At 64.6% G+C, this 225240-nt stretch carries 215 protein-coding genes, 2 tRNA genes and 2 pseudogenes (2 of these 219 running past the window's edge); 119 read left to right on the forward strand and 100 right to left on the reverse strand.

Annotated features, from left to right (window positions below; all coding sequences use genetic code 11):
• A protein-coding gene (gene mdlC, locus I6F17_RS13290) for a benzoylformate decarboxylase (protein ID WP_225129188.1) crosses the window boundary here: on the forward strand, positions 1-137 show its 3' end. It extends 1486 nt beyond the left edge of the window; 137 of the gene's 1623 nt are visible here — the last part of the coding sequence; its start codon lies beyond the left edge, outside the window; the stop codon is at positions 135-137.
• 96 nt (positions 138-233) lie between these two features.
• Here the strand turns inward: mdlC and I6F17_RS13295 are convergent, their stop codons facing one another.
• Positions 234-1010 (reverse strand): glucose 1-dehydrogenase, encoded by a 777-nt coding sequence (locus I6F17_RS13295; protein ID WP_225129186.1) that lies wholly within the window; start codon positions 1008-1010, stop codon positions 234-236.
• A gap of 74 nt (positions 1011-1084) precedes the next feature.
• On the opposite strand from I6F17_RS13295, the gene I6F17_RS13300 reads away from it, so the two are divergent.
• Positions 1085-1540, forward strand: a complete 456-nt coding sequence (locus tag I6F17_RS13300; protein ID WP_225129184.1) for a MarR family winged helix-turn-helix transcriptional regulator — start codon at positions 1085-1087, stop codon at positions 1538-1540.
• 141 nt (positions 1541-1681) lie between these two features.
• Here the strand turns inward: I6F17_RS13300 and I6F17_RS13305 are convergent, their stop codons facing one another.
• Both I6F17_RS13305 and I6F17_RS13310 read right to left on the reverse strand, forming a co-directional pair.
• Positions 1682-2476: an SDR family oxidoreductase gene (locus tag I6F17_RS13305; protein ID WP_036036098.1), complete on the reverse strand. Its 795-nt coding sequence runs from the start codon at positions 2474-2476 to the stop codon at positions 1682-1684.
• 41 nt (positions 2477-2517) lie between these two features.
• Positions 2518-3213: a hemolysin III family protein gene (locus I6F17_RS13310; protein ID WP_225129182.1), complete on the reverse strand. Its 696-nt coding sequence runs from the start codon at positions 3211-3213 to the stop codon at positions 2518-2520.
• A 185-nt stretch (positions 3214-3398) separates the two neighbouring features.
• Between I6F17_RS13310 and I6F17_RS13315 the strand changes: the two genes are divergently transcribed.
• Positions 3399-4868 (forward strand): YcjX family protein, encoded by a 1470-nt coding sequence (locus I6F17_RS13315; protein ID WP_225129180.1) that lies wholly within the window; start codon positions 3399-3401, stop codon positions 4866-4868.
• On the forward strand, positions 4865-5893 hold the full coding sequence (locus I6F17_RS13320; RefSeq protein ID WP_225129177.1) for a TIGR01620 family protein: 1029 nt from the start codon (positions 4865-4867) through the stop codon (positions 5891-5893). Before I6F17_RS13315 ends, I6F17_RS13320 begins: the two co-directional genes overlap by 4 nt.
• Positions 5894-5912: 19 nt before the next feature.
• On the opposite strand, the gene I6F17_RS13325 is transcribed toward I6F17_RS13320, so the two are convergent.
• Both I6F17_RS13325 and I6F17_RS13330 read right to left on the reverse strand, forming a co-directional pair.
• The gene (locus I6F17_RS13325) at positions 5913-6728 is read right to left on the reverse strand and encodes a DUF2927 domain-containing protein (protein WP_036036088.1); all 816 of its coding nucleotides are present in this window, start codon (positions 6726-6728) and stop codon (positions 5913-5915) included.
• Positions 6729-6799: 71 nt separating this feature from the next.
• Positions 6800-7378, reverse strand: a complete 579-nt coding sequence (locus I6F17_RS13330; protein WP_036009766.1) for a L,D-transpeptidase — start codon at positions 7376-7378, stop codon at positions 6800-6802.
• 259 nt (positions 7379-7637) lie between these two features.
• Here I6F17_RS13330 and I6F17_RS13335 point away from each other — a divergent pair, with 259 nt between their 5' ends.
• The 6 genes from I6F17_RS13335 to I6F17_RS13360 all read left to right on the forward strand — a co-directional run bounded on the left by I6F17_RS13335 (position 7638) and on the right by I6F17_RS13360 (position 12250).
• Positions 7638-9185 carry an acetolactate synthase large subunit gene (locus tag I6F17_RS13335; protein WP_036036084.1) on the forward strand — a complete coding sequence of 516 codons (1548 nt, stop codon included), beginning with the start codon at positions 7638-7640 and terminating at the stop codon, positions 9183-9185.
• A 41-nt stretch (positions 9186-9226) separates the two neighbouring features.
• Positions 9227-9745 (forward strand): hypothetical protein, encoded by a 519-nt coding sequence (locus I6F17_RS13340; protein ID WP_036036082.1) that lies wholly within the window; start codon positions 9227-9229, stop codon positions 9743-9745.
• A 175-nt stretch (positions 9746-9920) separates the two neighbouring features.
• Entirely contained in the window at positions 9921-10259 is a 339-nt protein-coding gene (locus tag I6F17_RS13345) for a hypothetical protein (RefSeq protein ID WP_036009769.1), read from the forward strand.
• A 136-nt stretch (positions 10260-10395) separates the two neighbouring features.
• On the forward strand, positions 10396-10911 hold the full coding sequence (locus I6F17_RS13350) for a hypothetical protein (protein WP_225129256.1): 516 nt from the start codon (positions 10396-10398) through the stop codon (positions 10909-10911).
• A 55-nt stretch (positions 10912-10966) separates the two neighbouring features.
• On the forward strand, positions 10967-11449 hold the full coding sequence (greA, locus tag I6F17_RS13355; protein WP_036009784.1) for a transcription elongation factor GreA: 483 nt from the start codon (positions 10967-10969) through the stop codon (positions 11447-11449).
• A gap of 123 nt (positions 11450-11572) precedes the next feature.
• Positions 11573-12250: a hypothetical protein gene (locus I6F17_RS13360; RefSeq protein WP_225129254.1), complete on the forward strand. Its 678-nt coding sequence runs from the start codon at positions 11573-11575 to the stop codon at positions 12248-12250.
• A 183-nt stretch (positions 12251-12433) separates the two neighbouring features.
• Here I6F17_RS13360 and I6F17_RS13365 read toward each other — a convergent pair whose 3' ends face one another.
• Complete coding sequence (locus I6F17_RS13365; protein WP_036036072.1) at positions 12434-13207, reverse strand: SDR family NAD(P)-dependent oxidoreductase; 774 nt, start codon at positions 13205-13207, stop codon at positions 12434-12436.
• A 287-nt stretch (positions 13208-13494) separates the two neighbouring features.
• Between I6F17_RS13365 and I6F17_RS13370 the strand changes: the two genes are divergently transcribed.
• The 4 genes from I6F17_RS13370 to I6F17_RS13385 all read left to right on the forward strand — a co-directional run bounded on the left by I6F17_RS13370 (position 13495) and on the right by I6F17_RS13385 (position 19036).
• Positions 13495-17061 (forward strand): GAF domain-containing protein, encoded by a 3567-nt coding sequence (locus I6F17_RS13370; RefSeq protein ID WP_225129174.1) that lies wholly within the window; start codon positions 13495-13497, stop codon positions 17059-17061.
• A gap of 14 nt (positions 17062-17075) precedes the next feature.
• A complete protein-coding gene (locus I6F17_RS13375) occupies positions 17076-17465 on the forward strand; it encodes a response regulator (RefSeq protein WP_036009791.1) in 390 nt (129 codons plus the stop codon).
• Between the two features lie 118 nt (positions 17466-17583).
• On the forward strand, positions 17584-18423 hold the full coding sequence (locus I6F17_RS13380; protein WP_225129171.1) for a universal stress protein: 840 nt from the start codon (positions 17584-17586) through the stop codon (positions 18421-18423).
• A gap of 70 nt (positions 18424-18493) precedes the next feature.
• A complete protein-coding gene (locus I6F17_RS13385) occupies positions 18494-19036 on the forward strand; it encodes a 2'-5' RNA ligase family protein (RefSeq protein WP_225129169.1) in 543 nt (180 codons plus the stop codon).
• A gap of 286 nt (positions 19037-19322) precedes the next feature.
• Here the strand turns inward: I6F17_RS13385 and I6F17_RS13390 are convergent.
• The 3 genes from I6F17_RS13390 to I6F17_RS13400 form a co-directional block, all read right to left on the reverse strand.
• Positions 19323-19397, reverse strand: a tRNA-Val gene (locus I6F17_RS13390).
• Between the two features lie 160 nt (positions 19398-19557).
• Positions 19558-20856, reverse strand: a complete 1299-nt coding sequence (locus I6F17_RS13395) for a hypothetical protein (RefSeq protein ID WP_225129167.1) — start codon at positions 20854-20856, stop codon at positions 19558-19560.
• A gap of 120 nt (positions 20857-20976) precedes the next feature.
• Positions 20977-21582, reverse strand: a complete 606-nt coding sequence (locus tag I6F17_RS13400; RefSeq protein ID WP_036009799.1) for a DUF1134 domain-containing protein — start codon at positions 21580-21582, stop codon at positions 20977-20979.
• A 139-nt stretch (positions 21583-21721) separates the two neighbouring features.
• Here I6F17_RS13400 and I6F17_RS13405 point away from each other — a divergent pair, with 139 nt between their 5' ends.
• Positions 21722-22207 carry a YHS domain-containing (seleno)protein gene (locus I6F17_RS13405; protein WP_036009801.1) on the forward strand — a complete coding sequence of 162 codons (486 nt, stop codon included), beginning with the start codon at positions 21722-21724 and terminating at the stop codon, positions 22205-22207.
• Between the two features lie 10 nt (positions 22208-22217).
• On the opposite strand, the gene I6F17_RS13410 is transcribed toward I6F17_RS13405, so the two are convergent.
• Positions 22218-23048 (reverse strand): 3'(2'),5'-bisphosphate nucleotidase CysQ, encoded by an 831-nt coding sequence (locus I6F17_RS13410; protein WP_225129165.1) that lies wholly within the window; start codon positions 23046-23048, stop codon positions 22218-22220.
• 198 nt (positions 23049-23246) lie between these two features.
• Here I6F17_RS13410 and I6F17_RS13415 point away from each other — a divergent pair, with 198 nt between their 5' ends.
• The 6 genes from I6F17_RS13415 to I6F17_RS13440 all read left to right on the forward strand — a co-directional run bounded on the left by I6F17_RS13415 (position 23247) and on the right by I6F17_RS13440 (position 29981).
• The gene (locus I6F17_RS13415) at positions 23247-23900 is read left to right on the forward strand and encodes a histidine phosphotransferase family protein (protein WP_198399822.1); all 654 of its coding nucleotides are present in this window, start codon (positions 23247-23249) and stop codon (positions 23898-23900) included.
• A 198-nt stretch (positions 23901-24098) separates the two neighbouring features.
• Positions 24099-26906 (forward strand): hybrid sensor histidine kinase/response regulator, encoded by a 2808-nt coding sequence (locus tag I6F17_RS13420; protein WP_225129163.1) that lies wholly within the window; start codon positions 24099-24101, stop codon positions 26904-26906.
• Positions 26907-26938: 32 nt separating this feature from the next.
• Positions 26939-27409, forward strand: coding sequence for a chemotaxis protein CheW (locus tag I6F17_RS13425; RefSeq protein ID WP_225129161.1), 471 nt, complete (start codon positions 26939-26941; stop codon positions 27407-27409).
• A gap of 74 nt (positions 27410-27483) precedes the next feature.
• On the forward strand, positions 27484-27849 hold the full coding sequence (locus tag I6F17_RS13430) for a response regulator (protein ID WP_007600538.1): 366 nt from the start codon (positions 27484-27486) through the stop codon (positions 27847-27849).
• Between the two features lie 75 nt (positions 27850-27924).
• Complete coding sequence (locus tag I6F17_RS13435; RefSeq protein WP_225129159.1) at positions 27925-29112, forward strand: chemotaxis response regulator protein-glutamate methylesterase; 1188 nt, start codon at positions 27925-27927, stop codon at positions 29110-29112.
• The gene (locus tag I6F17_RS13440) at positions 29109-29981 is read left to right on the forward strand and encodes a protein-glutamate O-methyltransferase CheR (RefSeq protein ID WP_036036028.1); all 873 of its coding nucleotides are present in this window, start codon (positions 29109-29111) and stop codon (positions 29979-29981) included. Before I6F17_RS13435 ends, I6F17_RS13440 begins: the two co-directional genes overlap by 4 nt.
• 157 nt (positions 29982-30138) lie before the next feature.
• On the opposite strand, the gene I6F17_RS13445 is transcribed toward I6F17_RS13440, so the two are convergent.
• From I6F17_RS13445 to I6F17_RS13460, 4 genes are all read right to left on the reverse strand, one after another.
• Positions 30139-31299 (reverse strand): glutathionylspermidine synthase family protein, encoded by a 1161-nt coding sequence (locus I6F17_RS13445; protein ID WP_225129156.1) that lies wholly within the window; start codon positions 31297-31299, stop codon positions 30139-30141.
• Between the two features lie 85 nt (positions 31300-31384).
• Positions 31385-31765, reverse strand: coding sequence for a hypothetical protein (locus tag I6F17_RS13450; protein WP_074448088.1), 381 nt, complete (start codon positions 31763-31765; stop codon positions 31385-31387).
• 1 nt (position 31766) lies between these two features.
• Complete coding sequence (locus tag I6F17_RS13455; protein ID WP_128262757.1) at positions 31767-32171, reverse strand: DUF350 domain-containing protein; 405 nt, start codon at positions 32169-32171, stop codon at positions 31767-31769.
• Between the two features lie 166 nt (positions 32172-32337).
• A complete protein-coding gene (locus tag I6F17_RS13460) occupies positions 32338-33039 on the reverse strand; it encodes a response regulator transcription factor (protein ID WP_016848562.1) in 702 nt (233 codons plus the stop codon).
• 476 nt (positions 33040-33515) lie between these two features.
• Between I6F17_RS13460 and fliI the strand changes: the two genes are divergently transcribed.
• The 6 genes from fliI to I6F17_RS13490 all read left to right on the forward strand — a co-directional run bounded on the left by fliI (position 33516) and on the right by I6F17_RS13490 (position 39652).
• Positions 33516-34841 (forward strand): flagellar protein export ATPase FliI, encoded by a 1326-nt coding sequence (fliI, locus tag I6F17_RS13465; RefSeq protein ID WP_225129154.1) that lies wholly within the window; start codon positions 33516-33518, stop codon positions 34839-34841.
• Positions 34842-34962: 121 nt separating this feature from the next.
• Positions 34963-35382 (forward strand): flagellar export protein FliJ, encoded by a 420-nt coding sequence (gene fliJ, locus I6F17_RS13470; protein ID WP_025032035.1) that lies wholly within the window; start codon positions 34963-34965, stop codon positions 35380-35382.
• A 177-nt stretch (positions 35383-35559) separates the two neighbouring features.
• Positions 35560-36105: a sigma-70 family RNA polymerase sigma factor gene (locus I6F17_RS13475; RefSeq protein ID WP_225129152.1), complete on the forward strand. Its 546-nt coding sequence runs from the start codon at positions 35560-35562 to the stop codon at positions 36103-36105.
• A 37-nt stretch (positions 36106-36142) separates the two neighbouring features.
• Positions 36143-37204, forward strand: coding sequence for an anti-sigma factor (locus I6F17_RS13480; RefSeq protein ID WP_225129150.1), 1062 nt, complete (start codon positions 36143-36145; stop codon positions 37202-37204).
• A gap of 151 nt (positions 37205-37355) precedes the next feature.
• Positions 37356-38315: an AraC family transcriptional regulator gene (locus I6F17_RS13485; protein WP_036036012.1), complete on the forward strand. Its 960-nt coding sequence runs from the start codon at positions 37356-37358 to the stop codon at positions 38313-38315.
• A 116-nt stretch (positions 38316-38431) separates the two neighbouring features.
• The gene (locus tag I6F17_RS13490) at positions 38432-39652 is read left to right on the forward strand and encodes an FAD-dependent oxidoreductase (RefSeq protein ID WP_225129148.1); all 1221 of its coding nucleotides are present in this window, start codon (positions 38432-38434) and stop codon (positions 39650-39652) included.
• A 246-nt stretch (positions 39653-39898) separates the two neighbouring features.
• Here I6F17_RS13490 and I6F17_RS13495 read toward each other — a convergent pair whose 3' ends face one another.
• From I6F17_RS13495 to I6F17_RS13530, 8 genes are all read right to left on the reverse strand, one after another.
• On the reverse strand, positions 39899-40099 hold the full coding sequence (locus I6F17_RS13495; RefSeq protein WP_225129146.1) for a hypothetical protein: 201 nt from the start codon (positions 40097-40099) through the stop codon (positions 39899-39901).
• A gap of 295 nt (positions 40100-40394) precedes the next feature.
• Entirely contained in the window at positions 40395-42536 is a 2142-nt protein-coding gene (gene flhA / locus I6F17_RS13500; RefSeq protein WP_036036007.1) for a flagellar biosynthesis protein FlhA, read from the reverse strand.
• A 355-nt stretch (positions 42537-42891) separates the two neighbouring features.
• Positions 42892-43194, reverse strand: coding sequence for a copper-binding protein (locus I6F17_RS13505; RefSeq protein WP_225124451.1), 303 nt, complete (start codon positions 43192-43194; stop codon positions 42892-42894).
• A 17-nt stretch (positions 43195-43211) separates the two neighbouring features.
• Positions 43212-43667, reverse strand: coding sequence for a cupredoxin family protein (locus I6F17_RS13510; RefSeq protein ID WP_225124592.1), 456 nt, complete (start codon positions 43665-43667; stop codon positions 43212-43214).
• A 32-nt stretch (positions 43668-43699) separates the two neighbouring features.
• Positions 43700-45034, reverse strand: a complete 1335-nt coding sequence (locus I6F17_RS13515) for a copper oxidase (RefSeq protein ID WP_225124452.1) — start codon at positions 45032-45034, stop codon at positions 43700-43702.
• A 14-nt stretch (positions 45035-45048) separates the two neighbouring features.
• Positions 45049-46476: a TolC family protein gene (locus tag I6F17_RS13520; RefSeq protein WP_225124453.1), complete on the reverse strand. Its 1428-nt coding sequence runs from the start codon at positions 46474-46476 to the stop codon at positions 45049-45051.
• 9 nt (positions 46477-46485) lie between these two features.
• Positions 46486-46767, reverse strand: a complete 282-nt coding sequence (locus I6F17_RS13525; RefSeq protein ID WP_225124454.1) for a hypothetical protein — start codon at positions 46765-46767, stop codon at positions 46486-46488.
• 76 nt (positions 46768-46843) lie between these two features.
• Positions 46844-47290 (reverse strand): hypothetical protein, encoded by a 447-nt coding sequence (locus I6F17_RS13530; RefSeq protein ID WP_036035994.1) that lies wholly within the window; start codon positions 47288-47290, stop codon positions 46844-46846.
• On the opposite strand from I6F17_RS13530, the gene I6F17_RS13535 reads away from it, so the two are divergent.
• Positions 47241-47486 carry a hypothetical protein gene (locus tag I6F17_RS13535; RefSeq protein WP_162131233.1) on the forward strand — a complete coding sequence of 82 codons (246 nt, stop codon included), beginning with the start codon at positions 47241-47243 and terminating at the stop codon, positions 47484-47486. The genes I6F17_RS13530 and I6F17_RS13535 overlap by 50 nt on opposite strands.
• Positions 47440-48711: an MFS transporter gene (locus I6F17_RS13540; protein WP_036036002.1), complete on the forward strand. Its 1272-nt coding sequence runs from the start codon at positions 47440-47442 to the stop codon at positions 48709-48711. The genes I6F17_RS13535 and I6F17_RS13540 overlap by 47 nt, the downstream gene beginning before the upstream one ends.
• 46 nt (positions 48712-48757) lie before the next feature.
• Here the strand turns inward: I6F17_RS13540 and I6F17_RS13545 are convergent, their stop codons facing one another.
• Positions 48758-49162, reverse strand: coding sequence for a DUF4864 domain-containing protein (locus tag I6F17_RS13545; protein WP_036035992.1), 405 nt, complete (start codon positions 49160-49162; stop codon positions 48758-48760).
• A 222-nt stretch (positions 49163-49384) separates the two neighbouring features.
• Between I6F17_RS13545 and I6F17_RS13550 the strand changes: the two genes are divergently transcribed.
• Entirely contained in the window at positions 49385-49762 is a 378-nt protein-coding gene (locus I6F17_RS13550) for a PRC-barrel domain-containing protein (protein ID WP_081493686.1), read from the forward strand.
• A 95-nt stretch (positions 49763-49857) separates the two neighbouring features.
• Here the strand turns inward: I6F17_RS13550 and I6F17_RS13555 are convergent.
• A pseudogene (locus tag I6F17_RS13555) lies at positions 49858-50057 on the reverse strand (alpha-amylase family glycosyl hydrolase); the annotation flags it as partial.
• Between the two features lie 46 nt (positions 50058-50103).
• Here I6F17_RS13555 and I6F17_RS13560 point away from each other — a divergent pair.
• The 4 genes from I6F17_RS13560 (at position 50104) to I6F17_RS13575 (ending at position 51907) form a co-directional block, all read left to right on the forward strand.
• Positions 50104-50457: a tripartite tricarboxylate transporter substrate-binding protein gene (locus I6F17_RS13560; protein ID WP_050991725.1), complete on the forward strand. Its 354-nt coding sequence runs from the start codon at positions 50104-50106 to the stop codon at positions 50455-50457.
• A 368-nt stretch (positions 50458-50825) separates the two neighbouring features.
• A complete protein-coding gene (locus I6F17_RS13565; protein ID WP_225190428.1) occupies positions 50826-51167 on the forward strand; it encodes a hypothetical protein in 342 nt (113 codons plus the stop codon).
• A gap of 20 nt (positions 51168-51187) precedes the next feature.
• The gene (locus I6F17_RS13570; RefSeq protein ID WP_036035979.1) at positions 51188-51406 is read left to right on the forward strand and encodes a hypothetical protein; all 219 of its coding nucleotides are present in this window, start codon (positions 51188-51190) and stop codon (positions 51404-51406) included.
• A gap of 90 nt (positions 51407-51496) precedes the next feature.
• Positions 51497-51907: a hypothetical protein gene (locus I6F17_RS13575; protein WP_036035976.1), complete on the forward strand. Its 411-nt coding sequence runs from the start codon at positions 51497-51499 to the stop codon at positions 51905-51907.
• A gap of 99 nt (positions 51908-52006) precedes the next feature.
• On the opposite strand, the gene I6F17_RS13580 is transcribed toward I6F17_RS13575, so the two are convergent.
• On the reverse strand, positions 52007-52645 hold the full coding sequence (locus I6F17_RS13580) for a TetR/AcrR family transcriptional regulator (RefSeq protein ID WP_225124455.1): 639 nt from the start codon (positions 52643-52645) through the stop codon (positions 52007-52009).
• Positions 52646-52885: 240 nt separating this feature from the next.
• Between I6F17_RS13580 and I6F17_RS13585 the strand changes: the two genes are divergently transcribed.
• Genes I6F17_RS13585 through I6F17_RS13595 form a run of 3 tightly spaced genes read left to right on the forward strand, consistent with a single transcriptional unit; the run spans position 52886 to position 56683 of the window.
• Positions 52886-53383 carry a (2Fe-2S)-binding protein gene (locus I6F17_RS13585; RefSeq protein WP_036026794.1) on the forward strand — a complete coding sequence of 166 codons (498 nt, stop codon included), beginning with the start codon at positions 52886-52888 and terminating at the stop codon, positions 53381-53383.
• The gene (locus I6F17_RS13590; protein WP_225124456.1) at positions 53380-54435 is read left to right on the forward strand and encodes a xanthine dehydrogenase family protein subunit M; all 1056 of its coding nucleotides are present in this window, start codon (positions 53380-53382) and stop codon (positions 54433-54435) included. Before I6F17_RS13585 ends, I6F17_RS13590 begins: the two co-directional genes overlap by 4 nt.
• Positions 54428-56683: a xanthine dehydrogenase family protein molybdopterin-binding subunit gene (locus I6F17_RS13595; protein WP_225124457.1), complete on the forward strand. Its 2256-nt coding sequence runs from the start codon at positions 54428-54430 to the stop codon at positions 56681-56683. The genes I6F17_RS13590 and I6F17_RS13595 overlap by 8 nt, the downstream gene beginning before the upstream one ends.
• 178 nt (positions 56684-56861) lie before the next feature.
• Here the strand turns inward: I6F17_RS13595 and I6F17_RS13600 are convergent, their stop codons facing one another.
• Positions 56862-57410: a cupin domain-containing protein gene (locus tag I6F17_RS13600; protein WP_018646206.1), complete on the reverse strand. Its 549-nt coding sequence runs from the start codon at positions 57408-57410 to the stop codon at positions 56862-56864.
• A 161-nt stretch (positions 57411-57571) separates the two neighbouring features.
• Between I6F17_RS13600 and I6F17_RS13605 the strand changes: the two genes are divergently transcribed.
• Positions 57572-58900, forward strand: a complete 1329-nt coding sequence (locus tag I6F17_RS13605) for an aspartate aminotransferase family protein (RefSeq protein WP_036026788.1) — start codon at positions 57572-57574, stop codon at positions 58898-58900.
• Positions 58901-58966: 66 nt separating this feature from the next.
• A complete protein-coding gene (locus I6F17_RS13610; RefSeq protein ID WP_225124458.1) occupies positions 58967-60232 on the forward strand; it encodes a D-amino acid dehydrogenase in 1266 nt (421 codons plus the stop codon).
• A gap of 134 nt (positions 60233-60366) precedes the next feature.
• On the opposite strand, the gene I6F17_RS13615 is transcribed toward I6F17_RS13610, so the two are convergent.
• On the reverse strand, positions 60367-61023 hold the full coding sequence (locus I6F17_RS13615) for an XRE family transcriptional regulator (RefSeq protein WP_225124459.1): 657 nt from the start codon (positions 61021-61023) through the stop codon (positions 60367-60369).
• A gap of 178 nt (positions 61024-61201) precedes the next feature.
• Here I6F17_RS13615 and I6F17_RS13620 point away from each other — a divergent pair, with 178 nt between their 5' ends.
• From I6F17_RS13620 to I6F17_RS13635, 4 genes are read left to right on the forward strand one after another with little or no spacing between them, the layout of a single operon-like run.
• A complete protein-coding gene (locus tag I6F17_RS13620) occupies positions 61202-61960 on the forward strand; it encodes an ABC transporter substrate-binding protein (RefSeq protein WP_225124460.1) in 759 nt (252 codons plus the stop codon).
• Between the two features lie 28 nt (positions 61961-61988).
• Entirely contained in the window at positions 61989-62642 is a 654-nt protein-coding gene (locus I6F17_RS13625) for an amino acid ABC transporter permease (protein WP_225124461.1), read from the forward strand.
• Positions 62639-63370 carry an amino acid ABC transporter ATP-binding protein gene (locus I6F17_RS13630; protein ID WP_225124462.1) on the forward strand — a complete coding sequence of 244 codons (732 nt, stop codon included), beginning with the start codon at positions 62639-62641 and terminating at the stop codon, positions 63368-63370. The genes I6F17_RS13625 and I6F17_RS13630 overlap by 4 nt, the downstream gene beginning before the upstream one ends.
• 11 nt (positions 63371-63381) lie before the next feature.
• Complete coding sequence (locus I6F17_RS13635; RefSeq protein WP_225124463.1) at positions 63382-64665, forward strand: FAD-binding oxidoreductase; 1284 nt, start codon at positions 63382-63384, stop codon at positions 64663-64665.
• Between the two features lie 51 nt (positions 64666-64716).
• Here I6F17_RS13635 and I6F17_RS13640 read toward each other — a convergent pair whose 3' ends face one another.
• From I6F17_RS13640 to I6F17_RS13655, 4 genes are all read right to left on the reverse strand, one after another.
• Positions 64717-64935, reverse strand: coding sequence for a hypothetical protein (locus I6F17_RS13640; protein ID WP_225124464.1), 219 nt, complete (start codon positions 64933-64935; stop codon positions 64717-64719).
• 147 nt (positions 64936-65082) lie between these two features.
• Positions 65083-66672, reverse strand: a complete 1590-nt coding sequence (locus tag I6F17_RS13645) for a gamma-glutamyltransferase (protein ID WP_225124465.1) — start codon at positions 66670-66672, stop codon at positions 65083-65085.
• Positions 66673-67211: 539 nt separating this feature from the next.
• Positions 67212-67382, reverse strand: coding sequence for a hypothetical protein (locus tag I6F17_RS13650; protein ID WP_193374989.1), 171 nt, complete (start codon positions 67380-67382; stop codon positions 67212-67214).
• A 9-nt stretch (positions 67383-67391) separates the two neighbouring features.
• Entirely contained in the window at positions 67392-67625 is a 234-nt protein-coding gene (locus I6F17_RS13655) for a hypothetical protein (protein ID WP_036011788.1), read from the reverse strand.
• A gap of 200 nt (positions 67626-67825) precedes the next feature.
• Here I6F17_RS13655 and I6F17_RS13660 point away from each other — a divergent pair, with 200 nt between their 5' ends.
• From I6F17_RS13660 to I6F17_RS13670, 3 genes are all read left to right on the forward strand, one after another.
• Positions 67826-69916, forward strand: a complete 2091-nt coding sequence (locus I6F17_RS13660) for a PQQ-dependent sugar dehydrogenase (RefSeq protein ID WP_225124466.1) — start codon at positions 67826-67828, stop codon at positions 69914-69916.
• Positions 69873-70811, forward strand: coding sequence for an SMP-30/gluconolactonase/LRE family protein (locus tag I6F17_RS13665; protein ID WP_036035942.1), 939 nt, complete (start codon positions 69873-69875; stop codon positions 70809-70811). The genes I6F17_RS13660 and I6F17_RS13665 overlap by 44 nt, the downstream gene beginning before the upstream one ends.
• Before the next feature lie 131 nt (positions 70812-70942).
• Positions 70943-71968, forward strand: coding sequence for a histone deacetylase family protein (locus I6F17_RS13670; RefSeq protein WP_225124467.1), 1026 nt, complete (start codon positions 70943-70945; stop codon positions 71966-71968).
• 28 nt (positions 71969-71996) lie between these two features.
• On the opposite strand, the gene I6F17_RS13675 is transcribed toward I6F17_RS13670, so the two are convergent.
• The 3 genes from I6F17_RS13675 to I6F17_RS13685 form a co-directional block, all read right to left on the reverse strand.
• Positions 71997-72728 (reverse strand): 4'-phosphopantetheinyl transferase superfamily protein, encoded by a 732-nt coding sequence (locus tag I6F17_RS13675; protein ID WP_036035936.1) that lies wholly within the window; start codon positions 72726-72728, stop codon positions 71997-71999.
• Positions 72729-72949: 221 nt separating this feature from the next.
• Positions 72950-73120: a hypothetical protein gene (locus tag I6F17_RS13680; protein ID WP_167361674.1), complete on the reverse strand. Its 171-nt coding sequence runs from the start codon at positions 73118-73120 to the stop codon at positions 72950-72952.
• A gap of 138 nt (positions 73121-73258) precedes the next feature.
• Positions 73259-79702 (reverse strand): non-ribosomal peptide synthetase, encoded by a 6444-nt coding sequence (locus I6F17_RS13685; RefSeq protein WP_225124468.1) that lies wholly within the window; start codon positions 79700-79702, stop codon positions 73259-73261.
• 136 nt (positions 79703-79838) lie between these two features.
• Here I6F17_RS13685 and I6F17_RS13690 point away from each other — a divergent pair, with 136 nt between their 5' ends.
• The 3 genes from I6F17_RS13690 (at position 79839) to I6F17_RS13700 (ending at position 85143) form a co-directional block, all read left to right on the forward strand.
• Positions 79839-83303, forward strand: a complete 3465-nt coding sequence (locus tag I6F17_RS13690) for an adenylate/guanylate cyclase domain-containing protein (RefSeq protein WP_225124469.1) — start codon at positions 79839-79841, stop codon at positions 83301-83303.
• Between the two features lies 1 nt (position 83304).
• Positions 83305-84099, forward strand: coding sequence for an rRNA adenine N-6-methyltransferase family protein (locus I6F17_RS13695; RefSeq protein WP_225124470.1), 795 nt, complete (start codon positions 83305-83307; stop codon positions 84097-84099).
• Positions 84100-84195: 96 nt separating this feature from the next.
• Complete coding sequence (locus tag I6F17_RS13700) at positions 84196-85143, forward strand: DUF6492 family protein (RefSeq protein ID WP_225124471.1); 948 nt, start codon at positions 84196-84198, stop codon at positions 85141-85143.
• Between the two features lie 3 nt (positions 85144-85146).
• Here the strand turns inward: I6F17_RS13700 and I6F17_RS13705 are convergent, their stop codons facing one another.
• Positions 85147-86214 carry an endo-1,4-beta-xylanase gene (locus tag I6F17_RS13705; protein ID WP_225124472.1) on the reverse strand — a complete coding sequence of 356 codons (1068 nt, stop codon included), beginning with the start codon at positions 86212-86214 and terminating at the stop codon, positions 85147-85149.
• Complete coding sequence (locus I6F17_RS13710; protein WP_225124473.1) at positions 86211-87299, reverse strand: glycosyltransferase family 1 protein; 1089 nt, start codon at positions 87297-87299, stop codon at positions 86211-86213. Before I6F17_RS13710 ends, I6F17_RS13705 begins: the two co-directional genes overlap by 4 nt.
• A 267-nt stretch (positions 87300-87566) precedes the next feature.
• On the opposite strand from I6F17_RS13710, the gene I6F17_RS13715 reads away from it, so the two are divergent.
• Together I6F17_RS13715 and I6F17_RS13720 are read left to right on the forward strand one after the other, a co-directional pair.
• Positions 87567-89003: an oligosaccharide flippase family protein gene (locus I6F17_RS13715; protein WP_225124474.1), complete on the forward strand. Its 1437-nt coding sequence runs from the start codon at positions 87567-87569 to the stop codon at positions 89001-89003.
• Between the two features lie 261 nt (positions 89004-89264).
• A complete protein-coding gene (locus I6F17_RS13720) occupies positions 89265-90806 on the forward strand; it encodes a L,D-transpeptidase (RefSeq protein WP_225124475.1) in 1542 nt (513 codons plus the stop codon).
• Positions 90807-90833: 27 nt separating this feature from the next.
• Here the strand turns inward: I6F17_RS13720 and I6F17_RS13725 are convergent, their stop codons facing one another.
• From I6F17_RS13725 to I6F17_RS13735, 3 genes are all read right to left on the reverse strand, one after another.
• Entirely contained in the window at positions 90834-91646 is an 813-nt protein-coding gene (locus I6F17_RS13725) for a class I SAM-dependent methyltransferase (RefSeq protein ID WP_225124476.1), read from the reverse strand.
• Between the two features lie 129 nt (positions 91647-91775).
• Positions 91776-92315, reverse strand: coding sequence for a VOC family protein (locus tag I6F17_RS13730; RefSeq protein WP_225124477.1), 540 nt, complete (start codon positions 92313-92315; stop codon positions 91776-91778).
• A gap of 25 nt (positions 92316-92340) precedes the next feature.
• On the reverse strand, positions 92341-93345 hold the full coding sequence (locus I6F17_RS13735; RefSeq protein ID WP_225124478.1) for a tripartite tricarboxylate transporter substrate binding protein: 1005 nt from the start codon (positions 93343-93345) through the stop codon (positions 92341-92343).
• A gap of 211 nt (positions 93346-93556) precedes the next feature.
• On the opposite strand from I6F17_RS13735, the pseudogene I6F17_RS13740 reads away from it, so the two are divergent.
• The 3 genes and pseudogenes from I6F17_RS13740 to I6F17_RS13750 form a co-directional block, all read left to right on the forward strand.
• A pseudogene (locus tag I6F17_RS13740) lies at positions 93557-94000 on the forward strand (TetR/AcrR family transcriptional regulator); the annotation flags it as partial.
• A gap of 120 nt (positions 94001-94120) precedes the next feature.
• Positions 94121-94681: a carboxymuconolactone decarboxylase family protein gene (locus tag I6F17_RS13745; protein WP_225124593.1), complete on the forward strand. Its 561-nt coding sequence runs from the start codon at positions 94121-94123 to the stop codon at positions 94679-94681.
• 1 nt (position 94682) lies between these two features.
• Complete coding sequence (locus tag I6F17_RS13750) at positions 94683-95528, forward strand: SDR family oxidoreductase (protein ID WP_225124479.1); 846 nt, start codon at positions 94683-94685, stop codon at positions 95526-95528.
• 8 nt (positions 95529-95536) lie between these two features.
• Here the strand turns inward: I6F17_RS13750 and I6F17_RS13755 are convergent, their stop codons facing one another.
• From I6F17_RS13755 to I6F17_RS13770, 4 genes are read right to left on the reverse strand one after another with little or no spacing between them, the layout of a single operon-like run.
• Positions 95537-96046 carry a DoxX family protein gene (locus I6F17_RS13755; protein WP_225124480.1) on the reverse strand — a complete coding sequence of 170 codons (510 nt, stop codon included), beginning with the start codon at positions 96044-96046 and terminating at the stop codon, positions 95537-95539.
• Positions 96043-96825 (reverse strand): DNA-binding domain-containing protein, encoded by a 783-nt coding sequence (locus tag I6F17_RS13760; RefSeq protein WP_225124481.1) that lies wholly within the window; start codon positions 96823-96825, stop codon positions 96043-96045. The genes I6F17_RS13755 and I6F17_RS13760 overlap by 4 nt, the downstream gene beginning before the upstream one ends.
• Complete coding sequence (locus tag I6F17_RS13765) at positions 96815-97729, reverse strand: DUF692 domain-containing protein (RefSeq protein ID WP_225124482.1); 915 nt, start codon at positions 97727-97729, stop codon at positions 96815-96817. The genes I6F17_RS13760 and I6F17_RS13765 overlap by 11 nt, the downstream gene beginning before the upstream one ends.
• Before the next feature lie 37 nt (positions 97730-97766).
• Positions 97767-98072: a DUF2282 domain-containing protein gene (locus tag I6F17_RS13770; protein ID WP_036035872.1), complete on the reverse strand. Its 306-nt coding sequence runs from the start codon at positions 98070-98072 to the stop codon at positions 97767-97769.
• Positions 98073-98380: 308 nt separating this feature from the next.
• On the opposite strand from I6F17_RS13770, the gene I6F17_RS13775 reads away from it, so the two are divergent.
• The 3 genes from I6F17_RS13775 to I6F17_RS13785 all read left to right on the forward strand — a co-directional run bounded on the left by I6F17_RS13775 (position 98381) and on the right by I6F17_RS13785 (position 102517).
• On the forward strand, positions 98381-100471 hold the full coding sequence (locus I6F17_RS13775) for an adenylate/guanylate cyclase domain-containing protein (RefSeq protein WP_225124483.1): 2091 nt from the start codon (positions 98381-98383) through the stop codon (positions 100469-100471).
• A gap of 148 nt (positions 100472-100619) precedes the next feature.
• A complete protein-coding gene (locus tag I6F17_RS13780) occupies positions 100620-101207 on the forward strand; it encodes a HutD family protein (protein WP_225124484.1) in 588 nt (195 codons plus the stop codon).
• Positions 101208-101311: 104 nt separating this feature from the next.
• On the forward strand, positions 101312-102517 hold the full coding sequence (locus tag I6F17_RS13785) for an adenylate/guanylate cyclase domain-containing protein (RefSeq protein WP_225124485.1): 1206 nt from the start codon (positions 101312-101314) through the stop codon (positions 102515-102517).
• Here the strand turns inward: I6F17_RS13785 and I6F17_RS13790 are convergent.
• From I6F17_RS13790 to I6F17_RS13805, 4 genes are all read right to left on the reverse strand, one after another.
• Positions 102504-102797, reverse strand: coding sequence for a hypothetical protein (locus I6F17_RS13790; RefSeq protein ID WP_081493685.1), 294 nt, complete (start codon positions 102795-102797; stop codon positions 102504-102506). The genes I6F17_RS13785 and I6F17_RS13790 overlap by 14 nt on opposite strands.
• Positions 102798-103071: 274 nt before the next feature.
• A complete protein-coding gene (locus tag I6F17_RS13795) occupies positions 103072-103251 on the reverse strand; it encodes a hypothetical protein (protein WP_036035855.1) in 180 nt (59 codons plus the stop codon).
• 86 nt (positions 103252-103337) lie between these two features.
• Entirely contained in the window at positions 103338-103544 is a 207-nt protein-coding gene (locus I6F17_RS13800; RefSeq protein WP_050991724.1) for a hypothetical protein, read from the reverse strand.
• Positions 103545-103638: 94 nt separating this feature from the next.
• Complete coding sequence (locus I6F17_RS13805) at positions 103639-104007, reverse strand: rhodanese-like domain-containing protein (RefSeq protein ID WP_036035853.1); 369 nt, start codon at positions 104005-104007, stop codon at positions 103639-103641.
• A gap of 177 nt (positions 104008-104184) precedes the next feature.
• On the opposite strand from I6F17_RS13805, the gene I6F17_RS13810 reads away from it, so the two are divergent.
• Entirely contained in the window at positions 104185-104982 is a 798-nt protein-coding gene (locus tag I6F17_RS13810) for an adenylate/guanylate cyclase domain-containing protein (protein WP_225124486.1), read from the forward strand.
• A 55-nt stretch (positions 104983-105037) separates the two neighbouring features.
• On the opposite strand, the gene I6F17_RS13815 is transcribed toward I6F17_RS13810, so the two are convergent.
• Complete coding sequence (locus I6F17_RS13815) at positions 105038-105658, reverse strand: TetR/AcrR family transcriptional regulator (RefSeq protein ID WP_225124487.1); 621 nt, start codon at positions 105656-105658, stop codon at positions 105038-105040.
• A 360-nt stretch (positions 105659-106018) separates the two neighbouring features.
• Here I6F17_RS13815 and I6F17_RS13820 point away from each other — a divergent pair, with 360 nt between their 5' ends.
• The 5 genes from I6F17_RS13820 (at position 106019) to I6F17_RS13840 (ending at position 110100) form a co-directional block, all read left to right on the forward strand.
• Positions 106019-106573: a hypothetical protein gene (locus I6F17_RS13820; RefSeq protein WP_225190429.1), complete on the forward strand. Its 555-nt coding sequence runs from the start codon at positions 106019-106021 to the stop codon at positions 106571-106573.
• A 61-nt stretch (positions 106574-106634) separates the two neighbouring features.
• A complete protein-coding gene (locus I6F17_RS13825; RefSeq protein WP_225124489.1) occupies positions 106635-107588 on the forward strand; it encodes an oxidoreductase in 954 nt (317 codons plus the stop codon).
• Positions 107585-108406: a DUF3108 domain-containing protein gene (locus I6F17_RS13830; RefSeq protein ID WP_225124490.1), complete on the forward strand. Its 822-nt coding sequence runs from the start codon at positions 107585-107587 to the stop codon at positions 108404-108406. Before I6F17_RS13825 ends, I6F17_RS13830 begins: the two co-directional genes overlap by 4 nt.
• A 46-nt stretch (positions 108407-108452) precedes the next feature.
• Positions 108453-108947 (forward strand): lipocalin-like domain-containing protein, encoded by a 495-nt coding sequence (locus I6F17_RS13835; RefSeq protein ID WP_225124491.1) that lies wholly within the window; start codon positions 108453-108455, stop codon positions 108945-108947.
• A gap of 394 nt (positions 108948-109341) precedes the next feature.
• Positions 109342-110100: an alpha/beta fold hydrolase gene (locus tag I6F17_RS13840; RefSeq protein WP_225124492.1), complete on the forward strand. Its 759-nt coding sequence runs from the start codon at positions 109342-109344 to the stop codon at positions 110098-110100.
• 81 nt (positions 110101-110181) lie between these two features.
• On the opposite strand, the gene I6F17_RS13845 is transcribed toward I6F17_RS13840, so the two are convergent.
• Positions 110182-111168 (reverse strand): MBL fold metallo-hydrolase, encoded by a 987-nt coding sequence (locus tag I6F17_RS13845; protein ID WP_225124493.1) that lies wholly within the window; start codon positions 111166-111168, stop codon positions 110182-110184.
• Between the two features lie 93 nt (positions 111169-111261).
• Between I6F17_RS13845 and I6F17_RS13850 the strand changes: the two genes are divergently transcribed.
• The 3 genes from I6F17_RS13850 to I6F17_RS13860 all read left to right on the forward strand — a co-directional run bounded on the left by I6F17_RS13850 (position 111262) and on the right by I6F17_RS13860 (position 113360).
• Positions 111262-112191, forward strand: a complete 930-nt coding sequence (locus tag I6F17_RS13850; protein WP_225124494.1) for a LysR family transcriptional regulator — start codon at positions 111262-111264, stop codon at positions 112189-112191.
• Between the two features lie 112 nt (positions 112192-112303).
• Entirely contained in the window at positions 112304-112780 is a 477-nt protein-coding gene (locus I6F17_RS13855) for a DUF3833 family protein (protein WP_036035841.1), read from the forward strand.
• A 157-nt stretch (positions 112781-112937) separates the two neighbouring features.
• Positions 112938-113360: a hypothetical protein gene (locus tag I6F17_RS13860; protein ID WP_225124495.1), complete on the forward strand. Its 423-nt coding sequence runs from the start codon at positions 112938-112940 to the stop codon at positions 113358-113360.
• 1751 nt (positions 113361-115111) lie between these two features.
• On the opposite strand, the gene I6F17_RS13865 is transcribed toward I6F17_RS13860, so the two are convergent.
• A complete protein-coding gene (locus tag I6F17_RS13865) occupies positions 115112-115504 on the reverse strand; it encodes a hypothetical protein (protein WP_225124496.1) in 393 nt (130 codons plus the stop codon).
• 258 nt (positions 115505-115762) lie between these two features.
• Positions 115763-116008, reverse strand: coding sequence for a hypothetical protein (locus I6F17_RS13870; RefSeq protein ID WP_225124497.1), 246 nt, complete (start codon positions 116006-116008; stop codon positions 115763-115765).
• A 489-nt stretch (positions 116009-116497) separates the two neighbouring features.
• Between I6F17_RS13870 and I6F17_RS13875 the strand changes: the two genes are divergently transcribed.
• The 5 genes from I6F17_RS13875 to I6F17_RS13895 all read left to right on the forward strand — a co-directional run bounded on the left by I6F17_RS13875 (position 116498) and on the right by I6F17_RS13895 (position 124128).
• On the forward strand, positions 116498-117175 hold the full coding sequence (locus I6F17_RS13875) for a response regulator transcription factor (protein WP_036026703.1): 678 nt from the start codon (positions 116498-116500) through the stop codon (positions 117173-117175).
• 12 nt (positions 117176-117187) lie between these two features.
• A complete protein-coding gene (locus I6F17_RS13880) occupies positions 117188-118612 on the forward strand; it encodes an ATP-binding protein (protein WP_225124498.1) in 1425 nt (474 codons plus the stop codon).
• A gap of 60 nt (positions 118613-118672) precedes the next feature.
• Complete coding sequence (gene rpoH / locus I6F17_RS13885) at positions 118673-119596, forward strand: RNA polymerase sigma factor RpoH (RefSeq protein WP_225124499.1); 924 nt, start codon at positions 118673-118675, stop codon at positions 119594-119596.
• 81 nt (positions 119597-119677) lie between these two features.
• A complete protein-coding gene (locus I6F17_RS13890) occupies positions 119678-122860 on the forward strand; it encodes an efflux RND transporter permease subunit (protein ID WP_225124500.1) in 3183 nt (1060 codons plus the stop codon).
• Positions 122857-124128 carry an efflux RND transporter periplasmic adaptor subunit gene (locus tag I6F17_RS13895; RefSeq protein ID WP_225124501.1) on the forward strand — a complete coding sequence of 424 codons (1272 nt, stop codon included), beginning with the start codon at positions 122857-122859 and terminating at the stop codon, positions 124126-124128. Before I6F17_RS13890 ends, I6F17_RS13895 begins: the two co-directional genes overlap by 4 nt.
• Positions 124129-124194: 66 nt before the next feature.
• Here I6F17_RS13895 and I6F17_RS13900 read toward each other — a convergent pair whose 3' ends face one another.
• The 7 genes from I6F17_RS13900 to I6F17_RS13925 all read right to left on the reverse strand — a co-directional run bounded on the left by I6F17_RS13900 (position 124195) and on the right by I6F17_RS13925 (position 130703).
• Complete coding sequence (locus I6F17_RS13900; protein ID WP_225124502.1) at positions 124195-124506, reverse strand: hypothetical protein; 312 nt, start codon at positions 124504-124506, stop codon at positions 124195-124197.
• Positions 124507-124861: 355 nt separating this feature from the next.
• On the reverse strand, positions 124862-125032 hold the full coding sequence (locus I6F17_RS13905) for a hypothetical protein (protein ID WP_225124503.1): 171 nt from the start codon (positions 125030-125032) through the stop codon (positions 124862-124864).
• Between the two features lie 82 nt (positions 125033-125114).
• A complete protein-coding gene (locus I6F17_RS37745) occupies positions 125115-125243 on the reverse strand; it encodes a hypothetical protein (protein ID WP_276573239.1) in 129 nt (42 codons plus the stop codon).
• 462 nt (positions 125244-125705) lie between these two features.
• Positions 125706-126521 (reverse strand): IclR family transcriptional regulator, encoded by an 816-nt coding sequence (locus I6F17_RS13910; protein WP_036026695.1) that lies wholly within the window; start codon positions 126519-126521, stop codon positions 125706-125708.
• 113 nt (positions 126522-126634) lie between these two features.
• Positions 126635-127729, reverse strand: coding sequence for an extracellular solute-binding protein (locus I6F17_RS13915; RefSeq protein ID WP_225124504.1), 1095 nt, complete (start codon positions 127727-127729; stop codon positions 126635-126637).
• A gap of 32 nt (positions 127730-127761) precedes the next feature.
• Entirely contained in the window at positions 127762-129552 is a 1791-nt protein-coding gene (locus tag I6F17_RS13920) for an ABC transporter permease subunit (RefSeq protein ID WP_225124505.1), read from the reverse strand.
• Positions 129549-130703 (reverse strand): ABC transporter ATP-binding protein, encoded by a 1155-nt coding sequence (locus tag I6F17_RS13925; protein ID WP_225124506.1) that lies wholly within the window; start codon positions 130701-130703, stop codon positions 129549-129551. Before I6F17_RS13925 ends, I6F17_RS13920 begins: the two co-directional genes overlap by 4 nt.
• Positions 130704-130944: 241 nt before the next feature.
• Here I6F17_RS13925 and I6F17_RS13930 point away from each other — a divergent pair, with 241 nt between their 5' ends.
• From I6F17_RS13930 to I6F17_RS13965, 8 genes are read left to right on the forward strand one after another with little or no spacing between them, the layout of a single operon-like run.
• Positions 130945-131754: a CoA transferase gene (locus I6F17_RS13930; RefSeq protein ID WP_128262920.1), complete on the forward strand. Its 810-nt coding sequence runs from the start codon at positions 130945-130947 to the stop codon at positions 131752-131754.
• Positions 131754-132512 (forward strand): CoA transferase, encoded by a 759-nt coding sequence (locus tag I6F17_RS13935; protein WP_225124507.1) that lies wholly within the window; start codon positions 131754-131756, stop codon positions 132510-132512. The genes I6F17_RS13930 and I6F17_RS13935 overlap by 1 nt, the downstream gene beginning before the upstream one ends.
• Complete coding sequence (locus I6F17_RS13940) at positions 132509-134818, forward strand: molybdopterin-dependent oxidoreductase (protein ID WP_225124508.1); 2310 nt, start codon at positions 132509-132511, stop codon at positions 134816-134818. The genes I6F17_RS13935 and I6F17_RS13940 overlap by 4 nt, the downstream gene beginning before the upstream one ends.
• A gap of 14 nt (positions 134819-134832) precedes the next feature.
• Complete coding sequence (locus I6F17_RS13945) at positions 134833-135402, forward strand: peroxidase-related enzyme (RefSeq protein ID WP_036035803.1); 570 nt, start codon at positions 134833-134835, stop codon at positions 135400-135402.
• A gap of 21 nt (positions 135403-135423) precedes the next feature.
• Positions 135424-136188 (forward strand): hypothetical protein, encoded by a 765-nt coding sequence (locus I6F17_RS13950; protein ID WP_225124509.1) that lies wholly within the window; start codon positions 135424-135426, stop codon positions 136186-136188.
• A 19-nt stretch (positions 136189-136207) separates the two neighbouring features.
• A complete protein-coding gene (locus tag I6F17_RS13955) occupies positions 136208-136900 on the forward strand; it encodes an L-fuculose-phosphate aldolase (RefSeq protein ID WP_225124510.1) in 693 nt (230 codons plus the stop codon).
• Positions 136901-136932: 32 nt separating this feature from the next.
• On the forward strand, positions 136933-137895 hold the full coding sequence (locus tag I6F17_RS13960) for a sugar kinase (protein WP_225124511.1): 963 nt from the start codon (positions 136933-136935) through the stop codon (positions 137893-137895).
• A 58-nt stretch (positions 137896-137953) separates the two neighbouring features.
• On the forward strand, positions 137954-138700 hold the full coding sequence (locus I6F17_RS13965) for an SDR family NAD(P)-dependent oxidoreductase (protein WP_036035793.1): 747 nt from the start codon (positions 137954-137956) through the stop codon (positions 138698-138700).
• A gap of 27 nt (positions 138701-138727) precedes the next feature.
• Here I6F17_RS13965 and I6F17_RS13970 read toward each other — a convergent pair whose 3' ends face one another.
• The 12 genes from I6F17_RS13970 to I6F17_RS14025 all read right to left on the reverse strand — a co-directional run bounded on the left by I6F17_RS13970 (position 138728) and on the right by I6F17_RS14025 (position 150763).
• Entirely contained in the window at positions 138728-139702 is a 975-nt protein-coding gene (locus I6F17_RS13970; protein WP_036035791.1) for a tripartite tricarboxylate transporter substrate-binding protein, read from the reverse strand.
• Between the two features lie 24 nt (positions 139703-139726).
• Positions 139727-140443 carry a GntR family transcriptional regulator gene (locus I6F17_RS13975; RefSeq protein ID WP_050991723.1) on the reverse strand — a complete coding sequence of 239 codons (717 nt, stop codon included), beginning with the start codon at positions 140441-140443 and terminating at the stop codon, positions 139727-139729.
• Between the two features lie 23 nt (positions 140444-140466).
• On the reverse strand, positions 140467-141207 hold the full coding sequence (locus I6F17_RS13980; protein ID WP_225124512.1) for an SDR family oxidoreductase: 741 nt from the start codon (positions 141205-141207) through the stop codon (positions 140467-140469).
• A gap of 24 nt (positions 141208-141231) precedes the next feature.
• Positions 141232-142002 carry an SDR family oxidoreductase gene (locus tag I6F17_RS13985; protein ID WP_225124513.1) on the reverse strand — a complete coding sequence of 257 codons (771 nt, stop codon included), beginning with the start codon at positions 142000-142002 and terminating at the stop codon, positions 141232-141234.
• A 16-nt stretch (positions 142003-142018) separates the two neighbouring features.
• The gene (locus I6F17_RS13990) at positions 142019-142399 is read right to left on the reverse strand and encodes a carboxymuconolactone decarboxylase family protein (protein ID WP_036011548.1); all 381 of its coding nucleotides are present in this window, start codon (positions 142397-142399) and stop codon (positions 142019-142021) included.
• 29 nt (positions 142400-142428) lie between these two features.
• Positions 142429-143664, reverse strand: coding sequence for an ABC transporter substrate-binding protein (locus I6F17_RS13995; protein ID WP_225190430.1), 1236 nt, complete (start codon positions 143662-143664; stop codon positions 142429-142431).
• Positions 143665-143695: 31 nt separating this feature from the next.
• Complete coding sequence (locus I6F17_RS14000; protein ID WP_109145140.1) at positions 143696-144928, reverse strand: ABC transporter substrate-binding protein; 1233 nt, start codon at positions 144926-144928, stop codon at positions 143696-143698.
• Positions 144929-144960: 32 nt separating this feature from the next.
• Entirely contained in the window at positions 144961-145668 is a 708-nt protein-coding gene (locus I6F17_RS14005) for an ABC transporter ATP-binding protein (protein ID WP_036011537.1), read from the reverse strand.
• Entirely contained in the window at positions 145655-147427 is a 1773-nt protein-coding gene (locus tag I6F17_RS14010) for a branched-chain amino acid ABC transporter ATP-binding protein/permease (RefSeq protein ID WP_225124594.1), read from the reverse strand. Before I6F17_RS14010 ends, I6F17_RS14005 begins: the two co-directional genes overlap by 14 nt.
• Before the next feature lie 2 nt (positions 147428-147429).
• On the reverse strand, positions 147430-148365 hold the full coding sequence (locus tag I6F17_RS14015; RefSeq protein ID WP_225124514.1) for a branched-chain amino acid ABC transporter permease: 936 nt from the start codon (positions 148363-148365) through the stop codon (positions 147430-147432).
• A 79-nt stretch (positions 148366-148444) separates the two neighbouring features.
• Positions 148445-149839, reverse strand: coding sequence for an MmgE/PrpD family protein (locus tag I6F17_RS14020; RefSeq protein ID WP_225124515.1), 1395 nt, complete (start codon positions 149837-149839; stop codon positions 148445-148447).
• A 30-nt stretch (positions 149840-149869) separates the two neighbouring features.
• Positions 149870-150763, reverse strand: a complete 894-nt coding sequence (locus tag I6F17_RS14025; protein WP_225124516.1) for an NAD(P)-dependent oxidoreductase — start codon at positions 150761-150763, stop codon at positions 149870-149872.
• A 244-nt stretch (positions 150764-151007) separates the two neighbouring features.
• Between I6F17_RS14025 and I6F17_RS14030 the strand changes: the two genes are divergently transcribed.
• Genes I6F17_RS14030 through I6F17_RS14040 form a run of 3 tightly spaced genes read left to right on the forward strand, consistent with a single transcriptional unit; the run spans position 151008 to position 153596 of the window.
• Positions 151008-152360, forward strand: a complete 1353-nt coding sequence (locus I6F17_RS14030) for an MmgE/PrpD family protein (RefSeq protein WP_225124517.1) — start codon at positions 151008-151010, stop codon at positions 152358-152360.
• A gap of 28 nt (positions 152361-152388) precedes the next feature.
• Entirely contained in the window at positions 152389-152778 is a 390-nt protein-coding gene (locus tag I6F17_RS14035) for a carboxymuconolactone decarboxylase family protein (RefSeq protein WP_036011521.1), read from the forward strand.
• A gap of 8 nt (positions 152779-152786) precedes the next feature.
• On the forward strand, positions 152787-153596 hold the full coding sequence (locus tag I6F17_RS14040; protein ID WP_225124518.1) for an N-acyl homoserine lactonase family protein: 810 nt from the start codon (positions 152787-152789) through the stop codon (positions 153594-153596).
• Positions 153597-153683: 87 nt separating this feature from the next.
• Here the strand turns inward: I6F17_RS14040 and I6F17_RS14045 are convergent, their stop codons facing one another.
• Positions 153684-154418 carry an SDR family oxidoreductase gene (locus I6F17_RS14045; RefSeq protein WP_225124519.1) on the reverse strand — a complete coding sequence of 245 codons (735 nt, stop codon included), beginning with the start codon at positions 154416-154418 and terminating at the stop codon, positions 153684-153686.
• Between the two features lie 10 nt (positions 154419-154428).
• On the reverse strand, positions 154429-155481 hold the full coding sequence (locus I6F17_RS14050) for a LacI family DNA-binding transcriptional regulator (RefSeq protein ID WP_036035766.1): 1053 nt from the start codon (positions 155479-155481) through the stop codon (positions 154429-154431).
• Positions 155482-155672: 191 nt separating this feature from the next.
• Between I6F17_RS14050 and I6F17_RS14055 the strand changes: the two genes are divergently transcribed.
• The 8 genes from I6F17_RS14055 to I6F17_RS14090 all read left to right on the forward strand — a co-directional run bounded on the left by I6F17_RS14055 (position 155673) and on the right by I6F17_RS14090 (position 164001).
• Positions 155673-156971, forward strand: a complete 1299-nt coding sequence (locus I6F17_RS14055; RefSeq protein ID WP_225124520.1) for a sugar ABC transporter substrate-binding protein — start codon at positions 155673-155675, stop codon at positions 156969-156971.
• Positions 156972-157032: 61 nt separating this feature from the next.
• Positions 157033-157920, forward strand: a complete 888-nt coding sequence (locus I6F17_RS14060) for a sugar ABC transporter permease (RefSeq protein ID WP_225124521.1) — start codon at positions 157033-157035, stop codon at positions 157918-157920.
• A 4-nt stretch (positions 157921-157924) separates the two neighbouring features.
• Positions 157925-158752, forward strand: coding sequence for a carbohydrate ABC transporter permease (locus tag I6F17_RS14065; protein ID WP_225124522.1), 828 nt, complete (start codon positions 157925-157927; stop codon positions 158750-158752).
• 7 nt (positions 158753-158759) lie between these two features.
• Positions 158760-159764: a zinc-binding dehydrogenase gene (locus I6F17_RS14070; protein ID WP_225124523.1), complete on the forward strand. Its 1005-nt coding sequence runs from the start codon at positions 158760-158762 to the stop codon at positions 159762-159764.
• Positions 159765-159770: 6 nt separating this feature from the next.
• Positions 159771-160844 (forward strand): sn-glycerol-3-phosphate ABC transporter ATP-binding protein UgpC, encoded by a 1074-nt coding sequence (gene ugpC, locus I6F17_RS14075; RefSeq protein ID WP_225124524.1) that lies wholly within the window; start codon positions 159771-159773, stop codon positions 160842-160844.
• Entirely contained in the window at positions 160841-161800 is a 960-nt protein-coding gene (locus tag I6F17_RS14080) for a sugar kinase (protein WP_225124525.1), read from the forward strand. The genes ugpC and I6F17_RS14080 overlap by 4 nt, the downstream gene beginning before the upstream one ends.
• Entirely contained in the window at positions 161797-162834 is a 1038-nt protein-coding gene (locus I6F17_RS14085; protein WP_225124526.1) for a tagatose 1,6-diphosphate aldolase, read from the forward strand. The genes I6F17_RS14080 and I6F17_RS14085 overlap by 4 nt, the downstream gene beginning before the upstream one ends.
• Before the next feature lie 42 nt (positions 162835-162876).
• Entirely contained in the window at positions 162877-164001 is a 1125-nt protein-coding gene (locus I6F17_RS14090; protein WP_225124527.1) for a mandelate racemase/muconate lactonizing enzyme family protein, read from the forward strand.
• A gap of 101 nt (positions 164002-164102) precedes the next feature.
• Here the strand turns inward: I6F17_RS14090 and I6F17_RS14095 are convergent, their stop codons facing one another.
• The 11 genes from I6F17_RS14095 to I6F17_RS14150 form a co-directional block, all read right to left on the reverse strand.
• Entirely contained in the window at positions 164103-165443 is a 1341-nt protein-coding gene (locus I6F17_RS14095) for an amidohydrolase family protein (protein WP_225124528.1), read from the reverse strand.
• A gap of 539 nt (positions 165444-165982) precedes the next feature.
• Positions 165983-169102 carry a multidrug efflux RND transporter permease subunit gene (locus tag I6F17_RS14100; protein WP_225124529.1) on the reverse strand — a complete coding sequence of 1040 codons (3120 nt, stop codon included), beginning with the start codon at positions 169100-169102 and terminating at the stop codon, positions 165983-165985.
• On the reverse strand, positions 169099-170340 hold the full coding sequence (locus tag I6F17_RS14105; RefSeq protein ID WP_225124530.1) for an efflux RND transporter periplasmic adaptor subunit: 1242 nt from the start codon (positions 170338-170340) through the stop codon (positions 169099-169101). The genes I6F17_RS14100 and I6F17_RS14105 overlap by 4 nt, the downstream gene beginning before the upstream one ends.
• A gap of 65 nt (positions 170341-170405) precedes the next feature.
• Positions 170406-170645, reverse strand: coding sequence for a hypothetical protein (locus I6F17_RS14110; protein WP_063710659.1), 240 nt, complete (start codon positions 170643-170645; stop codon positions 170406-170408).
• Between the two features lie 334 nt (positions 170646-170979).
• Positions 170980-171537: an HdeD family acid-resistance protein gene (locus tag I6F17_RS14120; protein ID WP_036035884.1), complete on the reverse strand. Its 558-nt coding sequence runs from the start codon at positions 171535-171537 to the stop codon at positions 170980-170982.
• Positions 171538-171685: 148 nt separating this feature from the next.
• Positions 171686-172171 carry a DUF992 domain-containing protein gene (locus tag I6F17_RS14125; protein WP_225124531.1) on the reverse strand — a complete coding sequence of 162 codons (486 nt, stop codon included), beginning with the start codon at positions 172169-172171 and terminating at the stop codon, positions 171686-171688.
• Positions 172172-172771, reverse strand: a complete 600-nt coding sequence (locus tag I6F17_RS14130) for a hypothetical protein (protein WP_225124532.1) — start codon at positions 172769-172771, stop codon at positions 172172-172174.
• Positions 172768-173907: an AI-2E family transporter gene (locus I6F17_RS14135; protein WP_192893330.1), complete on the reverse strand. Its 1140-nt coding sequence runs from the start codon at positions 173905-173907 to the stop codon at positions 172768-172770. The genes I6F17_RS14130 and I6F17_RS14135 overlap by 4 nt, the downstream gene beginning before the upstream one ends.
• Before the next feature lie 29 nt (positions 173908-173936).
• Entirely contained in the window at positions 173937-174182 is a 246-nt protein-coding gene (locus I6F17_RS14140; RefSeq protein WP_225124533.1) for a hypothetical protein, read from the reverse strand.
• A gap of 29 nt (positions 174183-174211) precedes the next feature.
• Positions 174212-175651, reverse strand: a complete 1440-nt coding sequence (locus I6F17_RS14145; RefSeq protein ID WP_057026142.1) for a basic amino acid/polyamine antiporter — start codon at positions 175649-175651, stop codon at positions 174212-174214.
• 128 nt (positions 175652-175779) lie between these two features.
• On the reverse strand, positions 175780-176010 hold the full coding sequence (locus I6F17_RS14150; RefSeq protein ID WP_036026643.1) for a hypothetical protein: 231 nt from the start codon (positions 176008-176010) through the stop codon (positions 175780-175782).
• 239 nt (positions 176011-176249) lie between these two features.
• On the opposite strand from I6F17_RS14150, the gene I6F17_RS14155 reads away from it, so the two are divergent.
• On the forward strand, positions 176250-176960 hold the full coding sequence (locus tag I6F17_RS14155; RefSeq protein WP_225124534.1) for a Bax inhibitor-1/YccA family protein: 711 nt from the start codon (positions 176250-176252) through the stop codon (positions 176958-176960).
• A gap of 18 nt (positions 176961-176978) precedes the next feature.
• Here the strand turns inward: I6F17_RS14155 and I6F17_RS14160 are convergent, their stop codons facing one another.
• Positions 176979-177482, reverse strand: coding sequence for a DUF1269 domain-containing protein (locus I6F17_RS14160; RefSeq protein WP_225124535.1), 504 nt, complete (start codon positions 177480-177482; stop codon positions 176979-176981).
• Positions 177483-177806: 324 nt separating this feature from the next.
• Here I6F17_RS14160 and I6F17_RS14165 point away from each other — a divergent pair, with 324 nt between their 5' ends.
• From I6F17_RS14165 to I6F17_RS14195, 7 genes are all read left to right on the forward strand, one after another.
• Entirely contained in the window at positions 177807-179240 is a 1434-nt protein-coding gene (locus I6F17_RS14165; protein ID WP_225124536.1) for a basic amino acid/polyamine antiporter, read from the forward strand.
• 26 nt (positions 179241-179266) lie between these two features.
• Entirely contained in the window at positions 179267-180529 is a 1263-nt protein-coding gene (gene arcA / locus I6F17_RS14170; protein ID WP_225124537.1) for an arginine deiminase, read from the forward strand.
• A gap of 117 nt (positions 180530-180646) precedes the next feature.
• On the forward strand, positions 180647-181483 hold the full coding sequence (locus tag I6F17_RS14175; protein WP_225124538.1) for an outer membrane beta-barrel protein: 837 nt from the start codon (positions 180647-180649) through the stop codon (positions 181481-181483).
• Between the two features lie 62 nt (positions 181484-181545).
• Positions 181546-181746, forward strand: a complete 201-nt coding sequence (locus I6F17_RS14180; RefSeq protein WP_157785100.1) for a hypothetical protein — start codon at positions 181546-181548, stop codon at positions 181744-181746.
• Between the two features lie 350 nt (positions 181747-182096).
• Positions 182097-183302, forward strand: coding sequence for an ATP-binding protein (locus I6F17_RS14185; protein WP_225124539.1), 1206 nt, complete (start codon positions 182097-182099; stop codon positions 183300-183302).
• A 60-nt stretch (positions 183303-183362) separates the two neighbouring features.
• On the forward strand, positions 183363-183995 hold the full coding sequence (locus I6F17_RS14190) for a response regulator transcription factor (RefSeq protein WP_225124540.1): 633 nt from the start codon (positions 183363-183365) through the stop codon (positions 183993-183995).
• 165 nt (positions 183996-184160) lie between these two features.
• Entirely contained in the window at positions 184161-184796 is a 636-nt protein-coding gene (locus I6F17_RS14195; protein WP_225124595.1) for a response regulator transcription factor, read from the forward strand.
• A gap of 655 nt (positions 184797-185451) precedes the next feature.
• Here I6F17_RS14195 and I6F17_RS14200 read toward each other — a convergent pair.
• The 6 genes from I6F17_RS14200 to I6F17_RS14225 form a co-directional block, all read right to left on the reverse strand.
• Positions 185452-186807: an FAD-dependent oxidoreductase gene (locus I6F17_RS14200; RefSeq protein WP_225124541.1), complete on the reverse strand. Its 1356-nt coding sequence runs from the start codon at positions 186805-186807 to the stop codon at positions 185452-185454.
• 114 nt (positions 186808-186921) lie between these two features.
• Entirely contained in the window at positions 186922-187950 is a 1029-nt protein-coding gene (locus tag I6F17_RS14205; protein WP_225124542.1) for an ABC transporter substrate-binding protein, read from the reverse strand.
• A 33-nt stretch (positions 187951-187983) separates the two neighbouring features.
• Positions 187984-189351: an FAD-dependent oxidoreductase gene (locus tag I6F17_RS14210; RefSeq protein ID WP_225124543.1), complete on the reverse strand. Its 1368-nt coding sequence runs from the start codon at positions 189349-189351 to the stop codon at positions 187984-187986.
• A gap of 38 nt (positions 189352-189389) precedes the next feature.
• Positions 189390-190121, reverse strand: a complete 732-nt coding sequence (locus I6F17_RS14215) for an ABC transporter permease (RefSeq protein ID WP_225124596.1) — start codon at positions 190119-190121, stop codon at positions 189390-189392.
• A gap of 106 nt (positions 190122-190227) precedes the next feature.
• Complete coding sequence (locus I6F17_RS14220) at positions 190228-191010, reverse strand: ABC transporter ATP-binding protein (RefSeq protein ID WP_225124544.1); 783 nt, start codon at positions 191008-191010, stop codon at positions 190228-190230.
• Positions 191007-192023 carry a tripartite tricarboxylate transporter substrate-binding protein gene (locus I6F17_RS14225; RefSeq protein WP_225124545.1) on the reverse strand — a complete coding sequence of 339 codons (1017 nt, stop codon included), beginning with the start codon at positions 192021-192023 and terminating at the stop codon, positions 191007-191009. Before I6F17_RS14225 ends, I6F17_RS14220 begins: the two co-directional genes overlap by 4 nt.
• 123 nt (positions 192024-192146) lie before the next feature.
• Between I6F17_RS14225 and I6F17_RS14230 the strand changes: the two genes are divergently transcribed.
• Complete coding sequence (locus I6F17_RS14230) at positions 192147-193037, forward strand: LysR family transcriptional regulator (RefSeq protein ID WP_225124546.1); 891 nt, start codon at positions 192147-192149, stop codon at positions 193035-193037.
• Positions 193038-193335: 298 nt separating this feature from the next.
• Here the strand turns inward: I6F17_RS14230 and I6F17_RS14235 are convergent.
• Together I6F17_RS14235 and I6F17_RS14240 are read right to left on the reverse strand one after the other, a co-directional pair.
• A tRNA-Ile gene (locus I6F17_RS14235) sits at positions 193336-193411 on the reverse strand.
• A 338-nt stretch (positions 193412-193749) separates the two neighbouring features.
• Positions 193750-194724, reverse strand: a complete 975-nt coding sequence (locus I6F17_RS14240) for a tripartite tricarboxylate transporter substrate binding protein (protein WP_225124547.1) — start codon at positions 194722-194724, stop codon at positions 193750-193752.
• 107 nt (positions 194725-194831) lie between these two features.
• On the opposite strand from I6F17_RS14240, the gene I6F17_RS14245 reads away from it, so the two are divergent.
• A complete protein-coding gene (locus I6F17_RS14245; RefSeq protein ID WP_225124548.1) occupies positions 194832-195791 on the forward strand; it encodes a TAXI family TRAP transporter solute-binding subunit in 960 nt (319 codons plus the stop codon).
• Positions 195792-195866: 75 nt separating this feature from the next.
• Here the strand turns inward: I6F17_RS14245 and I6F17_RS14250 are convergent, their stop codons facing one another.
• A complete protein-coding gene (locus I6F17_RS14250) occupies positions 195867-197081 on the reverse strand; it encodes an ABC transporter substrate-binding protein (RefSeq protein WP_036026621.1) in 1215 nt (404 codons plus the stop codon).
• A gap of 101 nt (positions 197082-197182) precedes the next feature.
• Entirely contained in the window at positions 197183-198076 is an 894-nt protein-coding gene (locus I6F17_RS14255) for a helix-turn-helix transcriptional regulator (protein ID WP_225124549.1), read from the reverse strand.
• A gap of 281 nt (positions 198077-198357) precedes the next feature.
• Here I6F17_RS14255 and I6F17_RS14260 point away from each other — a divergent pair, with 281 nt between their 5' ends.
• The 3 genes from I6F17_RS14260 to I6F17_RS14270 are packed head-to-tail and all read left to right on the forward strand — an operon-like array spanning position 198358 to position 202315.
• Positions 198358-199185 carry a substrate-binding domain-containing protein gene (locus tag I6F17_RS14260; protein ID WP_036035622.1) on the forward strand — a complete coding sequence of 276 codons (828 nt, stop codon included), beginning with the start codon at positions 198358-198360 and terminating at the stop codon, positions 199183-199185.
• A 60-nt stretch (positions 199186-199245) separates the two neighbouring features.
• Positions 199246-200352 (forward strand): molybdopterin-binding protein, encoded by a 1107-nt coding sequence (locus I6F17_RS14265; RefSeq protein WP_225124550.1) that lies wholly within the window; start codon positions 199246-199248, stop codon positions 200350-200352.
• A gap of 13 nt (positions 200353-200365) precedes the next feature.
• A complete protein-coding gene (locus I6F17_RS14270; RefSeq protein ID WP_225124551.1) occupies positions 200366-202315 on the forward strand; it encodes a molybdopterin biosynthesis protein in 1950 nt (649 codons plus the stop codon).
• Between the two features lie 44 nt (positions 202316-202359).
• Here I6F17_RS14270 and I6F17_RS14275 read toward each other — a convergent pair whose 3' ends face one another.
• Positions 202360-202590 carry a hypothetical protein gene (locus I6F17_RS14275; protein ID WP_225124552.1) on the reverse strand — a complete coding sequence of 77 codons (231 nt, stop codon included), beginning with the start codon at positions 202588-202590 and terminating at the stop codon, positions 202360-202362.
• A 110-nt stretch (positions 202591-202700) separates the two neighbouring features.
• Between I6F17_RS14275 and I6F17_RS14280 the strand changes: the two genes are divergently transcribed.
• Positions 202701-203000, forward strand: coding sequence for a hypothetical protein (locus I6F17_RS14280; RefSeq protein ID WP_225124553.1), 300 nt, complete (start codon positions 202701-202703; stop codon positions 202998-203000).
• A 5-nt stretch (positions 203001-203005) separates the two neighbouring features.
• Here I6F17_RS14280 and mobA read toward each other — a convergent pair whose 3' ends face one another.
• A complete protein-coding gene (gene mobA, locus I6F17_RS14285; protein ID WP_225124597.1) occupies positions 203006-203641 on the reverse strand; it encodes a molybdenum cofactor guanylyltransferase MobA in 636 nt (211 codons plus the stop codon).
• A 1-nt stretch (position 203642) separates the two neighbouring features.
• Positions 203643-204533: a formate dehydrogenase accessory sulfurtransferase FdhD gene (locus I6F17_RS14290; RefSeq protein WP_225124554.1), complete on the reverse strand. Its 891-nt coding sequence runs from the start codon at positions 204531-204533 to the stop codon at positions 203643-203645.
• 206 nt (positions 204534-204739) lie between these two features.
• Between I6F17_RS14290 and mobB the strand changes: the two genes are divergently transcribed.
• The 14 genes from mobB to tcuB all read left to right on the forward strand — a co-directional run bounded on the left by mobB (position 204740) and on the right by tcuB (position 220288).
• Positions 204740-205267: a molybdopterin-guanine dinucleotide biosynthesis protein B gene (gene mobB, locus I6F17_RS14295; protein WP_225124555.1), complete on the forward strand. Its 528-nt coding sequence runs from the start codon at positions 204740-204742 to the stop codon at positions 205265-205267.
• Positions 205268-205276: 9 nt separating this feature from the next.
• Complete coding sequence (gene glp, locus I6F17_RS14300; RefSeq protein ID WP_225124556.1) at positions 205277-206533, forward strand: gephyrin-like molybdotransferase Glp; 1257 nt, start codon at positions 205277-205279, stop codon at positions 206531-206533.
• A 47-nt stretch (positions 206534-206580) separates the two neighbouring features.
• Positions 206581-206814 carry a sulfurtransferase TusA family protein gene (locus tag I6F17_RS14305; RefSeq protein WP_036011410.1) on the forward strand — a complete coding sequence of 78 codons (234 nt, stop codon included), beginning with the start codon at positions 206581-206583 and terminating at the stop codon, positions 206812-206814.
• Between the two features lie 268 nt (positions 206815-207082).
• Positions 207083-208789 carry an NADH-ubiquinone oxidoreductase-F iron-sulfur binding region domain-containing protein gene (locus tag I6F17_RS14310; RefSeq protein ID WP_036011406.1) on the forward strand — a complete coding sequence of 569 codons (1707 nt, stop codon included), beginning with the start codon at positions 207083-207085 and terminating at the stop codon, positions 208787-208789.
• On the forward strand, positions 208786-211554 hold the full coding sequence (gene fdhF, locus I6F17_RS14315; RefSeq protein WP_225124557.1) for a formate dehydrogenase subunit alpha: 2769 nt from the start codon (positions 208786-208788) through the stop codon (positions 211552-211554). The genes I6F17_RS14310 and fdhF overlap by 4 nt, the downstream gene beginning before the upstream one ends.
• A 260-nt stretch (positions 211555-211814) precedes the next feature.
• Positions 211815-212288, forward strand: coding sequence for a Cys-tRNA(Pro) deacylase (gene ybaK, locus I6F17_RS14320; RefSeq protein ID WP_225124558.1), 474 nt, complete (start codon positions 211815-211817; stop codon positions 212286-212288).
• Between the two features lie 18 nt (positions 212289-212306).
• Positions 212307-213392 carry a HupE/UreJ family protein gene (locus I6F17_RS14325; RefSeq protein WP_225124559.1) on the forward strand — a complete coding sequence of 362 codons (1086 nt, stop codon included), beginning with the start codon at positions 212307-212309 and terminating at the stop codon, positions 213390-213392.
• A gap of 165 nt (positions 213393-213557) precedes the next feature.
• Positions 213558-213998: a hypothetical protein gene (locus I6F17_RS14330; RefSeq protein WP_050991712.1), complete on the forward strand. Its 441-nt coding sequence runs from the start codon at positions 213558-213560 to the stop codon at positions 213996-213998.
• Positions 213995-214852, forward strand: coding sequence for an alpha/beta hydrolase (locus tag I6F17_RS14335; RefSeq protein ID WP_036035594.1), 858 nt, complete (start codon positions 213995-213997; stop codon positions 214850-214852). Before I6F17_RS14330 ends, I6F17_RS14335 begins: the two co-directional genes overlap by 4 nt.
• 14 nt (positions 214853-214866) lie before the next feature.
• Complete coding sequence (locus I6F17_RS14340; RefSeq protein WP_225124560.1) at positions 214867-216063, forward strand: ABC transporter substrate-binding protein; 1197 nt, start codon at positions 214867-214869, stop codon at positions 216061-216063.
• Between the two features lie 62 nt (positions 216064-216125).
• The gene (locus I6F17_RS14345) at positions 216126-217007 is read left to right on the forward strand and encodes an NAD(P)-dependent oxidoreductase (RefSeq protein ID WP_225124561.1); all 882 of its coding nucleotides are present in this window, start codon (positions 216126-216128) and stop codon (positions 217005-217007) included.
• A gap of 8 nt (positions 217008-217015) precedes the next feature.
• Complete coding sequence (locus I6F17_RS14350; protein ID WP_036035585.1) at positions 217016-217771, forward strand: IclR family transcriptional regulator; 756 nt, start codon at positions 217016-217018, stop codon at positions 217769-217771.
• Positions 217772-217809: 38 nt separating this feature from the next.
• Positions 217810-219201 carry an FAD-dependent tricarballylate dehydrogenase TcuA gene (gene tcuA / locus I6F17_RS14355; protein ID WP_225124562.1) on the forward strand — a complete coding sequence of 464 codons (1392 nt, stop codon included), beginning with the start codon at positions 217810-217812 and terminating at the stop codon, positions 219199-219201.
• On the forward strand, positions 219188-220288 hold the full coding sequence (gene tcuB, locus I6F17_RS14360; protein WP_225124563.1) for a tricarballylate utilization 4Fe-4S protein TcuB: 1101 nt from the start codon (positions 219188-219190) through the stop codon (positions 220286-220288). Before tcuA ends, tcuB begins: the two co-directional genes overlap by 14 nt.
• Positions 220289-220315: 27 nt before the next feature.
• Here tcuB and I6F17_RS14365 read toward each other — a convergent pair whose 3' ends face one another.
• Complete coding sequence (locus tag I6F17_RS14365) at positions 220316-223720, reverse strand: acyl-[ACP]--phospholipid O-acyltransferase (RefSeq protein ID WP_225124564.1); 3405 nt, start codon at positions 223718-223720, stop codon at positions 220316-220318.
• Between the two features lie 342 nt (positions 223721-224062).
• A complete protein-coding gene (locus I6F17_RS37940) occupies positions 224063-224329 on the reverse strand; it encodes a hypothetical protein (protein ID WP_346656991.1) in 267 nt (88 codons plus the stop codon).
• A 51-nt stretch (positions 224330-224380) separates the two neighbouring features.
• Between I6F17_RS37940 and I6F17_RS14370 the strand changes: the two genes are divergently transcribed.
• Positions 224381-225001 carry a TetR/AcrR family transcriptional regulator gene (locus I6F17_RS14370; RefSeq protein ID WP_081493681.1) on the forward strand — a complete coding sequence of 207 codons (621 nt, stop codon included), beginning with the start codon at positions 224381-224383 and terminating at the stop codon, positions 224999-225001.
• Between the two features lie 8 nt (positions 225002-225009).
• On the opposite strand, the gene I6F17_RS14375 is transcribed toward I6F17_RS14370, so the two are convergent.
• Positions 225010-225240: the final stretch of a GGDEF domain-containing protein gene (locus I6F17_RS14375; RefSeq protein ID WP_225124565.1), read on the reverse strand. It continues 1083 nt past the right edge of the window; the window shows 231 of its 1314 coding nt (coding positions 1084-1314); the start codon falls outside the window, past its right edge; the stop codon is at positions 225010-225012.

Consider the following 225240-nt stretch of genomic DNA (forward strand, 5'->3'; position numbering starts at 1 on the left):
GCTGTCATGCGGTGCGGGTGACGAAGGCTGCGGAGCTGGGCGAAGCGCTCAAGCGCGGCATGGCGTATGCGGGCACGAGCCTCGTTGAGGTCGTCGTGGATTCCGCAGTGCCGGTGCTGTACGGGCAGAAGCACTGACCGTGTCGTAGTCCGGATGGAGTGCAGCGTAATCCGGGAATCCTGCCACAAGCGAGTCGGCCCTGGATTGCGCTGCGCTCCATCCAGGCTACGACATCACGACGCCAAAAATCCCCCGTCCGCCGCCAGCACATGCCCGACGACATAGGACGAGGCGTCCGCTGACAGCCACACCACGGCCTCGGCGACCTCCTCCGGGCTGCCCATCCGCCGCAGCGGCAATCCCGCACTCACCGTTGCCACATCGCCGACGCCGGCGCGCAGCATCATGTCGGTGACGACGCGGCCAGGCGCGATGGCATTGATGCGAACGCCGCGCGGTGCGTTCTCCATCGCCGCCGAGCGCGTCAGCGAGATCGCGGCAGCCTTCGAGGCCGAGTAGAGCGAAAAGCCGGGATTGGGATTGCGCACCCCGCTGACGGACGTGTTGACGACGATGCTGCCGCGCCCCTGCGCCAGCATCGCCGGTAATTGATGGCGCAGGCAGAGGAACAGCGCGCGGACATTGGTGTCGAACACGCTGTCGTAGATCTCCGTGGCCTGTTCCTCCAGCGGCGCGCGGCGCTCCTGGAAGCCGGCATTGTTGAAGGCAACGTCGAGCCGGCCACAGCGCGCGACGGCTGTTCCGACGAGGCGCGCGACCTCGTCCTCCTTCGTGATGTCGGTCTTGAGCGCGATCGCCTCCGTGCCGAGCTCGCGGCACGCGGCGGCGGTGGCCTCGATCTCGGCCTCGCGCCGGCCGGCGACGACGACCGCTTCCGCTCCTTCGGCAGCCATCCGAAGCGCCGTCGCGCGCCCGATGCCGCTGCCGCCGCCCGTGACCAGGCAGACCTTGCCGTTCATCCGCTGACCTGCCGGCAAGGCTTCGCTCATGATCCACTCCAAACGCTTGCGCGCGCCGTTGCGCTCATATAGTTGTATGGTACAACTATATGAGCGGAGTCAAGATGGCCGAGCTTTCGCTGATCGACGACATCCGCGCCGCCTCGCGCCTGATGGTGCGCGAGCTCGGCTTCATGGAAGCCACGGTGGCGGCCTCGGGCTATCCGCCCTCGGCAGTCCACACCATCCTGGAGATCGGCATCCGCGGCCCGATGAATTCGGGCGAGCTCGGGGATTTCCTGCGGCTGGAGAAATCCAGCGTCAGCCGCCTGGTGCGCAAGCTGGTCGATTGCGGCGAGCTCAGGGAGACACCGGACGAGGCGGATGCGCGCAGCAAGCTGCTGTCGCTGACGGCGAAGGGCCGGCGCACGCTGGAGGCCCTCCACGCGTTCGGCCGGCAGCAGGTACGCGGCGCGTTGGCGGCGCTGACGGAAGCGGATCAGCGCACGGTGCGCGAGGGCATGATGCTCTACGCGCAGGCGCTGCGCGCGAGCCGGGTGGGGGAGGAGACGGTGGCGTAACCACACTCTCGGTGTCATCGCCTGGCTTGACCGGGCGATCCAGTACTCCGAGACGTCAGTGGTTCAATCGACAGGCCGCGGCGTACTGGATGCCCCGCTTTCGCGGGGCATGACAGTGTCTAGCGTGGGAGCACCTGACGGTCACTTCCCGAACTCCTCCCGCATCTTCGCCTGGATCTTGGCCATGCCGCCGATCCAGCGGTCGTAATTCTCGGTCTTCTTGCGCATGTAGCCGAGCACTTGCGGGTGCGGCAGGATCAGGAACGTCTCCTGCTCGAGGCCGGCGAGCACGTCTTTCGCCACTTGCTCGGGCGTCAGGTCGCCGTCGCCGGATTGCGGGCCCTTGGGAATCGAGCGCAGCATGTTGGTGTCGACACCCTGCGGACACAGGATCGAGACCTTGATGTTGTGGGCCTTGTGCGAGATCGCGAGATTCTCGGCAAAACCGACCGCAGCGTGCTTCGTCGTTGAATAGGCCGGGCTGCCGACCTGCGACAACAGGCCGGCGGCCGAGATGGTGTTGAGGAAATAGCCGCCGCCGCGCGCCTTCATGCGGGGGACGAGATGCCGCGCCGCATAGACATGCGCCATGACGTGGATCGCCCAGCTGCGCTGCCACGGCTCGTCGGAAGCGCCGCCGGCATTCTCCGACATCGGGTCGAAGCCGCCACCGATGCCGGCATTGGAGCAGAACAGCGCGATCGGGCCGAACTGCCGCTCGGTCTCCTCGATGACGTGGACGATGTCCTTTTCCTGCGCGACGTCGCATTTGAACGCGGCGCCATCGACCATGGCGGCGACCGCTCGCGCATTGGCGGCGTCCATGTCCGCCACCACGACCTTGGCCGCGCCCGCATTGTGAAAGGCCTCGCACAGCGCCTTGCCGATGCCGTTTGCGCCGCCCGTGACGACCACGACCTTGCCGGTCACCTGCATGCGACGTCTCCTCTCGTCTTATACCGCTTCGCGGAAACTTCTCAGCTCAACACGAGGTCGAGCACCGCGGTATAATGACATGCCGCGCCGGCCAAGACAAAGCCGTGCCAGATCGCATTCTGAAAGCGCAGCCGCCGCCAGGCGTGGAAGATCACGCCGAAGCTGTAGAGCAGGCCGCCGGCAAGAATGAAGCCCAGCACCAGCGTGGGCAACGCCCTGACCACGGCATCGTAGAGCATCATGCCGCTCCAGCCCATCGCGAGATAGATGCCGACCGAGACGCGGTCGAACCGGCCGGGATAGAGCAGCTTCAGCACGATGCCGAGAATTGCCACGCACCAGACGCCGGCCAGCAGCACCAGAGCGAACACGCTGTCCTTCAGCTCCAGGATGAACGGCGTGTAGGTCGCGGCGATCAAGAGATAGATCGCGGAATGGTCGAAGCGGCGCAGCAGCCATTTGGCCGGCGAGACCGGCCAGAGATTATAGGTCGCCGACAGCACCAGCATCGAGAGCAGGCCGGCGACATAGACGGAGACGCCGACGATGTCGGTGGCGTCGGCATAGACCGCCGTCAGCACCACCAGCACCGTCGCGGCAATGATGCCCGCGAGCAGGCCGATCCCGTGGACGATGCCGTCGGCGATCAGCTCGGCGCGATCGTAGTCCCAGCCGATCGCGTCGGCTGCGGCGTGGACGGAGGTGGAGGCAAGCTGCTTCAGTTGGAAGACGGTCATGGCAATCCGCAAAGGCTCGAGGCAATGCCCTCTAGATGGGTGTTTCAGGACCGGCGGGTCGTTCAAACGGCTGATTTGCCGAGAAAGGCGGTGGAAGTATGAAAGCTTGAATTTCTTCAGGCAATTGCCACTTTTGTGACTAATCCGTTTTGCGTATCCCTCGCCCGAGATCCCCTCACGTTCATATGGCATTCAGTTTCCAGGATATGGTCGAGGAAGCGCGGCTGTCGGCGCGGGCGCTGATCGACTATGGCGAGCACTTCTTCAACCCGACGGTGCGGCTTGGTGTCACCGGTCTGTCGCGCGCCGGTAAGACCGTATTTATCACCGCACTGATCCATGGCTTGACGCGCGGCGGCCGGTTTCCGGTGTTCGAGGCCTATGCCTCGGGCCGGATCGCGCGGGCGCACCTGGCGCCGCAGCCGGACGATGCTGTGCCGCGCTTTGCCTATGAGAACCATCTGCGCGCGCTGATCGAGGAACGGCGCTGGCCGAACTCGACCGTGGACATCAGCGAGCTGAGGCTCGTGATCGACTATCAGCGCCCGAACGGCGCCGACCGCACGCTGACGCTCGACATCGTCGACTATCCCGGCGAATGGCTGCTGGACCTGCCGCTGCTCCACAAGAGCTACGAGCAATGGTCGGCGGAGAGCCTGGCACTGTCGCGCGAGGCGCCGCGCGCGCATCTCGCGGCCGAGTGGCACAGCCATCTCGCGACGCTCAAGCCCGAGGCGCGCGAGGACGAGCAGGCGACGCTGACGGCCGCAAAGCTCTTCACCGATTATCTGCGCGCCTGCCGCGACGAGCGGTTTGCGATGAGCCTGTTGCCGCCCGGTCGCTTCCTGATGCCCGGCAATCTCGCCGATACGCCGGCGCTGACCTTTGCGCCGCTGGACGTGCCTGCTGGCGGGCAGGCGGGCGAGGGATCGCTGTGGGCGATGATGGTGCGGCGTTTCGAAGCCTACAAGGACGTCGTGGTGCGGCCGTTCTTCCGCGATCATTTCGCGCGGCTCGACCGTCAGATCGTGCTGGCCGATGCGCTCGCCGCGTTCAACTCCGGCCCCGAGGCGCTGCACGATCTCGAAGCCGCGCTCGCAGGCATTCTCGACTGCTTCAACATCGGCCGCAGCACGATCTTCTCCAGCCTGTTCCGGCCGCGCATCGACCGCATCCTGTTCGCGGCGACCAAGGCGGATCATCTGCATCATTCCAGTCACGACCGGCTCGAGGCGGTGCTGCGCCGCGCCGTCTCGCGCGCGGTCGCGCGCGCGGAAAACACCGGCGCGGCGATCGACGTCGTCGCGCTCGCCGCCGTGCGCGCCACGCGCGAAGCGCAGGTGGCGCATGGCCGTGACAAGCTGCCGTCGATCCTCGGAACACCCGCCGCAGGCGAAAGCGCCGGCGGCGAGTTCTTCGACGGCAACACCGAGGTTGCGACCTTTCCGGGCGATCTTCCGCTCGATCCCGAACCGCTGTTCAATGGGACGGATGCGTTCCGCGGGCTCGCGTCGGAGGCGGCCGGGAACAGCGATTTCCGCTTCCTGCGCTTCCGCCCGCCGAAGCTCGAACGCGAGGGTGCCGACGAGCCGACGCTGCCACACATCCGCCTCGACCGTGCCTTGCAGTTCCTGATCGGAGACAAGCTGTCATGACCGAGCGATCCAAGCCACGGCGGCCGGCGACGTTCCGGCTCGACGATCCCGGCGTCGTCGTCGCCGAGGCCGACGAGACCGGCCGTCTCGGTCGCGCCACCATCCAGATCACGCCGGAGCCCGACCCGGCGATGCTGCCGGTGCCGGTGCAAGCCGCAGTCCCGGCGCCGCGCGGCTTTCCCTGGGGCACTCTGTTCTGGTCGGGGCTCGCCGGATTGACGCTGCTCGGCACCGGGCTCGGCGTGGTGCATCTGATCGAGGATCTGTTCGCGCGCAACGAGACGCTCGGTTTCGTCGGGCTTGCCTTCGCCGCCGTCACCGCGCTGGCGCTTGCCGTGGTGATCGGACGCGAGGCGTTCGGCCTCGCGCGGCTTGCGACCATCGAGAAGTTGCATCAACGCGCAGCTTCCGTGCTGGCCAGCGACGATCGCAAGGAGAGCCGCGTCATCGTCCAGGACCTGCTCAAGATCGCGCACCAGAATCCGCAGCTGGCGCGCGCCCGCGCGACGCTGGAGAGCCACGCCGGCGAGATCATCGACGGCGCCGACATGATCCGCCTCGCCGAGCGCGAGCTGATGTCGCCGCTGGACGCCGAGGCGCGGCGGCTGGTGTCGTCAGCGGCGCAAAAGGTCTCGATCGTGACGGCGGTGAGCCCGCGCGCCGCCATCGACGTGCTGTTCGTGTTCGTGGCGGCACTGCGCCTGATCCGCCAGCTCGCTTATCTCTATGGCGGCCGTCCCGGAGCGCTCGGCATGATCCGCCTGCTTCGCCACGTCATCGCCCATCTCGCCATCACCGGCGGCATGGCTGCGAGCGACAGCCTGGTGCAGCAGATGCTCGGCCACGGCATCGCGGCGAAGCTGTCGCAGCGCTTGGGTGAAGGCGTGCTGAACGGGCTGCTGACGGCGCGGCTGGGATTGGCCGCGATCGATGTGACGCGGCCGCTGCCGTTCGCGGCCCTGCCGCCGCCGAAGCTGTCGGATCTGGCGACGGATTTGCTGCGGAAGAAGGACGCCGACGAGTAGATCGCTCCCTTGGACCGCCTCACTCCTTCAGATTATTCGCCCGCTTCACCCAGGCGCGCACGTCCTTGAGGACGGCGGGAAGCACGGCCTTGACCTCCGCCACGGTCATGCCCGCCTTGATGCGGGGATCGTACAGCAGGTTGAGGATGTACTGGTCGTAGACGTCGAAATAGCCCATCGAGACGTTGTCGTTGAACATGGTCCAGGGCACGCTCGTGGTGTCGTTGATCGGCCCGAGCGATTGCAGCAGCTCCTCATAGGCGCAATCGAGGAAGGTGAAATCGCCGTTGTCGACGGTGAGGATGACGTCGGAATGCTCGATCTCGAAATTGTCGTTCTTGCGGAAGCCGGACAGGCATTGCGGATCGAGCGAGGAGCGGATCTCGCGCGCCTTTTCGGCGCCGTAGAAGCTCGAGATGGTGCGGAAGAGATCGCGGTCGCGCACCAGCTTCACGCGCACATTCGCCGCCTCGTTGGTGTCGATCATGGCGATGTCGAGATGCTGCACGCGCTTGCCGATGTCAGCCACGACCTTGGCGAGCTGCGTCTTGCGGTCCTCGCGGTCGCTCTCGGCGTAGACGCGTACCGGCCCGTCGAACTTGCGGATGCGGTCGACGCGGCCGGCAAGATGGTATTCGGCGCCGAATGCCGTCTTCAGGAAGCCTTCGATGATCTCGCCGTCGGTGAAGCTCTTCTTCTCGGCGCGCTGGCGCGAGGACACCGCGGGCAGCTCGCCGGCGGCAGCCATGGGTGCGATGTCAGGCGCGCAGGCGAGCGTCGCGAGGGCCAGCAGGGCAAAGCGAAAGCCGGGCGAGGGCGGGACGAATGCGCTCATCGTGCTGTGACGCTGCCGCATTCGCCCCGCGTGCACAAGAGCGCAAATTCACGCGCCGCGCGGGTTCCTCGTCAGTTGTTCAGCACCACCACCGGGGTGCCGATCGAGACGCGGCTATAGAGGTCGGTGACGTCGTCGTTGGTCATGCGGAAGCAGCCCGAGGAGACGGCCTGACCGATCGTCTCCGGCTCGTTGGAGCCGTGGATGCGGTACAGCGTCGAGCCCAGATACATGGCGCGGGCGCCGAGCGGGTTGTCGATGCCGCCCTTCATGTGGCGCGGCAGGTCCGGCCGGCGCGCCAACATCTGCGAGGGCGGCGTCCAGTCCGGCCATTCCCTCTTGGCGGTGATCCTGTGCACCCCGGCCCAGCGGAAGCCGTCGCGGCCGACGCCGATGCCGTAGCGCAGCGCCTGCCCGTTCCCGAGCACCAAATAGAGCCGCCGTTCGGCGGTGTTCACCACGACGGTGCCCGGGGCGTAGCTGCCGTTATACATGACGGTGGTGCGGGGGATCGGGCTCGCGCCGCCGCGGCCGATATAGCTGGTGGAACTGGTGCCCGTGAAGTCTATCATCCCCGTCGCGGACGCGTCGGCGGCGCCAGCCAGCAGCAGCGCCATTGCGGCCATCGGTGCGGCAAAAAACCGGATCATCATCTCCCCCAGAAAAAAATCGATTCAACCGGACCCAGAGGCCATATTTGCGCGCGTTTCGCAAGCCACGGGCCCGTGAGGGTCGCATCGTTAACGACTGGCGTTACCAAATCGCAACTGCGCCAATTTGCTGGAAAGCGTTAGCCAAACCGGCGTCTCACCATGCGGGGCAGGGCCGCAATGCCCGCTATTGCTTTGACGCGCCGCGCGAACAATGATTGACCGAACGGATCACTGGCAGGTTGCGGGAGCAGACAGAATGAACGGTGCGGAAAGCCTGGTGCGGACGATGGTCAAGGGCGGGGTGGACGTCTGCTTCACCAACCCCGGCACCTCCGAGATGCATTTCGTCGCGGCGCTCGACCGAGTCCCCGGCATGCGCTGCGTGCTCGGCCTGTTCGAAGGCGTGGTGACGGGCGCGGCCGACGGCTATTTCCGCATGAAGGGCACGCCGGCCTCGACCCTGCTGCATCTCGGCCCCGGCCTCGCCAACGGCCTTGCCAATCTGCACAATGCCAAGAAGGCCAATTCCGGCATCGTCAACATCGTCGGCCAGCACGCCGTCTACCACATCGGCTACAACGCCCCGCTGACCTCCGACATCGAGGGCCTGGCCCGGCCGATGTCGTCCTGGGTCCGCACCTCGCCGGATGCCAAATCGGTCGCGGCCGACGGCGCCGCCGCGATTGCCGCCGCCAAAAGCGCGCCGCCGCAGATCGCGACCCTGATCCTGCCTGCCGACACCGCCTGGAACGAGGCCGACGGAATCGCCGAGGTTCCGGCCGAGCAGCAGCGCGCCAGCTATTCGCCGCAGGCGGTCGAGCAGGCCGCAAAGATCCTGCATGGCGACGGCGAAGGCACGCTGCTCCTGATGACCGGCAGCGCGCTGAGCGCGCAGGGTCTGGCGCTGGCCGAGCGCATCGCCGGCAAGACCGGCTGCACCGTGATGGGCCCGACCTTCCGTCCGAAGATGGCGCGCGGCCGTGGCCGTTTCTCGATCGACCGCATCCACTACGTCATTGATCAGGCCCTGCCGATGCTGGCGAAATTCCGTCACATCGTGCTGGTCGAGTCCGACGACCCCGTGGCGTTCTTCGCCTATCCGAACAAGCCGAGCATGCTCAAGCCGCAGGGCTGCGAGGTGCATCGCATGACCTCCTGGGGCGAGAATTCGGTCGCCGCGCTCGAGGCGCTCGCCGGCGCCGTGAAAGCCAGCGCCAGGGACGTCAAGCCGCAGGCGCTGGCTGAGCTGGTCAAGCCGACCGGCGCGCTCACCTTCGCCTCGATCGCGCAGGCCATTGCCTGTGCGATCCCCGAGAACGCGATCATGGTCGACGAATCCCTCACCACCGGCCGCGGCTTCTTCCCGCCGACGGCGGCGGCCGCCCCGCACGACTGGCTGCAGAACATGGGCGGCTCGATCGGCTTCTCGACGCCGCTGTCGATCGGTGCCGCGATCGCCTGCCCGGACCGCAAGGTGATCACCATGGTCGGCGACGGCAGCGCGATGTACACGATCCAGTCGCTGTGGACCCAGGCACGCGAGAACCTCGACATCGTCACCATCGTGTTCGCCAACCGCATCTACCAGATCCTGCGCGGCGAGTTCGACAATGTCGGCGCCGGCGAGCCCGGCCAGCGCGCCAACGACATGCTCCGCCTCGACCGACCGACCCTGGACTTCGTGGCGCTGGCCAAAGGCATGGGCGTTCCCGGCCGCGCCGTCACCAATGCCGACGAGTTCAACAAGGCACTGGCGGAGGCCGTCGCCGAGCCCGGCCCGCGCCTGATCGAAGTTCAGATGTAGGGCGGCAGCAGACAGAGCGCCGTGAGCCCGGAGGCGGCACGATGCAGACCGAGCTGAACAAGGTGATCGCGGCTGTCAGGGACTTCTACGCCCACGAGGGTTTCCTGTTCGAGAAGGACGTCGGCGAGCGGGCGGTCACGCACCGTTTCGCCGTGCATCTGGAGAAGCAGTTCTCGGGCTGGTCGGTCGACTGCAATTACGACCGGCTCGGCGAGCGCACGCTGCATCTGCCGCACGGCACCATCATCTCGACCGACGACCATCTCGGTAAGTCGATCTACCCCGATGTCGTCGTGCATCAGCGCGAGATCCCGAACAATCTGCTCGCCGTGGAGGTCCGCAAGGCGAGCAACCACACGCCGCTCGATCACGACCAGCACAAGCTGCGGGCGCTGACCGACGTCCATGTCTGGTTTCCCTATTGGATCGGCCTGCTCCTGGTGCTGGACAGGCAACATGTGACGATGTCGGAGGTCTATGTCAGCGGTGCCGTCGACGAGCCGCTGTCACGCTGGTTCGCCTCGCGACTGGAGGAGACCGGCCGCGCAGCTCGCGCATAGCCGAGCGCGCCATTGCGCACCTCCGCACGCTGCGAGGTCGTGAGGCAGACCATGTCGGGAGTGTGACCCCCACCACAGTTCCGGCGTGCGATCGGGCCTATCGTGGGCGGACTTGCACGCGCCGATGCCGGAGGCCTACGCTGGCTCATTCGGATCAGGTACTTTGGAGGTTCTGATGCAGAAATCATATTTGCTGGCTGCGACGGCAGCGCTGATGCTCATGATGCAATCGCCGCTCGCGCTGGCGCAGGGCGCGCCGGCCACGGGCGGAACCGCTGCGCCTGCCGCGACAAGCACTGCGCCGGCTGCGACGACCACAGCGCCAAGCGCGACCACCGACACGTCCAGCCAGCCCACTGACGGCAAGAAGAGCGCGTCGAAGAAGCCGGCGAAGAAGAAGATGACCCGCCAGCAGGAGATCGATCATTCGGTCGACACCGGCACCGTGCCGGCGCGCTACCGCAGCTCGGTGCCCAAGCGGTACCACCAATACATTCCGTTCGCTAAGCAGTAACGGATCGCACAGTGGCGCGACGTGATCGAACGTGGTGCCGCCGATCATTCGGCGGCGTCCGGCCCTCCATTGCACCACATCGCGGGTGGCGGTCTGCGCGAGCGGTGCTAGAGTAGGCCGAAGCCCGGGGGGAATGATGAGCGACGAGGTGAAGGATGCCGGCCTTGTGGCCATGATCAGCAGCATCCTGGGAGGCAACAAGCGCGCAGACCCTGCTGCACCGCCTCCGCTCGCCGAGGTCCCGCCGATCGTGCCGGCGGATCCTGTGGAGCCGGCCGCGACGTCCAGGTCCGAGTCCAGGTCCGAGTCCACGTCCGAGTCCAGGTCCGATGCGGCCAAAGCCGAGAGCGCGCCCGATGCCGCAGCGGCGGCCGCCGAGCCGGCCGAGCCGCCCGCGCAAATCGCAACCACGCGGGACGGCAAGCGGCTGCTGCCGGCGGAGGCGATCGCCGATCTCGTGCTCGGCGAGCTGCGCAAGCTGGACAACTTCCCGAGTTCCGGCGTCTCGGTCACGGTCTATGGTTACCGGCACTGGAACGCGATGCTCACTTTCGCGCCGTTCTCCACCAGTTTCCAGAACGCAACCCGGTTCCGCCAGGCCGTGCCGGACCTCGTCTTCAAGCTCCGTCGTTTCGTCGAACTTGAGATATAATCTCGGTCGTTGGCGCCATGGCGTCGCAAGCGAAACAGTTCGACAGGATCTTCAATTGAGCGTCGCCTTCACCAAGGAAGAGAGCGCCGAAACCGCGTCCGAGACGCTGTTGCCGGACCGCCCGATCTCGCCGCATCCGAACCTCGTGACGGAAGCAGGCTTCAACGCATTGCAGGCGCAGCTCGCCGAAGCGCGGGCGGCCTATGAAGCCGCGCAAGCCATCGAGGACGTCAACGAGAAGCGACGGCAGTCCGCCGTGCCCCTGCGCGATCTCCGCTATCTCACGGAACGCTTGCGTACGGCGCAGGTGATGCCCGATCCTGTCGCGACCGAAATCGTTGCGTTCGGCAGCACCGTGAGCTTCAGCCGCGCTGACGGCCGCGTCCAGACCTACCGCATCGTCGGCGAGGACGAAGCCGATCCCAAGGCCGGCTCGATCTCGTTCGTCGCGCCCGTCGCGAGGTCGCTGATGGGCAAGGCGGTCGGCGACGTCGTCGGTTCAGGTGCGCAGGAGATCGAGATCCTGTCGATTGCGTAGGGGTGCACAAGCCGAGGTGGGTTGCGTGGCAAGAGCGCCATCGACAGCAGCAACCCCATTCGCCTAAAGCAGATCCGGAACAGCGCGAGGCCGTCGTCTCCGCCAAACGAAGTTGATGATCGGATGAGACGGTTTTTGTCTGGAGCCTTGCCGTTCTATGCGCTGGCGGGCCTCGCCATATGCATGTACCTCGTTCTCTACAGGACGAGCCTGTTCGACCTGAACGCCATCGTCCATGGCGCGGCCGGGTCGGCATGGTTTCCAGCCTTCATGTTCGCCTGCGTGCTGGTGGAAGCGGTCTTCCCGTATTTCGGCTATTTTCCCGGCACCGCCCTCATCCTGATGTCCGTGGCGCTCAGTCCGAAGGCCGTGGATGGCTCCGTCTTCCTCGCGGCGTGGCTCGCCATCATCCTGGGCGCCGTTCTCAGCTATGGACAAGCGCGTTTCTTCAGGCCGTTTCTGCAGCGGGTGGCCTCGAAGGCGGCCTTGCGCCGATGCGAGTCCCTGTTCGACGCCTATGGCCGCTATGCGCGCATTGCCTTGTTCGTTCATCCCAACGCCTGTTCGATGTATTTCACGGCGCTCGGACTGCTCGGCCGCAGCCTGACGCGCGAGCTCGCTTATCTCTGCGTGGGTGCCGCGGCCGCAGTGGGCATTCTGTTCGTCATCGTATCCCGGCTGGTGTCGTCCATCGGGCCCACCGACGATGGCGAATTGCAGGTGCTGCTGGCAGTTGCGCTGGTCGCCATGGGGACACTGATCGGTCTCTACACGGCCTGGCGGCCACAGCGCGCGACGTGAAACGCCGCTCTCCGCGGCCATTGCGAGGAGCCCGTGACAAAATTGCGAAACAATTTTGCACTGGTGCGACGAAGCAATCCAGAGTCTTTCCGCGGAGAGATTCTGGATGGCTTCGTGGAGCCTGTCATCAGGCCGCGCTTCGTGCGGACCCGTTGGCTCGCAATGACGAGGATACATCGAACGTCACACCTCCGGCAGCTCGATCCCCGTCAGCTCACTCAGTTTGCCGATGAGCCGGTCCTGAAACCTCGGGTCGGTCGCCTCACGGGCCGGCTCTTGCTGCTCGAGATGATGCCAATAGCGGCCGCTCACGAGGGCCGCAGGATCCTCGCTGACTGCCAGCCAGGTCTGGGTCCGTTGCCCGGTGTCGATATCGACAGGGGCGCCCGCGCCTCCCATCTTTGTGCGCACCCAACCGGGATCGACGGCGTTGCAGAGGACGTTGGGCCACCGCCGCGCCAGCGCGTAGGCGAGCGCGACGACGTGCAGCTTGCTCTCGGCATAGGCCGTGGCGGCGTTCCAGGCCCGCTTGGTCCAATCGAGGTCGTCGAGCGAGCCCTCTCCGCCGCGGTGCAATCCGCTGCTGAGATAAATCAATCGAGCGGGCCGCGCGATCAGAGCCGTCAGGATGAACGGCGCAAGCGTGTTGATGGCCAGCGTCTCGGCATGGCCTTCTGGCGTCGCGCCGCGGCTCGGCCGCGTGTAGACGCCGGCGTTGTGAATGACCGCATCCATGCGCCCGATCGCGTTGACCTGGTCGGCGATGCTCCGCGTCTCCGCCGCGCTCCTGAGATCGCCGATCACCAATCCCTTCGCACGCGAAGTGAGGCCGCCGAGAGCCGCGGCACGATCGGCTGAACGCGCGTGCAGCACCACGCGGTGCCCCTGATCGAGCAGCGATTGGGCCGCCGCCCGGCCGAGGCCATCGGTGCTGCCGGTGATGAATATGGTCGCCATGGGGTTCTCCTAGGTGTTTCGGGACGCAATCTACGGCGCTCGCGGCGTGTGGGTCCCGCGATCCCCCTGGCGCAGCACCAGGCGGACCCGAGGTAAATCGGCCTCCAGCGGCATTGTGTGAAACTTGCCGCTTCGGTCGATCACGAGGACGAATTGACGCGTAGTCGATCGAAAATCAACTCACGGTATGTCTGGTCGGAAGCACCTGATGGTGAAATAATTCCCGGCGCTTTCTTGATTAAATTTTGACGTCGGCCGCGAACCGGCTGCCGACACGGATTTTCATCATGGCCGCGCTTCCTCAGGGCGTTGTGGCGGAATTGCAGCAGGAGAACGCGCGGCTCCTGGCCGAGTTGCGCGCCGCACAAGATCGCGAGACCGCCACCGCGGACATTCTCAAGATCATTGCCAGTTCGCCATCGGAGGTGAAGCCGGTATTCGATGCAATCGCAAGGCGCGCAAATGCCTTGCTCGGCGGCTTTTCGACGACCGTATTCCGCTTCATCGACGGCAATGCCCACTTGGCGGCGTTCACGCCGACGAACTCTGCCGCCGATGAAGCTTTGAAGAAGATGTTTCCGCGTCCGATCACCGATTTCGAGAGTTTTGCGAGGACGGAGGCCGGCAAGGTGGTGCCGACCCCCGATACGGAAGCGCTGACGAACGAGATCAAATTCATCGCGCGCGCCCGCGGCTTTCGCAGCATGTTGTTCGTTCCGCTCGCGACTGGTGGCGTGGTGATCGGCATGATCAGCGTAACGCGGGCCGAGCCGGGGGCCTTCGCTCCGCATCATGTGCAACTTCTGCAGACCTTCGCCGACCAGGCTGTCATCGCCATAGAGAACGTGCGGCTGTTCGACGAGGTGCAGGCGCGTACCGACGACTTGCGGGAATCGCTGCAGCAGCAGACCGCGACTGCGGATGTGTTGAAAGTCATCAGCCGCTCCGCGTTCGATCTGCAAACGGTGCTCGACACGTTGACGGAATCGGCGGCGTCGCTGTGTGGTGCCGACATGGCGGCAATCGTCCGGCAGGACGCCGATGGTGCCTACTCTCATGCAACTCGGTACAATTTCTCGCCCGAGTGGGCCAAGGTCTCGGCGGGCGTTCGGCTCAATGCTGGACGCGGTAGCCTCGTCGGGAGGGTCCTGCTGTGCGGCAAGGCTGTTCAGATCCCAGATGCCCTGGTCGATCCCGACTATGCCTATCCCGAGCAACAGCGGGCCGGCGGTTACCGCACCCTTCTGGGCGTACCCCTGCTCCGGTCCGGAGAAACGATCGGCGTGCTATTTCTGGGCCGCAAGACCGTGAACTCGTTCACGGACAAGCAGATCGACCTGGTCTCCACCTTCGCCGATCAGGCCGTGATCGCGATTGAGAATGTCCGGCTGTTCGATGAGGTCCAGGCGAAAACACGCGACCTCGCCGAATCGCTCCAGCAGCAAACTGCGACCGCGGACGTGCTGAAGGTGATCAGCCGCTCGACCTTCGATCTGCAAGCCGTGCTCGACACGCTGGTCGATTCGGCGGCACGGCTGTGCGAGGCGGAGATGGCCTTCATCATGCGCCGCGAGGGCGATGAATATCAGGCCGGAGCAGCGGTCGGGTTTTCCGACGACTACATCGCCTTTCTGCAGGCTCATCCGATCGCCCCCGGCCGGCGCACGGTCACGGGTCGAGCCGTCCTCGAACGCCGTCCGGTGCAAATCCTCGACGTCGCTGCCGATCCCGAATACGGCCTGCAGGAGTCGATCACGATCGCTGGTCAACGCACGGCGCTCGGTGTTCCACTCCTGCGCGAGAATGAGCCGATCGGCGCAATCGTGATCGCCCGCAAGCGCGTGGAGCCCTTCACCGAAAAGCAGATCGAGCTCGTCGCCACCTTTGCCGACCAGGCGGTGATCGCCATCGAGAATGCGCGGTTGCTCAAGGAGTTGCGCGAACGCACTGAGGATCTCAGCGAGTCGCTGCGCCAGCAGACCGCAACGGCCGATGTGCTCAAGGTGATCAGCCGTTCGGCGTTCGATTTGCCCAATGTTCTCGAGACGCTTGTCAGCTCGGCCGCACGGCTCTGCGGCGACCCTAGAGCCGCGATCTATCTCATTCGCGATGGGCTGTTGCACCTAGAAGCCTCCCATAACAACCCACCGGAATGGGTCGCGCTACGCAAGAGCCAGCCGCTTGCGCCTAGCCGCGACACGCCGAGCGGCCGGGCAGCGCTCACTGGCGGGGTCGACCATGTCGCCGATCTCATGAAAGACCCCGACTTCTCGCGGCACGACCTCGCGAGAATCGGCGGCTATCGCGCGACCCTCAACATACCGCTGATACGTGAGGGCACCTCGATCGGGGTTCTCAGTTTGGCGCGACCGGAACCGGGCCCGTTTACCCAACGACAGATCGAGATCGTGCAGACTTTTGCCGATCAGGCCGTTATCGCCATCGGCAATGTGCGCCTGTTCGAGCAATTGAATGAATCGCTGGAGCGGCAGACGGCAACGTCGGAGGTGCTGGAAATCATAAGCGCTTCATCGGGCGCACTCACTCCGGTCTTCCACAAGATGCTGGAGAATGCGACGCGAATTTGCGGCGCCGGCTTTGGCACCATGAATCTGTACGAGGAGGGCGGCTTTCGCACGGTCGCATTGCACAACGCGCCGCAAGCTTATGTCGATACCCGGCTCTACCAGAACATTCGCCCACATCCCGCGAGCGGGCTCGGCACCGTCGAGAAGACTCATCAGACGGTTCATATCGACGACATCAGGACGCAGCCGCCCTATATCGAAGGCAACCCCAACGTTCGCGCGCTCGCCGACCTTGCCGGCGCAAGGACCCTCGTCATCGTGCCCATGCTCAAGGAAGATGAGCTGATTGGCACCATCACGATCTTCCGCCAGGAAGTGAAACCGTTCACAGACAAGCAGATCGAGCTCGTGTCCAACTTCGCACACCAGGGCGTGATCGCGATCGAGAATGCACGCCTGCTGAATGAACTGCGCGAGCGCACCATGGAATTGTCTCAATCGCTCGAGGAATTGCGAAATACGCAGGATCGGCTGATCCAGACCGAGAAACTTGCCTCGCTCGGGCAACTCACCGCCGGCATTGCGCACGAGATCAAGAACCCGCTCAATTTCGTCAACAATTTTGCTGCGCTGTCCTCCGAACTGACCGACGAACTCGGCGACGCGCTGCGCTCAGCCGGCCTCGGCGAGGCGGAAAGGCAGGACATCGACGCGCTGATCCACATGCTGCAAGGTAACCTGGAAAAGATCGTGCAGCACGGAACCCGCGCCGATTCCATCGTCAAGAATATGCTTCTGCACTCCCGCGAGGGGTCCGGCGAACGCCGCGCGGCGGAGATCAACGCCATCCTCGAAGAAAGTCTCAACCTGGCCTATCACGGAGCGCGCGCTGAAAAAGCCGGCTTCAATATCACGCTTGAAAGAAAACTCGATCCGTCTGCGGGAGCGCTCGAGCTGTATCCGCAGGAAATCACGCGGGTGTTCCTCAATCTGGTTTCAAACGGTTTCTACGCGGCTCACAAACAAAAGGAGGTCGTCGGTGACGGCTTCGAGCCAAGGCTGCGTGCCACGACCACAGACCTCGGCGGCGCCGTCGAAATCCGCATCCGCGACAATGGCACCGGCATCCCGGCCGATGTCAGAGAGAAGATATTCAATCCATTCTTCACGACCAAGCCGGCCGGCGAAGGAACTGGCCTCGGGCTTTCGATCTGCCACGACATCATCGTGAAGCAGCACGGCGGCAGCATCGAGGTCGATACCGAGCCGGGCGAGTATACCGAGTTCATCATTACGCTGCCGCGTACGCGGGCGGCACCGTTGTAGAGCGGAGGCAGAAATTGAGCGTCTATATCATGGTGGTTGACGACGAGCCCGATGTCGAGGCGCTGTTCCGCCAGCAGTTTCGGCGCGATCTGCGGGCCGGTCGTTTTCTGATGGAGTTTGTATCCTCGGCGCCCCTGGCATTGCAGCGTGCGGCCGAGATTGCGGATGCCACCCTGATTCTGATCCTGTCCGACATCAACATGCCCGGAATGAGCGGACTGGAGATGCTGCCTATCGTGCGCTCGGCCCGCCCCGATGTACCGGTTATCATGATCACGGCCTACGGTGATGCCGAGACCAAGCGCAAGGCGCTGGAGAAGGGCGCCGCCGACCTGTTGACCAAGCCAATCGACTTCGCCGCGCTGCGCCAGGAGATCGATGCGAGGCTTGAGCAGGCCGCATGATTGCAACCGTTGCCGGTGACAAACCAGAGCGCCTCGCAAAGTGAAGCTGTTGCAGACGCCGCCCCAATTGAGAGCATGCATCCACCGTCAATCTTCGTCAGAAAATCGGAGATTCAAAATGAAGACGCTCCTGGTCCCGCTTCAGGATATTCCGATGATGACAGCTACGCTCGCTGTGGCCGTAGGCCTAGCGCGTCGCTCCGGCGCCTATATCGAAGGCTTTCCACTCCGGTTCGGCATCCCTCAATATGCGGCCGCCGAATTGGCCACCGGCATTCTCCTGGACACGTATCAAGTGAAGAGCGAAGCCGAACTGAACGACATGCGCAACTTTTTCGAAGCATTCATGCTGAAGCATGATGTTCCCCGCGCCACCGCAGGATCGAACCCGCCATGCTTCGGCTGGCTGGAGACCGCGCCTGAGGGCGAAGACTTTGTCGGAAGTTATGGGCGCGCTTTCGATCTGATCGTGATGGCGCGGTCTGATATTGATGCTGCGGGCCCTCACCGCCGCGCGATTGAGTCCGCGCTGTTTGAGAGCGGCAGGCCCGTTCTACTGGCGCCGTCGAATGGACCAAGAAGCGTCGCAACAAACATTATGATCCACTGGAACGGGAGTACCGAGCAAGCTCGGGCAAACGCATTTGCCATGCCGCTGCTTCGTCTGGCCGAGAGGGTATCGGTCCTGACCGTTGTCGGCGGCCAAGCGGTGCCAGGACCGTCTGCCGGTCAGATCGCTCGGCAACTCCAATACAATGGCATTGCGGCCAGCTTGATCAGCGTTGAGCTGGACGGGCGCGAAACTGGTGAGGCGGTCCTCGATGCCGCCAGGGCACACGGTTGCGATCTATTGATCAAAGGGGCCTTCACCCGCACGCGGCTACGGCAGATGATATTCGGTGGAGCGACCAGCTATATCATGGAGCACGCGGATATCTCCGTCCTTATGGCTCACTAGCGCGCAAAAGGCCTGGTTTTGTCGCCATTGGTGAGGCAAAAATCCATTGCTTCACAGAGCAACCAAGCGCATGGCTTTGGCTATCAACATTCGGTCCGACGATTCCTCCGCAGAGCGGATCGAAGCCTTGTGGGATGAAGTTGCCGCGTTTGAGAGCCAGCCTTCGATGAGGGGGCTCGGCTATCAGCCGCATTTTACATTCGCCATCTATGATGCGCCCGAGATTACCGCGAAGACCGCGTGGGAGACCATGCTCCGCGCAGTTGGAGGCGAAGGGCCATTGCAGGTCGCGTTCAAGCGAATTCGTTGGTTCGCAGGTCCGCCGCTCGTGCTCTGGGCGGAGCCGGAGTTCGATGAAACGCTCGTCCGGTGGCACGCTTCCATCAGCGCTGCAATCGATCCAGCCTTGTGTCGGCTGCATTATCGGCCCGAAAACTGGCGACCTCATTGCACGCTCGGCACACAAATCGCCGACGCAAAGCGCGATGACGCGATCGCTTTCGCGCAGTCATTCAGCGGCAGCATCAGCGTGTTGTTCGACGTCGTGGATTGCGTTTCTTTTCCGCCCGTGAGTGTGATTGCAGAACAGGGATTACCGGTTCGCACTCCTTGAGCCGACGTCCCGCTCATCGATCGTCCGGCCCGCTCGAGGCGATGATCATCTGTGTACTCTCCCGACGATGCCATCATGCCCCTGTTTTGCCCGACGGAGCAAGAAAAATTCGGAAAAGTCGCAACTCATTGATCCGACTGAGGTCGGCTACTGTGCATGGGGTTGTTTTCGAATTTTTGACAGAGCGGAAGCAAGCCCCCCGGTCCGTCTACGCTCTTCGAGCTAGTCCGGACAACTTCGCTACGACCGGGGGTGGCTGCGCCACGCGAAGCCTTTTGGCGAAGCGTGGTGGGCGCACAAGGGATCGAACCTTGGACCTCTCCCGTGTGAAGGGAACGCTCTCCCGCTGAGCTATGCGCCCGGGACCATCATGCAGGCGGCCGCAACCTTAGGCCGGTCCGGCACATCGGAGCCCGCGATTTAGAAGTGCCGGCCCAAGGTGTCAAGTTTTCAAGCCGTCGCCGGGGCGGAAAACCTTCGTCAGGTCGCGCCTTCCGCAGGGGAAGCCGGATTTTGGGCGGTTACGCGCCCTGCTGGCGGGCGCGGGAGGCGTGGGCCTGGAGCGCGCGGATGCGCTCGGCGAGCGTTCCGCCGCCTTCGGGCAGGCGGGGCGCTGGAGCGCCGCCCGTCGCGGCATCGTTGGCCGGGCGCGGCGCCGGCTTCGGCGGCTGGCCGGCCTCGGCCGCGAGCAGCGCCTCGATCGGCGAGTTCGGGCCTTCGAGCTGCATCGCGAGTTTTGCCACCTCGGCCGCGATGTCGTTGATGCGCTCGCGCAGAAGCGCGTTCTCCATGCGCTCGGTCGCCCAGGAACTCTCGGCTTGCTGCTGGATCGCGTTGATGTCGCGCTGGAGTTTCGCGCGTTCGTCGCGTGCGCTGCGCAGCTGCTCCTCCAGCGCGGCCTTTTCCGCGCGCAGCTGCTCCATCGCAGCCGACGACTTGCCGCCGCTGAGGCCCGCGATCTCGACGCGCAGCTCCTTGATGGTGCGCTCGTTGGCCTCGTTGGCCTGGCGCAGCTGGTTGTTCTCGTAGTCGCGCTCGGCGAGCAGCTTGCCCTGCGTGGCAAGGCGTCCTTCGAGATCGGCGAGGCGGCTCGACAGCATCTCGGCCTCCTTGACCTGCACGATGAGCTGGCGGTCGAGCTCGGTGACGCGCTGGCTTAGATTCTCGACGCGGCCGCGCGCCTCGGCGAGCTCGCGCGAGGCGGTCTCCGATTCGGTGCGCTCCTGTGCGAGGCGCGCTTGCGTGGCGGCAAATTCCTTTTCGGCATCGCCGACGCGGTGCTTCAATTCCTCGATCTGCGCGCGCACCGCGACCAGCTCGACCTGGCGGCTCTCCGCCATCATCGATCGGTCGGACAGCTCGGAGTTGATCTTGGCGAGCTCGGCCTGCTTGTCCGTCAACGCGATCTCGGCTTCGCGCAAGGACGCCGTCTTGGCGGCGAATTCCTCCTCGGTGGCGCGGAGCTGCTCCTTCACCGCCTTCTCGCGCGCCTCCAGCGCGAAGATGGTGGCGTTCTTCTCGCCGAGCTCGATCTTCATGCGGTTGATGGCGTCGCTCTTCTTGCCGAGCTCGGCGAGCTGGCTCGTGGTCTTGTTCTTGAGCTGCTCGACGCTCATCTCGAGCCGCCGCGCGGACATGGCGAATTCGGCGCGGAGCTGGTCCTTGTCGGCCTGGATCTCGGCCATCGATAGCGGGGTGGCGGCCTCGAGCCGGCGCGTGGTCAGGCGCACCGCGCGGTTATGCACCAGCGGCACGATCGCAAGCCCGCACAGCATCGAGAGCAGGAAACCGATCGCCAGGTACATGATCGGTTCGACCATGGGCCAGAACTCCCAAGCTTAAGGAAAAATTCACCAACGACAATGCCATGGCGGGCCGGCAGAAAGCCAGCCCCGCTCTGTCGTTAACCTTGATCGGTGGGCAGTGGGGAGGACGTGGGCCTAGAACGGGTTCCAGGTCGCCCGCGGGGTGTATTTGAGATAGCCGATGTTGGCGCCGAGGCGCAGGCCGAGCCCGGAGCGGATCGGCACCAGCACGATGTTGTTGGAGGTCAGCGCCGTCATGCCGAAGCCGCCGATGATGTAGGCCGAGCCGTCGATGCCGGCGAAGCGCTGGTAGATCGCGTTGGTGGCCGGCAGGTTGTAGACCAGCGTCATGGTGCGGGCGCCGTCGCCGCCCCAGTCGAAGCCGAGCGAGGGGCCCTGCCAATAGACGCGCAAGTCGCCGGCGTTCTTGGTGTAGAGCGTGCCCTCGCCGTAGCGCAGGCCGGCGACGAAGGCGCCGGAGCCTTCCTCACCCAGGATGTAGCCGTTCGGCAGGCCCCATTGGCTGACCGCCTTCTCGATGATCGAGGCGAGCCCGCGCGAGACGTTGCCGAAGAAGCGATGGCCGGCGGTGACGAGCTCGTCCGGCCCATAGGTATTGGGCGTCGGGGTCCGCTGCGGCGGCGGCAGGTCAGGCGGCGGCGCCTGCTGGGCGGAGGCCGGCACGATCCAGCCGATCATCGCGGCAAGCGCGAGCGCAGCAAGGCGTGATGCGAAAGTCATAAAAGAACCCCTGGTACCGAATCCGGTCGCTTCCTTAACCTCACGCCAACAGGCATGGCCCTAGGTTGCGCCGGATGTCCCCTCGACTCGGATGTTATCCGCAGCAACTATGACGGCACAACGGCAGGAAGATAGCCCTTTGCGCCCCGGAATTGCCTTGATCGCGCGCCGCCTCTGCCTGCTGGCGGGCATTTGGATCCTCGGTGCCGGCGGACCGACAGGGGCCGCCACCACCGAGCGGATCGTCGTCAACCGCTTCAGCGGCGTCGCCATCGAGGGCTTCGACCCCGTCGCTTATTTCGTCGCCGGCGCGGCCGTGCAGGGGACGGCGGAGTTCGAGGCGAACCTCTGGGGGGCCGTCTGGCGCTTCCGGAACGAGGGCAACCGCGCCTCTTTCCAGGCCCATCCCGAAATCTACGGACCGCAATTCGGCGGCTACGATCCGGTCGATATCGCCCGCGGCGTCACCGTCCCCGCCAATCCGCATTTCTTCGCGATCGTGGCGCAGCGGCTCTATTTGTTCAGCCGGGAAGACAATCGCGACGCCTTCGTCGCCGATCCCGAGCGCTTCCTCTATGAGGTGGGCAAGCGCTGGCCGGCCCTGCAGGAGAAGCTCGGGCAGTAACGAGCCCTGGTCAGTCGCAGCCTACCGCCTGCGGGTCGCCCCACGCGATGAATTCCGGGATGATGAAGCCGGTATCGCTGCGCTGGCCAAATCGGAGCTCGCCGCCCTTGCCGTCGGTCACCTTGCCGCCGGCCGCGGTCACGACCGCGCAACCGGCTCCGACGTCCCATTCCGAGGTCGGCCCGAAACGGGGATAGATGTCGGCGCCGCCTTCCGCGACGCGGCCGAATTTCACGGCCGAGCCGCACGTCATCCTGACGGCATTGGGCCTGTCGGCGATGAACGCCTCGCTCCTGGCGTCGCCGTGCGAGCGGCTCACCGCGGCGATCCAAGGCTCCCCGCGCGCCGGCAGCTTGCGGGTGCGGATCGGCTCGGCGGAGGCGATGGTCGCGCCGTTGAACCTCACGCGCTCGGCGCCGCGGCCGACGATGCCGCGCCAGAGCAGGCCGAGTGCGGGTGCGGAGACGATGCCGAGCAGCGGCACGCCGTCCGTCACCAAGGCGAGGTTGATGGTGAACTCGTCGCGGCCGGCGACGAACTCCTTGGTCCCGTCGAGCGGATCGATCAGGAAGAAGCTGCCCTGGAACGGCGGGGAGGCGAGCTGGGTCCGCTCCTCCGACAGCGTCGGAACGTCGCCCGCGAGCTGCGCGAGTCCGTCCGCGATGATGCGGTCGGCGGCAAGGTCGGCCTCGGTCACCGGCGAGCCATCCTGCTTGCCGTCGATCCGCATGGCCGCGCGGTTGACGGCGAGGATCGCCTCGCCCGCCTTCACCACCAGCGCAGTCAGCGGCTCCATCAGGCCGGCAGCGGCCGCTCCGTCAATGATCCGTTTCACCTGCATGCCTCATCTGTCGGCAATATCGTTCCTCGTCCACTGATTCGCCCCGATCGATTCGCCTGGGCTTATGGCTGCCTCGAACCGATCGCAAGCTAGCTGCCGCGGGCTTGCGAATGTTAGAACCCGCAGCATCCGTCAAGCATGCGTGATTCGCGGCGTCCAGCGCCGTGCAATTCCAGGAACCCTCCAGGACCCCATTATATGTCTGACGCTTCGTCGCCCGCGACCACTGCCGCTCCCGATATGCTCGAACTCGCCGCGCTGCTGTGCTCGCGGGTCTGCCACGATCTCATCAGCCCCGTCGGTGCCATCGTCAACGGGCTCGAAGTGCTCGACGACGATCCCAAGCCCGAGGACCGCGAGTTCGCGCTCGACCTGATTCGCAAAAGCGCCAAGACGGCCTCCGCCCGGCTGCAGTTCTGCCGCCTTGCCTTCGGCGCCGCCGGCTCCTCCGGCGCGCAGATCGATCTCGGCGATGCCCACACCATGGCGAAGGGCCATATCGAGGACGGCAAGTGCTCGATCACCTGGAATCTGCCGCGGCTGCTGCTCCCGAAGAACCGCGTCAAGCTGCTGCTCAACATGCTGGTCGTCGCCCAGCACACGATCCCGCGCGGCGGCATGCTGACGGTCGATCCGGTCGGCGAGGGCGAGGCGATGAGCTTTCGCATCACCGCGACCGGACACAATGCACGCCTGCCGCAGAACATCTCCGAGCTCCTGAGCGGCGAGCGCGGGCCGGCTGCCGATGCGCATGCGATCCAGCCTTATTATACGAGGCTGCTCGCGCAGGCCTGCGGGCTCACCGTGACGCTCAAGCCGGAAGGCGAAGCCATCATCGTTACCGCTTCGTAAACGCGAAGCGTCGTTTCCGATGCGTTAATGCAATCTTTACGAGGCGCTTCGGCTTGTCCGGAGCGCCTTATCTCTTTGTTGGTGCCGTTCTTTTGCACATACTCAACCAATATTAAACGCTTTGCCGTGAAGCTGGCCCCATTCCGAAATGGCGCATCACGCCTCGTGCGCGCCCTTCCTGTATGAAGGCCTGTTTTCATGGATGATCTGTTGCGGGAGTTTCTGACGGAGACCAGCGAGAGCCTGGACACCGTGGACAATCAGCTGGTGAAGTTCGAGCAGGAGCCGAACAACGCCAAGATCCTGGATAACATCTTCCGCCTGGTCCACACCATCAAGGGCACCTGCGGCTTCCTCGGCCTGCCGCGGCTGGAAGCGCTGGCCCATGCGGGCGAGACCCTGATGGGCAAATTCCGCGACGGCATGCCTGTGACTGCCGAGGCGGTGACGGTGATCCTGTCCTCGATCGACCGCATCAAGGAGATTTTGGCTGGCTTGGAGGCGACCGAGGCCGAGCCCGAGGGCAACGACCGCGATCTCATCGACAAGTTGGAAGCGATGGTCGAGCAGGGCATGGCGGCCATGTCAGGCTCGGCGCAGCCGATGCCGACTGCCGGCACTGCGGCTCCCGTTGCCGATGCGCCGCCGCTGGTGCCGGAAGCCCCGGCAGCCGCCCCCGCCAAGGAGATGACCATGGGCACGCTGGTCGATCAGACCCTGGAGCGCCCCTTGCGTCCGGGCGAGGTTTCGCTCGACGAGCTCGAGCGCGCCTTCCGCGAGACCGCGATCGAAGCGCCGGTGCCCGTTGCTCAGGCTGAGGCAAAGGCCGAGCCCGCGCCAGCTGCTGAAGCGCCCGTGGCGAAGGAAGCCGCAAAGCCCGCCAAGGAGAAGGCCGCGCCGAAGAAGTCGATGGCCGACGAGATGGCGGGCGAGGGCGACCGCATCGCCAACCAGTCGATCCGCGTCAACGTGGATACGCTGGAGCACCTGATGACCATGGTCTCCGAGCTGGTCCTGACCCGCAACCAGCTCTTGGAGATCTCCCGCCGCAACGAGGACACCGAGTTCAAGGTGCCGCTGCAGCGCCTCTCCAACGTCACCGCCGAGCTGCAGGAAGGCGTCATGAAGACGCGCATGCAGCCGATCGGCAATGCCTGGCAGAAGCTGCCCCGCATCGTCCGCGACCTCTCATCCGAACTCGGCAAGCAGATCGAGCTCGAGATGCACGGCGCCGACACCGAGCTCGACCGCCAGGTGCTCGATCTGATCAAGGACCCGCTCACCCACATGGTGCGCAACTCCGCCGATCACGGCCTGGAGACCCCCGCCGAGCGCCTCGCCAGCGGCAAGGGCGAGCAGGGCACCATTCGCCTGTCCGCCTATCACGAGGGCGGCCACATCATCATCTGCATCGCCGACAACGGCCGCGGCCTCAACACCGAGAAGATCAAGGCCAAGGCGCTCTCGTCCGGTCTCGTCACCGAGGCCGAGCTCGAGAAGATGAGCGAAGCCCAGATCCACAAGTTCATCTTCGCGCCGGGCTTCTCCACTGCCGCTGCCATCACCTCGGTCTCGGGCCGCGGCGTCGGCATGGACGTGGTCCGCACCAATATCGACCAGATCGGCGGCACCATCGACATCAAGTCGGTGGCCGGCGAAGGAAGCTCCGTCACCATCAAGATCCCGCTGACGCTCGCCATCGTCTCGGCGCTGATCGTCGAAGCCGCCGGCGACCGCTTTGCGATCCCGCAGCTCTCGGTGGTGGAATTGGTGCGTGCCCGCGCCAACTCCGAGCACCGCATCGAGCGCATCAAGGACACCGCGGTCCTTAGGCTCCGCAACAAGCTGCTGCCGCTGATCCATCTGAAGAAGCTCCTGAAGATCGACGACGGCGCGGCCTCCGATCCCGAGAACGGCTTCATCGTGGTGACGCAAGTCGGCAGCCAGACCTTTGGCATCGTCGTCGATGGCGTGTTCCACACCGAAGAAATCGTGGTCAAGCCGATGTCGACAAAACTGCGTCACATCGACATGTTCTCCGGCAACACCATTCTGGGTGATGGCGCGGTCATCATGATCATCGATCCCAACGGCATCGCCAAAGCGCTCGGCGCCGCCGGCTCCTCGGCCCATGACATGGGCGACGAAGCCGCCGGCCACCACATCGGAAGTGGCGAGCAGACCACCTCGCTGCTGGTGTTCCGCGCCGGCTCGTCGCAGCCCAAGGCGGTTCCGCTCGGCCTCGTCACGCGCCTGGAAGAGCTGCCCGCCGACAAGATCGAGTTCTCGAACGGCCGCTACATGGTGCAGTACCGCGAGCAGCTGATGCCGCTGGTGGCCATGGAAGGCGTCACCATTGCGAGCCAGGGCGCCCAGCCGATCCTGGTGTTCGCCGACGACGGCCGCTCCATGGGCCTCGTCGTCGACGAGATCATCGACATCGTCGAGGAACGGCTCAACATCGAGGTCGGCGGCTCCTCCTCCGGCATTCTCGGCTCGGCCGTGATCAAGGGCCAGGCCACCGAGGTGATCGACGTCGGCCACTTCCTGCCGATGGCGTTCGCCGACTGGTTCACGCGCAAGGAGATGAAGCCGTCGCTGCATTCGCAGTCGGTGCTGCTGGTCGACGACTCGGCCTTCTTCCGCAACATGCTGGCGCCGGTGCTGAAGGCGGCCGGCTACCGCGTCCGCACTGCGCCGACCGCGCAGGAAGGCCTGGCGGCACTGCGCGCCCAAAGCTTCGACGTGGTCCTGACCGACATCGAGATGCCCGACATGAACGGGTTCGAGTTCGCCGAGACGATCCGCTCGGACAACAATCTCGGCTCGATGCCGATCATCGGCCTCTCGGCGCTGGTGTCGCCGGCGGCGATCGAGCGCGGCCGTCAGGCCGGCTTCCACGATTACGTCGCCAAGTTCGACCGTCCCGGCCTGATCGCGGCGCTGAAGGAGCAGACCGCGGGCGCCGCCGGCGCCTCCGAGCTGAGCCGGGCGGCCGCGGCTTAAACCTTAAGCGGCATGGACCAGGAGACACTGAAATGAGCAAGAAGACCCAGTCCGCTGAAGGCGCCATGGTCGAGTACGTCACCGCGATGATCGGCGGCCAGCTGTTCGGCCTGCCGATCTCCCGCGTCCAGGACGTGTTCATGCCCGAGCGCGTCACCCGCGTTCCCTTGTCCTCGCGCGAGATCGCCGGCGTGCTGAACCTGCGCGGCCGCATCGTCACCGTGGTCGACATGCGCTCGCGCCTCGGCCTGCCCAAGGACGAGGACGGCAAGACCGCGATGGCGGTCGGCGTCGACCTGCGCGGCGAATCCTATGGCCTCCTGATCGACCAGATCGGCGAGGTACTGCGCCTGCCCGAGGACGGCAAGGAAGAAAACCCCGTCAACCTCGACCCGCGCATGGCCAAGCTCGCCGGCGGCGTCCACCGCCTCGACGGCCAGCTCATGGTCGTCCTCGACGTCGACCGCGTCCTCGAGCTCGCGCCCGAGATGATGGCGGCCTGATACGGCGGCATTGCCGCCGAGGGACTTGCGATTGGAAGTGCCCCCGCAAAGGGGGGAAGGAAGCAGAGGTTCACATGCGAACTTGTCTCGTCGTTGATGATTCCAGCGTCATCCGAAAGGTTGCGCGCCGGATCCTGGAGGGGCTCGACTTCCAAATCCTTGAAGCCGAGGACGGTGAGAAGGCGCTGGAGGCCTGCAAGCGCGGCCTGCCGGACGCGGTGCTGCTCGACTGGAACATGCCGGTCATGGATGGCTACGAGTTCCTCGGCCATCTCAGGCGCATGCCCGGCGGCGACCAGCCCAAGGTGGTGTTCTGCACCACCGAGAACGACGTCGCGCATATCGCGCGCGCTCTGCACGCCGGCGCCAACGAATACATCATGAAGCCGTTCGACAAGGACATCGTGACGGCGAAATTTCAGGAAGTCGGCCTGATCTGAGCGATCGCCCGGAGGCTGAACGGATCCTTCGGCGCTTGTTTTCAACTGAACCGTTTCAGTCTGAGTTGGTGTGTAATGAGTGTTGCGTTCGCAGGTAATTCGACCACGGGCACGTCGCGCGAAACCGGGCCGCTGCGGGTGATGATCGTCGACGACTCCGTCGTCATCCGCGGTCTGATCTCGCGCTGGATTGGTGCCGAGCACGACATGGAGGTCGCGGCCTCGCTGCGCACCGGACTCGAGGCGGTCAACCAGCTCGACCGCATCAATCCCGATGTTGCCGTGCTCGACATCGAAATGCCCGAGCTCGATGGCCTCTCGGCGCTGCCGCAACTGCTCACCAAGAAGCGCGATCTCGTCATCATCATGGCTTCCACCCTGACCCGCCGCAACGCGGAGATCAGCTTCAAGGCGTTGTCGCTCGGCGCAGCCGACTACATTCCCAAGCCGGAATCGACGCGTGAGGCGTCGGCCGCGGACATTTTCCATCACGACCTGATCCAGAAGATCCGCCATCTCGGCGCGCGGCTGCGTCGCAAGTCTGCGGTTGCGAGCCCGCCGCTGGCGCCGGCGAGCCCGGCTCCCGTCGCGCGCAATCCTGTCGCGCGGCCTGCCGCGCCTGCGCCCGCTCCGGCCCCCTCGTCAGGCTCGGTGTCAACGCGTCCGTTCTCGACCCAGGCGCCCAAGGTGCTGTTGATCGGCTCCTCGACCGGCGGTCCTCAGGCGCTGATGTCGCTCGTCACCGAGCTCGGCGCCGTGATCGATCGCTTCCCGGTGCTGATCACCCAGCACATGCCGCCGACCTTCACCACCATCCTGGCCGAGCATCTGGCGCGCTCGAGCCGCCGGCCGGCGGCCGAGGCGGTCGACGGCGAGCCGGTCAAGCCGGGACGGATCTACCTCGCACCGGGCGGCAAGCACATGCGCGTCACGCGCAGCGGCGCCGATCCTGTGATCGCGCTCGACGACGGCCCCGCCGTCAATTTCTGCAAGCCTGCGGTCGATCCGCTCTTCACCTCCGCCATCGACGTCTGGCACGGCAACATCCTCTCGGTGATCCTGACCGGCATGGGCTCGGACGGCATGCGCGGCGGCAAGGACATCGTCGCGGCCGGCGGCAGCGTGATTGCGCAGGACGAAGCCTCCAGCGTGGTCTGGGGCATGCCCGGCGCGGCGGCCAATGCCGGCATCTGCGCGGCGATCCTGCCGCTCAACCAGATCGGCGCCAAGGTCAACCGCCTGTTCGCTGGAGACCGCTCGTGACGCCCGCAGATTACGACTATCTGCGCAAGTTCCTGAAAGAGCGCTCCGGTCTCGATCTCTCCGCCGACAAGCAATATCTGGTCGAGAGCCGGCTGCTGCCGCTCGCCCGCAAGGCAAGCGTTCCCGGCATCCCCGACCTCGTCCTGAAGATCAGGAACGGCGACGGCCGGCTTGCGACCGACGTGGTCGAAGCGATGACCACCAACGAGACGTTCTTCTACCGCGACAAGATTCCGTTCGATCACCTGCGCGACACCATCCTGCCGGGCCTGATCCAGGCGCGCGCGGCGCGCAAGTCGCTTCGCATCTGGTCGGCGGCCGCCTCGACCGGGCAGGAGCCCTATTCGATCGCGATGTGCGTGAAGGAGATGGGCGCGGCGCTCGCGGGGTGGCGCATCGAGATCGTCGCCACCGATCTGTCGCAGGAGGTGCTGGAGAAATCCAAGGCGGGCCTCTACAGCCAGTTCGAGGTGCAGCGCGGCCTGCCGATCCAGCATCTGGTGAAATACTTCACGCAAACCGGCGAGCTCTGGCAGCTCAACGCCGACATTCGCGCCATGGTGCAGTTCCGCCAGCTCAATCTGCTGCAGGACTTCTCCCATCTCGGCACGTTCGACGTGATCTTCTGCCGCAACGTGCTGATCTATTTCGACCAGGACACCAAGGCGGTGATTTTCGAGCGCATGGCGAAGGCCATGGAAGCCGACGGTACGCTGCTGCTGGGCGCTGCCGAATCCGTCGTCGGCATCACCGACGCATTCCGTCCGATCGCGGACCGCCGCGGCCTCTACCAGCTCAACCCCGCGCGCTCCGGCCGTCCCATGGGCGGATTGATGCCGCCGTCGCTGAAGATCGCCGCGGCGAGGTGAGTTCTCTTTGTCATTCCGGGGCCGCGCATTAGCGCGGAGCCCGGAATCCATAACCACAGGCCATCGAAATAGGCAGGCGGTTAGACAAGGGCCATTTCATCCGACTGTGGTTATGGATTCCGGGCTCGCGACTTTGTCGCGCCCCGGAATGACAAAATCACAAAATCGCATGCGGCAAGAACCGCGAGCGGTTGCCCGTGATCGGGCTCTCGTCCTCGCGGATCGATATCCCGCAGGGCTCGTGGTTCACCAGCCAGCTTCCGATCACCGGATAGCAGCCCGAAAAGTTCGGCAGCGGTGCCAGCGCCTGGCGCACGAAGCCTTCGGCGCCGTAAGGCCCCGTCTGCTCGTCGAGCGGCAGGCCGCCGGACACGATCGTGACATTGGCGCCTTCGCGCGACAGCAGCGGCTTGCGCACATACGACGTGCCGAGCTCGGCGGCGCGCGGATCATCCTCGAAGAAGGCCGGCAGCAAATTGGGATGGTTCGGAAACATCTCCCAGAGCAGCGGCAAGATGCCCTTGTTGGAGAGCACCGCCTTCCACGGCGGTTCAATCCAGCGCGTCGGAGCATCCTTCAGCTTTGCGCCGAAGGTGTCCTGGAACATCCATTCCCAGGGGTAGAGCTTGAAGGCGAGCGCGATGTCGTTCTCGCCGAGATCGACGAAGCCGCCGGCCTCGTCGCGCCAGCCGACCTGCTCGATGTCGAGCAGCGTCGTCGAGAGTCCGGCCTGGCGCGCGGTGTCTTCGAGATAAGCGAGCGTGCCGGCGTCCTCTTCGTTGTCGGTGATCCCTGTGAGATGGACGTGACGGCTCCCAGCGATCTCCTTCCATGCCGCGATCAGCCGCTCGTGGATGGAGTTGAATTGGTCGGCACGCGAGGGGATGACGCGGCGTTCGATCGCCTGTTCGAGCCAGGTCCATTGGAACACCGCGGCCTCGAAGATCGAGGTCGGCGTGTCCGCGTTGTATTCGAGCAGCTTTGCCGGCGACTTGCCGTCGAACCTCAGATCGAGCCGGCCGTAGAGGCTGCGGTCGTCGCGCTTCCAGCTCTCGACGATCAGGCCCCAGAACGCTTCCGGAATCTTCAGCCGTCGCAAGGAACGCTCGTCGCCGATGACGCGGCCGGCGAGTTCCAGGCACATCGCGTCGATCTCGCCGGTCGGCGCCTCGATGCCTCGCTCGATCTCCTCCCGCGTAAAGCCGTAATAGGCGCGCTCGTCCCAATAGCGCTCGCCGTCGATGGTGTGGAAAACGAAGCCGCATCGTGCGGCGGTCTCCCGCCAGTCGTCGCGCTCGAGGCAGGTGATGCGCTGCATGTTATTTCCTGCGCATGATCCCCGCGCAAACGCGTTCCGCGTTTGTCGCGAGGGAAAACCGGTGGCCACTTTTCCGGATCATGCGCTAGCCGCCGCCGGAGAAGCCATGGCCGAACGAGCCGAAGCCGCCGCGGCTCACGCTGCTATGGCTGACATTGGACGACGTTCCCGACGAGGAATGGCTGGAGGAATCGCCGCTGAACAAGCTCGATCGCGACGACCAGCGCGAACTGCTGCCGCCCGACGAACTGCTGCTGCTCGTGCAGGTCGTGGTCGTCTGCCCCGGCACGGCGCCGGGCGTGGGCTCGCAGTTCTGCCGCGGCATCAAGGTATAGGCCGTGGTGCCGACGGCGATCGTGCCCATCACCAGCAGTGCGACGTGGCCGGAGCGCTTCACCGGCGGTCGCGGCGGCTCGGCGACTGGCCGGCGCTTGCCGAACTCCTTCTTGGCGGGTTTGTCGGCCATGTCAGTAGATCATGCTGGCGGCGTTGAGCAGCCCCGCGGCGAGCGAGGACAGGCCGAGCCAGATCGCGGGGGCAAGCTCGCCGTCATCGATGCGCCTCGACAAGTCCGGCACCGGAACCTTGACGAGATAGAACACGATGACCTGCACGATCAGCGCGATCGTTGCCCAGATCAGGCAGTCCAGCACGTTGGCCGAATGCGCGATGGCGCTGACCAGCGGCGCCACAAAGCCGAGCAGGCTGAGCCCGAGCGCGATCGCCGCGGCCGGCTGGTTGTCGCGAATGAGCTGGAATTCGTTATGCGCCGTGATGCGGGTGTAGACGAACAGATAGGCCACGATCGCGATCAGCCCGGTGCAGAAATAGACCAGGAAGGCGGGCAGGCCGGCGAGTGATTGCAGGATCATCGTTCCCCCATCGTGCAGCGACCATTCGTCGGCAGGGGAAGGCTAGTGGTTCAAACGTTAAGCTTCCAATGAAACGTCCACCCAAAAACGAAAACCCCGCCATTTGCGGCGGGGTCCAGGCTGGGAGGAGCGAGCCTGACTGGGCTCGCGACGTAAACCCCTTGGATCAGGCGGGGATGCGCTCGTCGGCCTCATGCGGCTCGCGCAGCACGTAGCCGCGGCCCCAGACGGTCTCGATGAAGTTGCGGCCCTCGGAGGCGTTGGCGAGCTTCTTGCGGAGCTTGCAGATGAAGACGTCGATGATCTTCAGCTCGGGCTCGTCCATGCCGCCATAGAGGTGGTTGAGGAACATTTCCTTGGTGAGGGTCGTGCCTTTGCGGAGCGAGAGCAGCTCCAGCATCTGATATTCCTTGCCGGTCAGATGCACGCGCTGGCCGCCGACTTCCACCGTCTTGGTGTCGAGGTTGACGACGAGGTCGCCGGTCTGGATGACCGACTGGGCATGGCCCTTGGAGCGGCGCACGATGGCGTGGATGCGGGCTACCAGCTCGTCCTTGTGGAAGGGCTTGGTCATGTAGTCGTCGGCGCCGACGCCGAGACCCTTGACCTTGTCCTCGATGCCGGCGAGGCCGGAGAGGATCAGAATCGGTGTCTTGATCTTGGAGACCCGGAGCTGCTTGAGCACATCGTAGCCGGACATGTCGGGCAGGTTGAGGTCGAGGAGAATAATGTCGTAATCGTATAGTTTACCGAGATCGACGCCTTCTTCCCCCAAATCGGTCGTGTAGACGTTGAAGCTCTCCGACTTCAGCATCAGCTCGATCGACTGCGCGACGGCGCTGTCATCTTCAATCAGCAAAACGCGCATGCCAGTTCCCCATAGTCGCCGCTCCTGGGCGTCAGGTCGGCCGCATTCGCGGCACTCAACAAAACGCCTTTGAACAACTGATTCGGATCCTGACAACAGATGGTTAACAAAGTCTGATTCTGGAACGCAAGTCCCCCCGGTGCAATTTTTGTCGAATCGCCCTAAGGTCTTGCGTACGAAGCAGCTTTCGTTACCCGATTCCGTTCAAGCTCCACTTTAAGAGACGGGCCTAACCGACTCCCGCGACTCAGCCTTCTTCTGAAGGGGAGTCGCGCTCAGTCTCAAAGACAGTGACGCAATGATTAATGATGCGGGTAAACACGAAGTTAAGCGCCGTTCAGAAATATGGCGAAACTTAAGGTTTTCACCGTGATGTCCCGGGATCACCGAAGGCGACCATCTCATGAGGACCCTCATATGAAGGTGCGCTGCTGATGAAGGTCCCCCTATGAAGGCCCTCCTATGAAGGCCCTCCTATGAAGGCTCTTGCCGAACAGATCGGCGACATCGACGGCATCAACATCTATGGCCGCGTGGTCGGCGTTCGCGGTCTGATGGTCGAGGTGGCCGGCCCTATCCACGCGATGTCGGTCGGCGCGCGGCTGGTGATCGAGACCGGCGCCAACCGCACCATTCCGTGCGAGGTGATCGGCTTCTCCGGCAACAATGCCGTGGTGATGCCGTTCGCCGGCCTCGAGGGCGTGCGCCGCGGCTGCAAGGCGGTCATCGCCAATGCCGCCAACCAGGTGCGGCCGTCCGCGGCCTGGCTGGGACGCGTCGTCAATGCGCTGGGCGAGCCGATCGACGGCAAGGGGCCGCTGCCGCAGGGCTCTTCGCCGATGCCGTTCCGCAATACGCCGCCGCCCGCACATTCGCGCAAGCGCGTCGGCAGCCCGCTCGATCTCGGCGTGCGCGCCATGAACACCTTCCTCACCTGCTGCCGCGGTCAGCGCATGGGCATCTTCGCAGGCTCCGGCGTCGGCAAGTCGGTGCTGCTGTCGATGCTGGCGCGCAACGTCGATGCCGATGTCAGCGTCATCGGGCTGATCGGCGAACGCGGCCGCGAGGTGCAGGAATTCCTGCAGGACGATCTCGGCGAGGAGGGCCTCGCGCGCTCGGTCGTGGTGGTCGCGACCTCCGACGAGCCGGCGCTGATGCGCCGCCAGGCGGCCTACCTGACGCTCGCGGTCGCCGAATATTTTCGCGACGAGGAAAAGGACGTGCTCTGCCTGATGGACTCGGTGACGCGCTTTGCCATGGCCCAGCGCGAGATCGGTCTGTCCGCCGGCGAGCCGCCGACGGCCAAGGGTTACACGCCGACGGTCTTCACCGAGTTGCCGAAGCTGCTGGAGCGTGCCGGGCCGGGATTGGGCGAGGGCGCCATCACCGCGATCTTCACGGTGCTGGTCGACGGCGACGACCATAACGAGCCGATCGCCGATGCCGTCCGCGGCATCCTCGACGGCCACATCGTGATGCAGCGCTCGATCGCCGAGCGCGGCCGCTACCCTGCGATCAACATTCTCAAATCCGTCTCGCGCACGATGCCGAAATCGGCTGATCCGCAGTTCTGGCCGGTCATCCAGCGGGCGCGCCAGGTAATGGCGACCTATGCCGATATGGAGGAATTGATCCGTCTCGGTGCCTACCGCGCCGGCTCCAGTCCCGAGGTCGACGAGGCCATCCGCCTGAACGAGCCGCTGGAAGCCTTCCTGCGCCAGCGCAAGGACGAAAAGGCATCACTCGCGGACGGCTATCGCCAATTGGCGCAAATCCTCAGCAATTTGGAAACGGAACGCTAACTTTGTCCGGTCATCATCCGATCCCACAGAGTAGCAGAGCCGGTCTGGGCCCCCGTCGGGCCCGTGGGGTGACCGGTATCGTCCCACGTGCAGCGGGGGGACTTCTGGGGAGTACGAGTCGATGAAGTCACGAGATACCCTCATCCGCCTGAAGAAGTTTCAGGTCGACGAGAAGCGCCGCCGGGTCACCCAGATCGAGACGATGATCGCCGACTTCCAGCGCATGTCGGTCGATCTCGAACGCGAGATCCAGACCGAGCAGGAGCGCGCCGGGATCAACGATCCCTCGCACTTCGCCTACCCGACCTACGCCAAAGCCGCGATCCAGCGCCGCGAGAACCTGACCCGTTCGGCCGACGAGCTCAAGGGCCAGCTCGAGGAAGCCAAGGCCGCACTGGCCGAGGCCTTCGAGGAGCTGAAAAAGGTCGAGCTGCTCGACGAGCGCGACCAGGCCCGCGAGCGTGCCGAGGAGAACGCCCGCGAGCAGGCTGACCTCGACAGCATCGGCCTGATGCGTGCCCGCATCGGCGCCGTCGCTTGAGCCGCTAGTCCGCCCCTCCAGGAAATTGCCAAAACCCGGACCCGCAAGGTCCGGGTTTTCGCATGTGCTATCCACAGCGTGGCGCCGCGCCCCTTGGTGGTCGGCTTGGCCGCGCGCTATGGTGGTGCGGTGCCGGGGTCTACGCGGAACGCGACGGCCCGCGTGTTGGGGGGCTGAATGCTGACGCCAGCGGAGCTGGTCGGGTTGATTGAGGCGGTGGCGAAGCGTGATCAGGCCGCGTTCGAGCGCCTCTACGCCGCCACGCGCGCGAAACTCTATGGCGTCGTGCTCCGTATCTTGCGCAGGCAGGATCTCGCGGAGGAGGTCATTCAGGAGACTTACGTCAAGATCTGGAACAGCGCCGGCCAGTTCAATCCGGCCCTGTCCTCGCCGATCACGTGGATGGCCTCGATCGCGCGCAATCGCGCGATCGACATCGTCCGCAAGAAGTCGGAAACCTCCATCGAGGAAGAGCCTCAGGCGATGGAGGTCGCGGCCGAAAGTCCCGATCCGCTGGCCCGCCGCGAGATGACCGAGGAGCTGAAGCGGCTCCTGGAATGCATCGGCCGGCTCGAGCCGGACCGTCAGAGGCTCGTGCTGCTCGCCTATTACAACGGCTGGAGCCGCGAGCAATTGGCGGAGAAATTCGCCGCGCCGGTCAACACGGTGAAGACGTGGCTACGGCGCAGCATGTTGGATATCCGGGAGTGCCTCGGACTGTGATCGGTTGGATGATGAGGGTGGTTCTGGACTGCAATTGATGGCCTATACGGAGGACCATATCGCGCTCGCCGCGGAATATGCGCTCGGTACGCTCGGCGCCGACGAGCGCGCGCAGGTCGAGACCATGATGGCGGTGGACCCGGCGTTCGCCGAGATCGTGCAGGCCTGGGCCTATCGACTCGGCGTGCTCAACCAGATGGTCGGCTCGGTCGAGCCGCGTCCGATCGTGTGGGAGAACATCAGGGCGGAGATCGCGCGCGCGGCCGCCGCGCAGGAGCCGCCTGCGCCTGCCGAAGCTTCGCCGCCACCACAGCCGCCTGTGCCCGAGACGTCCTCGCTGGCAGCTGCGGAATCTCCGCCCGAGAGCTCGCAGTCGGCTGAGGTGCAGCAGCCCGAAGCCGCCGCGCCTGAGGCGCCGCGTCCCGAGTTTGATGCTGTTCCGGACATCGCGCCGCAATTCATCCCGCAAGTCCATGCGCCGGATGCCAACGTCGTCCGTACGCCGCAGGCGCCGGTGGTCGACGACAGCAACGTGGTTCGCCTTGAGAGTCGGATGAAGCGCTGGCGCAACGTCGCATCCGCCCTTAGTGCGCTCGCGGCCGCGCTGCTCGTGACGCTGTCATTGCAGATCTTCCTGCCCGACGCGCTGCCGGGCGCCTTGCGTCCCCCGCCGCGCATCCAGACGGTGGAGGTGAAGACGCCGGCTGCCCCGCTCGCCGCCTCCGCGCAATATGTTGCGCTGCTGCAGGGCCAGGGCGGCGGTCCCGCCTTCATCCTCACCATCGACGGCGCGACGCGGAATTTCACGGTGCGAAAGGTCGGCGCCACACCGGAGCCCGGCAAGAGCTTCGAGCTCTGGCTGATCTCGGACAAGCTGCCGCGCCCGCGCTCGCTCGGCGTGATCGGTGCCGGCGATTTCACCGCGCGTCCGCTGCTCGCCTCCTACGATGCCGAGGTCGTCAATAGCGCGACCTTCGCCGTCACCGTCGAGCAGGCGGGCGGCTCGCCGAACGGCCAGCCGACCTCCGCCCCGGTGTTTTCCGGCAAGCTGATCGAGACCGTGCCGCCGTCCCAACCGCAGGCGCCCGCGCAGAAATAGGTGCCACGGCGACTGTCGCCACGGTCCATCCCGCTGTCGCAGCCCGACAAGTGCCCCCGAATCCGCCCTCGATTTGAACCTCGCCTCGGTCCACGGCGTCAAATTCCCGGAATTTGAACGCGATTGATGCCGGAAAGGGCGAGAAAATCAGATGGATGCAGCGAGAACGCCGGGCATCTTCCTTCACCAATATGCAGGCCTGCCGCACGGTCCGGCCTTCGAGCATTGGCGCGAGCGGGCCGTCGGTCGCTGCGGCCTCGATATCGGGCCGAGCCATGGCGACAGCATCGATTGCCGACTGCAGATCAGCGTCGTCGACAACATCACGCTCGCCATTCCGGAAGGCGCCTCGGCGCAATATTCCCGCACGCAGAGCCACCTTGCCGACGGCAGCGACGATCTCGTCCTGATCGCGGCCCACGCAGGGCTCGTCCGCGTCGGGCAGAACGGCCACACCGTCGAGCTCACGCCCGCCCAGATGGTGCTCGTCGACATGAGCGTGACCGGGACCGTCGGCCACACCGAGGCAGACCGCTTCACCAGCATTCGCATGCCGCGCCGTGCGCTGCTCGACATCAATCCGCGCGCCGAGGACAAGCTCTCGCAGGTGCTCGTCGACGGCGCAGTCGCCGAGACCATCTTCCGCTACCACGCGCTCGCCGCCAATCACGCGCCGCATCTCGATGCGGTCGGCCAGCGCCTGACCGCGCAGCACATGGTCGATCTCGTCGGTCTCCTGCTCGGCACCGATGCCGAGCACGCAAGCCGCGCCCGCGGCCGCGGGCAGGCGGCGGCGCGCCTCGATCTCATGCGCGCGGACGTGATGGCCGCACTCGGTCGTAACGATCTCTGCCTCGCCGAAGTTGCGACGCGCTCAGGCCTCAGCCCGCGCCAGGCCCAGCGCCTGTTCGAGCAGGCCGGCACGACCTTCACCGAATTCGTGCTGGAGCAGCGCCTGCTCCATGCGCGCAAGCTGCTCGGCGATCCCCGCGCCAGGATGCGCAAGATCAGCGACATCGCGCATTCCTCCGGCTTCTCCGATCTGTCGTACTTCAACCGCGCCTTCCGCAAGCGCTTTGGCGCGACGCCCTCGGAGCTGCGCGAGGCATAAATCGCGATTTTGTGCAGCGGCGCGGACGCCGCCGCATTTGGTCGCCGCGTGTTGTTGCGCTAGTCTGTCTCCGCGGGCAGGCCGCAGGTTTTCCTCTGGAAGCGCAGTAGGCGGAGATGGCGCGTATCGTCGTGCTCGGCGCCGGGTTTGCGGGGTTGTGGGCGGCCATCGGCGCCGCGCGCAAGCGCGAGGAGATCGGTGCGAGCGATCGCGACATCGAGATCCGTCTCGTCGACCGCAATCCCTATCACAATATCCGCGTGCGCAATTACGAGGCCGATCTCGCCGAGGTCGCGCTTCCGCTTCCGCAATTGCTCGATCCGATCGGCGTCAGCCACGGCCTTGGCGAGGTCGAGGCGATCGATCCGGCCCGGCGCGAAATCTCGCTCGTCACCAGCGCCGGCAAGGAGACGCTGCACTATGACCGCCTTGTGCTGGCGCTCGGCAGCGCGGTGATGCGCCCCGACATTCCTGGCCTGGCCGCACACGCCTTCGACGTCGACACCTATGCCGCGGCGCTCCGCCTTGAAGATCATCTGGTTTCGCTCGGACGCAGCGCGCCGTCTCCGGGCCATTCAACGGTGGTCGTGGTCGGCGCCGGCTTCACCGGCATCGAAGTCGCAGCTGAGATGCCGGACCAGTTGGCGCGCGCAGGGATCACCGGCAGTCGCCGCATCATCCTCGTCGATCCCAATCCGAGCGTCGGCGCCAGCATCGGCGCGAACGCGCGCCCGGTGATCGAGACGGCCCTGGCTTCGCTCGACATCGAGACGCGGCTCGGCGTGCGTGTCGCCGCGGTCGAGGCCGCGGGCATGCGCCTGACCTCGGGCGAATTCATTCCGTCGCAGACGGTGATCTGGTGCGCGGGCATGCGGGCAAGCCCTTTGGCGGCGAGCTTTCCGGGCGGGCGCGATTCCCTCGGGCGCCTCCTCGTCGATCCCTTCATGCGTGTGGCCGATGTCGGCAGCGTGTTCGCGGCCGGCGACGTCGCCTCGAGCGTGATCGACGGGCTGCATCCGACATTGATGTCCTGTCAGTTCGCCCGTCCCATGGGCCGCTTCGCCGGCCACAACGTGGTCGCTGATCTCGTCGGCCTGCCCATGCTGCCGCTGCGGATCGACTGGTACGTCACCGTGCTCGACCTCGGCGGCTGGGGCGCGCTCTATACCGAAGGATGGAATCGCGAGGTCCGTGCCACCGGCGCGGCCGCGAAGGCGACCAAACAGACCATCAACCGCAAGCGCATCTATCCGCCGCTCTCGGGACGCAAGGACGAGCTGTTCGCTGCCGCCGCCCCGACCGTGCAGGCGCCGCCGCCGACTTACGGGGCGCGATAGTTGGCGACGGCGTGCCGCTTGCTCCGTCATTGCGAGCGCAGCGAAGCAATCCAGAGTCTTTCCGCGGAGGCAGTCTGGATTGCTTCGCTGCGCTCGCAATGACGAGGTACCAGAAATGGGAAAGCGCCCGTGGGGGGCGGGCGCTTTCTGTAGTCGACTTGGGGTTGGGGTCGTCTACATATCCACGTGGCGACTTTGGGGGGCTGGTAAAGAGCCGCGTGAATTCACAAAACTCGTCAGATCTCCTTAGCGAACGAGGGACGCGTTCGAACTGGTAACAACGACCGGCTTGCCGGCCTTGATGACGCGGGCGGTCTGGGTCAGGCCTTCATCCGGACCCGAACGTGCCGTGATGCCGAGGCCAGCCACCGCGATCCCTGCGACGAGGGCGACGACCACGATTTTCAAATGGGTCGCGCGATCTGCGCTGTAGATCGAGTGGTTCATGGAAGCCTCCTGCCGCCATCTACCCGAAGTAGTCGCCAGCCGTTTGAGGCAGGTTCATGCTTCCGGTGCCCATCAACCTAGTATCCGGGGGATTCGTTCCCAAGAGGCCATCACAAGGGCGTGATATGACGTGATAGATCGCGATCAAAAAGCGACCCTTGATCGTTCTTTTATACAATTATTTCAAAGCTGTAATGAGCCTCGTGCCGGGCTTTTGAGGCCTTGGTCGACAAGGCGCCAGGAACTCAAAAACCATTTGCCTGTGGCTGAAAAACACACGGCTTCTTAAGGCAAATCAGATGCTTCCGACCGTTTTCAGCCTCGCCCTGGGGTGGATTTCCGCCTGCGACAGCACGGTGGTCTGGGCCCGGAACCGTTCCACCAGGGACCGCACGAAGGGCCGAATGGAAGCGGAGGTGACCAGCACCGGCGCCTCGCCTTCGCGGGCGGCGCGCTCGAAAGCCTCGCGCACGGCGGTCATGAATTCCGAGAGTTTCGAGGGCTGCATGGCAAGGCTGCGCTCCTCGCCCTGGCCGATGATGGATTCGGCAAAAGCCTGCTCCCATTTCGCCGACAGTGCGATCAGCGGCAGATAGCCGGCGTAGGAGGTGTTCTGCGCGCAAATCTGCCGCGCCAGCCGCGCGCGGACGTGCTCGACCATGGTCGCGGGGTTGCGCGAGAAGGCGAGCGAATCGGCAATGCCTTCGAGAATGGTCGAGAGGTCGCGGATCGAGATGCGCTCGGCGAGCAAGAGCTGCAGCACGCGCTGGATGCCGGAGACCGTGACCTGGCCGGGAACGATGTCCTTGACCAGCTCGCTCTGCTCCTTCGGCAGCTCCTTGAGCAGCTTCTGCACCTCGCCGTAGGAGAGCAGGTCCGACATGTTGGCCTTGAGCAGCTCGGTGAGGTGGGTCGAGAGCACGGTGGCGGCGTCGACGACGGTGTAGCCCTTGAGCGAGGCCTCCTCCTTGAGGCTGGCGTCGACCCAGGTCGCGGGCAGGCCGAAGGTCGGCTCGGTGGTGTGGATGCCGGGCACCTGGACCTGGCTGCCGCCGGGATCCATCACCATGAACTGGTTCGGCCAGATCTTGCCGGTGCCGGCGTCGACCTCCTTGATCTTGATGATGTAGGTGTTGGCCTCGAGCTGGACGTTGTCGAGGATGCGCACCGCCGGCATCACGAAGCCCATCTCGATCGCGAGCGATCGGCGCAGCGCCTTGATCTGCTCGGTGAGGCGGTCGGTGCCGTCGGGGCCGTTGACCAGCGGCAGCAGGGCGTAGCCGAGCTCGATCTTGAGGTCGTCGATCTTGAGCGCGGCCGAGATCGGCTCTTCGGTCGCGGCAGCGCCTGGCGCACCCGGCGTTCCCGGCGCGGGCGCCGCATGAACGGCTGCTTCGGCCTTGGCCGCCACCCGATTGCGGTTGCGGGCGTTCCAGGCCAGCGCGCCGGCGCCGGCGCCGAGCGCGAGGAACGGAAGGGTCGGAATGCCCGGCAGCGCCGCCAGCACCAGCATCACCGCCGAGGACATCGCCAGCGCCTGCGGATAGCCGGAGAACTGCTTCATGAGCGCCTTGTCGGCGGCGCCGGAGACGCCGGCCTTGGAGACGAGCAGGCCGGCCGCGGTCGAGACGATCAGTGCCGGCACCTGGGTGACAAGGCCGTCACCGACGGTCAGCAGCGTGTAGGTGCGCCCCGCGTCGGCGAAGGACATGCCCTGCTGCGCGACGCCGATGATGATGCCGCCGACGACGTTGATGAACACGACCAGGAGGCCAGCGATGGCATCGCCCCGGACGAATTTGGAGGCGCCGTCCATGGCGCCGAAGAAGCCGCTCTCGTCCTCGAGCTCCTTGCGCCGCTCCTTGGCGACCTTCTCGTCGATCAGGCCGGCGCCGAGGTCGGCATCGATCGCCATCTGCTTGCCGGGCATGGCGTCGAGGTGGAAGCGGGCGGCGACTTCGGCGATGCGGCCCGAGCCCTTGGTGATGACGACGAAATTGACGATGATCAGGATGGCGAAGACGATGATGCCGATGACGAAATTGCCGCCCATTACGAAGTTGCCGAAGGCCTCGATGACGTGACCGGCGGCGGCCGTGCCCTCGTGCCCGTGCGACAGGATCAGCCGGGTCGAGGCCATGTTGAGCGAGAGCCGCAGCATGGTCGAGATCAGGAGGACGGTCGGGAAGGCTGAGAACTCCAGCGGCGTCTGGATGAACAGCGACGTCATCAGGATCAGGATCGAGAGCGTGATCGAGATCGCCAGGAACACGTCCAGCACGATCGCGGGCAGCGGCAGGATCAGCACCACCAGGATGGTGAGAACGCCGAGCGCCAGCGCGATGTCGCCGCGCTTGAGGACGGTGACGATGTCGTTGAGGGAAGGGATCGAGGGCCTTGCGCTGCCCACGCCCTGTCCTGCGGTGACGTCGACCATGGTAGCTGCCTCCCCGCGCGACTGCCGTCCGCGCGCCCCAAACGTCTGCGCGGCGGCCGACGGGCCGCCGTTCCGAAAGTGAGGCACCGCACTGGCGTCCACGGGAGCTCCCGTTCTAAACGCGGCCGACGACACTCGACTTCACCCGGCAATTCTTGCCGGGTGTATGGTTAGCAAAGCGTTAACGGAGGGGGTGGGAGGAGCTCAGACCGGCGTGTTTCGGGGGCGGGTTGTCATTCCGGGGCGATGCGGAGCATCGAGCCCGGAATCCATCGGGCCGCAGGTATGGTGGTGCAATGGATTCCGGGCTCGCGCCAAGAGGCGCGCCCCGGAATGACTGTCGGGGGAAAAGGCCCTACTTCGCCTTCTGCATCTTGGTCACCGTATAGCCCGACGCCGCTTCCTCGGCCTCGAAGGTGATCTTGTCGCCGACCTTCACCTGCTTGAGCATGGCGGGATCCTTGACCCGATAGACCATGGTCATGGGGTCCTCCATGCCGAGGCTCTTGGCCGGGCCGTGCTTGAGCGTGATCTTGCCGGCGCCTTCGTCGATCTTCTTGACCTCGCCGCTGATCGCGGCGCCCTCTGCGGCGAGAGTTGCAGTCGCAAGGCCGACGCTCAGCGCCAGCGCGGCAGTGATATTGATGATGCGGTTCATGTGGATCTCCTTTCGCGTTACTTCACGGTGACCTGGCCGACCATGCCGTACTCGCGGTGGTCGGGAATGAGGCACGAATATTCGAAGGTGCCGCGCTTGCTGAACTTCCAGAGGATCTCGGTCGTCTTCTTCGGTGCAAGCCGCGCCGCATTGGGCTCGTCGTGCTCCATGTGCGGATGCTTCTTCATCTGCTCCGCATGCGCGAGATTCTCCTTAGATGTGGCCAGCAGGAATTCGTGGTCCTCCTTGCCGACATTGCGCAGCACGAAGCGGATCTGCTCGCCGCGCTTGACCTCGATTTTCGCGGGCGTGTAGTCCATCTCGTTCATCAGGATTTCGATGGTTCGCGCGGGTTTCCTGGGATCGCCGGGCTCGCCGGCCGAAAACTTTCCGTGCCCGTGCTTGTCGTGAGCGAAGGCCGGCGCGGCCGAAAGTGCAGCCAGCGCGAGGGCGAGCTTGAGCGTGATCTTCATCGTGGTCTCCGGTTGGTGGTTCATCGAAACGCTCACATCTTGTGCTTCATCGGCGGACTGCCGGATTTCTGCCGCGCCGGCTCGGGGGCGGGTGCGGCGACTTCGTAGGCGACGGTGCCTGGCGGGAACTTGTACGGACCGGGATCGCGGTAATCGTCGCGCGCGAGGTCTTCGCGGATCTTCATCACGGTGAACATGCCGCCCATTTCGATCGGCCCGAACTGGCCGGTGCCCGTCATCATCGGCAGCGTGTTGTCGGGCGCGGGCATCTCCATGTTGCCCATCGCCATGCCGGTCGAGCCCATGGCCATGCCGTCCGGCGCGAGCTTGCCGACGGCCTTGGCGAGATCCTTGCGCGACACGCCGATCAGGTTGCGCACGTCGTGTCCCATCGAATTCATGGTGTGGTGCGACTTGTGGCAATGGAACGCCCAGTCGCCGGGATTGTCGGCGAGCACGTCGAACACGCGCACCGCACCGACCGGGACGTCGGTGGTCGTCTCCGGGATCTGCGCGCTCTCCTGAATCCAGCCGCCGTCGGTGCAGGTCACCGCGAAGCTGTGGCCATGGAGATGGATCGGATGGTTGGTCATGCTGAGATTGCCGATGCGCACGCGCACCTTGTCGCCGAGCCTGACCGGCAGCGGATCTATGCCGGGAAAGACCCGCGCATTCCAGGTCCACATGTTGAAGTCCGTCATCTCGTTGACGTGTGGCAGATAGGTGCCGGGGTCGACGCGATAGGTGCTCATCACGAACACGAAGTCGCGGTCGACGGCGCGGAAACTCGGGTCGCGCGGGTGCACGATGAACATGCCCATCATGCCCATCGCCATCTGCACCATCTCGTCGGAATGCGGGTGGTACATGAAGGTTCCGCTCTTCTTCATCTCGAATTCGTAGACGAAGGTCTTGCCCGGCTCGATGTGCGGCTGGTTCAATCCGCCGACGCCGTCCATGCCGCTCGGGATGATCATGCCGTGCCAGTGCACCGTGGTGTATTCGGGCAAGCGGTTGGTGACGAAGATGCGAACCTTGTCGCCCTCGACCGCCTCGATGGTCGGGCCCGGCGATTGCCCGTTGTAGCCCCACAAGTTCACCTTCATTCCTTCCGCGAACTCGCGCACCACCGGCTCGGCGACGAGATGGAATTCCTTCCAGTCGCCGTTCAAGCGGAACGGCAGCGACCAGCCGTTCAGCGTGACCACGGGGCGATAGTCCGGGCCGCTGGTGGGGTGCAGCGGCGGCTGCATCACCACCTTGTCCATGGTGGGTGCTTCCGGGATAGACGCGGCCTGGACGCGGCCTTGAATGGCCGATGCGCCGACAAGCGCGGCGGTTCCTAAAAATCCTCGGCGGGAAAACATCCTGACCTCCGTCTTTAGTGGCCGCCGCCTTCGGCAGGAGCTGCCGCGGCAACGGTGGTTGGATTGTCGCCAACGGCGGCGGGCAGGCCGCCGCCGTTGACGGCGGTCTGCAGATCGGCCTGGGCGAGGAAGAATCTCTGCCTGGCGTCGATCGCGCCGCGCAGCGCCGCGAGGCGCTGCCGCGCTTCGGTGAGCAGCGCGAAGATGTCGACCTGCATGCTGGAGAAGCGCAGCTGCATCTCCTCGGTGATGATCTTGCGCAACGGGATGATCTCGCGCTGGTAGTGGCCGGCGATGTCGTAAGTGGAGCGGTAGACGCGATAGGCGTCGCGCGCCTCGGAGCGCACATTCACGGCTCGCTCGGTCAGGCGGTTGAAGGCGAGGTTGTAGGTCTCCGCGGCCTGGCGCACGCGCACCTCGCCGCCGTCGAAGATCGGAATCTGGAATGTCAGGTCGAAGCCGCGCTCGCGGAACGGCGGCCCTTCCGGATCCTGGGTGCGGCGGGAGATGCCGGCGATATCGAGCAGCGTCACGAAGCGCGTCGCCTCGGTGAGGTTCAGCGCCTTCGCCAGCGCGGCCAGCTCCAGCCGCGCGATCTGCAGCTCGAGGCGATGCGCCACCGCATCGGCCTCGATCGTGGGGAGGGCCAGCGGCCGGCGCGGCAATGGCGGCAGTTGATTGGGCAGGCGGAAGTCGAGACCGTCGTCCCACAGCCCCATCTGGCGCGCCAGCTTTTCGCGCGCGCTTGCCGCCGCCTGTCGCGCGCTGGCAAGGTCGGCAGTGGTCTCGGCATAGAACACCTGCTCGCGGGCCTGGTCGAGCTTGTTGAGCGAGCCGGTCTCGCCGAGCTTGAGAGCGAGCTGTGCGGTCGATTCCGCCGTCGCCTTCGCGTCGGTCAATAGCCCCACCATCTCGCTCGCGGCAACCGCGCGGACATAGGCGCGGCGCACGTCCGCGGCGTGCCGCAGCGTCGCCAGCGCGGCGCGCAGCTGCGCGCCGCGGAAGCGTTCGCGGGCGATCTCGGACCGGAACGGCAGGGTGGCGAGCGCGAGGATGTCGCCGACCACCTGGCGCTCGATCTCGCTGGCACCATTGCCGGTGATGCGCGAGACCGCGAACACCGGATTGGCCGGCAGGCTCTGCTCGACCAGCTCGGTCTCGGCCAGCGCCAGCTCGTTGTAGGCGGCCTGCAGTCCCTTGTTGTTGAGCAGCGCGATCTGCACGGCGGCGTCGGCGCTGAGCGTGCGCGACAGCAGCTGGCGGACGCGGGCATCGACCGCGGCGGCGCCTTCGGCCGAGCGCACGAAGGCGACGTCCTTGTTGATGGTTTGGCTCGTCAGATCCGAGACGGTGCTCATGCCGCTGTCGGGCGAGAACGCGGCGCAGCCGGAAAGTCCGAGCGCGGCGAGTACAAGCAGGCCTCGCGCAAAATGCTGTGACATGGCGCGCTCCTAGCGCTCTTGCTTCGGCTGCGGCATCACCGCCTCGTTGCGGCCACGCCATGGTGCCGGGGTCGCAGGCCGAAGGCTGGTATAGGGCGCGATGGTCGAGCGATAGCCGATTGGGGCCACCTTCGCGGCCGGATCGGCGGGATCCGCGCTGGCCATGTGCGTCGTTGCCGGCATGCAGCCGGACAGCGTCGGCCCGGCAAAGGCCAGCAGCAGCCAAATGAAACGTGAATGTCGATCACCCACCGCAGATGCGGCAGATTTCCCCCCGGAAAGCGCAACCATGTCTTGATTCCTGATCTGGAGACCACAGGTTCGCGCGCGCAAAAGCGCGCATCGAAACCGACGTCGTCATGTCAGATCAGGCGATGGGGGGGCGGTAGTGCTGGGGCGGCGCGGCGCTGTGCAGGCTGGGCACGATCTCGGGCGCACAGGTCGACATCGGCCGGAGCGGCGTGGCGAGGCTGGGCAGATCGGCCGGCAGCGCGCTGACGCACATCATCGCACAGCAGGGGCCCACAGTCCCCTTGCCGTCGTGATGATTCGGAGCAGGTGCGTCCTTCGCAGCGGTCTGCGAAGGCGTTCCCGTGTGCTCGTGCGGAACATCGCCAGGGTTCGCAGCCATATCATGGCTCGCAGCCATATGGTGATGCGCCGGAACGAGGTCAGCCTGGGCATCGTCGCCCAGGCAGGGCGCAGCACTGCCCCAGGCGAGGCTTGCGGCCGGCGCGAGCACGCAGAACAGATAGGCGAGGGCGATGATCCGCCCCACCCTGATCCGCATCGATCGCGTCAATCGCATCAACATCCCGGCGATAGGCTCCTCGCGCGGCAATGTTGCACACGCTTATTGCAAACTAATGGCAAAAGACGCATTCGCCAAGAGCTTATTACCGCAGCGCACCGCGCATGCCCAATATCGCGGCAAGATGGTTGACCATGCGGCGGTCCGCGAACATGGTCCTGCCCGTGCACGCGCCAAATCATCCAGGGCAAACACCTGACGCCTTCACCCCTGACTCCCGTCAGGCCTGGGTGCGGCTCGTCATTGCCCTCGTGATCGGCTCGATCGGCGCCGTCGGCATGTGGGCAGTCGTGGTCGTGATTCCGATCGTGCAGGCCGAGTTCGCTGCCACGCGCGGCGCGGTGTCGCTGGCTTTCACCCTCATGATGTTCGGCTTCGGGCTCGGCGGCGTGATCGCCGGCAAGATCACCGACCGGTTCGGCATCGTTCCGGCGATGGCGATCAGCATCGCCTTTCTCGGCGTCGCCAATGTGCTCGCGGGCCTGTCCGGCCAGCTGTGGCAGTTCGTGGCGGCTTATTTCTTCATCGGGCTCGGCACCTCCGCGACCTTCGCGCCGCTGATGGCCGAAGCTTCGCACTGGTTCGAGCGCTATCGCGGTCTTGCCGTGACCATCGTCGCCAGCGGCAATTATGTCGCCGGCGCGATGTGGCCGCCGATCGTGAGCTGGGGCACGCAGGACATCGGCTGGCGCTACACCCATATCGGCATAGGCATCGTCTGCGCCGGCCTGATGACGGTGCTGGTGCTGATCCTGCGCGCGCAGATGGGCCGCGACACGGTCCACGACCATGCCAACGCGCCGCCGCCGCGGGTCAATCTCCGGCTGTCGACGAATACGCTGACCGTGCTGCTCTCGATCGCCAGCATCTCCTGCTGCGTGGCGATGGCGATGCCGCAGGTGCACATCGTCGCCTATTGCGGCGATCTCGGTTATGGCGTCGCGCGCGGCGCCGAGATGCTGTCCCTGATGATGGGCTGCGGCATCGTCAGCCGGATCGGCTCGGGCTACCTCGCCGACAAGATCGGCGGTATCTACACGCTGCTGGTGGGATCGCTGGCGCAGGGCTTTGCGCTGGTGTTCTATCTGTTCTTCGACAGCCTGACCTCGCTTTATCTGATCTCCGCGATGTTCGGCCTGTTCCAGGGCGGCATCGTGCCGAGCTACGCCATCATCGTGCGCGAGGCGATGCCGGCGAGCGAGGCCGCGACCCGCGTCGGCATCGTGATCTTTGCGTCCGTGTTCGGCATGTCCTTCGGCGGCTGGGTGTCCGGCGTCATCTTCGATGCCACCGGCTCGTATGCGGCGGCATTCGCCAACGGCGTCGCCTGGAATGCGCTGAACATCGGCATCGTCGTGCTGCTCTTGATCCGCGCGCGGATGGGCTCGGTCAAGACCGGCCCGGGTTTGCCACTTAAGGTTTGAGCATGATCTTTTCGGAAAACCGCTTCACGCTTGTCCGGATCATGCTTTAAACCGACTGTCCCGCCTTCAGCAGCGAGCAGCCGGTGATCTTGTAGCTGCCGTCGCCCTGCTGCTCGAGCGTGTAGAGCGCCTCCCAGGCCTCGCCATTGGCATCGACGATATGGACGCGCTGGGCGATCCAGGTGCCATCGCTCTTGCTCTCGCCGAATTCGAAGCTCTTGTGACGATAGACCGGCGCGTAGCCGTTCTGCACCATCGACATGAAGATGTCGGGTGCGGGAAAGATCTCCTTGATCGCCGGTGCCGCATAGGAATAGGCGGCCGCCGCATCGTCGCGAACGAAGGCCTGCTCCTGGGCGCGGATGACGCTTTGGGCCGCCGCGACATCGCCGGCAAACGCTGCGTGATGACAGACAACGATGAGAGCGACCAGCAAGGCTGCGATGCGCATGACAGGATCGGCGTTGATTTTCCCGGCGAAGGCGATCCTAGCACATCTGTGCCGCCAGGGCGTGCACTCAGATATCACGCGCTGGGTTTGAATGCTCCAGATGCCGACTCATCCGGGACAGCGGCGCAACAGCAGGCAGCTGCGACATGTTCTCCTAAGGCAGGAACGGCTCCGCGATGGCCGAGTTAAGCCGGCAAAACCACCTTACCAAGGAGCAAAGTCATGGCCCGTGCAACAGCACATCCGGATCATCACTGCATCTCAAGCGAGGACATTGAGGGAACCGAGGTCTATGGAGCAGATGGGACGAATATCGGCGAGATTGATCACCTCATCATCGACAAGGTGTCAGGCCGCGTGGCTTATGCGGTCATGAGCTTTGGTGGTTTTGTAGGCTTGGGTCACAGCCACTACCCCATTCCCTGGGGCGCTCTGAAATATGACACGTCGCTTGACGGTTTCCGAACCAATATCACCGAGCAACAACTGAGGGATGCGCCTGAGTTCAGCGATGACTCCTGGGAAGATCGAGACTGGGAAATGCGAACCCATCGGTATTATGGGACACCAACCTACTGGGAAGGGCGAGGTGGCCTATAACGCCAGCGCCGCGTCAGGACAGCTGATCTGATTGGCCGGCGCTCTCATTGTCGCGAATTATATGATGAAGCAAACGATGCCCCGGGGCGTGCGGGGAATCCGCCGGCTTGGTCGTCCGTCCATTGCACACACGTACGCAGAGGCCATCGCCCCGGGAGCGTCAGATCGTCGCCCATTCCCAGTTCGTCGCCGCAGTAAATGACGACGTGCCAGGTAGACTGAACAGCAGGCTGAATGCCGGCTCGATGCGGCGGCGCTCGTTCCCGAACATGCGGGCGAGCCGCCGCCGAATTCCCAGTCCGTAAGCTGCATTTTGCGCGTTCGACGGCATGTTCGATCCGATGCCCTCGTCCATCGCGCACATCAAGGCAGGACGCCTAATCCCACTGGCGGTGACGACCCCTGTGAAATCCGCCGCGTTGCCGGATGTGCCTCAGCATCCGATTTCGCTCCAGGGGTACCAGGCGACATCGTGGTTCGGTATCGTTGCGCCTCGTGAGATGCCCTATGTCCTGGTCGAGAAACTCAACCAGGTGATCAATGCCGCGTTTACGGACGCACGAATAATGGTGCGCCTGGCTGAACTCGGCGCGTCGCCGCTGCCCGGATCACCGACACAATTCCAAGCATTCATTCAAAGTGAAATGACCAAATATGCGGAGGTGATCCGAGTGGCAAAAATTGCACCGAGATGATTGATCGTCCCTGCGGGTCACAAGCACCAATGCTCTGGCCAGTCCGCGCATTTCCGCTCGGCCTCTCCGGACACCCGCTCGTCCTCAACAGCGGCGCAGAGGTGGTTGACGGGCGCCGATCGGTCAGAAGCTGACTTAATGGTCTGCAAACCCTGTTCACCAGAGAGCTGCCACCCAAGCGCGTCGTCATGCTACTTTAGCGAGCATGTCGCCTTTCAGCATTCGTTCCACCCTTATGCTCGTGCTCGTCCTCGGGGGCACGTCCAGCACCTACGTGTTCCTCGGCCTCGATCTGATCATGGTGCTGATAGCGTTGGGTTTAGCCGGCCTTCTGTACGTTCCGTTCGCTAAGCGCTACGGGTGGGGCAATGAAGGGCGCCTCACGAGGCATCTCAGCCGTCCGGCGTTCGAAGACGAACGACGCAGATCGAATTGATTGTGCTGAAATGGACTGGTTCGTTGCTCTTGCATTTCTCGGCTTTTGTTGGTGGCGCGCAGCAAAAGCACGCGAACGAGCCGCCGAACTCGCAGCAACGGGAATTGGACGCTCACCGTTGTATTGGGTGTCGAACGCGCTGGTTGCTGTCCTGTTGGGCCTCGTGTTGTACATTGCCCACCTACCCGATCAGTCGCCCGTTCCAGCTTTGCTCTGGCTCGCCGCCCTCCCAATCATTGTTGCTTTGCTTTTTCTGCGCCGCGCGTTGAAATAGCGCTACCCTGTCGAGTGCCGATGGCCGAAATCATCCTGCGCATAATTGGCATTTTGATCGAAGGATTGATCGAAGGGGTGTTCGAAAGCACGGGCCGAAAAGTCCTGTCCCATTGGGGGATGAAATCAAATCCGTTCGTTGAACTCCTCGTCGGCATATTGTTTTGGGCGGCCGTCTTTCTGTTGTTGCTCATCTTGGCGGTCTTTGCTCACTTACTGTTTAGGTCAGATTGGGGTTGAAATGCGCCGTGGCTTATATTTCACGTTTGTCTCAGCAGTTACTACCCATGGTAGTCTTCAGCCAATATCCCAGAACAGAGCTGGAGTGCTATGATCCGCAAGGCAGATTTCGCAGCCACTCTTTTGGCGTTGCTCGCCACGACCGTTTCAGCTGTGGCTTGCCGAGGCCCTCAATTTGAACGCAGCATTCTGCTCGATGCGATCCCCCCAGCGGCAGAAGGCAGCGACGTCATCGCCAAGGTCGAGATCCTCGAGGTGAGCATCCACGAAGCCCCGGGATTGTATCCTTATCGTGTGGCTCGTGGTCGAGCGCTGCAATCAATTCGAGGCACTGCTGACGGACAGATCGTCGAAATCTACGCCGAGCCGGATTCATGCGGCGGTGGGCTCGATCAGCGCGCGGTTGGACGCGCGGGGTTCGTAGCTGGGCGTTTCAAACAGTTCGTCAACGAGATCTTGTTCGAGGGCAGTTGGTCAAACCATCAAATCGGCAAATTCTGAGCAGGCTCTCGCGGCAGGCGGTACGCAGGATACAGTCGACTCCGGATCACAAGCTGCGATGCTCTGCCCGCGCGGCCCTCAGGAGCCAACATCACGCGCCTAGCGCTTCCGCTTCGTCGCCGGCTTCGTCGTCTTCGACGAGCGCGCCCTGGCCTTGCTGGGCGGCCGCACGCGCAAGCCGTCGACGAACACGTCGAGCAGACGCAGCGCCGTCGCCTGCCAGCCGGGCTGATCGTGCACGTAGCACATGCCGAAGAAGGCGCGCAGCAGATCCTCCGGGCTGATGTCGGCGCGCATCTCGCCGGCTGCGACCGCCCGGTCCAGCAGCGAGCCGATCGCCTTGGTCAGACGCTCGAAGGAGAAGGCATGCAGCTCCGACCCGCTCTGCACCGCGAGCGCCAGCGCTGCCATCATCCCCTTCTTTGTCGCAACAAACTCGACCCCTGAGCGCAGCCAGCGCCGCAGCGCCTCGACCGGATCCTTGGCATTCTTCAACTGCTCGGCCAGCTCGCTGAGCTGCTCGACCTCGCGGCGGTACACCGCCTCGAACAAGGCCTCGCGCGTCGGAAAATGCCGATACAGCGTACCGATGCCAACGCCGGCCCGCTTCGCCACCGCTTCAAGGCTGGCCTCCGAACCGCCGGCGCTGAACACCAGCTTCGCCGCTTCGAGCACGCGCTCGCGATTGCGCACGGCGTCGGCGCGGGGCTTTCGGGTCTGGTCGGTGTGGTCGTCCATGGCGCGCAATGTAGATCACGAATTGGTTAGATTGAACCCATTGGTCGCCTTATCGCGTTGGTGACGCACGGGCTTTTGACGAATTCCAGATTTTTCCGCACCGGCCTTGTTAAGCGGAGGCTGCCTCCGTATCTTCGATCGAGCGTCGGCCGCATCGTGTTCGGCCGGCGCTATTCGACGGCGGCCACGGCGATGGCGCGCTGCGCGATGACTCATGCCCAAATCTGATCGGAGCCTTGTATGAACCACTCCATCAGCCTCACCGTGAACGGTGCGCGGCGCGATTTCGTCCTCGACGATCCGCGCGTCACGCTGCTCGATCTCCTGCGTGAGCGCCTTCATCTGACCGGAACCAAGAAGGGGTGCGACCGCGGCCAATGCGGCGCCTGCACCATCCTGGTCGACGGCAAGCGCATCAATTCCTGCCTCGCGCTCGCCATCAGCCATGACGGGGCCGACATCCTCACCATCGAAGGCCTCGCGCGCGGCGACCAGCTCCATCCCGTGCAGGCCGCCTTCATCGCACATGACGGCTTTCAATGCGGCTTCTGCACGCCGGGCCAGATCATGAGCGCGATCGGCATGATCAGAGAAGGCCAGGCCGGCAACGATCCCGAGCGCGTCCGCGAATGCATGAGCGGCAATCTGTGCCGCTGCGGCGCTTACGTCGGCATCGTCGATGCCGTGCTGGAAGCGCAAGGACAAATGGACGAAACCAATCAGAGGCGTTCCGCATGAAACCGTTCGATTATGTCAGGCCGGCCACCGTCACTGAAGCCGTTGCGGCGGCGGCCCAGCCCGGCGCGGTGTTTCTTGCAGCCGGCACCAACCTGCTCGACCTGATGAAGGGTGGCATCAGCCGTCCGGACCGGCTGGTCGATGTCACGCGTCTCGATGGGCTCGATCAGATCGAGACTCTCGCGGACGGGTCTTTGCGCATCGGCGCGCTCGTGCGCAATGCCGATCTCGCCCATGATGCGGACTTCGCGCGGTCCTATCCGGCGGTGGCCGAAGCGCTGCTGTCCGGCGCGTCGGCTCAACTGCGCAATGCCGCCACCGTCGGCGGCAATCTGTTGCAACGGACGCGCTGCGCGTATTTCTACGACACCGCCAGCCGTTGCAACAAGCGCGCACCTGGCTCCGGCTGCGACGCACTTCAGGGCGAGAACCGCGGCCATGCCGTGCTCGGCTGGAGCGAGAGCTGTATCGCCACGCACCCTTCCGACTTCTGCGTGCCGCTGGTCGCGCTTGATGCCATCGTCGAGATCGAGGGCAGGGGCGGCCGGCGCGAGGTCACGCTCGACGAACTGCACCGCCTGCCGGGCGATGCGCCCGAGCGCGAGACCGTGCTTGAGCCCGGCGATCTCATCGTCGCCGTGCGCCTGCCGCCCGCGGCGCGTGGCTTTGCCGCGCATGCGCGCTACCTCAAGGTCCGCGAGCGCACCTCCTATGCCTTTGCCGTCGTCTCGGCCGCGGCTGCGCTGCGGATCGAGAACGGCAGAATCGCACAGGCGCGGCTCGCACTCGGCGGCGTCGCCGCAAAGCCCTGGCGCGCCCGTGCAGCGGAAGACGTCCTCAAGGGCGTCGCGCCGACCGCCGACGCGTTCCAGGAGGCAGCCCTGCGTGCGCTCGAGGGCGCGAAGCCATCGGGCGACAACGCCTTCAAGATCGAGCTCGCGCGCCGCATCGTTGTGCGCGCACTGACCTTGGCCGCCGCCGGGACGCCTGCGCGTATCCCCGCGCTGCCGGCCTCTCCCTTTGCCTCAACCTCCGGAGCCCTCCATGTCTGAGCTCAATTTGACCAGTGCTCCCGCACATCTCAGGCACGGCTCGAATATCGGCCAGCCGCTGACCCGCCGCGACGGCATCCTCAAGGTGACGGGGCAGGCGACCTATGCCGCGGACAATCATCCGGCCGGCATGCTGTTTGCGGTGATGGCCGTCTCGAGCATCGCACGAGGCCGCGTCGTCTCGCTGGATGGCGCTGCCGCAAAACGCCATCCCGGCGTCGTGGACGTCATGACACCCGATCACAAGCCACAGCTCGCGATCGATCCCGACATCAAGACCAATCCGTTCGTGTTCCGGATGGAGGTGCTGCAGAGCAATGAGGTCCGCTACGCCAATCAGGCGATTGCGGTCGTGATCGCCGAGACGCTGGAGGCCGCGACGGAAGGCGCGGCGCTGCTGGCCCCGCGTTACGAGGTGCAGCCTGCGCTGGTCGGCCTCGATGCCGGCGAAAGCTTCGTGCCGCCGGTCGTCGGCGTCGGCAATCCCACGGAAAGCCATCGCGGCGATGTCGAGGCGGGCCTCGCCGCGGCCGAGAAGCAGATCGAGGCGATCTACGAGACGCCGCCGCAATATCACAACGCGATGGAGCCGCACGCGATCGTGGCGCGCTGGGAGGGCGACAAGCTCTTCCTCGACACGCCGAGCCAGGCCATGGTGATGGCTCGCGGCCGCGTTGCCGAGTTGTTCGGCCTTGTGCCGGAGAAGATTCACATCCGCAGCCCATTCCTCGGCGGCGGTTTCGGTTCGAAGGGCTTCCTGACCGGGCCGCAGATCGTTGGCGTGATGGCTGCGAAGCTGGTCGACAGGCCAGTCAAGCTTGTGCTGCGCCGCGAGCAGATGTATGGCCCGGTCGGCCACCGTGCGCCGACGCGCCAGCGCCTGCGCCTCGGCGCCGACGGCGAGGGACGCCTGACTGCGCTCGATCATCACGCGCGAACCGTGTCGAGCACCTTCGACGATTTCTACGAGCCCGCCGCCGATGCCTCGCACACGCTCTACGCGGCGCCCGCGATCCGCACCTCGCACGATGCCGTGCGCGTCAACACCGGCACGCCGCTGTTCATGCGCGCGCCGGGCGAGGCGACCGGCTCGATCGCGCTCGAGAGCGCGATCGACGAGATGGCCTGGGCCTGCGGCATGGATCCGCTCGCTTTCCGCCTGAAGAACTACGCCGAGGTCGAGCCGATGACGGGGCGGCCGTTCTCCTCCAAGGCGCTGCGCGCCTGCTACGAGCAGGGCGCCGCGCGCTTCGGCTGGGCCAAGCGTCCGCTGCAGCCGCGGCAGATGCGCGACGATGCCGGCCTTCTGGTCGGCTGGGGCATGGGTACGGCGACCTTCCCGGCGCTGATGTTCCAGGCCGAGGCGCGCGCGGCGATCCGCCGCGACGGCTCCGGCGTGATGGAGATCGGCGCGCATGACATGGGGCAGGGCGCCTGGACGGCGCTGGCGCAGATCGCGGCCGATTCCGTCGGTCTCGACATCGACCGACTCGACTTCAGGTCCGGCACGTCCGACCTGCCCGATGCCGGCATCGCCGGCGGCTCGGCGCACACGGCAACCGCAGGCGCTGCGATCCACAGCGCCGGTGCCGCCGTGATCGGAAAGCTCGCCGATCTCGCCACCAGCGACGAGCGCTCGCCGCTGTTCGGCGCCGGCAATGCCGGCGTGATCGCGCGCGACGGCAGGCTGATCCGCCGCGACGATGAGAGCCGCAGCGAGAGCTATGCCGAGATTCTGGCGCGCGCGGGCGTTGCCGAAGTGGAGGCGCGCGGCACCGGCGCGCCGAACCCTGCGGCGATGGAGCAATATGCGATGCATGCCCATGGCGCGGTGTTCGCCGAGGTGAAGGTGGATCCCGAGCTCGGCCAGGTTCGCCTCACCCGCATGATCGGCGCCTTCGCCGCCGGGCGCATCGTCAATCCCCGCACGGTGCAGAGCCAGCTGTTCGGCGGCATGATCTGGGGCCTGTCCTTCGCGCTGCACGAGGCGGCGATCACAGACCGCCGCAGCGGGCGGATCATGAATGCCAATCTCGGCGAGTACCACATCCCCGTGAACGCCGACGTGCCGCCGCTCGACGTCATCACCGTCGAGGAGCACGATCCGCACGTGAATGCGCTTGGCATCAAGGGTGTCGGCGAGATCGGCATCACCGGCAGCGCCGGCGCGGTCGCCAACGCGGTCTGGCACGCCACCGGCGTGCGCGTCCGCAACTTTCCGATCCGGATCGAGGAACTGCTGACGTAGCTCTAGCTCTTCCGAAACAGGCGGCCCCGGAGTGCCTAGGAGTCCGGGGCCATAACCTCAGCACCTTCGCGCGAGGCTGCTCGGCTACGGCTCCCAACATATCAAGCTGCGGTTCGCGGAAATTGCGGTGGCTCAATATCCGCTAGATCCTCGGCTCCGTACGATTGCGGAGGGACCGTCAGAACGTCGGCGGCGTGCAGGCCGAGATCACCTCGCACGGTTTGCCGCCGACGCAGCGGAAGCGATGCGGGCGGCGGCTCTCGAAATAATAGGCATCGCCGGGATTGAGGATGCGGCGCTCGTCCTCGACGGTGACCTCGAGCTTGCCCGAAATCACGATGCCGCCTTCCTCGCCGTCATGGACGAGATGCACGCGCCCGGTGTCGCTGCCGGGCTCGTAGCGCTCCTTCAGGATCTGCAGGCTGCGGCCGAACAGATTGTCGCCGACCTGCCGGTACGAGATCGGCTTCTTGCCGACTTCGGTGAGCTCCTCGGCGCGGTAGAAGATCTTGCGCCTGGACTCCGGCTCCAGCGCGAAGAACTCGGCGAGCCCCATCGGGATGCCGTCGAGGATGCGCTTGAGCGCGCCGACCGAAGGGTTCATCTGGTTGGATTCGATCAGCGAGATCGTCGAATTGGTGACGCCGGCGCGCTTGGCCAGCTCGCGCTGCGACAGCTTGTGGCGCGCCCGGATGAATCGCAGCCGTCCACCGATGTCGACGCTCATGTTCTGGTCCTTGCCCTGGGTCCCGTGTTGCAGGTGTTGCGGATCGCGCAAATATGGACCGGCAGCCCCAGTCAAATCAATGGCTTGCAGGCCGCCAGAAAAGGACTTGTTGCGCCATCCAAGCCATGGCTCAGCTATGGGGTCAGCAAAGGAGCGCGGCCGTGACCCTTCATCAGATTCCGAACACCATCAAGACCGATTCGTACTGGATGCCGTTCACGGCCAATCGGCAGTTCAAGAAGTCGCCGCGCCTGTTCTCCTCGGCCGAGGGCATGTACTACACCAGCGTCGATGGCCGCCAGGTGATCGACGGCTCCGCCGGGCTCTGGTGCGTCAATGCCGGCCACGGCCGCAAGCAGATCGCCGCCGCCGTCGAGCGCCAGCTGATGACGCTGGACTTCGCGCCGTCGTTCCAGATGGGCCATCCGCTGGCCTTCGACTTCGCCGAGCGTCTCGCCGAGATCGCCCCAAAGGGCCTCGACCGCGTCTTCTTCACCAATTCCGGCTCCGAGTCGGTCGACACCGCGCTGAAGATCGCGCTGGCCTATCACCGCGCCAACGGCCAGGCCAGCCGCACCCGCCTGATCGGTCGCGAGCGCGGCTATCACGGCGTCGGCTTCGGCGGCACCTCGGTCGGCGGCATGGTCGCCAACCGCCGCGCCTTCACCACCCTGCTGCCAGGCGTCGACCACATCCGCCACACCCATGATCTCACCCGCAACGCCTTCGCCAAGGACCTGCCCGAGCACGGCGCCGAGCTCGCCGACGATCTCGAGCGTCTGGTCGCCCTGCACGGCGCGGAAACGATCGCCGCCGTCATCGTCGAGCCGGTGCCGGGCTCGACCGCGGTGCTGCCGCCGCCGAAGGGCTATCTGCAGCGCCTGCGCGAGATTTGCGACAAGCACGGCATCCTCCTGATCTTCGACGAGGTCATCACCGGCTTCGGCCGCCTCGGCACGCCGTTCGCCGCCAACTTCTTTGGCGTCACGCCGGACCTGATGACCACGGCCAAGGGCATCACCAACGGCACCGTGCCCTGCGGCGCCGTGTTCGCGAGCCGCAAGGTGCACGACGGCATGATGACCGGCCCGGAGAACCAGATCGAGCTGTTCCACGGCTACACCTATTCGGCGCATCCGGTCGCCTGCGCCGCGGGCATCGCGACGCTCGACATCTACAAGGACGAAGGCCTGCTCACGCGCGGCGCCTCGCTCGCCGAATACTGGCGCGATGCGCTGCATTCGCTCAAAGGCCTGCCGAACGTCGTCGACATCCGCAATTGCGGCCTGATGGGCGCGGTCGAGCTTGCGCCGCGTGGCGGCGCGGTCGGCGCGCGCGGCTACGACATGCTGGTCGAATGCTTCAACAACGGCCTCTATCTTCGCACCGGTGGCGATTCCGTCGCGATGTCGCCCCCGCTCATCGTCGAGAAGAGCCACATCGACCAGATGATCTCGATCCTCGGCGACGCCATCAAGAAGGTGGCCTGATAATTGCTCTCGCCGCTAGCGAGTTGTGTCCTTGCAGCGGCGAGCGCCGCGGGAGTTTGACGAAGCGTGAAAGTTCTGATCCTCGGCAGCGGTGTCATCGGTGTCACCTCTGCCTACTACCTCGCGCGTGCCGGCCATGAGGTGACGGTCGTCGACCGCCAGCCGGAGCCGGCACTGGAGACCTCCTTCGCCAATGCCGGCGAGGTGTCGCCCGGCTATTCCTCGCCCTGGGCCGGCCCCGGCGTGCCGGTCAAGGCGATCAAGTGGCTGTTGATGAAGCACGGCCCGCTGGTGATCCGGCCGAAGCTCGATCCGGTCATGTGGGTCTGGCTGCTCAAGATGCTGCGCAACTGCACCAGCGCGCGCTACGCAGTTAACAAGAGCCGGATGATCCCGATCGCGGAATACAGCCGCGACTCTTTACGCGATCTGCGCCGCGACATCGGCATTCAGTATGACGAGCGCTCGCAGGGCACGCTGCAGCTGTTTCGCTACCAGGCCCAGCTCGACGGCACCGCCGAAGACATCGCCGTGCTCAAGCAATATGGCGTTCCCTTCGAGGTGCTGAGCCGCGAGGGCTGCATCGCCGCCGAGCCGGCGCTCGGCGGTGTGAAGGAGAAGTTCGTCGGCGGGCTGCGCCTGCCGCAGGACGAGACCGGCGACTGCCACATGTTCACGCAGGCGCTGGCCAAGCATGCCGGGGCGCTCGGCGTGCGCTTCCTGTTCAACACAGGCATCGATCGCATCGTCACCGAGGGTGCCCGCGTCAGCGGTGTCGCCACGAGCGCCGGCCTGTTGCAGGCGGACGCTTACGTGCTCGCGCTCGGCAGCTGGTCGTCGCGGCTCCTGGCGCCGCTCGGTATCTCGCTGCCGGTCTATCCGGTGAAGGGCTACTCGATCACCGTGCCGATCAAGGACGCCGCAGGCGCGCCGGAATCGACCGTGATGGACGAGAGCTACAAGGTCGCGATCACCCGCCTCGGCAATCGCATCCGCGTCGGCGGCACCGCCGAAATCTCCGGCTATTCGGACAAGCTTTACGACGCACGCCGCGCCACGCTCGATCATTCGCTGACCGACCTGTTCCCGCGCGGCGGCGACCTGTCCAAGGCGACGTTCTGGAGCGGCCTGCGCCCGATGACGCCGGACGGCCCGCCCGTGATCGGCCGGACCCACTACGCCAACCTCCACCTCAACACCGGCCACGGCACGCTCGGCTGGACCATGTCGTGCGGCTCGGGCCGCGTGCTCGCCGACATGCTGTCGGGGAAGAAGCCGGACATCGACGTCAGTGCGCTATCGGTGGAGCGGTACAAGCACCGGTTTGGCTAAGGCTCTATCCCCTCGTCATTGCGAGGAGCCCTCGCGACGAAGCAATCCAGGCTGTCTCCGCGGTGAGACTCTGGATTGCTTCGCTGCGCTCGCAATGACGGGGATGGAGTTGTGTTCGCGGTTTGATAACAGAGCTACCCCGCCCCCGTCACGCAATTCACCCACAGCACCACGGCCTTCGCATCCCGCGCCGGATTGGAAAACCGGTGCGGCCTGCGGCTCGCGAAGCGAAAGCTGTCGCCCGTCTTAAGCGACCACGTCTGGCTGTCCACCGTCAGCATCATCTCGCCTTCGAGCACGAGCCCGGCCTCTTCGCCGTCGTGGGTGTAGAGCTCATCGCCGGTGGAGCCGCCGGGCTCAAGATGCACCAGGAACAGGTTGAGCTTGTTGTCGCTGCTCGCGGGGCTCAGCAATTGCTTCGACACGCCGGTGCGCCACAGTTTCAATTCCGGCCGCTGCAGCCCGCGCGTTACCACCTGATCCGATGCGCCGTCGGCGCTCGGGCTCGCGCCGAACAGTGCGGCGATGCCGACGCCGAGCACGTCGGCGAGCGTCGCCAGCACCCGCAGCGACGGCGACGACAGCCCGCGTTCGATCTGGCTGAGGAAGCCGATCGACAGTTCCGTGCGCGCGGCGACCGTCTCCAGCGAGAATTGCCTGGTCCGCCTGAGATCCCGGATGCGGCGGCCGACCGCGACGTCCATCGCCGGCTCGGCCGGCTTGGCAGCGGCTTTGGCTTTCACCTTGGCCGGCCTGTTCCTGGCCGGCTGTGCGGCGGCCGGTTTGCGCATTCTTTTGCCACCGCTCACGTCAAACCGCTTCCTTCATGTGCATGAAAACCGCTTGCATCACCTGCGAAAGTGTGACCAAATTTTCATATTGGTGAAAATAGGCCGAAACAGGCCGGCCCGCAACGTCTGATCGCGACATGCGCGCGCCGCCGCCGGCCAGGCCCAAAAGGGGGATGCGATGAAGCGTTTTGTTCAGGCCGCAGTTGCGGCGCTCGCCATTGCCACAGCCGCGCCGGCTTCGGCGCAACAGGTGCTGAAGGTCGGCTCGACGCCGACGGGCATTCCCTTCACCTTCCTCGACACCAAGACCAACACCATCCAGGGCATCATGGTCGATCTCATCACCGAGATTGGCAAGGATGCCGGCTTCAACGTGCAGATCGAGCCGATGGCGTTCTCGGCGCTGATCCCCTCGCTGACTTCGAGCAAGATCGACATCATTGCGGCAGCGATGTTCATCACGCCGCCGCGCAAGGAGGTCATCGACTTCTCCGACCCGATCTACAGCTACGGCGAGGGCCTAGTGGTGCCGAAGACCGACACCAAGGCTTACGCCACGCAGGAGGACCTGAAGGGCGAGACCGTCGGCGCCCAGGTCGGCACCGCCTTCGTCGACGCGCTGAAGAAGACCGGCCTGTTCGCCGACGTAAAGGCCTACGACACCATCCCGGACATCCTACGGGACGTGAACACCGGCCGCCTCAAGGCCGGCTACGCCGATTATCCGATCCTCGCCTACAATCTGAAGCAGGGCGGCTTCCCCGAGGTGCGCCTGGTCGACGGCTACAAGCCGGTCACGGTCGGCTCCGTCGGCATCGGCGTCCGCAAGGGCGAGAGCGCACTGCTCGGCAAGATCAACACTTCGCTCGCGAAGCTGAAGGCCAACGGCACCATCGACAAGATCCTCGATAAATGGGGCCTGAAAGCACAAGGTTGATCGATAGAAGCTGATCGAAGGCTGCCCGATGAAAGGCTTCTGGCGCGACGCCGTCGAGTTCTTCCCGATCCTGCTGAACGGCGTCGCGCTGACGATCATCGTCACGATCGGCTCGCTGTTGCTGTCGACGGTGCTCGGCCTGGTCTGGGCGATGATGCGGGTCTCCGGCATCAAAGCAGTGTCGATGCTCAGCGCCAGCCTGATCAACGTGATCCGCGGCATCCCGATCATCGTGCTGTTGTTCTACCTCTACTTCGTGATGCCCGATCTCGGCGTTACGCTGACGGCCCTGCAGGCCGCGATCCTCGGGCTCGGCATCGCCTATTCGGCCTATCAGGCCGAAAACTTCCGCGCCGGCATCGAGGCCATCGACAAGGGCCAGATCGAGGCGGCGCAGTCGATCGGCATGGGCTGGTGGCTCACCATGCGCCGCGTGGTGCTGCCGCAGGCCGTGCGCATCGTGCTGCCGCCCTACGGCAACGTCATGATCATGATGCTGAAGGATTCCTCGCAAGCCTCGACCATCACGGTCGCCGAGCTCGCGCTGCAGGGCAAGCTGATCGCGTCCTCGACGTTCAAGAACACCAGCGTGTTCACGCTGGTCGCCCTGATGTACCTCACCATGAGCATTCCGCTGATCCTCTTGGTCCGTCACTTCGAGAAGCGGGCCGGCAAGCGATGATCGAGCTGAGCGACGTCCACAAGAGCTTTGGCAAGGTCGAGGTGCTCAAGGGCATCACGGCGAGAGTCGAGAAGGGTGAGGTGGTCTGCATCATCGGCCCCTCCGGCTCCGGCAAGTCGACCATCCTGCGCTGTATCAACGGCCTCGAGAGCTACGACCGCGGCGAGATCAGCGTCGAAGGCTTGAGGGTCGATCGCGACGCGCCCTCGATCGTGAACATCCGCACCCAGGTCTCGATGGTGTTCCAGCGCTTCAACCTGTTCCCGCATCGGACAGCGCTGGAGAACGTGATCGAGGGGCCGCTCTTCGTGAAGAAGGAGCCGCGCGCCCAGGTGCTCGAGCGCGGCCGCGCGCTGCTCGCTCAGGTCGGGCTTGCGGAAAAGGCCGATGCGCATCCGCCGCAGCTCTCCGGCGGGCAGCAGCAGCGCGTCGCCATCGCGCGGGCGCTCGCCATGCAGCCCAAGGCGATCCTGTTCGACGAGCCGACCTCGGCGCTCGACCCCGAGCTGGTCGGCGACGTCCTCGGCGTCATGCGCAAGCTCGCCGACGACGGCATGACCATGGTCGTCGTCACCCACGAGATGGGCTTTGCGCGCGACGTCGCCGATCGTGTTCTGTTCATCGATGGCGGCGTCATTGTCGAGCAGGGCCCGGCGAAATCGGTGCTCAATCAACCGCAGCACGCGCGGACGCAGGACTTCTTGCGCCGCGTGCTGCATCCGCTCTGACCGGTTTCGACATGACGCGCCTGCCTCTGCCGCCCTCGCTCTATGCCGACACCGCCGTGGCGCCGGTTGCCACGCCGCCGCTCGATGTCGACAAGAGCGTCTCGGTCGCGATCGTTGGCGGCGGCTACACCGGCCTGTCCACCGCGTTGCATCTCGCCGAGCAGGGCATCGAGGCGCTGGTGCTGGAGGCGCAGGAGCCGGGCTGGGGCGCGTCGGGCAACAATGGCGGCCACACCAATCCCGGCCTGAAGCACGATCCGGATCAGATCGAAGCCGATTTCGGCGCCGAGCTCGGCCGCCGGATGATCGACTTCTCCTACGGCACCACGAATTTCACCCACGACCTGATCCGCCGCTACCAGATCCCATGCGAGGCGCGGCAGAACGGCACGCTGCGCGCGGCCTATCATGCGGCCAGCGCGGCGGCGATCGAAAGGACCGCGCAGCAATGCATCCGCCGCGGCATGCCGGTGTCGTATCTGAACCGCGAGCAGCTCCGCGAGATGACCGGCACTGATCGCTATATCGGCGCCATGCTTGATACCCGCGGCGGCGATCTGCATCCCCTGAGCTATGCCCGCGGGCTGGCGCGCGCCGCGATCTCGGCGGGCGCGAAGGTGCATGGCGAGACCCCGGCGCTGTCGCTGCGCCGCGAGGAAACGCGCTGGCGCATCGAGACGCCGCGCGCGGTGGTGCATGCCGACAAGGTCCTGATCGCCACCAACGGCTTCACCGACGATCTCTGGCCGGCGCTCCGCCGCACCATCGTGCCGGTGTTTTCCTCGATCGCCGCCACCGCGCCGCTCTCCGACGCGGTCGCCCGTTCGATCATGCCGACGCGTCCGGTGCTCTACGAGAGCGGCCACATCACGGTCTATTACCGCATCGACCAGCAGAACCGTCTGTTGATGGGCGGGCGCGGCCCGATGCGCTGGATCAAGTTGCCGCATGACGTTGCCTATCTCATGCGATACGCGGAGCGACTATGGCCGCAGCTCAAGGGCGTCGCCTGGACCCACGGCTGGAACAGCCGGCTGGCGATTACCGCGGACCATTATCCGCATGTGCACGAGCCCGCGGAGAACATCCTGATCTCGCTCGGCTGCAACGGCCGCGGCGTTGCGCTAGCGACCGCCATGGGCGCGCAGCTCGCCCGCCGCCTCATCGGCGGCGCCAAGGCCGAGATCGACATGCCGATCACGGGCATCAAGCCGATCCCGATGCATGCATTCTGGCCGGTGGGTGTGACGACCGCGGTGATGGCGGGCCGTGTGCGCGATCGACTCGGCATTTGAAAAAGGCGCCGCTCGGTGAGGAGCGACGCCTTGCTCGAATCCTAGCTCGACTCAGCAGCGACCCTGCTTCCAAAGTCCGGGCGGGCACGCGTGACCGCGCCAGCCGACCTTGCGACCGTGGTACCAGCCGAACGACTTGCCATGGTGATGATGGCTCATCTTGTGGCCATGACCATGTCCATGTCCGTGCCCACCCTTCGCCAGCGCGGGGCTCGTAAATGTGAAGCCGGCCGCAATGATCAGCGAGGCGGCGAGCGCAAGTTTCTTCATGATGTCCTCCAGTGGGGCGAGCGCATTTGTCCGTTCAGTGAACGAACGGTGGGTGGGTAAGTTCCCTGCGAATGTGGAGGAGTCGTGACGCTCGCCTGGATGCGTAATCGCGCCGGAGCTCAACGCGCGCTGGCATGTCGAGCGGAGTCAAGCCTCCGCCACCGCATCGGCCCAGGGCTGGAAAATCTCGACCGCGCCGGAATTGACCTCGCCCTCGCGCATCACGACGCTCGGGCAGGCGAACTTCTGCGGCAGCGCCTGCACGCGACTCTCTTCATAGTCGAAGCGCGCGGCCAGCGCCTCGCGCACCTCCGCCGGCAGGCGCGCATCGCCGATCACCACCGCGCCTTCGCTGGCGTCGATGCGCGGCTGGTGGGTGGCGGCGTCGAGGTCCATGCCGTAATCCATCGCGAAGGACACGAGTTGCATCACCGACGGCAGGATGCGGCGGCCCCCGGAGGCGCCGATTGCGAGGCGCTTGCCGTCCTTGGTCTCGGCGATGACGGGCGTGTAGTTGCAGAGGCAGCGCTTGCCGGGTGAGAGCGAGTTTGTAGTGCCCGGCGTCGGATCGAACCACATGATGCCGTTGTTCATGGTGATGCCGGTGCGCGGTGTCACGTATCGCGAACCGAACGACGAGAGCAGCGTCTGCGTCACCGCCGCGATGTTGCCGTGGCGGTCGACCACCGAGAAATGCGTGGTGCAGGCCGGTGCGAGATATTCGGCGCCGAGCGAGCGCTTGCCGTCGGCATCGCCCATATCCTTGAGACGCTCACGGAAGGCGGCCTGCAGGGCGAACGCATATTCGACATAGGCGGCGGCATCCGGCGCGTCTGCCGGCCTCAAGCTCTGCTGCAACAGCCGTAGCGCATGCGCCATCGTCGGCCCTGCGGTGAGCTCGGGGGTCGCGAACACCTTGCCTTTGCGATAGGGAATCGCCAGCGGCGCGCGCACATGGGCGCGGAATGCGGCGAGATCTTCCACCGACAGCGAGCCGCCGTCGGACTTGATGTCGGAAGCAATGCTCCTGGCGAGATCGCCCTGATAGAAATCGCGCGCGCCCGCGTCGGCGAGATGTGACAGCGTCGCCTTCAGGGCGTCCTGCGGCAGCCGCGTCTCAGCCTTGATACCCCATGGCGCGGTCGGCGGCAGGCCGTCCTTCAGATAAGCGGCCGCGCTCGCGGGGTAGCGCCTGAGATCGGCGGCCGAGCCCGCGATCGTCACCGTCGTCCACCAATCGACCAGCAGGCCTTCGCCGGCGAGCCGAGCTGCCGGCGTGACCAGATCCTTCCACGGCAATTTGGCGTAGCGGCGGTGCGCCTCTTCCATTCCGGCGACGACGCCGGGGACGGCAATCGCGCCGGGACCATGGATGTTGCGATCGTCCTTCACCCGCGGCCAAGGAAACAGGTCGGAGACGGCGCCGTCGCCGCTGAGGGGATAGTCGGCAGCGCGCAGGCTCTGCGGCGCGCACATGCCGTAGTCGATCACCTCACAGCGATTTTCCCTGGCGCGGTAGAGCACCATCGCGCCGCCGCCGCCGATGCCGCTGTTCCAGGGCTCCAGGACGTTGAGGGCAAACGTGGTCGCAACGATCGCGTCGACGCAATCGCCGCCCGCGGCCAGCACCTGCGCCCCGATTTCGGCCGCCCGCCGCGATTGCGAGGCGACGATGCCGCCCTTGGAGGTGACGGCGGGCTTGCGGACGGTCTGGTTGAGGCTGAACTGGTGAGGCATGGTGTCGTCTTGATGCTCGTCGATGGCTTCGCTGCGTTGAATGCGAGGCTCCGCAATTGGCGAAGCGCGCGGACAATGGCACATTGCCGCCAACGAGAACATCCAAAGGGAGGCGCGACATGGCTGGTGTGAAACAGGCGCGGGATGAGAGCTTTTCGCTGCGCCATCCTTCGAGACGCCCGCTTGAGGCGGGCTCCTCAGGATGAGGGCGGAGTGCGCGGCAGCAGTTTCGACGGACACTGATGCCAAGGAGCCTCATCCTGGGGAGGCGTGTCAGCGGCGTCTCGAAGGACGAGGCGTGCGCGCAGGCGCCCTCGCGAGTCATATGCGATACTCTTGGCAGTGAGGTGCGGGGCTGCCCCAAGCCCGTCATGCCCGGGGCTTGACCCGCCTGCGCGGCCGAAGCCGCTTCGGCGAGGCGAAGGCTCGGGCATCCACGTCTTCGTATCCGCGCCGCCAAAACGTGGATGGCCGGGACAAGCCCGGCCATGACGGAAGATACAAATGTCCGAAAAAGCGCGGTAAGCGCCGCCTCAGTGCTAGCGATCCAGCCGGCTGGCCTGGTACTTGGCGCGCCATTTCGGGCCGGGTCCGCGCATGTAGTGCAGCTCGGGGCGGTAGGGATTGGCTGCGACGCGGATCAGCGTCTGCCATCTGGTGGCGACGAAGCTGAGGGGCTGGCGCAGCAGGCTCAATGAAGCGAGCAACATGGCATCACCTCAATGCGGCTTGCCGAGCATGGCGGTGAAGGGGAGGTCGAACAGATCCTCGCCGTCGGAGCCGCTGACGTGGATCACCCAGTCGCGCCAGTCTTCGGCGCCGGGGGTCTGGATCATCGAGTTCATGATCTGAGCGGCGCGGTCGCGCGCCTCGGTCAGATTGGCGACTGCGGCGCCGTAGCGGTCGATCAGCGTGCCCTCGGTGTTGGAACAGTGAAAATAGACCTGGACCATAGGCGCCTCCTGTAGAAAGCGATCGGGACGGCAAACCGATACCACCCCAAGCATTCGCGAAACATTCGGGTCGAGCCCGGTAAGGGAATTTACGGATATTGGTCGGGCCCAAGGTCGTTACAGGTTTAATCACAGGCGGGTGATGACTGGACGGCGTTGCGGCGGCATGGAACAACGCCCGCGGGAAGGCGGGGCTCACCGTGAACCAGTTCACATTCGATCGCGAACGGCCAAATCTGCGCTTGCTTGCAGCGGTCGTTCTTGCAGCGGTCTGGGCCGCCGCGCTGCTCGGCTTGGCCCCGGCCTCGTCCGAGCCGATCAGGAAGAGCGGCTACGCGATCGGCACCGAAGCCTGCGGCAGCGGCGATCTCGCTTTTCCCAGGATCCAGATCGACATGAAGGCGGGATTTTGCGCCGGCCTCGTTGCCAGCGAAGAGGACCGCCTCAAATTTCCGCGCTCGATCGTCCAGGTGCCCGGGGGCGACCTTTTGGTGGTCGCCGATATGGGCGGCTGGGGCCACACCGACGGGCGGCTGCTGCTGCTCGATCCGCGTGCCCCGCAGGGGCTACGCTTCAAGGAGCTGCTGACGGGGATAGAATATCCGTTCGCTCTCGTCATCGGCCCGGACAAAAAGCTTTATGCCTCGACCGCGGAGACGATCTTCCGGTTCGACCCGCTTGCCGACAATCCACGCAGCACGGTCGAGACCATCATCCGTCACATGCCCGGCCGCCGGATCACGCTGCCGGATGGCACGAGGACCGATGAGAGCGCGCACCCGTTCAAGCAGTTCGTGTTCGACCGGAACGGCCGGCTGTTCGTCAATGTCGGCTCGCACAGCGACGATTGCATCACGCCTGCGCCGATCACAAAACCCTGTGCGGCGGCCGAGGGCGCGTCTGCGCTGGCCTCGATCTGGCTGTTCACGCCGCCGCCCTCAAGCGGGGTCTTCCCGGCATTGAAACCCGGCGATCCCGACCCGCCGCACAGCGTCTATGCGCGCGGCTTGCGCAACTCAATGGCCCTGGTGCTGCACCCGAAGTTTCCGGACGCCGGCTACGCCTTCCTCCAGGGTGAGAACGCCCGCGATCTGCCCGACATCTTCAAGCCGAACGAGGAGATCAACGCGATCGAGCAGGGCAGGCACTACGGCTGGCCCTATTGCTACGATTTGTCGACGCCGAGCCCCGAATTCAGGCTCGTGCTGCAATCGGGCGCGTACAAGTCGTTCTGCTCGGCCAATGCGCTTTACAAGGCGCCGCTCTCGCTGCTGCCGCCGCACGGCGCGCCGCTCGCGATGCTGTATTACCACGGCGCCAAATTCCCGGAGCTGGAGGGCAAGCTGCTGGTCGGTCTGCACGGCTATCGGCCGACCGGGAGCCGGCTGCTGGTCTATGACGTCGACGATCACGGCTTTCCAAAGCCCAGCGCGGCACCGGCGCGCTATCACGTCAGTTGCGCGGCCGAGCCGACCCGCAGTTTCCGGACCGACGCCGGCGAGGTCGCCGCCGCGCCGTTCGAAGAGCTGATTGCAGGTTGGCACCGCGTCAACGGCGCGCGGCCGCAAGGTGCGCCGGTCGGCATGACGGTGGCCGAGGACGGCGCGATCTGGCTGGTCGAGGACAAGAACAAGACCGTGATCCGCATCGATCGCGCTTCTGGCGAAGCGCCTGCGCCTCTCCCCTGCGATACGCGCAGCCAGGCGATGATCGACCAGCTCGCAGCTTTCGTGGCCAGGGACGCGCAGAACGGCGTTCGCCTCACCACCTTGCGCAAGGGCCTCGTCGAGAAGCATTGCGTCGGCTGCCATTCGGATTTCGGCCTGAGCGCGGGGCAATCGGATGCGGAGAAGGACAGGGCGGTGCTGCACTTCATGCTGGCGCAGGACGGCTGGATCTACCCTGGCGATCCCGACGCCGGCAGGCTGCGGACGCGCCTGCGCGGCCTAGGCGCCGAGAAGCTGATGCCGCCGGGCGGCGAAAGCCTGCCGAAAACCGAGCCCGGTTATACGCGCCTGCTCGATACCGCGGACCTGCTCGTCGCTAAAATGGTTCCGGGCACGCGGATGCGGATCAAGCCAGGCCCGCCGCAGCGGAAGTTTTTCAGCAAGGCCAACAAGGAATGCGGCGAAATACCGGCTGGAAAGGTCGTCGTCGTGACACAAAGGAGCGCTGTAGACAGACCCGGCTTTAGCCGATTCTTCCGGCCAGCCGATCCCTATCTGAACGGCGAGTGCACCGACGGCGATGGCTATTACATCCGGCAGGAACTTCTGGTGCCTGTGCAGTAGCATCCTGCTGGTCACGACGCTGCCGGCCGCTGCCGAAACAAAACTGTTCGAAAGCGCACAGGTGACGCCCGCCAGCGAATACACCTTCGGCATCGAAGGGCCGGCCGCCGATCTCGACGGCAATCTGTTCGTCGTCAATCTCGGCAAGCCCGGCACCATCGGCAAATTGCCCGCGGGTGGCGCCGCCTCGGAGCTGTTCACGACGCTCCCCGAAGGCAGCGTCGGCAACGCGATCCGTTTCGATCGCAGCGGCACCATGTTCATCGCCGACTACAAGAAGCACAACATCTTCGCCATCCCCAAGGGTGCGACCAAGCCCGCGGTGTGGTTTCACTCCGGCGAGATGAGCCAGCCCAACGACATCACGATCGCGCCGGACGGCACGATCTATGCGAGCGATCCGAACTGGAAGGGGCGCGAAGGCCACATCTGGCGCATCGCCAGGGGAGCGGACGGTACGGTGCGGGGGCAGGTGATGTCGACGCCACGCGCCATGGGCACCACCAACGGCATCGACCTCAGCCCTGACGGCAAGACGCTCTATGTCGGCGAATCCAGCAGCGGCCAGATCTGGTCCTATGCGATCAGCGGCAACGAGCTGACGGCTGCAAAACTCGTCAAGGCGTTTCAGCCCGACACCATCGACGGCCTGCGCACCGACGTTGCCGGCCGCCTCTACGTCGCGCGCATTCTCAAGGGCACGATCGCGCTGATGAAGCCGACCGGCGCGGTCGAGCGCGAGATCCCGCTGAAGGCCAAGGAGCCGACCAACATTGCCTTCGGCGGCAGCGACGGCAAGACCGTCTTCGTCACCCAGCGCCAGGGTGGCTTCATCGAGTCCTTCCGCACGGACCAGCAGGGCCGCGAGCACTGCCTCCAGCGTGGGCGTTGCTGAGCTTCGCAAGCGCTCTGCTTTCCGCGCAGGGCAGCGCGACGATGGGCGGCATTCTTCTTGCTTGCATCCGGCGGCCGTGGCGATCAAGACTCTGCGGCACGTCCAGTAGCAGGCGACCACGGAGTGTTTGAGTGAAAGCCGTCCATACCGAGCTGCACCGCAGCCACGATCCGCAATTCTTCCTGGTGCGTGGTGTCGTCAAGCGCACCACAGAGCAGCCCGAGCGCGCCGACCGGCTGCTCAGGGGATTGAAGGACGGCAGGCATCAACTGGTCGAGCCGACCAAGTTCGGGCCGGGGCCGCGCGCACGCATTCACAGCCCGGAATACCTGTCGTTCCTCAGCGAAGCCTGGGACGCCTGGACGGCGCTCGGCGATTCCGGCCCGGAGATGATCGGCAATATCCATCCCGTGCGCCATGCCGCAACCTATCCGACCCACATCGTCGGCAAGCTCGGCTGGCATACCGCCGACACCGCAGCGCCGATCGGCCCGGGCACGTGGGCCGCGGCCTGCGCCGCCACCGATGTTGCGGTGACCGCAGCGCAGATGGTGATGGATGGCGAGGACGCGACTTACGCGCTCTGCCGTCCGCCCGGCCATCACGCCTATCGAGACATGGCCGGCGGCTTCTGCTTCCTCAACAACAGCGCGATCGCGGCGGCGCATCTGCGGCAGAAGCACGAGCGCGTCGTGATCCTCGACGTCGATGTCCATCACGGCAACGGCACGCAAGGCATCTTTTATGCCCGGCCCGACGTCTACACGATCTCGATCCATGCCGACCCCGTTGCGTATTATCCCTACGTATGGGGCTATGCGCATGAGCGCGGCGAAGGACCCGGCCTCGGCACCAATCTCAACATTCCGCTTCCCATCGGCACCGGCGATGACGGCTTTCTCCAGGCGCTGGACCTCGCGCGCAAGGCGATCGAATCCTTTGCCCCCGGCGCTCTCGTCATCGCACTCGGCCTCGATGCTTCCGAGCACGATCCGCTGAAGGGATTGGCCGTCACCACACCCGGCTTCCGCCGCATCGGCCAGGCCATCGCGAAAATGGGCCTGCCGACCGTGTTCGTGCAGGAAGGCGGCTATCTCTCGGACATCCTCGGCGCCAACCTGACCTCTGTGCTGGCGGGCTTCGAAGAAGCGCGGTGAGATCGCTTCGCCTCTCCGCTTGCGCGCCTCACTCAGCCGCTTCGCGGAGGGGCCAGGCATGACGGCTGATGGGAAGGCCGCCGTCCGCGCGGGAGCCGTCGGCGATCGCGAGGCGATGCGCGGGCGATGGCGAGCACAGCGAGAAGCGCCAGGCGTCCGGATCGTCGACGATGTCTGGCTTGAAGCTGATCTCGATGGCCTCGCGTGACACCTGCATGGCGAAGGCGTCGAGCGGCAGATTGAGCCCGAAGCCCCTGGCCTTCAGATAGGCCTCCTTGAGCGTCCAATAGTCGAAGAAGCGCTCGATCGCCGCGGGCTCCGGCAGTCCGCGCAAGGTTTCGACCTCCTCCGGCGCAAAGAAGCGAAGCGCGGTGGACAGCGGGGCGACGCGCCGCGACACGGTTTCGACGTCGACCCCGACGGCCTCATGCCGCGACACCACACAGGCGACGCAGCCGTCGGCATGCGACAGGCTGAAATGCAGCGCGGTAGAGGTGGCCGGTGCTGCGACGAACGGCCGGCCATAGCGGCCCGCGCCAAACGTCCAGTCAGTGGGCGCGACGTTGGAAGCGACCTGTGACAGCGCCAGGCGCAACATCGCATGTGCGAAGATGTACTGCCGCCGATGCCGCTCGAACACGAAGCGATCGGCCCGGGCCCGCTCGTCGACCGAGAGCAGGCGTCGGCACGCCTCGGCCGCGCCCGGCACGTCAATGGTCTCGATCAGTCCGACAAAGAGTTCGATTCTGTCGTCTGCCATCAATTGGGCCCATGGCGTCGGGCGAGGCCAAATCCCTCGGTCCCGACGGAAGAAACAACTGCGCAAGAATCAGCCGAGAGGACCGTACCTAGCGGTCCACCCGGGCGAATTCTTGTCGATTTGCAGGCCGGTTTACAGACGCAAGCTTGTGCGAGCCCCCAAGCCCGATAAGCAAGCGGCCGCTCTGTGAAGATTCGTAAGGCCGTCCCCGACGGTCGAGTTTACTTCTTCTTGGACTTCTTCTTCTTGGATCCGCGCAGAGCCTTAAGGCTGGCGTCGACATCCTTCAGCGCGAGCTGGAGTTTTTGCTTCTCGAAATTGAGCAGGTCTTGCAGCGCCTTGCGATCCTCCGCGCTAAGCGAGGTCTTCTTCGTAAATTTGATGAAACCCATAACACTCCCCCGTGAAAATGATCATCCCAAATCAAAACCCGAGAATAATCTTGCGCGACGACGCCAAATAATCAAGCTGCAACTTGATCATTCACAGCTTTGGGGCGTGAACTCGTATTCTGGCGCGATGTCGCGGCATCAAGCGGCCCTGCGCGCGAGCAATCTGCCGAGTGGTGCGTTGGGCTGGGCGATCGCCGCCGTCAGCAGGGCGACGAGGTCCTCCATCCATTCGCCGACCGCTCGGCCCTCGAGCAAATCGCGCTTGTAATTGCAGGAGCCGGTAATGCCGGTCGGGCGCTCCTTGAGCATCAGCGACAGCCAGGTCTGGTCGATCGGCAGCACCGGCTGGCCTTCGCGCGCGACGTTGCCGATCGATTCCGTCGCGAGATCCGGGAGATCGAGCGGCCGGCGCAACGGATTCTGCAGCGTGAAATAGACCTGGAGCAGCGAGGCCGGATCGATCCCCTCCTGCTCCAGTCGATCGGCCAGGACGTTGAACGGCAGCTCCTGCCGCGCATGCGCCTCGAGCACGCTCTGGCGCACCCGCAGCAGAGCCTGCGCGAAAGACAGGTCCGGCGTGATTGTCGTCCGGACGATCACCGTGTTCTCGAACGGGCCGATGATCCGGTCGGTGTCCGGCTGGGCACGATTGGCCATCGCGGTCGCGACCGCGATGTCGGTGCGGCCCGCCCTCGCCAGCAGCATGGCCTTCAGGCCGGTGAGCAGGCACATGAACAGCGTGCAATTGTGCTGGCCGGCAAACGCCGTCAGCCGGGCGATCAGCTCGCGCTCGAGGCAGACCGGATGATGCCCGGTGGAGGCGCCCGGGCTCGATTCGCCGTCGAAGAGGGGACCCGCTCCGCGCAAATTCAGGATCCAGTCGGAAGCATGGCGGCGCGCCGCGTCGGTGCCGCACCACCAACGCTGCCAGCGTGCCACGTCCGAAAAGGCCGGCGGCGGGCTCGGCAGCGGCGCAGACGGATATCCGGCCAGCGCGGCGTAGCGGCTCGACAATTCCTCGAACAGCACGCCGATCGACCAGCCGTCGACGACGGCGTGATGCAACGTCAGCAGCAGCACGTGGTCGTCGTCGTGGAGCCGCAACAGCCGGGCGCGCAACAGCGGCGCGCGCGTGGTGTCGATCGGGGTATAGGCCTCCTGCTCGATCAGGAGATCGATCTTCCTGAGCTCGAGCGCCTTGCGCCGCTTGTTGTTGTGGAAATGACCGTCGCCGATCGTCTCGACCGTCATGATTCGGCCGAGCGTGCGTGGCGCGGCGATGCGGCTTTCCGGCTCATCGCCGTTCCAGGCGAACGCGGTGCGCAGCGATTCGTGCCGGCGCACCACGTCATCGATCGCCTTTGCAAGGGCGGCAGAATCGAGCGGGCCCCGCAGGCGGAACGCGAATGGCAGGTTGAGCTGCGGCAGCCCCGGCAGATTGCGCTCGATGTGCAGCATCTGGTCCTGTCCGATGGAAGGCGCCGGCGGTCCGCCCGCAGCCGATCGCGGCAGGCTTGCGGCAGGCTTGTGCGGCCTCGTGGCCACGGTCTGTTCGACCCGCCGCGCCAACCCCTCGATCGTCGGCGCCTCGAAGATGGCCTTGATCGGCAGCGACACGCCGAGCGCCCGCGCGATGCGCGCCATCACCTGGCCGGCCAGCAGCGAATGGCCGCCGAGGTCGAAGAAATTGTCGGTAACACCGATGCGTTCGACGTTCAGCAGGTCGATCCAGATGTCGGAGAGCACCTTTTCGGTGAAGCGCCGCGCCGGGACGACCGCATCCGCGCCGGACGTTTCCGGCGGGACGGACGCCAGCAGCGCCGAGCGGTCGATCTTGCCATGGGCGTTGAGCGGCACCTGATCCAGGAACAGGAAGGCGGAGGGGACGGCGTGGACGGAGAGGCGGCTCTTCAGGAAATCGCGCAGCTCGCTGGCACTGCTGCGGCTGCCGGGCTTGGCGTTGACATGGGCGATCAGCCTGATGTCGCCGCTCGCCTCGCGGCGCGGTTCGACGATGGCGGCGCGCACGCTTGGATGCTCGGCTAGCGCGTTCTCGATCTCCTTGAGCTCGATACGATAGCCACGGATCTTGACCTGATGGTCGGCGCGGCCGAGGCATTCGATCGTCCCGTCGGCGCGGCGCCGGGCCAGATCGCCGGTCCGGTAGAGCCGGCTGCCGGCCTGGCGCGAGAACAGATCGGGCAGAAAGCGCTGCCGGCTCTGCGCGGGATCGTTGATATAGCCGCGGCCGATTCCGGCGCCGCCGATGCAGAGCTCGCCGGTCACGCCGATCGGTTGCGGCTGGAGCTGCGCGTCGAGCACGTAGAGCTGCGTGTTCGGCAGCGGCGCCCCGACCGGAACGTTGGCCGTCGCGATGGCCGGCGCCTTGGTAAGGCGATGCAGGGAGACGTCGTCGGAGCATTCCGACGCGCCATAGGCATTGATCAGCGGCACCCTCGGGCAGCGGGCAAACCAGGCGCGGCAGAGCTCGACGGGCAACGGCTCGCCGGTCGAGATCAGCAGCCGCAATTTGGAGAAGGCGCGCCGGATCGGCGCCTCGTCCATACGCTCGAGAATGAGGCGCAGCAGCGAGGGCACGATCTCGAGCACCGTGATGCCCTCGCGCTCGATCTCGCGCGCCAGCAGCATCGGGTCCTGCACGATCGTCTGGCCGCAGACATGGACGCGTGCGCCGACCATGGGACCGGCGAGGAATTGCCAGACCGAGATGACGAAGCTCTGCGGCGCGATCTGCGCGATCACGTCCTTAGGCGAGAGGCCGAGTTCGGAGATGAGCGAGGCCAGATGGTTCGACAGGCCGCGCTGCTCGATCATGACGCCCTTCGGCGCGCCGGAGGAGCCGGACGTATAGACGAGATAGGCAAGGCTCGAGGCGGCGCGGCGTGCGGCGCGGGCCGGCTTTGTCGACCCGGATGCAAGAGCGTCGTCGAGCTCGGCCACCGGGATGCGCTCGACCAGCGGTTCGAGCAGGGCCTCGACCATGGCAGACTGAGCCCGCCCGGTCAGCAGCACGCGGGCACAGCTCGATCCGAGGATGGTCGAGAGCCTTGCCGTCGGCTGGTCGGGATCGAGATTGAGGAAGGCCGCGCCGACGCGCTGCACCGCGATCATCGCGGCGAGCAGGTCGGGCCCGCGCTCCGCGAGCAGGGCAACCACGCTCTCCTCGCCGACGCCCTCACGGGCCAGCCAGCGCGCGGCCGCCCCAGTGCGGCGCGCCAGCTCGCGATAGGTCAGGGACGTGCGACCGTCCGAGATCGCGACGGCGTTCGGCGTCTTCCTCGCCTGGCGCTCGAAGCGTTCGCTCAAGTTGCCGCGTGTGGTGAAATTGGCCGGCATGCCCCGGCCTTTTGCCAGCGCTTGCCGACGTTCGGCCTCGGTCAGGAGCGGCAGGCGCGAGATGCGCTGTTCCGGATTGGCGATGACGGCCTTGAGCAGCGCCTTGAACTGGGCCGCCATGGCTTCGATCGTCGCGGCCTCGAACAGATCGGTGGCGTATTCGAAGAAGCCGGTGAAGCGGCCATCGGCCTCGACCAGTTCGAGCGTGATGTCGAACCGCGCCACCCTGGGATCGACTTCCAGCCGCCGGGTCGACAGGCCAGGAAAGCGCGCCGCCTCGATCGAGGCGTTCTGGAGGATGAACATGATCCGGAACAGCGGATTGCCGTCGCTGCGGCGCGCCACCTGCAATGCGCGCAACACCTCCTCGATCGGAAGGTCCTGGTTGCGGTAGGCGTCCAGCGTGACCTGCCGCACTCGCCGCAGCATCTCGCCGAAGCTCGGATCGCCGCTGAAATCGTTGCGCAGGACCAGGGTATTGGCGAACAGCCCGATCAGGCGTTCGCTCTCGATCTGGTTGCGGTTGGCGATCAGCGATCCCGTGGCGACGTCCTCATGCGAGGTGTGGCGGAACAACAGGCACTGGAAGGCGGCAAGCAGCGTCATGAACGGCGTGACGCCCTGGTTCTGGCTCAACGCGCGCAGCTCGGACGAGAGGGACTTTGAGAATTCAAGGTAGTGACGCGCGCCGTGTCCGCTCCAGATCTCAGGTCTCGGCCTGTCGGTTCTCAGCGGCAGCATGGTGACGCCGTCGAGCTGGGTCCGCCAATAATCGAGCTGCTCCCTGGCCGCGGGCGTCTGCGCCCAGCTTTGCTGCCAGAGTGCGAAGTCGCGATATTGGAAAGCGGGCGGCGGCAGTGCGGCCGAATGCTTCCTGCGTGCCGCGGCATAATGGACGGCGAGCTCCTGCCAGAACAGCCGCTGCGACCAGCCATCGGTGGCGAGGTGATGGACGTTGACCACCAGCGCATGGTTGTTCCTGTCGAACGACAGCAGTGTCGTCTTCTGGGGCGGCGCGTGGGCCAGGTCGAACTGATGCTGCGCAAGCCTGAGCGCCTCGCGCCGGATTGCCGCAGGCCGCCTGCCCGGAGGGCATGGCTTGAGCTTGATGCGCTCCAGCCGCGGCGTCGATGACAGCACAAGCTGCATCGGCTCGCCCTGGCGCTCGACGAACACCGAGCGCAGCGCCTCATGGCGCGTTGAGATCGCAGCCAGGCTCGCAGATAGCGCGGCGGCGTCGACGAGGCCCTTGAGGACGGCGATCTCGACGACATTGTAATTGTACCGGGTCGGGTCCAGCCGCGAGAGCACGTAGATCCGCTGCTGCTGGAACGACAGCGGTGCGTCCGTGCCCGCAAGCCGGCGCCAGGCCGGCAGCGCCGTCTCGCGCCGGCTTGCGGCGGTCTCGATCCGGGCCGCGAGCGCTGCGACCGTCGGGCAGTCGAAGATGTCCTCGAACGAGAAGTCGACATTGAAGCGGTCGCGCAGGCGCGAGCGCATCTGGGTCACCGCGAGCGAATCCGCGCCGAGCGCGAAGACGTCCTGGTCGGCGCCGACCTGCGGCAGCTCCAGCAGGCCGGCCCAGATCTCGGCGAGCTGGCTCTCGATCGCATTGCGCGGCGGCCGGGTCTCGTCGCCCGCGTCGACCGTTGCAATCAGCCCGGCGAGGGCGTTGCGCTTGACCTTGCCGCTGGCGCCCTTCGGCAGCGCCGCCACGCTGCGGATCAGGCTCGGCACCTTGTAGGCCGCAAGCCGCTTTCGCGCGAATTGGCGCAACTCGTCCGAGGTCGCCCCGGCATTCGGCCGCAGCACCACGACGGCCGCGACGTTCTCGCCGAGCTTGTCGTGCGGGACCGCGAACACGCCGGCTTCCAGCACCGCCGGATGGCTGAGCAGGACGTCTTCCACCTCCAGCGGCGATATCTTCTGCCCGCCGCGGTTGATGACGTCCTTGATGCGGCCGACGATGAAGAGATAGCCGTCGTCATCGAGATAGCCGAGGTCGCCGGTCCTGAACCAGCCGTTGCGGAATGCGGCCTGCGTCGCCGCCTCGTCATTATAGTAGCCGCGGCTCATGTTCGGCCCGCGCAGCACGATCTCGCCGTGCGCCCCGCTTGCGAGCGTGCGGCCGGTTTCGTCCATGATCGCGATCTCCGGGCCGGCGGCGCGGCCGACCGAGCCGACCTTGCGCAGCTCGAACGGATTGGCCGCGATCTGCGAGGCCGCCTCGGTCATGCCATAAGTCTCGAGCACGGGAACGCCGAACGTTGTCTCCAGCCCGGCGAGGATCGCCGGCGCGAGCGAGGCCGAAGCCGACCGGATCACGCGCAGCGACGACGGACGGGCGCGGTCCGGATTTACTTCCGCCGCCGTCAGCAATGCGCGATGAATGGTCGGCACCGCCGTGTACCAGGTCGGTTGCAGCTCCCGCATCCAGCCGAAGAACGACGCTGCGTCGAAACCGTCGGTGCAGATCACGCTGGAGCCCGCGGCCAGCGCCGTGAGCAGGCCGGAGATCAAGCCATGAGCATGAAACAGCGGCAGGACGTTGAGCAGGCGATCGTGCGTCGTGAGCGACAGCACATGGCCGGCATTGTAGGCGGAGAGGCAGACATTGCGGTGGGTCAGCGGCACCATTTTCGGCCGCGCCGCCGTGCCTGACGTCAGCAGGATGAACGCATCGTCGTCGGCGCGCGAAGCGCCGTTGGCATTGGCCGGCCCGATCGCCGGAGCGATGAACGCGCAGCCGCCGAGATCGTGGGCGGGCCCCGCCACGAAATCGATCAATGCGATGTCGAGCACGCGGGCGGCGTCGCGGCTCGCCGAGTTCATGTCGGCCCGGGTCACGAGCGCGGACAGCTTCAGTTCGCTGAAATAGCGTTGCAGCTCGTCCGCCGTCAGATCCGGGTTGACCGGGACGCAGGCGCAGCCCGATGCGACAGCGATCAGCGCCAGCGCAGTATCGGCGCCGCGCGGCAGCGCGACCGCGACGCGGTCTGCGGGACCGATGCCGAGTTCACGCAAGCTACGCACCAGTTGCCGGATCGTCGCGGCCAGCGCGCCATAGCTGAGCGCCGGCCGGCCGGGAGCGAGGAGTGCGGGTGCCGCCGGCATCCTGCGGGCGTAGAATTCGAGAAGGCCGCTGATATGCGCGAACACCTTCGTTTCGGCCGTGGTGCCGGCTGATGCTTCGTCCGCTCCGGATGCAATGTCCGACAACGCCATTCCCTTTTGGTCCGATTAAGTTATTCTTCCAAGAAGTTGGGGAATGCGTCCAGTCCGAGGTGAAGTTTGGACCCCAAAATCTGTGGTTGAGGGGCCCTCGAGCCCTTCGACGGAGTAAGGGTCGGGCAGAATCACGATGCTGGAGAACGAGCCGAGCACGAGTTTGGAAGGTGGGCTGAAGCACTGGCTCGAAAGTATCGGCCTCGGGCACTACACCGATCTTTTCGCGCAGCACCGCCTCGATCTCGACGTCATCGCGGATCTCACCGAAGCCGATCTGGTCGAGCTCGGATTGCCGCTCGGCGATCGCAAGCGGCTGCAGCGGGCGATGGCGGCGCTGTTTCAAGCGGAAACCACGGAGGCGCCGGCGGAGACGCCGCGTCCGCAAATCCGGGCGGAGGTCGGAGCCGAACGGCGCCAGCTCACCACCATGTTCTGCGACATGGTGGATTCCACCTCGCTGTCCGCGCAGTTCGATCCGGAGGACGTCCGCGACATGATCGCGGATTTTCGCGAGACCTGCGTCCGGGTGGTCAAGCAATACGAGGGCTTTGCCGCCCGTTTCGTCGGCGACGGTATCCTGGTCTATTTCGGCTATCCGACCGCACATGAGGACGATGCCGAGCGCGCGGTGCGCGCCGGGCTCGAGATCGTGCGGGTGCTGTCGACGGCGCACGCGGTCGAGCCGCGCGGTGCGCTCAGCCATTCACCGGCCGTCCGCATCGGGATCGCGACCGGCCTCGTCGTGGTCGGCGATCTGGTCGGGCAGGGCACCGAGGAACGCGATTCCGCGGTCGGGGAAACCGTCAATCTCGCGGCGCGCCTGCAGGCCCTGGCCCCGCCCAACGGCGTGGTGATCTCCGTCTCGACGCAGTCGCTGCTGAAGGGGAAGTTCGACTATCGCAATCTCGGCGTCCACGACTTGAAGGGAATCTCCGAGAAGGCCCAGGCCTGGCACGTGGTGCGCGCCTCGCGCTTGGAGACCCGCTTCGCTGCGGCGATGGGTACGCGGCTGACGCCGCTCGTCAACCGCGAGGAGGAGATCGCGCTGTTGATGGGGCGCTGGCAGCAGGCCAAGGACGGCGACGGCCAGGTCGTGGTCAAGTTCGGCGAGCCCGGAATCGGCAAGTCGCGCATCATCCAGGAGATCTTCGAGCGGATATCGGGCGACCGCCACGGACAGGTCTCGCTGCAGTGCTCGCCCTATTACACCTCCACCGCGTTCCATCCGTTCGTCGAGCAGCTCAAATTCTCCCTCGGTCTCGATCGCGAGGATTCGTCCGCGCTGTCGCTGGCGAGCCTGGAGAACGCGATCGCCGCCGCCGATGGCGACATTGAGCAGGTCACCCCGCTGTTTGCCGCGCTCCTGTCGATACCGACCGGGGACCGCTATCCGCCGCTCGAGCTGTCGCCGCAGCAGCAGAAGGATGCGACGGTCGTGGCGCTGGTCAACCATTTCCTCGGCCTTGCGCGCGAGATGCCGCTGGTGATCGCGTTCGAGGATTTGCATTGGATCGACCCGACCTCCCGCGAGGTGGTCGACCTCCTGGTCGATCGGGTGCAGAACCAGCCGATCCTGGCGATCATCACCGCGCGCTCGGAATTCCAGGCGAGCTGGAACGCGCATTCGCACATCACCACCCTGGTCCTGAACCGCTTGAGCCGGCAGTTGCGCACGACGCTGGTCGAGCGCGTCGCGGGACGCGAGCTGCCCAAGGAGGTCGTCGAGGAGATCATCGTCAAGACCGACGGCGTGCCGCTGTTCCTGGAAGAGCTGACCAAGACGGTTCTGGAATCCAATCTGCTGACCGAGCGGCACGGGCGCTACGTGCTGTCGGGACCGTGGCGGCAGCTCGCAATCCCGGCCACCCTGACCGACTCGCTGATGGCGCGGCTCGATCGGATGGGACCCTTCAAGCGCATCGCGCAGATCGGCGCCACGATCGGCCGCGAGTTCTCCTACGAGACGCTGCATGCCGTCGCCCATACGCCGGCCGAGCAGATCGAGGCGGCGCTCAGTCATCTGCAGGAGGCCGGGCTGATCATGCGCCGCGGCCATCCGCCGGATGCGCTGTATTCCTTCAAACACGTGATGATCCAGAACGCCGCGCATGCGAGCCTGTTGCACAGCGAGCGGCGCAAGCTGCATGCGCGGATCGCCCAGGTGCTCGCCGAGATGTATCCGGAGAGGACCGAGCGCGAACCGGAGCTGCTCGCCCATCATTTGACCGAATCCGGCCAGAGCGAGGGCGCCGCCAGCTTCTGGCTCAAGGCCGGCAAGCAGGCGGCCAAGACCGGGGCCAATCTCGAGGCGATCGGCCACCTGCGCCGCGGCCTTAACGTCGTGCAGGCCAATGCGCGCATGCAGGGCGCCGACGAGATGGAGCTCAAGCTGCGCATCGCGCTCGGCAACGCGCTGATCGCCGCCAAGGGCTACGCGGTGCAAGAGGTCGAGGAGAACTATATCCGCGCGCTGGAGCTCGGCCGTCAGCTCGATGACGACGAAAAGGTCTTCGCTGCGACGCGCGGGCTCTGGGTGTGCCATTTCATCCGCGCCGATCTCACCCGCGCGCACGATCTCAGCGTCGAGCTGTTGAAATTTGCCAAGCGCGAGCGGCTGAACGAGCGGACGCAGCCGGCGCAGCAGACCGGCTATCTGATCGAGGCGCACCGCGCGATCGCGATGACCATGCTCTATCGCGGCCGCTTCGCAGCCTCGCAGCACCATTTGCACCGCTGCATCAACCTGTTCAGCCACGATCTGCACTCCGACCTGATGGAACGGCACGGCATCGATCCCGGTGTCGTTTCGCTGTCTTATCTCGGTTACCTCCTGTGGTTCCTCGGCCGGCCCGACGCGGCGCGCCAGCACAGCGAGCAGGCGATCGCGAACGCCGAGAAGATCCGTCACCCTTTCACGCTCGCCTTCGCGCTGGTGTTCGGTGCCTATCTCCGCCAACATTTGCGCGACGTCGAAGGCACGCGCGACTACGCCAACCGCGCCATGATCATTGCCACCGAGCACAATTTCCTGCACTGGAAGCAGCAGGCGGCTATCCTGCGCGGCTGGGCGCTGGCTCAGCTCGGCGAAGCCGACGAAGGCCTCGGCCAGATGCGCTTCGGCCTCGACGAGTACGAGGCGATGGATTCCTGGCTCGCCGGCTGCTGGTTCCGCTGTCTGCTCGCGGAAACGTACGCCAAGGTCGGGATGCGCGACGCCGCCTTGCGCGCGCTGGATGGTGCGCTTGCGACCGCAAGGCGGACCGGCGATCACTTCTATCTCGCCGAGGTCTATCGCATGCAAGGCGAGATCACGCTGGCGGGTGGCGACCCGGCGTCGGTCCAGGAGGCGGAGGACCTGTTCGGCCTTTCGCTGGAGACCGCACGCAAGCAGGGAGCGCTGTCCTGGGAGCTTCGCACCGCCGTCTGCCTCGCGCGCCTGTCGCATCAAGCCGGCAAGCGCGAGCACGCAAGACTCCTGCTGATGCCGATCGTCGGCAAATTCAGCGAGGGCTTTTACACGCCGGACCTGAAGCAGGCGATGCAGCTCCTCGATGAGCTCGGTAGCGACGCGGCGGTGCGCGAACAGGCCGGTCTGTGACATGAGCGATCTTGCCGCCGCGCGTGCGCGCTACGCTGAGTTGATCGCCAGGCGCGAGCGGATTGCCTCGAAGCGTCTGCTCGCCGCGCTCGCCGCCGTTCCGCGCGAGGAGTTCCTGCCAAGGGGACCGTGGCGCATCAAGGGCGAGGCAGCGCGCAGTTACCGGCTGACGCCCGACGCCGATCCCCTTCATCTCTACGACAACGTGCTGGTCGCGATCGATGCGCGCCGCAAGCTCGACACCGGCCTGCCGAGCCTGTGGGCGCATTTGATCGACATTCTCCACGTCAAGCGGGCGGACCGTGTCGTGCAGATCGGCTGCGGCCTCGGCTATTTCTCCGCGGTGCTGTCGATCATGGTCGGCGAGAAGGGCCGCGTCCATGCGATCGAATGCGACGATCGGCTCGCGACCCGGGCGGCGAGCTATTTGCGCGGCTATGGCAATGTCACGGTCGTCCACGGCGATGGATGCAAGGACGTGGGCGAGCCCGCCGATGTGATCATCGTCCATGCCGGCTTCCCGCATCCGCACCCGCTCTGGCTGCGGTCGCTCCGTCCGCGCGGCCGTCTTCTGGTGCCGCTGACCCAGCGCGACCGCGAGGGCGCCGTCCTCAGGATCAGGCGGATGGCTAGGGGGTTCGAGGCAGAGGCGATCCAGCAGATCCGGATCTTCCCCGGCCAGGGCCGCGGCGTGACCGCCCTCGACGACCGCGTCGCCGATTGGTGGCAGCGCGCCTCGGCCCTGGCACCGCTCCGCTTTCGCGGGCTGGAGCAGGGGCTGCCGTTGGATGGCTAACACTTCGTTTCGCTTTACCTTGATTTCGATCGTGAGTTTCCGGCATCTCGCATTGCCGCTATCAGTGCGGGTCTGATGGCCATTTGAGCGTGCTCCATGCATTCCGTTGCCCTGCTGACTGCCAGCTACGCCAAGGATATCGAACGCTTTTCGCTGCTCAGCGAGAGCATCGACACCTGGCTGTCGGGATACACGCGACATTATGTACTCGTTAACGATGAAGACGTGCCGCTGTTCGCGCGCTTCGCGTCCGACAAGCGGGTCATCGTTCCGGCCTCGCGCTATCTGCCGAAATGGCTGTTCGCGCTGCCGCCGGCGCTCCAGTTCGGCAGCCGGCGCGTCTGGCTGTCGCTGCTGTCCTCGCCCGTGCACGGCTGGCACATCCAGCAGATCCTGAAGATCGCCGGCGTCCTCAACGCGCCCGAGCAGCGCGTCTGCATCCTGGATTCAGACAATCTGTTCTTCCGCGAGTTCGACGTCGGCCAATATGCCGGCGCCGAGACGACGCCGCTGTTCGTCACGCACAAGGCGATCGGCGCCGACCACCCGTTGCACGGCCTGTGGCTGCGCACCGTCGATCAGCTTCTCGGCATCAAGGAGCGCTCATTTCCGGCCGACGATTATGTCGGCAACGCGCTGGTCTGGGACAGGGACACGGCGCGTGCGATGACGGACGCGATCAAGTCGGCGACCGGCCTGAGCTGGGCGCTGGCGCTGTGCCGGAAGAAGAAATTCTCGGAGTATCTGCTTTACGGAAACTTCGTCGCCAATGCGCCGGAACATCTGGCCCGACATCGCATCACCGAAGACAGCATCGCGGTCTCGCACTGGGACGACACGCCGCTCGATCGCCCGGCCATCGAAGCGATGATGGGCACGGCCTCGCCGGAGCAGGTCGCGCTTTGCATTCAGTCCTATTCGTCGACCTCGATCGATGACATCCGCGACGTGTTCCGGCTCTCATCGCGCGAGCGGCGCGCGCCGAACCTGGCTCCCGATCATATCGGCGACGTGGCCGCGTTCGAGACGCCGAAGACACGTTAATCGCTAGGCGCCTTTCGTGAACTTGCTGATGACGTGCATGAACGGCTTCGGCTTGAACTCGCCGTCGAGCGGCAGCGGGCGGTTCGGCTGCTTGTCCTTGCGGGCGAAGGTACCGTTGATCCAGCTGTAGCGGTCCGAGAGGCCCCAGGTCAGGATCGAGCGCACCGGGCCGCTCGCGGCAACGGCCGTCAGCAGGTCGTCGACGCGCTTGGCGACGACGGCGTCGCGCTCGGCAGGAGTTCCCGCCAGCTTCTGGTCGTCGACGTCGAGCTCGGTGATGAGCACCTCAAGCCCCCAGGAACGCAGCTCGGCGACGAATTCGGCGAGCCCGTGCGTGTCGATCTCGAGCTCGGCGTGCAAATGCGATTGCAGCCCGACGGCGTGGAGCGGAACGCCCTGATCGAGCAGGTCCATGATGAGGGTGCGATAGGCAGCCCGCTTGGCGATGAAGGAATCTTTCGCCGACTCGATGTCGTATTCGTTGATCGCGAGCTTGACGAAGGGGTCGGCCGCGGCCGCCGTGCGGAACGCCAGCGGAATCCAGCGATCGCCGAGATGTTGCGTCCAGAAGGTGTCGCGCCGGTCCTTCGGGCTGCGCGGATTATCCGGGATCGGCTCGTTGACGACGTCCCACGACGTCAGCTTGTCCTTGTAGTAGGAAACGACGGTGCCGATGTGGTCGAGATAGGCGCGTTCGACGCCCTTGCTGCCCTTGATCTGCTTGGTCCAGTCCGGAATGTCGTGATACCAGGCGAGTGCGTGGCCGCGCATGGTCAGATCGTTGTCGCGCGCGAAATCCAGGATCGCGTCGGCGCGCTCGAAGGTGAACGTATGGGCGTCCGGCCGCAGCATCGGCCATTTCAGCTCGAGCACCGGCACCACCTGCGTGCAATAGGTGCTGATGGCTTCGCCGAGCCGCGGATCGGCTTGCAGGTCCCAGAGCGTGGCGGCTGCGCCGTAGCCCGGGCGGCGCTGGACGCGTTTCGAGGCCGGCACTGCGGACGCCGATGCGCCCGCCGCGAGCGTTGCGACACTGCCGAGCAGGAATTCGCGTCGGTCGAGCCCGGTCACGCGTGCCGCTGCATCGCGGCTTCCGCGATTTCGTAATAGTGAAGCGCGCCCTTGTCGAGCGTCAGGTGGTCCAGCACATAATCGCGCGGCGCGAAGCCTCCTGCGTCGACCTGCGACCAGAAACGGCCCCAGCCCGCCGCGAAGCTGCCCGCATCAGTGAAGGTCATGCCGCATCGCGCGTCGAAATAGGGCACCGAGGACACGTTGCCCTCGTATCGCACCTTGTCGGGGAAGTATTTCGGATCCTGCCAGGGCCCGCCGCGATCCCAGGCGAAGACGGGCACGCCGCTCGACAGTGCTTGCTGGCAGGCGATGCCCTGGCTCTCGTGCTCGCAGAGGAAGACCATGCTGCGGCAGTGGGCCAGCGCGGCCTTGTAATCCTCTTCCCTGTAGTGGCCGTAGCGGATCGTTTCGACTGTGCGGCCGCTGGCTTCGAGAAACTTTCGGATCGGCTCGATCAGCTCCGGCTGGTACCGGTCGTAATCCCAGCGGACCTTGTCATAGAGCAGCACGTCCACCTTCTTCTGCGCGGCCGGCGTCGGGATCCACAGATCCGTCTCGATGCCGACGGGCCAGGCACCGACATGGGGCCAGTGCGGACGAAACATGTCGGCATACCAGGCGCACGGCAACAGCACCCGCCTCACGTCGAGGTCCTTCAGAGTCTCCGGTGCGTCGATCGGATGGTCATACATGGCGACGCCAAGCAGCAGCGGATTCTTCCACTTGAACCAATCGAGCACGAACGGCCGGCCGATGATGCAGGCCAGTTCCTCCGGATGCTTGCGGATGTAGCGATAATCGTTGACGCGGTAGCGAATGCCGAGCCGATCGAGGCCTGCGCAAAGATTGAGCAGAACGCGCCGTTGTCCGCTGATGAAGGACTTGCCGAGCAGCAACCGGCGCAGCAGCGGCCGAAGGTGACGGTCGCCGGGAAGCCAGCGGTCGTCTCGTTCCTCGAAGAAGAGGTTGAGGACCATCCTGTCGCGGCCTTTCGCGCCGGGATACGCCGGAACCGCGGGAGCAGTGGCGGTTCGACGCGGGAGGGAGGCCGATCTCGCCCGTGTTCGTTCGACAACGTCCATGTCAGTCACATCAGTGCGTCGGAGGAGTCGGGCGACGTTTCGCTATCATTGCTTCTTTTCTGTGATCGCGCCCGCTCCTTCAAGGACAGGGCAAATTTAACGCTAACGCGCGATAACCGCGCGCTCGCTCCATTAGCGATCCGATTTGCAGGGTTATCCGGCTATCCTTGGCCTATTCTTGGCAATGCCAGCGGCGAGCCCGATTGTCGCGCCCAATCGTCTTAACGATCCGTTAATCCTGATGGCCGCCCACGGTCCCGTGCTCGCATGCTGAACCGCCATTTCTCGATCTATCTCGTCGCCTACATCCTGCCTGCGGCGGTGGGCTTCTTCGCCGTCACGGCCTATACGCGGCTCTTGAGCCCGGCGGAGTACGGCGTTTATGTCGTCGGCATCAGCCTTGCCGGGATTCTGGGCGCGATCTTCTTCGCCTGGATCAAGCTGTCGGTGTCGCGCTATCAGGCGATGTCGGCGGACGTCGATTTTCGCGGCACGGCCATCGTCGCCTTCGCGCTCACGGTCGCGGTGCTCTGCGCCACCACTCCGCTGGTCGTCCTGTTCCGCAGCGATGTCAGCGTCGAGCTGCTGCTCGCCAGCATGTTCGTGGCGATCATGGCCAACGCGGTGGATGTGGGCCAGGAGTTCGAGCGCGCCAAATTGCGCCCCTACCGCTTCGCGGCGATCTCGATCGTGCGCAGCGTCTCCAGCGTCGGTTTCGGTCTTCTCGGCATCTGGCTCGGCTGGGGTGGATTGGGGCTGCTCGCCGCATTCGGTCTGGGGTCGCTCGCCGGCATCATCCTGAACCTCGTCGGCGACCGCACCGGGATCGCGCGCTTCCAGCGCAGCCAGTTCATGCAATTGGCGCGCTACGGCCTGCCGCTGACGCTGGCCGGCCTCTCCGTTGCGGTTTATTCGGCCTGCGATCGGCTCATTGTCGCTTATTTGCTCGGCAAGGACGCCGCCGGCATCTTCGGCGTTGCCGCCGATCTGCCGCGCCAGTTCATGGTGATGATCGCCTCCAGCGTCGCCGCGGCGACCGTGCCACTGGTGTTCCGGTCATTGTCCGAGAACAACGGCGAGACGACGCGGGAGCGGCTGACCGAAAGCCTCGAGCTGCTGCTCGTCGTCGTGGCGCCCGTTGCGGTCTGGCTTGCGCTGGCGGCGGACCAGGTGGCCGGCACGCTCGTCGGCATCGACTTTCGCGCCGGCGTCTCGGCCCTGCTGCCGACGCTGGTGCTCGCGCGGCTTTTCGGCATCGCCAATCAGTTCTACGTGCAGATCAGCTTCCAGCTCGCCGAGCGGCCCTTCATGCTGGCGGCGCAATCCTTCCTCATTTTGGTAATCAGCGTCATCCTGATGTTCGCGCTGATCGGCGGCTACGGCCTTTACGGCGCGGCGCTGGCGACGCTGGCAACCGAGGCGATCGGCTTCCTGGTCGCACTCGTCCTGATGCATCGGGCCCATCCGGTCCCGTTCGAGCTCAACCGCCTCGCCGGCGTTGCCGCCTCCGCAGCATTGATGGCGGCGGCGATCCTTGTTGCGCGCGCGCAAGTGGGCGGCACCGGCCTCGCCTCGCTCGTCATCGTCAGCCTCGCCGGCGGCCTTGCCTATGCGGTTGCGGCCTGGCTGCTCAATGTTGCGAACGTGCGAACCTTGTCGCTGCGTTTCCTGCGAACGTTGAACCGCAAGGCTCTCGGTGTCTAGCGAGGGGCTATCCGCGCGTTCGTACGGTTGCACCAAAAGGTGATCCGGACATTCTGCCGCAGCGATCGAGGCCAGCTCCGGCCGCCCTCGGCTGACGGCCGCCTTCCGCCTCCGCGAGGCGTCGTATATGAGAGATTTGTCGTCCGAACGTACCGAATCCCGCCACAGACGGAACGTAAGGCGACTGCAATTTCTTAATGCAACGATTCCAATCTGACACGTGAGCGATACCAGCCGACTGGCAGCTCGACCGAGGATGGCATGAAAAACCGATCGACGACGGCGCAATCCATCAGGGCGGTGGGGCGCCGGGGGCCTGCCGGAATCATGGCGCTCGTGGCGGCGGCGACCCTTGCGGCGGCCACCCCGGCGATTGCGGCCAAGCAGCAGCGCCAGGTGGCCGAGGCAGTCGCGCCGCGGGTGGCCGGCGATCCGATCATGGCGATCGTGTCGATCAAGAGCCAGCAGGTCACGTTCTACGATGCCGACGGCTGGATCGTGCGCGCGCCGGTATCGACCGGTACCACCGGACGCGAGACGCCGGCTGGCGTCTTTGCCATCCTCGAGAAGAACCGGGAGCATCGCTCGAGCCTGTATGACGATGCCTGGATGCCGCACATGCAGCGCATTACCTGGAACGGCATCGCCCTGCATGGCGGACCGTTGCCCGGCTATGCCGCCTCGCACGGCTGCGTGCGAATGCCGTTCGGCTTCGCCGAGAATGTGTTCGACAAGACCTATATCGGGATGCGCGTGATCGTCTCGCCGCATGACACGGTCCCGACGGAATTCTCTCATCCCTCGCTGTTCGTGCCAAAGCCGGAGGCCATCGCGGCCGTGCCCGGCCGGGCCGACAAGCTCTCCGCCGAGGCGGAGGAAGCCACAAGGGCGGCCGACGAGGCCAAGAAGGCTGCGTCCGCCGCCGCGAAGGAAGCCGCCTCCCTCCCCACCGCGCTGCGCAAGCTCGAACAGCAGAAGACCCGCGCCGATGCCGAGCTCGCCTTCGCCGACAAAATGCTCGCAAATGCCAAGACGGATCAGGCCCGCGCCAAGGCCGAGGAGCTGAAGCAGAAGGCAGCAACCAAGGCTGCCGACGCGGCGACGCAGCTCGATGCCGCCAAGGCCGCCGCGCAGCCGAAGCGCGATGCCGTGGCTGCGACCAAGGAGGCCGCGAAGACCGCTGCGGCCAGAAAGACCGAGGCCGTCAAGGCGGCGACCGACGCAAAGCTCGCGGGCGAGCCGGTCTCGGTCTACATCAGCCGCGCGACGCAGAAGCTCTACGTGCGGCGGAACACGCACAAGCCGGCGCCGGACGGCGGCGGCGAGGTGTTCGACACCAGCATCGAGGTTCCCGTCACGATCCGCAATCCCGAGCAGCCGATCGGCACGCATATCTTCACGGCGATGGCGAAGACCGGCACGGGCCTGCGCTGGAGCGTCGTCACGATCGAGAACGGCGATGAGGCCCGCAACGCGCTCGACCGCATCACCATCCCGCAGGACGTGTGGGACCGCATCGGACCGACCGCGTTGCCGCGCTCCTCGATCGTCATCTCGGACGAGCCGCTGAGCAGCGAGACCAATTACCGGACCGAGTTCGTCGCGGTGCTGAGCAACGAGCCGCAAGGCGGCTTCATCACGCGCAAGCCGACTGCGCCCGCCATGGTCGCCAGCGATGACGGCTGGGACAACGGCTTCGGCTTCTTCTACCGCGATCCCTACGTCCAGCCGGCAAACCCGCGCCGGCGCAGCCAGTACCAGTACTATCAGCCGGCGCAGCCGATGCAGCGGGGCTTCTGGTAAGAAGCTGGGCTTGCCTGCGGCGCAGGCTTATGGCCGCGCCGTGATCACCAGCGCCTGGATCTTGGCTTCGACCGGTCCGGACCCGTGGCGCGCGCGGATTGCAGCGGCGACAGCGTCCGTCGCGGCCTGAAGATCGCCGCCGCTTCTCGCCTCGATTTCGCCGCGCAGCGGGGTACCGTGGCAATACGCTAACGCCACGAGGTCGGGCGAGGCGGCGCGGCTGGTGGCTGCCAGTATTTCGATCGAGACGTTGCCGAAACCTGCGCGTGCGAGATCGGCCCGTATGATCGCCTGGTCGAAATAGCCGTGGGGTGTCCGCGTTAGGAAGCGTGGCGGATCGTCGGGAAACAGCTTGCCCAGGGCGGTCGTTGCGTCATCGGCGAACACGTTCTCCTCGATGCGGTCCCAGACATTGAAAAGAAACGCGCCGCCGGGCTTCAGGACCCGCTTTGCTTCCGAATAGCCCTTGACGCGGTCCGGAAAGAACATCGCCCCGAACTGGCAGCAGACCACGTCGAACTCGGCATCGCCGAACGGAAGCGCCAACGCATCCGCCTGACGCCAGGAGATGCGGTCATCGCCCGCCTGACGCTGCGCCGCGACCGCGAGCATCGGCTCGTTGAGGTCGGTCGCAACGTAGCGGACGTCGCGCGGCAAAGCCGCCGCCACGGCGCGCGTCACGGCGCCGGTGCCGGCCGCGATCTCGAGCAGCGCGGAGGGCGAGAGCGCGGCGACGCGTCTTGCGATGTCGTCGGCGTAGCCGGCGAAGATCATCGGGACGAGATGCTCATCGTAGAGTTTTGGGATGGAGCCGGCGAAAACCTTGTCAGTGTCTGACATGCCTGCCTCGCTGAAGGTTCGGACGTGAGCTCCAACCTTACCACGGATGCGCCGGCAAGGCTGTGAAGGAGACCGGCTCAGCACGGCGTTGTGTGCTCAGCGAACATCGGCAAAACCGGTCAGCGAGCCTTACGATCTCCCGCCGCCGACCTCGCGGATCGGCCGCGTGCCGTCCCAGCTGATCGCGGCCTGGCGGACCTTCTCGAAGAACGGGCCCTTAGTGCCGCTGATGTCGGAGATCTCGATCACCGTGCCCGGATGCGCCTGGGTGTCGAAATAGGCAAAGCGTCCCTTGTCGCCGCCGATCTGGCCCTCATGGCCGATCCTGTAGCCGAGCCCGAGCGCCTTATCGTAGAACGCCTGATAGTCGTGGCTCCAGTACGACATGTGCTGGAGCCCTTCGTGCCCGCCATCGAGAAATTCCTTGTAGAGCGAGGGCGCGTCGTTGCGTTGTTGGATCAGCTCGATCTGGAGATCGCCGGAATTCGCCAGTGCAATGCTCATCTCGACGGCGGAATCCCGGCCGCGATGGCGGAACCAGTCGGTCTTGACCCGGTCCATGTAATACCAGGGACCGACGCCCATCACCTCGATCCAGTGCTTCATCGCGGCGTGGATGTCCCGCACCACATACCCGTTCTGGCGCACCGCGCCGAAGATGCGGCTCATGCCCGCGCTCCTGTCGTCAGCTTACTTACTTGACCTCGATGCCCGCGTCCTTGGCAACCTGCTTCCAGGCCGTAATGTCGCGCGCGTTGATGTCGCGCTGCTCCTCGCCCGCCACGAATTGCGGCGTGATGCCGAGCGCCAGCAGCTTCTGCTTCACGACGTCATCGCCAAGGGCCTCCTTCAGGGCCGCCGACAGCTTCTGCGCGATCGGCGGCGCGACACCGGCCGGCGCATACATCGCCCAGGACAGGCTGCGGTCGAACGCGACGCCCTGCTCCTTGTAGCTGGCGATTTCGGGCAGGCTCGGCGACCGCTCGCCGCAGGCGGCCAGCGCCTTGATCGAGCCCTCCTTCACCAGCGGCGTTGCGGTGGCAACGTCGAGCGTCGCGAGCGAAATGTGGCGGCCGAGCAAATCGCCGGCCAGCTTTGCGATGCCGTTGAACGGCACGTGGTCCATCCTGATGCCGGTCTGCTGCATCAGGATCTCCGCGCAGAATTGTCCGGTCGAGCCGACGCCCCAGCTGCCGTACTGGATCGGCTCGCCCTTCTTGGCCAGCGCGACCAGACCCTTGATGTCATGGGCGGCAAAGTCCTTGGTCGCCACCAGCATGATGGAGGAGACGCCGACGCGCCCGATCGTCGTGAAATCCTTGATCGGATCGTAGGGCAGCTTTGGATAGATCGCGGGCGCCAGCACATGCGTGGTCATGCCGCCGACGGTGATGGTGTAGCCGTCATTCGCGGATGTCGCGACCATCTGCGTGCCGATCGTGCCGGCGGCGCCGGTGTGGTTCTCGACATAGATGCTCTGTCCGAGCGTCTTGCCCATCCTGTCCGCAAGCAGCCGGCCGACTACGTCGCCGCCGCCGCCGGCCGCGTAAGGCAGCAGCATCCTGATCTTGCGGGTGGGGTAGGCGGCAACATCCTCGGCACGGGCCGACGTCGCCGCAGACAGGATCAACAGCGATGATGCGACGATGCGAAGCGCTGCGATGGTTTGCGCGGGCAAAAGGCGAGCGTGGCTTGCCATGGCGTTCTTCCCCAAATTGCTCTCCGCTTATCGAGCGGAGTTGAAACGAACGATCGTTCGTACGGTTGACTAGCGAACGAACGTTCGTTAGTCAAGCAGCATGGCTGTCGACACCTCCAGCGCGGCTGAAGCGGCTGCGCCCACGACGCGCGAGCGCATCCTCACCGAAGCGCTCAATCTGTTCGCGCAGAGCGGCTATGGCGGCGCCTCGATGCGCGAGCTCGCGCGCCGCGTCGGCATTCGCGAGAGCAGCCTCTACAACCATTTCCCCGGCAAGGCGGCGATCCTCGAGGCGATCGTCAGCGAGCATGGCCCGGCCAGCTCGGCGAGCCGGTTGGAGGAGCCGCGCTACAAGCAGCTGGCGCGGCAGCCGGCGGAGTTCTGCCGGCAGTTCGCGCTCGACCTCGTCGAGCAATGGTCCGATCCGCGCGAGCACCAGTTCCAGAAGGTCATCACCGCCGAGCGCAACCGCGTGCCCGGCATCCGCGCCAAGTTCGCCGATCAATTCTACGCGCGCGAGCAGAGGCTGATGACGGACTATTTTCGCGGCTTCGCGCTCGCCGGCCTGATCTCGACGCCCGACCCGCGCGAGACCGCGCGGCTGTTCGCCGCCGGTCTGATCTACATCCGCCTCGAGCATTACGTGATGGGCGCGGTGCCGTCGCCGCGGCCGAAGGTGATCGAGGCGATCGACCGCTATCTCGCCTTCTTCCTGTCGCTGATCGCGGCAGGCGGTGACGCCGACAACAAGAAACGAAAGCCCAAGGAGAAACGCGTGGCAAGGCTGCCCCTGATTGATCCGGAGACGACGAGCGGCGACATCCGCGCCTCGTTCGACCGCATGCCGGTCAAGCTCAACATCTTCCGCATGATGGCCCATGCCGAGGCCAACATGATCCCGGCGATGCGGCTCGGCAATTCCATCCTGCACAAGCAGAAGCTCAGCGCGGTCAACCGCGAGCTTCTGATCCTCCAGTCCGCCCAGCTCGAAGGCGGCGCCTACGAGTGGCGCCAGCACGTGCCGATCGCGCTCGGCGTCGGCTGCACGCAGGACCAGATCGACGCCATCGAGCGTAGTGACTACGACGCCGCCGGCCTGAGCGAGGCCGAGCGCGCGCTGCTGAAGTTCGGCCGCGAAGTGGTCGAGAACGTCCGTGTCCCCGAGACCATCTTCGCGGCCGTGCGAAAACATTTCAGCGACCAGGAAATCGTCGAAGCCATCGTCGCGCTCGGCTTTTACATGATGATGGCGCGCCTGACCGAAGCAACGGAAACCGATCTCGATCCCGCCGCTGGCATGAAGGTCTATGACGGCGGCAAGAAGCCAGGCGGCTGAGATGGCGGACACCGAGAGCAAGCCGGAGCGTTACATTCGTCCGCCGAGCGCGGAATCATCCGGAGAAGCGCCGGGCAGGGGGCGCCTCAAAGGGCGCCGCATCCTGATCGTCGGCGGCGGCCAACGCGTGTTCGACGCAGCGAGCGATCCAATCGGCAACGGCCGTGCCATGAGCATCCTGTGCGCCCGCGAGGGCGCCAAGGTCGCGGTCGCCGATCTCAACCGCAGCTCCGCCGAACAGACGGTGAAGCGCATCACGGATGAAGGCGGCGAGGGTTTTGCCATCGCGGCCGACGTCACCTCGGAGGTCGACGTCGTCCGCATGATCGACGAGGCGCGCCGCGCCATGGGCGGGCTCGACGGCATGGTGCTGAACGTCGGCACATTCGGCAAGGTCGGGCTCGATGCCGTCAGCCCCGAGGAGTGGAACAAGATCTACGACGTCAATGTCCGCGGCCCCATGCTGTGCTGCCGCGCCGGCTTGCCGAAATTCGACGATGGCGGCGCCATCGTCTTCATCTCCTCCATCGCCGCGCTGAAGGCGGGCTCGCAGATGGCGGTGTACGATTCCTCGAAAGCCGCGCTCGGCGGTCTGATGCGCAACATCGCCCATCTCGGAGCCCGCCGCGGCATCCGCGCCAATCTCGTCTATCCCGGACTCGTCGACACCCCCAACGGCCGCGAAGCCGGCGCCGGCCGTCCCTCCCGCGGCAAGAGCCACATCCCGTTCGGCCGCCAGGCGACAGCCTGGGAGATTGCCTATGCCGTGCTGTTCTTCCTCTCGGACGAAAGCGTCTACGTCACCGCACAGACCCTCGCAGTCGATAGCGGCCTGAGCGGGATGTAGACGACATCCTATCGTTTGGCCGATCGCGCCCGACAAACGAGATGATCGAGCGAGATGTGCCCCGGCCCGTAAGCCATGAGGGCAAGCGCCATCGCCGCCCAAGCGAGGTGAATCGGCCAGCCGTCGGGCACCGTGAGCTCGACGATCACGGTCATGAACAGCAGCCCGAGCGCGGCGAACCGCGTGCCCAGTCCCAGCACCAGCAGGATCGGGAACATGATCTCGCCGGAGCCCGAGAGAAAGGCCATCACCGTCGGGGCCGGAAAGTGATAGGGCCCGCCGGGCAGATGCAGCATGAATTCGTCGCTGAACAGCGTCACCGCGGTGTCGTTGAGCTCGAGGAAGCCGCTCCATTTGAGCAGGCCCGAGCGCCAGAACGGCACGGCCAGCGCGAGGCGCAGCACCAGCTGGACCAGCGATGGCATCGCGAGCGCCTGCACCAGATGATTGGCTCTGTCGACGATTGCTCCGAGCGACGGCAGGCCGCTGGCGGGCGTCATGGGCTGCTCCGTGATCATGATGGGTCTCCGCAACAGAGCGAGGTGAAGGCGCCGGCTTCGATCAGCCCGACAATGTTCGCGGCAATGTCGAATTCGCTTGCCGCCTCCAGTGCCGCCGCCGCGGCTTCGCCGAGCGGCCGGCCCGACATGAGATGGTGCGCGAAGACCGCTCCGCCGGGTGGAAGGCGGCGCACGGCGACGTCGAATTCGCCTCGCGTGATCAGAGCATCTTCCGGCGTCGAGGCATCGATGCGCATGACCGGTGCGTCGTCGCGGTTGGCCGCAAAGATCGTCACGGCGGCATAGTCCGAACGCAGGCATCGCGCGGCCGGGTGTGGAATGAAAACCAGATCAGCCAGGCGGTCGGGTGTCACCGCCGAGAGCCGGGCCGGCGACAGCGGGACGGCGTCGGCGGCGTGATAGGCATCGAGCCAGGCCCGCTCGAGACGCGCGACGTCGGCGAGCCAGGGCATATCTTGCGCATGCTCGTAAGCTTCGATGAACTCCGGGAAATCGCGGCCGTATTCGAACAGCAGCGGCGATGTCGGCGGATTGCTGCGCACATGCAAGCGCGCCATCGCGCGGAAGAAGTCGACGCCGGTGATGCGCTGCACCGCCGGATAGATCGCGGCGAGCGCGTCGATCAGGCTCACCGTGACGTTGTTGCGGTGGACGTCGTAGCGCCGGCCAGCGGCCTTGCCGTTCGGGCCGGTCACGAGCTCAGGCGTGCTGCGCGCCGGATCCAGCAGCGCCGGCGCGAACGATGCGGCAAAGCACAAACCTGGTTCAGGCGGCATGACGCTCTCCTGCCGGCACGGCGGACTGATGGCGGTCGAGGATCGCCTGGGCGGCAGCGGCTTCCGCTTGCAGGACCGGCCAGTCCGGAATCTTGCTGTCCCATTCGATCAGCGTCGGCACCGGCCCGCGGCGCCGGATCACGATCTCGTAGAGCTTCCAGACGGCGTCAGTGACCGGGCCGTCGTGGCTGTCGATCAACAGCAGGTCACCTTCGTCGTCGGCCTGCTCGGCATGCCCGGCGAGATGAATTTCCTCGACGCGCGACAGCGGGAAATCAGCGAGGTAGTCGAGCGCAGAATATCCATGGTTGGCCGCGGAGACGAACACGTTGTTGACGTCGAGCAGCAGGCCGCAGCCGGTGCGCTCCGCAACGGCGCGGATGAATTCGGTCTCGTGCATGGAGGATTCGCGGAAGGCGAGATAGGTCGACGGGTTTTCCAACAGCAGCGGCCGCCGGATCGCCTCCTGCACCTGGTCGATGTGATCGCAGACGCAGGCCAGCGTCGCTGCCGTATAGGGCAACGGCAACAGATCGTTGAAGAAGCTGGTCTCGTGCGTCGACCAGGCGAGATGCTCGGAGACCAGCGCCGGCTGATAGCGCGCGACCAGGCCGCGGAAGCGCGACAGATGCGCCTTGTCGAGCGGCCGGGGCCCGCCGATCGACATGCAGACGCCGTGCAGCGAGAGCGGATGATCGCGGCGGATCGCCTCCAGCGCGCGATGCGGCGGCCCTCCGGCGCCCATGTAGTTCTCGGCGTGGACCTCGAAGAAGCCGCGCCGATCCTTTGCCTCGAGGATTGCCGGGAGGTGCTCGGGCTTGAAGCTCGTCCCGGCAACGCCGCCGATCGGCATTGCGAAGCGGAGCGGCAGCGCTGCTGGCGGGGCCGGCCTGATTGTGCTCATTGTGCTGCTCCGTTCGCGCTTGCCGTTGCGCCGGCTGTTACACCGGCTTCAGCGAACCCTTCTTGCCGCCCGGCAGCTCGATGCTGGTGCAGGTGCCGCCCTTGACGAATTTCCAGGCATTACCCTGGTAGTCCACGGTCGAGGTGCCCTGGCAGGTCGTGCCCGGTCCCGCCGCGCAATCGTTCTGGCCTTTCAGTGCGACGCCGAAGCACTTCTCTTTCTTGGCGGCTACGGCGGCATCGGCTTCGGCCTTGCTCAGGGGGGCGGCGGAGGCAAGGGTCGCGAGCGCGGTCGACACCGCACCGGCGAGGACGAGGGAGGTGACGGTATGTTTGGCAGACATCGAGGTTCTCCTGTTCGAATGGTGTCGCCCGGCAGGCGAGCGCGCATGCTCTCCTTCGCTCCGCGCGCCGCCCGTGTTACGGCGGGCTGCTCACGAAACCGTGAGATCGATTGGATCGGGCGCACGGGCGGTGCGCTTGGACGGGATTAGCGGGCAAGTGGGTGCCCAAATCCAATGCCTTGGCGCTATCGACACGTTAGAGCGAGAGCATTGGATGCGTCCGACCAAACTTGGCAGAGGTAACGGACGGTAGGAAATCTGCGTAGAGCGATGACAGGAGTCGCGCCCACCCAAAGGCGGATAAAACCATGAACGTCGATCCCGGACGCCAGCTTCGCGCGATCGCAAGGATGACGGTCAGCATCCGCCTTGCGGTCTCCGCGCTGGTCCTCGCCGCGATCCTGCTGACCGCGGCGCTCTCCAGCCTGCTGTGGTGGCGCACGGCGGAGGCGGCCAGCCGGCAGCTCGCCTCGACCATCAACGAGCAGATCGTCGCGGCGGTGCGCAAGGAGGTCTCGGCCATCGTCGACGAGGCGCGGGCCGCGCACACCGCGATCCGCACGCTGTTCCTCCAGAACGTGCTCGATACCCGCGAGGCCGACAAGCGCGAATTCGTCTTCCTCTCGCAATTGCAATCGCAGGCGACGATTTCCTGGGTCGCGTTCGGCTGGCCCGACGGCTCCTTTTTTGCCGCGCACAAGCTCGGCGACCGGCGCCTGGAGATGATGGAGATCTCGCTGACGGATCATCCGGGCGAGCGCCGCGTCGACGAATACGACGTGGTGCCCGGCGACATCGAGTTCGCCAACCGCCGCTTCGAGCCGACCGATTTCCGCGTCGCCGATCAGGCCTGGTTCAAGGCCGGCCTCGGCGCGGACGATCCGCAATGGTTCAGGGTCATGAAACACGCGACCGGCGAGCGGCCGTCGATCGCCTTCGCCGGCCCGATCGACGTCTACCAGGAGCGGCAAGGCGTGCTTGCCGTCATCATCGAATACACCAGGCTTGCGCGCTTCCTGTCGCAGCTGGAGGTCGGGCGCACGGGCACCGCCTTCATCGTCGACGGCAGCGGCGAGCTCGTCGCAGCGCCGGACAAGGACGCCGACGAGCTCCATCCGGCGCGTGGCGACACGGCGCTGCTGCCGCTGGCGCGCGCAGCGCTCGACCAAGCCGGGGAAGCCGGCCGCAAGGAGGCCTGGCGAAGCCGGCTCACCTCGGGCGGCGCGGCCTATGAGGTTGCGCTGACGCCGCTGCCGTTTCCCGGCTGGTCGCTCGCGACCGTGATTCCCGAAGCCGAATTTCTCGGGCCGGTAGAGACGACATTGCACCGCCTGATCCTCGGTCTCGCCGTCGGCGCCGTGCTCGCGGCGCTGGCCTCGGCAATGCTGGCGCGGTCCGTCATCGCCGCGCCGCTGTCGCGCGTCGTCGGCGAGCTGCGCCATGTCGAAGCCTTCGCGCTGGAGCAGGTCCGTCGCCATCCGTCGCGGCTCAAGGAGATCGCAAGCCTGTCGGGTGCGATCGCGGAGATGGCATCCGGCCTGTCCGCATTCCGCAAGTTCATCCCGGCCGATCTCGTCCGCGGCCTGCTGCGCCAGGGCGTCGAGGCGAAGCCCGGCGGCAGCGTCCAGGAGCTCAGCGTGATGTTCATCGACATCGCCGGCTTCACCGGATTGTCGGAGCGGCTCGGCGATCGCGTCGTGCCGCTGCTGTCGCGCTATCTCGACCTCACCTCCGAGATCATCGTCGCCAATGGCGGCACCATCGACAAGTTCATCGGCGATGCCGTGATGGCGTTCTGGGGCGCGCCGCAGCCGCAAGGCGATCACGCCGCGCGATGCTGCCGTGCCGCGCTCGCCTGCCGCAAAGCGATCGACGAGTCGGGCCTCGTCGACGATCTCGGTCAGCCGCTCCAGATCCGCATCGGCATCAATTCCGGCCGCATGCTGGTCGGCAATATCGGTTCGGAGCTGCGGCTGAACTACACCGTGATCGGCGATGCCGTGAATGTCGCGAGCCGGCTCGAAGGCGCCAACAAATCTTACGGCACGCAGATCCTGGTCGGCGCGGCGACCGAACGTCTGGCGCGCGGCACTGTCGTCACGCGCGAGGTCGACAGCATCGCGGTCTACGGACGCGAGGAGGGACTCTCCGTTCACGAGCTGATCGGGATGGCGAACGAGATGGCGGTGGGCAGCATCGGCTGGATCGCCGACTACGAGCGCGGCCTCGCCGCCTATCGCGCCCGCCGCTTTGCCGATGCGCTGGCCGATTTCGAGGCGGTGCTGAAGCAGCGCGGCGACGATCGCCCGGCCGAGCTGATGCGTGACCGCTGCCGTCGGCTCGCTGCAGCTGCGCCCGACGTCAGCTGGCGGCCTGTGGCGGCATTGGCCTCGAAGTAGCGACATCATCCGCGGACCTGTAGCCCGGATGGAGCGGAGCGTAATCCGGGGCCGGTGCTTCACGGCGCGAGCTAACCCGGATTGCGCTGCGCTTCATCCAGGCTACAAACTCGGTTACATTCCTGACTTTCCCGGATGAGTTCGAGACATGAAGACCACATTGCTCAATCCTGAAAACTACACCCGCTCGCCGTGGAAGAACGGCGGCGGCGTCTTCACCGACATCGCGGATGCGCATCAGGCCGATGCGCCGCGGAAGGACTGGGACAGCCTGCTCTGGCGCTTTGCGTCGACGCCGATCGTGGCGTCCGGTCCGTTCTCCCACATGCCCGGCATCGACCGCTTGCAGATGGTCGTCGAGGGGCGCGGGCTGGTGCTGAAGTCGCCGACGCAGGAATTCGACGAACGTGAACCCTTTACGACGGTGCGTTTCACCGGCGAGCTCGAGATCGTGACCGAGCTCGAGGCCGGTCCCGTCGAGGTCGTGAACCTCATGGCGCGGCGCGGTGCGGCCGAGATCGATCTCCTCGCGTTGAAGCAGCCCGGTGATCACCGGCACCTTGCCGCCGGCACGCATCTGGTCTACGCCCCGCGGGGCGAATGCCGCATCCGCCTCGACAATGAGGAATTTGCGATTCCCCGCACCGGCACGCTGAAGCTCGAGCTGGCGGAGCCGTCGCAGCTTGCGCTCGTCGCGGGTCTGGCGGTGCTGGGGTCGATCCGGCTTCTGGTCTAGAACCTCGGACCGATGCGCACAATCCATGCAACTGGCCAGGTTGACGCCGCCCGGCCGGCACACGATATCTGCTTCGCTAAAGATGCCAGCTCGAGGGGCAGAATATGAATGCGCCAGACACATACGCCCCCACGCAGGCCGACGGCGTCATCGACTGGCTGACCAACGGCACGCGCGACGAGCGCTTCATCGACGACATCTTCGCGCAGATGTGCATCCGCCTGCAGCAGGCAGGCATCCCGCTCAAGCGGTCGACCCTTCACGTGATGATCCATCATCCGCAATGGCTGGGCGCCCGCATGATGTGGTCCGACGGCAAGCGCGAGGCGGAGATCACGCTGGCCGACTATGACGTTCGCGAGCGGTCCGAATATATCGGCAGCTCCGCCAACGAGATCCATGACGGTGCCGACGAGGTCCGCGAAAAGCTCGAGCAGGATTCCTCGCTCGGTCGCAAGCATGCCCTCTATGACGACATGCGGTCGCTGGGCATGACCGATTATGTGGCCTGGCCGCTGCTGCACACGCTCGGCAAGGGCCACGTCGTCACATTTGCCACTGATCGTCCCGGCGGTTTCGAGGATGTCCACATCGCCGGCCTGAAGAAGCTGTTGCCGGTGCTGGCGCTGGTCAGCGAGATCCGCATCAAGAATCGCCTGGCGCGCACGCTGCTCGAGACCTATGTCGGCTCCCATGCCGGCGAGCTGATCCTGGCCGGCGCCACCAGGCGCGGCACCGGCACGACGGTGCGCGCCGCGATCATGATCTGCGACCTCAGGGACTTCACCAAGATATCAGACAATTGGCCGCGCGACGACGTCATCGACCTGCTCAACGACTATTTCGACGCGATGTCGGAGCCGATCGCGCGGCACGGCGGCGAGATCCTGAAATTCATCGGCGACGGGCTGCTCGCCATCTTCCCGCTTCATCAGCCGAACGCCTGCGCCAATCTTCTGCACGCGGTGGCCGAGGCGAGGGGAGCCATGGCCGCGCTCAACGATCGGAACAGCGCGACCGGTCGCGCGCCGCTGAATTACGGCATCGGCGTCCACGTCGGCGATGTCATGTACGGCAATATCGGATCGGCCCAGCGGCTGGATTTCACGGTGATCGGCCCGGCCGTCAACATGGCCTCCCGCCTGGAGGCGCTGACCAAGACGCTCGGCAGGAACGTGCTGCTGTCACGCGATTTCGCCGAGCTTGTCGAAAAGGAGTTCGCATTGGAGCATGTCGGCCGGCACGAGGTGCGCGGCTTCAACGCCCCGATCGAGCTGTATGCCTATCCGGCTCGCGCTATTTCCGGTTAGTTCCGGGAGCGTTCGGCAGGGCCTGCTGGCCGCCCTGGGTCTGCCTGGCCGGATCGTTGTCGCCCGGCCTCATCGTTGACGACTTGGCCGGTGCACTGGCGCCGCCGCTGTTGGCGTCCGACGACGTATTGAGGCTGGAGGCGCCCGCGCCGGTCGTGCCGCCGGTGCCGGTCGAATTGATGCCGGAGCCCGTCCTCGACGGCCCCGCGCCGCTTTGCGCGAAGGCGGAAGGAGACGAGGCGAGCGCCGCGATGAGCCCTGCTATGACGAGTGCTTTCATGTCCGCTCCTGTGCTCGGCCTGTGCATGATCCGGACCCGGAGGGCCGCGCAGCGCAAAGTGCGCAGCGGTTTTCCGAAAAGATCATGCGCAAACAATAACCTGGAGCGCGATGATGGTTCATCCTAATCGCATCGCGCTCTAGGCGGCCTCGGCCCGGCATCCGGGGGCGGGGCTTGAGCCGAGGCCGCCATTTGCCGGAATGGTGAGACGCCGGCGAAGGGCCAATGCGCGGGAACGCGTGGTCGTTCCAAATTCGATGGCAGGGCCGCTGAACTACGCCGACCAGCGATCCTGCTCTTCCTGGTGGGCGTGCTCGTTCAGCCGGTCGGCGATCTCGTCCGCGATCTGCTCGGTCTCGGCCGAGGCCACCGGCTCGCCCTTGTGTGTCTTCAGCTTGTCCTTGTCGGCTTCGATCGGGAAGTCGTCGGGTGTCAGTCCGGTCGTCTTGTTCATGGTGCGCCTCACTGTCTCCAGTAGGGGAAAACACACGTGAAGGGCCGATCGTTGCTTTGAGGATGAAGCCGCTGGACCAAGCGGCGTCAGGCGCCGCCGACCGCCCGCGTGATGGTGCCGCTCCCGCCGCAGGTGGCGCAAGGCGCGCCGTCGATGCGTCCCTTTCCGTGACAATCGGGACAGACGTCGTCGCCGGTGCCCTTGGTTCCAGGCGGGGCTTCGTCACCGGGATTGAGCGCTGCTTGCGTCGGAATCTTTGCGTCTTGCGCGTGGGCAGCTTTGGTCTTGGTCATGTGCGCCTCCTCGACAACACCGCAACGCGCCTTGCCGCAGAAAGTGCCAATCGGAGTTCGCAGCGCAGTCAACGGAACCGCGCTGCTGATCTCGCTACTTCTCGACCGAGCCCGTCCAGTCCTTGAAGCCGCCGACGTTGTAGACGTTCTCGTAACCCATATCCTTCAAGAGCTTGCCGGCTAGCGCCGACCTGCCGCCGGATGCACAATAGAGGATGACGGTCTTGCTCTTGTCGAACGCCTTGTCGTGATAGGGCGACTCCGGGTCGGCGCGAAACTCCAGCATCCCGCGCGAGACATTCACGGCGCCGGCGATCTTGCCGCTGGCGGCGACTTCCGGCGCATCGCGAACGTCCACGACCAGCGTGTTGCCCTTGTTGATCATCTCGGCCGCCTGCTCCGAGGTGATCTTCGGGACCGCCGCGTTCGCAGCTTCCAGCATTTGCTTGACACTCGTTGCCATGAATTCTCTCCGGGTTTTCTTCTGCCGCCCCATAGGAGGATAGCACATCGATCTGGACATCGCTCCCGGATGAGCTTGTCTTGCCGGAGTCAGCAGGCCAGAGGTCCGGTTGCCAAGGCCGGATTGTCCGACTAGCCTTGCCGAAGCTACGCCCAAACGGTCTCCGGCCGCGCCTTCATGCCCAAATTCCTCCGCATCGGTGTCCATCAGTCCAACGTCTCCGGATACACCTCGAAGGCGTGGTGCGTCAGGCGGGTCGGCGCGGCGGTCTTCCTGAAATGGGGCGCGGTCGAAGTGCATGGCACCGGTGCCGCGCGCAAGGTCTATTGGTCGCGCCTGCCGCAGGAGAAGATCATTCGTTGCGGCAGTGCGCAGCGCGCGCAGGACTACACCAAAGCCGCGATCGCGCGGCGCCGCAGCCATCGCTATGAGCCGCTGACCGGCACGATCGCGAACCGGCGGCCGTCGGCCGCACGCGGGGCCGAGCTCAAGCAGGCGCTCGCCACCATCCTGATCGTCGACATCGTCGGCTCCACCGCGAAGGCGGCCAAGCTCGGCGATGCGCGCTGGACCAAGGTCATGGGCCATTACTACGCGGCGGTGCGCAAGGAGCTGAAGACGTGCGGCGGCAAGGAGGTCGTGACCACTGGCGACGGCGTGCTGGCAACCTTCAAGAAGCCCGCCGCCGGCATCGCCTGCGCCACCGCGGTCCAGAAAGCCGTGCGCACGCTCGGCCTCGAGATCCGCGTGGGCCTGCACACCGGCGAATACACCATCAGCGGCGGCGAGATGGTCGGCCTCGCCTTCCACATCTGCACCCGCGTGGCGGCGAAAGCACGCGCGGGTGAGGTGCTGGTGTCGAGCGCCGTCAAGGAGCTGATGACGGCGCAGTCCGCGATCAGCCTGAGGGATCATGGCCAGCACCGGCTCAAGGGCGTGCCGGAAAGGTGGCGGCTGTACCGGGTGGAGGGGTGAGGGCGACCGCGATGGCCTTTGCGAGAATGCCGCCCAGCCAGCAAGCCCTGGATATTCAGGCTTCCGCTTTCATGTTGGCGAAACGGTCACGCAAATAAGCGGCAAAGGGGCGCCTTCCCTCGTCCTGGCTCCAACTGTCGATCGCAAGACGAAAGGCTCCGATCGAGACCATCGCGACCATGCGGAGCGCCGTTTGCCGCTTGGGCTGCGGCCACATCGCGCTGAGCGCGTCGAAGACCGCCTGCTCCTGCTGCGCGTATTTGGTGGCCTCCCGGGCGCGAAGCGTCTCGTTGGCTCGGATGAAGCGGTCGATCTCCATCATCTGCTTGCGGGCCCGAAGGTCCTCGTAGGACGCCGTGAGCTCGACCAGCGCATTCTTGACCGCCTCGAGCGGCGTCTGCTTGGTTGACTGCTCCAGAACGGCGCGCCGTATCGCTTCGGCGAAACCTTCTTGCCAGGCCAGGATGATGTCTTCCTTCGACTTGAAATAGTAGAAGAAGGTCCGGCGCGAAATTCCCGCTGCCTCGGCGATGGCATCGAGCGTCGTCGCCTCATAGCCGTTTCGAAGGAAGAGCCTCAGGCCGGTCTCGGTGATCCGCCGCAACGTTTCGCGGCGCTTCTGCTGCCTCAGTCCTTCGCTTTTGGGTGATGCGTCGTCTGCGTCCTGTTTCGACACACAACCGCCTCATTCAAAATTACACTCAGTGCGATAAAATTCCGCATCAAGTGCGAAATTACCGCATGCGAGGCCGGCCGGCAAGGCTCGGCCGAGCTCGAGACGTTCGAAACAGCGAACTGGATCAAGATGGCTGCAGACAGGGACGGCCCGGCAAGCGACCGGGATGCCGACGCCTCGTATTGCGATTCCCGCGGTGCCGAGCCCGGCTCGCTGCACGCGGCCGGGAAGGACCGGCCCATGCGCAGCTCCGGCCATATCGAGCTTCTTCGCCGCAGCCCGGGCGGTTACGCTGCCTCAGGCCGCGGCGAGAGCGCGACGCACCGGCCCCGCCGAGCACTTGGTAGGCCGCACCGAGGCTTGCCGACCGCGCCCCGGGTGATCCGTGACGTGCGAAATGGTCATGTCGCCGAGCAGCGCCTCGATCGCGCGGCGCAGGCCTCGACCGGCGAACCAGACCAGCGTCGATTTGTCGCTCGGGCCCTCGCCCGTGCGGTCAGGGCCGTGCGGTCGCCGTATCTCGGCAATATCGGCGTTCTCATCCTGCTGTGCGCCATCTCTTATCAGCCCTGCTTCGATCTGGCGAACGCCGTTTCGAACAGCGTCCTCTGTCTCGGTGCGAAGACGGCATTCGCGGCAACCGTCAATCTCGTGGTGGACGAGTGGACCCCGACGATCCAGGCCTTTCTGGCCGGTCGCCTCCTGCGCTGGATCGGCCTCAGCCTTCTGCTCGCGCTGCTTCCCGCGCTGACCATCATCCGCGCCGGGATGCTGGCGAAGCTGCGGTCGTTGGCCGCACTCTCGCTTGTTCGGCTGCGCGGCATCCTGAGAGCGTCGCTCTGGCCGTTCAAGCAAGGACGCCGCGCCGGCGCCGTTCACGAGAAGGTCAACACGCCAAGCCGAAACGACGCTTGAAAATTACACTCAGTGTAATCTAATGGGCAGGACATGATGATGTGTCGTGGGAGGTGGCCCGATGTCCGGTTGGAGTGCGAGCGATATTCCGTCACAGCGGGGGCGTTGCGCCGTCGTCACGGGCACGGGTGGCCTGGGTTATCAGGATGCGCTGGCGTTGGCGCGTGCAGGCGGCGAAGTGATCATTGCCGGTCGCGATGCCGCAAAGGGAGCAGCGGCCGTCGCACGGATCCAATCCCGTCAGCCGGACGCGAATGTCCGGTTCGAGCGGCTCGACCTCGCGGACATTCATTCGGTGCGGGCCTTTGGCTCCCGCCTGCGCGCCGAGCGGGACAGCCTCGACCTGCTCGTCAACAATGCCGCGGTCATGACGCCTCCCGCCCGGCAAGTGACAGCCGACGGGTTCGAATTGCAGTTCGGCACCAACCACCTCGGCCATTTCGCGCTGACGGCCGAGCTTCTGCCGCTACTGCGGAAGGGCGTGGAGCCCCGTGTCGTCACCGTGTCCAGCCTAGCGGCGCGCGGCGGAGCGATCGAGTTCGACAATCTGCAGGCTGAGCGTCGCTACCAGCCGATGCCGATCTACAGCCAGTCCAAGCTTGCGAACCTGATGTTTGCGTTCGAACTGCAGCGGCGAAGCCGGACGTTCGGCTGGGGCATCACCAGCGTTGCGGCCCATCCCGGCATATCGCGGACCGACCTCATTCCGAATGGTGCCGGCAGAATGAGCCTGTCCGGCCTGGCGCGCAGCGCGCTCTGGTTCCTGTTTCAGCCGGCGGCGCAAGGCGCGCTGCCGACGCTGTTCGCGGCGACCTCGCCGGACATCGTGCAGGGCGGCTATTACGGTCCGGACAAGTTCGGTGAAACGCGCGGCTCGCCCTCCGTGGCGGGCGTGCCGCCGCAAGCCGATGACGACGCGGTGGCGTCTCGTCTGTGGGACGCCTCGGCAAGACTGACCGGCGCACGCTTCGCGACGGAGTCGCCCCGCACCAAGGCAGGCGCCGTGCAGGCATGATGCGCCTTGCGCTATCCGGGCTCGGCGCCTGCTGGGTCGTGCTCGTCATCGCGGGCCCGGCGGCCGCGGATGGCGACATCCGCGCCTCCTATGACGTCACGCTCATCGGCCTGCCGCTCGCGAACGCGACGCTCGACCTGGCGGTTCGCGGCACCGTCTACACCGCGCGCGTCACCTATCAGAGCGCCGGTGCAACCAGGCTGCTCAGCGATGCGTCCGGCGTGGCGACGTCCAACGGCGCCTATAAGGACGGGCGCCTGCTTCCCGCAGTGTTTGACCTCGATCATCGCAACGGTCGACGCAGGCAGAAGGTCAGCCTCGGCATGAGCGAGGGCGTCGTCAAGACGATGACGATCGAGCCCCCGCTCGAGCTGACGTCGGATCAGCCCGCGATCGAACCAAAGCACCTGAACGCAGTTGCCGACCCCCTGAGCGCACTGCTCATCGCCCCGGGGCGCGGCGCGGACAAGACGCAGATCGATGCCTGCGATCGCACCGTGTCGATCCTCGACGGCTTGCGGCGCTATGATGTCCGGCTCGAGCGGCAGGCGACGGGGTCCACCGACCGGAAAGGGTTCTCCGGGCCGACCACGACCTGCCGCGTCGTGCTGAAGCCGCTAGCCGGGATGATCGGCGGAGGCGCAAACGCAAGCGCGGCGGACGCGGACCCGGGGCAGATCGAGGTCACCTACGGCCGGGCCGCCGCACTCGACCTGCACGTCCCGATCTCGCTTCGCGCCCAAACGCGGTTTGGCGCCGTCAGCGTTGCCTTGAGGGAATTTGCCGAAGGCGACGCGAAACCCCGCAGCCCGCGATGACGTTGACGAGACGGCCGCGGGGCAAGACGAAGCAGAGGACTGCAACATGACGCGTCGAATTCTGATGCTGATCGCCCTGGGAGCCTCCCTGATGAGTGCTCCGGCGAATGCAGCGCCGCCGAACAAGGTGCTCGGCACCTGGAGAATGGTCTCCGCCCAGATCGATCCCGAGGGCAAGAACCTGCCGGCCTATGGCGCGCGGCCGAACGGCCTGCTGACCTTCACGCCGGACATGCACTTCATCGAGGTGCTGACCGATTCGGACGTCCCGCGCTTTGCCTCCAGCGCGCGTGGCGAGGGCACGGATGCGGAAAACCGCGCCGCCATGGCCGGCAGCATCGGCTTTTTCGGTACCTACACGGTGGATGAGAACGGCGAGTTCAGCGGCAACAAGGTCGAAGGCTGTACCTTCCCGAACTGGATCGGCAGCGTCCGGACGCGGAACGAATTGCGTCTCGTGGTCGACGGCGACACCATGACCGAGAATTTTCAACGCCCCGATGGCACCAAGATCCGCATCACGTTCGAGCGGGTCCGCTAGCACCGTCCACGCCGGCGGCGTGACCTTCGGCTCCGGAAAGGGGAAGGGCAATCGCATAGGGGAACGATATCGCCTGTAGCCATCCTTCGAGACGCCCGCCGTTGGCGGGCCCTCAGGATGAGGACCCGAATGCGTTGCGCCAGTTTCCGTGAGCTCCGATGCCGCTTAGCCTCATCCTGAGGGCCCGCCGGAGGCGGGCGTCTCGAAGGACGAGGCGCGCGCCCAGCTTGCGCAAAGCACCATATGCAATAGACCTGGGAAAGGGGGCTCGGCCCGACCGTGGCCGCCTTGATGTTGACATTCGGCTTCAACCTGCTGACGAGTCTGAGCTGGACAACCCGCCAAGACGCGAACGGATGCGGCCGCAGCCGCGATGACAACAGGGAGAGATGACATGACCGAAGTGATGGCTGGAGCCGAACCTTTCTTCATGCAGGGCAAGGGGCCTGCGGTCCTCGTGCTCCACGGCTTCACGGGAACGACGCAAAGCATGCGGTATCTCGGCGAAGAGCTTCACCGGCGCTTCGGCTTCACCGTGAGCGGCCCGCGCCTGCGGGGCCACGGCACCTCGCCGGACGACATGGAAACGACCGGCTATCTCGATTGGCTCGCGTCGGCGGAGCAGGCGCTTCACGAGCTGGCAGGCCAGGGCAACAAGGTCTTCGTCACCGGCCTGTCCATGGGAGGCACGCTGACACTCAACCTCGCCGCACGATTTCCGAACATCGTTGCAGGCGCCGTGCCGATCAACGGCGCAGTCGGAATCTTCGATGGTGCGATGGCCGAACTCGTCTCGGACGGCGCGGCGCCGAAGCGCGTTCCGGGAATCGGATCGGACATCAAGGCCGCCGGCGTCAAGGAGCTGGCCTATCAGGAGGTGCCGGTCGCCTGCCTCCGGCAGATCCACGTCCTGATTGCCGCGACCGAAAGCCTGTTGCGCAAGGTCAGCTGTCCCACGCTCGCCATTCATTCCCGAGAGGACCACGTCGTGCCCGCGGCCAATGGCAAGCGCATAGCGCAGGAAATCAGCTCCAGCGACGTGCGCCTGCTCTGGCTCGACAATTCCTATCATGTCGCCACGCTCGACAACGACAAGGACCTGATCGTCGAGCGCTGCGGGCGATTCATCTTGGAAATCGCCGGGGCTGGATAGAACAACGCGTCTGCATGCGGCGAAGATCAAATTGTGCGCGCGTGTCATCCCGGATGATGGCCTTCGTACTGTCGGGCTTGCTCAGCCGTCGAACCGCCAGTTCGCCGCCACCCAGCGATAGCCGCCGTCCGTTTTCCTGATGTTGCCGATGCCCGGAAACGGAAAATGAAACCCGAGCACGGGGATGCGGTCCGTCGCGGCGCGGTCGAACAAGCGCGTGCGCGACTGCAAGGCGGAGTCAGGATCGAGATCGGGGCCGGGCCGCCAGGCATTGTCGATGTTGAGCAGAGGGCTATAGGCGGCATCGGACGTGATCAGCAATGCTTGCGCGCCGGAATGCACCAGGATCGCCGACATGCCCGGCGTGTGGCCGCCGGCCGCGATCGTCGTGAGGCCCGGCAACACTTCGCTGCCCGGGCGGTACAGCACGGCAGACTTGGCGACCGGCGCCACGCTGCGCTTGATATTGGCGATGAAGGCGCGCCGGAAGTCTTCCGGCATGGGCAGGCGCGACAGGTCCGGCTCGTTACGTATGAAGAACGCAAAATCATCTTCGGGAATATAGACGGTCGCCTTCGGAAAGGCGCTCGATCCGTCGGAGCGGCTGAGATTGCCGACGTGATCGGGATGGGTATGCGTGATGACGATGGCGTCGACGTGTTCGGGCTGCACGCCGATCGCCGCTAGATTGCGGAACAGATGTCCGCCATCGGGGCCGAGTGTTTGCGCGGCACCTGCCTCGATCAGGATTCTCCTGTCACCGTTTTCCAGCAGAAGCGTGTTCAGGTTGAGCCTGAAAGTGTCGGTCGGCAGGAACGCATCGCTCAACGTCCTGCCGAGTTCCTCCGCCTGCGCGGTAGAGGCGTAGATGCGCGGATTGCCGCTCAGCGTGCCGTCGCTGACGACGGTTGCCTTGATATCGCCGATCCGGAAACTGTAGTGGCCGGAATTGGTCTTAGGCGCCGGCGCTTGCGCGATCGCCGCCGGCATCCCCAGCAGGGGTGTCACCGCTCCGGCCGCGCTGCCGGCGAGCAGGAGGCGGCGGCTGATGTTCAGTTGTGATGGCATGACGGCTCCTCCGGCATAGCGGCGCTGGACGGCTGTGTACGCCGGTCTGGCCTCATCCACAAATGTCATGATAGAAATTGCATTATGCGTTCAATGGATTTGGCCAAAGTCGACCTCAATCTGCTGGTGGTGTTGCATGCGCTGCTCGAGACCGGCAGCGTCACGCGCGCCGCCGAGCGGCTCGGCAGCAGTCAACCCGCGATCAGCCGTGCGCTGGCAAAGCTGCGGCGCCTGTTCGGGGACCGGCTGATGGTGAAGGCGGCAAGCGGCATGATGCCGACGCTCCGCGCCGAGGCGATGCGCGAGCCGCTGGCGAACCTGCTCGGCGGCGTCGAGACATTTCTCCACAAGCCGAAATTCGATCCTGCCGCCACCGACCGCGTCTTTCGCATCGCGACCACCGATTATGGCGCGCTCGCCATCCTGCCCAACGTCGCCGCCCGCTTTGCGCGCGAGGCACCCGGTGCGGCGATCGAAATCGTCAGCTTCTCGCGCGATGTGTTCCGTATGCTCGCCGACGGGCAGGTCGATTTCGTCCTGTATGCCGATAATCCGGTAGCCGGCTCGCTTCGGGCGCGCGAGCTGTTCCGCGAAAGTTTCGTGACGCTGATCCGGCAAGGGCATCCTTTGCTCAAGGAGATGCGCGGGGCGAGGGACGTGCTGCCGATCAAGCTGTTCACGGCCTGGCCGCACATCGTGGTCAGCATTTTCGGCGGCCAGGGTGGGCCGATCGACACGGCATTAGCCGAGCGCGGCTACAAGCGGCACGTCGCGCTGCGCGTTCCCTATTTCGCAACCGCCGCGGTGATCACGGCAGCGTCGGATTACCTGGTGACCATGCCCTCGCGGCCCGCCCGGCAGCTCGCTCCGCGGCTCGGCCTCGTGATGCTGAAACCGCCGGCGCAGGTGACGCCCTACGGCTATCGCCTGCTCTGGCACGAACGAAGTCACGACGATCCCGGCGCGGTCTGGCTGCGCCGGCTCATGATCGATGGCGTCAAATCGGCGGGCGCTGGCGCCTAACCGACGCGCAAATCTCGGACCGGCTTGCTGTCGCAATAGCCGACAGATTTCCTCACGAGGAACCAGGTGCTGAGAGGCGGCTTATGTCGTCGTCGGTTTCGGAGGAAAAGCCATGGTCATTGATGCGTTCGCTGGCACCACGCCGGTGTTTCTCCCTGAGCAGTTCTTCGTTGGTCGCTTCGAAGGATGGGCGGTGGTCGAGAGTCTCGTCGGCGGGCTGTTGAAGCGGGCGACGATCACGGCGCATGGCGAATTGGACGCGGACACCGACACTGTCGTTCTGACTGAAACCTACACCTTTGATGACGGCCATAGCGACACGTTGCGCTGGACGATCCACAAGCTGAGCGAAGGTCAATACATCGGCCACGAAAATCGACTGGAGGGTGAAGCCACGGGCGAGCAGGCCGGTTGTGCATTCCATTGGAAGTACACGCGCGACACGCCCCAAGGCGATGGAAAGTCGTTCAAGCTGAACTTCGACGATTGGTTCTATGCGATCGATGACCGTGCCTGCATCGTGCGCGGATCCGCCGGGCGCGCGGGCATTCCGTTCGCGACGGCGCATGTGACGTATCGGAAGCTTTAGGTTCGCCCGACGCGGGCTGCAGCCCCGCTCTCCGGTGCGCACTTCTTTCTCGAACTTAACATTTTTGAATCGCGAAGGCACCGAAGCAAAGTACGGTGTGCGTTTTCGCGGGAGTGAACCTTCTGGCGCTGATTGAGCCAGAGCGGGGGGCGGGGGCGTGAATTTCCAGGTTACGGTTTTGAAGATCCTGGTGAGCTATCCGGACGGCTTTGCCGTCATGGAAGACCTCAAGCGCGACATGGCGATCCTGGCGACCAGCGGCCGCGATTGGGCGGACCGGACGAGGCGTCTTGCCAGCCGGGTGCCGGACCTCGACATCTTTTCACAGGGGCTGGTCGAGCGCATCAGCGGTGGCTGGAGACTGACGTCCAAGGGGCGAGACATATTGGAGTTCATGGAAGCCCGCCCGGCACCGAGGGAGCCAAGCCTCGCGTCCCCCGTCAATGAGACGTCCCAGCCGGTATTGGAGATTGCTCCGCTTCCCCCGCTGCCGCAACAAGCGGACCGGGCCAAGCCGCGGCGCGAGCGCCGCGAGCGCCGCCGCGAAGCCCGCGAGCGAGCGAGGGCGAACGCCTCCTGAACCGGGATTGAGGTCGGCGGCGAACTCGCTGTACATCGCCGCGCCCGAAGGGCGCCAAGTCGGCGGCGACGCGGCGGCGAGGGGTGTTAACCACCCCATCCCTCGTACGGATTATGACCTGGTTCTGGTTGGTCATCATAGTGCGGGGTCGGTTGATGGCGGGCCGGCCGTGCCGGTGAATAGGCCCAGGCCGCAGCGGTCCCAGTCGTCAAGACACGAGAATGCGCTGTCGCATGATGCCGATGGACCTGATGCCGATGGACTTGGCCTGCCACCGCGGCGCTGACGGGTGCGCACAGGATTATCAAGAGGCTCAAAGCGAGACCCGATCGCATGGTAGTTTCTCCGATAGATCTACGATGAGGAGTTAGATGAGCCTTGGTCCACGCCCTCGCAATCGGCCACGCCTGCAAGACTGGTAACGTCCTCGGCATCACGCGCGGGTTGGCCGTCGAATTCGTGCGAATCTGCAAACCCCGCACTCGGCTTCATGCTGGCCGTTGCGTCACGGTTTGGAGTCTTTCGTCGCCGGGGTGCGTCACGCAATGGTGAGCATGCCGATGTGCCATTCGCGCAGGCGTGATTGTTCACCCACGTGTTTCTCCCGAGCGCATACCCACCTAATGTTCAACCAAGAAATTCGAAGGAAACGCATTTCAACAGAGCAGCCGGTTCGAGTCAGCGCGAATGCTCCGCACGAAAACAACAGCCGTTCGGAGCATGACCATGACTGGATTCAGGACCTTTGTTATTGCAGCGATGATGTCGATTGGCGCGATAAGCTCTGCAAGCGCCCAGTGCCCGTTGTGGGCGATTCAAGATCCAAATTCGTTTCAGGCGCAATATCCCGATCGGGATGTGTTGAACGACTGCGAATTGACGCCAGCAGGCAGAATGGGCCTGGAACGCCCTGGCGGCGCGGCTCCCGTGTTTGGGCCCAACAGGGCGTATGAGACAACGCCTGGCGTTGCCCAGCACCACGGCTTTCACCACCGCTCGCGGTGAGCATCTGAAAATAATTCCGGATGGTCGGATTCCGGCGGAGAAACCGTAGCGCGCCAAGTCGAATGATCAGAAAATCAATCCGCGCACCTTCGGTACGCGACCGTTTTCAGCGATTCCTGAGTGCTGTCGGGACCAATCGAATGCGAGTCGACTAAGTCATTGATTTCGCGTCCGTCGCCAAAAGATCGCGAGTCGTTTTAGGTCAATTCCAAAGATCCGCGAGTCGAATGGGTGATGACGCTAGATCTTGGGTTGGATGCCGCGATTTGCTGTCCAGATGTCGTGGTCTTGTGGAGCTTGGTGCTGCGAGCGCGGCCCGCAATGAACAACCTGCTCGAGGAAAACCGTCGGGGCCAATTTAGTACAAGGCGTCTGAAGCGGTGGAACGCTATCGAGAGACCGATGTGCGATCGTCGAGCTCCGCGCCGGTCGAGGCTTTATAGTCGGGACGGGCGCAGGGGAGCACGCAACAGCTTCCTTGACCGCGAGAGATGAGCGAGGTTCCGCCTTAGCTATTCTGCGGTCGCGCACACCGCACCGCAGCGATTAGGCCGCCTTGCAGAAGTGCACGGAAGCACAGCGCGGGCAGCGCACTTCGGAAGAAGGAGGCGATGCTCGCGAGCTTACCGCAGGACGTGCCTGACGTGGCCACGCGCGAATAGAACGACGCACTTCATCGACTCTATCCTCGACGCGAACGGCAATGCGTCCCCGCTGCTCCAGACCAATGGTTGCTGAGTGCGGGGTTAGCTGCAGCTCAGCGGTAACGGCAGGTCGGGATGCAACTCGTACCAGTCGTAGCAATCTGGATAGGCGCCGTAGAATCCATAGCCGCCTCGGCGGAAGTGGTGAAACGCGTGCTGGCGCAGGCCTCCGTCATGACCACCGAAGCCAAGGTGCTCGCCGCCGAACCGAGCGCCGCCGGCAAAACCTCCCTCATGGCCCATGCCGCCGAAATGCGCGCCGCCGCTGAAGGCCGCATGTCCAGCGCCGAAGCCTGCATGTCCGCCGCCAAAGCCGCCACCGCCAAAACCACCGCCGTGGCCACCGCCACCAACGCCGCCATGTGCATTGGCCGCACCGATGGCGAGCGTCGAGGCGAGTGCTGCTGTCGCCAGAATCATGACTGCACGTTTCATGGATGACTCCTCTTGTTGCGCTGTCCGGCCATGTTCGGCGCGAGGTTGCCGATAGCCGGGTCAGTGATGAGGGAGAGGTAGGTCCGGTACGAGGCGATCCAACTGAATTCGATGTCAGATATCAGGCAAGTCGCTCGCGAAAAGCGTCTCGCGGATCGGCGCGACGCACGCGTAGGAGCGGGCCGACCAGCGCAGTCCGCTCCTCGTTATTGCAAAACGCGGCGAAGCTATAGGGCAGGCCGTGTCACCCAATCAGTACTAGCTGCCTGTGCCCGGCTCGCACGGTACGTTGTTGCCGGTCCACGGCGCGGTGGCAAAGGCGCCGACGCGCGGCGCCGGAACGCAGGCGCGCTCGCCCGGATAATGGAACGGCGTGGTCGCCGCGACTGTATCGGCGGCCACGTCGGGCCGCTGCGCGGCGCGCTGGTGCTCGCGCGCCATGACTGGGCCACCCAGCATTGCGGCCGCGATCAATCCTATCGACAATAGTTTGGACGGGGTCATTCGCTCTCTCCTCTGACGACATCGGGCCGATCAAGCCGGCTCAGCGACGATGTGTGAACGATCGGCCACGTTTCCAACGCACGTTTTGCTCACTGCATTTCAATCGCCCGAGAGCCGCTACGGTGTCGCAACCACGATCGTGCGAATGCATAACATCCGTGGTCCTTGAGACGACAGCACGTGCGTTGACGGCATATGTTCGATCCAGTCGGTTGGCAGCGGAGCGCGGAAGATGATCGTTGCATTTGTAACACGCGTGGTGCGGGTCCTCGTGCCGTTGGCGGCACGCACAGCCGACAACATGAACTGCAATTTAATGGCGCGGTGCGCGCGGCAGAGCTACCTCATAGCGCAGCGGGCGACCGGCAACAGGCTGCATCAGCGACGCGCGTCCGACGTACGCGGGCACTGAGCATGACACGGCCCGACGCCGTACCCGTGCTGCCCAACCGCGCATCGAGACGCCGTGGGAATTATGGTACGAGGCTCATGACCCGGATTCTCTTGATTGAGGACGACACTGAAACCGCCGAGGCGATCCTCGCCGAACTTGGCGATCGCGGCTTCGAGGTGCAGTGGGCCGGCAACGGCGTCGAGGGACTCGCGCGGGCGCGTGCGTCGAGCCCCGATGCCATGATCGTCGATCGCATGCTCCCGGGAGTTGACGGGCTGACCGTCATCGAGGTGCTGCGCAAGGAGCAGGTGAGGACGCCCGTGCTGGTGTTGAGTGCGCTTGGCGCCGTGAATGACCGGGTGCGCGGGTTGCGAATGGGCGGGGACGACTATCTCACAAAGCCGTTCGCGCTCATCGAACTGGTTGCGCGAATCGAGGCGCTGCTGCGCCGTCCGAGCGACAGCCGCGAAACCATCCTGCATGTCGGGCCCCTCGAGCTCGATCTGATCGAGCGCACCGCGCGACGCGGCGAGCGCAGGCTCGACCTGTTGCCGCGCGAATTCCGCTTGCTCGAGTACATGATGCGCCGGAGCGATCAGCTCTTGACGCGCGCGATGCTGCTCGAGGAGGTCTGGAACTACAAGTTCGTTCCGGCGACCACCAACTTGATCGACGTGCATATGGGCCGGCTTCGTCACAAGGTGGACGGTTCCGGGGAGACACAGCTCATCCACAATGTCCGAGGCTCCGGCTTCGTCCTTCGCTCGCGGTAGGAGGGACGGGCGATGCAGCAGACACAGTTGATCCGCTCCAGCACATTTCTCTGGGCTCTGGCCGTGGCGGCCTCCTTTGCGCTGTTCGTGGTCGCCTTGTTCGCCTTCATCTACTGGAAGCTCGATGCCTATCTGGTCGCGCGGTCCGATCGTATGATCACCACGCAGATCCACTTCGTCGCGGAATTGTCCCCGGCCCGCCGCGTCAGCGCTATCGCGGATCACCTCGCGCAGGATTCCAGGGGCGTGCAGTACGCGGGACTGTTCGATCCTGCCGGCAAAAGGCTGGCCGGGAATATCGACCGCGTGCCGCGCGAACTCGGGCTCGATGGGGCGGCGCAGGGCGTGCGACTCGATCTGCTGGAGAAGCCGACGGCGCATGGTCCCGTCGTCAGGGCGGTCGGCAGCCGTCTCGAGGGCGGCGATGTCCTGGTGATGGGACGGAACGTCGACGAGACGCGCGAGATATCGAGCGTGGTGGGCCAGGCCCTGGCCCTGGGTCTGCTGCCGGCCTTCAGCCTCTGCCTGCTTGCGGGTGCCTGGCTGAGCTTGCGCGCCCAGCGACGCGTAGAGGAGGTCAACCAGCGGGTCCAGCGCATCGTGGCCGGCGAGCTGCGCGAGCGGCTTCCGGAGGGCGGGACGGACGATCCGTTTGCGCGGCTGGCCAGGATCGTCAACGGCATGCTCGACGAGATGGAGACGATGATCAATGCGCTCGCCGGCGTCGGCAACGACATCGCTCATGATCTCAGGACGCCGCTGACCCGCGTCCGTCTGGCGCTGGAGCGCGGCCGGACGCATGCGGCGACGCTGGAACAGCTGCAGGACGTTGCGGACAAGGCCATCGCCGGCATCGACCAGTCGCTCGCGATCGTCACGGCCTTGCTGCGCCTGACAGAGATCGAGAACAACCGCCGTATGGCCGGGTTTGGCGACGTCGCGCTCGACGAGATTCTGCGGGAGGTGTGCGACGTCTACGAGCCGATCGCCGAGGACAAGCATGTCGGGCTCGGCGTCGTCACCGAGTGCAATGTGCAGGTGTGGGGTGACCGCGACCTGCTGTTCGAGGCAGTCGCCAACCTCGTCGACAACGCCATCAAGTTCACGCCGTCCGGCGGGCGGGTGGACCTCGCCCTGCAGGCGGAGGACGAGACCGCGCTGGTGCGCGTTAGCGATACCGGGCCCGGCATCAGCGAGCAGGAGCGCGAAGCAGTGCTGCGGCGGTTCTACCGCTCCGACAAGATGCGCAATACGCCGGGCGTCGGGCTTGGACTGAGCCTGGTGGCGGCGATCGTGAAGCTGCACGGCTTCCGGCTGATCATTGGCCCGGCTCCCGGTGGGCGGATCGAGATCCTCGCCTGGACCGGGAGTGCGGGCAGGCCCATCGCGCGCCGGTCACGCGCATTGCTGCACGCAGACGCGGGCCAGATGGGATGAGCCAAATGACGTGTGGTGCCTCCGAGATCAATCAGCCGGCCCGGACTATAGGAGTGACAAATGCAGACGAGCCATGAGGTGGTGTGCCGCGATCCTGTTGCCGTGCCGATCGCAGCGGTGTCGACGCCGTTCCTCGCCGCCTATTCCGCCGCAATCCGGCGCTACGAGCTACTTCAATCAGGTCAGGAGCAGCAGCTGGCGCGTCGCTGGCAGGAAACGCGGGACCGGCGCGCCGCGGATGCGCTCGTCACCAGCCATCTTCGGCTCGCCGCCAAGTTGGCGAGGGGTTACAGGGGATACGGTCTGCCGCTGGTCGATCTGATCGCGGAAGCGAATCTCGGCCTCGTGATCGCGGCGTCGCGCTTCGAGCCCGGGCACGGCGCCCGATTCTCCAGCTATGCGATCTGGTGGATCAAGGCCACCATTCACGACTACATCCTGCGATCGTGGTCCCTGGTCAAGATCGGGACGACGGCTGCGCAGAAGAAGCTGTTTTTCAAACTCCGCGGCGAGATCAGGAAAGCCACCAGCAGTGCGTTGGCCGGGCTCACACCCGACGTCGCCGAATTGATCGCCGGGAAGCTCGAGGTGACGGCGCGCGAGGTGATCGAGATGGACGCGCGCCTCCGCCGCGACATGTCGCTGAACGCGCGCGTCGGTGACGAGGACGGTGGAGCCGAGCTGGAGGCCCTGCTGGTCGATGGTGCGGTCGACGCCGAGACGATGCTTGCCGATCACGACCAGACGGAGCAGCGCAGCAGGGCTTTGCGCGCTGCACTGGACGGGCTCGCGCCGCGGGAGCGTCATATCTTCGAGGCGCGGCGCCTGAAGGAATGTCCTGTTACGCGCGATCAGCTCGCCCGAGAGCTGTCCATATCCAGCGAGCGGGTTCGGCAGATCGAGATCCGTACCTTCGCCAAAGTCAAACGGGCCGTCGTGAACGCCGCGCATGATGTGTCACACGTCGCCGCGTGCAGCGACTGAATTCGTTTTCATTTGAACGGAGGCGCGGCCGCCCTCACTTGTCCGACGATCCTGCGTAACCCTGTTTCAGGCAGACCAATCATGGGAATTGTTCGCTTCGCGCTGAGGCTTCCGCATACTTTCTACGTGCTTGCGGCGTTGATCCTGTTCCTCGGCGGCATCGCGATTCGCTCGATGCCGACAGACATCTTTCCGGAGATCCGGATTCCCGTCGTCACCGTCATCTGGAGCTACACCGGCCTTTCCACGCCGGAGATGGAACAGCGCGTCAGCACCTACAGCCAGTATTCGATCAGCGCCAATGTCAGCGGTATCAAGAATATCGAGGCGCAGACCCTCAACGGCTTGTCGGTTCAGAAGATCTACTTTCAGCCGGACGTCAATCTCGACCTCGCGATCTCGCAGATCGTCTCGGCGACCAACGCCATCCGCGCTCTGATGCCTCCCGGCATCCAGCCGCCGATCATCGTGCAGTTCAATGCCTCAAGCGTGCCGGTGCTCCAGCTCAGCCTCGAATCGAATAACCTGAATGAGCAGCAACTCTACGATTTCGGCATCTACCGAGTCCGCCAGCAACTGGCTCCCGTTCGAGGCGTGACCCTGCCCACGCCTACCGGCGGCAAATACCGCCAGATCATGGTTGACCTCGATCCGAACAAGCTGCTGGCGCGCGGATTGACACCGCTCGACATCGTCAACGCAGTGAACACGCAGAACCTGACGCTGCCGACCGGCACGACCAAGATCGGCGACACCCAGTACACCGTTCGTACCAACGCGACGCCGGCGACGATCCAGGATCTCAACATGATCCCGGTGAAGTTCGCGAACGGGGCCACGATCTTCCTGAAGGACGTCGCCCAGGTCCGCGACGGCGCCCAGGTTCAGCAGAACATTGTGCGCGAGGACGGCCACCGCGCCGTCCTGCTCAGCGTCATCAAGAACGGCAATGCCTCCACGCTGGCCGTCGTCAACGGCGTGAAAGCGGCCCTGACGTCGATCCGCGCTTCGGCGCCCGCGGGGCTGAAGGTGAACGAGCTGTTCGACCAGTCAATCTTCGTCACACACTCGGTCGATGGTGTGCTGCGCGAAGGCGCGATCGCGGCGGGCCTGACGGCATTGATGATTCTGGTGTTCCTGGGATCGTGGCGATCGACGCTCGTCGTCCTGATCTCGATCCCGCTGGCGATGCTGTCCTCGCTGATCGTCCTCTATTTCCTCGGCGAGACCCTCAACACCATGACGCTCGGCGGCCTTGCTCTTGCCGTCGGTATTCTCGTCGACGATTCGACGGTGACGATCGAGAACACGCACCGGCTCTGGACCGAGGAAGGCATGCCGCTGCCGGACGCGACTCTGCACGGAGCCGCCGAAATCGCCATTCCGACGCTGGTCTCGACGCTCGCGATCAGTTGCGTGTTCATCTCGGTCGTATTCCTCGAGGGTCCGGCCAAATATCTGTTCACGCCACTTGGCCTTGCCGTGGTGTTCGCGATGCTGGCGTCTTATGGCCTGTCGCGGACGCTGACGCCGATCACCATTGGCCTGCTCCTGAAGGGCGAGCAACGTCATGGCGAGGGCAATCGGCCGTCAAACATCCTCGCACGCGCCTCCGCGGCATTCGAGCGCGGTTTCGAACGCCTGCGCAACGGCTATTCCGATCTGCTGCTGAAACTGCTGCAGCACCGCGCAGTGATACCCGTCGTCGCCGTGCTGGTGCTCGCGCTCGGTGCCACGATGTTCGCCTATGTCGGCCAGGACTTCTATCCCCTGATCGACGGCGGCCAGATCCAGCTCCATGTTCGCGCCCCCGCGGGCACGCGGATCGAGCGGACGGAAGCGATCTTCCAGGCAGTTGAGGACAAGATCCGCGAGGTCATTCCCGAGCACGACCGGGCGCTGATCGTCGATAATATCGGCCTGCCGGCGCGGCCCTATAACCTTGCTTTCACGGACGGTTCCACCATCGGGGTGAACGACGGCACCATTCTCGTGTCGTTGAAGGAAGGGCACCAGCCGACGGCGGATTACATCAGGAGGCTGCGGCAGGTGCTGCCGACGGCATTCCCGGAGGACACGTTCTATTTCCAGGCGGCCGATATCGTCACGCAGATCCTGAACTTCGGTCTCCCGGCGCAGATCGATGTCCGCACGGTCGGTTACGGCAACAACAATCTCGCCGTCGCCAAGGAACTGCAAAAGAGTCTCGCCGCGATCCCCGGCGTGGTCGATGCACATCTGCAGCAGGAGGTCGATGCTCCCGCATTCTACGCCGACATCGACCGCACCCGCGCCGCGCAACTCGGTCTCAATGCGAGCACGGTGGCAACCAACATCAATGTCAGCCTCTCATCGTCCGCGCAGGTCTCGCCGAACTTCTGGACGGATCCGACTTCCGGCATTCCCTATTACCTGGCTGTGCAGACGCCAGAGTACAGGACCAATTCGCTGAACGCGCTGGGCAACACGCCGGTTTCGGCCTCGCTCGCCGCAAGCGGGCAGACGGTGCCGGGCCTGCTCAGCAATGTTGCGACCTTCAAGCGGGGCACCGTTCCGACCAACTCGAACCAAGCCAATGTGCAGCCGGTTTACGATGTCTATGCGAGCGTGCAGGGCCGTGATCTCGGCAGCGTCGCGGCTGACATCGAGAAGGTGACGTCCACGCTGCAGAAGCAACTCCAGCCGGGCAATTCGATCCAGGTTCTCGGCCAGATCCAGAGCATGCACCAATCGTTCCGCGATCTCTCCCTTGGACTGCTGTTCGCGGCCATCCTCGTCTACCTGCTGATGGTCGTGAACTACCAGAATTTTGGTGATCCCCTTGTCGTCATCCTGGCACTGCCGGCGACATTCTGCGGCATCGTGACGATGCTGTTTATCACCGGGACGACGCTGAACGTGCCTTCGCTGATGGGAGCCATCATGGCGATCGGCGTAGCCTCCGCGAACTCCATCCTGCTCGTGACATTCGCACGCGACGAGCAATTGAAGGGGCATTCGGCATTCCAGGCGGCGCTGAGCGCAGGCCGGACGCGAATCCGGCCCGTGCTGATGACCGCGGCGGCGATGATCGTCGGCATGATCCCGATGGCGATCGGCGGGCCCGGCGAGGAGCAGAATGCAGCGCTCGCGCGGGCGGTCATCGGCGGTCTGCTGTTTGCAACACCGACCACCCTGCTGATCGTGCCTTATCTCTTCGCCATGCTGCGCAAAGGCAACGACGGCAAGCCTCATCATGGGGTATTCGAGGAGCAACCGGAATGAGTGACGTTCGCGCAAGGACCGATGACGACGGGGCGACACACCGCCCGGGGGCGGAGAGCCTCCGGATTGTGGAATTGCCGGGAAAGGGCCCTCGATCCGGACGCCGTTACGGCGGCGCGCTGCTCGGCGGAGGCGTGCTCCTGCTGCTTGCGTGCGGTCTCGGCATCGGCGGCTGGCGGCACTATGAGGCCATGCGTGGCGTTGCCGCTGTGGCAGAGCAGGCTCGAACCAACCTTCCCGAGGTTCGGGTCGCGACGGTGAAGCCCGGAGGCGACATCATGAAGGTGAGCCTGCCGGCGACGACGACCGCGTTCGAGGCGGCCAACGTCTTCGCGCGGACCAGCGGCTACATCGAGAAGCGCTACGTCGATATCGGCGATCGGGTCAAGAAGGGCGAGCTGCTCGTGGAAATCACTGCGCCCGAGCTCGACCAGCAAATCGCGCAGGCGCAAGCGACGCTTGCGCAGGACCAGGCCGCGCTTCAGCAGGCGGAGGCAAGCCGGGAACTGGCCGATGTGACCAACTCGCGCGACAGCAATCTCGTCAAGCAGGGCTGGTTGACGGCACAACAGGGCGACAACGATCGTCTCACCCTGCGCGCGCAGCAAGGCGCGGTGGGTGTCGCCCAGTCGAACATCACGGCGCAGGAAGCGCAGATCCGAGTTCTCCAGCAGGAGAAGTCCTATCAGCGTGTGGTGGCGCCATTCGACGGCGTGGTCACGCAGCGTAACGTGGACAACGGCAGCCTGGTATCAGCCGGGTCCACCTTCATGTTCACGCTGATGCATTCCGACGTGATCCGAACCCAGGTGTTCGTGCCACAGGACGAAGCGTTCGGCGTTGGCCCGGGCGTCGATGCGGATATCCGCGTCCCCGAGATACCGGGGCGGACGTTTGCGGGCAAGGTCACGCGGATCGCAACCGCGCTGCAGCCGGGAAGCCGGACGCTGCTAGCCGAGATCGACGTGCCCAATCCGGATGGCCTGCTCAGTCCGGGCATATATTGCACGGTCGAACTATCGATCCCGCGCAGGACAGCATCGACGACGATCCCATCCGATGCGCTCGTCTTCGACCAGAACGGCCTCCATGTCGTGGTCGTGCGCAACAACACGGTCCATTTTCAGCAGGTCTCGATCACCCGGGATTTCGGCACCACGGTGGAAGTGCGCGACGGCGTGCAGCCCGGCGACCAAGTCGTGCTCAATCCTGCGGTCAATCTGGCGGAGGGAAGCAAGGTTACCGTTCGCAAGAGCGAGGCGAGCTAGGACGCGAAAGATGATACGAATTGTACTCGCAGCGGCGACGGCGTTGCTGCTCGGAAGCTCTGCTGGTCAGGCACAGGTCGCAACGACCGGCACTAGTGCAATGGATCTGCCGACGGTGCCGGGCGCGATCGTGGTCTCACCGCTCAACAGTCCGGGGCCGTTTTCCGCAACGACCGTGTCAGGTGCTCCGGACACGACGCTGGCGCCGGTTCCGCTCGCGTCGGATCCGACGACGCCGGGGACGGTGGTCGTCTGCGCTCCGCCGTCGTCATCGCCGACGCCGGTGCCGTCGGCGCCGACCGTATCGCCGACAGGCCTTGCACCACCGGGCATCGCGGCGCCGTTGCTGCCGGTGATAAGGCAGAACAGCAGCGCCACCGGTACGATCTCCTCAGCTGCGCCCTCAGGAACAGGTACGACGGTCGGATGCAGCTCGACGCCGGGGGGAGAGGTGACGAGCGCTGCGTCCCTGCCATTGTCGATCCCGCAAGTGGCTACAAGCCCCGCACCTGGTACGATTCAGGCGGAAGCCAGTGGTGCCGGTGGGACGGGTATAGACCCGAACGCTGCGGTTGTGCCCAGCCCGAACAGCTCGGCTTGCATGGAAGGCGTCTCGATGAATCTCGCCTCGCCTGCGACTGTGCTGCCGGCGAACGCTTCAGGCGCAGCACCAACGCCCGGCGTGTCGCCGGTGCTGCCGCCCGGATGCTGAAGTCGGACGCAGATCGAACCCCTAGTGGCAGGTGCAAGACGCAGGGCCGTTGCCGTCGCGGGTCGAGATGCCCGGTATTTCAGCCAGAGCGCAGGCAAAGGCGAGTGCGGGAAGGTCGATCTCCTGGTCGAACAGGCCGCTGATCGGACCCACGAGATCAATTGCCGTCTGCTGACGGTTCGATTTCGCCATGATTCCTGCCCACGCTGCTGCAACTTTCAACTCGTAGAAGCGGCATTGCCGGTCGATGCGGTACTGCTCGATTCGACGCAGTCTAGTGCTCTGCAGGATTGATCGGAGAGATGCCGGGCGTCGCGATCTCGGTCGATCCCAGCGGAATGCCCACGGGCCGCGTGGATTGCGGGTTGAGCGGCGTCGCGAGCATGCCGACAGGTGGTTGCATGCCCGGTACTGTTGTCTGGGCGATGGCACCGCCCGCGACCAGCCACAGCATGCTCCGCGAAGGGATCGCGGAGCAGGATGAGGTCGTTGAGACGATCGACCGAGCTAGCTCCCGCTCCAAGGCGCAGAGGCGGAAAATAGCTGCTGGCCGAGACGTGGAAGTGGAGGAAATCGCAAGGCGCGCAGAACTGCGCACTGAGTTGCTGCGACGGGGGTGCCGACATACAGCGTGCCTGCCGGCATGACGCCGTCGAAAATGGTGAGGCGGTCCCGTATGATCGTTCGACCTGACGGCCGATGACCGCTCTAGCCCACCTGGCTTTCGAGGGGGTAGGCAAACGGGAAAACGATGGGTCATGCCCACTTCCTGGCCGGGTATTCGGGTGCGGACCTCGATCTGAAGTCCGCGATGGACGAGCAGCGGCTGCTTCCGTTGCCCGGCACCAACGCCGTCCTGGAAAGATCAGGTGGCTCGTCGTGATTGATGTGACTGTCTAGGACCGCCTCGCATTGCTGGATATGCCGCCGGCCTACTGGAATAGCCGAGGGCAGCGCCGATGGTTCGGGCTGCCTCCATCACGTGAACCGAATATTCTTTTATCTGCTTGCGCTTGATGCGGCTGTCGGGGCCGGACATGCCAATCGCTCCCACGAGTTCGCCGGAACGACCGAGGATGGCACAAGCGCAGGCGGCGATGCCCTCGCGCCACTCGCCGTGCAGGACGGAGGAGTAGCCCTGCGCGCGTGCCAGCTCGATGTCCTCCCGCAGCTCCTCGATCGTCGTTCGCGTCGCTTCCGTGTAGCGCCTCAGATGCGGCCGGAACCGTTCCAGGTAGTCATCAGGCATATGTGCGAGCATCGCTTTGCCTGTCGCCATGGTGAAAGCGGGTGCGCGCATACCCACGCTTGTATGGGCGCGGATATGGTGAGCGCTTTCGATCTTGTCGACATAGACCACGTCGGTGTCCTCGAGCACCGACAGGTGAATGGTTTCGCCGGTGATCTCGGCAAGCTTCGTCATTGCCGGTCGCGCGACGTTGATGAGATCCATCCGGTGGATGACATGGCTGCCGAGCGCCCAGATCTTGGTCGTGAGCTCGTAGGTGCTGTGCGGCGGGATCTGGCGCACATAGCCTTGAGACTGCAAAGTCATCAGCAGCCGATGCACGTTGCTCTTGGTGAGCTTCAGCTCGCTCGCGAGGTCAGTGACGCCGCGGGGCTGCTCGCTCAGAGCAAGTGCTTCCAGGAGACGCAGTCCCTTGGTAAAAGCCTTATCCATCCACCAGCCAAAATAGAATGATATTTCACTCGATCTAGCATGGCCGCGCGAACGGCAATAGCCCGGGTGTGGAATTAACCCCGATCCTTTCGGATCGGGGCTGATCAGCCTGCTTACTGGGCCAGCAAGGCGTTGAGCTTCTCCTGCCCGTACTCTTCATTGGTGGAATTTCCAGCCGGCGAAGTCGCGCCCCAATAATCCGGGCTCCATTCGATCGCTTTCGAGACGTTGTCCGGGTTGTTGGCCCAGTAGCGCGCGAGCTTCTTGTCGGTCGCGGCCTCGAACACGACCTGGGAGGGAAGGGCGACCGGGAAGGTCGAGGTGAGCTGCGCCGCGCGCTTGGGCTCGAGCCGCCAGGACAGCAGTTTCAGCGCGTTGTCGTAGTTCGGCGCTCCCTTGGGAATCGAGAAGAAGTCGTAGTAGATGAAGCCCTGATTGAAAGTCAGCTCAATCGGGGCACCCTCCAGGGCGAGCTTGCTCATCGAACCGGTGTAGGCCATGCACATGTCGGCCTCGCCGTCGAGCAGGAGCTGCGGCGGCTGTGCGGATGTCGTCCACCATTTGGCAATGTGTGGCTTGATCTCCTTGACCTTCTTCAGCGCCCGCTCCATGTCGATCGGGTAGAGCTTGCTCTTCTCTACGCCGTCGGCCATCAGCGCCGCCTCGAAGACGAAACGCGGCCAGGCGGGCATGCAGCGCCGGCCAGGGAATTTCTTCACGTCCCAGAAGTCGGCCCAGCTAGTCGGCACGTTCTCGCCCTTGTACTTGTCCTTGTTGTAGACGAGGCCGACGCCGATCACCTGCAGTGCCACGCCCTTCTTGCGCTTCAGATTGTCCGGCATGGCCGCCAGCGTCTGCTTGGCCGCGTCGGAAAGCCTGGAATAGTCGATGTCGGCGAGACAACAGTCGCCGAGCAGCTTGGTCTCCTGGTCGAAGATGAACGTCAGGTCCCATTGAGCCTTGCCGGCCTCGGCCTGAGCCTTGATGCGTGGGCCGCTACGCGCCTCCTGGACGGTGACCACCTTAATGCCGGTCGCCTTCTCGAACGGATCGTACATGACCTTGCGCAATGCATCGCCATATCCGCCGCCCGGATCCTGCATGATCACGACGTTGCTCTGAGCCTGAGCCAGGCCCGTCCCCATCGCGATGCACAGGGCCGAGGCCAATACGGAAACCGACAGTCGCCAGCGTTTCATTCCCAGCATTTTCTCTTTCCTCCAGTTGAAATTGATCTGTGTCACGTTGCCTTGCGCGACGTGGCGAGAACGGGCCGTGCAAGGACGAGCCCTGCGACCACCAGCAGCACCTCCAGCGTCGAGACCACGGCCAGCACCGGATTGAGTCGGTAATTGATGTCGCCCCACAGCATGAGCGGGAGCGTCTTCAGCTCCGCGCTCGACAGGAACAGCGTCAGCACCAGCTCGTCGAACGAGTGCAGGAAGGCGAAGAATGTCGCGGCAGCGAGGCCCGGCATGATGGCCGGCAGCGTCACCAGGCGGAACACGGTCAGGGACGATGCGCCATGGACGGAAGCTGCCTGTTCGAGCCTGGTATCGACGCCTTGAAGCGATGCGGACAGGATCACCACGACGAGCGGAAGGCCGCCGATCGCATGCGCCGCGGCAAGGCCGAAGACGGAGCCGACCAGGTCGAAACGCAGGAACAGGCTGTAGAGCGACAGGCCGAGCACGACCGGAGGCACGATGATCGGACTTACGAGCAGCAGCATGATGGTGGACTTGCCGCGAATGCTGCTCCTGACGATGCCGAGGGCGGCCGACGCGCCCAGCACGATCGCGATTCCGGCCGACATCGCCGCGACGACCAAGGATGTCCAGAACGCCCGCATCCAGTTCGAATCGGAGAAGAACTGCTCATACCAGCGAAATGAGAAGCCCGGCGGCGGGAAGGTCAGATAGCTTGCGCTGCTGAAGGAAATGATCATCACCACGATGATCGGCAGGATGAGAACGGTAATGACCAGTCCGCCCAGAAGGCGAACTGTCCAGGTCCCGAAGCTCGCCGGCAGCCGCCCGAAAAGTCTCAGAAGCGGCCAGCCTATCAAGTCGGCAGCTGAGGCGCCGAAACTGCGGCGGCCGACATCGGCGGCGTGGCGCTCAGTCGTCGTCGGTGCGGCCTCGGTCAGCTTGCGGCCGCCCCAAATGAACTCGAAGCCGAGGAAGCGTCCGGCCACCGCGACCACCGCCAGCGTGATCGTCAGCAGCACCACGCCCAAGGCCTGCAGGAATCCCTCCGATGTGACCGAGTCCGCCTGCTGCGTGATATGCATGGCAAACATCTGGTCGCCGGGTCCCCCGAGCAGCGTGGGCGTAATGAAGAACCCGATCGCTGCGACGAAGACCAGCAGGAAGCCGGCGCCCATCCCGGGTAGGGTCAGCGGCAGCAACACGCGCCAGAACGCCGCAATGGGCCCGGCGCCGCTGGCCAGCGCCGCGCGGGTCAGGCTTTGATCGAGGCGCGCCACGCTGGAATAGATCGTCAGCACCATCAGCGGCAGAAGCACCGCGGTCATGCCGAGAAGCACCGTGCCGCGATTGAAGAGGAGCTGCACCGGCTCGCTCAATATTCCGACCGAAACCAGCAGCTTGTTGACCGGTCCGTTGCGGCCGAGCAGGACCATCCAGGCGTAGGTCCGGATCAGGATGGCGATGAAATAGGGCAGCACGATCGCGGTCGCGATCAGGGCCTGGGTCATGCCGCGGCTGCGGTGAATGAGCAGCGCCGTCGGATATCCGAACAGCAGGCACAGTCCGGCGACGGTGACCGAGATCTGCATCGTACGGACGAGCGAATCCCAATAGAGCGGTATGGCGAATACCCGCTCGAAATAGGTCGACCACGACGGCCCGCTAACGCTGATGCGGATGAGATCGATCAGCGGGAGCAGATAGATGAAGGCCAGAAACGCGAGCGCGGGCAGGAGCAGCAGCGCCGGATCCTTCAACCTCCTGACGAGATCGAGATCCGCAGGACGGCCTGCCTGGGCGCCGATCGATGCCGCGGTCATGCAAGCACCCAGCAGTCCGCGGCGCCCCAGCTCACGTGCAGACGATCGCCGACGGCCGGCAGCGGCCGGTCGGCCATGTCGGTGCAGCGGATCAGGAGAGGATCTCCACCCTCCATTTGCGCCTCGATCCGCAGGATCTCGCCGAGGAAGATCGCAGACGTGACGCTGACGGGCGTGGAATTCGCAGCCGGCTCGTTCGACACGGCGATGCGTTCCGGACGCACGAGCACGGTTGCGCGTCCGACGTCGATCGTGTCCCGGCTTTCGGCGCTGAACACGTATCCTGCACGGTTCTTCATCGTCAGTGTCGATCCGCGCTTCTGCAGGATCTCGGCCTCGATCAGATTGCTCTCGCCGACGAACGAGGCGACGAAGCGATCTGTCGGATGCCGGTAGATGTCCAGGGGGCGGCCGATCTGAACGATCTTGCCAGCGTTGAGTACCGCGATGCGATCGCTCATCGTCAGGGCTTCGCCCTGGTCATGAGTGACGAACAGGATCGTGCTGCCGATGGTCTGGTGAAGGTCGCGGATCTCGATCTGGATCTGTTCGCGCAACCTCCGGTCGAGGGCGCTGAGGGGCTCGTCCATCAGCACGACCTTGGGCTTCCTGACGATGGCGCGGGCAATCGCGACGCGCTGCTGCTGTCCACCCGACATTTGCGAGGGAGACTTCGTCGCATGCTCCGTCAGCCGCATGATCTCCAGCGTTTCGGCGACGCGCCGCTCCGCAGTCGCCCGGTCGACCCCTGCCATCCGAAGCGGAAACGCGACGTTCTGGCTGACCGTCATGTTCGGAAACAGCGCGTAGCTCTGGAACACCATGCCGAAGCCGCGCTTGTGCGTGGGTACGTTGTGGACCGGCTTGCCGTCGACGAGGATCTCGCCGCTGTCGAGGCTCTGGAATCCGGCGACAAGGTTGAGCAGCGTCGTTTTTCCGCTGCCGGATGGGCCAAGAAGCGTGATGAACTCGCCGGGCTCGATGTCGATGCTGATCCGGTCGACCGCATGAAAGTTGCCGTAAGCTTTCACCGCTTCACGGACGGCAATGCTCGATCCGAACGCGTCGCGGTCCCGGAGGCGGCCGGTCGGCAATGTCCGAACGTTCGCATCGCCAGAGCGCATCGCACGCTGAGCCGAAGGCTCGCCCATTCTATCCTCCCAGTATGTTCTATATTATAGAACGTCATTCCAATTATTGTTGGAGCAGCGCGTCGTCTTGTCAAGTCGCGCCGCCTGATCGCGGCGCAAAGGTGCGCTGCTGCGGCCGGCTGCGCGCGAAAGTCCTGGAAATGAAGGCTCCGCCGGCGAAGCCAGATTGACAGCATCGTCCAAATCCGCCTAACATAATTTGGAATTGCGTTCTACAATATAGAACAAAGCCGGGAGGATGATGGTGTTGAGCGAGCCTCGCGTCATGGCGAAGCACATCGAGCCGGGCATGCGCGTCGCGCTGCCCGTCGATTACGCCGGCGTCTCCATGGCCATGACGCGTCCAATGATCGAGCATGGCGCGGGCGATCTCGATCTGGTCTGCGTGCCAACCGGCGGATTGCAGCTCGACCAGCTTGTCGGCGCAGGTCTGGTCCGGACGGTGGAGACCAGTGCGGTCTCGCTGGGCGAAGCAGGTGGAGCGCCCCGGTTCAACGCGGCGGTCAAGGAAGGCGCGGTTCGACTGAAGGACGCGACCTGTCCTGCCATCCATGCGGGCCTGATGGCGGCGCAGAAGGGCAGCCCCTTCATGCCCCTTCGCGGGCTGATCGGAACGGATCTGCTGCGCCACCGCGACGATTGGCGTGTCGTCGACAATCCGCTGGCGGATGGAGGCGATCCGATCGTGCTGATTCCCGCCATCAAGCCTGACGTCACGATCTTCCATGTGCCGATGGCTGATCGCTTCGGCAATGTCTGGATCGGGCGACGCCGCGAGCTTGCCGCAATGGCCTACGCTTCGCAGACAGTTCTCGTCACGGTGGAGCGCATCGTCGAGGAAAATCTGCTCGCCGACGAGATGAGCGCGGCCGGCGTGCTGCCGGCACTCTACGTCACGGCAGTCGCGCGCGCACCGAAGGGCGCATGGCCATACGGTTTATGGGGCGAGTATCCCGCCGATAGCGCGGAGATCGCGCGTTATGCGAAGGCCGCGCGAACGGCCGATGGCTTCTCGGCCTATATGGCGCAGGCGCAGATGGAGCCCGCGTGATGTCGGACGTTCTCCCTCGCGAAGTGCTGATTTGCACGATCGCGCGGCTGCTCGATGGCGTCAGGCATGTTGCCGTAGGCGCCTCCTCTCCGATTCCTGCCGCCGGCGCGATGCTGCTGCGTGCAATGAAGGAGGCGCGTGGCGCCGTTGGTCCACGCATCTCCATCCTCGGTTCTGTCGAGCATAATTTCTTCACCAACGGTTCGGCGGAGCTGTTCGATTGTGCAGGTCAGGGCCGGATCGACGCGTTCTTCCTCGGCGGCGGCCAGATCGACGGCCTTGGCAACGTGAACCTCGTCGGCACCGGTGACTATCCGCGCTCCAGCGTGCGCTGGCCCGGCTCGTTCGGGTCGGCCTATCTCTATTTCGTCGTGCCGCGGGTCATCCTGTTCCGCGAGGAGCATACGCCGCGCGTCTTCGTCGAGAAGGTCGACTTCATCAGTGCCCCCGGCGTCAGTCCCGAGGGAGTCTTCCGGAGCGGCGGCCCCGTGGCTCTCTTGACCGGCAAGGGACTCTTTCGATTCGACAAGACGCGGCCGGGGTTCGAGCTGGAGAGTGTTCACCCCGGGCACGATCTTGCGGAGATCAAGCAAGCGACCGGCTTTCGATTCGAGCATGACGCCGAGCCGCGGCAGACCGCGCTGCCCGATCGATCGACACTCGACGTGCTCCGCGGCCGCGTGTTCGACGAACTCGCCGAGACCTATCCCGAATTCGCCGCGCAGATGCGGCGCGAACTTGGAGCGGTGGACGCATGAGCAGGATCAAACGGATCCCGCATTGCAGCCATTGGGGTGCGTACACGATTCTCGTCGAGGATAATCGCATCGTGGGCGTCGAGCCGTTCGAGCACGATCCGGCGCCTTCCCCGATCATCCATTCCATTGCCGAATGGGCCAATCCCGAACGGCGCGTGCCGCGGCCGATGGTTCGTTCCGGCTGGCTGGACAAGCGCGAAAACAGCGATCGCCGCGGGCGTGGCCGAGAGAAGTTCGTCCCTGTCAGTTGGGACGAGGCGACAACGCTGGTTGCCGACGAAGTGCGCCGCGTCGCCGACACGTTCGGGAACGCATCGATCTTTGCGGGCTCCTATGGTTGGACGAATTCGGGGCGCCTGCATCATGCCTCTTCGCTTCTGAAGCGCATGCTCAATCTGGTCGGCGGCTTCACCCGGCACGTCGATACCTATTCCATCGCGGCGGGTCCGGTCATCCTGCGCCACACCCTGGGCAGTGACGACGCGTGCGGCGGCCGTGCCAATACGCTCGACACGATCGCGCAGCACACCGAGACGCTGGTGGTGTTCGGCGCTCTGTCGCCACGAACCGCGCAAAACGAGGCCGGAGGAATAGGCAGCCACCGCCTCGAGACTTATCTCAGGAAGATTGTCGAGCGTGGCGTCAAGGTCATCCACGTCTCGCCGCTGAAGGACGATCTGCCGGACTGGGTCGATGCCGAATGGTGGCCGATCCGGCCGAACACCGACACGGCGCTGATGCTCGGCCTCGCCGGCGAGATCGTGAAGGCCGGCCGGCACGACACGGATTTCCTTGCGCGCTGCACCAGCGGCGCGGATCGTCTTCTTCGCTATCTCGAAGGCAAGGCGGATGGCGGACGAAAGGACGCCTTGTGGGCCGCCGGCATCTGCGGGCTCGGTGCAGGCCAGATTGCCGAGCTCGCAAGGCGCCTGGTCGACACGCGGAGCATGTTGACGGTGAGCTGGAGTCTGCAGCGTGCCCATCACGGCGAACAGCCGTTCTGGGCGGCGCTCGGACTGGCCTCAATGATCGGCCAGATCGGGCTGCCGGGCGGCGGTGTCGGCTACGGCTATGCTTCGCTGGGAGGCGTCGGGGCCCCGCTCAATCTCGGCAAGTCTCCAGCCATTTCACAACTGAAGAGGCCGATCGACAGCTTCATCCCGGTGGCGCGCATCAGCGACATGCTGCTCAATCCCGGTCGGCCATTCAGCTATGAAGGCGAAATCCGCTCCTATCCGGATACAAGGCTGGTCTATTGGGCGGGCGGCAATCCCTACCACCATCATCAGGATCTCAACCGCCTGTCGGAAGCCTGGACGAGGCCCGAAACGATCATCGTGCAGGACCCGATGTTCACCGCGACAGCCCAACGGGCCGACATCGTGCTGCCGGCGACCACGTCGATCGAGCGTAACGATCTTGCCGGCAACAGGCGCTCCGACTTCATCCTGGCCATGAAGAAGGCCATCGAGCCGCTGGGCGAAGCCCGCTCCGACTTCGATATCTTCAACGCGATTGCAGGCAAGCTCGGTGTGGCCGAGCGCTTCAACGAAGGCCGCGACGAAATGGGTTGGGTCCGGCATCTCTACGAAGCCTGCCGCGACGACGCCTCGAAGCGATTTGGTTTCGCCATGCCGGAGTTCGATGCGTTCTGGGAATCCGGCTATGCCCACTGCCCGGTCAAGGCAGACCACACGTTCCTGGCCGACTTCCGCAACGAGCCCGAGGAACACCCGCTCAACACCGAAAGCGGGAAGATCGTGCTCGGCAGCAAGACGCTTGCCAGGCTCGACTATCCCGACTGCCGCTCGCATCCTGCCTGGATCGAGCCCGCCGAATGGCTCGGCACTGCAGAAGCTGGCCAAATGCACCTCATCTCGCATCAGCCGGCCGGCCGTCTTCACAGCCAGCTTGAAACCGGCCCATCGAGCCGCGCCATGAAACGCAATGGCCGTGAACAGGCCCGTCTTCATCCTGACGACGCGGCTGCTCTCGGCATCGTCGACGGCCAGACGATCCGCATCTGGAACGACCGTGGGGAATGCCTTGCGACGGCAGAGGTCAGCGACGAGGTCCGCCGGTGCGTGCTTGTGCTCCCCACCGGCGCCTGGTTCACACCGACCGGCAATAGCGGCCTCGAGGTCGCCGGCAATCCGAACGTGCTCACGCTCGACATCGGCACGTCTCAATTCGGCCAAGGCTGCTCTGCGCACACCTGTCTCGTGAGGGTCGAGCCTTGCCCCGCCGACCGGCGCGATGCGTTCGAAGCCTATCAGGAAACGCTCGCCGCGCTCGCGGCTGTTTAACAGGAGCTTGGACCATGTCCGCAACCGCGATCAGCCGCTTTCCCGTTCCCGATATCGCGACGCTTCCTACGGATATCCGCGCGCGGATCGAGGCCGTTCAGGAGAAGTCTGGATTCGTCCCGAACGTCTTTCTGACACTCGCGCATCGTCCGGACGAGTTCCGGGCGTTCTTTGCCTATCACGACGCTCTTATGGACAAGCCCGGGCCGATCACCAAGGCCGAGCGCGAGATGATCGTGGTCGCGACCAGCAGCGCCAATCAATGCCAGTACTGCGTGGTCGCGCACGGCGCCATCCTGCGCGTGCGGGCGAAGAATCCGCTGATTGCGGACCAGGTCGCCGTCAACTACCGCAAGGCCGATATCACCGCGCGGCAAAGGGCGATGCTCGATTTCGCGATGAAGGTCTCGGCACGCGCCTATGAGGTGGACGATTCCGACCTCGTGGATCTCAAGGGACATGGATTCACCGAGGACGACGTCTGGGACATCGCAGCCATCGCTGCATTCTTCGGCATGTCGAACCGCCTGGCCAACGTCACCAGCATGCGTCCGAACGACGAGTTCTTCGCGATGGGACGCTAAACGCCGCGAACGAGAGCTGCAATGGTATCGCTGGTCATCGACAGGCGCTTCCGGGGCCCACCCAACTCCGGCAACGGCGGTTATGTATGCGGATGTCTCGCAAGGCACGTCAGTGGAGACGCCGAAGTGACGTTGCGCGCCCCGCCGCCGCTGGAGCGGTCGCTCGACGTGTTGACGGGGGCCGACGGCGGGATCGAGTTGCGCGAGAGCGGCAAGCTGCTCGCGACGGTGCGTGCAACAGACATCGAAGTGCCGGACGTTCCCAGGGTAAGCTACGAGGCGGCCGAAGAGGCGGCCGGCCGAACACCCTACGACGAGCAGACCCATAACCTTCCGACTTGTTTTGTCTGTGGCCCCGCGCGTGGTCACGGCGATGGTCTGCGCATCTTCGCAGGCCCGCTGCGGGCCGGCGCCGTCCCGGGCAAGCCCGTCGTGTTCGCGGCGTCCTGGGTGCCTCATGGCAGTCTGTCCGACGAGGACGGCCATGTCGCGCCCGAATTTGTCTGGGCCGCGCTCGATTGCCCGACCGGCTATTGCAGCGTGGGCGCCCGTCACCTCGGGCTGAACGGTGACGAGACGGCCCTGCTCGGACGCATGGCCGCGCGGATCGATCGCTTACCGCGTCCCGGAGATCGATGTGTGGTGGTGGCGTGGCCGACGGGGCGGGAAGGCCGCAAGCTCTTTGCCGAAAGCGCTTTGCTCGATGCAGAGCAGGAGGTGCTGGCGACCGCCCGAGCCACCTGGCTGTTGGTCGACCGTCAGGTCCAGCTCGGAGCAAGTGCATGAACGTGGGTGGAAGCAAGGTATGACCAGCCGCGAAGCAGAGCTCGAACTTCGTCAATCCATCATCGACGCGTGCCGCGAGATGGCGGCGCAAGGCATCAACCAGGGAACGTCCGGAAACATCAGCGTTCGAGCCGACGACGGCATCCTGCTGACGCCGTCCGGTCTTCCCTACGACCGCATGAAGCCCGAAGACATCGTGGCCATGAAGTGGGACGGCTCATGGACTGCATCGGCCGGCAATGTTCCGTCGACCGAATGGCGTTTTCACCTCGACATCCTCAAGTCGAAGCCCGAGGTCGGCGCCGTCGTTCACGCCCATCCGGTCTTCTGCACCATCATCGCGATCATGAATCGCTCGATCCCTGCGATTCACTACATGATTGCCGCGGCCGGCGGCAACGACATCCCCTGCGCACCCTATGCGCAATATGGTACGGCCGAACTGTCGCAGGCGGCCCTGAACGCGCTTCGCTATCGCCGCGCCTGCCTCCTCGCACATCACGGGCTGATCGCCATCGGTCCCAACCTGCGCAAAGCCTTGTGGCTCGCGGTGGAGGTCGAGGTGCTCGCCAAGCAGTATCACGGCTGTCTTCAACTCGGCTCTCCTCCGCTGCTACCGGACGAGGAGATCGACAGCATCCTGAAGCGATGGGGGCAGTACGGCCTGCGCGATAGCGAGGGCAAGCCAAAGATTACCCAGCTGTCGAGCTAGATCACGAATAATCCCCTGCCTTGCGAGAACTCATGGCCTACACTCACGACGTCAGCGTCTGCGGCACTTACATCCTGGATATTCTCGGGGTCCCCGTTACCGAGATCCCACCCGGAGGTGGCCGGTTGCTGATCGAGGAAATCCGGCTCGCGGTCGCCGGCACGGCCGGCGGAACGGTCGTTCCTTGCGCGCGGCTCGGCTTGAAGGCGCTCGCGGTTGGTGCCGTCGGCTCCGACGAGAAGGCTGATTGGATGCTGAACGCGCTGGAGCGCGAAGGCATCGATATCTCTCTGATGGAGCGAATGACCGGCGCTCCAACCTCTGCAACGATTTTGCCGATCCGGCCCGACGGCTCGCGTCCGGTCCTGCATGCGAGGGGCGCCTCAGCCCGCTGGCGGATCGCGCCCGAAACGCAAGTAGCCGCATGCCGGAGCAAAATTCTCCATCTCGGCGGGGTCGGCTCTCTGCTTGCGATGGACGGAGCGCCTTCCGTCGCATTGCTTCAGGACGCGAAAGCCGCTGGTTGCACGACGACGCTCGATCTCATCCAGGCGCGGCGTGAAACGCTGGCACTGGTCGAGCCGCTGCTGCCCTATGTCGACTTCTTCATGCCGAGCATCGATGAGACCAGTGCCATGGTCGGAACCGACGATCCAGCCTCGTGCGCGCGGTTCTTCATCGACAAGGGAGCGGGGGCCTGTGCTATCTCTCTCGGCGCCGACGGCTCGTTCGTGATGACCCGCGACGGACGCCAGTTTACGGTGCCGGCGTTCGACGTTGCCGTTCGCGATACGTCGGGATGCGGCGATTCCTATACGGGCGGCTTCATCGCGGGGCTGGCTCGCGACTGGGACCTGCTCGATTGCGCCAAGCTTGCGACCGCGACGGCCGCGATCGTCGCGACGGGGCTGGGTTCGGGCGCCAATCTCGTATCCTTCGAGGAGACCGTGAAGGCCATGAACACCTTGCCAGTCCGCAAGCCGGCTCGCGCCTGATCTTTTCAACGCCGGTAAAGAACCAACATTCATTGGAAATAACAGGGGAGAACGCAACATGGCCCGACATGCGATCGTGACGGGGGCAAGCCGCGGCATTGGCCGCGCGATTGCCACTGGCCTTGCCAGGCGAGGCTACGATCTCGCGCTGACCGACATCGCGGCCCAGGAGAAGGTTCTGCTCGAGACCGTCGCAGAGGTCGGCAAGCTTGGCGGCCGCTGCATCCCGGTGCTGGGCGACGTCAGCGATATCGGCGATTGCAGGCGTGCGGTGGCTGAAGCCGTCCAGGGTCTCGGGCACGTCGATGTCCTCGTCAACAATGCGGGCATCCTCAGGCTGGCGACCATCGACGAGCTGACGACGGATACATGGGATCAGACCTTCGCCGTCAACACGCGCGGCGTCTTCCAGATGACCCAGGCCGTGGTGCCACATATGAAGGAGCGCAAATACGGGCGGATCGTCAACATTGCCTCGCTCGCCGCTCGAACGGGCGGTCCGGGACAGTCCCACTATGCTGCATCGAAGTCGGCGGTGGTCGGCTTCACCCGGGTGTCGTCCATGGAGTTCGGCGGCTACGGCATCACGGTCAATGCCGTATGCCCGGGCATCATCGTGACTGAGATGGGGATGAACAATCTCCGCGACCCCGAGCGTGTCGCCTATTTCGAGAAGGTCACGGACCTGCACCGGCTCGGGCAGCCGGAGGACGTCGTCGGGCCCGTTGCGTTCTTTGCGTCTGACGATTCTGCGTTTGTGACCGGCCAAGCCCTCAACGTGGACGGAGGCATCTTCTACAGTTAGAAACGGGGTCGATCCGCTCTAGCTAACCTATTGCGGCTCGATGCCGGCTGCCTTGATGATCCTTCCCCATTTGCCGATCTCAGCCCTGAGAAAGGCTTCAAGGGCTTCCGGCGTCGCGCGTTCGGGTTCAACCGGGGACATGCTGAGCTCACCAAACCGATTGATCAGGGGGGGATCCTTCAGCGCGGTCTGCAGCGCGCCGACGAGTTGGTCGACTACGGGCTTCGGCGTGCCGCGCGGGGCGTAGAGGCCATACCAGGTCGTCACGTCGAACGTGGGAAGGCCGGCCTCGGCCGAGGTCGGCACGTTCGGCAGCGTTGCAACCCGCTTCTTGCTCGTGATCGCGTAGCCCTTGATCGTGTTCGACTGAATATAAGGCGTCGGCCCGGTTGCAGGGTCGCAATAAACGTCGATGTGGCCGGCGATGACGTCGTTCAGCGCCGGGCCCCCGCCCTTGTAGTAGATCGGGGTGAGCTTGGTATCGGTGGTGCTCATGAACATCAAACCGCAGAGCTGTGAGGCCGAGCCGAGACCGACATTGCCGAAGGTGATCTTGTCGCCGGCATTGCGGATCTGCGCGATGAGCTCGTTGAGATCCTTGGCTGGAAAGTTCGGCCGCGCCACGAGGATCATCGGGACGTCGGTGACGAGCCCGATCGGGGCGAAATCGCCGACCGGATCGAACGGCAGCTTGGCGTAGAGGGCCGGCGCGGTGGCCTGGCCGACATGCATCAGCAGCAGCGTGTAGCCGTCGGCGGCCGCCTTGGCGACACGGTTGGTGCCGAGCGTGCCGCCGGCGCCGACGACGTTTTCGATCACGATCGACTGTTTCAGCGTCGCACTCATCGCGCCGCCGAGGATGCGTGCGATCACGTCGCCGGGACCGCCAGCTGAGAACGGCACGATCATCGTAACCGGGCGGGTGGGGTAGTCTTCCGCAATGGCTGCGCGGCAGGGATAGAGCAGGACAAACAGGATCAGCGATCGTACGAGATACGTCATCGAACACTCCCTGGCGGCAATGTTTTAGTCGTCGGAAGGCGCCGCCTCCTTGGCTGCCGACGATTTTTCGATCATGTCGAGCGCGGCCACCGCAGCCGCATTGATGTGGTCGACGCAGCAGCGCTCGGCGAGGTCCGCATCGCCGTTCTGGATCGCGCGCCAGATCGCGGTAACCTCGCGCAAACTCTTGTTGATCCGCTTCGGCTGCGACATCGAGGTGATCCGCAACAGCTGGATTCGGTCATGCAGCGGCTTGAGCATGCGCTCGATGAACGCGTTGCGGCAGCCACCGATCAGAGCAGCGTAAAAGTCGGTCTTGGCTTCCAGGCATCCGACGAGGTCCTGCTTGGCTGCGGCTGCCTTCAGCCGGGTCAGGGCTTCCCCGATCCGGCGAGCCACTTCCGGGTCGTGAAGCCTGGCGCATTCACGGCCGGCGAAGCCTTCGAGCACCGCGCGGGCGGCGTAGAGCTGCCGGGCCTCCTCCAGGCTGATCGTGGAGACCACGGGGCCGCGGTGAGGGACCGTATTGACCAGCCCGTCGGCCTCGAGGGCGCGTAGTGCTTCGCGGATCGAGGGGCGGCTGACGCCCATCATCTCGCAGAGCTCGCGCTCGACCAGGCGCTGGCCCGGTTTCAGCGTGCCGGACATGATCGCCTCGCGCAGCTTTTGCGCCACCATCGCTCGGACGGTCGGTACGTCATCGATGCGGAGTGTCGACTGCAATTCGCGGCGTCTTTCCATGTCCGGGCCTTGGTTGGAATGATTCAATACCGGTTTACAGGCAGAATCATCATTTCGGCAATTTGAACGTGGGCGGGCTGATCCAGGGCGAACACGATCGAGCGGGCGATGTCGGCCGGCTCGAGCGCCATCCTGAACTGGTCGAAATAGTCCTTTTCCTTCTGCTTGTCGCCGCGGTAGCGGGTCAGGATGATGTTGGTCCTGGTCAGGCCGGGCTGGAGCTCGGTGACCCGGATCGCGGTGTCCGCCAGCTCGCCCCGGAGGGTCTCGGTGAACATGTGCACGCCGGCCTTGCTGGTGCTGTAGGCCGCCATATCCGGGATTATACGGACGGCGTTGATGGAGCTGATGTTGACGATATGGCCGGCGTTGCGCTTGACCATGTCGGGGAGGATCGCGCGGGTGACGCGCATCAGGCCGATCAGGTTGGTCTGGATGATGTTGGACCAGTCGTCGGCGGAGCCGGAGTCGAAACGCGTCCGCCCGCCGATGTCATGGCCTGCATTGTTGATGAGAACATCGACCGGCCTGAAATGAGCAGGAATGGCCTCCGGCAGACTATCCACGTCCCGGGAATCGCTGACGTCGAGCTGAATCGGAAACACCTTGTCGCCGACGGTGGCCGCCAGCTGCTGAAGCGCCTTGGCGTCACGATCTACCAGCACGACGCGGCGGCCGCTGTCCAGCAGCGCCTTGGTGATGGCGCGTCCCATGCCGCCGGCAGCGCCGGTCAGGACGACGGTCTGGCCTGGTTGTTCGGTCATCTCAGCACTCCCATTCCAATGCTCTCATGCGATTGACCAGCCGCCGTCGATGGGCAGGCTGGCGCCGGTGATGTCATTTGCCGCGGTACCGCAGAGAAAGACGGCCATGGCGGCGACCGCATCCATTTCGACGAAGCGCTGCGTCGGCTGGCGCTCGCCAAGATATTCGCGGGTCACGTCATCGACGGGGCGTCCGCTATTCGCTGCCATCGTCGCGATCTTGTTCAGGATCGCCGGCGTCGGCAGCGTACCCGGGCAGAGCGCGTTGCAGGTGATTCCGCTGCGGGCGGTCTCGATGGCCACCGCGCGGGTCATTCCCAGAATTGCCGCTTTGGTCGTGACGTAGTCAATGCGATCTTCGACCGCGCGGCTCGAATAGATCGAGCCGATATTGATGATCCGGCCCCAGCCGTGCTGCTTCATCGCGGGCAGCGCAAGGCGGATCAGGTGGAACGGCGCCGACAGATTAACAGCGAGCGCCTGGTCCCAGCGATCGGGTGGAAACTGCTCGATCGTCGAGAAATGCCTGACAACGGCGTTGTTGACAAGGATGTCGATGGCTCCGCAGCGGTCGAGCAGGCCGACCATCATGCTCTCGATGTCGTGGCGCCCGGACAGATCGGCAGCGGCGGGGATGACCTCGACGCCGAAGCGGGCGCTGAGGTCGTCCGCGGGCTGCTTCGGCGCAACGAGGTCGTGCAGGACAATGTTGCAGCCCGCGCCGGCCAGGCCTTCCGCGATGGCGAGGCCAAGGCCTGCGGTCGCGCCGGTCACGAGTGCCCATTTGCCCTTCATCGCAGCCTGCCCGCTCTTATTTCTTGTCGAGCTCGGCGAAGACTTCCTTCGCGTTGCGGAACGCGTCCACGCCGGCCGGCACGCCGCAATAGATCGCGACCTGCATGAAAACCTCGCGGATCTCCTCTTTGGTCGCGCCATTGGCGAGGGCGCCGCGGACGTGGGTCTTCAGCTCGTGCGGACGGTTGAGCGCGCAGAGCATCGCCAGATTGAGGAAGCTGCGCGTCTTTCGCGTCAGCCCTTCGCGGCCCCAGACGTAACCCCAGCAATACTCGGTGGTCAGATCCTGCATCGGGCGGTTGAACTCGTCGGCTGACGCGATCGCCTTGTCGACGAACTCGCTGCCGAGCACGCTTTTGCGGATTTCGAGGCCGCGGTCGTAGGTCGCCTTGTCCATTCTGTTCTCCGTTTCGCTTTCGAGCGGTATCAGGTCTTGGGCCAGAACGGCTTCGCCAGCGCGAGCTCGGGCGGGAACACCGTCACCGGCACGCCGGATTGCCACTGCACGATGGTCATGCCGGCGCCGACGCGGCGGCCTTTCTGGTCGAACTTGATTTCGCCGAGCGGGTAATATTTCGAGGGACCCGCATCCATGGTGCGCAGCGCTTCGCCGACGGCAACGCGGTCGGCCTTGCCGGCCTTCTCCAGCGCGTCCTTGATCACCCACATGTCGCCATAGGTGGAGATTGCATTCTGCGTCATCCACGGCTCCTTGTAGCGGGTCTTCAACTCGGCGATCAGCGCCTCGTGGCCCTTGGCGCCCCAGCTCGCAACGCAGGTCAGGACTCCCTGGAGCAGTTCCGGGCTCACGGTCTGCAGCATGTCAGGCTCGGCGATGGCGATGCCGAACGAGATGGTCGGCACCCTGCCCTGGCCGAGGCCGAACTCGTTCATCTTCTCAAGCAGCAATTTTGCGTCCGAGATCACGGTCGGCAGGAAGAAGAGCAGATCGGGCTTGGCCGAGCGAATCTTCTGAACCAGCGACGTCGCGTCCGCCAGCGGCGGCGTGAAGGTCTCGTCCACGATCAGCTGCAGCTGGTTCTCTGCCAGCAGGCCCTCGCGCATCGATTTCGCCGAGGCGATCGACGCGGCCGTGTTGTCGGTGAGGATCGCGACCGTCTTCGGCCGCTTGCCCGATGCCGTCTCGGCCAGCTTGATGATTTGCGGCAAGGCCTGACGGGCCTGTGAGGCTGCCGTGGCCGAGGTCTGGAACACGTATTTGAAGCCGCGATCCGTGATCAGATCGGAGTAGGAGAGGGTGAGGACGGGCAAGTTGGCGCGTTCCGTGACCTCGGTGACCGCGAGCGTGAAGGATGACAGGTAGGCGCCGCTTGCCGCGACCAGGTCGCTCTCCTGCGCCACCATACGCTGGGCGGCGTTCTTGGCCTTCTCGGTGGTGTCGCCGGAATCGAGCACCACGAGCTTCAGCTTGGCGCCGCCGAGCGCCTTGACTCCGCCTTGCGCGTTGATGTGCTCGACGGCCATCTCGGCGCCCTGACGCATCACCGTGCCGGGACGGGCGTAGATGCCGGAGATCGGCACCAAGAGGCCGACTTTCACCTCAGATGGCTGCTGGGCCCAGGCACGGGATGCGATCAGCGTGCCGGACGCACCCGCAAGCAGTGTTCGACGGGTGATCCTGATCTTGCTCGTTGTTCTCATGACAATCCTCCTCCCTGAAAAGCGTGCGATGCTATTTCTTCGGCCAGAACGGCTGCGCCTGCGCGAGCTCGGGCGGATAGACGGTGACTGGCACGCCCGATTGCCATTGCACGATGACGACGCCGGCGCCGACCCTGCGGCCCTTTTCGTCGAACTTGAGCTGTCCGCCGGGATAGTATTTCGACGGTCCGGCATCCATGGTGCGGAAGGCCTGCGCGACCGCATTGCGGTCGGCCTTACCGGCCTTTTCCAACGCTTCCTTCATCAGCCACATGTCGCCATAGGTCGAGATGACGTTCTGCGTCATCCAGGGCTCCTTGTATTTCGCCTTGAGCTCGGCGATCAGCGCCTCGTGACCTTTCGAGCCCCAATTGGCGACGATGGTCATGATGCCCTGCACTGTCTCCGGGCTCACGCTCTGCAGCATGTCCGGCTCGGCGATGGTGATGCTGAAGGACACGGTCGGGATCTTGCCCTGGCCAAGGCCGAACTCGCTGATCTTCTCGAGCCCCAGCTTGGCGTCCGACACCGCGTTCGGCATGAACAGCAGCAGATCGGGCTTGGCCGAGCGGACTTTCTGGATCAGCGGCGTCGCATCCGACAGCGGCGGGGTCCAGACTTCCTCGACGACGAGCTGGAGGCCTTCCTGCGCGAACAGCTTCTCCTTCAGCGCCTTGGCCGTGGCAACCGAAGTCGCGGTGTTGTCCATCAGCATCGCGACCGTCTTCGGCTTCTTGCCCGAGGCGTTCTCCGCGAGCTTCATCAGAGTCGGCAAGCCGAGCTCGGACTGGCGGCTCGCGGTCGCGGCGGTCTGGAAGATGTATTTGAAACCGCGGTCGGTCAGAAGATCCGAATAGGACAGCGTCAGCACCGGCAGCTCGGCACGCTCGGTCACCTCGGTGACCGCCAGCGTGAAGGACGACAGATAGGCGCCGGTGGCCGCGACGAGATCCGGCTCCTGCGCCACCATGCGTTGCGCCGCGTTCTTGGCCTTCTCGGTGGTGTCGCCGCAATCGATCACGACGAGCTTCAGCTTGGCGCCGCCGAGCGCCTTGATGCCGCCCTGCGCGTTGATGTGCTCGATACCCATCTCGGCGCCCATCTTCATCACCTGGCCGGGGCGGGTGTAGATACCCGACAACGGCACGATCAGTCCGACCTTGATCTCGGCCGGTGTCTGCGCGCGTGCCACGCCGGCAAGGCCCACGGCGGCGGCGCCGGACAGCACGGTCCGTCGCGAGAGTCCCTTCGATGTCTTGTTCATTTTGTTTGCTCCCTGGTCTCTTTTTATGGTCGTCACATGCCGAGATAGGCCTTGCGCACGCGGTCGTCGGCGCGCAGCGTGTCGTTGTTGCCTTCGAGCACGACATGGCCGGCTTCGAGGACGTAGCCGTGGTCCGCGGATTCCAGCGCTTCCGCCACGCGCTGCTCGACCAGCAGCATGGTCAGCCCGGACTGGCGGCGAATCTCAATCAGCCGATCGAAGATGAAGTCGGCGGTTGAGGGCGCCAGCCCCATCGAGGGTTCGTCCAGCATCAAGAGTTTCGGCGAGGAGGCGAGGCCGCGGCCGATCGCGAGCATCTGCTGCTGGCCGCCTGACATCGTGCCCGCGAATTGGCTGCGACGCTCCTTCAGCACCGGCAGCCATTCGAAGATGCGCTCGATGTTGCTCTGCCAGTCGCGTCGACCGCTCTCCGTCATCGCACCCATCTCCAGATTCTCCATCACGGTCAGTGACGGGAAGACCTGGCGGCCCTCGGGGACGTGGGCGATGCCGAGATGGGCGCGCTGCGGCGGCGGCACTGCGAGGAGGTCGACGCCGTCGAAGGTGATGGCCCCGCCGCTCGGCTTGACGATGCCGGAGATGGTCTTGAACAGCGTGGTCTTGCCGGCGCCGTTGGGTCCGACGATCGCGACGAACTGGCCGGCGCCGACATTGATCGAGATGTCGTTCAGCACGGGTTTGGCGGAATAGCCCGCGCTCAATCCCTCAATTCGCAGCATGGCCCACCCATTTCTTGCCGAGATAGGCCTCGATCACCCGGTTGTCGCGCGTCACCACTTCCGGCAGGCCTTCGGTGATGACGGCGCCGTGGTCGAGCACGACGAATCTGTCGACCAGCCGGACCATCGCCTGCATCGTGTGCTCGATGATCGCGATGGTCATGCCGTCGCGCGCGAGCTGCTGGATCACGGCGACGACCTCGTCCGCCTCGCCGTGGCCGAGGCCCGCGAGGGTCTCGTCGAGCAGCAGGATGCGTGGTTGGCCGGCGATCGCGCGGGCAAGCTCCATCAGCCGCAGCTCCTTGGTCGAAAGCTCGCCGGCGACGCGGTCGGCGACGGCGGAGAGCCCGACACGGGCAACTGCATCGGCGGCAAGCTTGCGGGCTTCGTCGTCGGACCGCGCGCGCACATAGGCACCGACCACGACATTGTCGAGGATCGACATGCGCAGGAACGGCCGCATCACCTGGAAGGTGCGGCCGATGCCGGCCTCGCAGATCACGTGCGGCCGTTGGCCGGACATGTTGCGGCCATCGATCAGCACCTCACCCTCGCTCGGCTTCAGGAAGCCGTTGAGGAGATTGAACAGCGTGGTCTTGCCGGCGCCATTGGGGCCGATGATGCCGAGGATCTCGTTCTGGTGCAGCTTGAAGCTGACATCCTGCACCGCCTTGAGCCCGCCGAAGGACCGCGACAGGTTCTTCACTTCGAGCACGACTTCACCGGTGGCGGCGCGCTGCCGGGGGGCGGGCTTCAGCGTGGTGACGTTGGCAGCCGATGTTTCGGGCAGGTCGGAGGCAGGCGCCTTAGGCGCGATCCGTTTGCGCAGGAGATCGCGCAGCTTCCAGAACAGGCCTTCCGGTGCCAGCAGGATGACGCAGACGATGGCGAAGCCGAAGATCACGCCCTGGATGCCCGGGAAGCGTGCGCCGGCCTCGGCGTGCAGGATCTCGGCGAGCGGGATCAGGATGACCGAGCCGATCACCGGCCCCCAGACTGTGCCGACCCCGCCGAACATCGCAACCGTCAGCGCCTGGGCCGACACCAGCATGCCGAACACCGATTGCGGCGTCACGACCAACAACACCTGCGCGTAAAAGCCGCCGATCGCCGCGGCAATGGCCCCGCTCAGCGTGATCGCGCGCAGCTTCCAGGCGAGCGTATTGATCCCGGCTGCCTCGGCGGCGGCCTCGTTCTGCTTGATTGCGAGCAGTGCCATGCCGAAGCGGGAGCGCTCGATGAATTGCGTCAGCACGATGGTGGCAAGCATGATTGCGAGTCCCAGCAGCGTGTAGATGCGCGGATCGGCGAATTGCATGTAGGCGATCGGCGCGTCGCGCTTGATCGGAAGCGTCACCTCCTGGAAGCCGAGCCACTCGAACACGTAGAGGATGGCAAGCGGGTAGGCGAGCATCGCCAGGGCGAAATAGTGGCCCTGGAGGCGGAAGGTCGGAAATCCGATCAGCAGCCCGGCGATGCCGCCGAGCACGGCGGCGATGGGGATCAGCAGCCAGGGGGAGATGTCGAAGTAGATCTGGCCAAGCGCGGTTGCATAGGCGCCGATGCCGAAGAACGCGGCGTGGCCGAACGAGATCAGTCCGGTGTAGCCGCTGAGCAGGTTCCAGGAGAGGCCGAACACCGCCCACACCGGCACCAGGGTCAGGATGAGCTGGTAGTAGGAGTTGGTGACGCCGAGCGACAGCGCAGCATAGGCGATGGTGAAGAGCAGGGGAGGAAGAAAGGAGCGCATCCGGAGCATGATCACGTCCTCTCCACCATCCGCCCGAAGAAGCCTTGCGGTCGGAAGAAGATGATGAGGAGGAAGACGGCGAAGATCGCGGCGTTCTGCAGCTGCGTCGGCAGGATCAGCGTCGACATCTGCTGCACGAGCCCGATCGTCATGCCGCCCCAGAACGCGCCGATGATGCTGCCCATGCCGCCGAGCACGACGCCCGCATACATGACGATGACGTATTCGAGGCCGACGAACGGGTGGAACGGATAGTTCGTAGCGAGGAGGCCGCCGGCGATCGCCGTGATACCGCAGCCGAGCGCGAAGGCGGTTCGGTGCGCGCGGTCGACGTCGATGCCCATATAGGTCGCGGCGGTCGGATTATCCGCGGCGGCGCGAAGCGATTTGCCGATCCGCGTGCGCGTGATCAGCAGCGAAAGCAGGTTCATCATGACCAGCGAAACGATCATGTCGATGCTGCGGGCCTTGTTGAGAAAGATGCTCATGTCGAAGAAGGGGCCGAGCTCCCAGGCCGAGCTCGACAGCGGCGTGCGGATCGAGGCCAGCACCGAGCCGAACACGATGAGGCCGCCGTTCTGCAGGATCAGCGCGATGCCCAGCGTGAGGATCAGCTGGGCGTAGTGTCCCTCGCCTTCGAGCGAGGCGGTGCGCGTCCCCGAGACGTGCGAGATCAGTGCCCGGTGGACGAAGTAGCCGAATACGGCAAGCACGGGGCCGGCCAGCAGGATGGAGACGAACGGTCCGACCGCATTGCCGAAGAACGATTGAACGCCGGCGGCGGTGAACAGATAGAAGGCAGTGTACATGCCGAGCATCATGAAATCGCCATGGGCGAAGTTGATGACGCGCATGACGCCGAAGATCAGGCCGAGCCCGACGCACATCAGGCCGTAGACGGCGCCGATCAGAAGGCCCGCGGCGAGCGCTTGCAGAAATCCTTCCATCAGCTTCGCCTCCGCGCGGCTGACGAACCTAAGCGGGTCTCGAAGTCGACCATGTTTCCCCCGTACTCTCCGGCACTTCTTATGATGCCGATCGTAAAACCCGTTCCGCCGTGTCCAGGCGGCATAGTGCTGCGATATCGCCGGCGTTGCCGAGCCGTTCGCAGCTCTCGATGAGTTGCTCCAACTGGCACGTGCGGTCCTCACCGAGGACTCCCTGAGCGGCCGTGCGAAAGCGCGTGCGAATATCTGAAGGCGTTGCGGCGATGACGTCGGGTAGCGCGTGCCGGATCGTCCGGCCGCTCTGCAGATGCACGGTCACATCCGCGCCCTGCTTGTCGGGGAACGCGGTGGTGAAGCCGACATCCGGCTCAAGCTTCGTGATCGCAACCAGGCGGATGATATCGACATCATCGGGTTCGGCGTAGTTGCCTTCCTCGATCTCGCCCCTCACGAGGGTGGCCGCGACGCTGAAGGGAATGCTCATCTTGGCCTGGAGCGCGTTCCGATACGGGCCGGTGGAGGCGCACCCAGGATAGCGCACGGCGGCATCGGGAGCGCGAACGACGACGCGGTCGATCTCCTCGGTGCCGGCGAGTTCGTGCGAGACGCGAAGGGCCGCTTGCGCGGCGGTCTGCGCGAAATTGCAGGCCGGGACCGGCTTGTTGTAGACCGCCATGATCTCGCATTCGCCACTCGGGAACAGCGCGATGCTGTCGGGCGCGGCCTGGCGACGATAGGCGGCGAACAGGCCCGCTTCGCCTTCGAGGATCGTTTCGGAGCCGAAAGCGCCGGCTGCGGCGAGGCCGATTGCCTTGATCGCATTGCTGGCGGCGAAGCCCGGATGAAAATACATGTCGGAGCCGCCTGCATGCGGCCACTCGTTGAGACCGCTGGACGTGTTGGCCGCAATCGCGATGGCGCTGGTCGCTGCGTCTTCGGACAGGTTGAGCGCGAAACTTCCGGCGAGCGCCGCGCCCAGCGGGGCCACGAGGCCGGTCGGACGATAGAGCCGGGCGAGATCGGAGGTCAGGAGCGCGCGGCCGATCCGCGCGCCGGCCTCATAGCCGATGATCGCGGCTGCAAGCAGCCTTGAGCCGTGCAGCTGCGACTGTTCGGACAGCGCGAGCAATGTCGGCCAGATCACGACGCCATGGTGCGCAATGCTGGCGGCATGCATGTCTTCCCGCACGAGTCCGTGCCCCATCACGGCATTGGCGAAGGCGGCATCGGCCGGCGAGGAGAGTCGCGACATTCCGACGATGGTTGCGCTGCCGCCACCTTGTGCGATCGCGATTGCCTGACGACTCCAGGGATGATGACCCGCCTCGAAGGCGCAGGACAGGAAGTCGAGCAGGCAGAGCTTGGCCTTGGCGACCACTTCAGGCCCGAAATCTCCGAGATCAACGGCAAGTGCGCTCCGCGCCATCTGGCGCGCGAGCGATACCTTGCCTGATCCGGTCGGGCCGTTCGTCATCGCAAGCGTTGCTCCCAAAGACTCTTGCGCTCAGCCGCGCATCTCGACTCCGGCCCACTCCTCGAGCACCTTGGCGATCGAGGTGAAATCGGATGACGGGCCGTATTTGGCGTTGGTGATCGCCAGCATCTGCCGTACCACTGCGCCGCAGACCATCGGCACGCCCATGGCCTCGGCCTCGTCCACGCAGAGACGGACGTCCTTGTAGGAAAGGCTGGTGGTGAATCCGAAATCGAACGTGCCCGGCAGCACCGAACGGGGAAATTTGTCTTCGGAGGCGCTGTTGCGGCCGCTGCTAGCGTTGATGATATCGATCAGCACCTTGGCGTTGACCCCGCCCTTGACGCCCATGGCGACCGCTTCCGACGTGATCACCAGCGCCGCCGCCGCCATCAGATTGTTGGCGAGCTTGGCGGTCTGCGCCACGCCGGGCTTGTCGCCGGTGTAGAACAGCTTGCCGAAATTCTTCAGGATCGGCTGCACGATGTCGTAAGTCGCTTGCGGGCACGATACCATAACGGCGAGCGTGCCGTTCACGGCGCCCTTGATGCCGCCGCTGACGGGCGCATCGACCAGCGTCATGCCTTTGGCTTTCAGCCCTTCCGCAACGAGCTTCGCCGCGCCGGGACCAGAGGTCGAGAGATCAACGACGATCTTGGCGCGGTTGCCGCTGCTGATGCCGTCCTCGCCGAGAGTGACGGCCTTGACGATGTCGGGCGTCGGCAGACTGGCGAGCACGATGTCGGCGCGCGAGGCGATGTCGGCCGGCGACTTGCCGACCAAGGCGCCGCGCTTGACCAGCGGCTGCGTCGCGTCAGTCTGCGTGTCGTAGACGACGAGCGAATAGCCCGCGTCCATCAATCGCCCCGCCATGGGGCCGCCCATGCGGCCCGTTCCGATCACACCGAGCGTCTCTCCCGCCATAGTTCACTCCCTGTAGCGCGCCCCAGCAGGGTGCGCCGTCTTGATCTTGTCGTTGTATGTTCGCCGGCCGTTCTGGACGGCCGCCGTCATTGTGGCGGCGGGACCCCGCGCCAGCGTTCGGATTGTTATGATTGTCAGACAAGCTGTCAAGCATAACATTTGGGGTCGACAGTTTGCCGCGGATCGGCATAAGGTCCGAAAAACGAGGAAGACGCCCCGCGTGCCGCAAGACCCAATTCCCAGCGTGAGCAGGACGCTCGCCGATTTCGTCGCGGCGACGTCGTGGGCGGACGTGGAGGCGCAGAGCGGCGAGGCGCGACGCTCGATTCTGAATTTCTTCGCCACGGCACTCGGCTCCGCACGCGATCCGGTGGTGATGGCGGCGATGCGAACCGTGTCGCCGTTCAGCGGCGCCGCGACCGCGACGGTCATCGGTCATTCGCAGCCGATGGATGCGATGTGCGCATCGTTTCTCAACGCCATCTCGGCCAACCTGCTCGATTTCGATGACACCCATCCCGAGACGATCATTCATCCGGCGGCACCGGTCGCAGCTCCAGTCCTCGCACTCGCCGAGACGCATAAACTGTCTGGACGCGAGTTGTTGACGGCGTTCATCCTCGGTGTGGACGTCGAATGCCGCATCGGCGCCGCCGTTTCGCCGCGCCATTATGCGCGCGGCTGGCACATCACTTCGACCTGCGGGATCTTTGGCGCCGCGGCGGCTTGCGCCAAACTATTGGGTCTGCCCGCGGAGGGCATTGCGAATGCGATCGGGCTCGCGGCGAGCCAGTCGGCAGGCAATGTCGAGAACCTGCCCAGTGCCGCGAAGAATGTCAGCGTCGGTAACGCGGCGCGCAACGGTTTGTTTGCGGCGCTGCTTGCAGAGCAGGGTTATGAGGCGGCCCCCCACGCCATTGAAGGCCCGCTCGGTTGGGCACGCACCATGGGTGACGAGCCGGATATTGCCCGCTTGCTTGATGGTCTCGGCAAGACCTTTGAGATCGCCAAGAACACCTACAAGCCCTACCCCGCCGGCATCGTTTTTCATGCGGTCATTGATGCCTGCCTTCAGTTGCGGGAGCGGATCGGTCAGCGATTCGACCAGATTGACACCGTGACCGTTCAAGGCTCGACGCTGCTGCTTGCGCGCGGCGACCGCCCCGTCAACAACGAGCGCGATGCGCGCGTCAGCATCCATCATTGCGTGGCGTGCGGATTGCTGCTCGGCAGAGCCGGCGTCGCCGAGTTTGCACGCGAGACGGTCGTCCGGCCCGATATTGTGCAGCTGCGGCAGAAGGTGGGGGCGGAGTGGGATGACGGGATGCCGGATGGTGCGGCACGCGTGACCGTGCGCCTGTCGTCCGGCGAGGTTTTCACCGAGACCGTCATCTCGCCGCGCGGCAGCCGGGCAGCGCCGCTTGAAGATCGCGATCTCGAGGCCAAGCTGCGCGAAAGCGTGCGAACGGGCCAGAGCAATTGGGACGCGGACGGTGTCATCGACGCCGTCTGGCGTCTCGATGCGGTGGCTGACGTCGCCGAACTGCTGCGATCGTTGCGGCCGCCCTCGGCGATGCGCCGAACAACTTCCAACTAGACTCTCGCAAGACCTGAAAGGGACGATCATGACCAAGACCGAACTGTTCGAAAAGGGCCTCAAAGTCCGCAAGGAGGTGCTCGGCGAGGACTACGTCAACAAATCGATCGCCGGTGCCGACGAGTTCACGCGCACGATGGCGGAATGGTCCACCGAATTCTGCTGGGGCGCGCTGTGGACGCGGCCCGGCGTCGACCGTCGCACGCGCTCGATCGTCAATTTGGCGATGCTCGGCGCACTGAACCGGCCGCACGAGCTGAAGCTGCACGTGAAGGGCGCGTTGAAGAACGGGCTGACCAAGGAGGAGATCAAGGAGATCCTGCTCCAGGTCGCCGTCTATTGCGGCGTGCCCGCCGGCATCGACGCCTTCCGCAATGCGCGCGAGGCCTTCAACGAGGTCGACGCGGCCGGCTCCTGAGCAAATCCATGGCTGACCCGATCTACGAACTCTTCGCCATCCGCTACGCAACGCGGGATGCGCAGCGGAGCGACCACTTCATCGGCGGCGATCCGCATGACGGGCCGATGCCGATGGACTATTTCATGTGGCTGGCGCGGGGAGGTGGGCGCACCTTCGTCATCGATACCGGGTTCAACGCCGAAATTGCGGAGCAGCGCAGGCGGACATTCCTGCGCTGCCCGGTGGAGGCTCTTGGGGCGTTCGATATCGAGCCGACCGAAATCGAGGACGTGATCCTCACGCATCTGCACTACGACCATGCCGGCAATTTCGACCGCTTTCCGAACGCACGATTTCATCTCCAGGAGCGCGAGCTTGCCTACGCCACCGGCCGCTACATGCAATATCCGAGGTTGTCGCATTCTTTCGAGGTCGAGGACGTCTGCGGCATCGTGCGGCTGAACTATGCGCGCCGAGTCCTGTTCTACGATGGCGATGCTGAGATCGCTCCCGGGCTGACGGTCCATGCGGCGGGCGGACATTCCGCCGGGCTTCAATTCGTCCGGGTCAACACGCGCCGCGGTCCGGTCGTGCTCGCTTCCGACGTCAGTCATTTCTACGAAAACCTGACCAGCGAGCGTCCTTTTACGACGGCGTTTCATGTCGGCGACATGCTGGTGGGGTTCGACAAACTGCGCGCCGCAGCGCCGGATGCGGACCACATCGTTCCAGGTCACGATCCGCTCGTCATGATGCATTATCCAGCGCCGACCCCGGATCTGGACGGGATCGCGGTCCGCTTGGATGTGGCGCCGTCCGGGCCTGCTCACTCCTAGGGCGGCGAGAGGACCACGCACCGCATCCTTGTCGAGCTTCCGCATCTTCAACTCTGGCACGATCTGCGGCCGATTGGAGACGGCTGACTATCCTGTCAGAAAGCCGCCATCGATGGCGACGACGGTGCCGGTCGCGTATTGCGAGGCCGGCATGCAGAGGAACGCAACCGCGCCCGCGACATCCTCGGGCTGGCCCCAGCGCTTGAACGCGGTGCGGTCGGCGATTCGCCGGTAATGCGCGAGGTCGGTGCGGCCCGCGGCGTTGATCGCCGTTTCGATGTAACCGGGCGCAACCGCATTGACGCGAATGCCTTCCTCGGCCCATTTCAAGGCCAGCGCCTTGGTCAGCATCACGACGCCGCCCTTGCTGGCGCAATAGGCGGGGATGCGCGGCAGCGCGAGCGTCGCGTTCATCGAGGCGATGTTGACGATCGATCCCTTGGTCTTCGCGAGCAGCGGACGGAATGCCATGCAGGTCCGGAACGTGCCGGTGAGATTGACGTCGATAACCTTCATGAAGGTTTCGATCTCGAATTCCTTGTCGCGCGCCAAGATGCCGGCGCAATTGACCAGTGCGTCGACGCGCTTGTGTCTTCCGGCGAAAGACCTGACGGCCGCATCATCGGTTACATCCATCGTCGCCAGCGTGAGGCCGGCGCGCGGCTTGAGCAGCGTGCGGGCGAGGTCGGACTCGTTGGCGCCGGTCGCCGTAACAGTCGCGCCGAGATCGCAGAACTGGCTGCTGATCGCCGCGCCAATGTCGCCGGCGCCGCCAATGACGACGGCATGGAATCCGGGCGCGAGAGAAAAATTCGAAGTCATCGGCAAGGCCTCACTTCAGGGATTTCGGCGGTGGGGCCGTCGATTCGCGGACCACGAGCGAGAAATCGATCTCGCGGTGCATGATGGTCTGCTCGCCGGCAAGGCTGCGCACCAGATATTCGCCGGCGCGTTGCCAGGTTTCTCCAGTTGGAACGTGGATCGTGGTGAGGCTCGGTCGCAAATGCCGGCTCCAGTCGAGATCGTCGAAGCCGACCACCGACAGATCGCGCGGCACGGAGAAGCCGTCGCGCTCCGCCTCGAGCAGAACGCCATAGGCGATGACGTCGTTGCCGCACACCACAGCCGTCGGGCGGTCCTTGAGGTTGAGGAGATAGCGGGCCGCCTCGCGCGCGTCGTCAAGCGTGTAGGGAACCTCGACATGCCATTGCGGAGAGAGCTCGATCCCGTTCTCCGCGAGCGCACGGCGAAAGCCGGCGACGCGCGCGCTGGCCCGGTCGTTGTTGCGCTGGAGCGCCGAGACGATCCCGATGCGGCGGTGCCCGAGCTCGATGACATGCGCGGCCGCGCGATGAGCGGCTGCTTCGTTGTCGGTCCCGACGCAGGGGTAGGGCTTGTCGGGCTGGTAGATACCGACGTTGATGAACGGCACGGCATTGTCCGCGAGCAGTTTGCGCAAGCCGTCATGATGGCAGTCGCCGCGCAGCACCAGGCCGTCGACACCACGGCTGATCAGGTTGCGCGCCTGCTGCAATTCGACGTCGAGATCGTAACCGCTCGTGGTGAGGAACAGCATGTAGCCGACCGACGACAGATACTGCTGCAGCGAGGCGATGCCGCGCGCGAACATCGTGTTGTCGATGGTCGGCACGATTGCGCCGAGCGTGCGCGAGCGCCGCGACGACAGAATGCGCGCCGGCGCATGCGGGATATAGCCGAGGGCGTCGATGGCCTGCTCGATGCGTGCGCGTAAGGACGGGCTGACCGCATCGGGGTTGTTGAGGGCGCGCGAGACTGAGGCGGTCGAAACGCCGGCGCGGGCCGCCACGGCGCGGATGCCCTGTTTCACAGACTTGTTCAGCGACTTGGCTTGGGTCAGTCTCATGATGTAACGTTACATTATGCGGCGCGAGCTATCCGGTGGCGAGATTGTCAGAAATGTGCCGGAGATTTTGCTGCTTGTCCATCGCTTGACACGGCGGGTGCGGTGTCTATTTTGTAACCGTTTTCAGATGTCGATCAAACGTGTTCAAAAGGGTTCGCCAGATTAAGGCGGCCAGCCGGGAGGAGAATTCGATGAAGGCCAGGATGCTTGCGACGCATGTCGCGCTGCCCGTTCTCGTAATAGCCGCCAGCGGGCAGGCCCATGCCGCCGATTTCGACTGGATGAAGTTCAAGGGCAAGACCATCACCTTTCTCGCCAACAACAACCCGGTCGCGCAGGCGCTGCTGACCTACAAGGCCGATTTCGAGAAGCTGACCGGCATGACCCTGAAGGTCGATGGCTATCAGGAACAGCAGATGCGCCAGCGTCTGGTCACCGTGATGAATGCGAACAGCGACGAGGTCGACGTGTTCATGACGCTGCCCTCGCGCGAGGGGGAGCAGTTCGCGGCCGCCGGCTGGTACGGCGATCTCACCGCGATGGCCAAGAACGACGTCGCCAAGGACTACGATCCGAACGGGTTGAGCCAGGCCCTGCTGAAGGCCGCGACGTTCAACGGCAAGCTCACCAGCATGCCGATGAACCTCGAGGGCCCGATCTTCTATTACCGCACCGACATCTTCAAGAAGTGCGGGCTCGAGGCACCGAAGACCATCAAGGACGTCGAGGCTGCCGCCGAGAAGATCAAGGCCTGCGACAGCACGGTGACGCCGTTCGTCTCGCGCGGCCTCAAGCCCGCCGTCGCCTACACCTTCAGCAACATGCTGCACAATATCGGCGGCACGTATATCGCCGGCGGCAAGTCGAACCTCTGCTCGGCCAAGGGCAAGGAGGCGCTCGACACCTATAGCCGGCTGCTGCGCGATTTCGGCCCGCCCGGCGTGGTCAATTACAGCTTCCAGCAGATTTCGGCGCTGTACCGCAGCGGACGCGCCGCGATGGCATTCGAATCCTCGAACGAGCTACGCACGGTGATGGAAGGCGGGGCGCGGCTGAAGGACACCGGCCTGATGCCGTTCCCGGCGGGTGAGGCCGGCCAGGTACCGACGACGATCGGCTGGGGCATGGCGGTGTCCTCGCACAGCAAGCAGCCGGACGCGGCCTGGTATTTCGTGCAATGGGCGACCAGCCCCGAGGTGCAGAAGAAAATGGCGCTTCAGGGCATTGCCCCGCCACGCCCGTCGGTCGCGAAGGACCCGGAGTATCGCAAGTGGATCGACGAGGAGCCGGTCCGCAAGGAATGGCAGGCTGCGCTCGACGTGCTCGCCACCAAGGGCTCCTCCGAGGTCGGCTATCCCATCGTCGCCAATCCGCAATCGCGCGAATTCATCGGCCAGGCCGTGCAGGATCTGATCCTGAAGCAAAAGCCGATCGACCAGGCTTGCGCCGATGCCGACAAGGCGCTGGACGCGCTGATTGCGCTGAACTGACCGCCCGGTACCGGCTGGCTCGTTGCCTGCCGGCACCTCACTCAATCGAGGACAGGATCGCATGTCTGACACGGCTGCGCCACTCACGCAGGACCGGCAGAAGCTGGAGATGGCGGCGCTCTCGGCTCCGGGCGTGCTCTTCACGGTCGCGATGATCGCGTTTCCGGTCGTCTATACGATCTGGCTCGGCTTCCAGACCTTTTCTTCCACCGGCAAGCAGTCCTTCGCGGGTCTCGCCAATTATTCCAAGCTCATCTCCGACGTCGAGTTCTGGCACGGGCTGTGGATCACCATCGCGCTGTTCGTGCTGTCGCTGGTGCTGCAGCTCGTATTCGGCGTCTGGCTGGCGCTGGTGCTGTTCCACGCCAGGCGGCTGCCGGGCATCGTGCGCTCGCTATTCATATCGCCCTTCATGATGCCGCCGGTGGTCGCCGGCATGATGTGGCTGGTGATCCTCGATCCGTCGCTGGGCGCCGCCAACTACATCCTGCAATCGTTCGGCCTGCCGCCGTCGGACTGGCTGGCTTCGCCGACTTGGGTCATTCCGACCGTGGCGCTGATCGACAGCTGGCAGTGGACCCCCTATGTCGCGTTGATCGTGCTGGGCGGTCTGCAATCGCTGCCGCCGAGCGTCTACGAGGCTGCGCAGATCGACGGCGCGTCTCCGCTCAAGACGTTCCAGCGCATCACGCTGCCTTTGTTGCTGCCGACCATCGTTACCGCGGCGATCCTGCGCAGCGTCGATCTCCTGCGCTTCTTCGACATCATCTACATCACCACCCAAGGCGGCCCGGGCAACGCCTCGAATACACTCAACATCTACGGCTTCCGCGTCGGTTTCGAGTTCTTCAACATTGGCTATGCCAGCGCGCTGATGCTGACGCTGACGGCGGTCGTGTTCGGGGCCGTGCTCGCCTTCAACCGCCTGCGCGGTGCAGTTGCCTGGTGACGCCATGATCGATGCCGCCAATGCTGATCGTTGGATTCGATGGCTCAACACGATTCAGCTCGTGCTGGCCGGCGCGCTTATCATGGCGCCGACGGTTTGGATGGTGCTGTCCTCGTTCAAGCCGTCCTTCGAGGTTACCGCCTATCCGCCGACGCTGGTCTTCTCGCCGACGCTGGAGAATTACGTCGAGCTGACCAGGACCACGCCGTTCCTGAGCTACGCGCTCAACAGCCTCATCGTCACCGTCGGCTCGACCGCGCTGGGGTTGCTGTTCGGCATTCCGGCCGCTTTCGCCGTGTCATGGACACGGATCACCTGGCCGGCGATCCTCACGCTGGCCGCCCGCATGGCGCCCGGAACGCTGTTCCTGCTGCCGTGGTACGTGATGTTCCGGCAAATCGGCATGATCGGCTCCTACACCGCGCTGATCCTTAGCCATGCCGTTATCACGCTGCCGATCGTGATCTGGGTGCTGCTGCCGTCCTTCGACGCCATTCCGCGTAGCGTGTTCGAGGCCGCGCAGGTCGACGGATGCAGCGTCTCGCGCATCCTCTGGCGCATCGCGATGCCGCTGGTCGCCTCAGGCATCGCGGTCTCGGCGATCCTCGCCTTCGTGTTTTCGTGGAACTACTTCTTGTTTGCGCTGGTGCTCTCCAATGGCGACACCAAGACGCTGATCGCGGCGGCCTTCAACTTCATCGGCGAAGGCTCGACGCAATGGGGCGCCCTCATGGCCGCGGCGACGCTGATCGCATTGCCGCCGCTGGTGCTGGCCGCTCTGGTTCAGCGCTGGCTGGTGTCCGGACTGACGCTCGGTGCGGTGAAAGGCTAGATCTTCGATGAATGTATCACCCCGTCCCAATTCGGTCATGCAGGCCGCGGTCTTCCACGGTGACGACCGCATCACCATCGAGCGCGTTGCGATACCCGACGTCGGCACGGGCGAGGTGCTCGTGCGCGTCTCGCGTACCGCGCTGTGCGGCTCGGACTTCAAGCTTTGGCACAAGGGTGCCGAGTTCACCGCCGGCCACGAAATCTTCGGCGTGGTCGAGCAGTCCGGTCACAGGCTGCACGGCCAGCGCTGCGCCGTCTACATTCCCTTGCACTGCGGCCATTGCGCCGCCTGCCAGCGTGGCGACACCCAGATGTGCCTGGAGGTCTCCAGCCTGATCGGCTGGAACAGGCCGGGCGGCTATGCCGAATACGTGCCGGTGCCGGAGAACTGCCTGCTGCCGGTACCCGATGACATCGAGGACAGCCTCGCACCGCTGCTGCTCGACACCATCGGTACGTCAGGCCACGCAGTTCGCTTCGTCAGCCGCGTCGTGCCGCCAAGCGAAGCCGGACCAGTCCTCGTGATGGGAGCAGGGCCGGTCGGCCTCGGCGTTGTGCTGGCGCTCCGCTCGCTCGGCTACGACGATGTCTATGTCGCCGACCCGAATGCGGAGCGTCTCAAGATCGCGCAATCCTTCGGTGCCAAGCCACACCCGGTCGGCGATACCTCCAGACGCTTCGCCCTCATCATGGAATGCTCCGGCGCCCATGCGGCGCGCAATCTCGGCATCGAGCTGGTGCTGCCGCGCGGCGCCCTGGTGCTGGTCGGCGAGAACGCCGCGCCCTGGACCATCGAGGAGGGCAAGGTGTTCCGCCGCAAGGATTTCTACATGATCCGAACCTTCTACTTCCCGGTCTCGGCTTTCGAGCCGAACGTCGAGCTGTTGCGCAAGTACAAGGACGAATACCGCGTCCTCGTCGATGGCGAGTTCGGCCTCTCGGCTCTTCCTGAAAATTTCGCCCGCTTCGCCAAGGGCGAGCTGATCAAGCCGGTACTGGCGCTGGACTGAGCGATCATGGCCTCGATCTCGATCCGCAATCTCGTCAAGCGTTACGGCAATTTTACCGTGATCCCCGATCTCAACTTGGAGATCGCGGACCATGAATTCGTCGTGTTCGTCGGCCCGTCCGGCTGCGGCAAGTCGACCCTGCTGCGCATCATCGCCGGTCTCGAGCCGATCTCGTCGGGAGACCTCTATATCGGCGACAAGCGCGTCAACGGCGTGCAGGCCGCGCAGCGCGACATCGCGATGGTGTTCCAGGATTACGCGCTCTATCCGCACATGAAGGTCTACGACAACATGTCGTTTGCGCTGGAGCTGCGGGGCGTGCCGAAGGCCGAGATCGACGCGCGCGTGAGGCGCGCCGCGGCGCTTCTGCACATCGAGCCCTATCTCGACCGCAAGCCGAAGGAGCTCTCCGGCGGCCAGCGCCAGCGCGTTGCCATGGGCCGCGCCATCGTGCGCAATCCCAAGGCGTTCCTGTTCGACGAGCCGCTCTCCAACCTCGACGCGAAGCTGCGCGGGCAGGTGCGGGCCGAGATCAAGGCGCTGTCGCAGGAGCTCAAGACCACCATGGTATTCGTCACGCACGACCAGATCGAGGCCATGACCATGGCCGACCGGATCGTGGTGCTCCAGAGCGGCACGATCCAGCAATATGACACGCCGGAAACGGTGTACGAGCGTCCGGCCAACCAGTTCGTCGCCGGCTTCATCGGCTCGCCCGCGATGAACTTCTTCCCGGTCGAATGGCGTCAGGAAAGCGCAATTCTCTCGCAAGCTGGGACGATGGTGCCGGTGGATGCCGGGACCGCGGCCCGCCTGAGCAAGGCCGGCAATGCGGTGCTCGGCATTCGTCCCGAACATTTCGCCGTGGCAGCAGACGCTGCCGATGGCATTGCCATCAACATCAAGCTGGTCGAGCCGCTCGGCTCGGATACGCTGATACATTTCGATCTCGCCGGCGGCTCCGCCATCGCGCGGGTAGATCCGTCGTTGCGGCCGAAGGTCGGCGATCGCATCAATCTGCGCCTGCTGCCGGGCAAGACCCATTTGTTCGATGCCGGCAACGGAGAGGTCCTGCGGTGAGCGCATCGGTCGACATCGGCGATCTGTCGGCGCTGGCGGACGTCGCGTCCAAGGCAAGGCCTGTGCAGGTGATCTGCCTCGGGCTCTCCGCACTCGACCAGGTCTGGCGCGTCGATCGGCCGTTCGCGGGTGGAAGCGAGAAGATCAAGGCTCTCGAATATGGCACGCTCGGCGGCGGCATGGCCGCTAATGCGAGCGTTGCCGTGGCAAAGCTCGGGGCGTCCGTCGCGTTCTGGGGGCGGGCAGGGAATGATGCCGCTGGCCACGAAATGAAATCCGCGTTCACGGCCGAAGGTGTCAATGTCGACAATTTTCGGCTGTTTACGGAGGGCCGCTCGTCGGTCTCCGGCATCATCGTCGACAGCGCCGGTGAACGGCAGATCGTCAACTTCCGCGGTCTCTACCCGGAGGCAGCGGACTGGCTGCCGCGGGACGCCATCGCGCGCGCATCTTCCGTGTTGGCCGATCCGCGCTGGGTGGAGGGCGCCGCGACGCTGTTCGCTGAAGCGCGAGCGCGCGGCATTCCGACGGTGCTGGACGGCGACATGGCCGACGCCGAGGTGTTCGAGCGGCTGCTGCCATTGACGGATCATGCGATCTTCTCCGAGCCAGCGCTTACGGCCTTTGCCGGCTCCGCTGAGGATAAATCGCTCGGAGCGCTGGCGCGGTTTGGATGCCGCGTCGTTGCCGTCACGCGCGGCGAGGGAGGTGTGAGCTGGTACGAGAGCGGCCAACTGCACCGGCAGGCCGCTTATGCCGTCGATGTCGTCGATACCACAGGTGCCGGCGACGTCTTCCACGGCGCCTATGCGCTGGCGATCGGCGCCGGCCTCGATGTGCAGGCCGCCATGGCTTTTTCGGCGGCGACAGCCGCGATGAAATGCCGCCACGCCGGCGGCCGCAACGGAATCCCCGATATCAACGAGTGTCTTGCATTCATGAGGACGAAGCCATGAGAACGATTGGAAAGAACCGCGGCCTGGCAAGGCTTGCTGACGCGGATGGCCACTTTCGCATGGTCGCGCTGGATCAGCGGCCGCCACTGTTCGATGCCATCGCCAAAGCAAAAGGCATCACGCGGGAACAAGTCGAATATTCCGACGTCACGGCGGCCAAGCGCCTCCTGGTCGAAAACCTCGCGCCGCATTGCAGCTCCATGCTGTTCGACCCGAATTTCGCGGTGCCGGCCGCGATTGATCTGCTGCCACCGCGCTGCGGCCTGATCATGACGCTGGAGGAGCACCGGGTCGAGGAGACCGCGGGCGGCCGCAAGTCGCGCGCCATCACAAATTGGAGCGTGGAGAAGATCCGGGCCATGGGCGGCGACGCCGTCAAGGTGCTGGCCTGGTACCGGCCGGACGCCGATGCCGCGGTGAACGCGCATCAGAAGGAGTTCGTGCGCGAGATCGGCGAGGATTGCGCCCGCCACGACATTCCCTACGTGCTCGAGCTGCTGGTCTATCCTTTCCTCGGCAGTGCCAATCACACCGCCGATTACGTGGAGTCGCCCGGCAAGCTGCCCGGCCTTGTCATCGACAGCGTGCGTGAATTCGTCAAGCCGGAGTACGGCGTCGATCTCCTCAAGCTGGAGAGCCCGCTTGCGGCCAACAGCTTGCCGGCCCGGGACGGCAGCACGGAGGCCAAGGCCGCGCAGAAGGAGTTCGACGCGATCGGCGACATCTGTCGTGGCCGCAACGTCCCCTGGGTGCTGCTGTCGGGCGGCGCCGCGCCGGAGAAGTTCGAACGAGTGCTCGACTATTCCTATGCCGCGGGCGCCAGCGGCTTTCTCGCCGGCCGCACCATCTGGCTCGATGCCGTCCTGAAGAATTTCCCGGACCGTGCGGCGGTCTCGGCCAGCCTGCGCAAGGATGGCCTCGGTGTGCTTCAGCGCCTCAACAAGCTGACCACGGCCAAGGGCACACCGTGGAAGGCGCGCTTTCCGGCTTTCACCGACATCAAGCAGGAAGGTGACTTCGCACGCGCCTACTGAAATGATGGCGGCTCCGCGTTTTCCGATCGCAGGATCTGCAACATGACTGACGGCTTCACCATCCGCTCGATCGAGGCGTATTGCTATCGTTATCCGCTGGCGGCGCCGGTGGTGACCTCGTTCGGCAGGATGCTCAACCGTCCTGCCGTCTTCGTTCGCGCGGTCGACGAAGACGGCGTCGAGGGCTGGGGCGAAGCCTGGTCCAATTTTCCAGCGCCCGGCGCGGAACATCGCGCCCGGCTCGTTAACGAGGTGCTGGCGCCCGGCCTCGTGGGGCTCAAATTCGATGGTCCTGTTCAGGCCTTCGAGGCCCTGACCAAGGGTACCGAAGTCCTGGCGCTCCAATGCGGCGAACCCGGTCCGTTTGCTCAGGCGATTTCAGGCATCGATCTCGCGCTGTGGGACCTCTCGGCACGCCGCCGGCGTTTGCCGCTGTGGCGGCTGCTCGGTGGCCAGTCGAATAAGATCAAGGTCTATGCCAGCGGCATCAATCCAGACGGCGCTGCACAAACGGCTGAGGCCGCGCTCGAGCGCGGCCATCGCGCGCTGAAGCTGAAGGTGGGCTTCGGACCCGAGACCGATCTCGCCAACCTCACCGCGTTGCGCAGGATTGTCAGCGCCGGCATGCTGGCCTGCGATGCCAACCAAGGATGGTCGGTCACGCAGGCGATCGAGATGCTGCCGCGGCTCGCCGAGTTCGATCTGCGCTGGCTGGAGGAGCCGATTCGCGCCGATCGGCCCCGAGAAGAATGGCGCAGGGTGCGCCTACTGGCGAAGATGCCGATCGCTGCCGGCGAAAACATTTCGAGTCTCGAAGCTTTCGAGGACGTCCTGGCCGAGGACATACTGGGCGTGGTCCAGCCCGATATCGCGAAATGGGGCGGGCTCAGCGTCTGCACTCCACTGGCTCGCGACATCCGGACGTCAAGCAAGACGTTCTGCCCGCACTATCTCGGCGGCGGCCTTGGCCTCCTTGCGTCCGCGCATCTGCTCGCCGGTGTCGGAGGCGATGGCTGGCTGGAAGTCGATGTCAACGACAACCCGCTGCGCGATCTCTATTGCGGCCCGGTTCTCAACGTGAGGGATGGCACGGTTGAATTGGATCAAGAACCAGGGCTCGGAATTACGCCCGACCTTTCACGGATCGAGCGCTATCGCAGCATCTAGATCATGATGCCGTCAGGTGGCGCAGCTGCGGCCGGTTTGATGTCCGTCAGGCAGGGTGACAGGCCATCACTATCGGTCAGAGGCGCAGCCGTGAGAATAGGTCACTTGGGATTGGTGTCTTTGTAGATGATCCCGTCCTTCATGATGACGACAAGCTTATTTGCGGGGTCCTCGATGAGGCGAATGTCTTCCAGCGGATTGCCATCGACGAGCAGGAGATCGGCCAACGCGCCTTCCTCGACCACTCCGATCCTGCCGGGATAAGGATTCCGCGCACCGGAAAGCGCGAGCAGCTCTCCATTGGTTGAGGTCGCCATCGTCAGCGCTTCCGCCGGCGTGAACCACCGCGTGAGGTCTACGATGCCCCGACCCTGATGCTCGGCCAGTGGCTTCGAGAAGAGGATATCTGTTCCAAAGGCGGTCTTGATCCCAAACTTCTTGACGAACCCGTACACGGTGTCCGTTCCGGCAACAACCTGGCGCATCTGCGCCTGTTGGGCGGGGGGAAGCATGGCTGCGCCGCCGAGGTCTACGAACGGCTGAGTGCTCAGCCAGATTTTCTTCTCGGCGATGTGGCGTGCAGTCGGTTCATCCATGAGATGACCATGTTCGATCACTTTGACGCCCGCGGCGATGGAACGTCGAATTGCGCTCGGTGTATATGCGTGTGTTGCAACATACGTCCCCCAATCGGTGGCGGTTTCGACGGCCGCGCGCAAGTCCGCTTCGCTGAATGTGGTTACATCAAGCGGGCTGAAAGGCGAGGCGACGCCTCCCCCTGCCGTTAGCTTGACCTGGGACGCGCCCTGCATGAGCTGTTCGCGCACGCGCTTGCGGACCTCGTCGGGATCATCCGCGATGATGCTTCCGCCGAGCTGTTCGACGCGGCTTGTTCCGCCCTGACTTTGCGGCAACTCCCAAAGCTCGCGGAAGTCTCCATGGCCGCCGGTGACCGTGATGACGGCTCCCGATGGATAGATGCGAGGACCCGGGACGAGACCTTCATCGATCGCGCGTTTGAGTGAGAAGGTGGGGCCGCCCATGTCCCTGACTGTCGTGAATCCGCGCATCAGTGTCGCTGTCGCTTCCGCGCTCGCCAGCAGCGTCGTATATCCGAGGTCGCTCGACAGCATCTGCGCGGGTGTCGGACGGACCATCATCGCGTGCCAGTGCATGTCGCTGAGCCCGGGCATCAGCACGCGTCCACCGCCTTGTATTACGCGGGCGTCCACGCGACGATCGGTTGGAATGGGCGCGGTCACGATCCGCTCGATGATGTTTCCGCGGACGACGACATTCGATGGGACGGAAAGCGTCTCGCTCTTCCCGTCAAAGATGCGCACGTTCTCGAAGACGGTGACTGCAATCCGCTCTTGCGGCTCCGCCGGCGTGAGAAAGGTGCACGTCGCAACAATGATCGTGGCACACTCGGCTATCCGCATTTGCAGTGTTCCTTCCTAGCATGTCGTATTCTCTCGCCAGCGGCGCGGAGCCCGGCGGAAGTTGTCGCGCCGCACACGAGTTCGTTCTGATTCGCTCGACCGACAACCATCGGACCGTGACCATTTGGCGAGAGCCATCCATCAGAACATTCGTGGCAAGGTCGGGTCCCTATGCTGTTACATTCGACTTGCGCCAGCTTCCGCTTGATGTGAGCTCCGTTGCACCAAAGGACCCGCGTAGAAGTACGTTCCGCGGATTGAGCGGGGTCCCCGAGCCTTCCAGTCCGCCAGCTTAGAGACGCCATCTGTCCCGTACATTAGGGATTCTCTGTACACCGGCGGAGCAGGAATCGGGGTGCCAACTGTGGAAATAGCGCTCTATGAAAGCTCTACCCGGGTAAACTTGGTTCAATTTTCTGCGCAGCTTACTAATAATCTCTCCTAATCCGGCAGCGTACTCCTCAATCATCGAAGTATCTCATCCAAGCCAGACGACATTCTTTCGTTACGTTCTATGTTTTTCTTAGGATCGGGCATCCTTAGCCGCTTTTGATTGTGCCTTTCGCGCGCTCCCGTATGCGCTGGAAGGTGACGTAGAGCATCGGCACCAGGAAGATCCCGATCGAGCTTGCTGCGAGCATACCAGCGAAGACAGCGGTGCCCACTGCTCTGCGGCTCAGCGCGGCAGCTCCGGTCGCAATGACCAGCGGCAGAAGGCCGAGGATGAACGCAAGTGACGTCATCATGACCGCACGAAAACGCATATGGGCACCCTGAACCGCGGCCTCACAGATCGGGATACCCGCCTCCCGCTGTTCCCTCGCAAACTCGACGATCAGGATGCCGTTCTTGGCGGCAAGAGCGATCAGCACAACGAGGCCGATCTGGCCATAGAGGTCGAGATTGAGGCGCGCAATCATGATGCCGAAATAAGATCCGAGCACACCGACGACCACCGACAGCAGCACCGGGATCGGGATCACCGTGCTCTCGTAAAGTGCGACCAGGAACAGATAGGCGAACATCACGGCCAGCGCGAGCACGATTCCGGTCTGACCTGCCGCTCCCTGCTCCTGAAAGGCGGTGCCGGTCCAGGCGAAGTCGTAGCCGGACGGCAGCACGGCGTCGGAGATCTGCGCCATCGCGGATAGCGCGGTGCCCGAAGAGGTCCCCGGCGCAGGGCTGCCGTTCACCGTCACGGAACGATGATTGTTGTAGCGAGTGATCACCTGCGGCCCGGTTACGACCATGACGTCGGCCAGCGCCCGCATCGGCACCATCTCGCCGTTGTTGTTGCGCACGTAGATCCGCCAGATATCCGAGACGTGGGCGCGATCGGATGCGTCGCCCTGCACGTTGACCTGCCAGGTGCGTCCGAACAGGTTGAAGTTGTTGACGTAGACGCCGCCGAGCGTCGCCTGCAGCGCAATGAAGATGTCATTGACCGCGACGCCCAGCGATTGGGCCTTTCGCCGGTCGACGTCGAGATAGAGCGACGGATTGGTTGCGGTGAAGGTCGAGAACACGCGCGTGAGCCGCGAATCGGCGTTGGCGGCGCCGATCAGGGCGTTTGTCACGCTGGAGATCGCGGCTGGGCCCTGTCCTTCCAGAGCTTGAAGCTGGTACTCGAATCCGCCGCCGGTGGAGAGGCCGATGATCGGCGGCAGGTTGAATGGCAGCACATTGGCTTGTCGTACCTCGGCACCGGCTGCCAATGTCCTGGAGATTAGCGCCTGCGCCGAGTCTGCGGCCGCCGTCCGGTCGGAAAATGGCTTGAGCCGCGCCACCACCAGTGCGCTGTTCGATTGGGAGACGCCATCGAGCAGTGAAAAGCCGATCACCGCGAGCACGTGATCGACGGCCGGCATCTGTTTCAGGACGTCTTCGATCTGGCGGGTAACCTGGCTGGTGCGCGCGACCGACGCGCCGTCCGGGAGCTGCACCGAGGTGAAAAAGGCGCCCTGGTCCTCCTCCGGCAGGAATCCCGTCGGAGTAATGATCGAGACACCGAAGACGCCGGCGGCGAATACGGCAACCAGCAGCAGGGAGAGGGCGGCCCGGCGCACGAGGTAGCGGACGCCGTTGCCGTAGCGCTCGCGCAACCAGTCGATGCCGCCGAGTACACGGCCGATGATGCCGCGGGGCCGTCTGCCGTGGCGCATCAGCAACGCGCACAGTGCAGGGGATAGCGTCAGGGCGTTCAGCGCCGAAATCAACATTGCGGCGCTGATCGTCACGGCGAACTGACGGAACAACGTGCCCGAAATGCCGGGAATGAACGCGATCGGCACGAAGACGGAGAGCAGCACCAGAGTGATCGCGATGATCGGCGCGGTGATCTGGGTCATGGCTTTCTTGGTGGCCTCGGCTGGACCCAGGCTTGGTTCCGCCGCCATGACGCGCTCGACATTCTCCACGACGACGATGGCATCGTCGACGACGATGCCGATGGCGAGGACCATCGCGAGCAGCGATACCGTATTGGCCGAATAGCCGAACGCGAGCAGAACTGCGAACGTGCCGATCAGGCTCACCGGTACTGCGATGGCCGGGATCACCGTCGCACGGAGACTACCGAGGAAGATATAGACGACCAGCATCACGAGGACGAAGGCTTCGGCCAGTGTCCGCAAGACCTCCGCGATCGTGTCCCGAACGAAGCTCGTGGAATCGTATTGGACGAGATAGCTCAGTCCAGGCGGAAATCGCGTTGACAGCCGTTGCATCGTCTCGGCCACCGCTCGCGCCGTGGTCACCGCGTTCGCTCCCGGCGCAAGGTAGACTGCGATTGGAACGGCGGCGCGCCCGTCGATCCGCGCTTCGCTGTCGAGGTTCTGCGCACCGATCTCGACGCGCGCGACGTCTTTCACCAGCAGCGAGGATCCGTCGGGATTGGCGCGCAGCACGATGTTGGCGAATTGATCGGCGCTGGCGAGTCGGCCAAGGGTCTGCACGTTGAATTGGAACTGCTGATCGTCGCTGATCGGCCGCGCGCCGATGCGGCCGACGGCAGCCTGGACGCTCTGCGCGCGGATCGCGGCAATCACGTCCGACGGGGTCAAGCTGAGGCTGGTGAGCCGCTGCGAATCGAACCAGATTCGCATCGAATAGTTCATCTTTGCGAACAGGTTCGCTTGGCCGACGCCCGGCGTGCTCGCGATCGCGTCCAGCGCGTTGATGATGGCGTAGTTGGTGATGAAGAGGGGATCCTGCTGGCCGTCGGCGCTGTAGAGCACGAGGAATTGCAGGATCGACGAGGATCGCTTCTGCACCCTCACGCCTTGCTGCTGCACCTCCGTCGGCAACTGCGACAGCGCGCTCTGCACGCGATTATTGACGTTGACCGTGTTGATGTCGGCATTGGTGCCATGCGCGAAAGAAATGGTGAGCGTGTAGCTGCCGTCATTGCCGCTGGTTGATTTCATGTAGAGCGCGCGGTCGACGCCGATCACCTGCGCTTCGAGAGGCTGGGCGACGCTGCTTTCCACAACCTCGGCGGACGCGCCTGGGAAGGTCGCGGAGACGGTGACCTGCGGCGGCACGATATCTGGAAATTGCGCCACGGGAATTTGAGTGAGTGCCAGCGCGCCGGCAATGGTGATGAGAAGTGCAATCACTATCGCAAGGCGCGGACGATCGACGAAGACGCCCGATATCATGGGGTGCGGTCCGCGGCGTGGGGCCGGATCGGAGTGCCGCGGCCGCTCCGCGGTGGCGCCTCGCTCGCTACGCCGTCCATGCTCGACCGCAGGAGTGCGCTTGCTGTATCCGGAGCGACGGTCTGACCCGCGCGAACCCGCTGCAGCCCTTCGGCGATCACCTTGTCGCCGGCAGCAAGCCCGCCGATGACGGCGGCAATTGTTGCGGTCGATTGTCCGAGCTGAACGCGCCGCTGCTCTGCCTTATTGTCCTTGCCGACGACGAGAACATAGTCGCCGCGCTGGTCGGACAACACCGCCGCGCGTGGGATCGCAAGTACTTCGATCGGCTGGACGCCTTCGAGCAGAACGGTGACGAACTCGCCGTCGGTCAGCTCGTGCGCGGTCACGCCTGCGGCAGACGGGGCGCGCAAGATCGGGTTGGCAATCTCGCCGCGGACCATGATCGTGTCGGTATTCTGGGCGATGCTGTTGTCGACGAAGTTCAGTCTGCCGGACTGACCGTACATACGGCCGTCCGGCAGCCGAAGCCTGATCGTCACGGCCTCGAGACCGCCTTGTGGGAGGTACCGCTCGCGCAGCTCGAGCCCCTCTCGCAGCGGCACCGGGAACGTGACGTGCATCGGGTCCTGGCTGACGATCGTGGTCAGCACGCCGGAGGAGGGCCCGACGATGTTGCCTTCGGTTACCGCCGTGCGACCGATCTTGCCGTCGATCGGAGCATTGATGACGGTGTAGTCGAGATTGATTTGGGAGGCCTGGACCTGCGCCTGGGCAGCCTGGACCTGGGCCTGTAAGCTGCGCTGGGTGGCGAGCGCGGCGTCATAGGTCGATTGCTGCCCGGCCGGCCCGCCGAGAAGGGTGTGCGCGCGCTCCGTCGTCAGCCTGGCGTTTTCCAGCATCGCCTCGAGTTGCGCCACCTGCGCCTGCTTGGCTGCGAGATCGGCCTCGAATGGGCCGCGCTCCAGCCGATAGAGCTGGTCGCCCTTTTTGATCTCGGCACCCTCGTTGAACAGCCGCTGCTCCAGAGCGGCGGTGACACGGGCTGTCACGTTGACTCGGTTGACCGCCTCAACTCGGCCGAGGAACTCGTTGCTTTCGGTGATCAGCCGGCGCGTTGCCTCCACAACGCCGACGGCAGGCGTGGAAGGCGTCGGCTGGGTCCGGACAGTCCCGCCGATCAAGACGGTAACCAATCCTGCCGCCAGCAATCGGATCGCGACGTCAGCAAGGTTCATGGTCCGCTCCGTGTTCCAGAGCTCCGAACGCCGACGTCACTTCGTTCGGCGTCTGGCGGACTGCATTACTCGCGCTGCGTCCTGTTGCTGCGGGCTGGTTCGTCGTAACCTTTGCGATGGCTGTAGAACATCAGCGCGATCAGGCCGCAGCCTAAGATCAGGATGAGAATCACGGCTCCGGTCAGGATGACGTTTCCATAGAGTGGCATCGGCGTCGATCGCCAGACTGACACGCAAAACCAGCTCGCCCCGACCAGCAGAGCGGCCAGCAAGGCGGCGATCGCCCATTGATTCCTGTCGCGCATCGTTACCTCCATCAGCTTCGCAAGGCTTTGGAGACCCGCCTAGACCCAACGCCATCCGCAGCGGCGCCGGCCGCGGTGCCACCAGCAGACCCAGCGCCGGTGCCGGCGACGGCGCGGTGGAGGGCCCCAGCCGGGTCGCGGAGGTGGTCCCCACTGCGTCTTGATCAGTTCTGATGAGATGCTGGCGCGTCGCGGATCTGGATCGATCGGTAGCGCTTCGGCAACGTCGATCAAGCGGACGCCGGTGGCGCCGATCGCGGCAGCGGCAAGGGCGCTCGTTGCAAAGCCTAGGAAGGCTCGGCGGCTGGAACCAACCATGTGTCGTCCTCCTCTGTCACGCAGTCGACCGCAGCGATTGCAGGGCGTAGAGCAGCCATGCGAGACCATGTGAGATCAGGTCGACGCCGAGCAGGAAGCCGAGCGCCCAGACGCTGATGTCGGGGAAGCCAAACAGGATGAGCACGCCGGCGACGATCGCGAAGACGCCGGAGATCAGCATCATCCAGCCGTTCTGTCGCCAATAGGCGAAGCTCAGCACGCATCGAACAACACCGGATGCGAACAGCAGCGCGCCGAGGAAATAGGTCAGGATCAGGGCGCCCGACACCGGCTGGGTGAGAAGGATCAGGCCGAATGCGAGGTAGAGCGCACCGAGAACGATCCGCCACAGGAAACTGCCCCAACCCTTTGTCCAGAACGCATGCGCGATCTCGAAGGCGCCGGCAGCGATTGCGGTGAGCCCAATGAACTTGACGCTGATGATCGTGGCGAAGGCGAGATCGCCGAGGGCGAGGAGGCCGGCAGCGATCAGGACGATGCCGAGGAGAGCGCACGCCCAGAGCGGTGGGGCACCCAGCGTGTTGAGATCGTCGCGGCTGTCGTACACTGTCATGCCAACCTCCTGGGTGCTCACGCCCCGATCGACGCACCTTCGATCGTAGCGCTGGACCAGCAGGTCCAACATCGGACGAAACCCGGAGTTGCGGGGCGGGAATATTCTCATTTCAACTTGTTGCGACCTTTCCTGAGCCGGGCACGGCTCATCGCGGGCCGCGCGGGCCCAGTGTCAGATGGGTCACGCCGGCCGCGAGATTGAGACCGATCGAGCGTTCGATCGAGATCGGCTGCAGCATGATGCTCCTGCGCGAGCCGCCAATCAGGACGTTGGCGCCGAGGCCGGGGCCTAGTGCGAAATTGCCACTCGCGCCCACATAGCTGCCGCGCAAAGTGCCGGCACCAATCCGCGAAGTCCTGGCGAACACGGCCCAGGAGAGCGTGCCGGCGCTGGTCACGCCGAGATCAAGGCCGAGGCGTCTGATCCGTCCCTCGTAGATGTAGCGGCGGGCAGGGCGCACCCCATCGAACACGCAGCGCAGCGACTGCGTCGATCCGAGCACCAGCCCGACGCGCGGCTCCGAGAAGCATAGCAGCCTGCCTATTCTGAATCTCTCGGCACCTGCGGGCGAGGGGATCGTCAGCAGGACCGTGACTGCGCCGACGGCCGCGAGATATGGCAATTGTCGCATTCAAGCCTCCGCCTGGTGCTTTGTTTCGGTCAGCGCCCGCGGCGGGCCGCCGTCCCGGCGCAGCCAGAACGAAATGGCCAGCCCGATCAGCAGCACGGCGCCGAGCAGGAAGAAGAAGATGGATTGCTTCAGCCACGAGATCGCCGGGACGGCTGCGCCCATTGCAAAGCCGAGAAAGGCGATCTGCAACGACAACAGGCTGATGCCCGCGAGGAACGTGCCGAGCGCAAGCAGCGTCAGCAGGACCAGACCGGTCGCCGGCGTCGGGAGCAGTTGCTGAACGCCGGAGACCAGGATGATGTTCATCGTGATCAGGACGGCGATCCAGTGCAGCGCCTGGGTCCAGATCAGACGAATCTGGCCCTCCCTGCCTTCGATCTCCGGCCATTTGGTGATGACGCAGACCACCCCGATCGCCAGCGCCAGGAATTCCCAATAGCCGATCAGCGGCTGGTGCGAGACGTTGGTATAGGCAACTCCTGCGATGGCGAGCAGCAGCGCGACGGCGTACGGAAGCTGCTGCCAGACAAGACGCCCCATCCCCGAGCGAGCCTGTTGAGGCACGTGGTCTTCACGCTGCTGTGCATCCGTTTCGCTCATGGCTGCTCACCCAGGATTGGGGGATCGGTCGTTGCCGGTTCGATCCTGTCTCCGAGATAATCCTCGACATACAACCTGATGATCGCCACCCGTCCGACCGCGACCAGCGGCATCGCGAGCGCAATGCCCATGACGCCGAACAAGGCGCCCAGCAGGACGATGGCGACCAGGGTCCAGGCTGGCGGGGTCTCGACCGCATGCCGCTGAATCAGCGGGCCGATGACGTAACCTTCGATCGACTGGATGATGGTGTAGACCGCGACCGCCCAGATCAGCGGCGAGGCTCCGAGCGGCATCGCAACGAGCGCGATCGGGATCGCGGCGACGATTGGCCCAAGATAGGGGATGAAGTTCGACAATCCTGCCTGCAATCCGAGAACGAATGGGCCAGGCAGGCCGATGAGGTAAAGGGCAAGCCAGACGAAGAGCGTCATCAGGATGATGCGGATCAACTGGCCGACGAACCACAGCCGCATCACGGTGCCCATCTCGTCCATCACCTCGCGCGCGCGGGCCCGGTAAGATTGCCTGACCAGCACGACCACGCTGTCGCGGTAGCTGATGGGATCGAAGGCGAAGAGAATGCCGAGGAACAAGATCACGAGCACGGCGGTCAAAAGGCTCGAGGCGCCGCCGAGCAGGAATTGCGCATGGCTGAGGAACCGACCCTGGTCGGCGAACAGCCACTGCGCGAAGTCACGCCCCCATTCCGGGCCGAGCAGATCCACGCCATAAGACAACAAATGCTCTTGCAGGATGTCGACCTGGGCATCCATGACTTTCAGCAGCACACGCGTCTGCTCCGGCAGCTTACCGGTCCCCCAGGCCAGCCCGAAGCCTGCCAGCGCCGACAGCAGCAGGAGAACGAGCGTCAGACGCCAGACGCGGCTGAGAGGAAGAACCGGCGCCAGAGCCCGGGCTGCGGCATCGAGAAAGGCTGCGAAAAGCACGCCTGCGAACACGATCAAGAGACTCGACACCGTTTGCCAGACCAGGAAGAGGGCCACGGCCACGACGAGCACAGTGAGGCCGATCGCAAGCAGGCTCGGTCGTCCGGATTGGACCGAATCGTCGATCGGGCTCTCATTCCGAACGAGGCCGCGGACCCGCTCGGATCCGACCCTGGCGTCGCTCATCGATCGGTCCGCCGTCATGTGGTCACGCCTCACGAGCGGACGCGGCGGCTGCCAAAATGCGGATGCTTGCCGCCGCGATGACGCCAATAGCGATGCTTGAATGGATTCATGTTGGTGTTGATGTTGGGCCTCGCATCGCCCGGGGCGGCCGTGCCGGTTTGCTTCGGCGCGGCCACGGTATCGTCCTTCGGCTGAGCCGGGGAAATGCTTGACGGCAGAGTGGCGGCTACGACTGCGGTGAGGAACAGGGTACGATAGTTGATCCACATCTTCATCCTCGCCTCCATGCGGTCAGCGACATCGGTCAGATCGCGATGGCTCCGACAGCCAGGCCGTAGATTCCGATCCCCGCGGCGATGGCCACCGCGCCGAACAGGACGGACTCGACCGGCTTGAAAAGCCGCTCCTTGCGTTCGCGCTTGGCGATCAGGAACAGCAGCGTTCCCGGCGCGTAGAGGATCGCGGACAGCAGGAGAAATTTCGCCCCGCCCGCGTAGATCATTCCCGCCGCGTAGAGCGTCGCGACGGCCGCGAAGATCCCCTCGCTGGTGCGGGCGCGCTCGCCGGAAGCATAGGCCTCACCAGTCCATGCGAGCTTCAGGCCGTAAGCCGCCACGAGGAAATACGGGACCAGTGTCATTGCGCTCGTCATCTTGAGGGCGAGCGTGAAGGCATATTCGGCGAACCAACTCACAAGAAGCAACGCCTGGATCACGCAGTTGGTGAGCCAGAGCGCGCCGACAGGGACCTTGTGAACGTTCTCGCGCGCCAGAAAGGCCGGCATCGTGCGCTGAATGGCCGCTGAGTGCAGGATCTCGGCCGCAAGGAGGGACCATGACAGGTAATTGCCGAGGATCGAGATCAGCAATGCGATACTGATGAACACACCGCCCCAGCGGCCGACCATGGCCTCCATCACGCCTGCCATCGATGGTGTCGGCAGGTCCGCGAGCCCGCTCCGCGGCAGGATGCCGTAGGACAGGAGTGTCACGAGCACGAGAAGGCAGAGAACCGTCAGAAAGCCGGTGACCGTCGCGATACCGATGTCGTCGCGCCTTCGTGCGTAGCGCGAATATACGCTCGCGCCCTCGATGCCGACGAAGACGAACACCGTGAGCAGCATCGTGCTGCGGACCTGGCTCAACACCTGCCCGGCGTCGGGCTCGGTCGTTCCCCAGAAATTGTCGGAGAAAAGCCCGCGGTTCAGGGCGACCGCAGCCACCACGATGAACAGCACGATGGGAATGATCTTCGCGAAAGTTGTGACCGTGTTGAGCGCGGCAGCCCCCTTGATGCCGCGCAGCACCAGAATATGGACGCTCCAAAGCAGCACGGAGGCCGAAGCGATGGCTACCGGCGTGGTGCCGTCGCCGAACACGGGGAAGAATTGGCCGAGCGTGGCCTTGATCAGGATGAGGCAGGCGACGTCGGCTAGACAACAGCCGATCCAGTAGCCGGCGGCGGACGCAAAGCCGATGTAATCACCGAAACCGGCTTTGGCATAGGCGTAGATGCCCGCATCGAGCTCCGGCTTGCGCCGGGATAGCGATTGGAACACGAAGGCCAGAGTCAACATGCCGGTGCCAGCAATCATCCAGGCAATGATCGCTCCCAAAGCGCCGGTGGTGCGCCCGAACTGAGCCGGCAATGCGAAGATGCCGGAGCCGACCATCGACCCGATCACCAGGGCGATCAGCGCATTGCGCGAAAGCTTCTGATCGGCCTCGCTTGTCGAAGCAGCCATGATGGATGCCTTCCGATCCGAGGCGGCTGCATTCGCGGCCTCCCTCCCCGAACCTTAGAGCCACCTCCCGCGTGCGCACATCAGGGATTGTCTGTAGGAAGAGAGGCAGGAAATCGGTGGCCGCCGATTCAGATATCGCCACGGGAAGCGGCGGTGTCGTCCTCGCCCTTGTGCCAGGACGTCGGCAACGTATCCCGCGCGACCAGCACGACGCTGCCACGGAAGAACTCGCCGGACTTGGCGAGTTCGGCGGCCAGGCGCCTGGCATGTAGGACGGCCGCATCCTGCTCGCTAAGATCGCATCCGATCGTGTCGGGCGAGACGCCGTATCGATCGGTGATATGGAAGAAGAAGCGCATGCCTCCGGTTAGGTCATGGCGCCTCCGGTCTCCAGTGACAAAAGCGCAAGGTGCCTCAGTCAATAGTCTTACGACCCCGAAGCAGGTTCCAGTCTTACGGATCGGCAATCAGCGCCATGCCGTCCCCATTCGGGCGAAGAGTGGTTTTCACCTGATGTCTTCGGGTGATTGTCCGATGTTGTTCCGTCGAAGCAGAGCCTAGCGTGGTCGCGCTTTAGGGGGCTGCACAGGAGGATGCGATGTCGAATCTCGATGAGAACTTGGCGGCGACAGACGTCGTCGGCGGCCGGATCACCGTGGATGCCGGACTGCGCCAGTACATGTTGCGGATCTATGGCGATATGGCCGCGGGTGTCGCCCTGACCGCCGTCGCCGCCGGCCTGACCTATCAGGTCACCGGCCCCGCGCTGCTGCAGAGCCCGCTGATGTGGGTTTTCATCCTGGCGCCGCTTGGGTTGGTGTTCTTTCTCAGCTCGCGCATCGAGACATTGTCGGTGCCAACTGCGCGCCTGCTGTTCTTCCTCTATGCTGCCCTGGTCGGTATCTCGCTCTCGATCCTACTACACATCTACACCAGTTCGTCGATAACCCGCGTCTTCGTGATCGCTGCTGCAATGTTCGGCGGGCTCAGCGTCTTCGGCTACACGACCCGGCGCGACCTGTCGGGATTGGGTACCTTCCTGTTCATGGGGCTGATTGGGATCATCTTCGCGAGCGTCGTCAACCTGTTCCTGTGGTCGACTGCGCTCGACTGGCTGATCTCGATCGTAGGAGTCGGCGTGTTTGCCGGCTTGACGGCCTATGATACGCAGCGGATCAAGGCGATGTACGACAGCGCGGATGACCAAACCGCTTCGGGGCGAAAGTCGGTCATTGCCGCGCTGTCGCTCTATCTCAATTTCCTCAACCTGTTCCTGATGCTGCTGCGTCTTGCGGGCGGCCGCCGTTGAGAAGGGAAGGGCGGCGGCTCAGGCCGCCGGCCGCTCCACCGTGCTGGCGAGGGCATCGCGCAACGCCTTTTCCTTCGTCTCGTCGAGGGAGGTCTTGAATACGACGCCGCCCGCGTCCTTGATCTCCTTAATCACCTTGTCGGCGGTCATGTGCTTGATCAGGACGAACAGGGCGGCGTTGCCGGGCTGAAGACTGGTGGAGAGACTCTTCATAAAGGCATCGTCGATGCCGACGTCCGAAAGAGCGCCGCCGAGCGCACCGGACGCTGCGCCTACGGCAACTCCGAGGATCGGATTGAGAAAGAGGACACCGATTAAAAGGCCCCAGAAGCTTCCCGTCACCGCGCCCATGGCGGTCGTGTTGACGAGTTGGTTGAGCTTGATGCTGCCCTGGTCCGTCTTTACGGCGATCACGGCGTCACTGATCGTGATCAGATACTCCTTCTGCAGCTTAAGCAATCGCTGACGCACTTCCTCGGCCTTCGCCTCGGACGGATATACGATGGCGACCAGATCGGACATGAAGACCTCCCGTTGGAGCATGCAAGCGACCCGAGGAAGCTACCGCGCGAGAGCTGCCTCAGGGGATCGGAGAAAACCCTCGGTCTCGATGGGGATTGTCCCGATGGGAGATTGGAGGTTGATGGTCGCATCCAGAAGGGGTGACGTACAGCGACATCGCTCGCGCCCGGCGCGAGGGTAATCCCGGGCAGCGACTAGGTAATCACCTGATGGGCCGGGCCGAGGCCACGGCGCATGGTTCGATCTCGAAATGAGGAGTCGGCAACGCATCGTTCGAGACATCGGTGACGGCGTCGGTCTTCGCTCGCTCTTCGAGGCCATTCAATGACCGCGACGACATCGGCCCAGAAGCTCTCATTGTTCGCACTGACGGGAATGGTCGTCGGCTCCATGGTCGGCTCCGGCATCTTCTCGCTGCCGAGAACCTTCGGCACCGCAACCGGTCCCTTCGGCGCCATCCTCGCCTGGTGCATCGCAGGCGGTGGCATGTACACCATGGCGCGCGTGTTCCAATCTCTGGCCGAGCGCAAGCCTGGTCTCGATGCCGGTGTTTATGCCTATGCGAAAGAGGGCTTTGGCGACTATCCCGGATTCCTGTCGGCGCTCGGTTACTGGATGGGAAGTTGCATCGGCAACGTGTCCTACTGGGTCCTGATCAAATCGACCCTGGGCGCGTTCTTTCCCGTGTTCGGCGACGGCAATACGGTCATCGCGATCGTCGTTGCCTCGATCGGCATCTGGTTGTTTCACTTCATGATCCTGCGCGGGGTGCAACAGGCCGCCGCGATCAACACCATCGTCACCATCGCCAAGATCGTGCCGATCCTGATCTTCATCGCCATCCTGATCTTCGCCTTCAAGGCCGACCTGTTCCGTGTCAACTTTTGGGGTGGCGAGGGCATGCCGGACAAGGGACTGTTCGAGCAGATCCGTGCGACCATGCTGGTCACGGTGTTCGTCTTTCTCGGGATCGAGGGGGCCAGCGTCTATTCCCGCTACGCCAAGGAGCGGTCCGACGTCGGCGCGGCGACGATCATGGGCTTCCTGGTCGTCACGAGCCTGATGGTGCTCGTCACCCTGCTGCCCTACGCCGTGCTGCCGCGCGCGGAGATCGCAGACATGCGGCAACCGTCAATGGCCACGGTGCTGGAGGCAGTGGTCGGACATTGGGGTGCCGTCTTCGTCAGCATCGGGCTTCTGGTCTCCGTATTGGGCGCCTATCTCGCCTGGTCGCTGATCTGCGCCGAAGTGCTCTCCGCGGCCGGTCGGACCCGGGACATGCCGCGCGTGTTCGGTACCGAAAACGCCAACAAGGTGCCGGCTGCCGCGCTCTGGCTGACCAATATCGTGGTGCAGCTCTTCGTCATCAGCACCTACTGGTCCCGTGATGCCTTCTCGCTGATGCTCAATCTCACGAGCGTCATGAACCTCATTCCGTTCTTCCTGGTCGCCGCCTACGGATTGCTGCTGGTGAAGCGCGGCGAGACGTACGAGAAGAGTGCGGGCGAGCACAGGCGAGATCTGATCTTCACCGGCATCGCCGTCATCTACACACTCTTCCTCATCTACGCGGCCGGAATGAAATACCTGCTGCTATCCGCGCTGCTCTACGTGCCCGGCACGGCGCTGTATGTCTGGGCGCGGGTCCAACAGAAGGCGAGGATTTTTGCACCGGTGGAGTGGGGCATCTTCATCGTGGCTGCGATCGGCGCGGCCGTCGGCATTCACGGCCTCGCCACCGGCTACATCACGATCTAGGCGGATCGATTGCGGAGGTTGCGCTCATGACACAACAGACATCAAACGGAGCGCTTCCTTTTGGCGTTCATTCGGAAGTCGGTCAGTTGCGCAAGGTAATGGTCTGCTCGCCGGGCCGCGCTCACCAGCGTCTCACTCCGACCAATTGCGACACGCTGCTGTTCGACGACGTCCTGTGGGTCGACAATGCAAAGCGCGACCATTTCGACTTCGTGCAGAAGATGCGCGACCGTGGCATCGAGGTCGTCGAGATGCACGATCTGCTCACGGATACCGTCGCCATCCCGGAGGCGAGGCGATGGATCCTCGACAATCAGGTGGTCCCGAACCAGGTCGGCCTTGGACTGATCGACGAGCTTCGCGGCTATCTGGAGAGCCTCAAGCCCCGCGAACTGGCGGAGACCCTGATCGGAGGATTGTCGACCCACGATTTCCCCGATGCTCATGGTGGTGAAATGCTCCGGCTGATCCGGGAGGCGGCCGGCATGACCGAGTATCTGCTGCCGCCGCTTCCGAACACGCTATACACGCGCGATACCACTTGTTGGATCTATGGCGGCGTGACGCTGAACTCGCTGTTCTGGCCGGCGCGTCATGAGGAGCCGATCCTCGCCGCCGCGATTTACAAGTTCCATCCTGATTTCGCCGGCAAGGTCAATGTCTGGTGGGGAGATCCGACCCACGATCACGGCCTTGCCACGCTGGAAGGCGGCGATGTGATGCCGATCGGGAAGGGCAATGTCCTGATCGGTCTTAGCGAGCGGACATCGAGACAGGCGATCAGTCAGCTTGCTGCTGCTCTTTTCAGGAGAAAGGCTGCCGAGCGCGTCATTGTGGCGGCCATGCCCAAGCTCCGCGCGGCGATGCATCTCGACACGGTCTTCACGTTCGCCGATCGGGATTGCGTGCTGCTTTACCCCGATATCGTCAATAGCATCACGGCGTTCTCCTACCGGCCGGCGGACAATTCCGCTGGTATCGAGTTGCGGAAGGACGAGAAGCCTTTCGTGGACGTCGTAGCTGAAGCGCTCGGCCTGAAGAAGCTCCGCGTCGTGGAGACCGGTGGCAACGCCTATCTGCGAGAGCGAACTCAGTGGGACAGCGGTGCCAATCTGGTCTGCGCCTCTCCAGGCGTCGTCTTCGCCTACGATCGCAACACCTATACCAATACGCTGCTGCGCAAGGAGGGAATCGAAGTGATCACCATCGTCGGCGCGGAGCTCGGACGTGGTCGAGGCGGCGGTCACTGCATGACCTGCCCGATTACCAGGGATCCGGTCGACTACTAGCCGGCGGAGGAATCGGCCCGGATCAACCTGTGATTTATCATCTCAACATTAACACGCCACAATTGGCGCGCAGTAGACGTGAATCCCGGTGTCCGGCTGCAGCATCGGAGGGGACCTATGCGACCGTCTGGATTTTTTCTGCCGGTTGCCGCACTGCTCGGCAGTAGTACGGCTTGGGCGGCGGACCTCGATCTCACCGACTTCAAATCGAGCGGAGCTGCTACATCCTCTTACGCGGTTCCTTATTACCAAGCCCCGTCCTGGAGCGTCGTTGGTTCCATCTCGCCGACTTTCACCGACAACGCGCTCTTCACCCGCGATAACCGCAGGTCCGACGTTTATTACGCGCCCGACGTGAGCGTCAGGCTCGACGGGAACCTCACCAACGATCTGTCATACCGGCTCTATGCGCGGGCTCAATACGAAGCCTTTTCGCGGGAAAAGGACGGCAATTTCGCCGTCGCGCGCATGGGCGCGCGTCTGACCGAGAACTGGGACGGCTGGCGCTTTTCTGGCATTTACGAAAATCGATATGATTTCGATGGCATCTACCGCGATCTCGCCTTCACGTCCCACGACGTGATGGGCTCAGTCGCGCGCGATTTCCGCGTTGGCAACGCGACGTTCTCGCCACTAGTGCTTTTGACCTACCGTTTCTCCGATCTGGCCGAGGCGCGCCGCTGGCGCTTTGACGCCGTGCTCGGAATCGAGGTCAAGCTCGATCCCAGGTGGTCGATCGTCAGTACGCCCCTGTTCGAAGCCTACTGGTTCACCGATGGACTCAATACCGGTCGCCAGGATCAGCTCTATTCGGTTGACCTCGGCCTGAAGTACAACGTTGCCAACAACGTGTCGCTCACGACGACCGTGCTCTACGAGGCGCGAACCTCGAACGTCCCGCTGCGGCGATACAGGGACGTTCGGATCGGGCCTCGCCTGGACTTTGCCTTTTGAGAGGTGCTCGAGAGATGCCGGCAAGACGCCTTCTAATGCTGACCTGCCTCATGATCTCAAGCATGATGACGACGGTCGTGCTGGCCGATCCTCGCGATGCGGTCGATCGTAGCCATCGACTCGATACCGATGCACTTCGGGATGATGTCGCGACGCGCCGTCTGGAGCAACCATCTCACCCGCTCGCAATTGCGCCGGCCCCGGCGGCACCGCCCGCGAAGGCGACCAGAAAGAAGAAGTCGGACACGAGCAGTAGCCGATAGCCTTGGCGAACCTGTCAGCGCATTATGCGGGGGGACGGTGGAGGACACCCGGCGACCACGGAATGGTGGCGCGACGATGCCGTTCGGGCTCATTCGCCGCGCATCGCCATTTTTACTCTCTATTGCATCGGATTTGAGATTCGGCGGCCCTTTACGAAGGCCAAGATTTCAATCCCTCACGAATACTACCTCATGTTGAATGAGCGGTTCGCTGGGTGTATAGTCGATTGACCCCGCAGGTGCGCTATTCCGAATTCGGTGGAGGATTTCTCGCCGGCAGGGTGGGGAGAGACCCCGCTATTGTCGTCGTGGCCAATATCGGGAGTCGCCGGAATAGAGTGAGTAGTACAGTGAAGCCACATGGCTCCCCCGCCAGAGAGTCGAGGCAAACCAGTCCCAAGCGCTGGCTGCGCGTAGGTTTGCAACCATCGACCGAGGAGCTTTACTGGAACTCTTCTGCAGATCTCCTCTTCGTCGCGCGCCCCTCCTTTTGCGGACATTTCGTCTACGAGAGCATCAATCCGGCATTCGAGTCCCGGCTCGGCGTATCGTCGCGAGACGTGCTCGACATGGACGTATTCGATTGCCTGAGCGCGGATGACGCGAGATCTGTCTGCGAAGCACTTCGGGCGAGCCTCGCGGAGAAGGCTGAGATCAGGATCCGGCAGCGGCTGGCGTTTGGTGGTTCGTCCCGCACGAAGGAAACGACGGTCACGCCGATCCTGGATCCCGCGACCCGCGGTGTCGTCCGGTTGATCGGCTGCCATCGCGAGGCGCGCGACGTTCGCTTCGAGGACGCCACCACATGGGGGAACGGGCTGGATGTCGAAGCTGGCCTGCTGTCGCTTCAGGAGAGCATTCAGCAGCGGATCGCTTCCGATCTCCACGATTCGACCTGTCAACATCTGATTGCTGCGAGTCTCGGCCTGATGCGGATCCGCGGCCAGCTTGACGGCACACAAGCCGCCGAACGGATCTGCGACGAAATCGACGCGTCGATTGATGAAGCGCTCCGGGAGCTCCGGGCTTTTGCCTATCTGCTGCATCCGCGGGATCTGACGGGTGACGGATTGAAGGCCACGATCGAAGGCTACGCGGAAGGGTTCGCGGCGCGCACCTCGTTGCATGTGAGGGTGAACATCGTGCCGGAGGTCGATGGGTTACCTTATGAGGCCCAACGCTCGCTGCTGCGCGTTGTTCAGGAGGCTCTGACGAACGTCTTCCGTCACGCAAAAGCGACGGAGGTGGCAATCGTCATCGATGTTGTCGACAGTCGTTTCCAATTGATGATCAGCGACAATGGACGCGGTCTTCCCCACCCTGGCAGGCCGGGTGCCGGGACGCTATCGAGCGGCGTCGGAATTCCCGCGATGCGCGCGAGGCTGCACGGGATCGGAGGTACGCTCGCCATCCAGTCCAACGGGATGGCACCGCACTCCGGCACCGTTCTGTCCGCGGTCTTCCCGCACGTCCTTGCAGTAAATAGGCGCAATCGACGAAGGACCACGATCAATACGAGGCCAGCGACCGGCACACGATCAGCGAAAGAACACTAGCCAGCGGCGGCGGGTCGAAAGCGCGACCCGAACCGCCGTCAAGAATAGGGAGTGTGCTGCATGAAACGTATCCTCATAGCCGACGATCACGAAGCGGTGCGATCGGGTTTGCGGGCGGTCCTCGAACAGCGGGCGGACTGGGAAGTGGTGGCCGAGGCCACCGACGGAGGCAAAGCGGTCGCGGCGGCGATCCAGAGCCAGCCCCACGTCGCCATCCTGGATTTCTCGATGCCGAGGATGACCGGCGTGGAGGTGGCGCGGCGTATGAAGGACTATCGGCTGCAAACCGAGATCCTGATCTTCACCGTGCACAATTCGGGTCTGATAGCGCAGCAGGCGTTCGAGGCCGGCGCCCGCGCTTTCTTGGTGAAGTCTGATGCGAACAAGCTGCTGCTGGCGGCTGTCGAGTCGCTGCTGATGCACAGGCCGTTCTTCTGTACGAATAGCATTATCGAATACGACGGCGGGCCGGGCCCCCACGGCGAACGACACCACCATGGGCTGACCTCGCGCGAGCAGCTCGTCGTCAAGCTGGTTGCCGAGGGCTACAGCAACAAGGGGATTAGCGCGATCCTCGACCTGAGCGTTAAGACGACGGAGGCACATCGTGCAGCGGCGATGCGCAAGCTGGAGGTAAACTCGACCGCGGGCCTCGTGCGATACGCGGTGCGGAGCGGACTCGTCGAGGCCTGATCGCAAGCCGTGGCGATCCGTGGCTGTCAGTACCTTCGCCCTGCATCTCTCAGGGTTTTGCTGGATAACCGTTCTTGTGGGACGCCGTATGATCGTTCGACCTGACGGCCGATGACCGCTCTAGTCCACCTGGCTTGGCCCAGGGTAGGCAAACGGGAACGACCCGTGAAACGCATCTTGATTGCGGACGACCATGAAATCGTGCGTTCCGGACTTCGTGCGATTGTTGAAACGCGGTCCAACTGGATCGTGAGCGGCGAGGCGACCAATGGTGAGCAGGCGGTCACGCTTGCGATGGAAACCAGGCCAGACATCGTGATCGTCGATTATTCCATGCCGATCATCAACGGCCTGGAGGTCAGCCGCCGCCTCAGAGCGCTTCACGTTCAAACCGAGGTGCTTATCCTCACGATGCATGAAAGCGAGGAGCTGCTGACAGAGGCCATTCTGGCCGGAATCCGCGGCTTCCTGTTCAAGTCCGACGCTCGCAACCATCTCATTTCCGCGGTCGAAGCGCTGCTCGACGGCAGACCCTACTTCACGAGTGTTCTGCTGGAGAAGCTGCTCCGCGACTACCAGGCGAACAAGCAGAACCGGGCCGACATGCTGCTGACCTCGCGCGAGGAGAGCGTGGTCCAGCTGATCGCAGAGGGGCACACCAACAGGTCAATAAGCGCGATCCTGAATCTGAGCGTCAAGACGGTCGAGACACACCGCGCCTCGGCCATGCGCAAGCTCAGGATGTCCTCCACCGCCGAGCTGGTTCGGTATGCTGTCCGCAAGCGGCTGGTTTCACCTTGAACGAACGGGGAGCGCTTTCGGCTGCTCGCGAAAGATCGAGAGTGCACCGTCGAGTGAACGGACGCGAGAAATACCTTCGCATGCTTACTTTGATGTGTGGCGTTGGCTTGCCGAGCCGAAGCTTGCCGCGCCAGTCCGTCTTTGCTTCCGCTGCGCTCCAGCTATGCCGGACACCGCGCTTGCCCCTCGTTCTCCGCTTGGCTGCGCCACGCGTAGCCCGAAGGGCGAAGCGTGGTGGGCCCGGCAGGACTCGAACCTGCAACCAGACCGTTATGAGCGCAGTGAATATCCGGAATATCTGAGCATTTTCAACGAAGAATTTGCATCCTTGAGTACGTTCGTGCGCGTTTGTTCACGGGGTTTCTGTGGGATTTCTGGTGGGCGGTTTGGTCCCACGATCAACGATTGATCATATCGGCTTTTGGGTGAAGACCGGAATTCAGGCGCAGTCGACAGAACTGACGTGATTGACCTACAGCCGAAATGGTCAGTCGCAATGGGAATCGCCGCCGGCGAGCAGAGCTTGGTAGTCATGCGCGCCGATCGGTGTGACCGGCGAAGAGGGGGAGGTAGATAGGTGACGATGATCTCGTGATAAACGGACTGCAGTGCTTGCTACTTGGCAACTCTCAGGAGTGAACGTCAGGACGAAGGTCTACTTATCGATCCCGAGATAAGCGCCTTGTTCCTTCAGTTTCAGCTGAAGCGCGGCGATATCAACCTGTCCGACGGCGGAGTTCAGCCGATCGGCAGCCATGGCTGCCGCCGTGCCGGCAGCCTCGCCCATGGCGAAGCAGGCACCGCTTGCGCGTGCCGCAGATTGTCCCTCGTGATCCATGGACGCGCAGCGACCGGCCACAAGGAGGTTGGAGACGCCCTTTGGGACGAGCATGCGGAAAGGTAGCTGACAGAATCCGCGGCTTCCGTCAGGAAAGAAGCCCCACTTGATCTTGCCAGCTTCGTGAAGTTCCATCGGCCACGCATTGACACCGATCGCATCCTGGAAATCGGCGCATCCGACAATGTCTTTGCCGGACAGGCTGTATGAGCCCTCAATGCGCCTGGTCTCGCGGATACCCACCTGCGGGGCGATCTCCACGATGTGCGCGTTCTCGAATCCCGGTACTTCGTTCTTCAGGAAACGAAAATATTCTTGAACTTGACGTCGCCCATCAACTTCTCCATCGCTCAGTTGAAGTGCATCCGTTGCGTCCATGGCGTTCCCATTCTTGTTTCGGATCTGGGTCACGTTGGCGCGCCATTCGGTCGGATTCTTTTGAGGGCGCACGATCGCGCCCTCCCTCGGAAAGCTATAGCCCTTGCCGGCGGCGTCGTTCATGAGCTTATCGATCGCCCTGAACTCGCCAATCGCCGCAAGCGCGCGTTCCGGGTCCACGCCGCCGACCCGAAACATCATGGATGGAAAAAGGCCACTGCCATGCCCATCCCCCGTCTCGAAGGGCACACCCGCGCGAGCGGCGAGATCAGCATCACCGGAGCAGTCGATGAATGTCTTTGCGCGGACGGCGCGACGCCCCGATTTCGTTTCCATGATAAGAGCGGCAATCGTGCCGCCGTCCATCACGACATCGACCGCCACCGCGTGGAAGAGTATCTTCACGCCGGCGGAGAGAAGCAAATCGTCAGCCGCGCATTTGAGAATTGACACGTCATACGATCGCACGGTGATGCGACCTTGCAGCCCCTGCTGAGGTTTGTTCAATCCTCCGAGCCGGTCAACGCGAGCCAGGAGATCGTCGGCAACGCCGTGGACCACTTGTCGGGTTTCGCCGTGCACCAAACCAAAAAGCCCGGCAAAGTTGGTGACGCCTCCCGCTGTGCCCATGCCGCCCAAAAAGCCGTAACGCTCGATGAGGAGCACGTCGGCACCATTTCGAGCCGCGGCTGTGGCGGCTGCGAGGCCCGCCGGGCCGCCGCCGACGACGACCACGTCATACGATCCGAAGACGACCGTCTGACGCGTCGGTTCACTGATAGAACTCACAACCATAACTTTCTCCCCAATCGCATATTTGTCGGTCCGACTACAGTGTGTTGTTCTCGGCGTAGAAGATGGTATCGCTGGCGCCGGCGCTTATGCCGCCAGGAAAGACTGCTGTGATTGTCACCGCGCCGGTGCTTCGACGATTTGCGACGTGTCGAACACGACTTGAGGATCCACGTCCGGCGGGATGAACCCCTGCGATTGATACCACCTGATCTGCTTGATCACGTCCTTGATATCGAGGCGCGCATCGGGGTCGACGTACGGAATGATGTCTTTCAACGATTCCGTCGGCTGTCCGGTATATTTCGAGAGTATCGCAAGCACGATGTCGGACTTCTCACCCTTCATCGTCTTTCCGGATGGGCCGTCGAACGCTTCGAAGAAATCTTTAGTTCCCTTGCGATAGGCGGCGATGAAGCGCGTGACGACATCACGACGCTCGGTCGCCGTCTTAGTCGAAGTGAAAACCGCGCCGATCTGCCAGGGCGTTTCATCGCCAACGTAGCCGATCAGTTTTGCTTCTCCGGACTTGATGAGCGGAATAGCCGCAGTCGAGGGAATTATCGTGCCGTCTACCTGCCCGCCACGCACCGCCGAGATCATGTTCGGAATTGTTTGCAGCGGAACGATACGGACCGATTTCAAGTCGATCTGATATTTTTCTGCAAAGAGTCCGAGGCTGTAATGCGCCGTCGACCCGACGGCGGCGATACCGATCGATTTTCCAGCCAAGGCGCCAAGCGAGTTGAAACCGTTGTCGTAACCCTTGAGCGAAGCGATAATCGCATTGGACTGGTAACCGGGTTCTTCGTGTGACTGGGCAGCGACGATCTTAAGCACGCCTTTGGCAGCCATGTTGTAGAACCCGGCCGTGAGAGCAGTGGCGCCGATGTCAATATCACCGGACGCGGCAGCTACAGCAATCGGTTGCGCCGCCTCGAAATACTTCAATGATGGCTCGAAGCCCTGTTCTTGAAAATAGCCGCGCTCAATCGCAATGAAGACAGGTCCGGCCGACGCCAGCTTCGCGACCCCGATGACGAGGCGGTCGGCAGCACGAACGGGCATTGTTGCCAGCGACAAAATCGCTGCGAGTGCTATGACGATCCTACCAAAGGCGGGCCGCCTCGAAACGAAGAATGCCATTCTGTTCAATCCTGAAATAGTCAGCGATCTGCTCTATGCGGCGTTGGTGCGTGCTGCACAGTCCATTGTTGACAGCGCTGCGCCGGCCGCCCTCAGTTCGTGCCGGACGACATCGACTGGAAGTGACCGCGTCGAGACCTGCTCACGCACCGCGATCGCGGCCATTGTGCCAGCCGCTTGGCCGAGTGCCATTGCCGTCGCCATATGGCGGGCGCCACCATTGGCATCGCGGGTCGCCGAGATCGCCCGTCCAGTGACGATGAGGCCTTCGACCGCTTCGGGAACGAGGCATCGCATCGGAATCTCAAATGGTGCGGGCGGCATCGACAGCGCGATACCGGTGCCGTTAGGTTCATGAATGTCCATCGGTCCGCAGCCGAGCGCTATCGCATCGGTGAATTCTTTCTGGGCGATGATGTCCTCACCGGTCAGCGTATATTGACCAACGATGCGTCGCGTTTCGCGGATGCCGACGCTTGGCGCGATGCTGGCAAGTATCGAGCGTTCAAATCCAGGCACTTGTCGAGTGAGAAAAGCCACGATGCTCTTGATCTGCTGCCGGCCGACGCGCTCGGCCTCGCTGCGGTCGAAACTGTCGAGTGCGTCGAGGCCTTGGATGCGGCTCATCAAACAGATCGCATCGGTGCCCCCTGGTGTACTGACGAACGACATGCTTTCCCAGAACAATTCGCCGGCAGCTATTCCCTTGAGCGCGAGTGCACGTTTGGTCTCGCGCGGTATGGCGCGGAATGTCGCGACATCCACATTCGAAAGGCGAAATACCAGAGTCATGGGTTGGCGTTCGCCATCGTCGGGATGCATGGGAACATCGGCGGCTTTCGCCGCGAGAGCGTCTCCGGTCGCGTCTACGACCACGCGAGCCGCGATTTCCTGCCGACCCGACACGGTTTCGACAACGACGCCCACCACCTGGCCGTCTTGTTTCAAAACATCCACGAACTGCGCGTGTAATAGAACCGACACGCCTTCCTCGCGCACAATCTCGTCTGCAACTATCTTGACGATCTCCGGGTTGAATGGAAGGTTGTGGATCACGAGCGGATTCGCGGCTGCCTCCGCCATCGTGTACTTTGTGAAGCCGTCGCTGCCGCCCGCCGCGATGATCCGCTTTACGAACTCGTAGGGCACGCCCCACACGGCCTGAACGTTGCGGTTAAAGAAGCCAACATATTGCGCGACGTAAGCATTCGTTGCCGTGCCGCCGAGGCAGCCCGCTCGATCGATCATTAGCACGCGCATGCCAAGCCGCGCCGCGGAGACGGCCGCAATCAATCCCGACGCGCCGCCGCCCGCGACGACAACGTCAAACCTCGGGATAGCTTCGTCACGTGCCATCGCTCCAGTATTGGAGCCATCGGTCGCATTCAGGGGCCCGGGCATTTCCTAGATCTCCATATGTCGTTATCAATCGCCTGAAATCAGCGCCAGCGCAGGACGGTCTTCTCGAGAAGCCCGATGCCGCGCGAAATAGAGAGGCCAAACAGGGACAGCACAGCCACTCCCGCCAGCAAGAGATCGGTCTGCATGAGGTTGCCGGCCTGCAGGACGAAGACACCGATGCCCTTGTCCGCACCGATCATTTCGGCCGACACCACCAGCAGAAGTGCAAAAGAGGTTGAGATACGGAAGCCGGCCAGGATCGATGGCAGCGCGCCGGGCAGCACAACCTTCCGCACGATGTCAAAGAACGGTACCTCGAAGCTTTGCGCCATCCGGATCAGATTGCGCGGCACGGAATCGACGCCGCTATAAGTGGCGATCGTTGTTGGAAAGAAGACACCCAGCGCGATGGTGACGATTTTGGACGGCTCGCCGATCCCGAACCACAGGATCATGAGCGGCAGGAGAGCAATTTTGGGAATTGGGAACAGCGCGGAAACGATCGCCGTCCCGGCCGAACGCCATAGGCTCCACAGCCCCATGGAAAAGCCAACGATGAGTCCCGCGGCCGTTCCGCATAGCCAACCTACGGCAATCCGAAGCGCGGAAGCCGAGATATGTTGCCACAATTCGCCGGTCGCGATGAGACTACCCAGTGCCTGGGCGACGGCGAGCGGGCTCGGAAGGAACAGGCTGTTGACAAAGCCGAGAGATGAAGACGCCTGCCATAGTCCGAGGATGACGATTGCTGCCACCCAGCCGCCCAGCATTGTCGAGGCCGGCGCGAAGCCGTGAGCCCTGAAGTAAACGGGCTCAAGGCTTTTTCGCGCGGCGTCGGTATTGCTGTCGGGCGCCGGCGCAGCGCTGGCTGTGATGTCAGACATGCGTGATCTCCCGATCGGCTTCCGCGGCTTCCTCGCGGATGCTCGACCACAGCGAGCGCTGCGCACGTGCGAGTTCGGCTATGGCGGCATCCGTCGTTCGTTGGCTCCGCGGAATGGGCACTTCGAAAACACTGCGGACGCGGCCCGGACGGCGGGAGAAAATCGCCACTCGATCTGCTAGGCGAACGGCTTCGTCTAAATTGTGCGTCACATATATGACGCTGATTTTCGTTCCGTCGAGCAGCGCAGTCAGATCTGCCATGAGAATTTCTCGCGTCTGGCTGTCGAGTGCAGACAAAGGTTCGTCCATGAGAAGGAATGCAGGCTTGACTGCCAATGCGCGGGCGAGGGCCACACGCTGACGCATGCCTCCGGAGAGCTGCTTGGGAAAGAAGCTGGCGAAGTCGCTCAGGCCGGTTCGCCGCAACGCATCGCCGACGATCTGATCGCGCGCGTGCCGCGAAAGGCCCCGATGTTCAAGGGGAAAGGCAACGTTAGCCGCGACGCTTTTCCAGGGCAGTAGGGCGAAGTCCTGAAACACGAAGGTCAGCGCATTCAGGCTTTCGCCGACGTCGCTACTGACGCGGACGGTGCCGGCCGTAGGATTGAGCAATCCGCCGACGATCGATAGCAACGTACTCTTACCGCAGCCTGACGGCCCGACGATCGCGAGAACCTCGCCGGGCGCCACAGTCAGAGACACGTCCTCAAGAACGTGCACGTTCGAGAATCGATGCGAAACGCCGTCGATAGCGATGGCGGGTGAAGTCATCATTGGTCGGCCTTGATCGCGCCGGCCGCTATCACCGGTGACCAGCGAGCGTACTCCTCGCGCAGGACGGCACGGAACTCGTCCGCTGTGCCAGCCACTGGCGTCATGAACTGAAGCTTGAGCTTCTCGATCAATTCCGGCTCGCGCATGATTTCGGCCACGTTTTCCCGGATGCGCACAAGCGTGTCGGCGGGGACGCCAATGGGAGCGATGAGGCCGACCCACGCATCGGCTTCGACATTGGCGATTCCGCTTTCCGCCAAGGTCGGCAGCAGCGGCAACAGAGGCGAGCGACGTGCGGACGTGACCGCGAGCATCTTCAGCTTGCCCTCGGCCGCGTGCGGAACGACCGCGCCTGCGGGCAGGACGGCCACCTGGACATCGCCTCTCAGCAGGGCGGTTACAACGGCTGGCGACCCGGCATAGGGTACGTGCAGTAGCCTCACGCCGGCCTTGGCCGCGAACGACTCCATCGCGAGATGCGAGAGCGAGCCGCGGCCGATCGATCCATATGCGATCTTGTCGGCATCCTTCTTCATGATTGCGATCAGAGCGGATACATCGTCGGCCTTAACGGTTGGATTAAGCGTCAGAACGCTTGGCTGCGAGGCGAGGATCATGATCGGCGCGATATCCCTGCTGGTTTCGTAGGGCATCTGTGGAAACAGCAGTGCATTGATGACCAGCGGACCGACGATGCTGACGCCGAGCGTGTGACCATCGGGCGCAGCCTTGGCTACAACGGCGGTGCCGGTATTGCCGCTGGCGCCTGTCCGATTCTCGACAACAAAGGTTTGGCCGAGCTTGCGTTGCAATCGCTCAGCGATGATGCGCGCGACTGCATCAGGCGTAGACCCGGCCAAGAAGGGCGACACGATCGTGACCGGTCGGCTCGGCCAGTTTTGTGCGCTCGCGGCAGGGCACAAGAACAAAATCGCGGCGATCGCGACCGCGGCCTTAAGGATCGCTGGCAGGATCGGCTGCCTCGCGATGGCATAGCGTGCTCTGGTTTCCATGGCGGTTGCTCCCAAGATCGGCGCTTCGTTGTTGCTTGCGCGCTCTGTTGGAGAAATTTGACATCTTTCATTTCGAGATGGAATATGCCGCGATGAGAGAGCAGCTCGCGCGAATCGCGTTAGATGGACATTTATGAGAACTTCAAGACGTTCCAAGTCGTCGCGCAGCTCGGTAGCTTCTCGCGCGCTGCGCTGCATCTCGGCATCGCTGCTTCCGTCGTCACCAAGCGCATCAACCAGTTAGAGCACCGCCTAAAGGTCGTTTTGTTCAAGCGCTCGACGCGGCAATTGGTCCTTACAGAGATCGGACGCCGTTATGTCGAACGCAGCCGCCTCGCCCTCGTCGATTTTGACGATCTCCTGAAAGATCCCGGTAGCGCCCCCGGGGACGTAGAGGACTTCCTGCGCGTCAAGGCGCCCACGTCGCTCACGACATTCCTGTTGCGCGGGGTCTTGGATGCCTATCAGCGCGATTTTCCGCGCGTCCGCCTTGAAGTCGTGTTGCTCGACCGTTCGGTCAATCCGGTTACGGAAGGCTTCGATCTCGCCATAGGTGCCTACTGGATCTCGTTCGGCGGCGTGACTGAGATTCCGCTGTGTCGGTTAGACCGTTTGGTATGCGCGTCTCCGGATTACCTGGCGAATAGTCAAGAGATCAGGCATCCACGCGATTTGATCAATCACGCCTGCCTTTCCTTCATCCCTACGGGCAATTCCTGGGTGTTCGAGGGAAGGCAAGGTCAGATCACAATCGAAGTGACACCGCGCCTGTCCTCAAACGACGCACAGATATTGGTCGATGCCGCAGCTGCCGGCCGCGGAATCGCATTGATCTCATATTACATGGCGCGCGACTTGATTCGCACCGGCGCGCTGGTGCCGATCCTGCAGGAATTTCCAGTGCCCCCGCTCTGGATCAAGGCCGTTGCGCCTGATCGCCGCGTAAATGTTTCTGCCGTACAAGCTCTGATCAGCCGTTTCCAGGAAGCCCTGAAACACTTACCAGTTCGCTGACTTTCACAATCGGATGGAAACCGATGTCGGGCCGATCGATGGCGCCTTTTTGACGGTTTTGTTGCAAGACTCCGAAGATTCAACAGTCCGGTTCTTTGCGGAATGCAAACGCGCGAATTTGCGATGCCACAACCGAATTATCGAGCTAAAAGCAAGCTTGCTTCCTAGACAAATCAGCAGTCTCGTTGCTGACGGTGGGATTTCTTCGGCGTCTCTTCGATGACCTACGAGCAGACCGTTGCAGTTTGGAGGCGGCCTCAGCGATCACGAAAGCAGCGGATAAAGGGTTGATTTTGTTTGGTGGGCCTGCCTGGATTCGAACCAGGAACCAGACCGTTATGAGCGGCCGGCTCTAACCATTGAGCTACAGGCCCCGCCGCGAGGCGGCCGCAGGTAGCGCGGCCGGCAACGGTGCGCGGTTCGTTTACAGGGCCTGAGGCGGGGGTGCAATGCTGGCGCTGGTGGATGGGAACGCCGGCACGGCACATCATTGATAAATTTCGAATAACCGAAATTGGCGATGATGCCTGTATAACCCTGTTTTGCCCGACGAAGCAAACCGCGTTTCGCAGGTTTTTTCGACGTGGGCGATAACCCATTGAAATCACTGGCCTCGTCTACTGTGCATGGGGTTGTTTTCGCAATTTTGTTTGAGAGGGCCTGTTGGCCCCCTCGAACATGGTGCGGCTGCGCTCGGCGGCACGGCCGCTGCCTAGTCCACCGAGACCCCGGCGAACTCGACCACCTTGCGCCACTTCGCGGTCTCGTCCGCGACCAGCTTGCCGAACTCGGCCGGCGTCATCGGCTTGGGGATGCCGCCAGTCTCGGCGAGCTTTGCCACCAGCTTCGGGTCCTTCAGCGCTTCGCCGACGGCTTTGTTGAGGATCTCGATCACCTCAGGCGGAGTGCCCTTCGGCGCGGAGATGCCGTAGAAGCCAACCGATTCGAAGCCCGGCACGGTCTCGGCGATCGCGGGCACGTCGGGCACGCTCGGCCAGCGCTGCGGCGAGGTCACGCCGAGCGCGCGGACGTTGCCGCCCTTCACCTGCTCCATCGCCGAGGGCAGATTGTCGAAGATCAGCTGCACCTTGTTGGAGATGATGTCGGGGAAGGCGATGGCCGAGCCGCGATAGGGCACGTGCACCATGTCGCACTTCGTCATCACCTTGAAAAGCTCCGCCGACATGTGCACCGAGGTGCCGTTGCCGGAGGAGGCATAAGAAATCTTGCCGGGATTGGCCTTGCAATAGTCGATGAACTCCTGAACCGATTTCGGCGGAAACGCGTTGGAGACGACCAGCATGTTGGTGAGCTGCATGATGCTGGCCACCGGGGTGGTGTCGCGCAAAAAGTCGAACGGCAGCTTCTTGTAGAGCGAGGTCGAGATCGCGTTGTTGGGCGCGACGAACAGCAGCGTGTAGCCGTCCGGCGGGGCGTTGATCGCGGCGGCCGCGGCGATGTTGCCGCCGGAGCCGGTGCGGTTCTCGACGATGAATTGCTGGCCGAGCCGCTCCGACAGCCACTGCGCCATGATCCGCGCCACGATGTCGACCGGGCCGCCGGGGGAAAAGCCGATCAGCCAGTGTACGGGACGATCGGGATAGGCTGCGGCGGCGGGAGGGGTAGCGCTGAAAAGACCCAACAGGACTGCGAGTCCGAAAACACCGTGACGCAAAATTCGCAACATGACACCTCCCATTGTTCTATTGTCGTTGCGCGGCATGCTTTCACAAAATCAGCGCGCTGCCTACACCGCCGCAAGTCGGTGTTGACGCAGGTCCGTCAGGGATGCCCATGAGATTCGCCAAGATCCTTCTCGGTGCGGCGCTGCTCGCCAGCCCCGCCGCCGCCCAGACCGGCGGCACGGTCATTCCGACCACGATCAGCTTGGGAACAGCGACGCCCGGCGGCGGCTTCCCGCTCTATGGCAACGCCTTCGCGGAGCTGATGAACGCGGCCGATCCGCAAATCATCATCGCCCCGCGCAACACCAAGGGCAGCAACGAGAACATCCCGCTCTTGGAAAAGGGCGAGCTCGATCTCGCACTGGTTGCGGGCGAGCCGGCCTATGAGGCCTTCGCCGGCATCGGCCGTGCGAAGGTAGCGCTGAAGATCCTCACCGCGATCTATTCCAACCCCGGCCTATTCGTGGTGCGCGCCGACAGCCCGTACACGACCATCCGCGATCTCGTCGGTCAGCCCGTCGCGTTCGGCGCCAGGGGCTCCGGCCTGCCGATCCTGGCGCGCTATGTGCTCGATGGTCTTGGCCTCAAGCAGGACGAGGACTTCAAGTCTGTTTATCTCGACCGCGCCGGCGACGGCCCCGCGATGGTCGCGGACGGCCGCGTCGCCGCACTCTGGGGTGCCGGCATCGGCTGGCCCGGCTTTGCCGCCGTCGCTTCGAGCGCATCGGGCGCGCGCTTCATCGCGCCGAGTGCGGACGAGATCGCCCGCATCCGCGCCAAGCATGCGTTCCTCAAGCCGCTGACCGTGCCGGCCGGCTCCTACCCGAAGCAGACCGAGCCGATCGCCTCGCTCGGTTCCTGGAGCTTCATCCTCACGCGCGAGGATCTGCCCGACGACGTCGCTTACCGCCTCGCCAAGACGCTACACGGTATCGAAGCGACGTTCTGCAAGAAGCTCGCCCAGGCCTGCGAGACCACCGCCGCAAACACGGTCGCGGCCGCGCCGAGGCCGGAGCTGATCCATCCGGGCGTGATGAAGTATTTTCGCGAGATCGGGGTGGTGAAGTAGCGAGTGGCGAATTGCGAATAGCGAATAGCGAATGGAAGCCTCCATTCGCTAGTCCCTATTCGCCACTCGCCAATCTCACTTCTTCACCAGCGGACAGGCCGGGTCCGGCGGGCCGAACGCCTTGTCGCCGGAAATCGTCGTTAGGATCTTGTAATAGTCCCACGGATACTTGCTCTCCTCCGGCGTCTTCACCTGCACCAGCCAGAGGTCGTGCACCATCAGATTGTCCTCGCGAAGCTTGCCGTTGCGGGCGAAGAAATCCTCGATCGGCTTCTCGCGCATCTTGGCCGCCACTTTCAGCGGATCGTCGCTGCCGGTCTCCTGGATGGCGTTGAGATAGTGCATCACGCTGGAATAGACGCCGGCCTGCCACATCGACGGCATCCGGTTCATCTTGGCGAAATAGCGCTTCGACCATTCGCGCGTCTTGTCGTCCATGTCCCAGTAGAACGAGGTGGTCAGCAGCAGGCCTTGCGCCGCCTGTAGGCCGATGCCGTGGATGTCGGTGATCAGCGCCAGCAGCGCCGCCATCTGCTGGCCGCCCTTGAACACGCCGAACTCGGCGCCGGTCTTGATCTCGTTCATGTTGTTGGGGGGACCGGCGGCAATGCCGATGATCTTGGCCTTGGAGGCCTGCGCCTGCAGCACGAAGGAGGAGAGATCAGGTGTTGCCAGCGGCGGCCGCACCGAGCCCAGCACCTTGCCGCCATTGGCGGTGACGACGGCGGAAGCGTCGCGCTCCAGCGAATGGCCGAAGGCGTAATCGTCGGTGATGAAGAACCAGCTGTCGCCGCCGCGCTTGACCACCGCATCCGCAGTGCCGACCGCGAGCGCGCGGGTGTCGAACACCCATTGGATGGCGTAAGGCGAGCAGAACTTGCCGTGGAAATCGGCCGTGCCGGTGGAGTGGGTGATGAACAGCCGCTTCTTCTCGTTGGCGATGGTCTGCACCGCGAGCCCGACCGCCGAGACGGGCACGTCCACGATCAGATCGACCTGCTCGACGTCGAACCAGCGCCGCGCCAGCGAAGCGCCGATGTCGGCCTTGAGTTGGTGGTCGCCGATCACGACGCTGATCGGCTTGCCGAGCACCTTGCCGCCGAAATCGTCGATCGCCATTTGCGCCGCGGTCACCGAGCCCTGGCCGGTCGGCGCCGAGGCCGGGCCGTTCATGTCGGTGAGCACGCCGATCTTGACGACGTCGTCGGAAACCTGCGCCGACGCCGCGCCGGACAGCAGGGTCGCCAGCAAGGCGGCCGCGACGGGCACTCCAAATCTGATTGGGTTCACGCTCGTCCTCCCTGATCCGGCTCATTGGCCGGTGTTGCTTGTCCGGGTATGGCCCGGTCGAATTGGTTTCTTTTGCAACTATTAGGGGGCTGGCGTCAATGTCAGGCTGCGAAGCGGATCTGTCCTGCGGGGGAGGGATCGTAGCCGGTCAGCTCCTCCGCGCGCTGGCGCAGCCGCCGCTCGTTCAGGAAGCGAAGCAAGGCCTGCATGGCGGGGCGGAAATAGCTGCGCTGCCGCATCGCGAGGTCGAAACTCTCCCAGACCAGCGGCACGAAATCGAGACCGGCCGAGCGCGCCGCGGCGCGCGTCGCGATGCCGCAATCGGCCTGGCCGGCGCGAACCAGCTCGGCCAGATCCGGGCCGGTCAGCGCCGGCGTCTCGATCCGGCGCAAGTCCCGCATCGAGGCGCCGGCGCGCTTGAGCAGCACGTCGAGCAGCATCTGAGCGCCCGTGCCCTGTTGCCGCATCGCCATCCGGGCCCCGGCTGCGAGCACGTCGGTCAGGCTGTGCAGGTGCTTGGGATTGCCGTGCGGCAGCAGGAGACCCTCTTCGCGGCGCACGAACGCGATCAGCACCGCATCATGCAGGTCCGGCGTGGTCCGCAGCGCTTCGATGCTGGCATCGCTAGCGAAATTGTCGCCGGCGTCGAGGGCGTGGAAGTGCACCGCCGCAGCCATCACCTCATTGCGCTGCAAGCGCTCGAGCCCGCGCGCGCTGCCCTCGCTCATCGATCCGAGCCCCGAGCCGGACTCGCGCAGGCTCCAATCGAGCAGTTCGTCGTGGCTGCCGCCGACGACCGGCGGCGGCTCGGCGATCAACATGCCGGCCGGGCGCGCGAGGCCCGACAGGACCCAGAGGTCGAGCTCGTGCCGTGGGAACAGCCATTTCCCCGTCACCTTGCTGCAGGGAATCGCACCGGTGGTGACGAGCTCGTAAAGCTTGCGCTCGCCGAGCCGAAGGTAATCGGCGGCTTCGCTGGTGGTCAGGAATTCCATCCTGCATTCCTATGCAAATTCTTGCTTCTTTTTGACGTCCGACGCAGGTGGAATTCTGCATTTCAGATATTTGTCGCGGGGAACCATGCCCGATCACCTCGCTGCTTTGCAACACATCCGCACGCGCGATCTCTGCTTTGGTGAACGATCCTGAAGGGATCGCGCGCCCGGTGCGCCGCGATGAAGTTGCCGAAATTTCCCGGCCGGCAGCGCAAAACGCGTCACGAGTGCGGCGCAATCGATCATCATCATGATCGCGTCATACCTGAGGGAACCCGATCATGGGCCGCCTGTCCGTTGCACTTGCGCTTCTCTGCGGCCTTGCCGCAGGCGTTGCGGCTTCGGCCGCGGAGGACCGCAGCATTGTCCTCGCTTCGACGACGGCGACGCAGGAATCCGGGCTGCTCGACTATCTGCTGCCGATCTTCCGCGACAAGACCGGCATCGACGTCACCGTGATCGCGCGGCGCGCCGACGAAGTGCTCGATGGGGCGCGGCGGGGTGAGGTCGACGTCGTGCTGATGCACGCGCGGCCTCAGGAGGAGAAGTTCGTCTCCGACGGCTTTGGCGTGAAGCGCTACGACGTGATGTACAGCGACTATGTGCTGATCGGGCCGAAGAGCGATCCCGCGGGCGTAAAGGGCAAGGACATCGCGACGGCGCTGAAGGCGATCGAAGCCAAAGGCGCGCCGTTCGTGACGCGTGGCGATCGGTCGGGCACTCATGCCGCGGAGCTCGCGCTTTGGATCGTCGCCGGCATCGACATCGCGAGCGCCAAGGGCGCCTGGTATCGCGAGGCCGGGCCCGGCATGGCCGCATCGCTCGGGGCCGCGCGCGCCGCCAACGCCTATGTGCTTGCGGATCGCGGCAGCTGGATCGCGTTCAGCGATCGCGGCGATCTCGACGTCGTCGTCGAAGGCGACCGGCGGCTGCTCAACCAATATGGTGTGATGCTGGTGAACCCTGCGAAGTTCCCGAACGTGAAGAAGGACCTCGCGCAGACCTTCGTCGATTGGCTGACATCGCCGGAGGGGCAGACGGCGATCGCCGGCTACAAGGTGGACGGACAGCAGCTGTTCTTCCCCAATTCGGACAGGTCGGGCGGCTGAGGGGTGAGGCCGGCACCGCCGGCGGTTGCCAAACCGGACGATGCATGGTCCTCATGGCGCATGACCCAGCGCCTGCCGCCTTCGCTCACGCCGCTCGACACCGCGCTCGCCGCGCTGCTGCGGGGCGTTGATCCCGTCGCGCCGATGGAGGTGCCGCTGGCGGACGCAATCGGCTGCATCGCGGCGGGTGCGCCGCTGCTTGCCGCCTATCCTTCGCGGGATGTTGCGGCCGTAGATGGTTGGGCGCTATCTGCCAACGATCTCGTCGGGGCGTCCGCTTACTCGCCTGTGCCGCTGGCAATGGCTCCTGCATGGGTCGAGGCGGGCGAGGCGATGCCGGCGGGATGCGACTGCGTGCTCGATGCCGACGCCGTGGAGACGTCGGGGCCGCTTGCCCAGGTGCTCGCAGAGGGCGCGCCGGGGCAGGGTGTCAGGCGCGCAGGCAGCGACATCGCCGCGCGCAGGGCCGTGGGAGCCGCGGGTCATCCGATCGCCGCGGCGGACCTGTTGCTGGCGCGTGTGGCGGGCGTGGAGAAACTCGCCGTGAGGCGGCCGCGGCTGCGCATCGTCAATGTGCCGGGCGGAACGGTCACGGCGTATATGATTGCCGGGATCGCGCACACAGCGGGACTGGATGTGGAAACGCGTCCAGCGCGTGCGCGCGATGCAGCGTCGATTTCGGATGTGCTCGATGCGTCCTCCTGCGATGTCCTGCTGACCATCGGCGGTAGCGGCGTCGGCTGCCAGGACGCCGCCGTCACCGCCCTGGCCCGGCGCGGCGAGGTGATGGCGCACGGCCTTGCGCTGCAGCCGGGGCGCACGGCGGCGGTCGGACGGCTGGGACGGGTTCCCGTCGTCGCCTTGCCCGGCTCGCCCGATTCCGCGCTTGCAGCTTGGCTTGCACTCGCGCTGCCGCTCGCGGACCGTTTGTCGGCGCGTCGGCCGCGTCGAAAAGTGTCGCTGCCGCTTGCGCGAAAGATCGCCTCCAGCGTCGGCATCACGGAGATCGCTTTGCTGGCTGAGGAACATCGCGCCTGGATGCCGCTTGCCGTGGGCGAATGGCCGCTTCAGGCCATCGCCCGTGCGGACGCATGGCTGCTCATTTCCGCCAGCGACGAGGGATTTGCGGCAGGTACGCCGATCGATGCGTATCTGATGCGGGCGTGATAAGGGTTCTGGCATGACGATGATCCCGAAATCACCGGACCGCAGCGCGCTCGAGCAGGAGCAGTTCCTCAAGATCCTGTCGCGCGAAGAGGCCTTGGCGCGCTTCGAGGCGGCCTTGTTCCCGCGCGCGCTTCGAACTGAAACGCGCAAGCTCGCAGCCGCGCTGGGCGCTGCCCTTGCCGAAGATATCACGGCAACGATCGACGTGCCGCCGTTCGACCGCTCCAATGTCGACGGCTTTGCCGTGCGCTCCGCCGACCTTGCGGCGGCCGGCGAGGGCGCGCCCGTGCGCCTCGCGCTGAATGGCGAGACCGTTCATTGCGGGACCGCGCCGACGCTGCAGGTGGCGGCCGGAACCGCAACGGCGATCGCCACCGGCGGTCCGTTGCCGCGCGGCGCCGATGCCGTGGTGATGGTCGAGCACACACAGCCGGCCGGCCAGGATGCGATCGATGTCCGTCGCGCCGTCTCGCCGGGGCAATTCGTCTCGTATGCCGGGTCCGACATCGCGCGGGGCGAGGCGCTGCTGCGCGCCAGCACCATCATCGGCTCGCGCGAGATCGGCATGCTGGCGGCTTGCGGCATCGCCGAGGTGGGTGTCGCGCGCAGGCCGCGGGTTGCCGTGATCTCCACCGGCGACGAACTGGTTCAGCCCGGCGAGGTGCTCGGGCCCGCCGAGATCTACGATACCAACGGCGCCATCGTCGCGGCCGCGATCGACGAAAACGGTGGCGAGGCCGTCTTCCTCGGCGCTGTTCCGGACGACGAAGCCAGGCTCGAAGCCGCCATGAGCAACGCGCTTGCGGAAGCCGACATGCTGGTGCTCTCGGGCGGCACGTCGAAAGGCGCGGGCGATCTCTCTCATCGCATCATCAGCCGGCTCGGCGCACCCGGCATCATCGCCCATGGCGTCGCGCTCAAGCCAGGCAAGCCGTTGTGCCTTGCGGTGTGCGACGGCAAGCCCGTCGTGATCCTGCCGGGCTTTCCGACCTCGGCGATGTTCACCTTCCACGACATGATCGTGCCGGTGCTGCGCCGGATGGCCGGACTGCCGCCGCGCTCCGATGCCAAGGTGAACGCAACGGTGCCGGTGCGCATCGCTTCCGAGCTCGGCCGCACCGAATTCGTCATGGTCTCGCTGGTTGAGGGCAGGGAGGGCCTCATCGCCTATCCCTCCGGCAAGGGGTCTGGTGCGATCACGTCCTTTGCTCAGGCGGACGGCTTTCTGCGCATCGACGCACTTGCCGACCAGATGCCGGCCGGCACCGAGACCGAGGTGACGCTGTTCACGCCGCATGTGCGCGTGCCGGATCTCGTTATCGTCGGCAGCCATTGCACCGGCCTCGATCTCGTCACCGCACAGCTGGCGCATGCTGGTCTCACCGTGCGCACGATCGCGGTCGGCAGCCTCGGCGGGCTTGCAGCAGCCAAACGTGGCGAATGCGATCTCGCGCCGATCCACCTGTTCGACGACAGAAGCGAGACCTACAACACGCCCTATCTCGTCGAAGGTCTCGAGCTGGTCGCCGGCTGGCGGCGGATGCAGGGCGTTGTCTTTCGCAAGGGCGACAAACGTTTCGAGGGCCTGAGCGCAAAGGATGCTGTTGCCGCAGCGCTCGCCGATCCCGCCTGCATCATGGTGAACCGCAACCAGGGCGCCGGCACGCGCATCCTGATCGACCGGCTGCTCGGCGGCGCGCGTCCGGAAGGCTACTGGAACCAGCCGCGTTCGCACAATGCGGTGGCGGCGGCCGTCGCGCAGCACCGCGCCGATTGGGGCATGACCATTGCGCCGGTCGCCCATGCGGCCGGCCTCGATTTCATTCCGCTCGCCGAAGAGCATTATGACTTCGCGGTGGTGAGTGCGCGAAAGCAACGGCCGGCAGTGCAGGCTTTTCTCGACGCACTCGGCTCGAAGGAGGTACGCGCGTCGCTCGCGCGAGCGGGCTTCCGGCCCCCATAGACGAGGGACCACGACGCGGCGTTCGAGCCAGGAGAGGTCTACGGCTACGATGCCTGCTCGGTACGGCTGGTGGCCTGAGCGGCCTGCTCTCGCTTGCGCTCACGATCCTCGGCCTCGGCAAGCGCGCGCTGCGCGGCGGGCGGCAGCGGCTTCGGATCCGGCGGCACCTCGACGATGTCAGGCTTGCTCAGCTGCCTCGTGCGATCGATCGTCTCGGAGAGATCGAAGACGAAGTCGACGAATTCGAAGATCGTATTCAAGAGAGGGGCGGCCATGGCTTCGTCCGGGGAATGTCCAGACCTGTGGTCGCTCCCGTTCCAGGTCCGGTTCAAGACGTCATGAACTTGGCGGGGCGCCGCAGCGACCAAGGAACATGAGCCAGGTCATGACTGCATCGACGCCCCTCAATTTCCGCAAGATCGCTGCTCTCGTCGCGGCGGCCGGAACGCTGTTCTGGCTCTACACCTTCCATTACATCGCGAATGTCCCGCCCGGAGACGGCAGCGGCTTTCAATGGCTCGCGGTGTTTCCGCTGGGCATGGTCTTCGGGGCGTTCTTCCTGCCGGCCTGGGTGCTCCTTGCGATCGGCCGTTTGCCGCGCTTCACCACTGCCGTCGGCATTTGCGGCCTGATCGCCTTCGCGATCATCTGGGCGCAGCTCCTCAACGAGTTTCCGAAATCATAGAGTCGCTAGGATGCGTCATCCAGCGCCGCCAGCCGCTCGGCCTCGGCAATGTCCTCGACCGTGTTCGCATTGAAGAACGGATCGAGCGGCTCGTTCGGCCAGGTCACCGTTGCGAGCGGATAGCGCGCGGTCCAGCGGTCGATCTTGCGGAGGTCTTCGTCCACGAGCGCGTGGCGCAGCTCCTCGCGCAAGGCGACGCGCCACAGGCCGATCACCGGATGCGACTGCTCGCCTGATGCGGCGACCGCAAGCTGCGCATTCTCACGCGCGCGCGCCTCATGCAGCTGCGCGACGAGGTCGCGCGGCAGGAACGGGCAATCGCCGGCGGCGCTGAGCACCCATTCGATCTCCGGCCGGTTCGCCGCGGTCCAGTCGAGCGCCGCGAGGATGCCGGCGAGGGGACCCGGGAAGCCGGGCACGTCGTCGGCGACGACCTGCAAGCCGTACGCGGCAAAGCGGGCGGGATCGCCGTTGGCGTTGAGGATCAGTCCGCTGCACTGGGGCGCAAGGCGCGCGATCACGCGTTCCAGAATGGTGCGGCCGCCGATGGTGCGCATCGGCTTGTCGCCGCCGCCCATGCGCCGCGCGAGCCCGCCGGCGAGCAGCACGCCGAGAGTCGGGGGAACGCGCGCCGCGGACATGTCAGTCGTCACCGCCTTCACCCTTGCGCTTGTGCTTGGCCGATTCCTCTTCGACATAAGCGAGGTTCTGGTCGTAGACGATGCGCTCTTCGCCTGCGAGCGCGATGAAGCGTTTGCCGCGGGTGCGCCCGACCAGCGTCAGGCCGACCTGCCGTGCGAGATCGACACCCCAGGCGGTGAAGCCGGAGCGCGACACCAGGATCGGAATGCCCATGCGCACCGTCTTGATCACCATCTCCGAGGTGAGGCGCCCCGTTGTGTAGAGGATCTTGTCGGACGCGTCGACGCTGTGGCGATACATCCAGCCCGCGATCTTATCGACGGCGTTGTGGCGGCCGACGTCCTCGGTGTAGCAAAGCGGAGTGCCCTCCTTGCACAGCACGCAGCCGTGGATCGCGCCGGCCTCCAGATAAAGCGAGGGCATGGTGTTGATGGTCTGCGTCATCTGGTAGAGCCAGGAGGTGCGCAGCTCCGCCTTGGGCAGCGCGACGCTCTCGACCGCCTCCAAGAGGTCGCCGAAGGCGGTGCCCTGCGCGCAGCCGGAGGTCTGCGTGCGCTTTTTCAGCTTGGCCTCGAAATTGGTGTGGTGTGAGGTGCGCACGACGACCACCTGGAGGTCGTCGTCGTATTCGACCTCGGTGACCACGTCGTTATATTTCAGCATGTTCTGGTTCAGCAGATAGCCGAGCGCCAGATATTCCGGATAGTCGCCGATCGTCATCATGGTGACGATCTCCTGGGCGTTCAAATAGAGCGTCAGCGGCCGCTCCATCGGCACCTTGATCTCGGCCCTGGCGCCGGTCTGGTCGGTGCCGGTCACGCTCTGGGTCAGGCGCGGGTCGTCCGGATTGGGGACGATCAGGGGCACCGGGGCTTTGTCGATCTTCATCATGGCGGCGACGTTAGCATGACATTCGGGTCAAGCCGATATAAGCATGGTTGGGAATGGGCAAAATGCCTCCGCTCGTCATTGCGAGCGGAGCGAAGCAATCCAGAGTCTTTCCGCGGCGGCAGTCTGGATTGCTTCGCTGCGCTCGCAATGACGCGGAGGGGCCGCGGTTCCACAAGGGACCTGATCGTCACGGACACGGAGCTGGAATGAAAGTCATCGGCCTTGCAGGCTGGAGCGGTGCGGGCAAGACCACGCTGTTGACGCGGCTGATCCCGCATTTCAACGCGCAAGGCCTGCGCGTTTCCGTGATCAAGCACGCGCATCACCAGTTCGACGTCGACGTGCCCGGCAAGGATTCCTGGCGCCATCGCGAGGCCGGCGCGGCCGAGGTTTTGGTGGCCTCGTCGAAACGCTGGGCGCTGATGCATGAGCTGCGCGGGGCGGCGGAGCCGCGGCTGCCGGAGCTGCTCGACAAGCTCTCCGCGGTCGATCTCGTCGTCGTCGAGGGCTTCAAGCGCGAGCCGCATCGCAAGATCGAGGTGCATCGTGCCGCCAACGGCAAGCCGCTGCTGTTTCCGGACGATCCCGGAATTGCCGGGATTGCGACCGACCTCGCGATTGACACGAGGCTCCCGACTGTCCATCTCGACGATATCGAAGGCGCGGCGGCATTGATGCTACGGGCGGCGATGCCGGTCGAGGAAGCGGTAGCAAGAAGCGCCGCGACACGCTGACGAGGCACCATGGCGCAACTGTCGGACGATTGCTTTGCCTTCGGCGGCCCGATGATGTCGGTCGACGAAGCCGTCGGCCTCATCACGACGCGCGTCAACGCCATCGTCGATCTCGAGACGGTGGCGCTGGTCGATGCCGACGGGCGCGTGCTCGCGCGCGATCTGGCCGCGCCTTTGCCGCTGCCGCCGTTCACCAACTCCGCCGTCGACGGTTACGCCGTGCGCAACGCCGACCTTCCGGCAAGCGCAGAGCAGGCCTTCCCGCTTGACGGCCGCATCCAGGCCGGCGGCCTTGCGCAAGCGCCGATCAAACCCGGCCACACCGCGCGCATCTTCACCGGCGCCCCGATGCCGCCGGATGCGGAGACCGTCTTCATGCAGGAGGACGTCCGTGTCGATGCTTCAGGCAGGATCGTGCTGCCGCCGGGGCTGAAGCCCGGCGCAAATGTGCGGCCTGCAGGCGAGGACATTCCCCAAGGTCAGGTCGCGCTGCGCGCCGGCCAGCGCCTGCGGCCGCAGCACGTCGCCCTTGCCGCCGCGTTCGGCCTGACAAGGCTCGACGTCGTCAGGCGCATCCGTGTCGCCGTGTTTTCGACCGGCGACGAGCTTGCCTCGCCCGGCGAGCCGCGCGCCGCCTCGCAATTGTTCGATTCCAATCGCTTCATGCTGATGGCGATGCTGCGGCGGCTCGGCTGCGAGGTCAGCGATCTCGGCATTCTGCGCGATGAGCGAACGTCGCTGGCGCGCGGCCTGAAGCAGGTCGCAGGCGGCCATGACCTGATCCTCACCACCGGAGGCGTCTCGACCGGCGAGGAAGATCACGTCAAGGCGGCGGTGGAGAGCATCGGCTCGCTGGTGCTGTGGCGGATGGCGATCAAGCCCGGTCGTCCCGTGGCGATGGGCATCATCGACGGCACACCGCTGATCGGACTGCCCGGCAATCCCGTCGCGAGCTTCGTGACATTCGTCCACGTGGTGAGACCGACGGTGTTGGCGCTGGCGGGCGCCTTGCCGGAGCCGCTCTTGGCGATCCCGCTGCGCGCGGCGTTCACCTACAAGAAGAAGGCCGGCCGGCGTGAATATGTGCGCGCCTCGCTGCGGCGCGCGCAGGACGGCGGGCTCGAGGCGATCAAGTTCCCGCGCGAAGGGGCAGGGCTCCTATCCTCGCTGGTCGAGACCGATGGCCTCGTCGAACTCGGCGAGGACATCACGAATGTCGAGCCGGGGCAGGACGTGGGTTTCCTTCCCTATGCCAGCCTGATCTGATGCCTCCTAACGTTGACGCAGCCGCTCCGCCTCGCCATGGTGCGGCCATGACCAGGACGACACTCGATCTCACCGGGCTGAAATGCCCGCTGCCGGCCCTCAAGACGCGCAAGGCGCTCAAGCCGCTCAAGGCAGGCGACCAGCTCGAAGTTCACTGCACCGATCCACTCTCGGTGATCGATATTCCCAATCTGATCCGCGAGACCGGCGACAAGGTCGAGATCACCGAGCGCAACGAGGCGCGCATCGTGTTCCTGGTCGAAAAGAGCGACGCCCCGTAGAAAGGGGAATGTTCACGGCGGCGGCCTTTGCGCTCCCGCCGCGCCTCAAGCGAAGTCGATAGGACTTCGCTATCGCAGCATGAGACGCCTTTATTGATCTCCCGGCCAATTCGGGCTTGGCTCGGCCTTGCTCAAGAACGCAGGGCCGTGCTGGGCTCCGTTGAGCCGTGCAGCGTAACCACTTCCGCGAGCGTGATAATTTTCTTGGCATCTGGCATGCCAGAGGATAGAAGTGGAGTCCTGATAAGGACGAGATCGAGACGAAGCGATGAGCCACGAGGACGTGCACAAGGTCCGCTCCTTCGAGCATCCCGGTGAGGGACGCCGACGCGCCAAGGCGACCCCCAAGGGGCGGCAAGTCGATCCCACGGCCGCGCACGAGATCGAGCTGTTGCTCGGCGACAGGCCGCGACGGCGCGATCTGTTGATCGAATATCTGCACCTGATCCAGGACAAGTATCACCAGATCTCGGCGGCGCATCTGGCTGCGCTCGCCGACGAGATGAAGCTCGCCTTCGCCGAGGTGTTCGAGACTGCGACCTTCTACGCGCATTTCGACGTGGTGAAGGAAGGCGAGCCCGACATTCCCCCGCTGACGATCCGGGTCTGCGATTCGCTCACCTGCGCGATGCTTGGCGGCGAGAACCTGCTCGAAGATCTGCAGAGCGCGTCAGGTCCCGGCATCCGCGTCGTGCGCGCGCCCTGCGTTGGACGCTGCGACACAGCGCCGGCCGCCGAGGTCGGGCACAATTTCGTCGACCACGCGACCGTCGCCGATGTGATGGCGGCGGCAAAGGCCGGCGATACTCATACGCATCTGCCCAAATATACCGAGTACGATGCCTACGTCGCGGGTGGCGGCTACAAGCTGCTCAATCGTCTGCGCTCCGGCGAATTGTCGAAGGACGATCTCCTGAAAGCGCTCGACGACGCTTCGCTGCGTGGCCTTGGCGGCGCCGGCTTCCCGACCGGCCGCAAATGGCGCGCGGTGCTCGGCGAGCCCGGACCGCGGCTGATGGCGATCAATGGCGACGAGGGCGAGCCCGGCACGTTCAAGGACCGCTATTACCTCGAAACCGATCCGCATCGCTTCATCGAGGGTATGTTGATCGGCGCCCATGTGGTGCAGGCGAGCGATGTCTACATCTATCTGCGCGACGAATATCCGGCCTCGCGCGAGATCCTCCAGCGCGAGATCGCCAAGCTTCCGCCGGGCGGCCCGACGCTGCATCTGCGGCGCGGCGCCGGCGCTTACATCTGCGGCGAGGAATCCTCGCTGCTGGAGAGCATCGAGGGCAAGCGCGGCCTGCCCCGGCACAAGCCGCCTTACCCGTTCCAGGTCGGCCTGTTCGGCCTGCCGACGTTGATCAACAATATCGAGACGCTGTGGTGGGTGCGCGACATCGTCGAGAAGGGCGCCGATTGGTGGAAGGGCCATGGCCGCCACGAGCGTCACGGCCTGCGCAGCTTCTCGGTCTCGGGCCGCGTCAAGAATCCCGGCATGAAGCTCGCGCCCGCGGGCATTACCGTGCGCGAGCTGATCGAGGAATATTGCGGCGGCATGGCCGACGGCCACCAGTTCTACGCCTATCTGCCGGGCGGTGCGTCCGGCGGCATTTTGCCTGCAGCGATGGACGACATCCCGCTCGATTTCGGCACGCTGGAGAAATACGGCTGCTTCATCGGCTCGGCTGCGATCGTGATCCTGTCGCACAAGGACAGCGTGCGGTCGGCCGCACTGAACCTGATGAAGTTCTTCGAGGACGAGAGCTGCGGCCAGTGCACGCCGTGCCGCGTCGGTACCCAGAAGGCGGCGCTGCTGATGCAAAGGCCGGTCTGGAACCGTGCCTTGCTGGAAGAATTGAGCCAGGCGATGCGCGATGCCTCGATCTGCGGGCTCGGACAGGCGGCATCGAATCCGCTGTCTTCCGTGATCAAATATTTCCCTGACGAGTTCAAGGAAGCCGCCGAATGACCAAGATTACGTTCGAACTCGACGGCAAGCAGGTCGAGGCCAAGCCCGGCGAGACCATCTGGCAGGTCGCAAAGCGCCAAGGCCGCGACATTCCGCACCTCTGCTATTCGCCGGCGCCGGACTATCGCCCCGACGGCAATTGCCGCGCCTGCATGGTCGAGATCGAGGGCGAGCGCGTGCTCGCCGCGTCCTGCAAGCGCACGCCGTCGGTCGGCATGAAGGTGAAGACCGAGAGCGCCCGCGCGACTGCTGCGCAGAAGATGGTGATGGAGCTGCTGGTCGCAGACCAGCCGGCGCGCGAAACCAGCCACGATCCGGAGTCGAAGTTCTGGCACTGGGCCGAGACGACAGGCGTCACCGAGAGCCGCTTTCCCGCCGCCGAGCGCTGGGCGACCGATTCCAGCCATCCGGCGATGCGCGTCAATCTCGATGCCTGCATCCAGTGCGGCCTGTGCGTGCGCGCCTGCCGTGAGGTCCAGGTCAACGACGTCATCGGCATGGCCTATCGCAATGCCGGCGCCAAGATCGTGTTCGACTTCGACGACCCCATGGGCGAGTCCACCTGCGTTGCCTGCGGCGAATGCGTGCAGGCCTGCCCGACCGGCGCCTTGATGCCGGCCGTGATGCTCGACGACAAGCAGACGCGCGTCACCTATGCCGACAAGAAGGTCGATTCGCTCTGCCCGTTCTGCGGCGTCGGCTGCCAGGTCACCTATGAGGTCAAGGACGAGAAGGTGATCTATGCGGAAGGCCGCGACGGCCCCGCCAATCACAATCGTCTCTGCGTGAAGGGCCGCTTCGGCTTCGACTACATCCACCATCCGCATCGCCTGACGAAGCCGCTGGTGCGGTTGCCGAACGCGAAGAAGGATGCGAACGATCAGGTCGATCCGGCCAATCCGTTCACGCATTTCCGCGAGGCGAGCTGGGAGGAAGCGCTCGACATCGCCGCCAAGGGCCTCGTCAAGATCCGCGACGAGAAGGGCGTGAAGGCGCTGGCCGGCTTCGGCTCGGCCAAGGGCTCGAACGAAGAGGCCTATCTGTTCCAGAAGCTGGTGCGCACCGGCTTCGGCTCCAACAACGTCGATCACTGCACGCGCCTCTGCCACGCTTCGTCGGTCGCGGCGCTGTTCGAAGGCCTCAGCTCGGGCGCGGTGTCGGCACCGTTCTCTGCCGCCATGGACGCCGAGGTCATCATCGTGATCGGCGCCAATCCGACTGTGAACCATCCGGTCGCGGCGACGTTCATCAAGAACGCGGTCAAGCAGAACGGCGCAAAACTGTTCGTGATGGATCCGCGCCGTCAGACGCTGTCGCGTCATGCGACCAAGCATCTGCAGTTCAAGCCCGGCTCCGACGTCGCCATGCTGAACGCGATGATCAACACGATCATCACTGAGGGCCTGACCGACGACCAGTACATCGCCGGCTACACCGAGGGTTTTGAGGACCTCAAGGAGAAAATCAAGGAGTTCACGCCGGAGAAGATGGAGCCGATCTGCGGCGTCCCGGCGCAGACCTTGCGCGAGGTGGCGCGCACCTATGCGCGCGCGAAATCGTCGATCATCTTCTGGGGTATGGGCATCAGCCAGCACGTCCACGGCACCGACAATGCGCGCTGCCTGATTGCGCTCGCGCTGATCACCGGCCAGGTCGGCCGTCCCGGCACCGGCCTGCATCCGCTGCGTGGCCAGAACAACGTGCAGGGCGCCTCCGATGCCGGCCTGATCCCGATGTTCCTGCCGGACTACCAGCCGGTCGGCCGCGATGATTTGCGGGGCGCCTTCGAAAAGCTCTGGCAGCAGGATCTCGATCCCGTCCGCGGCCTGACCGTGGTCGAGATCATGAACGCGATCCACGCCGGCGAGATCACGGGCATGTATATCGAGGGCGAGAATCCCGCGATGTCCGATCCCGATCTGCAGCACGCGCGCCACGCGCTGGCGATGCTCGATCATCTCGTGGTGCAGGACCTCTTCGTCACCGAGACCGCGTTCCACGCCGACGTGATCCTGCCGGCCTCGGCTTTCGCCGAGAAGGACGGCTCCTTCACCAACACCGACCGCCGCGTGCAGCTGGCGCGTCAGGTGATCAAGCCGCCCGGCGATGCGCGCCAGGATCTCTGGATCATCCAGGAGATCGGCAAGCGCATGGGCCTGCCGTGGAACTATGCCGGTCCCGGCGACGTCTTCACCGAGATGGCAGAACTGATGCCGTCGCTGAAGAACATCACCTGGGAGCGGCTGGTGCGCGAAGGCGCGGTCACTTATCCCGTCGACGATCCGAACAAGCCCGGCAACGAGATCATCTTCACCACGGGCTTCCCGACCGCGAGCGGCCGCGGCAAGATCGTGCCGGCCAAGGTCATCCCGCCGGACGAGATTCCCGACGACGAATATCCGATGGTGCTCTCGACCGGCCGCGTGCTGGAGCACTGGCACACCGGCTCGATGACGCGCCGCGCCCAGGTGCTCGACCAGATCGAGCCCGAGGCGGTCGCGTTCATGTCGCCAAAGGACATGCGCAAGAAGAAGCTGGTGCCCGGCGATTTCATTCGCCTGGAGACCCGCCGTGGCGCCGTCGAGGTCAAGGTCCGCTCCGACCGCGACGTGCCGGAGAACATGGTGTTCATGCCGTTCTGCTACGCCGAGGCGGCGGCGAACCTGCTCACCAACCCGGCACTGGATCCGTTCGGCAAGATCCCGGAGTTCAAGTTCTGCGCGGCCAGGGCCGAGCGCGCCGAGATGAGGGACGCGGCGGAGTAAAAGGTTTCTCGACCGCGCCCGGCGGCACAGCACGCTCAAGCTCTGCTATCGGCCTTGCGCACGAGACCTGCCGTGGAAACCGCTGTCATGCCCCGGCTTGGCCGGGGCATCCAGTACGCCGCGGCCTCTCTAGTCAACAACAACTGTCTCTGGAATACTGGATCGCCCGGTCAAGCCGGGCGATGACACTAGATTGGGCGGCAGGATTCTGGATTGCTTCGTCGCTTCGCGCCTCGCAATGACGGTGGTAAATACCGTTCATGTCCCAAGTCACTCCCGCCACACGCGCACTCGCGGCCGCCGGTGTCGCCTTCACCGTCCACGCCTACGACTACGATCCCGACGCCGAGAGCATCGGGCTACAGGCGGCATCGGCACTCGGTGAGGATCCCGCGCGCGTCCTGAAGACGCTGATGGCGCAGGTGGACGGCAAGCCGGTTTGCGTGGTCGTCCCCTCCGACCGGGAAGTCTCGATGAAGAAACTCGCCGCCGCCATGACCGGCAAGTCAGCGCAGATGATGAAGCCGCCCGAGGCAGAGCGCGTCACCGGTTACAAGGTCGGCGGCATCAGCCCGTTCGGCCAGCGTAAGCAGGTCGGCACGGTGATCGAGCAGAGCGCGCTTGCGCATGATCTCGTCTATCTCAATGGAGGCCAGCGCGGCTTGCAGGTCCGGCTGAAGCCGGTCGATGCGCGGGACGTCCTGAAGGCCGTGGTGGCGGATGTGCTGGCGTGAGCGCGATGGAGCGGGATCATGAGGCGGCTGCTTCTGGCGGGGTTCTGGGTGCTGCTCGGCATCGCTTTTCCGGCAGAGGCACATGAGGTCAATCTCGTCACCGCGCGCGTGGGGCTGAGCCCTGATCGCTCGGTGAGCGTCGAGCTCGGGTTGAAGGGCAGCGATGTCGATCGCCTGATCGGTACGAAGATCTATGATCCGAAACGGGACGCGGTCGATCCTGTCGCAGTCGAAGCGGCCAAGCCCGCGATCCTTGCCTATATGGGCACGCACCTGGCTGTCACAGGTGGTGCCAAGGCCTGTGTTGCCGGAGATGCCGCGATCTTGGCCGACGGCGACGGAATCGTCTATCGCAACAGCTTTGCCTGCGCCGACGCCGCCGGCGATCTCATCTATCGTTCCACCGTGCTGACCGAGAAGGACAAGGCTGCTCGACAAGTCGTGCTGATTGCGCAGGGGCGGTCGGAAACGCAGGCCTTGCTCGACGCCGGCAACACGACGGTCACGCTTTCAACCGCGCCGCCGTCGCTGTGGTCGACGATGCAGCGCTATGTCATCACCGGCATCGAGCACATCTTCCTCGGTTACGATCACATCGCATTCCTGATCGCGGTGGTGCTGTGGGCGCGACGGCTCATGCCCGTCGTCAAAATCGTGACGGCCTTCACCATTGCCCATTCAATCACCTTGTCGCTGGCCGCGCTCGATGTTCTCGTGATTCCGAGCAGCATCGTGGAGCCTGCGATTGCGGCCTCGATCGTCTTCGTGGCTGTGGAGAACTTCTTCTCGCGTGATGTCGACAAGCGCTGGCGTGTCGCTTTTCTGTTCGGCTTGATCCACGGCTTCGGCTTCGCCGGCGTGCTGCGCGAGATCGGGCTGCCGCCGAACGCAGCGGCGCCGGCGCTTGCCGCTTTCAACATCGGCGTCGAAATCGGACAGGTCGCCATTGTTGCGGTCGTACTGCCGATCCTCCGTCTGGCCGACCGACCGGGTCTTGAACACCGGCCCGAACCGTCGCGGGCGCCGGCGCTGGTTTACGCGCTGTCCGCGGTCATAGGCCTACTCGGCAGCTATTGGTTGTTTGTGCGCGTCTTCGAGGCCTGATCGCGAGCCGCCAACTCCCGGCACGAGCGCCCTCCTGCTAACGCTCCTCGCGACGGCGTCGGCGGCTTGAGCACCACACGCCACTTGAGTTCAGGCTGAAGGCCTGTATAGAACTGGAATAGAAATAGAATGACGTTCTGTACAGCAGAACAAAGGGGTGGGACGATGGAATCGAAACTGGTTCGTCACGACGTCGATCCGGTCACGTTCGCGCCTGACGCCGTTATCGCCGCCTTCAAGATGATCCCGGATTTGCTGGCACAGGACGCTGATTTGACCGTCCGTGGACGCTGGCTCGACGTCGACTGCCTGCTCGGCCCGAGCACCCAGCCATTCCACGTCGCCATTCGCGCGGGGCAGATTGTGGATATGACGCCGGCCCCTGTCCTGATGCGCACCTGGAGGTTCGCCTACCGTGCGACCCCGGCTGCACTTGCCGCCCATTGGCAGCAGATGCCACCGGCCGGCTGGCATGACCTGCTCGCGCTGACCAAGCGCGGACAGGCGACGCTTGAAGGGGATCTGCATCCTTTCATGACGCATCTTCAGTATTTCAAGGATCTGCTGGCGCTGCCCCGGCGGAGCGGTTTCGGAGGTGCGTCATGAACGGCTTCATCGAGCCGATCGTCGGGCGCTATGTGCACGTCGAAATCAATGGGGAGATCAACCGCATCTATTTCGAGGAGAACGGCAGCGGCATCCCGTTGGTCTGCCTCCACACCGCCGGTTCTGACGCGCGGCAATGGCGCCATCTGCTGGCCGATCCCGAGTTCACCAGACATTTCCGCATCGTCGCCTTCGACATGCCCTGGCACGGCAAGTCCAATCCACCTGACGGCCAATATGGCACCGAGTACCGGCTGACCACTGCGAGCTACACCGCGACCATCCGCGCGTTCTGCAACGCGCTGAAGCTAGAGCGGCCGGTAGTGATCGGGTGCTCGATCGGCGGCCGTATCGTGCTCAATCTAGGCATCGCGCATGCGCGCGAGTTTCGCGCCTTGATCGGGCTGGAGGCGGCGGACTTCCAGCAGCCCTGGTACGACACGGCTTGGCTGAACCGGCCCGACGTTCATGGCGGCGAGGTCTGTGCCGCGCTGGTCTCCGGGCTGATCGCGCCCAACGGTCCGGCAGCCTCGCGCAACGAGACGCTGTGGGGCTACAAGCAGGGTGGTCCCGGCATCTTCAAGGGCGATCTCTATTTTTATCGCGTCGACGGCGATCTGCGCGGGCGCACCGCCGACATCGACGTCAACCAGTGCCCGCTTTATCTCCTCACCGGCGAGTACGATTTCTCCTGCACGCCGGAAGACACGCTGCGCACCGCCGCCGGCATTCCCGGCGCCAAGGCGACGGTGATGGAGCGGCTCGGCCATTTTCCGATGAGTGAGAACCCGGAACAGTTCCGGCGCTACATCGCGCCGGTGCTGCAAGACATCCTCGATAAGCAGAATGATTGAAAGGGAGCATAGTTATGAGTTTGCGTTGGATGATGGCGGTGGTTCTGGCCGCACAAGCGACCACTGTGTTTGCAGCCGACAATGTGATCAGGATTGGCGTGCTCAACGACCAGTCGGGCGTGTTCGCGGACAATGGCGGGCGCGGTTCGGTGGTCGCTGCAAAGCTCGCAGCAGAGGACTTCGGTAACGAGCTTCTCGGCAAGAAGATCGAGATCGTTTCGGCCGACCATCAGAACAAGCCTGATATCGCATCGGCAACCGCGCGCAAATGGTTCGACAATGAAAGCGTCGACATGATTGCGGACGGCGCGGCCTCCTCGGCCGGCTTTGCCATCCTCGAAGTTGCCAAGCAGAAGAACAAGATCTTCGTCATCTCTGGCCCGGGCTCGTCGGACTTCACTGGGAAATCCTGCTCGCCGGTCAGCTTCCACTTCAACTACGACACCTACGCGCTGTCCAAGCTTACCAGTGACGCGGTCACGCGGGCGGGCGGCAAGACCTGGTACTTCGTGACGGCCGACTACGCCTTCGGCCACGCGCTGCAGCGCGATGCCACGAAATTCATTGAGGCCGCGAGCGGCAAGGTGATCGGCTCGGCCGCCCATCCGCTCGGCACCGCTGATTTCGCGTCCTTCCTGTTGCAGGCGCAGGGCTCGAAGGCCGACGTTGTCGGGCTTGCGACGTCGGGCGCGGACGTGCAGACCGCGATCAAGCAGGCTGGTGAATTCGGTATCGTCGAGGGTGGCCAGAAGCTGGCTGGTCTGCTTGTTTTCATCACGGACGTGAACTCGCTCGGCCTGAAGGTCACCCAAGGCTTGCAGGTGACGACCTCGTTCTATTGGGACCTCAACGAGCAGACCCGTGCCTGGTCGAAGCGCTACGCCGTGCAGATGGACGGCAAGGTCGCCAGCATGGTGCAGGCCGGCGTCTATAGCGGCGTCCACCACTATCTCACCGCCGTGAAGGCGGCCGGCACCACCGATGCGACCGCCGTTGCCGCCAAGATGCACGAACTGAAGGTCAATGATATGTACAACAAGGACGTTGCGATCCGCCCGGATGGGCGCGTGCTGCACACCATGTATCTGGTGCAGGTGAAGAGGCCGGAAGAATCCAAGTACAAGTTCGACTATTACCGGGTTGTCAGCTCCAAGCCGGGCGAAGAGGTGTTCCGACCGATGAATGAAGGCGGCTGCCCTCTGGTGAAGTAATGGCGTCGGCCGGGCAGGACCTGGACCTGCCCGGCCGGAAGATTGCGAGGAGAGAATACGGAATGTCTGGTTCGATTGGGTTCATCGGTCTTGGCGTCATGGGCGAGCCGATCTGCCGCAACCTGTTGCGCAAGAGCGGCCGCGCGGTGCTCGCGTTCGACCTTGCCGCGGAGCCGCTGGCGCGGATGGTGGCTGACGGGGCGACGGCGGCGAAGTCGATCGGAGAGGTCGTCGCCGGCGCAGAGACCCTTTTCCTGTGCCTGCCCAGCGCCAAGCACGTCATGTCCGTCTTCGAGAGCATCTTGCCGATGGTCAGAAATGGCCAGACGGTGATCGATCTCGGCACCTCCGATGTCGGTCTGACCCGCTCCTTCGCCAAACAACTCGCGGACAAGGGCGCGCTCTGGATCGATGCTCCAATTGCGCGCACCCGCCAGGCGGCGCAGGACGGCACGCTCAGCGTCATGGTCGGCGCGACGGCCGAGCAGTTCGCCGCGGTGGAGCCGCTGATCCGGCATTTTGCGACCGACGTCACTCTTTGTGGCGGCACCGGTGCGGGGCAGGTGACGAAGATCCTCAACAACATGGTGCTGTTCGAGACCGTCAACGCCCTGGCGGAGGCGGTTGCGATCGCCAAGCACAGCGGCGTCGAGCCCAAGCTGCTGCTGGAGACGTTGTCGAAGGGGTCGGCGGACAGCTTTGCCCTGCGCAACCACGGCATGAAGGCCATCGTCGCCGGAGAATTTCCGCTGCGCGCCTTCTCGACCGAATATGCCATGAAGGACCTTTCCTATGCGCTGGAACTCGGTGCGCAAGCCGGGCTCGACTTGCGGGGGGCAGCGCTGATGCGCACGATCTTCCAGGAGACGATCGACAAGGGCATGGGCGATGCGTATTTTCCTGTTATCGCAAAGCTCATCGACCCCTCCGGATTTCCCCAATAGGACACGTCATGCCTTCGCCCGGCGTCGCAGCCGTCGACCGCGCCCTGAGCATCCTGGCCGCCTTCGAGGATGCGCCGGAGCCGATCACGCTCGCCGAGCTCGCTCGGCGCACCAAGATGTACAAGAGCACGCTGTTGCGGCTGATGACGTCTCTTCAGGAGTTCGGCTACCTGGTGCAGTTCGCCGACGGTCGCTACCATCTCGGTCCGACGCCGTTCCGGCTCGGCGCGGTCTATCAGCGCAGCAACAATCTGCACGACAGGGTGATGCCGCTGCTGCGCCAGCTCGTGGCCGACGGCGCTGAAAGTCCGTCGTATCACGTACGGCATGATGCGAAGCGCAGGCTCTGCGTCTACCGGGTGGATTCCCGACATTCGACCCTCGACCGCGTCGAGGCCGGCATGCTGCTGCCGCTCGACCGCGGCGCGGCCGGACGAATTATCCTGGCCTTCGACGGTGAGAAGGGCGAGGCCTACGACGAGATCCGCGAGGGTTGCGTCGCGCTGTCCTTTGGCGAGCGCGATCCCGATTGCGCCGGGCTTGCCTGCCCGGTGTTCGGTCCCGGCGGCAAATGCGTCGGCGCTCTGTCGCTCTCGGGGCCGAAGCCGCGCTTCACGCGGGACAATATCAAGGCGATGACGTCGCTGCTGCTGAAAGCCGCCGTCCGCCTGACGCGTGCCCTCGGTGGCCCGACCGAGTTGCTCGACAGTGCTTTGTCGGCTTCCGCTGAAGACGTCCGTCCTGCGCGAAGGGCGAGGCGGTAGGCGGCCTGATGTCTCCAACTTCGCAGTATCGGGACCCGATGAGCATTAAATACGACGTGCTGGTGATCGGCGGCGGCAATGCCGCCCTGTGCGCGGCGATCAGCGCGCGGCGCGGCGGGGCCTCGGTGCTCGTGCTCGAAGGCGCGCCGAAATTCTATCGCGGCGGCAACACCCGCCACACCCGCAACATGCGCTGCGCCCATGATGCGGCGACCGAAATCCTGACCGGCCCCTACACCGAGGAGGAATTCTGGGAGGATCTGCTGCGCGTCACCGGCGGGCAGACCGACGAGGTGCTCGCCCGACATATGATCCGCGAATCCAAGGACATCCTGAACTGGATCGTGGAGCAGGGTGTGCGCTGGCAGCCCTCGCTCGGCGGCACGCTGAGCCTCGGCCGCACCAACTCCTTCTTCCTGGGCGGCGGGCGGGCGATGCTGAACGCGCTTTATCTCACCGCGGAGCGGCTCGGTGTCGACGTCGAATACGACGCCGAGGTGATCGATCTCGTGATCGAGGACGGCATGTTCCTCGCCGCGCGCCTCAAGCGGCCGGTCAGGGGTGAGACCGAGATCCGCGCGACGTCATTGGTTGCCGCCGCCGGCGGGTTCGAGGCCAACATCGAATGGCTCAAGCAATATTGGGGCGAGGCCGCCGACAACTTCCTGATCCGCGGCACGCCCTATAACCGCGGCTCGATCCTGAAGATGCTGCTCGACAAGGGCGTGCAGGAGGTCGGCGATCCCACGCAGTGTCATGCGGTCGCGATCGATGCCCGCGCGCCGAAATTCGACGGCGGCATCATCACGCGGCACGACTCCGTCGTGTTCGGCATCGTCGTCAACAAGCATGCCCAGCGCTTCTACGACGAGGGCGAGGACATCTGGCCGAAGCGCTACGCGATCTGGGGGCGGCTGGTCGCGGCGCAGCCCGACCAGATCGCCTACATCATCTTCGATTCCACCGTCGTGACCAGCTTCATGCCGACGCTGTTTCCGCCGATCGCCGGGCAGACGGTCGCCGAACTCGCCGGCAAGCTCGCGCTCGATCCCGCGGCGTTGGAAAAGACCATCACCGAGTTCAACGCTGCGGTGCGGCCCGGCACGTTCGACCACACGATTCTGGATGATTGCGTGACCGAGGGCATCACGCCGCCCAAGACCCACTGGGCGCGGCGGATCGAGACCCCGCCTTATCTCGCCTATCCCGTCCGGCCCGGCATCACTTTCACCTATCTCGGCACGCGGGTGAACAAGGAGGCGCGGATGCTGATGAAGGACGGCAAGCCGTCCGCCAACATGTTCGCGGCCGGCGAGATCATGGCCGGCAACGTGCTGGGCAAAGGCTATGCGGCCGGCATGGGCATGACCATCGGCAGCGTGTTCGGACGGATCGCGGGACGGGAAGCGGCGAAACATGCACGGAACTAGAATTTTGGACGAAGCCGACCGTCTGATGACGGTCTGCAATTCCTGCCGCTATTGCGAGGGCCTGTGCGCGGTGTTTCCGGCCATGGAGATGCGGCGCGCCTTCTCCGACGGCGATCTCAACTATCTCGCCAATCTCTGCCATTCCTGCGGCGCCTGCTACGTCGACTGCCAGTTCTCGCCGCCGCACGAATTCAACGTCAACGTCCCGAAGACGTTGGCGGTTGCGCGCGCGGAGTCCTATGCGGCCTATGCCTGGCCGCGGCCGCTATCCGGCGCCTTCGCGCGCAACGGCCTCGTCATCAGCATCACCGCCGCGCTCAGCATGGCGATCTTCATTCTCGGCTTTGCCGCCTTGAATGACCGCGGCGTGTTGTTCGGCGTGCACACCGGGCCCGGCGCCTTCTACAAGCTGATGCCGCACAACGCGATGGTCGCGCTGTTTGGCGCCGCATTCCTCTACGCGATCCTCGCACTCGTCATGAGCGTGCGTGCCTTCTGGCGCGACATCGGCACACCGATCGGCGGCCGCGCCGATGGCGGCTCGATCTTTCAGGCGATCCGCGACGCCGGCGAGCTGCGCTATCTCCATGGCGGTGGCGTCGGCTGCTACAATGAGGACGACAAGCCGACCGACCGGCGTAAGCTCTATCACCACCTGACCTTCTACGGCTTCCTGCTATGCTTTGCAGCGACCTCGGTGGCGACGCTCTATCACTATCTGCTCGGCCGCGAGGCGCCGTATCCGTGGTGGGACCTGCCCGTGGTGCTCGGCACGCTCGGCGGCATCGGCCTGATCGTCGGGCCCATCGGCCTGTTCGCCGCCAGGCTGCGGCGCGATCCCGCGCTGCTCGACGAATACAGCTACGGCATGGACGTCGGCTTCATCGCCATGCTGTTCCTGACCGGGCTCACCGGAATGCTGCTGTTGGTCCTGCGCGAGACGAGCGCGATGGGGCCGCTGCTCGCGCTGCATCTCGGTGCCGTGTTCGCATTGTTTATCACCATGCCCTACGGCAAGTTCGTGCACGGCCTTTATCGCTTCGCCGCGCTGGTGCGCTATGCGCAGGAGCGGCGGACGGCGGCGTGACCCGCGCGCCGCCCGTCTCGCAACCTCTCACGCCACCTCGCGCTCGGGCGGGGATCCCTGCTCGCGGGCCATCGTCGTGGCCGTGACATAGTCGGTCTTGCCGGTGCCGAGCAGCGGCACCTTGTCGACCACCATGATCGCAGCGGGCACCGTGAGCTCGGAGGCGCCGATCGCCTTGGCCTGGGCCTGCATCGCGCTGCGCTCGGCATTCTTCTCCGTCGTCAGCAGCACGATGCGCTCGCCCTTGCGCTGGTCGGGGATCGACACGGCGATCGATGCGGCCTGCGGCCACAACGCCGTCGCGATGGCTTCGACCGCCGACAGCGAGACCATTTCGCCCGCGATCTTGGCAAAGCGCTTGGCGCGGCCCTTGATGGTGATGAAGCCGGCCGGGTCGATCGAAACGATGTCGCCGGTGTCGTGCCAACCGTCGGGGAGCACCTCGAGCACGCCGGGATTTTCGGCCCTGAGATAGCCGAGCATCACGTTCGGGCCGCGCACCGAGAGGCGTCCGCCTTCCTCGATGCCGGGGACCGGATCGAGGCGGCTTTCCATCAGCGGAGACAGGCGCCCGACGGTGCCGGGACGGTTGGCCATCGGCGTGTTCATCGCCAGCACCGGCGCCGTCTCGGTAACGCCATAGCCTTCGAGGATGCGGATGCCGTAGCGCTCCATGAACACCTGCCGCGTGCGATCCTTGACCGCCTCGGCGCCGGCGATGACGAGGCGCAGGGTGCGGAAGTCGTAAGCGTGCGCCGAGCGGGCATAGCCGGTCAGGAACGTGTCGGTGCCGAACAGGATCGTAGCGCCGGTCTGGTAGATCAGCTCGGGCACGATCCGGTAGTGCAGCGGCGAAGGGTACATGTAGATCGGAATGCCGGCCAGCATCGGCATCATCATTCCGCCCGTGAGTCCAAACGAGTGGAACACCGGCAGCACGTTGAACACCTTGTCGTTGGCATTGGCATCGACCCGCGCCAGCGCCTGCGCCGCGTTGGCGAGGATGTTGCGGTGGGACAGCACCACGCCCTTGGGCGTACCTTCCGAGCCCGACGTGAACAGCACGACGGCGGGATCGTTGGCCTGGCGGGGCACGCGCGGCGTCGTGCCGGCGAGCAGGCCCTTGATCTTGTCGGCGAGGCCGATCGAGGCGCGGACGTCCTCGAGATAGACGACGCGTGCCTCCGCGGAGATCGCAGTCATCAGCTTGTCGAGCTTGCCTTTCTCGATGAAGGCCTTCGACGTCAGCACGGTCTTGACCTGCGCGGCCTTCATGGCGGCGAGCACGTTAACCGGACCGGCCGAGAAATTGAGCATCGCCGGCACCCGGCCGCTGTTCTGCAGCGCCATGAAGACGACGGCGACGCCCGCGGAGTTCGGCAGCAGCACGCCGACATTCTCGCCGATTGCGGTGCCGTTCTCGAGCTTGCGGCTCAGGACCTGCGCGCCGAGGATCAGCTTGCGATAGGTCAGCTTTGTGCCGAGCGCGTCCTCGATGATAACCTTGCCGGTGTCGCGGTCGCGATAGGCGTGTCCGAGGGCTTCGAACAGCGTGTGATCGAGCATGGCGTTCTTGACGAGGGCATCGATCATGACATCCTGCAGCGCGGCACCGGCGGCGTTGCGGCGTGCCTTGCCCTTGAGCGTTTCGTCGACCGGAAGCTTGACCGGCGGCAGGATCGTCACCGTCACGCGCGGAAACCAGGACCGCTTGATCTGGCTGGAGTTGAGATAGCTGAGATAGGAGCGCTGCGCGCCTTCGATCCGGACCGGCACGACCACGGCGTCAGCCTTGTCCGCGATCATCGCGGTGCCGTCATACACCTTCATCAGCGATCCCGAGACGGTGATCCGTCCTTCCGGGAAGATCACGACGGGCTCGCCTGCGGCGACGAGCTTGATCAGGTCGCGCGCGGCCAGCGGCTTGGTCGGGTCCATGGTGTAGTGCTTGACGGCGCGCAGGAACGGCTTGGCCCACCAGGCCTTGGCGATGCCGGTGTCGACCGCAAAGCTCGCGTCGATCGGCAGCACGGCGTGCAGCAGCGGGCCGTCGATCAGGCTGACATGGTTCGGCGCGATCAGCATGCGTGTGCCCGGAGGCGGCAGGTTTTCGAGCCCGCGCACCTCGGTCCGGAACAGGGCACGGAACAGAAGCCCGCCAGCATCGCGCACGCCTTCCTTGCCCCACTTGGTCAGCACGAACCACACCGTGCCGAAGCTGGCGACGCCGAGGCCGAAGAAGATCCAGCCGATATGCAGACCTGCCGCCTGCAATAGCGCGACGAACAGCGAGCCGACCACCATGAAGGCAGCCTGCAGCACGTTGCCGGCGGCGATGATGCGGGCGCGTTCGGAAGGTTGCGACCAGGCCTGGACCGCGGCAAAGGACGGCACGACGAACAGGCCGCCGCCGAAGGCGAAGGCGACGAAGTCGGCCAGCATGCGCAGGCCGCCGAACGAAGTCGCGAAGCCGAGCGCGGTGATCTCGTGTCCCTTTGCAGTGACGCCGATAGCCCAGGCGAGATCGAGGCCGGCAAAGCCCATGATGATGGCGCCGATCGGCACCAGCGCGAGGTTCGGGCGAACGTGGCTGAGGCTGGCGGCAAACAGCGAGCCGATGGCGATGCCGATCGCGAAGATGGCAAGGCACAGCGTCACGACGCCCTCGGTGCCGCCGACGACGTCCTTGATCAGCGCCGGCAGCAGCGACAGCACGATGGCGCCGACCAGCCAGAACCAGGAGACGATCACGGTGCCGTCCCAGAGGCGATGGTCGGCACGAAGCGTCCTGAGCAGGCTCACCGTCGAGGTCCAGGGATTGGCGTCGACGGGCAGCTCAGGCGCGGAGGGCGTCGTCTGCGGAATGCGGGACGCGAACGCCCAGGACAACACGGCCAGCACGACCACGGCGGATGCGACCCAGCCCATATGCGCGGAGCCGGCGACGAACTGGCCGCCCGCGACGGTGCCGAGCAGGATCGCCATGAAGGTCGCGCCTTCGACCAGCGCGTTGCCGGTCGCGAGTTCGCCGAGCTCGAGCTGGTCCGGCAGCATCGCGTATTTCACCGGGCCGAACAGCGCGGCGATGGTACCGAACAGTGCGAGCGCTGCGAACAAGAGCGGCACCGAATGCAGGAAGAAGCCGGCAGCGGCGAAGCAGGCTGCAAAGATCTCGACGAATTTGAGCCGCCTTGCGACGACGGATTTGACGTATTTGTCGGCGAGCTGGCCGCCGAGCCCGGACAGGATGAAGTAGGGGAAGATGAAGACGGCGCCTGCCACCGTCACCAGCGCATCGCCGTGGCTCGTCGCCGCGCTGTAGAGCAGGATGATGACGAGCGCATTCTTGAGCACGTTGTCATTGAGCGCCGAGAAGAATTGCGCCCAGAACAGCGGCGCAAAGCGGCGTGACGACATCAATTCCCTGATCATGACTGGTCCTGTTTTGGCAAGGCAGACTGAGGTTGTTACGTTGTCTGTGAAACGTCACGACCGGAAGCATAGGGCGAACGATTGCGCGGCAACGAAGTTGCTGGCCAGCTCTGTCCCCTCGGTTCCTCCGATCCTGTTGGTCTTCAATCGGCATCGTTAGGTTCGCAAATATCCGGTCGAGGCCGGGCGGAGCGGCCTCGCTCGCCCGGATATGGCGCCGGGCGATGAAGGAAAGACTGAACCGCATCGTCGAAATCCGCCGGATCGGCCACGCCCGTCCGGACATGGTTAAGTCCATCCTTGCAGCCGGCGCTTGCATTCGAGCCGACCCGCGTGCGCGCCTCAGGTGAGATGGGCGAGGTGGCGAAACGGCGAGAAGCGGCCGAGCAGGCTGAACCGGCGCCGCTCCTGACGCGCACGGGCACGGTTGGTCCGCCACAGCCGGAAGGTCGCCCGGCGTTCGGCGAGCACGCCCGCGACGTCGCAGGCATTGGCGATGCGATTGATTGGCGCCATGGCGAACCGCAGAGCGGCCCGGCCGAGCCCGGTCACGAGGGCGGCGGCGTCATCGACGAAGGTGGTGGCGATATCGACAGTAAGGGTTTGCATTTTCCAGGTCTCCAGGTTAAATTGAACAATGTTCACATTGGTAGCTCGAAAATGAACAATGTTCAAGAAGAATCGCTGCGCGACCAGAAAAAATTCCGGCGCCGGCTCCAGATCGTCGAGATCGCCCGCGGCATCATCTCAGCTAAGGGGCTGAGATCATTGAAAGTTCGGGACGTGGCGGAGGCTGCCGGGTGCTCGGTTGGCAGTGTCTATAACGAGTTTGGCGACTTCGACGGGGTCATTCTGACGGTGAACCGGGAAACGGTTCAGGCGCTCACGGCCCGGCTCCGTGGTGTTCCTGCCGAGGATCCGGTCCGCCAGCTCTATGGGCTCGCCGAGACTTATCTCGACTTCTTCGCCGCGCACGCCAATTTGCTCCGCTCCTTGTTCGAGCATCGGATGGAGGACGATCGCCCCTATCCGGACGACATCCTCCAGATGGTGATGGATGCGTTCGCGCTGATGCATCCGCCCCTGGTGCGGCTACTGCCGGATGCGGACGACGTGAAGATCGCACTGCTGTCACGCACGCTGTTTTCCGCCGTGCATGGCATCATCTCGCTCGGCCTCGAGGAGCGCATGGTGGCCGTGCCGTCGCAGATGCTGCGCCAGCAGATCGAACAATTCGTCGACACCCATCTCGCAGGACTTGGAATTCTGCCCCTGCGGTGACGATGCCATTACCCTCGTGCAGCGACCGCTTCGCGCGGGCGTGGCGCAACGACGACAACGTCCGATCGCCCATTCTCGACCTGAACGCGGTTGCGGCCCTTTTCCTTGGCGCGGTAGCAGGCCGCATCCGCGCGTCGCATCGCATCCTCGAGCGTGATGGTGCCGTCGGCGATGCAGGCGACGCCGATGCTGGCGGTCACGGCAAAGCAACGGTCGTCCCAGGCGAAATTGAACAGCTC

This window comes from Bradyrhizobium sp. NBAIM18, from assembly GCF_020193825.1.
In the GTDB taxonomy this organism is placed as follows: Bacteria; Pseudomonadota; Alphaproteobacteria; order Rhizobiales; family Xanthobacteraceae; genus Bradyrhizobium; species Bradyrhizobium yuanmingense.

Coding starts and splice junctions, on each gene's coding strand:
- I6F17_RS14160 (WP_225124535.1), bottom strand. CDS start 177,482: ATGTCCGATCTGGTCGCCATCGTATATCCGTCCGAGGCGAAGGCCGAG.
- I6F17_RS13845 (WP_225124493.1), bottom strand. CDS start 111,168: ATGCCATCACAACTGAACATCAGCCGCCGCCTCCTGCTCGCCGGCAGC.
- I6F17_RS13940 (WP_225124508.1), top strand. CDS start 132,509: ATGAGCAGGATCAAACGGATCCCGCATTGCAGCCATTGGGGTGCGTAC.
- I6F17_RS13890 (WP_225124500.1), top strand. CDS start 119,678: ATGGGAATTGTTCGCTTCGCGCTGAGGCTTCCGCATACTTTCTACGTG.
- I6F17_RS13990 (WP_036011548.1), bottom strand. CDS start 142,399: ATGGACAAGGCGACCTACGACCGCGGCCTCGAAATCCGCAAAAGCGTG.
- I6F17_RS13640 (WP_225124464.1), bottom strand. CDS start 64,935: ATGAAGAAACTTGCGCTCGCCGCCTCGCTGATCATTGCGGCCGGCTTC.
- I6F17_RS14190 (WP_225124540.1), top strand. CDS start 183,363: ATGAAACGTATCCTCATAGCCGACGATCACGAAGCGGTGCGATCGGGT.
- I6F17_RS13425 (WP_225129161.1), top strand. CDS start 26,939: ATGAGCAAGAAGACCCAGTCCGCTGAAGGCGCCATGGTCGAGTACGTC.
- mobB (WP_225124555.1), top strand. CDS start 204,740: ATGAAAGTCATCGGCCTTGCAGGCTGGAGCGGTGCGGGCAAGACCACG.
- I6F17_RS13625 (WP_225124461.1), top strand. CDS start 61,989: ATGAAAGGCTTCTGGCGCGACGCCGTCGAGTTCTTCCCGATCCTGCTG.
- I6F17_RS13310 (WP_225129182.1), bottom strand. CDS start 3,213: ATGACCGTCTTCCAACTGAAGCAGCTTGCCTCCACCTCCGTCCACGCC.
- I6F17_RS13295 (WP_225129186.1), bottom strand. CDS start 1,010: ATGAGCGAAGCCTTGCCGGCAGGTCAGCGGATGAACGGCAAGGTCTGC.
- I6F17_RS14180 (WP_157785100.1), top strand. CDS start 181,546: ATGATGACGACGGTCGTGCTGGCCGATCCTCGCGATGCGGTCGATCGT.
- I6F17_RS13960 (WP_225124511.1), top strand. CDS start 136,933: ATGGCCTACACTCACGACGTCAGCGTCTGCGGCACTTACATCCTGGAT.
- I6F17_RS13620 (WP_225124460.1), top strand. CDS start 61,202: ATGAAGCGTTTTGTTCAGGCCGCAGTTGCGGCGCTCGCCATTGCCACA.
- I6F17_RS13580 (WP_225124455.1), bottom strand. CDS start 52,645: ATGGACGACCACACCGACCAGACCCGAAAGCCCCGCGCCGACGCCGTG.
- I6F17_RS13795 (WP_036035855.1), bottom strand. CDS start 103,251: ATGAACAAGACGACCGGACTGACACCCGACGACTTCCCGATCGAAGCC.
- I6F17_RS14240 (WP_225124547.1), bottom strand. CDS start 194,724: ATGTTGCGAATTTTGCGTCACGGTGTTTTCGGACTCGCAGTCCTGTTG.
- I6F17_RS13445 (WP_225129156.1), bottom strand. CDS start 31,299: ATGCAGCGCATCACCTGCCTCGAGCGCGACGACTGGCGGGAGACCGCC.
- I6F17_RS13395 (WP_225129167.1), bottom strand. CDS start 20,856: ATGGTCGAACCGATCATGTACCTGGCGATCGGTTTCCTGCTCTCGATG.
- I6F17_RS14290 (WP_225124554.1), bottom strand. CDS start 204,533: ATGATGAAGATCGACAAAGCCCCGGTGCCCCTGATCGTCCCCAATCCG.
- I6F17_RS13915 (WP_225124504.1), bottom strand. CDS start 127,729: ATGCTGGGAATGAAACGCTGGCGACTGTCGGTTTCCGTATTGGCCTCG.
- I6F17_RS14260 (WP_036035622.1), top strand. CDS start 198,358: ATGGGCCGCCTGTCCGTTGCACTTGCGCTTCTCTGCGGCCTTGCCGCA.
- I6F17_RS13765 (WP_225124482.1), bottom strand. CDS start 97,729: ATGAGCACAATCAGGCCGGCCCCGCCAGCAGCGCTGCCGCTCCGCTTC.
- I6F17_RS13415 (WP_198399822.1), top strand. CDS start 23,247: ATGTCTGACGCTTCGTCGCCCGCGACCACTGCCGCTCCCGATATGCTC.
- fliI (WP_225129154.1), top strand. CDS start 33,516: ATGAAGGCTCTTGCCGAACAGATCGGCGACATCGACGGCATCAACATC.
- I6F17_RS13850 (WP_225124494.1), top strand. CDS start 111,262: ATGGATTTGGCCAAAGTCGACCTCAATCTGCTGGTGGTGTTGCATGCG.
- I6F17_RS13345 (WP_036009769.1), top strand. CDS start 9,921: ATGCAGAAATCATATTTGCTGGCTGCGACGGCAGCGCTGATGCTCATG.
- I6F17_RS14060 (WP_225124521.1), top strand. CDS start 157,033: ATGTCTGACACGGCTGCGCCACTCACGCAGGACCGGCAGAAGCTGGAG.
- I6F17_RS13600 (WP_018646206.1), bottom strand. CDS start 57,410: ATGAGCGTCGACATCGGTGGACGGCTGCGATTCATCCGGGCGCGCCAC.
- I6F17_RS13920 (WP_225124505.1), bottom strand. CDS start 129,552: ATGACCGCGGCATCGATCGGCGCCCAGGCAGGCCGTCCTGCGGATCTC.
- I6F17_RS14055 (WP_225124520.1), top strand. CDS start 155,673: ATGAAGGCCAGGATGCTTGCGACGCATGTCGCGCTGCCCGTTCTCGTA.
- I6F17_RS13650 (WP_193374989.1), bottom strand. CDS start 67,382: ATGTTGCTCGCTTCATTGAGCCTGCTGCGCCAGCCCCTCAGCTTCGTC.
- fliJ (WP_025032035.1), top strand. CDS start 34,963: ATGAAGTCACGAGATACCCTCATCCGCCTGAAGAAGTTTCAGGTCGAC.
- I6F17_RS13550 (WP_081493686.1), top strand. CDS start 49,385: ATGGCCCGTGCAACAGCACATCCGGATCATCACTGCATCTCAAGCGAG.
- I6F17_RS13335 (WP_036036084.1), top strand. CDS start 7,638: ATGAACGGTGCGGAAAGCCTGGTGCGGACGATGGTCAAGGGCGGGGTG.
- I6F17_RS14135 (WP_192893330.1), bottom strand. CDS start 173,907: ATGAGCGACGCCAGGGTCGGATCCGAGCGGGTCCGCGGCCTCGTTCGG.
- I6F17_RS14330 (WP_050991712.1), top strand. CDS start 213,558: ATGGAATCGAAACTGGTTCGTCACGACGTCGATCCGGTCACGTTCGCG.
- I6F17_RS14310 (WP_036011406.1), top strand. CDS start 207,083: ATGAGCCACGAGGACGTGCACAAGGTCCGCTCCTTCGAGCATCCCGGT.
- I6F17_RS13450 (WP_074448088.1), bottom strand. CDS start 31,765: ATGGCCGACAAACCCGCCAAGAAGGAGTTCGGCAAGCGCCGGCCAGTC.
- I6F17_RS13750 (WP_225124479.1), top strand. CDS start 94,683: ATGGCGGACACCGAGAGCAAGCCGGAGCGTTACATTCGTCCGCCGAGC.
- I6F17_RS13495 (WP_225129146.1), bottom strand. CDS start 40,099: ATGAACCACTCGATCTACAGCGCAGATCGCGCGACCCATTTGAAAATC.
- I6F17_RS13735 (WP_225124478.1), bottom strand. CDS start 93,345: ATGGCAAGCCACGCTCGCCTTTTGCCCGCGCAAACCATCGCAGCGCTT.
- fdhF (WP_225124557.1), top strand. CDS start 208,786: ATGACCAAGATTACGTTCGAACTCGACGGCAAGCAGGTCGAGGCCAAG.
- I6F17_RS13645 (WP_225124465.1), bottom strand. CDS start 66,672: ATGCCTCACCAGTTCAGCCTCAACCAGACCGTCCGCAAGCCCGCCGTC.
- I6F17_RS14025 (WP_225124516.1), bottom strand. CDS start 150,763: ATGGCGGGAGAGACGCTCGGTGTGATCGGAACGGGCCGCATGGGCGGC.
- I6F17_RS13585 (WP_036026794.1), top strand. CDS start 52,886: ATGAACCACTCCATCAGCCTCACCGTGAACGGTGCGCGGCGCGATTTC.
- I6F17_RS14175 (WP_225124538.1), top strand. CDS start 180,647: ATGCGACCGTCTGGATTTTTTCTGCCGGTTGCCGCACTGCTCGGCAGT.
- I6F17_RS13955 (WP_225124510.1), top strand. CDS start 136,208: ATGACCAGCCGCGAAGCAGAGCTCGAACTTCGTCAATCCATCATCGAC.
- I6F17_RS13575 (WP_036035976.1), top strand. CDS start 51,497: ATGATCCGCAAGGCAGATTTCGCAGCCACTCTTTTGGCGTTGCTCGCC.
- I6F17_RS14210 (WP_225124543.1), bottom strand. CDS start 189,351: ATGCCCGGGCCCCTGAATGCGACCGATGGCTCCAATACTGGAGCGATG.
- I6F17_RS13730 (WP_225124477.1), bottom strand. CDS start 92,315: ATGAGCCGCATCTTCGGCGCGGTGCGCCAGAACGGGTATGTGGTGCGG.
- I6F17_RS13525 (WP_225124454.1), bottom strand. CDS start 46,767: ATGGTTGCGCTTTCCGGGGGGAAATCTGCCGCATCTGCGGTGGGTGAT.
- I6F17_RS14165 (WP_225124536.1), top strand. CDS start 177,807: ATGACCGCGACGACATCGGCCCAGAAGCTCTCATTGTTCGCACTGACG.
- I6F17_RS13870 (WP_225124497.1), bottom strand. CDS start 116,008: ATGACCCCGTCCAAACTATTGTCGATAGGATTGATCGCGGCCGCAATG.
- I6F17_RS13300 (WP_225129184.1), top strand. CDS start 1,085: ATGGCCGAGCTTTCGCTGATCGACGACATCCGCGCCGCCTCGCGCCTG.
- I6F17_RS13760 (WP_225124481.1), bottom strand. CDS start 96,825: ATGCCGCCTGAACCAGGTTTGTGCTTTGCCGCATCGTTCGCGCCGGCG.
- I6F17_RS14120 (WP_036035884.1), bottom strand. CDS start 171,537: ATGACAGTGTACGACAGCCGCGACGATCTCAACACGCTGGGTGCCCCA.
- I6F17_RS13615 (WP_225124459.1), bottom strand. CDS start 61,023: ATGCGCAAACCGGCCGCCGCACAGCCGGCCAGGAACAGGCCGGCCAAG.
- I6F17_RS13385 (WP_225129169.1), top strand. CDS start 18,494: ATGGCTTTGGCTATCAACATTCGGTCCGACGATTCCTCCGCAGAGCGG.
- mobA (WP_225124597.1), bottom strand. CDS start 203,641: ATGTCCGCGGCGCGCGTTCCCCCGACTCTCGGCGTGCTGCTCGCCGGC.
- I6F17_RS13630 (WP_225124462.1), top strand. CDS start 62,639: ATGATCGAGCTGAGCGACGTCCACAAGAGCTTTGGCAAGGTCGAGGTG.
- I6F17_RS13590 (WP_225124456.1), top strand. CDS start 53,380: ATGAAACCGTTCGATTATGTCAGGCCGGCCACCGTCACTGAAGCCGTT.
- I6F17_RS13725 (WP_225124476.1), bottom strand. CDS start 91,646: ATGTCAGACACTGACAAGGTTTTCGCCGGCTCCATCCCAAAACTCTAC.
- I6F17_RS13340 (WP_036036082.1), top strand. CDS start 9,227: ATGCAGACCGAGCTGAACAAGGTGATCGCGGCTGTCAGGGACTTCTAC.
- I6F17_RS13460 (WP_016848562.1), bottom strand. CDS start 33,039: ATGCGCGTTTTGCTGATTGAAGATGACAGCGCCGTCGCGCAGTCGATC.
- I6F17_RS14100 (WP_225124529.1), bottom strand. CDS start 169,102: ATGATATCGGGCGTCTTCGTCGATCGTCCGCGCCTTGCGATAGTGATT.
- I6F17_RS13505 (WP_225124451.1), bottom strand. CDS start 43,194: ATGAACCGCATCATCAATATCACTGCCGCGCTGGCGCTGAGCGTCGGC.
- I6F17_RS13665 (WP_036035942.1), top strand. CDS start 69,873: ATGGCTATTACATCCGGCAGGAACTTCTGGTGCCTGTGCAGTAGCATC.
- I6F17_RS14335 (WP_036035594.1), top strand. CDS start 213,995: ATGAACGGCTTCATCGAGCCGATCGTCGGGCGCTATGTGCACGTCGAA.
- I6F17_RS13720 (WP_225124475.1), top strand. CDS start 89,265: ATGAAAAACCGATCGACGACGGCGCAATCCATCAGGGCGGTGGGGCGC.
- I6F17_RS13480 (WP_225129150.1), top strand. CDS start 36,143: ATGGCCTATACGGAGGACCATATCGCGCTCGCCGCGGAATATGCGCTC.
- I6F17_RS14015 (WP_225124514.1), bottom strand. CDS start 148,365: ATGGAAGGATTTCTGCAAGCGCTCGCCGCGGGCCTTCTGATCGGCGCC.
- I6F17_RS13865 (WP_225124496.1), bottom strand. CDS start 115,504: ATGAAACGTGCAGTCATGATTCTGGCGACAGCAGCACTCGCCTCGACG.
- I6F17_RS13680 (WP_167361674.1), bottom strand. CDS start 73,120: ATGGGTTTCATCAAATTTACGAAGAAGACCTCGCTTAGCGCGGAGGAT.
- I6F17_RS13805 (WP_036035853.1), bottom strand. CDS start 104,007: ATGGCAACGAGTGTCAAGCAAATGCTGGAAGCTGCGAACGCGGCGGTC.
- I6F17_RS14095 (WP_225124528.1), bottom strand. CDS start 165,443: ATGCGGATAGCCGAGTGTGCCACGATCATTGTTGCGACGTGCACCTTT.
- I6F17_RS13935 (WP_225124507.1), top strand. CDS start 131,754: ATGTCGGACGTTCTCCCTCGCGAAGTGCTGATTTGCACGATCGCGCGG.
- I6F17_RS13370 (WP_225129174.1), top strand. CDS start 13,495: ATGGCCGCGCTTCCTCAGGGCGTTGTGGCGGAATTGCAGCAGGAGAAC.
- I6F17_RS13545 (WP_036035992.1), bottom strand. CDS start 49,162: ATGCGCATCGCAGCCTTGCTGGTCGCTCTCATCGTTGTCTGTCATCAC.
- I6F17_RS14085 (WP_225124526.1), top strand. CDS start 161,797: ATGAGAACGATTGGAAAGAACCGCGGCCTGGCAAGGCTTGCTGACGCG.
- I6F17_RS13775 (WP_225124483.1), top strand. CDS start 98,381: ATGAACGTCGATCCCGGACGCCAGCTTCGCGCGATCGCAAGGATGACG.
- I6F17_RS13905 (WP_225124503.1), bottom strand. CDS start 125,032: ATGGCGAAATCGAACCGTCAGCAGACGGCAATTGATCTCGTGGGTCCG.
- I6F17_RS14070 (WP_225124523.1), top strand. CDS start 158,760: ATGAATGTATCACCCCGTCCCAATTCGGTCATGCAGGCCGCGGTCTTC.
- I6F17_RS13305 (WP_036036098.1), bottom strand. CDS start 2,476: ATGCAGGTGACCGGCAAGGTCGTGGTCGTCACGGGCGGCGCAAACGGC.
- I6F17_RS13785 (WP_225124485.1), top strand. CDS start 101,312: ATGAATGCGCCAGACACATACGCCCCCACGCAGGCCGACGGCGTCATC.
- glp (WP_225124556.1), top strand. CDS start 205,277: ATGGCGCAACTGTCGGACGATTGCTTTGCCTTCGGCGGCCCGATGATG.
- I6F17_RS13400 (WP_036009799.1), bottom strand. CDS start 21,582: ATGACTTTCGCATCACGCCTTGCTGCGCTCGCGCTTGCCGCGATGATC.
- I6F17_RS13770 (WP_036035872.1), bottom strand. CDS start 98,072: ATGTCTGCCAAACATACCGTCACCTCCCTCGTCCTCGCCGGTGCGGTG.
- I6F17_RS13945 (WP_036035803.1), top strand. CDS start 134,833: ATGTCCGCAACCGCGATCAGCCGCTTTCCCGTTCCCGATATCGCGACG.
- I6F17_RS13830 (WP_225124490.1), top strand. CDS start 107,585: ATGATGCGCCTTGCGCTATCCGGGCTCGGCGCCTGCTGGGTCGTGCTC.
- I6F17_RS13595 (WP_225124457.1), top strand. CDS start 54,428: ATGTCTGAGCTCAATTTGACCAGTGCTCCCGCACATCTCAGGCACGGC.
- I6F17_RS13700 (WP_225124471.1), top strand. CDS start 84,196: ATGCATTCCGTTGCCCTGCTGACTGCCAGCTACGCCAAGGATATCGAA.
- I6F17_RS13485 (WP_036036012.1), top strand. CDS start 37,356: ATGGATGCAGCGAGAACGCCGGGCATCTTCCTTCACCAATATGCAGGC.
- I6F17_RS13685 (WP_225124468.1), bottom strand. CDS start 79,702: ATGGCGTTGTCGGACATTGCATCCGGAGCGGACGAAGCATCAGCCGGC.
- I6F17_RS13790 (WP_081493685.1), bottom strand. CDS start 102,797: ATGAAAGCACTCGTCATAGCAGGGCTCATCGCGGCGCTCGCCTCGTCT.
- I6F17_RS14225 (WP_225124545.1), bottom strand. CDS start 192,023: ATGGAAACCAGAGCACGCTATGCCATCGCGAGGCAGCCGATCCTGCCA.
- I6F17_RS13975 (WP_050991723.1), bottom strand. CDS start 140,443: ATGGAAAGACGCCGCGAATTGCAGTCGACACTCCGCATCGATGACGTA.
- I6F17_RS13320 (WP_225129177.1), top strand. CDS start 4,865: ATGACCGAGCGATCCAAGCCACGGCGGCCGGCGACGTTCCGGCTCGAC.
- tcuA (WP_225124562.1), top strand. CDS start 217,810: ATGAGCATTAAATACGACGTGCTGGTGATCGGCGGCGGCAATGCCGCC.
- ybaK (WP_225124558.1), top strand. CDS start 211,815: ATGTCCCAAGTCACTCCCGCCACACGCGCACTCGCGGCCGCCGGTGTC.
- I6F17_RS13360 (WP_225129254.1), top strand. CDS start 11,573: ATGAGACGGTTTTTGTCTGGAGCCTTGCCGTTCTATGCGCTGGCGGGC.
- I6F17_RS14245 (WP_225124548.1), top strand. CDS start 194,832: ATGAGATTCGCCAAGATCCTTCTCGGTGCGGCGCTGCTCGCCAGCCCC.
- I6F17_RS13800 (WP_050991724.1), bottom strand. CDS start 103,544: ATGACCAAGACCAAAGCTGCCCACGCGCAAGACGCAAAGATTCCGACG.
- I6F17_RS13535 (WP_162131233.1), top strand. CDS start 47,241: ATGATCCGCCCCACCCTGATCCGCATCGATCGCGTCAATCGCATCAAC.
- ugpC (WP_225124524.1), top strand. CDS start 159,771: ATGGCCTCGATCTCGATCCGCAATCTCGTCAAGCGTTACGGCAATTTT.
- I6F17_RS13825 (WP_225124489.1), top strand. CDS start 106,635: ATGTCCGGTTGGAGTGCGAGCGATATTCCGTCACAGCGGGGGCGTTGC.
- I6F17_RS13965 (WP_036035793.1), top strand. CDS start 137,954: ATGGCCCGACATGCGATCGTGACGGGGGCAAGCCGCGGCATTGGCCGC.
- I6F17_RS13950 (WP_225124509.1), top strand. CDS start 135,424: ATGGTATCGCTGGTCATCGACAGGCGCTTCCGGGGCCCACCCAACTCC.
- I6F17_RS13315 (WP_225129180.1), top strand. CDS start 3,399: ATGGCATTCAGTTTCCAGGATATGGTCGAGGAAGCGCGGCTGTCGGCG.
- I6F17_RS14105 (WP_225124530.1), bottom strand. CDS start 170,340: ATGAACCTTGCTGACGTCGCGATCCGATTGCTGGCGGCAGGATTGGTT.
- I6F17_RS13675 (WP_036035936.1), bottom strand. CDS start 72,728: ATGGCAGACGACAGAATCGAACTCTTTGTCGGACTGATCGAGACCATT.
- I6F17_RS13780 (WP_225124484.1), top strand. CDS start 100,620: ATGAAGACCACATTGCTCAATCCTGAAAACTACACCCGCTCGCCGTGG.
- I6F17_RS14280 (WP_225124553.1), top strand. CDS start 202,701: ATGACTGCATCGACGCCCCTCAATTTCCGCAAGATCGCTGCTCTCGTC.
- I6F17_RS13515 (WP_225124452.1), bottom strand. CDS start 45,034: ATGTTTTCCCGCCGAGGATTTTTAGGAACCGCCGCGCTTGTCGGCGCA.
- I6F17_RS13755 (WP_225124480.1), bottom strand. CDS start 96,046: ATGATCACGGAGCAGCCCATGACGCCCGCCAGCGGCCTGCCGTCGCTC.
- I6F17_RS14200 (WP_225124541.1), bottom strand. CDS start 186,807: ATGGTTGTGAGTTCTATCAGTGAACCGACGCGTCAGACGGTCGTCTTC.
- arcA (WP_225124537.1), top strand. CDS start 179,267: ATGACACAACAGACATCAAACGGAGCGCTTCCTTTTGGCGTTCATTCG.
- I6F17_RS13635 (WP_225124463.1), top strand. CDS start 63,382: ATGACGCGCCTGCCTCTGCCGCCCTCGCTCTATGCCGACACCGCCGTG.
- I6F17_RS13695 (WP_225124470.1), top strand. CDS start 83,305: ATGAGCGATCTTGCCGCCGCGCGTGCGCGCTACGCTGAGTTGATCGCC.
- I6F17_RS14110 (WP_063710659.1), bottom strand. CDS start 170,645: ATGCGCGACAGGAATCAATGGGCGATCGCCGCCTTGCTGGCCGCTCTG.
- I6F17_RS13520 (WP_225124453.1), bottom strand. CDS start 46,476: ATGTCACAGCATTTTGCGCGAGGCCTGCTTGTACTCGCCGCGCTCGGA.
- I6F17_RS13430 (WP_007600538.1), top strand. CDS start 27,484: ATGCGAACTTGTCTCGTCGTTGATGATTCCAGCGTCATCCGAAAGGTT.
- I6F17_RS13895 (WP_225124501.1), top strand. CDS start 122,857: ATGAGTGACGTTCGCGCAAGGACCGATGACGACGGGGCGACACACCGC.
- I6F17_RS14065 (WP_225124522.1), top strand. CDS start 157,925: ATGATCGATGCCGCCAATGCTGATCGTTGGATTCGATGGCTCAACACG.
- I6F17_RS14125 (WP_225124531.1), bottom strand. CDS start 172,171: ATGCGACAATTGCCATATCTCGCGGCCGTCGGCGCAGTCACGGTCCTG.
- I6F17_RS14000 (WP_109145140.1), bottom strand. CDS start 144,928: ATGAACAAGACATCGAAGGGACTCTCGCGACGGACCGTGCTGTCCGGC.
- I6F17_RS14050 (WP_036035766.1), bottom strand. CDS start 155,481: ATGAGACTGACCCAAGCCAAGTCGCTGAACAAGTCTGTGAAACAGGGC.
- I6F17_RS14275 (WP_225124552.1), bottom strand. CDS start 202,590: ATGGCCGCCCCTCTCTTGAATACGATCTTCGAATTCGTCGACTTCGTC.
- I6F17_RS13530 (WP_036035994.1), bottom strand. CDS start 47,290: ATGTTGATGCGATTGACGCGATCGATGCGGATCAGGGTGGGGCGGATC.
- I6F17_RS37745 (WP_276573239.1), bottom strand. CDS start 125,243: ATGCAACCACCTGTCGGCATGCTCGCGACGCCGCTCAACCCGCAATCC.
- I6F17_RS14045 (WP_225124519.1), bottom strand. CDS start 154,418: ATGACTTCGAATTTTTCTCTCGCGCCCGGATTCCATGCCGTCGTCATT.
- I6F17_RS14350 (WP_036035585.1), top strand. CDS start 217,016: ATGCCTTCGCCCGGCGTCGCAGCCGTCGACCGCGCCCTGAGCATCCTG.
- I6F17_RS14010 (WP_225124594.1), bottom strand. CDS start 147,427: ATGCTCCGGATGCGCTCCTTTCTTCCTCCCCTGCTCTTCACCATCGCC.
- I6F17_RS14255 (WP_225124549.1), bottom strand. CDS start 198,076: ATGGAATTCCTGACCACCAGCGAAGCCGCCGATTACCTTCGGCTCGGC.
- I6F17_RS14345 (WP_225124561.1), top strand. CDS start 216,126: ATGTCTGGTTCGATTGGGTTCATCGGTCTTGGCGTCATGGGCGAGCCG.
- rpoH (WP_225124499.1), top strand. CDS start 118,673: ATGCAGACGAGCCATGAGGTGGTGTGCCGCGATCCTGTTGCCGTGCCG.
- I6F17_RS13910 (WP_036026695.1), bottom strand. CDS start 126,521: ATGGATAAGGCTTTTACCAAGGGACTGCGTCTCCTGGAAGCACTTGCT.
- I6F17_RS13980 (WP_225124512.1), bottom strand. CDS start 141,207: ATGACCGAACAACCAGGCCAGACCGTCGTCCTGACCGGCGCTGCCGGC.
- I6F17_RS13490 (WP_225129148.1), top strand. CDS start 38,432: ATGGCGCGTATCGTCGTGCTCGGCGCCGGGTTTGCGGGGTTGTGGGCG.
- I6F17_RS13420 (WP_225129163.1), top strand. CDS start 24,099: ATGGATGATCTGTTGCGGGAGTTTCTGACGGAGACCAGCGAGAGCCTG.
- I6F17_RS13655 (WP_036011788.1), bottom strand. CDS start 67,625: ATGGTCCAGGTCTATTTTCACTGTTCCAACACCGAGGGCACGCTGATC.
- I6F17_RS13690 (WP_225124469.1), top strand. CDS start 79,839: ATGCTGGAGAACGAGCCGAGCACGAGTTTGGAAGGTGGGCTGAAGCAC.
- flhA (WP_036036007.1), bottom strand. CDS start 42,536: ATGGTCGACGTCACCGCAGGACAGGGCGTGGGCAGCGCAAGGCCCTCG.
- I6F17_RS14365 (WP_225124564.1), bottom strand. CDS start 223,720: ATGATCAGGGAATTGATGTCGTCACGCCGCTTTGCGCCGCTGTTCTGG.
- I6F17_RS14215 (WP_225124596.1), bottom strand. CDS start 190,121: ATGCTGGGCGGCTGGGTGGCAGCAATCGTCATCCTCGGACTATGGCAG.
- I6F17_RS13710 (WP_225124473.1), bottom strand. CDS start 87,299: ATGGACGTTGTCGAACGAACACGGGCGAGATCGGCCTCCCTCCCGCGT.
- I6F17_RS13880 (WP_225124498.1), top strand. CDS start 117,188: ATGCAGCAGACACAGTTGATCCGCTCCAGCACATTTCTCTGGGCTCTG.
- I6F17_RS14090 (WP_225124527.1), top strand. CDS start 162,877: ATGACTGACGGCTTCACCATCCGCTCGATCGAGGCGTATTGCTATCGT.
- I6F17_RS13330 (WP_036009766.1), bottom strand. CDS start 7,378: ATGATCCGGTTTTTTGCCGCACCGATGGCCGCAATGGCGCTGCTGCTG.
- I6F17_RS13875 (WP_036026703.1), top strand. CDS start 116,498: ATGACCCGGATTCTCTTGATTGAGGACGACACTGAAACCGCCGAGGCG.
- I6F17_RS14220 (WP_225124544.1), bottom strand. CDS start 191,010: ATGATGACTTCACCCGCCATCGCTATCGACGGCGTTTCGCATCGATTC.
- I6F17_RS13840 (WP_225124492.1), top strand. CDS start 109,342: ATGACCGAAGTGATGGCTGGAGCCGAACCTTTCTTCATGCAGGGCAAG.
- I6F17_RS14305 (WP_036011410.1), top strand. CDS start 206,581: ATGACCAGGACGACACTCGATCTCACCGGGCTGAAATGCCCGCTGCCG.
- I6F17_RS14145 (WP_057026142.1), bottom strand. CDS start 175,651: ATGGCTGCTTCGACAAGCGAGGCCGATCAGAAGCTTTCGCGCAATGCG.
- I6F17_RS13930 (WP_128262920.1), top strand. CDS start 130,945: ATGGTGTTGAGCGAGCCTCGCGTCATGGCGAAGCACATCGAGCCGGGC.
- I6F17_RS13995 (WP_225190430.1), bottom strand. CDS start 143,664: ATGAGAACAACGAGCAAGATCAGGATCACCCGTCGAACACTGCTTGCG.
- I6F17_RS13380 (WP_225129171.1), top strand. CDS start 17,584: ATGAAGACGCTCCTGGTCCCGCTTCAGGATATTCCGATGATGACAGCT.
- I6F17_RS14205 (WP_225124542.1), bottom strand. CDS start 187,950: ATGGCATTCTTCGTTTCGAGGCGGCCCGCCTTTGGTAGGATCGTCATA.
- I6F17_RS14040 (WP_225124518.1), top strand. CDS start 152,787: ATGGCTGACCCGATCTACGAACTCTTCGCCATCCGCTACGCAACGCGG.
- I6F17_RS13715 (WP_225124474.1), top strand. CDS start 87,567: ATGCTGAACCGCCATTTCTCGATCTATCTCGTCGCCTACATCCTGCCT.
- I6F17_RS13970 (WP_036035791.1), bottom strand. CDS start 139,702: ATGACGTATCTCGTACGATCGCTGATCCTGTTTGTCCTGCTCTATCCC.
- I6F17_RS13810 (WP_225124486.1), top strand. CDS start 104,185: ATGCCCAAATTCCTCCGCATCGGTGTCCATCAGTCCAACGTCTCCGGA.
- I6F17_RS14020 (WP_225124515.1), bottom strand. CDS start 149,839: ATGACGAACGGCCCGACCGGATCAGGCAAGGTATCGCTCGCGCGCCAG.
- I6F17_RS13925 (WP_225124506.1), bottom strand. CDS start 130,703: ATGGGCGAGCCTTCGGCTCAGCGTGCGATGCGCTCTGGCGATGCGAAC.
- I6F17_RS13985 (WP_225124513.1), bottom strand. CDS start 142,002: ATGAAGGGCAAATGGGCACTCGTGACCGGCGCGACCGCAGGCCTTGGC.
- I6F17_RS14270 (WP_225124551.1), top strand. CDS start 200,366: ATGACGATGATCCCGAAATCACCGGACCGCAGCGCGCTCGAGCAGGAG.
- I6F17_RS14265 (WP_225124550.1), top strand. CDS start 199,246: ATGACCCAGCGCCTGCCGCCTTCGCTCACGCCGCTCGACACCGCGCTC.
- I6F17_RS14150 (WP_036026643.1), bottom strand. CDS start 176,010: ATGCGCTTCTTCTTCCATATCACCGATCGATACGGCGTCTCGCCCGAC.
- I6F17_RS14130 (WP_225124532.1), bottom strand. CDS start 172,771: ATGAGCGAAACGGATGCACAGCAGCGTGAAGACCACGTGCCTCAACAG.
- I6F17_RS14035 (WP_036011521.1), top strand. CDS start 152,389: ATGACCAAGACCGAACTGTTCGAAAAGGGCCTCAAAGTCCGCAAGGAG.
- I6F17_RS13560 (WP_050991725.1), top strand. CDS start 50,104: ATGCCCTCGTCCATCGCGCACATCAAGGCAGGACGCCTAATCCCACTG.
- I6F17_RS13510 (WP_225124592.1), bottom strand. CDS start 43,667: ATGAAGATCACGCTCAAGCTCGCCCTCGCGCTGGCTGCACTTTCGGCC.
- I6F17_RS14155 (WP_225124534.1), top strand. CDS start 176,250: ATGTCGAATCTCGATGAGAACTTGGCGGCGACAGACGTCGTCGGCGGC.
- I6F17_RS13410 (WP_225129165.1), bottom strand. CDS start 23,048: ATGCAGGTGAAACGGATCATTGACGGAGCGGCCGCTGCCGGCCTGATG.
- I6F17_RS14325 (WP_225124559.1), top strand. CDS start 212,307: ATGAGGCGGCTGCTTCTGGCGGGGTTCTGGGTGCTGCTCGGCATCGCT.
- I6F17_RS13475 (WP_225129152.1), top strand. CDS start 35,560: ATGCTGACGCCAGCGGAGCTGGTCGGGTTGATTGAGGCGGTGGCGAAG.
- I6F17_RS37940 (WP_346656991.1), bottom strand. CDS start 224,329: ATGCAAACCCTTACTGTCGATATCGCCACCACCTTCGTCGATGACGCC.
- tcuB (WP_225124563.1), top strand. CDS start 219,188: ATGCACGGAACTAGAATTTTGGACGAAGCCGACCGTCTGATGACGGTC.
- I6F17_RS14340 (WP_225124560.1), top strand. CDS start 214,867: ATGAGTTTGCGTTGGATGATGGCGGTGGTTCTGGCCGCACAAGCGACC.
- I6F17_RS13455 (WP_128262757.1), bottom strand. CDS start 32,171: ATGATCCTGCAATCACTCGCCGGCCTGCCCGCCTTCCTGGTCTATTTC.
- I6F17_RS13835 (WP_225124491.1), top strand. CDS start 108,453: ATGACGCGTCGAATTCTGATGCTGATCGCCCTGGGAGCCTCCCTGATG.
- I6F17_RS13565 (WP_225190428.1), top strand. CDS start 50,826: ATGAAGGGCGCCTCACGAGGCATCTCAGCCGTCCGGCGTTCGAAGACG.
- I6F17_RS13435 (WP_225129159.1), top strand. CDS start 27,925: ATGAGTGTTGCGTTCGCAGGTAATTCGACCACGGGCACGTCGCGCGAA.
- I6F17_RS13540 (WP_036036002.1), top strand. CDS start 47,440: ATGGTCCTGCCCGTGCACGCGCCAAATCATCCAGGGCAAACACCTGAC.
- I6F17_RS13570 (WP_036035979.1), top strand. CDS start 51,188: ATGGCCGAAATCATCCTGCGCATAATTGGCATTTTGATCGAAGGATTG.
- I6F17_RS14005 (WP_036011537.1), bottom strand. CDS start 145,668: ATGCTGCGAATTGAGGGATTGAGCGCGGGCTATTCCGCCAAACCCGTG.
- I6F17_RS14140 (WP_225124533.1), bottom strand. CDS start 174,182: ATGAAGATGTGGATCAACTATCGTACCCTGTTCCTCACCGCAGTCGTA.
- I6F17_RS13350 (WP_225129256.1), top strand. CDS start 10,396: ATGAGCGACGAGGTGAAGGATGCCGGCCTTGTGGCCATGATCAGCAGC.
- I6F17_RS13325 (WP_036036088.1), bottom strand. CDS start 6,728: ATGAGCGCATTCGTCCCGCCCTCGCCCGGCTTTCGCTTTGCCCTGCTG.
- I6F17_RS14370 (WP_081493681.1), top strand. CDS start 224,381: ATGAACAATGTTCAAGAAGAATCGCTGCGCGACCAGAAAAAATTCCGG.
- I6F17_RS14230 (WP_225124546.1), top strand. CDS start 192,147: ATGGACATTTATGAGAACTTCAAGACGTTCCAAGTCGTCGCGCAGCTC.
- I6F17_RS13365 (WP_036036072.1), bottom strand. CDS start 13,207: ATGGCGACCATATTCATCACCGGCAGCACCGATGGCCTCGGCCGGGCG.
- I6F17_RS13855 (WP_036035841.1), top strand. CDS start 112,304: ATGGTCATTGATGCGTTCGCTGGCACCACGCCGGTGTTTCTCCCTGAG.